The sequence below is a fragment of the Quadrisphaera setariae genome, from assembly GCF_008041935.1.
In the GTDB taxonomy this organism is placed as follows: domain Bacteria; phylum Actinomycetota; class Actinomycetes; order Actinomycetales; family Quadrisphaeraceae; genus Quadrisphaera; species Quadrisphaera setariae.
Genome location: NZ_VKAC01000007.1, coordinates 113,349 through 321,591, shown reverse-complemented (window position 1 = coordinate 321,591; position 208,243 = coordinate 113,349). Strand labels below are relative to the sequence as shown.

The following is a 208,243-nucleotide window of genomic DNA, read 5'->3' as shown; positions in this document are numbered from 1 at the left end:
GCTCCAGGGCGGTGTTGGCGCCGGCGACGTAGGTGGCGTGGTGCTTGTCGTGGTGCAGCTGCATGATCGCGCCGCTGATGTGCGGCTCGAGGGCGCTGTAGTCGTAGGGCAGGTCGGGCAGGGAGTACGAGGCCATGTCACGATCGTGCAACCTCAACCTCGCTCGAGGTCAAGGCGCGACGTCGAGGTGGAGCACAGGAGGTGGCCCGTGGTCGGCCCGGAGGACCTGCTGTCGGTGGGGGAGGTCAGCCGGCGCACCGGCGTGGCCGTCTCCGCGCTGCACTTCTACGAGCGGCGGGGCCTCATCACCTCCCGCCGCGCCCCCAGCGGGCACCGCCGCTACCCGCGGCACATGCTGCGGCGCGTGTCGCTCCTGGTCATCGCCCGCAGGATCGGGGTCCCGCTCGACGACGTGGCGGCCGCTCTGGCGGACCTCCCGCCAGACCGCGCACCCACCCGCGCCGAGTGGGCGCGCGTGTCGGGGGCCTGGCGCGAGGACCTCGCGCGGCGCCGGAGGGCCATCGAGGCGCTGGAGGCCCAGCTCGAGGGGTGCATCGGCTGCGGCTGCCTCTCGATGGACTCCTGCACCCTGTCCAACCCCGACGATGCCCTCGGCAGGGGGGCGCGCGGGCCGGTGAGGGTGCTGCCCGACCCCGGTGGGACGGGTGGTGCGGGCGGCGCCGGGTGACGGACCGGGAACGCAGCAGCGCCCGCCGGGCCGGAGCCGGGCGGGCGCTGCTGGTGCGTCAGGGGGTCAGCGGGTGACCTTGCCCGCCTTCAGGCAGGAGGTGCACACGTTGACGCGCTTGGGGGTCACGCCGTTCTCCAGGGTGCGCACGCGCTGGATGTTCGGGTCGAAGCGGCGCTTCGTGCGGCGGTGCGAGTGGGAGATGGCGTGGCCGAACCCAGGGCCCTTGCCGCAGACGTCGCAGGTGGCAGCCACAGCTCTACTCCAGTGATCTCGAAGGCGTCGTTCCTCGGCCGGGGGGCAGCTGGCGCCGGATGACCGACGGCAGGGCTGCGCTCGCCCAGCGGACGGTCAAGAGTAGCCGAGAGCGGCCCGTGCTCTCGACACCGGACCTCCGCTCTCCTCCGCGGCGCCAGCCCGAGGCACCGCGCGGCACGGTCTGTCGGTGGCCGCTGGCACGCTGGCCCACGTGTCCCGGCTGTCGTCGCCGCTGAAGAAGGACCTGGGCGATCGCACCGCCCAGGCGATCGAGAAGGCCCACGGGCTGACCACCGCGGGTGAGCTCGTGATGCTCCTGCCGCGCCGCTACTACCGGCGCGGCGAGCTCACGTCGCTGGCGCAGCTGGTGGAGGGCGAGGACGCCACCGTCGTCGCCGAGGTGGTCCGCACGAGCACCAGACCGCTGCGCCAGCGCGGCGGGATGATGGTCGAGGTGGTGGTCACCGACGGCCGCGACGAGCTCTCGCTGGCGTTCTTCGGCCGCACCAACCAGGTCGCCTACCACCAGGGCCGCCTCAGGTGGGGCAAGGCGGCGATGTTCTCCGGCAGGGTGAACAGCTACCGCGGCCGCCTGCAGCTGGTGCACCCCGAGTACGAGCTGCTCCCCGGAGACCTCGACACCGTCATGGCCACCGACGCCGACGCGCTGCGCGCGCGCGCCGACGAGGTCATCCCGGTCTACCCGGCCTCCAAGAACCTCCCCAGCTGGAAGGTCGCCCGGGCCGTCGCCACCGTGCTCGACACCCTCACCGCGGAGGACGTGCCCGACGTCCTGCCCTCGGGCGTGCGAGACCTCGAGCAGGTGCCCAGCAAGCTCGACGCCCTCCTCTACCTGCACCGCCCCACCGACCTCGAGCAGCCGCCCCGCGGGCGCCGGCACTTCGAGCTGGAGGAGGCCTACGTCACGCAGGTGGCCCTCGCCAAGCGCCGCGCGGCGCTCGCCGTCCTCCCCGCCACGCCCTACCCGTCCCGCGAGGGCGGGCTGCTGGCCGCCTTCGACGCCTCGCTGCCCTTCGAGCTGACCGCCGGGCAGCAGGAGGTGGGCGGCGCGCTGACCGCCGACCTGTCCCGCACCTCCCCGATGAACCGGCTGCTCCAGGGGGAGGTCGGCTCCGGCAAGACGGTGGTGGCCCTGCGGGCGATGCTCCAGGTGGTCGACGCGGGCGCCCAGTGCGCCCTGCTCGCCCCCACGGAGGTGCTCGCCCAGCAGCACGTGAGATCGCTGACCCGGATGCTCGGGCCGCTGGCCGCGCACGGCCTGCTCGGAGGTCCCGAGAGCGACGGGCCGACGGTGCAGGTGCGGCTCCTCACCGGCTCGCAGTCCACGGCCGACCGGCGCGCCGCCCTGCTCGACGTCGCCAGCGGGGACGCGGGCATCGTCATCGGCACCCACGCGCTCCTGCAGGACGCCGTCGACTTCTACGACCTCGGCCTCGTCGTCGTCGACGAGCAGCACCGCTTCGGGGTGGAGCAGCGCGACGCGCTGCGCGCCAAGTCCGGGGTGCCGCCCCACGTGCTCGTCATGACCGCCACCCCCATCCCGCGCACGGTGGCCATGACGGTCTTCGGCGACCTCGAGGTCTCCACCCTCACCGAGCTGCCCGCCGGGCGGCAGGGCATCACCACCGCGGTGGTCCCGGACTGGCTCGAGAAGTACGTCGACAGGTGCTGGCAGCGCGTGCGCGAGGCCGCCGACGCCGGCCACCAGGTGTACGTGGTCTGCCCCCGCATCGGGGAGGAGGGCGAGGACGACGACGGCGAGGGCGTCCTCTCCGCGCCCGACCCCGGCGAGCGCCTGGAGCGGGTCCAGCCCGGCGGCGAGGAGGGCCAGCTCTTCGGGAGCCCCCCGGACGAGGAGGACGGCGAGGGTCGCCGCCCTCCGCGCGGGCTCTACGAGGTGCTCGCCGAGCTGCGGGGCCGCCCCGAGCTCGCCGGTCTGCGCCTGGGCACCCTGCACGGCCGGATGCGCCCTGACGACAAGGACGCCGCGATGCGCTCCTTCTCCGCCGGGGAGCTCGACGTGCTCGTGGCCACCACGGTGGTGGAGGTGGGCGTCGACGTCCCCGGCGCCACGGTGATGGTCATCGTCGACGCCGAGCGGTTCGGCCTGTCGCAGCTGCACCAGCTGCGCGGCCGCGTCGGGCGCGGTGACCAGCCGGGCCTGTGCCTGCTCATGACCGGCGCCCAGGAGGACGAGGCCGGCCTGGGCCGGCTGAAGAGCTTCGCGGAGACCACCGACGGCTTCGCGGTGGCCGACCTCGACCTCGCCTCCCGCCGCGAGGGCGACGTCCTGGGAGCGGCGCAGTCCGGGCGCAACAACTCCTCGCTGAAGCACCTGAAGGTGCTCGGCAACGAGGACCTCATCACCCGCGCCCGCCGCTACGCCAGTGACCTCGTGGCCTTCGACCCCGAGCTCACGGACGCCCCGCGGGTGCGGGAGGCGCTGGAGCGGCTGGAGGAGCGCGAGGCGTTCGTCGAGCGCGGCTGAACCTGCTGGCCGCTCCGGGCGGTCCCGCCTACGATGCTCCCGACAGATGCTCAGGGATCCGTGCGACCTGTGGTGGGGAGGCGCACACACCGTCCTGGAGCACGTCCTGTGAGCCTCACCGCCTCCTTCGCCCCCTACGCCGAGCTGCGGCGCGCCGCGGGCACCCCCTACCTCGTCACCGCCTTCGCGGCGCGCCTGCCGATCACGCTCGTGCCGGTCTCCGTGCTCGCCGCCGTCACCACCGGCACCGGGTCCGTCGCCGTGGGCGGCCTGGCCGCCGCAGCCACCTCCGTGGGGGAGGCCGTGGGCGGCCCCACCCTCGGAGCCCTCGCCGACCGGCTCGCCCGCCGCGGCGGGCAGCGCCCGGTGCTGCTGGTGGCCGCCGCGGTCAACGTGGCAGCCCTGCTGGTGGTCGCAGTCGGTGCGGCGTCGCTGCCGGTGCCGCTGCTGCTGCTCGCCACCCTCGTGGCCGGCTTCGCCATGCCTCCCATCGGGTCATTCTCCCGGGCCCGCTGGATGCGGCGCACACCCGCGCTGGTGCCCACCGCCATGGCGGGGGAGAGCGCCGCGGACGAGGTGGCCTACGTCCTCGGCCCGGCGCTCGCGGGCCTCGTGGCCATCGCCGGGTCGCCGTCGGCCTCGCTGCTCGTGGCGGGGGTGCTCGTGGCGGTCGCGGTCCCCGCCTTCGCGCTGCACCCCAGCGCCACCGCGCCCGCTGCGGGCACCACCCCGGCCCCCACCGACGACGACGCGGGCGCCAGCGGCGCGCTGCTGCGCCGCCTCGCCGTCGTCATCGTCGCCGCGGTGGGCATGGGCCTGTTCTTCGGCGGCGGCCAGACCACGCTCACCGCCGCCGCCCAGGAGGCCGGCAGCATCGGCGCCGGCGGGCTGCTGGTGGCGGCGATGGGCGTCGGGTCGGCGTTCACCGCGCTGGCGATGGTCGCGGTCCCCGACCGGGTGTCCCTGGCGGCCCGGCTGGCCGCCGCGGCGGGCGTGCTGCTCGTGGGGATCGCGACGATGGCGGTCTCGCTGGCGCTGACGCCGTCGCTCGTGGCCCTGGCGGCCGCCACGGCCCTGGCCGGCCTGGCCGTGGGACCGGCCATGGTCACCATCACCTCCATGGCCGCCGAGCGCAGCGCCGCCGGCAGCGGAGCCACCGCCATGACGCTGGTGGGCAGCGGCATCGTCATCGGCGTGGGCACCGGCGCGGCCGCGGCGGGGTGGCTGGCCGAGCACCACGGCGCGCTCCACGCGACCGGCGTGCTCGCGGTCGCCGCGCTGGTGCTGCTCGCGGCCGCGGCGGCGTCCTGGCGGCGCCCCGCCCGGCCGCTCCCGGAGCAGGCCCCCCGGTCGTCGACCCAGGGGGCGGCGCGGGAGGCTGCGGCGTGACGCGGATCGTCGCGGGTGCCGCCGGCGGACGGCGCCTCGAGGTGCCCAAGGGCGCCACCCGCCCCACCTCCGACCGCGTCCGCGAGGCGCTGTTCTCCCGGCTGGAGCACGAGCGCGACCTGACCGGCGCCGCCGTGCTCGACCTCTTCGCCGGCTCCGGGGCGCTGGGGCTGGAGGCCGCCAGCCGCGGCGCGGCCCGGGTGCTGCTGGTCGACTCCGCCACCGCCGCCGCTGCGGCCTGCCGCCGCAACGCCGCAGCCCTGGGCCTGCCGGGGGTCGAGGTGCGCGCCGCCTCGGCGGCGTCCGTGCTGGCCGGTGGCGCAGCGGCGGCGGGCTTCGGCGACGGCGCCGACGTCGTCCTCGTCGACCCTCCCTACGACCTGCCCGAGGACGCGCTGGCGGTCCTCCTGGTCGCCCTCGTCGAGCACGGCTGGCTCGCGCCCCTGGCCCACCTCGTGGTCGAGCGCTCCACCCGCAGCCCCGAGCCCGCGTGGCCGGCCGGCGTGGTGGGCCTGGGGCAGAAGAAGTACGGCGAGACGGCGCTGTGGTGGGCCGAGCCCGCTGGTGACGACCAGCCGTAGGGTCGCCGCGTGCCCTCCCCGACGCGGTGCGTCTGCCCCGGCTCCTTCGACCCGCCGACCCTCGGCCACGTCGACGTGGTGGCCAGGGCCGCGGCCCTGTTCGACGAGGTGGTGGTGGCCGTGCACGTCAACCCCTCCAAGACCCCGCACTGGAGCGCCCAGCAGCGCGTGGAGGCGCTGAGGGAGTGCCTCGACGAGGCGCTCCCTCAGCGCGACGCCGCCCGGGTGCGCGTCGAGGCGGTCGAGGGCGGGCTCCTGGTCGACCACGTGCGCTCGGTGGGCGCCACCGCCGTCGTCAAGGGGCTGCGCTCGGCCACGGACGTCGAGCACGAGCAGCCGATGGCCGTGGTCAACCGCGACCTGGCCGGGGTGGAGACGGTGCTGCTCGTGGCCGACCCGCGCTGGGGCCACGTCTCCAGCTCCCTGGTGCGTCAGGTCCACCTCCTGGGCGGGTCCGTGGCGCCCTACGTCCCCCCCGCCGTCCTGCGCCGGCTCCAGCAGCCGGACACCGGCTCAGGAGCCCGCCCGACGAGCCGGTTGGGGGCACGGCCCACCACCGGGTAGTCTCGACCCTCGGTCTGTCGGCTGCTCGCGCGCGTCCAGCGCGGTGAGCGGGCCCGGCCGTGGTCGTGGAACAGAGGCAGAAGGACGATGAAGCAGCTCGACGTGCGCTCCCCGTACGTCGTCGACACCCGTGAGCTGGGTCGACGGCCCGGGCTCTCGCACCCCGTCAACCGCACGGTGCCCGCGCCGGCGCACCTGGGCACCGAGGTCATCTCGGTCGCCGAGGGCAGCGACGTCCAGCTCGACCTCCTCCTGGAGTCCGTGGTGGAGGGCGTGCTCGTGTCGGGGACGGTGCACGGCGAGGCGACGGGGGAGTGCGTGCGCTGCCTCGACCCGGTGGAGCGCTCGGTCGACGTGCGCATCCAGGAGCTGTTCGCCTACCCGGGCAAGTCCTCCGCGGACGACGAGGACGTGCTCGAGCTGCAGGGAGACCTGCTCGACCTCGAGCCCGCCCTGCGCGACGCCGTGGTGCCCTCGCTGCCCTTCCAGCCGGTGTGCACCGTCGACTGCCCCGGCCTGTGCTCGCAGTGCGGGGCGCGCCTCGCGGACGACCCGCTGCACGGCCACGACGACACAGACCCCCGTTGGGCGGCGCTGCGCGAGCTCGCCGCGTCCGCGGACGGAACCACCCACCCCACCGACGAGCGGCCCACCGGGCCGGAGAACCCGAGGAGCTGACCGTGGCGGTCCCCAAGCGCAAGATGTCCCGTTCCAACACCCGTCACCGCCGTTCGCAGTGGAAGGCGGCCCCCCTGACGCTGGTCGCCACCACGCGCGGCAGCGACACCGAGTACTCCCTGCCCCACACGGCCCGGGTCGTCACCGACGCCGCTGGCACCCCCCTGTACCTCGAGTACAAGGGCCGCAAGGTCAAGGACCTCTGACGGCCCGTCGCCGTCGGCCCGTCGAGCCGCCGCGCGGCGAGGTCCACGCCCGTCTGCTGGAGCAGCTCGGCCTCGAGGTCGAGGTCGAGCTGCTCGAGCGCGCCCTCGTGCACCGCTCGTGGTCGTACGAGAACGGCGGCGTGCCGACCAACGAGCGGCTGGAGTTCCTCGGTGACGCCGTCCTGGGGCTCGTCGTCACCGACGAGCTGTTCCACCGCCACCCCGACCTCCCCGAGGGCCGCCTGGCCAAGCTCCGCTCGGCCGTGGTGAACATGCGCGCCCTCGCGAGCGTGGCGCGCACCCTCGACCTCGGCTCCGCTGTCCGGCTGGGCCGCGGCGAGGAGACCACCGGTGGCCGTGACAAGGACTCGATCCTCGCCGACACCACCGAGGCCGTGATCGGCGCCGCCTACCTCTCGTGCGGTCCCGACGCCGCCCGGGACCTCGTGCTGCGCCTGGTCAGCCCGCTGCTCGAGGTGTCCGCCGAGCTGGGCGCCGGCCTGGACTGGAAGACCTCCCTGCAGGAGCTCGGCGCCGCCCACGGGCTGGGCCCGGTCGAGTACCTCGTCACCGAGGAGGGGCCCGACCACGCCAAGACCTTCGCGGCCGTGGCCACCTTCCCCGAAGCACCCGCCACGGACCCGCACGGTCCCGCGCCGCGCGGCGAGGGCGCGGGACGCAGCAAGAAGGAGGCCGAGCAGGAGGCCGCCGCCTCCGCCTGGCGGACCCTCCACTCCGCGCGCGGGGCCACCCCGGCCGAGCGGGTCGAGGCCGACGTGCACGAGCACGCGGTCGCGCAGGACGCCTGAGCGACCCGTGCCCGAGCTGCCCGAGGTCGAGGTCGTCCGGCGCGGCCTGGCGCGCTGGACCACCGGCGCCGTCGTCGACGCCGTCGAGGTGCTGCACCCCCGGCCGGTCCGCCGCCACCTGGCGGGCCCGGACGACCTCGCCGCCCGCCTGGCGGGCGCCCGCGTGGACGACGTGGTCCGCCGGGGCAAGTTCCTGTGGTTCGAGCTGGACAGCGGTGAGGCGCTGCTGGCGCACCTGGGCATGAGCGGCCAGCTGCTGCTGGAACCCCCGCACGCCCCTGACGAGAAGCACCTGCGGGTGCGCCTGCGCCTGTCCGACGGTGACGGCGGCGGCGCGCTCGAGGGCCGTGAGCTGCGCTTCGTGGACCAGCGCATGTTCGGCGGCCTCGCCGTCGTCGACCTGCTCCCCACCCCTGACGGCCTGCCGGGTGGCACGGGCGGTCTGGCGCCGGACACCTCCGCGGACGTCACGAGCGGTGGCGTCCCGGCGACCGGTCCGGCTGCCGGACCGCTGCGTCTCGGCTCGCCGTCGAGCCCCCGGCTCCCCGAGGGCGTGGCCCACATCGCGCGCGACCCCTTCGACCCGCACCTCGACGAGGACGCCCTGGTGGACCGGTTGCGCAGTCGCCGGACCGGCGTCAAGCGGGCCCTGCTGGACCAGGACCTGCTCTCCGGGGTCGGCAACATCTACGCCGACGAGGCCCTGTGGCGCTCGCGCCTGCACGGGGAGCGCCCGGCGTCCGGCCTGACCCGTCCTGCCGCCCGTCGGCTGCTGGGGGACGTCCGCGACGTCATGGCCGAGGCCCTCGCGCAGGGCGGGACGAGCTTCGACAGCCTGTACGTGGACGTCAACGGCGCGTCGGGGTACTTCGAGCGGGGGCTGGCCGTCTACGGCAGGGAGGGACGCGGGTGCCCGCGCTGCGGCGCTCCGGTGCGGCGCGAGGCGTTCGCCAACCGGTCCTCCCATTCCTGCCCCGTGTGCCAGCCGCGCCCGCGCGCGGCGGGCTCCGCCGCGGCGACGGGCAGGTCCCGTGGCTGAGGTGCGCGCGGTGGTGAGCGGCGTCGTCCAGGGAGTCGGCTTCCGCTGGTGGACCGCGCGGCGCTGCGAGCAGCTCGGGCTGTCCGGCGGCGGCGAGAACCAGGTCGACGGCACCGTGCTGGTGCGCGCCAGCGGGGACGCCGCCGCGTGCGAGCAGCTCCTGGCAGACCTGCGCGACGGCACCGCCGGGCGGCCCGGGGTCGTCGAGGACGTCGTCAGCCAGCCGCTCGGCTGACCAGGCCCCCCGTCGGTCTCGCGGCTGCGGACCGGCGAGGGTCTGGACCGGACCGGCGGTGCCGGGCCAGGCTGACGCCCGTGAAGGACGAACTCCTCGCCACCGCCGCCCGCTCGCTGGCGGCCGCCGTCGCCTCCGCCGCCCGCGGCGGCCACCTCGACGAGCCGCTCCCCGCGGACTCGATGCCCGGTGGAGCTCCCCCGACCGTCCGCGAGGGCGCGCGCGGTGCGGCCTACGACCTCGCCTTCGTGCCGCACACCCTCAGCGGGCGCCCCCTCGACGACGACCCGCCGGCCGCGAAGGACGCGGACCTGCTCGGCGACGACCCGGGCGGGGCCCTCTCGGCCTTGGCTGAGCGGGCCGTCGCCGCGGTGAGGGCCCACGAGGACCCGGCGAGCACCACCCACCTGTCCTACGGCGACCTCCCCGCGCAGTACTACGTCCGCGACATCACCGGCTACTACGGCGTGCTGGCCCTGGACGTGTGCGCCGTCACCGGCGAGGAGCCACCGGAAGACCTGGTGGAGGGGCTCTGGGAGCACCTGCTGCCCTTCGCCGAGGACTGGCGGGTCATCGGCGTCTTCGGACCGCGCGTCGAGGTCGCCGACGACGCACCCCTGCTGGACAGGCTGCGGGGCCTCACCGGCCGCAGGCCCTGAGGACCGCGCGGCCGGTGGGGCCTCCCGTCAGGCGCTCGCGGGCTGCGGGGCCGCCGCACCGGTCCGGGCGGCGCGCACGCGCGCGGCCAGGCGCTCGGTCACCTCGGGCCCGTGGCGGAGCTCCACGTGCTTGAGCACGTGGCAGGCGCCCCCGGTCCGCAGCACCACGCACCCCGTGGGGCCGTGCCGGGTCCACTCGACCTCGGTGACCTCGTCCAGCGGCAGGTCCGTGCAGTGCGCTGCCCCTGACCCGCGGGGCTCGGCGGCGATGACCGCCCGGTGGTCGGTCACGGCCAGCACGGCGCGCGCGTCGCCGACGGCGCCCATGAGCAGCTCGTGCACCTGCTCGTCGGCGGGCAGGTGCCCGTCGAGGATCCTGTGGAGGGTCCGCCCGGTCACCCACAGGTGCTCCCGGTTGCGCACGTCCAGCAGCTCAGGGTGCTCCTGCTCGGCGCGCCGGTCCAGGCTCCAGCTCATCGTCCCCGCCTCCCGAGGTGGTCTTCCGACCGGTCCGGGAACCTCCCGGGCCACTCGTGATCGTGCTCCTGGGCAACGGTCAGCACCACCCCCGGGGGCGGTCTGCGGCCTGCGAGGTGACTGGGAGTCCGCTCGGAGCGCTCCCAGGTGGGAGCCAGGTCCTGCGGCGGGCCGCGAAGCCGCCTCGGGTGTCCGACCCGCCCGCTAGCGTCGGGGGGTGCACCTCAAGACGCTGAGCCTGAAGGGCTTCAAGTCCTTCGCCTCCGCGACCACGCTGCACCTCGAGCCGGGCATCACGTGCGTCGTCGGCCCCAACGGGTCGGGCAAGTCCAACGTCGTCGACGCGCTCGCCTGGGTCATGGGGGAGCAGGGCGCCAGGTCGCTGCGCGGCGCCTCCATGCAGGACGTCATCTTCGCCGGGACGGCCGCCACCCCCGCCAGCCCGGGCCGGCCGCCCCTGGGGCGCGCCGAGGTCTCCCTCACCATCGACAACGCCGACGGGGCGCTGCCCTTCGCCGCGCCCGAGGTGACGATCACCCGCACGATGTTCCGCGCCGGCGGCAGCGAGTACGCCATCAACGGCACGCCCGCCCGCCTGCTCGACGTCACCGAGCTGCTGTCGGACACCGGCATCGGCCGGGAGATGCACGTCATCGTCGGGCAGGGCCAGCTCGACGCCGTGCTCCACGCCACCCCCGAGGAGCGCCGCGGCTTCATCGAGGAGGCCGCGGGCGTGCTCAAGCACCGCAAGCGCAAGGAGAAGGCGCTCCGCAAGCTCGACGCCATGCAGGCCGGCCTCGTGCGCCTGACCGACCTGGCGGCCGAGGTCCGCCGCCAGCTGGGTCCCCTGGCCCGCCAGGCCGACGCCGCGCGCCGCGCCCAGACCGTGCAGGCGGAGGTGCGCGAGGCGCGCTCGGCGCTGCTCGCCCACGACGTCGCCCGCGCCCAGGCCGCTCTCGAGGCCGACCTCGCCGACGAGGCCGCGGCGTCAGCGCTGCGCGAGGAGCTCGAGCAGCGCCTGGCCGCCGCGCGCGCCGCGCTGGCCGCGGCCGAGGCCGCCGAGCGCGCCGCCGCCGCCCGCCTGGCCCCCGCGGCGGAGGCCTGCCACGCCCTGGTCGCCCAGCGGGAGGGGCTGCGCGGCACGGCCGCGCTCGCCGCCGAGCGCGAGCGCACCCTGGGGGCGGCGGCGCAGGCCGCGGCCACGAGCACCGGCCGTGACCCTGACGAGCTCGAGGCCGCAGCCCAGCGGGCCCGCGAGGCCGAGCAGGCGCTCGCGGCCCAGGTGGTCGCGGCGCGCGAGGGGCTCCAGCGCGCTGCGGGCGCAGCGCGGGCCGCGGAGGCCGAGCAGGGCGCTCACGAGCGCGCCGTGGCCGCGGCGGCCCGGGCCGCCGCCGACCGCCGCGAGCGCCGCGCCCGCCTCGAGGCCCGCTCCGGTGCCGCGCGGGGCGCGCTGGAGGCCGCTGTCGCCGAGGCCGCTCGCGCCGAGCAGCAGCTCCACGAGGCGCGCAGGCGCGAGGCGGACGCCGCCGCTGCGCTCGCGCAGGTCGCCGGTCCCCTCGCCGCTCAGGACGACGACCGGGCCGGCGGCGCCAGCGCCGACGGCGTCGACGGGGCGGCAGCCGCGGCGTCCGCGGCCCTGGCCGACGCGGAGCAGCGGCTGTCCGGTGCGCGCGCCGCCGAGCGCGCCGCTGAGCGCGACCGGGCCGGCGCCGCTGCCCGGCTGGAGGCCCTGGAGATGGGGCTGGCCGACCGCCGCGACGGCGCCGGGGCCCTCGTGGCCGCGGGCGCCCGGCTGCCGGGCGTGCTGGGGGCCGTCGCCGGGCAGCTGCACGTGGAGCCGGGCTCGGAGGACGTCGTCACCGCGGCCCTGGGCGACCTCGCCGAGGCCGTGGTGGTGGAGTCGCTCGACGCCGCCGTGGACGCCCTGCGGCTCCTGCGCCACGAGGCAGCGGGCCGGGCCGACCTCGTGGTGCTGCCCGGTGCGCGTCACGCGGCCGACCGGGCGCCGGCAGCCGGCAGCCGGCGGGCCGCCCGAGCCGCCGCGACCGGTGGCGGCGCCGCCGAGGCGGGAGCCTCCGCGGCCGAGCTCCGCGCCCTGCTGGACGGGCTCGAGGGCGTGGACGGCGCACGTCCCGTCGCCGCGCTCGTCAGCGCTGAGGGCGAGCTGGGCCGGGCCGTCGCCGAGCTGCTCGCGGCGCACGTCGCGGTCCCCGGCCTGGCGCAGGCCCGTGCCCTCGTGGCCGCCCACCCGGGCCTGGTGGCGGTGACCGAGGCCGGTGACGTGCTGCGCGCGGGGTCGGCCCGCGGCGGGGGCGACGCCGGCACGAGCCGCGTGCACGTCCAGGCCGCCGCCGACGCCGCGCGCGAGGCCCTCGAGGACGCCCGGGCCGCCAGCACCGCCGCGGCGGCGGAGCTGCGCGCCGCCACCGAGCTGGCCTCCGCCGCGCGCGACCGGCGCGACACCGCCCTGGCCGAGCTGGCGGCCCGTGACGCCGCCGCTGCCCGCGAGGCCCGCCGCGCGGGCGAGCTCACGGCCGCCGCCCGCGCCGCCGCCGCTGACGCCGGGCGCGCCGCGCAGCAGCACGAGCGCGCCCGCGCCGCCGTCGTCGTCGCGAGGGAGAAGGCGGACGCGCTGACCGCGGAGCTGGCCGCGGACCAGCAGGCAGCGACCCCGACGGCCTCGGGGGAGCAGGGGGACGCGACCGCGCGCAGCACGGAGACCAGCAGCGAGCTGGCCGCTGCCGCGACCGCCGCCCGCGGTGCGGAGGTGGAGGCGCGGCTGGCGCTGCGCACCGCCGAGGAGCGCGAGCGCGCCAGCAGCGGCCGCGCCGAGGGCCTCGCCCGGGCCGCGCGCCAGGAGCGCGCCGCCCGCGAGCGCGCCGCCGAGCAGGCCCGCCGCCACCGCGCGGGGCAGGCCGTGGCCGCCGCGGTGGCCGCCGGGGCCCAGGCGTCGCTGGAGGTGCTCGAGCGGGTGCTCGAGCACGCCGGGCGCACCCGCGAGGAGGCCGCAGGGCAGAGGGAGGCCGCCGCCGCCGCGGTCCGAGAGGGACGCGCCGCCGTGGAGGAGCTCGCAGCTGACCTCGCGGCGCTCACCGACGCCGCCCACCGCGAGGAGGTGGCGCGGGTGGAGCAGCGCGCGGTGCTCGACGCGCTGCGCGCGCGGGCTGCCGACGAGCTGGGGCTCGACGTGGAGGCGCTGCTCGCCGAGCACGCCCCCGGCGACGGCTTCGACCGGGCGGCCGAGGAGGCTCGGCTGGCGAAGGCGGAGAAGGCGCTGGCGCGCCTGGGGCGGGTCAACCCCCTCGCGCTGGAGGAGTACGCGGCGCTGGAGGAGCGCTCGGCGTTCCTCACCTCCCAGCTGGAGGACCTGCGCACCACGCGCGCCGACCTGCTGGAGATCGTGCGGACCGTCGACGAGCGCGTGCAGCAGGCCTTCGCCGAGGCGTTCGCCGACACCGCCGCCGCGTTCGACCGCGTCTTCCCCCGGCTGTTCCCCGGGGGCGAGGGCCGCCTGGTGCTCACCGACCCCTCCGACCTGCTCACCACCGGTGTGGAGGTGGAGGCGCGCCCGGCGGGCAAGCGCGTCAAGCGGCTGAGCCTGCTGTCGGGCGGGGAGCGCTCGCTGACCGCGGTGGCGCTGCTGGTGGCCATCTTCACCGCCCGCCCGAGCCCGTTCTACGTGCTCGACGAGGTCGAGGCGGCCCTGGACGACGCCAACCTGCGGCGGCTGCTGGCGGTGCTGGAGGAGCTGCGGGCCTCGAGCCAGCTCATCGTCATCACCCACCAGGAGCGCACGATGGAGATCGCGGACGCCCTGTACGGGGTGACGATGCGCTCCGACGGCGTCACCGCGGTGGTGTCGCAGCGGCTGCGGGAGCGGGCCAGCACCTCGTCCTGATCGGACGGCGCAGGTCTGGGAGGCTGGGGGCGTGGAGACGCTCGACCTCATCATCGGCGCCGTCGTCCTCGTGGCCCTGCTCGGCGCAGGGCTCGTGGTCGGCCTGGTGCGCCGCGGCCGTGACGCCGCCAGCCGCACCCTCGGGGGCCGACCCGGCCAGGACCGCGGCGCGGACGGGGCCGAGGGGCACCTGCCCGGCGTCGGCGACGACGCGGAGGTCCCGCGCGACAGCGCCACCCGCACCATCGACACCCTCCCCGCGCCCGACCTCCAGCTGCCCGAGGAGCCGGCCGCGCCGGCGCTGGACCGCCCGGAGCCGGCCGCTGGCCGCCTGGTGCGCCTGCGGGAGCGCCTCGCCCGCTCCAACACCGCGCTCGGCCGCGGCCTGCTGGCGCTGCTCAGCCGCGACACCATCGACGAGGCCACGTGGGAGGAGGTCGAGGACACCCTCCTCATGGCCGACCTCGGCGTGGGCCCGGCCACCGAGCTGGTCGACAGGCTGCGCGTGCGCGTGCGCACCCTGGGGGAGCGCGACCCGCAGCGCGTGCGGGCCATGCTGCGCGAGGAGCTCCTCGCGGTGGTCGACCCGAGCATGGACCGGTCGCTGAGCACCTCGCGCCCGGCGGACCCGCCCGGGCACCCCGCCGTCGTCATGGTGGTCGGGGTGAACGGCACCGGGAAGACGACCACGGTCGGCAAGCTCGCCCGCGTGCTCGTCGCGGAGGACAAGGACGTCGTGCTGGGCGCGGCGGACACCTTCCGCGCCGCCGCCGCCGACCAGCTGGCCACCTGGGGCGAGCGCGTGGGCGTGCCGACCGTCCGGTCCGACCGCGACGGCGCCGACCCGGCGTCGGTGGCCTTCGAGGCGGTCAAGACCGGCACCGAGGCCGAGGCCGACGTCGTGCTCATCGACACCGCGGGCCGCCTGCAGAACAAGGCCGGCCTCATGGACGAGCTGGGCAAGGTCAAGCGCGTCATCGAGCGCAGCACGCCCGTCAGCGAGGTGCTCCTGGTGCTCGACGCGACCACGGGCCAGAACGGCCTCAAGCAGGCCGCGGTGTTCTCGCAGGTGGTCGACGTCACCGGCATCGTGCTCACCAAGCTCGACGGCACCGCCAAGGGCGGCATCGTCGTGGCCGTGCAGCGCGAGCTGGGCGTGCCCGTGAAGCTGGTGGGGCTGGGGGAGGGACCGGACGACCTGGCCCCGTTCGACCCCGAGGCGTTCGTCGACGCGATCGTCGGCTGACGCACCGACGTCAGCGGGCCCGCAGCGCCCACCAGGCCGCCTCACAGCCCCGGCAGACCCGCGCGGGGGACCGCGAAACGCAGTGTTCACACGCGCGGGTCCGATGACACGGCTCAGTAACACCGGGGGAACGCGCGGTTGACGCCGTGTCGGCACCTTTCTCTGCAGCGCCCCCGCGACCGGGGGCACGCGGCGGCCGGAGGACGGCGCCGCCCGGAGTCCCCCGGCCCGACACGGGCCGCGCTCTCGCAGGAGGTAAGCCGATGGTCGACACCGGCGCGACCGCCTGGGTCCTGACCAGCGCCGCCCTGGTGCTGCTCATGACCCCCGGTCTCGCGCTCTTCTACGGCGGCATGGTCCGCCCGAAGAGCGTGCTGAACATGATGATGATGAGCTTCGGCGCGCTGGCGCTCATCGGGGTGCTGTGGGTGCTCTACGGCTACTCGATGGCGTTCGGCCAGGACGTCGGCGGCGGCCTGCTGGGCAACCCCACCGAGTACCTGGGCCTCAAGGGCCTCATGGAGGACACCACCACCGAGGCGGGCGGCCTCCCCGCCATGGCCTTCGTCGGCTTCCAGGCCGTCTTCGCGATCCTCACCGTGGCTCTCATCTCCGGCGCCATCGCCGACCGCGTGAAGTTCTCCACGTGGATGGTCTTCGCCGGCATCTGGGCGACGCTGGTCTACTTCCCGGTCGCGCACTGGGTCTTCGACTTCAGCACCGACGCCGGCCACGTGGGCGGCTGGATCGCCAACAACCTCGGCGCGATCGACTTCGCCGGCGGCACCGCCGTCCACATCAACGCCGGCGTCGCCGGCCTGGTGCTCGCGATCATCACGGGCAAGCGCCGCGGCTTCGGCCGCGAGCCGATGCGCCCGCACAACCTGCCCCTGGTGATGCTCGGCGCTGGCCTGCTGTGGTTCGGCTGGTTCGGCTTCAACGCGGGCTCCGCCCTCGGTGCCAACAACACCGCCGCGGTGGTCTGGGTGAACACCCTCGTCGCCACGAGCGCCGCGATGGGCGGGTGGCTCATCACCGAGCGCTTCCGCGACGGCCACGCCACGTCCCTCGGCGCTGCCTCCGGTGCCGTCGCCGGCCTGGTGGCCATCACCCCGGCGTGCTCCGCCCTCAGCCCGATCGGCTCGATCGTCGTCGGCGCCCTCGCCGGCGTGCTCTGCGCCCTCGCCGTGGGTCTCAAGTACAAGCTCGGCTTCGACGACTCCCTCGACGTGGTCGGCGTCCACCTGGTCGGTGGCCTCTTCGGCACCCTCGCCATCGGCCTGTTCGCCACCGCCGCCGCGCCGGCCGGCAAGGACGGGCTGTTCTACGGCGGAGGCTTCGAGCTGCTCGGCATCCAGGCCGTCGGAGCGTTCGCGGTGCTGGTCTACTCCGCGGTGCTCACCGCCATCATCGGGTTCGCCCTCAAGGCCGTGATGGGCTGGCGCGTCCCGGAGGAGGACGAGGTCTCCGGCATCGACCAGGCCCAGCACGCCGAGTCCGGCTACGACCTGGTCGGCAGCTTCGGCGGCCACGCCCCGTCCGCGGGTGCCGTCGCGGCGAAGTCCACCACCCGCACCTCTGAGGGAGCCCCGGCATGAAGCTCGTCACCGCGGTGATCAAGCCGCACAAGCTCGACGACGTCAAGAGCGCGCTGGAGTCGTTCGGCGTGCAGGGCATGACCGTCTCCGAGGCCAGCGGCTACGGCCGCCAGCGCGGCCACACCGAGGTCTACCGCGGCGCCGAGTACACCGTGGACATGGTCCCGAAGGTCCGCCTCGAGGTCCTCGTGGACGACCTCGACGCCACCGGCGTGGTGGAGGCGGTCGTCAAGGCCGCGGCCACCGGCCGCATCGGCGACGGCAAGGTCTGGGTCATCCCGGTCGACGACGTCGTGCGCGTGCGCACCGGTGAGCACGGGGCCGACGCCCTCTGACACCCCTTCGGGCGGTGCTCCTGTCGCTGTCAGCGGCAGGAGCACCGCCCGCAGCACTTCCCCGCTGCTTCCCCGCAGCACTGACGAGAGGGCGTGACGTGACCGCTGGAGCCATCCCCCGCAGGGACCTCCGCAGGGAGCGGCTCGCCCTCGCCGTGCGCGCCGGCCTGGACGACCCCGCGCGCGGCCCGGAGCGGCGCGAGCGCCTCGCCGGCCTGGTGGACACCTGGCTGGAGGACGTCTGGACCGACGCCGTCCTGTCCGACCCCGCCGGTCCCGCCGCGGGCACCCACGCCACCGCCTCGGGCATCGCCCTGGCAGCCGTCGGCAGCCACGCCCGCCGCGACGCCGGCCCCGCCAGCGACCTCGACCTCGTGATCCTCCACGACGGGCGCCAGCTGGGCGCCGAGGACGTCGCCGCCCTGGCCGACCGGGTCTGGTACCCGGTGTGGGACGCCGGCCTGCGCCTGGACCACTCCGTGCGCTCGCCCGCCCAGTGCCGCGAGGTGGCCGCCGCCGACGCCTCCGCCGCCGTCGGCCTGCTCGACCTGCGACCGCTCGCCGGGGACGCCGCCATGGTGCTGCGGACCCGCGAGGCCGTCCGCGAGGACTGGCGCCGCACCGCCCGCAAGCGCCTGCCGGTGCTGCTCGACGAGGTCGCCGCGCGGCACCGCCAGCAGGGCGACCTCGCCTACCTGCTCGAGGGCGACCTCAAGGAGGCCCGCGGCGGGCTGCGCGACGTCGTCGTCCTGCGGGCCCTGGTGGCCAGCTGGGTGGCGGACGCCCCCCACGGTGGAGGCGGCAGCCACGGCGTGCTCGACGAGGCCACCGGCCTGCTGCTGGACGTGCGCGACGGCCTGCAGGCGGTCACCGGGCGCGCGGGTGACCGGCTGCTGCTGCCCGAGCAGGACGCCGTGGCCGCCGCGATGGGGCTGTCCGACGCCGACGAGCTGCTCGCCCGCGTGGCCGGCGCCGCCCGAGCCGTGGCCCACGCCCTGGACCGCACCACGCGCCGCGCCCGCGGCGCCATGACCTCGCGCCGCGGCCTGCGCCGCGCCCGCCCCCGCCTGCGCAGCCTGGGCCCCGACCTCGTCGAGCACGAGGACGAGCTCTGGCTCGGCTCCCAGGCCCGGCCCCAGACGGACCCGGCCCTGGCGCTGCGGGCGGCCGCCACCGCCGCCCGCGCGGGCATCCCGCTGTCGCCGATCACCGCCGAGCACCTCGCCTCGGGCGGTGCTCCGCTGCCCGACCCCTGGCCCGTGCCGGCGCGCGAGGCGCTGGTGGACCTCCTCGGCACCGGCGAGGCGCAGGTGCCCGTGTGGGAGACCCTCGACCAGGCCGGTCTGGTGGTGCAGTGGTTCCCCGAGTGGGCCGCCGTGCGCAACCGGCCCCAGCGCACCGTGGTGCACCGCCACACCGTCGACCGCCACCTCGTGCAGACGGCGGTGGAGGCGGAGCCGCTGCGCTCCTCGGTCTCGCGCCCCGACCTGCTGCTCCTCACCGCCCTCCTGCACGACCTGGGCAAGGTCGGCAACGGTGAGGAGCACTCGGCCAAGGGGGCTCCCATCGCCGCGGGCGTGGCGCGGCGGGTGGGCCTGCCCGAGGCCGACGCCGCCGTCGTGCACCGGCTCGTGCTGCACCACCTGACGCTGGTGGACCTCGCCACCCGGCGCGACCCCGACGACCCGCGCACCGTGGCCGAGCTCGTGGACGCGGTGGACGGCAGGGAGGACGTGCTCGACCTCCTGCGCGCCCTCACCGAGGCCGACGCCCGCGCCGCCGGGCCCGCCGCCTGGACCGCCTGGCGGGCGCGGCTCGTGGACGACCTCACCCTCCGCGCGCGGCGCGTGCTGCAGGGCCACGAGCCCCCCGGCCCGGCGCCTCTGACCGACACCGAGGCCGCTGCCGTGGCCGGCGTCCTGGCCGACGGGCAGCCGCGCATCCGCGTGGACGACGTCGCCGGGATGCACGCCGTGCACGTGGTGGCCCCCGACCGCCCGGGGCTGTTCGCCGACCAGGCCGGTCTGCTCGCCAGCCACCGGCTCTCGGTCCGCTCCGCGCTGGTGCGGACCGTCGAAGGGCCGTGCGGGGGAGACGGCGGTCCCGGCATCGCCGTCGACACCTGGTGGGTGGAGGCGCCCGCGGGCCTGCCCGGTCCCGGCGTGCTGCTCACCGGCCTGCGCCGCCTCGCCTCCGGCGACGACTCCGTGCTCGAGCCCATGCGCCGCCGCGACGCCGGCTGGCGCCCCGGCAGCTCCGCAGCGCAGACCCGCGCCACGGCCCCGCCGCGCGTGCTCGTGCTGCCCGGTGCCTCCGGGGAGGCGACCGTGGTGGAGGTGCGAGCCCTCGACAGGCCGGGCCTGCTGCACGCGCTCGGGTCGGAGCTGGCCGGCATCGGCGTGGAGATCCACAGCGCGCACGTGGCGACCTACGGCGGGCAGGCGGTGGACGTGCTCTACCTCGGCGAGCCCGACGGCAGCCCCCTGGCCCCCGCCCGGGTGGCCGCGGCGGTCTCGGTGCTGGGCGCGGCCGCCGACGTCGACGCCTGAACGACCGGGAGCCGACCGGGAGCCGACCGGGAGCCGACCGGCGGCCGACCCGTGGGCGCCCTGGGCCCGCCGGTCCGCCGGTAGCCTGGACGTCGTGTTCAGCTCCCTGTCCGACCGTCTCACCGCGACCTTCAAGGGCCTGCGGGGCAAGGGCCGGCTCACCGAGGCCGACGTCGACACGACGGTGCGCGAGATCCGCCGCGCGCTGCTCGAGGCCGACGTCGCCCTGCCCGTGGTGCGCGCGTTCACGGGGAGCATCCGCGAGCGCGCCCTGTCCGCGGAGGTCTCGCAGGCGCTGAACCCGGCGCAGCAGATCGTCAAGATCGTCAACGAGGAGCTCATCGGCGTCCTCGGGGGCCAGACGCGCCGCCTGCGCTTCGCCAAGAACCCGCCGACCGTGATCATGCTCGCGGGCCTGCAGGGCGCCGGCAAGACCACGCTGGCCGGCAAGCTCGGCAAGCACCTCAAGGACACCGGGCACACCCCGCTCCTCGTCGCCTGCGACCTCCAGCGCCCCAACGCCGTCACCCAGCTGCAGGTGGTCGGCCAGCGCGCCGGCGTGGAGGTCTTCGCCCCCGAGCCGGGCAACGGCGTCGGGAACCCCGTCGAGGTGGCGCGCCGAGGCGTCGAGCACGCCCGCGACAAGCAGTACGACGTCGTCGTCGTCGACACCGCCGGCCGCCTCGGGGTCGACGCGGAGATGATGCAGCAGGCCTCCGACATCCGGGAGGCCACGCAGCCCGACGAGGTGCTGTTCGTGGTCGACGCGATGATCGGCCAGGACGCGCTCGCGGTGGCGCAGGCGTTCCAGGAGGGCGTCGACCTCACCGGCGTCGTCCTCACCAAGCTCGACGGCGACGCGCGCGGTGGCGCCGCCCTGTCCGTGGCCACCACCACCGGCCGCCCGGTGCTGTTCGCCTCCACCGGCGAGGGCCTGGCCGACTTCGAGGTCTTCCACCCCGACCGGATGGCCTCGCGCATCCTCGACATGGGTGACGTGCTCACCCTCATCGAGCAGGCCGAGCGCGCCTTCGACGCCAAGGAGAGCGCGGCGCTCGCCAGCCGCTTCGAGGCCGGGGAGGACTTCACCCTCGAGGACTTCCTCACCCAGATGCAGGCCCTCAAGAAGATGGGCCCGCTCAACAAGGTGCTGGGGATGCTGCCCGGCATGGGCGCCATGAAGGACCAGCTCGACGAGCTCGCCAGCGACGGCGCGATGAAGCGCATCGAGGCGATCGTGCGGTCCATGACGCCGCTGGAGCGCCACAACTCCAAGGTGCTCAACGGCTCGCGGCGCGCCCGCATCGCCCGCGGCTCCGGCGTGGAGGTCAGCGAGGTCAACCAGCTCATCGACAGGTTCACCGAGGCGCAGAAGGTCATGCGCGCCATGCGGGCCAAGGGCGGCGGCGGCCTGGCCGGCGCGCTCGGCGGCATGGGCGGCGGGCCCGGCGGCGGGATGGCCGGCCTCGCGGGCGGCAAGAAGTCGCGCGGGCGCACGCAAGCGCTCCAGGGCAAGAAGTCGAAGGCTGGCAAGTCGGGGAACCCCGCCAAGCGCGCCGAGCAGGAGCGCGCCGCCTCCGAGAAGGCCCTCGCCAGCCGCGGGTCGGCGTTCGGGCCGGGCGCGGCCTTCGGCGCCGGCGGCGACGAGCCGCAGCTGCCGCCGGGCTTCGAGCTGCCGCCGGGCTTCGAGAAGCACCTGGGCCGCTGACGAGCCGCTGACAGGCTGCTGGTCGTGATCCACCTCCCCGGGCCCGTGCTCGCCCGCCTCGACGAGTCCGGGGAGGTGGAGGTCCGCGACGGCGCCTGGGTGCTCGACGGACGCATCACCTTCGACCGCCCGCACTCCACGGAGGGCGCCGACGTGCTGGACGGCTGGGTGCTGCCCGGCCTCGTCGACGCGCACTGCCACGTCGGCCTCGGACCGCAGGGCCCGGTCGACGCCGAGACCGCCCGCCGCCAGGCCGAGACCGACCGCGACGCCGGCGCGCTGCTGCTGCGCGACGCCGGCTCCCCGGCCGACACCCGCTGGATGGACGACGACGACGCCATGCCCCGCGTGCTGCGCGCCGGCAGGCACGTCGCGCGCTCGCGGCGCTACCTGCGCGGGGTGGGGGAGGAGGTGGAGCCGGAGGACCTCGTGGCCACGGTCTCGGCGCAGGCCCGGGCCGGTGATGGCTGGGTGAAGGTGGTCGGTGACTGGATCGACAGGTCCACGGGCGACCTCTCCCCGTGCTGGCCGGTGGAGGAGCTGACCCGAGCTGTCGAGGCGGCGCACGCCCTCGGCGCACGGGTGGCGGTCCACACCTTCTCCGAGCAGACCCTGCCCGACCTGCTGGCCGCCGGCGTCGACTGCTGGGAGCACGCCACCGGGCTCGACGGCGAGACCGCCGCCGCAGCGGCCGCAGCGGGCGTGGCCATCACCCCCACCCTCGTGAACACCGCTCGGTTCCTCGAGTTCGCCGCCGCAGGTGCACCGAAGTTCCCCACCTACGCCGCCCACATGCGGGCGCTGCACGCCCGGCGCCCCCAGGCCGTGCGCGACGCCGTCGACGCCGGCGTGCGACTGCTCGTCGGCACCGACGCCGGCACGGAGATGCCGCACGGGCTGGTCGCCGACGAGGTCGCCGCCCTGGTGGCCGCCGGGCTCACGCCGCTGCAGGCGCTGGGCGCGGCGAGCTGGGGCTCGCGGGCCTACCTCGGCGCGCCCGCCCTGGAGGAGGGCGCCCCGGCCGACCTCCTCGTGCTGCCGGCCGATCCCCGCGAGGACGTCGAGGTGCTGCGGGCGCCACGCGCGGTGGTGCTGCGGGGACGCGCCGTCGCGACCTGACCTGCGCGAGCACCGGGTCGTCTGCGACTCAACTACTCTTCGGCCCGTGCTGCGCCGACCCGCCCTCCTGCTCGCCGCCCTCGCCGGTGCGTCCGCCCTGCTCGTCGCGGGCTGCGCTCCGCAGGACGAGGCTGCGGGGACCGGTGCCACCAGCGCCGACGGCTCCGCCTCGGCGACGACGACGGCGAGCTGCTCCCCGGCCGACCTCAAGACGCTGACGCCGGGGGTGTTCACGGTCGCCACCGACACCCCCGCGTACGAGCCGTGGTTCTCGGACAACGACCCGAGCAACGGCAAGGGCTACGAGTCCGCCGTCGCGTACGCCGTCGCCGGCCAGCTGGGCTACTCCAAGGACAAGGTCACCTGGAAGGTCGGCAGCTTCAACGCCGCCATCGCTCCGGGCCCGAAGGACTTCGACGTCGACATCAACCAGTTCTCCATCACCGACGAGCGCAAGCAGGCCGTCGACTTCTCGACGCCCTACTACGACGTGGCACAGGCCGTGGTCACCGACGGCGCCTCCAAGGCAGCCTCCGTGACGGACCTCGCGGGTCTCAAGGACCTGCGCCTGGGCGCCCAGGTGGGCACCACCAGCTACACCGCCATCACCGACCAGATCGGGCCGTCGCAGCAGCCGAGCGTCTTCAACACCAACGACGACGCCGTCGCCGCGCTGAAGAACGGCCAGGTGGACGCCATCGTCGTCGACCTGCCCACCGCCTTCTACATGGCGGGCGCCCAGCTCGACGCCGGCAAGGTCGTCGGCCAGCTCGAGACGCCCAGCGGCGGCGCCACCGACACCTTCGGCATGGTGCTCGACAAGGGGTCGCCGCTCACCGCGTGCGTGAGCCGCGCCGTCACCACGCTCCGCGAGGACGGCACCCTCGCCAAGCTGCAGCAGGAGTGGCTCGACGAGGCGGCGCAGGCGCCCGTCCTGAAGTGAGCGCACCGGGCTCTGAGGTCTTCGGCGAGGCTCGGGGTGGGCTCCTGCCCGCCCTGAGCGAGGTCGAGCTGGGGCGCCGGTCCTACCGCCGCTCGCGGCAGCGACGGTCGACGTGGGTCGCCCTGCTGTCCACCCTCGTCTTCTCCGGCCTGCTCGTGGCGGGAGCGGTCAGCGCCCCGGGCTGGCCCCGCACCCAGGAGTCGTTCCTGGACCCTGACGTGGCGCGCCGGGCGCTCCCGCTGGTCCTCGACGGACTGTGGCTGAACCTGCGGGTGCTCGTCGTCGCGGCGCTGTGCGTCTTGGCACTGGGGCTCGGGGTGGCGGTGCTGCGCACCGTGCGAGGACCCGTCTGGGCGCCCGTCCGCTTCCTCATGGCGCTCTACACCGACGTCTTCCGCGGCATCCCGCTCATCGTGCTGCTCTACATCATCGGCTTCGGGCTGCCGGGCCTGCGGCTGCAGGGCGTTCCGACGGACCCCGTGGTCCTGGGGACGATCGCCATCGTCCTCATCTACGCCGCGTACGTCTCCGAGGTCTTCCGCGCAGGCATCGAGTCCGTCCACCCCAGCCAGCGCGCCGCCGCGCGCGCCCTGGGGCTCACCCACCGGCAGACCACCCGGCTCGTCGTCCTCCCGCAGGCCGTCCGCAACGTCACGCCACCCCTGCTCAACGACCTCGTCGCGCTGCAGAAGGACGTCGGGCTGATCTCCGTGCTGGGGGCCATCGACGCGGTGAGGCAGGCGCAGATCCTCTCGGCGACCACGGGGAACTTCACCCCGTACATCGTCGCCGCGCTCCTCTTCGTGGTGATGGCCGTGCCGACCGCGCGCCTCGCGGACTGGGCCACGGCGCGGGCCCGGCGCCGGCAGCAGGCGGGAGGGGTCCTGTGAGCGAGCAGCCCGGGGGAGCCGCGCAGCAGCCGGTGCTCCGGGTGCGGAACCTGGTCAAGACCTACGGTGCCACGCCGGTGCTGCGCGGCATCGACCTCGACGTCGACGAGCACCAGGTGGTCACGCTCATCGGGGCGTCCGGCTCGGGCAAGTCGACCCTGCTGCGCTGCGTGGACCTGCTCGAGCAGGTCGACGACGGCCAGGTGTGGCTGGACGGGCAGGACGTGACCGACCCCCGGGTCGACGCCGACGCCGTGCGCCGCCGCATCGGGGTGGTGTTCCAGGCCTACAACCTCTTCCCGCACCTGTCGGTGCTGGACAACGTCACCCTCGCCCCGCGCCGCGTGCACGGCGTGCCGCGCGAGCAGGCCGAGGCCACCGCCATGGAGCTGCTCGAGCGGATCGGCCTCGCAGCGCGCGCCCGCGCCTACCCCGACCAGCTCTCCGGCGGCCAGGCGCAGCGCACGGCGATCGTGCGCGCCCTCGCGGTGCAGCCGCGGCTGCTCCTGCTCGACGAGGTGACCTCCGCGCTCGACCCCGAGCTCGTGGGGGAGGTGCTCGCGCTGGTCCGCGAGGTCGCCGCCGGGGGCATGACCATCCTCATGGCCACGCACGAGATGGGTTTCGCGAAGTCCGCCGCCGACGTCGTGTGCTTCCTCGAGGGCGGCGTGCTCCTGGAGCAGGGCCCGCCCGAGCAGGTGCTCGTCGACCCGCAGCACGAGCGCACCCGGACCTTCCTGCGCCGGGTCGTGGAGGCGGGCCGCCTCTGAGCCGCTGCGCCGGGGCTCCAGCAGCCGGTGACTGAGGCGGTCAGAACTACCGGTACGATCGAGGGCTGTACTCGGCGGTGTGCGGCCCCTCTCTCCGCGATCCGCTGGTCCTCGGGCCCGACGCAGCGCGACACCCCACGCGCGGCCGCCGGCCCACACCCGCGAACCGAAGCAGGAGCATTACCCCGTGGCTGTCAAGATCCGCCTCAAGCGCCTGGGCAAGATCCGCGCCCCGTACTACCGCATCGTCGTCGCCGACTCGCGCACCAAGCGCGACGGTCGTGCGATCGAGGAGATCGGCAAGTACCACCCGACCGAGGAGCCCTCGCTCATCGAGGTCGACCGCGAGCGCGCGCAGTACTGGCTCGGCGTCGGCGCCCAGCCGACCCCCCAGGTCGAGGCCATCCTCAAGATCACCGGTGACTGGCAGACCTTCAAGGGCCTCCCCGGCACCGAGGGCACCCTGAAGACCAAGGCTCCGAAGGCTCCCGCCGCCGGCTCCGAGGACTTCTCCGCCGACAAGCGCGAGAAGCCGAAGAAGGCCGACAAGGTCGAGCCGGCCGAGGTCGCCAACGCCGAGCAGCCGAACGGCACCGACGAGCCGGCTGAGGCCGGTTCCTCGGGCACCTCGGCCTGAGCACCGGGCAGGAGCAGGCCGTCGTGCTCGCTGACGCGCTCGACCACCTGGTCCGCGGCATCGTCGACAACCCCGACGACGTCCGGGTCACCACCCGTCGCCTGCGCTCGGGCGAGGTCCTCGAGGTGCGCGTGCACCCCGAGGACCTCGGCCGGGTGATCGGGCGCTCGGGTCGCACGGCCAAGGCGCTGCGCACCGTGGTCGGCGCCCTGGCGGGCGACGAGGACGTGCGCGTCGACGTCGTCGACGTCGACCGCCCCCGCCGTCGTCCTTCCTGACGGGAACTGCACATGGAGGTCGTCGTCGCCCGCGTCGGGCGCCCCCACGGGGTGCGCGGCCAGGTGAGCGTCGAGGTCCGCACCGACTCCCCCGACGAGCGCTTCGTCGGGGGAGCGGTGTTCTCCACCGACCCCGCCGCGGTCGGGCCGCTCGTGCTCGAGCAGGCCCGTGACCACAACGGGGTGACCCTTCTGTCCTTCCGCGGTGTCACCGATCGTGCCGCCGCGGAGACCCTGCGCGGGGTGCTCCTCCTGGCCGACGTCCCCGCCGCCAGCGACGAGGAGCCGGACGCCTGGTCCGTGCCCGCACTGGTGGGCCTGCGCGCCGAGCGCACCGACGGTCGCACCGCTGGCGAGGTCGTCGGCGTCGAGCACGGTCCGGCGCAGGACCTCCTCGTGGTGCGGCAGCCGTCGGGCTCGCTGGCGCGGATCCCGTTCGTGGCCGCGCTCGTGCCCGTCGTCGACGTCGACGGCGGCCGCGTGGTCCTCGACCCACCTGGCGGCCTCCTCGAGGGTGACGGCGCCCCGGAGGACGCGCGGTGATCGAGCCGTGAGGATCGACGTCGTCTCGATCTTCCCCGAGTACCTGTCGCCCCTGGAGCTCTCGCTCATCGGCAAGGCCCGCCAGACGGGTCTTCTCGACCTGCACGTACACGACCTGCGCTCCTGGGCCACCGACCGCCACCGCACCGTGGACGACGCCCCGCTCGGCGGGGGTGCCGGCATGGTGATGCGCCCCGAGCCGTGGGCCGCGGCGCTGGCCGCGGTGCGCGAGGCGGGCCGCGGGTCGCTGGAGGAGCCCGAGGCGGTGCCGCACCTGCTGGTGCCGAGCCCTGCCGGGGTGCCGTTCACCCAGGCCATGGCCCACGACCTGGCGGGCGAGGCGTGGCTGGCGTTCGCGTGCGGCCGCTACGAGGGCATCGACGAGAGGGTGCTCGAGGCCGCCGCGGAGCAGGGACCCGTGACCCCGGTGAGCCTCGGCGACTACGTGCTCAACGGTGGCGAGGTCGCCGTCCTCGCCGTCGTCGAGGCCGTCGCGAGGCTCCTGCCCGGGGTGCTCGGCAACCCCGAGAGCGTGGTCGAGGAGTCTCACGCCCCGGCCACCGGCGGTCTGCTCGAGGCGCCGGTGTACACCCGACCCGCCACCTGGGAGGGCCGCTCGGCTCCCGAGGTGCTGCTCTCGGGCCACCACGCCAAGGTCGCGGCCTGGCGCCGCGAGCAGTCGCTGCGACGCACCGCCGACCGCCGTCCCGACCTCCTCGAGCAGCTCGACCCCGCACAGGTGACCCGTGCTGACCGCGCCGTCCTGGCCGACCTGGGCTGGGAGAGCGGCGACAGCGGGGTGCGCCGCCCCGGCTGACCGCCGGAGGGGTGCGCGCGGTGCGAGCCAGGCGAGGGTCGCGGACAGGCCCAGCACGAGGAGCAGGGCGCCCACGCAGATGAGCAGCTGCGCCGACGTGCCGCTGGGCGCGGTGAGCGCCTCGACGGAGTGGGCGCGCCCGTCCACGACGGGGTGCAGGAGCCCGCCGGCGAGGCTCGTGGCGAAGGAGCCGACGAGGGCGGCTCCGGACAGGGCGAGCAGGGTCGAGCGGTGGAGGTCCACGGGAGCCTCCCGGGTCGGTGCGGGGACGTGGTCGGTGCGGGTGCTCCGGCGGGTCACACCGTGGTGGTCCGCGCCTGCAGCTCACGCCTCGCGTGGTTGCGAGCGGTCCTGCACGGTCTTGGGGCGAGGTGGCTGGTCGAGGGGTCCGCCGAGCTGTGGCAGACTTGGACGCCGTGCCGTGACCGGTGCCCGCCCCTGCCACAGGGGGCGCGCGGTCGCCGGAGGGGAACCCGGCACGACGACAGGACCAGACCACCGGCCCGACCGCTGACCGCGGCAGGCCAGACGTCGCGCGTGACCTGTGGCACCGCGGGAACGGACACCAACCGTGCACACCTTCGACGCTCTCGACGCCGCCTCGCTGCGCAGCGACCTCCCGGCCTTCGGCCCCGGCGACACCATCAAGGTCAACGTCAAGGTCGTCGAGGGCAGCCGCTCCCGCATCCAGGTCTTCCAGGGCGCGGTCATCCGCCGCTCCGGCGGCGGCGTCCGCGAGACCTTCACCGCCCGCAAGGTCAGCTTCGGCGTGGGCGTGGAGCGCACCTTCCCGCTGCACTCCCCGGCGATCGACTCCATCGAGGTCGTGACCCGCGGTGACGTGCGCCGCGCGAAGCTGTACTACCTGCGCGACCTGCGCGGCAAGGCCGCCAAGATCAAGGAGAAGCGCGACAGCCGTCCGGCCTGAGCCCCACGCGGCCAGATCACGGCTCAGCACCGGAGGCCCGGTCCGTCCACGGACCGGGCCTCCGGCGCGTCCGGACCTCCCAGCACGCCGACGTAGCCTTCCGAGGTCGACGGGCGCACGCCCCGACCCCCATCCCCGCGGAGGACGAGTGGTTGACCAGCAGGCGCGGCACGAGTCCCCGCCCCCGGACGGACCCGACCGCCGCGCGCGCCGCCGCGGGCCCCTGGCCGGCGTCTTCGCGGCCGTGCGCGAGGCCGCCGTCGTGGTGGTGGCCGCCCTCGTGCTGTCGCTGCTCGTCAAGACCTTCCTCGTCCAGGCGTTCTACATCCCCTCGGAGTCGATGGAGGACACGCTCCTGCGCGGCGACCGGGTGCTCGTCAGCCAGCTGACGCCGGGCCCGTTCGCCCTGCAGCGCGGTGACGTCGTCGTCTTCGAGGACCCGGGCGCCTGGCTGCAGCCCCAGCCCGAGCCCGACCGCGGGCCCGTCGGGAACGCCGTCGTCGACGTGCTCACCTTCGTGGGAGTGCTTCCGTCCAACTCCGGCCAGCACCTCATCAAGCGCGTCATCGGCCTGCCCGGAGACCACGTCGTGTGCTGCGACGCCGAGGGTCTCACCACCATCAACGGCGTCGCGATCCACGAGGACTTCCTCAAGCCCGGGTCCATCTCCAGCGAGAAGCCCTTCGACGTCACCGTCCCGCCGGACAGCCTGTGGGTGGAGGGCGACAACCGCCAGAACTCCGGCGACTCCCGCTACCACCCGGGCTCTCCCGGCGGTGGTGCTGTTCCCGTCGACGACGTCGTGGGACGAGCCGTGGTCATCGTCTGGCCGCTCGACAGGCTGACCTGGCTGGGCCGGCACGCCGAGGCGTTCGAGGGCGTCCCGGCCGCCTCCGGTGGCTGAGCGGGCGACCGCGCGGGCGGTCCAGCGGCGTCCCCGCTCCGCCGCCCCCACCCTGCGCCGCGAGCGCGAGCTGCTGCGCTCCGGCCACGCCCTCGTGGCCGGCGTGGACGAGGTCGGGCGCGGTGCGCTGGCCGGGCCGGTGACCGTCGGCGTCGTCGTCGTCGAGCTGTCTACCCGCAGCGCCCCCGTCGGCCTGCGCGACTCCAAGCTCCTCAGCCCCGCCGCCCGCGAGGCGCTCGTGCCGGCCCTGCGGCGCTGGGCGCCGAGCTGCGCCGTCGGGCACGCCTCGGCCGCCGAGGTGGACGCGCTGGGCATCCTGCGGGCGCTGCGGCTCGCCGGCACCCGCGCCCTCCACCAGCTGCCGGGCCTGCCCGCCGCGGCGCTGCTCGACGGCGACTACGACTGGCTCAACCGGCCCCACCCGCCGCCGCAGGCCAGCTGCGCTCCGCTGGCCGCCCCGGTGGACGTGGTGACCCAGGTCAAGGGCGACCTGCGCTGCGCCGCCGTGGCCGCAGCCTCCGTGCTGGCGAAGGTCGAGCGCGACGCCCTCATGACCGCTCTCGACGCCGAGCACCCCGGCTACGGCTGGGCTGGCAACAAGGGCTACAGCGCCCCCGACCACCTCACGGCGCTGCGCGAGCTCGGCCCCTGCGACCAGCACCGGCGCAGCTGGCGCCTGCCCGGCGTCACCACCGCCGGCCGGGCGGCGCTGGCGGAGCAGCTCGACCTGCTCGGCGCCCTCGAGCCCCCGACCGAGGCCCCGGCCCGTGACCAGCTCCGGGGTTCCGACGAGGCGCTCAGCGCGCGGGGTGCATGATGAGCGGCGATGAGCGCTGAGGACCTCGAGGACTACGAGACCGAGATGGAGCTCGCGCTCTACCGCGAGTACCGCGACGTCGTCGGCCTGTTCTCCTACGTGGTGGAGACCGAGCGCCGGTTCTACCTGGCCAACTCCGTCGACCTGCGACCCCGCACCACCGACGGCGAGGTGTGGTTCGAGCTGGTGCTCTCCGACGCCTGGGTGTGGGACGTCTACCGCTCGGCTCGGTTCGTCAAGACGGTCCGCGTGGTGACGTTCAAGGACGTCAACGTCGAGGAGCTGTCCAAGAGCGACCTCGAGGTGCCCAAGCCCGAGGGCTTCACCGGCTGACACCACCCCCGCGGGTGGCGTGAGCACGTGCTCCGCCCACAGGGGACGTGCCTCGCGGGTCTGTCCACAGGCCGGTCCTCCGGGTGAGCCGGAGCGCGGCGAGAGCGGGCAGCGTGACCACCCGGAGGTGGTCGCAGTGGTGGACGGTCGCGGGACCGCGCAGGTGCCCGGCGCAGTGGGGGCGCTCACGCGCCGGGAGGTCGGTGCGCACGGCGAGCGGGTGGCTGAGGCGCACCTGGTCGCCGCGGGGGCGGAGGTGCTCGACAGGAACTGGCGCTGCCGCTGGGGCGAGCTCGACCTCGTGGTCCGCGACGGCGACGCCCTCGTGGGTGTGGAGGTGCGCACCCGCCGCACCACCGCCGCGGGCACCCCGCTGGAGTCAGTGACACCGCTCAAGGTGGCGCGCCTGCGCCGGCTGCTCGGGCTGTGGTGCGCCGACCACCCCGCCCGCGCCCGCGCCGGGAGGCTGCGCCTCGACGTGGTCGGCGTGCTCCTGGACGCCGGGGGCCGGGCCAGCGTGCAGCACGTGCGCGGCGTGGAGGGCGCGTGAGCGTCGGCCGGTCCCTGTCCGTGACCCTCGTCGGCCTCGCCGGTCACCTCGTGGAGGTCGAGGCCGACGTCACCCACGGCCTCCCCGCGTTCGTGGTCACCGGGCTGCCCGACACGGCCCTCAACGAGTCGCGCGACCGCGTGCGCGCGGCGCTGCGCAACGCCGGGCTCTCGGTGGCCGACCGCCGGGTGGTGGTCAACCTCTCCCCGGCGTCACTGCCCAAGCAGGGCGCCTCCTTCGACGTCGCCGTGGCCGCAGCCGTCCTCGCCTCGCAGCAGGGGCTGCTGCCCGCGTCGGCGGCCAGCGCGCTCCACCTCGGCGAGCTCGGCCTGGACGGCTGGGTCCGCCCGGTCCGCGGCGTGCTGCCCGCCGTGCTCGCCGCCCGGGCCGAGGGCGTGCGTCGCGCCATCGTCCCCGCGGCCAACGCCGCGGAGGCCGCGCTGGTGCCCGGTGTGGAGGTGGTGCCCGTCGAGCACCTGGGGGACGTGGTCCGCGCCCACGGCGGCAGCGCCGTGGCAGCACCGGCGCGCTCCTCCCGGCGCGACGGGACGGGTGCCCCCGGGGTCCCCGGTGGCGCTGGCGGCGCCGCCGGTGGGAAGGGCTCCGCGGGTGACCTCGGCGACGTCGTCGGCCAGGCCGACGCGCTCGACGCCCTGCGCGTGGCCGCCGCCGGCGGCCACCACCTGCTCATGACCGGGCCGCCCGGTGCCGGCAAGTCGATGCTGGCCGCCCGGCTGCCCGGCGTGCTGCCGCCCCTGACCGAGGCTGATGCCGTCGAGGTCACCGCCGTGCACTCCCTCTCCGGCACCTTCGACCCCTCCCGCGGGCTGCTCGACAGGCCACCGTTCGAGGCGCCGCACCACACCGCCTCCGCCGCGGCCGTGCTCGGCGGCGGCTCCACCGGGCCCGCGCCGGGCGCGGTCTCTCGCGCCCACCGGGGCGTGCTCCTCCTGGACGAGACCCCCGAGTTCGACCGCCGCGTGCTCGAGGGGCTGCGCCAGCCCCTGGAGGACGGCGAGGTGGTCATCGCGCGCTCGCGGGGGACCGCCAGGTTCCCGGCGCGCTTCCAGCTGGTGTGCACGGCCAACCCGTGCCCGTGCGGGCGCGCCACCGACAGGGGACTCGCCTGCCGCTGCAGCCCCCAGGAGCAGCGCCGCTACCGCAACCGGCTCTCGGGCCCGCTGCTGGACCGCGTCGACCTGCAGGTGGCGGTGGCGCCGGTCTCCCGCACCGAGCTCGACGCCGCCGAGCGCGGGACCTCGCGCCAGCCGTCATCGGCGCGCGTGGCCGCTGAGGTGGCGACGGCGCGCTCAGCTGCCGCCGAGCGCCTGCGCGGAACGCCGTGGCGGTGCAACGGCGAGGTCCCCGGCCGGCACCTGCGCGGACCCCTGCGCCTGCCGCCCGCCGTGGTGCGCCCAGCGATGGCGCGCCTCGACGAGGGCGAGCTGACCCTGCGCGGCCTCGACCGCGTGCTCCGCGTCGCGTGGACCCTCTCGGACCTCGCCGGCCGCTCCGCGCCGGCCCAGGACGACGTCGAGCGGGCGCTGTCGTGGCGGCTGCCCTGGGCCGTCGCGTGACCGGGCCCGTCGACGCGTCTGGTGGCTGGCAGGACGCGCTGCCCGAGCTCGGCCGTCGCCTGCCGCGCTGGGCCGGCGACGACCGCCTCGCGATGCTCGCCTGGTCCCGGCTGGCGGAGCCGGAGGACCTCGTGGCGAAGGGCTTCGTGGCCGCACGAGGGGGGTGCGCCGCCCTCGAGCGGCTGGCGTCGCCGGCACCGGTGAGCGCCTCGGAGTGCCTGCCGGGGGAGTCGCTGGCCGCTCTGCGCGCCGGCCTGGCGCGCTGGGCCGGCCGCTGGCAGGAGACCGACCCCGAGCGCGACCTCGCCAGGGTCCAGGCGCTCGGCGGCCGGGTGGTGCTCGACGGAGACACCGAGTGGCCCGGACGTCTGGGCCTGCTCAACGGAGGTGAGCCGTTCGCGCTGTGGGTGCGGGGCCCGGTGGACCTCGCAGCGGCCTGCGAGCGCAGCGCCGCCGTGGTCGGCGCCCGCGCGGCCACCGCCTACGGGGAGCGGATCGCCGCGAGCATCGCGGTGGGTCTCGGGGACGCCGGGGCGACCACCGTCTCGGGCGCCGCACTCGGCGTCGACGGGGCCGCCCACCGCGGTGCGCTCGCTGCCGGCGCCCCGACGGTCGCGGTGCTCGCCTGCGGCGTGGACCGCGCCTACCCGGCCTCCCACCAGAGGTTGTTGCGCGCTGTCGCGGAGGAGGGCCTGGTGGTCAGCGAGGTGCCGCCCGGGTCCAGCCCCATGCGGCGGCGCTTCCTCCAGCGCAACCGCCTCATCGCAGCGTTCTCCGGCGCCACCGTGGTGGTGGAGGCGGGGTGGAGGTCGGGCTCGCTGTCCACGGCCGGCCTGGCGCTGGACCTCGGCCTGCCGGTGGGAGCGGTGCCCGGACCTGTGACCTCTCCGTCCTCGGAGGGGTGCCACCGGCTCCTGCGCTCCGGGGCCGTCTGCGTCACCGGCGCCGCAGAGGTCCTCCAGCTCGTCGACGCCCTGGCGCCCGATCCGGTGCGCGAGGCACCGGCCCGGCCCCACGACGGACTGGACCCGGTGCAGGTGGCCGTCCTCGACGCCCTGCCGCTGGCGTCGGCCAGGCCGGTGGAGCGCATCGCCGTGACGGCCGGGCTCGCCGCGGTGGACGTGCCGCCCGTGCTGCGGGAGCTGTCCCGGCGCGGCCTGGCGGCGCGGGTGTCCGACGGGTGGCGGCGCGCCCCGCTTGGCCCTCGCGAGGGCGCTCACCGAGAGTGGGCGGGTGGACCACGAGCGTGAGGACCGGGCGGGCGCACCGGAGGAGTGGCCGGTGCTGTTCTGCCGGCACCTCGAGCTGGAGCGCGGCGCCTCGGCCGCCACCACCCGCGCCTACGCCGCTGACCTCGCCTCGCTGCAGGCCCACCTGGAGACCACCGGGGCGGACCTCGCCTCCCTCCAGCTGGCCGACCTGCGCTCCTGGCTCGGCTCCCTGGCCGCCTCCGGCGCCGCCAGGTCCTCGCTGGCGCGGCGCACCTCGGCGGTGCGCAGCTTCACCGCGTGGGCCGTGCGCACCGGTCGGCTGCCGGTCGACCCAGCCCTCAGGCTCCGGTCGCCCTCGCCGAACAAGACCCTGCCCACCGTGCTGCGCGCCGACCAGGCGGGCCGCCTCATGGACCTCGCGGCCACGCGCGCCGACGACGACGAGCCGACGCACCTGCGCGACCGTGCCGCCGCCGAGCTCCTCTACGCCAGCGGCATCCGCGTCAGCGAGCTCGTCGGCCTCGACGTCGACGACGTCGACAGGTCCCGCCGGACGCTCAGGGTGCTGGGCAAGGGCTCCAAGGAGCGGGTGGTCCCCTACGGCCAGCCCGCCGACCGCGCGGTGGGGGAGTACCTCGAACGGGGGCGTCCGCGACTCGCCACGCCCGGGTCTCCGCCGGCTCTGCTGCTCGGCGCCCGGGGCGGCCGCTGGGACCAGCGCCAGGTGCGGGCCGTGGTCCACGCGCTGCTCAGAGGCCTGGACGAGGGCGTCGACGCCGCTCCGCACGCCCTTCGCCACACCGCGGCCACACACCTGCTCGACGGCGGCGCGGACCTGAGGTCCGTCCAGGAGATGCTCGGCCACGCTAGCCTGGCGACAACGCAGGTCTACACCCACGTCTCCGTCGAGCGCCTGCGACGCAGCTACGAACAGGCCCACCCGCGGGCGTGAGCGCCCGCAGGCGCCCGGTGGGGGCCCCGTCGGGGGAGAGGCAGGGCAGCATGACCGAGACAGCTCCCGTGGCGGCGCCCCCAGCGCCCACGATCACGACCACCGAGGCGCCCGTCGCCCCGACGCGCGCACCGCGCCTCAGCAGCCGCCTGGCCGTCAAGGGCGCCGACGCCGAGACCGTGGCCCGCAACGAGGCCCTCCTGCGCGACCTGTGGGAGCGGTTCAAGACCCACGGGGACCCGGTGGTCCGCGAGCGCCTGATCATCCACTACGCCCCCCTGGTCAAGTACGTCGCGGGCCGTGTGGCCGTGGGCCTGCCGGCCAACGTCGACCAGGCCGACCTCGTCTCCTACGGCGTCTTCGGCCTCATCGACGCCATCGAGAAGTTCGACCTCGAGCGCGCCATCAAGTTCGAGACCTACGCGATCACCCGCATCCGCGGCGCGATCATCGACGAGCTGCGCGCCATGGACTGGATCCCGCGGTCGGTCCGCAGCAAGGCCCGCGACGTGGAGCGCGCCTACGCCGCGCTCGAGTCGGAGCTGCACCGCACGCCCACCGAGCCCGAGGTCGCCTCGCGGATGGGCATCACGCTGAAGGAGCTCCACAACATCTTCAGCCAGGTCTCCTACGTCAACGTGGTGGCCCTGGACGAGCTGCTCGGCGTGACCGGGGAGAAGGGCGAGTCCCTCTCCCTGGGCGACACCCTCCAGGACACGCGCGTCGAGGACCCGGTCACCGCGTTCGAGAACGAGGAGACCAAGTACCTCCTCTCGCGCGCCATCGACCAGCTGCCCGAGCGCGAGAAGATCGTCGTGACGCTCTACTACTACGAGAACCTCACCCTGTCGGAGATCGGCAAGGTCCTCGGGGTGACGGAGTCGCGGGTGTGCCAGATGCACACCAAGGCCGTGGTGGCGATGCGCGCCAAGCTCGCGGAAGCCAGCTGACCGCTCCGACCAGTGGTCTGACAGGTGGTCTGACCGTCGCTGCGGCGCCCCAGCCGGGCACCGGGAGCAGGCGCACCCGGGGGCGCAGCAGCGCCAGCGGGTCGCGGTAGCGCGTCTGGGCGCCCGAGCCGGTCCGCACGCCCCAGTGCAGGCAGGTCGACGTCCCGCAGTGGGCAGCGTCGCCCGCCAGCGCCCCGACGCGCTGACCGCGCACCACCCGGTCGCCGACCGCCACCGCCGCCACCACGGGCTCCAGCGTCGCCCGCCACCCCGAGGCCGCCCGGATGCTCACCACCGGTCGGCCCGCGACGAGACCCGCCGCCACCACGACGCCGTCCACCGGCGCCAGGACGTCCTGCCCGGGGACGGCGGCGAGGTCCACGCCCCGGTGCCCCGGCTGCCAGGGGCGCTGCGGCAGCGAGGCGCGGCGCAGGACGGCGGGCGGCCCGCCGTCGTCGTCCAGGGGCCACCACCACGCCGTGCCCGCGGGTGCAGCGGGGGCGGCGCTCGCCGCGGAGGCCCCCGTGAGGAGGGCTGCGGCCACCGACAGGAGCACGACGACGACGAGGGCGGGCACCGGCCCAGGCTGCTGCGCGCGCGGTGCAGCGCGGTGCCTCCGTCCCCGTCCTGTGGACAGGGCTGTGGACGGAACGCGTCCCCGGCACCCTGTGGGCGGACGACGCCCCGACCGCCGCCGGAGCGCCGCTCGACGGGGCCGTGGTCCGGGCAGACCCGCCCGTCCGCGTAGACTGGGGCACGGCCGGTCTTGCGACCGGTACTTCGCGTGCCCGCACACCGCCTCGTGGCGGGGTGCGCCACCTCGGTCCCGGCGCAGCTGGGTGGTGGCGCTCCGCAGGCACCAGGGCGGCGGCCGGACCCGGACCGCTGCGAGAACCGAGATGAGCCCCGCGTCCGGAGTCGAACCCGGTCGGGGCCGAGAGGAGTGCGGCATGGCCGTCGTCACCACGCGCCAGCTGCTCGAGAGCGGCGTCCACTTCGGGCACCAGACCCGTCGCTGGAACCCCAAGATGAAGCGGTTCATCCTGACGGACCGCAACGGCATCTACATCATCGACCTGCAGCAGTCGCTGACCCACATCGACCGCGCCTACGAGTTCGTCAAGCAGACCGTGGCGCACGGCGGCTCGATCCTCTTCGTGGGCACGAAGAAGCAGGCCCAGGAGCCGCTGGCCGAGCAGGCCGCGCGCGTCGGCATGCCCTACGTGAACCAGCGCTGGCTGGGCGGCATGCTCACCAACTTCCAGACGGTGAGCAAGCGCCTGCAGCGCCTCAAGGAGCTCGAGCAGATCGACTTCGACGACGTGGCCTCCTCGGGCCGCACGAAGAAGGAGCTGCTCATGATGCGCCGCGAGAAGGAGAAGCTCGAGCGCACCCTCGGCGGCATCCGCGACATGGCCCGCACGCCCTCGGCCGTCTGGATCGTGGACACCAACAAGGAGCACCTCGCGGTCACCGAGGCGCACAAGCTGGGCATCCCGGTGGTGGCGATCCTCGACACCAACTGCGACCCCGACGTGGTCGACTACCGGATCCCCGGCAACGACGACGCGATCCGCTCCGTCACGCTGCTGACCCGTGTGATCGCCGACGCCGTGGCCGACGGCCTGCGCACCCGCGCCGGTGGTGGCGACTCCGCTGCCGCCGAGCCGATGGCCGCGTGGGAGGCCGAGCTGCTGGCCGGCGAGACCCAGACCGGTGCTGGCGCCGGCGACAACGCCGCTGGTGCTGCCGCCGCCCAGGGCGAGGCCGAGGCCGCCGCCCAGGTCCCGACCGGCGCCGAGCCGGCCGCCGCGATCGCGCAGGCCGAGGGCGAGGCCAGCGAGCCCGCCGCCGAGGCCGCTCCGGCCGAGGCTGACGCCGCTCCGGCCGAGGCCGCAGCCGACGAGGCGACCCCGACCGCCTGACGCGGCTCTCCGCGCCACCGCCGCGCCGCCCCCACCGGGGCGGCGCGGCACCGCCGCCGAGCCCGACCGGGACGGCGGCCCCCAGACCACGAAGACCGCGCCCCGACACCCCCGGCGCGCGGAGGACACCAGGCGAGAGGACGGACCCCATGGCGACCACCGCCGCTGACATCAAGGCCCTGCGCGAGCAGACCGGCGCGGGCATGCTCGACGTCAAGAAGGCGCTCGACGAGGCCGACGGCGACCGCGCGAAGGCCATCGAGATCCTCCGGGTCAAGGGCCTCAAGGGCGTGACCAAGCGCGAGGGGCGCACCACCAGCAACGGTCTCGTCGCCGCGCGCGTCGAGGGCGGCGTGGGCACCCTCGTCGAGGTCAACTGCGAGACCGACTTCGTCGCCAAGGGCGAGCGCTTCATCGCCCTGGCCGACCGGGTGCTCGAGCTGGCCGTCAGCTCCGGCGCCAAGGACGCCGCGGCGCTGCTGGCCGCCGAGATCGACGGCAAGCCGCTGCAGGCGCTGCTCGACGAGTCCAACGCCACCATCGGCGAGAAGATCGAGGTGCGCCGCGTGGCCCGCCTCGAGGGCGAGCACGTCGCCTCCTACCTGCACCGCACCAGCCCCGACCTGCCCCCGCAGATCGGCGTGCTCGTGGCGCTGGACAGCGAGGAGGTCGACACCGCCCGCGACGTCGCCATGCACGTCGCGGCCCTGTCGCCGCTGCACCTGCACCGCGACGAGGTCTCCGAGGAGACCGTGGCCAACGAGCGCCGCATCGCCGAGGAGACCGCGCGCGAGGAGGGCAAGCCCGAGGCCGCCCTGCCGCGCATCATCGAGGGCCGCGTGAACGGCTTCTTCAAGGACAACGTGCTGCTGGAGCAGTCCTTCGCCAAGGACCCCAAGCGCACCGTCCAGCAGGTGCTGAACGACTCCGGGGTCAAGGTCCTCGGCTTCGCCCGCTTCCGGGTCGGCGCCTGAGACCGTGAGCACCCCGGTGAGCAGCGGACAGGACGGCGCGAGCCTGCGTGGTGACGGCTGGCGCCGCGTCGTCCTGAAGCTGTCGGGTGAGGCGTTCGGCGGCGGCCGCGTCGGGGTCGACCCCGACGTGGTCGCCGCCGTGGCCGGCGCCATCGTCGGGCCCGTCCGCGAGGGCGTGCAGGTGGCGATCGTCGTCGGCGGGGGCAACTACTTCCGCGGTGCCGAGCTCAGCGAGGGCGGCATGGACCGCAGCCGCGCCGACTACATGGGCATGCTCGGCACGGTGATGAACTGCCTGGCCCTCCAGGACTTCCTGGAGCAGGCGGGCGTGGACACCCGCGTCCAGACGGCCATCACCATGGGCCAGGTCGCGGAGCCGTACGTCCCGCGCCGCGCCATCCGCCACATGGAGAAGGGTCGCGTCGTCATCTTCGGCGCGGGCGCCGGGCTGCCGTACTTCTCGACCGACACCGTGGCCGCCCAGCGTGCGCTGGAGATCCGTGCGGACGCCGTGCTCATGGCCAAGAACGGCGTCGACGGCGTCTACACCGCCGACCCCCGCAAGGACCCCGACGCCTCCCGCCTGGACGAGGTGAGCTACGGCGACGCGCTGCGCCAGCAGCTCAAGGTCGTCGACGCGACCGCCTTCAGCCTGTGCATGGACAACGGCCTCCCCATGGTCGTGTTCGGCATGGACGGGGAGGGCACCATCTCCGCCGCGCTGCGCGGTGAGAGGATCGGCACGCTCGTCTCGGCGGGCTGAGTCCCTGCGCCCCCTGCGGGGGCGCGGGGCAGCCCGGACGTGACGCACTGACGAGGAGGACAAGGCCTGTGATCGACGACACGCTCCTCGAGGCCGAGGAGAAGATGGAGAAGGCCGTCGAGGTCGCCAAGAACGACTTCTCGGCGATCCGCACCGGCCGCGCCAACCCGGCGCTGTTCGCGAAGGTCAACGTCGAGTACTACGGCGCGATGACCCCGCTGCAGCAGCTGGCGTCCTTCCAGGTGCCCGAGGCGCGCACGGTGCTCATCAGCCCGTACGACAAGACCTCGATCGCCGCGATCGAGAAGTCGCTGCGGGCCTCCGACCTGGACGTGAACCCGTCCAACGACGGCAACGTCATCCGGATCATCCTCCCGCAGCTCACCGAGGAGCGGCGGCGCGACTACATCAAGCTCGCCAAGTCCAAGGCCGAGGACGCGAAGGTGTCGGTGCGCAGCGTGCGCCGCCGCGCCAAGGACGAGCTGGACCGCGTCGTCAAGGACGGCGAGGCCGGTGAGGACGACGTCGCGCGCGCCGAGAAGGAGCTGGACGCCCTGACGCGCCGCTTCACCGACGAGATCGACGATCTCGTCAAGCACAAGGAGACCGAGCTCCTCGCCGTCTGAGCGACGGGCCGGAGACCTGGTGGGACCCGTGGCCGGCCCTGCGGTGAAGCCCGTCCGCCCTCCGGGGCGGGCGGGTCGCAACCTCCCCGCGGCGATCATCGCCGGTGTGCTGCTCGGCGGGGGCGTGCTGGCCGCGCTGCTGCTGTTCAAGCAGGTCTTCATCGTCATCGCCGCGGTCGCCGTGGGCCTGTCGGTCCGCGAGCTCGCCCGGGCGCTGGCCACACGGCACCGCCGCGTCACCCAGGTGCCCCTGGTGGTCGGCTCCGCGGCCACGCTCGTGGCCGCCTACGTCGGGGGGCTGGACGCGCTCCTCGTGGGCGTGTGCCTCACCGCTGTCGCCGCCGTGCTCTGGCGCGTGCTCGAGGTGCCCGACCTGCCGCCGCACGTGGGAGAGGGCACGTCCGCGCCGGGAGTCGCCCTCGTGCGCGACGTGACCGCCGCCGTCCTCGTGGTGGGCTGGCTGCCGCTGCTGGCGGGCTTCGCGGTGCTCATGCTCGCCGCGGACGACGGGGCGCTGCGGGTGCTGGTGTTCGTGCTGCTCACCGTCTGCAGCGACGTCGGTGGCTACGCCGCCGGGGTCCTGTTCGGCCGGCACCCGATGGCGCCGTCGATCAGCCCCAAGAAGTCGTGGGAAGGACTGGCCGGCTCCGCCGCGGCCTGCCTCGTGGCCGGCTCCCTGTCGGTGTGGCTGCTGCTCGGCGGCACGTGGTGGGCCGGCGCGCTCGTGGGCCTGGGGGCCGTCGTCGCCGCGACCCTGGGCGACCTGTCCGAGTCGATCCTCAAGCGCGACCTCGGCATCAAGGACATGGGCACCCTGGTCCCCGGGCACGGCGGGATGCTCGACCGGCTCGACTCCCTGCTCGCCGTGGCCCCCACCACCTGGCTGCTGCTGGAGCTCCTGCTGCGCTGAGCCGGTGACCGGCTCGCAGGGCGCCGGCTGCTGCTCAGTCGTGGGACCATGGACGACGCCATGTCTGACGCCGCGCCCACCACCCCCGCCGCACCCGCCGCTCCCGCGGGGGGCCGTCCCGCGCTGACCCTCGCCGCCCCGCGGCGGGCCAAGCCGCCGCGGCACCTGGCCGACCTCGCCCCCGGTGACCGCGCGGCCGCCGCCGCCGAGCTGGGCGTCCCGCCGTTCCGCGTCAAGCAGGTGGCCCAGCACTACTTCGGCCGCGGTGAGGTCGACCCCGCGGGCATGACCGACCTGCCGGCCGCGCTGCGCGAGCAGCTGGGTGCTGCACTGCTGCCGCCGCTGCTCACCGAGACCCGCGCGCTGGAGGCCGACGACGGCGACACCGTCAAGACGCTCTGGAAGCTCTTCGACGGGGCCCGCATCGAGAGCGTCCTCATGCGCTACCCGGGCCGGGTGACGCTGTGCGTCTCCAGCCAGGCCGGGTGCGGCATGGCGTGCCCGTTCTGCGCCACCGGCCAGGGCGGTCTGCAGCGCAACCTGTCGGCCGCCGAGGTGGTCGAGCAGGTCCACGCCGCCAACCGGCGCCTGGCGCCGACCGGCGAGCGCGTCCACAACGTGGTCTTCATGGGCATGGGGGAGGCGCTCGCCAACTACAAGGCGTGCGTCGGCGCGGTGCGCCGCATGGTCGACCCCGCCCCCGACGGCCTGGGCATGTCCGCCCGCGGCATCACCGTCTCGACGGTGGGCCTGGTCCCCGCCGTCGACAGGCTCGCGGGAGAGGGGCTCGCCGTGACGCTCGCGCTGAGCCTGCACGCCCCCGACGACGTGCTGCGCGACGAGCTCGTGCCGCTCAACAGCCGCTTCGACGTGGCCGCCGTGCTCGACTCCGCCAAGCGCTACTTCGACGCCACCGGGCGTCGCGTGAGCATCGAGTACGCGCTCATCCGCGACGTCAACGACCACGCCTGGCGCGCGGACCTGCTGGCCGAGCAGCTGCTGGCGCGGGGGAGCGGATGGGTGCACGTCAACCCCATCCCGCTCAACCCGACCCCCGGGTCCCGCTGGACGGCGTCGGACCCGGGCGTGGAGGCCGAGTTCGTGAGGCGCCTGCGCGACGCGGGCATCCCCACCACGGTGCGCGACACCCGCGGCCGTGACATCGACGGGGCCTGCGGCCAGCTCGCCGCCACCGACATCGCCCAGCCCACCGCCTGACCCGTCGGCGGGTGCTGCGGCGGGTGTCGCGGGAACAGACCGCACGCCCTCTGGGTTAGTTGAAACATGAAGAACATCGGGTTCCTCAACTTCGGCAACTGGCGCCCCGCCCGCGGCTCTCACGTGCGCACCGGGGCGGACGCCCTCCTGCAGACCGTCGAGCTGGCCGTGGCCGCCGAGGAGCTCGGGCTGGACGGCGCGTTCATCCGCGTCCACCACTTCGCCCCCCAGCTCTCCTCGCCGTGGCCGCTGCTCGCGGCGATGGCCGCGCGCACGTCGCGCATCGAGCTGGGCACCGGCGTCATCGACATGCGCTACGAGGAGCCGCTGGCGATGGCCGAGCTGGCCGCCTCCACCGACCTCATCAGCGGCGGCAGGCTGCAGCTCGGCGTCAGCCGGGGATCACCGGAGCCCGCGCTGCGCGGCGCTGAGGCCTTCGGCCACGTCCCGCCCGAGGGGCGCAGCGACGCCGACCTGGCCCGCGACCACACGAAGCGGTTCCGCGCCGCCATCGCCGGCGCCGGTGTGGCACCGATGGACCCGCAGATGACGGGACGCCAGGGCCTGCTCTCGGTGCAGCCGCAGGCTCCCGGCCTCGCGGACCGGGTCTGGTGGGGCGCCGGAACGCGCGCCACCGCCCGCTGGGCCGGAGAGCAGGGCATGAACCTCATGAGCTCCACCCTGCTCACCGAGGACACCGGCGTGCCGTTCGACGAGCTGCAGGCCGAGCAGATCGCGGGCTTCCGCGAGGCGTGGGTGCAGGCCGGCTGGTCCGGCACCCCGCGGGTGTCGGTCTCGCGCAGCGTCATGCCCATCACGACCGAGGAGGACCGGCTCTACTTCGGCGGTGACGTCGACAGCACCGACCAGGTCGGCTTCCTCGACGGCGGCCTGGCCCGCTTCGGGCGCCACTACGCCGGAGACCCCGACGCCGTGGCCGAGCAGCTGGCCCGCGACGTGGCCGTGCAGGAGGCGGACACGCTGCTCCTGACGATCCCCAACATGCTGGGCGTGGAGTACAACACCCGGCTGCTGGCGACCATCGCCGAGCACGTGGCCCCGGCGCTGGGCTGGACCCCGGCGCACCTGCGCAGCGAGCTCGGCGCCGGTCAGCAGCCCGCCGCCGTCTGAGGCTCGCCCACGACGACCGGCGGTCCCCTCGGGGAGCGTGACCCACGCTGGGCAGGCTCACGTCCGCTTCCGGGGCCGGAAGCGGACGTGAGCCGACCCAAGACCCCCTGGCGTTGACGCTCATGCACGTCGGCGCCACCTGGCACCCCGCCACCGCGCTGCGCGTCGCGAGGTGGGGAAGCCGAGTGCCGGTGGACAGGCCCAGTGCCGGTTCCGGGCCGAGATCCGGCACTCAGCCTGCTCACCGGGACCCAGCCTGCCCAGTGGGCGGGACCGGCCAGCTGCAGGAGCGCGGCCATCCCGGGAGGCGGCGCGCAGCTGCACGACCGTCGCCGGTGGAAGGCGCGGCGGCCGTGCCGGGAGGGTGGGCGCTCAGCGACGACGGCCCCGGGCGGGCCGCCGGGGAAACCCGCGTGACGCGGCGCGGGGCGTCGGGGAGGATCGACGCCCGTGGCGCACCTCGAGGTCTCCGGGATCTCCTACGACCTCCCGGACGGCCGTCCCCTCCTGCGGGAGGTGGACCTGCGCGTGGGCGACGGTCAGCGCACCGCCCTCGTCGGCCCGAACGGCACCGGCAAGACCACGCTGCTGCGCATCATCACCGGAGAGCTGACGCCCACCGCTGGCGCTGTCATCCGCTCCGGAGACCTGCAGGTGATGCAGCAGTCCGCCGGGGCGGGCGCCGTCGAGCTGCGCGACCTGCTGCTGTCCGTGGCGCCCCCGGCTCTGCGCGCCGCAGCGGCCGAGCTCGACGCCGCCGAGCTGGCCATGATGGAGCACGACGACGAGCCCACCCAGATGCGCTACGCCACCGCCATCTCCACCTGGGGCGACGCGGGCGGTTACGAGGCGGAGGTCGCCTGGGACGTCGTCTGCGACGCCGCGCTCGGCGTGCCGTGGGAGCGAGCCCGCTGGCGCGACGTGGCCACCCTGTCCGGTGGTGAGCGCAAGCGCCTCCTGCTCGAATCGGTGCTCCGGGACAGTGCTCTCACCGACGGCGTGCTCCTGCTGGACGAGCCCGACAACGCCCTCGACGTCCCCGGCAAGCGCTGGCTGGAGGAGGCGCTCGTGGCCAGCGGCCGCACGGTCCTGCTCATCAGCCACGACCGCGAGCTGCTGGCCCGCACCGCCACCCGCGTGGCCACCCTCGAGCCCAGCGCCGCCGGTGCACGGCTGTGGGTGCACGGCGGCGGCTTCGCCGGGTACGCCGACGCCCGCGCCGACCGCGCCGCCCGCCTGGAGGAGCTGCGCCGCCGCTGGGACGAGGACCACGCCGCCCTCAAGCAGCTGGTGGTCACCCTCAAGCAGAAGGCGACCTTCAACGACGGCATGTCCAGCCGCTACCAGGCCGCGCAGACCCGCCTGGCCCGCTTCGAGGACGCCGGCCCTCCGGAGGCGGCGCCCGTGGCCCAGCGCCTCGGCATGCGGCTGCACGGCGGCAGGACCGCGAAGCGCGCCGTCACGTGCACGCAGCTGGGCCTGACCGGTCTCGTCGCCCCGTTCGACCTGGAGCTGCAGCTGGGCGACCGGCTCGCCGTCCTCGGGTCCAACGGCTCGGGCAAGAGCCACCTGCTGCGGCTGCTCGCCGGCGGGGGCACCCACCCCGAGGCTGAGCACGAGCCCGTCGGCGACGGCCCTCCCCCCGCGCCCGTGGAGCACACGGGGACGGCGAAGCTCGGCTCCCGGGTGCGTCCGGGGTGGTTCCGGCAGTCCTCCGCCCTGCACGGACAGGCCGCCACCAGCGCCGACCCGCACGCCGGCAAGACCCTGCTGGAGGTGCTGCACCGCGGCGACGGCCACCGGCAGGGGCTGCCGCGCGAACCCGCGACCCGCGCGCTGGACCGCTACGGGCTCGCCAGGGCCGCCGAGCAGCGCGCGGACACCCTCTCCGGCGGGCAGCGGGCGCGGTTCGGGGTGCTGCTGCTGGAGCTGTCAGGAGCCACCCTGCTGCTCCTCGACGAGCCCACCGACAACCTCGACCTGGAGTCTGCCGAGGCGCTCGAGGCCGCGCTGGAGCGGTTCGAGGGGACGGTGGTCGCCGTGACCCACGACCGGTGGTTCGCCCGCGGGTTCGACAGGTTCCTCGTGCTGGGCGCCGACGGCACAGCCCGCGAGACCTCCGAGCCCGTGTGGGACGAGCCGCGGGTGCAGCGCACCCGCTGACGGGCGTGTTCTCCTGCGCCCCGTGGGACGGCTGGGGCACCATGCTGGAGTGACCCCGGGGCCGACGTTCGAGCGCACCACCGGTTTCCGCCGCGGCTACGCCGTGGAGCAGGTGGAGGAGTTCTTCGCCCGGGCACGCGTCTCCTACGAGACGGGCGGGCCGCGCGGCGGCGTCAGCAGCCGCGACGTGCGCGAGGTCGGCTTCGACCTCGTGCGCCGCGGCTACGACGTGCAGATGGTCGACGCCGCCCTGGACCGCATGGAGGACGCCTTCCTGCGCCGCGAGCAGGAGGTGGTGCGCGGTCGCCTCGGTGCGGACCGCGCCCACGCCGAGCTGGCCGCCCGGGCCGCCACCCTGCGTCCCCGCCTCGACCGCCCCGAGGGCGACAGGTTCGACCGGGCCGAGCACGGCCAGCCCGGCTACGACCCCACCGAGGTCGACGACCTGTGCGACCGCATCGGGGAGTGGCTCTCCGGGGAGCACGGCCTGGGGCACGACGACCTGCGCCGCGCCGTCTTCACCACCCGCCGCGGTGAGCAGGGCTACGCCGAGCACCAGGTCGACGCGTTCATCGACAGGGCCGTCGAGGTCATGGCGGCCTCCGTCACCGTCTGAGCGCTGCTCCGAACGGGTGGAGCGGACCCCGCGGTCCTCAACCCGGGCTCACCCGGACGGCCCCCCACCCCTGCGGTGACGGCGCGCAGGTGCCGACCACCTCTGCGTGGCCCGCCCCTCCCGCTCCCGCCGTCCCCGCCTGCGCGCCGTCGCGACGGCTGCGCTCGCCGGTCTGGTGGCCGCGCTCGTCGCGGTGCCCGTGACCACGGCCGCCGCCGTGGACGGCACGGAGACCAGCGCCCCCGCCATCAAGAACAACTGGACCGTGCCGGGGGAGGTCTGGCAGGGCGACTTCGCCGACCCCTCCGTGGTGCGGGTCGGCGACACGTACTACGCGTACGCCACCAACACCGCCGGCCGCTACGTGCCCGCGCTGACCAGCACCGACCTCGTCACCTGGCGAGCGAGGCCCACGTACAGCCAGTCCGGTCCGCCCGGGAAGCCCGGCTACTCCGTGGCCGCCGACACCGCGATCCCCGCGGAGTTCCGCGCGCAGAGCTGGTCGGACTGGGACAAGCACAACAACAACGACGTGCTCGTGAAGCCCGCCTCGTGGGGCCTGAAGACCTCTGACGGCCCGTGGGTCCGCAGCGAGTACTGGGCGCCGACGGCGTTCCAGATCGGCGACACCTGGTTCCTGTACTCCGCGGTGCGCGTGGGCGCGACGCGCTTCTGCCTCACCGTGGCCACCGGCCCGGGCCCGCTCGGCCCGTTCCGCGACGACTCCACCGGCCCCGTCCAGTGCCAGCCGGTGGCCAGCGACCCCGACGGCTCCATCGACCCGGCCGCGTACCACGACCCCGCCACCGGCAAGGACTACCTGCTGTGGAAGGCGCTGGGGAAGGTCGGCAGCCACCCGAGCGCGCTGATGTCGGTGGAGCTGGGCGCTGACGGGAAGCCGCGGCCCGGGGCTTCCTGGACCACCCTGCTCACCACACACGAGGGCGGCTGGGAGGGCACGACCATCGAGAACCCCTCCATGGTCAGCTACGGCGGCACCACGTACCTGTTCTACTCGGCCAACTTCTGGGGCACCACCGACGCCGCCGGGCGCAGCGCCTACGCCACCGGCTACGCCATCTGCCCGCAGGGCCCGACCGGGCCGTGCGCCCGTCCCGACGAGAAGCCGCTGCTGTCCAGCAGCGGCACCGCCCAGGGCCCCGGCGGCTCGGCGGCCTTCCTCGACGCCGCGGGGAACCTGCGGATCGCCTCCGCCACCTACTTCCTCGGCGAGGACCGCAGGGGCGAGGCGATCCGCCAGCCCCGCCGCCTGAGCATCGGCACCCTGGTCCGCGCCGCCGACGGACGCCTCTCGGTGGTGCCCGGAACGGCGCCCGTGGGCCCGTGGAACCCGGCCACCACGAAGGCCCCGGCCGCCGCCCCGCCCGCCGCCAAGCCCCCGGCGGCGAAGGCGCCCGCCCCCGGGAGCAGCTCGAAGGCTCCGGCGAAGGCGTCCAAGAAGCCCGCGAAGAAGCCCGTCAAGAAGTCGGTGAAGGCCTCGGCCACGAAGCGCTGACGAGCAGGGCCGGGCTGGCGGCCGGGGCGGCGGTGCTCAGGCCAGCACGGCGGGACGCCACCCGCGCAGCGAGCTGAGCACCGCGAGCCGCTCGGCGCGCCGCAGGTCGTCGGGGTGGAGCACCCGCAGCTCCAGCTGCGCCGACTCCAGCAGCCGCTCCCGCAGCACGCCGGGCAGCACGCCGCACTCCACCGGCGGGGTCCACCAGCGCCCGTCGAGGCGCACCGCGAGGTTGGCGGTGCTCGCCTCGCACACCTCACCGCGCTCGTTGGTCCACACCACCTCGTCGGGGCCACCGTCCCCACCCACGCGGTGGTCGGCCCGCAGCGCGTCGATCCACCCCCTGCGGGTGGTCTTGTGCCGGGGCCACCAGTCGCCGCTGCGCACGCGCGGCACCCCGTCCACCACCAGCCGCGCGGGGGACGACGCCGAGGGCGGCAGCGGGACGGCCGTCGCCGACAGCGCACCGTCCGCGGAGAGCTCCAGGCGCACGCGCAGCGACGCGGTCGCAGCGGCGCCGTCCCCGCCCGGCCCGCCGACGCGGGCCCGGGCCCGGGCCACGGCGTCGTCGAGCGCGGCGCGCGCGGCCGCCGCGTCGAGCGGGATCCCGCAGAACGCCGCGGACGAGCGCAGCCGGTGCAGGTGGCGGTCCACGTCCACCAGGCCGAGACCCGGGCGGTGGGCGAGGGTCTCCAGCAGGCCGTGGGGCTGCTCCCGGTGCCCCAGCACCGCGGCCTTCGCGACCACCTCGCGGTGCTCCGCGCCGGCCCGCGAGCCCCACGTGACGCCGCTGCCGCTGCCGTAGGCGACCTCAGCGCCCCCCGGGCCGCTGGTCACCACCGCGGTGCGGATGGCCACCGAGAAGCGCGCGGTCACCGGCTCGCCCGGCGGCGCCAGCCACCCGACGGCCCCGCAGTACACCCCGCGCGGCGAGCGCTCGAGCTCCGCGACGGCCTGCATGGTCGACGCCTTGGGGGCGCCCGTCACCGACCCGCACGGGAACAGCGCCCGGAACAGCTCCAGCGTCGAGGTGCCCTCCCGCAGCCGCCCCTCCACCGTGGAGACCACCTGGTGCACCGTGGGGTAGGTCTGGGCGGCCAGCAGCTCGGTGACCTCCACCGACCCCGGCTCGCAGACGCGGTGCAGGTCGTTGCGGAGCAGGTCCACGATCATGACGTTCTCCGCGCGCTCCTTCGCGCTCGCGGCCAGCCTCCCGAGCGCCAGCGCGTCCTCCGCGGCCGACCTGCCCCGGGGGGCCGTCCCCTTCATCGGCCGGGTGACCACCCGCCGGCGGTCCGCCGCGTCGTGGACGGCGAAGAACGCCTCCGGGCTCGCACTGGCGACCACGACGTCCTCACCCCACGCGCGCAGGTCGAGCAGCGCCCCGTGGTCGCCCCGCTGGGCGTGCACGAGGTCGGCGTACAGCGCCGCCGCGTCGCCGGCGAACGGCGCCCGCAGGCGCAGCGTGAGGTTCACCTGGTAGGTCTCGCCGCGGGCGATGCGCTCGCGGACCCCCGCCACCGCGGCGGCGTGCTCCGCGGAAGAGGTGTCCGGCTCCCAGGGCCCCGCCGACCAGCGCGCCGCCCCGTCGGGAGGGCCGGCGGCGACCACGGGCACCGCGGTGGGCTCGTCCACCAGCGCGAACCAGACCAGCGGCAGCCGGGGGTCGGCGGGGCGGGTGACCAGCGCGGGGTCGAGGGCGGGGGCCGCCTCGTAGGCGACGAAGCCCACGGCCCAGCTCCCCGCCGCCACGGCCGCCTGCACCTCCTTGAGGGCGGGCACCACCTCGTCGAGGTGGTGCGCGACCACCGTCCGCCCCGGCGGCGGTGCCCCGGGGCCGCAAGCGGCGAAGAGCAGCGCCCGTCCGGCCTGCGGGTCGTCGGTGCGGAGCACCCCGGGATTGTGCCGGACCGCTGCCGGACGCCCGGCCCGCGAGCGCTCGACCAGCCTCGGGAGCCGGGCCTCCGACCGACCGGCAGCCGACCGGCAGCCGACCAGCACGGCGGCGGGTAGCGTCGACGGCGTGCCGGCCTGGACCGACGGCGCGCCGTTCTGGGCGCTGTTCGCCTTCTTCTTCGCGGTGGCGGCGGTGCGCACCCAGGCGACCTACTGGCTGGCCCGCCTCGTGGCCACCTGGTCGGTCGGCGAGCCGACCGGCGGGCGGGAGACGCGGAAGGAGCGTCCTCGCTGGGTGGTCCTCGCCGGCGGCTGGCTGCGCCGGGTCTCCTCCGGGAGGGGCACGCGGGCCGTGGAGCGGTGGGGCCTGCTCGCGGTGCCGGCTTCCTTCCTGGCCACCGGCACCAAGACGGCCGTCAACGGAGCCGCCGGGCTGCTGCGGATGCCCTACGGCAGGTACACCGCGGCGATGCTGGTCGGGTGCGCCCTGCACGCGACGATCTACGCGACGGTCGGGTGGGCGGCGTGGACCGCGGCGCTGTCGGCGGCCACGGGGTCGGCGTGGGGCGCAGCGGCGCTCACCGCGCTGGCGCTCGTCGTCGTCGTCCTCGTGGTGCGGGCGGTCGTGAGGGCGCGCCAGCGCTCAGGGACGCGCTGACCGCAGCTGCTCCAGGAGCGCCGCCACGTGCCGAGCCCGCGTCTCGGGGCGCTTGACGGTGTGCATCCGGTACAGCCACGGGTAGCGGTCGCCTCGCGACATCGCCTCCCACACGGCGGCGGCGGCCGGGTCGGCGGCGAGCGCCTGCGCCAGCTCGGGCGGCGGCTCGATGGTGGCCGACCCGGCGTAGGCGCGCTCCCAGCGGCCGTCGGCGCGGGCGGCGGCCACCTCCGCGAGCCCGCACGGGCGCATCCGTCCGGCCGCCTCGAGCGCGGCGACCCGCTGGACGTTCACCGCCGACCAGTTCGAGCGCGGGCGGCGCGGCGTCATGCGGATCGCGTAGCTGGCGTCGTCGCGCTTGCTCACCTGCCCGTCGATCCAGCCGTGGCACAGCGCCTCGAGCACCGCCTGCTCGTACAGGAGCGAGGTGGGCTCGGTGGCGCCGCCCTTGGCCAGCGCGAGCCGCACGCCGGTGGACGTCTCGGCGTTCTCGGCGAGCCACGCGGCCCACGCGGTGGTGTCGGGAACGACGAGGTCGGGCAGCGGGATGGCCACGGCAGCAGTGTGCCGGGAGAGGGCGACACGGGGAAGGGTGTCGGGTTCCCTCGACTTCTTGTCGCATCTACTTGACACAGTGTCGGGTTTACCCGACATTAGAGGTGTGGGTAGGGCATCAGCGAGGGGCCGGAGCAACGGGGTCCGCGCAGCGCGAGCGGTGCTGGGGCTCACCCAGGCCGACCTCGCGGCGGCAGCAGGGGTGACGCGGCAGACGGTCGTCGCCGTCGAGGCGGGCGACTACGCCCCGTCGGTCTACCTGGCGCTGGCCATCTCGGCCCGGCTGGGCCGGAGCGTCGAGGAGCTGTTCGGGCAGCAGCCCGAGGCGGCAGGAGCCGCGAGCGCGGCAGCAGGAGGGGAGCAGCGGTGAGCGAGCGGGTGCGTGACGGGTGGTTCGTCCGGGCGGCCGGGCGGGTGGGTGACCTCGGGAGCCCGTTCTACGACGACGAGCACCAGCGCGACGTCTGGAACGAGGCCAGCGCCGTCGGCTTCCAGCTGCTGCTGTGGCTGCTGCCCGTCGTCGCGGTGGTGTCCGTGTGGGTCGGTGGGGCGCCCGCCGTGCCGTACGCGCTGCTGCTGTTCGTGGCGCCCGGTCTGGCGTCGTGGGTGGTCCTGGGGTACGCGAGGGCCCGAGGCATCCTCGGTGCGGACACCCGCGGCGTGAAGCCGCTGCGCGGACGCGTCGTCGCGTGGCTCGTGCTCGGCGTCGCCTTCTGCGCCGGTGTCGTCAGGGTGCAGGGCTCGACGGACGGGTTCTCCGGGGGCATGGCCAAGGGCCTCGTCATCGGCGCCGTGCTCGGCGTCGTGGTGGTCGCGGTGGCCGTCCTGCGCGGCCGGCGGAGGGCGCAGCGCCTCAGCGCAGGTGGGAGGAGCTCATGACCCGGTCGACGGTGATCTCGACGACCACGCGCAGCGGGTCCTCCCGGGGCGTGCGCTCGTAGCGGACGGCGTAGCGGGCGACCGCGTCAGCGACGACCTCCGGCTCCTCCCGGACCCGCACCGGTCCCTCGAGGGTGATCCACTGCGCCCTCTCGAAGGAGCACAGCACCGCCCGGCCGCCGGTGGTCTCGGCGAGCCGGGCGTTGCGCACCTTGCGGGAGGTGCTCCGGGCGGTGACGCGGGCGACGCCCGCCTCGGCGTCCCACGTGAAGCCCACCGGCACCACGTGCGCTGTGCCGTCGGGGCGGTGGGTGGTGAGGGTCGCGAGGCGGCGCTCGGTGACGAAGGCCAGGGCCGCAGGGGTCAGGTCCACGCCGACCAGGGTGGCCGACGGCCCGTGGTCACGGGCAGCCGGCCACCCAGCCGGAGCAGGTCCTCCGTCAGAGGAGCGCCCAGGCGCGGGTGAGGACGTCGCGAAGCGTCGCCTCGATGAGGTCGAAGTCGGACTGGTCCGCGATGAGCGGCGGGGAGAGCTGGATCACCGGGTCGCCGCGGTCGTCGGCGCGGCAGTACAGCCCCGCCTCGAACAGTGCCCCCGAGAGGAACCCGCGCAGCAGCCGTTCGGCCTCGTCTCCGGAGAACGTCTCCCGCGTGGCCTTGTCCTTGACCAGCTCGATCCCGTAGAAGAAGCCCTCGCCGCGCACGTCGCCGACGATGGGCAGGTCGAGCAGCTTCTCCAGCGTCGCCCGGAACGCCGGTGCGTTCCGGTGCACGTGGTCGTTGAGCCCCTCCCGCTCGAAGATGTCGAGGTTGGCCATCGCCACCGCCGCCGAGACCGGGTGTCCACCGAAGGTGTACCCGTGGGCGAACGACGTCGTGCCGTGCTTGAACGGCTCGTAGACGCGCTCGGAGGCGATGCACGCGCCGATGGGGGAGTAGCCGCTGGTCATGCCCTTGGCGCACGTGATGATGTCGGGGGTGTAGCCGAGGTCGGTGCAGGCGAACATCGACCCGATCCGCCCGAACGCGCAGATCACCTCGTCGGAGACGAGCAGCACGTCGTGGCGGTCGCAGATCTCCCGCACCCGCTGGAAGTAGCCCGGCGGCGGCGGGAAGCACCCGCCGGAGTTCTGCACCGGCTCGAGGAAGACCGCCGCGACGGTCTCGGGGCCCTCGAACTCGATGGCCTCCTCGACGCGGTCGGCGGCCCACCGGCCGAAGGCCTCCGGGTCGTCCCGCAGGTGCTCGGGCGCGCGGTAGGAGTTGGTGTTCGGCACCCGGAACCCGCCCGGCACCAGCGGCTCGAAGACGGCCTTGGCCGCGGGGATGCCCGTGATGGCCAGGGCCCCCTGCGGGGTGCCGTGGTAGGCCACGGACCGGCTGATGACCTTGGTCTTCATCGGCTTGCCGACCAGCTTGAAGTGGTTCTTGGCCAGCTTCCAGGCGGTCTCCACCGCCTCGCCGCCACCGGTGGTGAAGAAGACCCGGTCGAGGTCGCCGGGGGTGTGCGCGGCCAGTCGCTCCGCCAGGTCGATGGCGGGCGGCGTGGCGTAGGACCACAGCGGGAAGAACGCGAGCTCGCCCGCCTGCTTGGCGGCGGCCTCGGCCAGCTCGCGCCGCCCGTGGCCGGCCTGCACGGTGAACAGGCCCGCCAGCCCGTCGAAGTAGCGCTTGCCGGCGTCGTCGTAGATCCAGCAGCCCTCGCCGCGGGTGATCACCGGGACGCTCTTCTCCCAGGCGGACTGCCGGGTGAAGTGGCCCCACAGGTGGTCTCGCGCGGCCTGGGCCCGCGGGGTCCCCGCGGGCGTGGTGCCCGCTGAGGCGGTGGTGGGCGTGCGGTCGAGCGGAGTCGTCGTCATCGGGTTCCCCAGTCGTAGCGCTGCTTGATGAGCTTGAGGTAGACGAGCGTCTCGGTGGAGGTGACGCCCGGGACGGCGCGGATGCGCCGCGAGAGCAGGTCGAGCAGGCGGTCGTCGTCCTCGCAGACCACCTCGAGGAGCACGTCGAAGGTGCCCGCCGTCACCACGACGTAGGTGACCTCCGACAGCTCGGCCAGGGCGGCCGCCACCTCGGTGGTGTCACCGGAGCAGCGGACGCCGACCATCGCCTGGCGCGGGAAGCCGACCTGCAGGGGGTCGGTGACGGCGACGATCTGCATGACGCCCGCCTCGAGGAGGCGAGCCACGCGCTGGCGCACGGCCGCCTCGGAGAGCCCCACGTCGGCGGCGATGGCCGCGTAGGAGCGGCGGCCGTCCGCCTGCAGGTGCTCGACGATGCGCTTGGAGGTCTCGTCGAGGAGGGGGCTGGAGCGGGTGCTCATGCCTCCCGAGGATGCACCTGATCGGTGGCGGAGACAAGAAGGGGCGACGGTTTCCGTGGCGATCCTCAGAGATCGCTGCGGAAACCGTCGCCCCGGGGCTCGAGGTCAGAGGCCGGCGACCGGCGGCGCCCCCGTGTCGGGCACCAGCACCTCGGTGCGCGCGTTGAGGGTCTCCCCTCGGAAGAACGCTCGCAGGCGGATGGCGCACAGGAGCATCAGCGGCACCCCGAGCGCGAGCATGCCGACGCCCAGCACGAAGACGCCGCCGACGCCGCCGATGACCGTCTCGCCGTAGTCGCGCCTGGCCATGTCGACGACGCTGTAGCCGAAGATCACGAGCATGAAGACGCCGCCGAGGAACGGCAGGACTCCGCGCAGCCACAGGTGCGCCGCCGACTGCCGCAGCGTGCCGCGGAAGAACCACACGCACGCGAAGCTCGTGATGCCGTAGTAGAACGCCACCGCCAGGCCGAGGCTCGCGATGGAGTCGGCCAGGGCGTTGGTGCTGATCAGCGAGAGCAGCACGTAGAAGCCGACGGCCGTCGCGCCCATCACCGTCGTCGAGAAGCTGGGCGTCTTGAACCGCGGGTGCACCGTGCCGAACTGGGGCGGCAGCGCCTTGTAGACCGCCATGGCGAGCGTGCCGCGCGCCGTGGGGAGGATGGTCGACTGCGTGGAGGCGGCCGCCGACACCGCGATCGTGATCATCAGCAGGACGGCGAGGACGGGGCCGCCCAGCGGGTCGCCCAGCACCGTGATGGTGTCGTCGGCGTTCTCGGGGTTGTTCAGCCCGATCCCGGTGGTCCCAAAGCCGCTGTAGGCCTGGATGGCCGTGGCGACGGCGGTGAAGGTCACCACGAGGATGATCGTCGCGAGCGTCGCGGCGCGGCCGGGGATGCGGTCGGGGTCCTTGCTCTCCTCGTTGACGGCCAGGCAGGCGTCCCAGCCCCAGTACAGGAAGATGCACAGCACGATCGCGGCCACGGCGTCGCTGAAGCCGATCCCCGTGGGGATGAACCAGCCGACCTCGGGGCGCACGGCCTGGGGCCCCGCGGAGCCGCTGTAGACGGCCACGAGCGCCCAGGCGGCCAGCACCACGAGGAAGAGGAACTGCCAGGCCACCAGCACGTTCTGCATGCGCTCGGAGAGGAGGATGCCGCGGTAGCTGACGTAGGTCATCACCGCGATGAAGGCCACGGCGAACACCATGCGCCCCCACTGGCTGTCGGCGAGGCCGTCCAGCCCGACCACCCGCAGCGTGTAGATCGCCGCGATCTCCGCGACGTTGGCCAGCACGATGATCGCCGAGACGGCCACGCCCCAGCCGCCCATCCAGCCGACGACGGGGCCGAACGCCTTGGTGGCCCAGGTGAAGGTGGTGCCGCAGTCGGGCACGGCCCGGTTGAGCTGCTGGTAGGCGATGGCGGTGAGCACCATGGGGATGAAGGCGACGATGAACATCGCCGGCGCCTTCTCACCCACGCCCAGGTAGCCGAGCGTGGCCGCCAGGCCGTACGCCGGGGCGGTCGAGGCCAGGCCGATGACGGTGTTGCCCCACAGGCCGAGGGTGCCCGTGGCGAGCCCCTTGCCCTGGCTCGTGCTCCCGCTCGCCTGCGCCTCTGCGCTGACCTCCGACGCCACACCGGCCTCCTCGTCGAACCCTGCACGGCGCCTGTCAGCACCCTGGAGGCCGCATCATGGCCCCGATCGGCTGCCAGCGACAGGCGCGGGGCAACCCCGACCGCGCTAGCCTCCGCCGATGAAGATCCTGCTGGTGGGCTCCGGTGGTGTGGGCGACGCGCTGTCACGCATCCTGGCTCGTCGCTTCCGCACCCGGCCCTTCGCCGACGCCGTCGTCGTGGCCGACTACGACCTCGCCCGCGCGCAGCGCACCGTCGAGGCGGTCCGCCACCGCGAGGGCGACGCCGGCGTACGGGCCTTCAGCGCCGCCCGCGTCGACGCCTCCGACGCCGCCTCCGTGGAGGCCCTGGCCCGCGAGGTCGGCGCCACGCACGTCATGAACGCCGTCGACCCCCGCTTCGTCATGCCGATCTTCACCGGGGCGCTGGCCGCGGGGGCGGACTACCTCGACATGGCGATGTCGCTCTCGAAGCCGCACCCCACCGAGCCGTACGCGAAGACCGGCGTGAAGCTGGGCGACGAGCAGTTCGCCCTCGCGCCGCAGTGGGAGGACGCCGGCCGCCTGGCGCTGGTCGGCATCGGCGTGGAGCCCGGGCTGGCCGACGTCTTCGCCCGCTACGCCTGCGAGGAGCTCTTCGAGACCGTCACGGAGCTCGGGGTGCGCGACGGCGCCAACCTCACCGTGGACGGGTACGAGTTCGCGCCGTCCTTCTCGATCTGGACCACCATCGAGGAGTGCCTCAACCCGCCCGTGGTGTGGGACGACGGCGCGTGGAGCACCCTGCCCCCCTTCAGCGAGCCGGAGGTCTTCGACTTCCCCGGCGCCATCGGGCCCGTGGAGTGCGTGCACGTCGAGCACGAGGAGGTCCTCCTCATGCCCCGCTGGCTCCAGGCCGACCGCGTCACCTTCAAGTACGGGCTGGGGGAGGAGTTCATCGGGGTGCTGAAGACCCTGCGCAAGCTGGGCCTGGACCGCACCGAGCCGATCACCGTCAAGGGCGTCGAGGTCAGCCCGCGCGACGTGGTGGCCGCCTCCCTGCCCGACCCCGCCACCCTCGGTCCTCTCATGAGGGGAGCCACCTGCGCCGGGCTGCTCGTCACGGGCACCGGCAAGGGCGAGGGCTTCGCGGGGCGGCCCCGCGAGGTCTACCTGCACCACGTGGTCGACAACGCCTGGTCCATGGAGGAGTTCGGCGCGCAGTGCGTGGTCTGGCAGACCGCGGTGAACCCAGCCGTCGCCCTCGAGCTGCTGGCCGACGGCCGCTGGTCCGGCGCCGGTGTGCTCGGCCCGGAGGCGCTGCCGCACCGGCCGTTCCTGGACCTGCTCGCCGCCGAGGACGGCTACGCCAGCCCCTGGGGGATGCAGGAGCGCACCCCGACGCCGTCGTCGTCCTCCTGACCTCGCCACGGGGGCAGGGGGTGCTGGACAGGTCTCGGTGGGGCCTCCCGGTGGTGCGCGTGGAGCGGAACCCCGACGCCGCGCCGCTGCTGCCCGGGTCGTGGCCGATGACCGTGCCCGCCGTCGCCCAGCTCGTGGGCGACGGGCTCGACCTCGGGCCGGCCACCGTCCTCGTGGGGGAGAACGGCGCGGGCAAGTCGACGGTGCTCGAGGGGATCGCGTGGGCGTACGGCCTGGACAGCCGAGGCGGCTCCGCGAACACCCGCGGCATGCTCACCGACGACGACCCCGATCCCGTGGGCAGGGCGCTGCGCGTCCGCCGGGGGTACGGGGCGGGTCGCTGGGGGTTCTTCCTGCGCGCCGAGACGATGCACCAGGTCTTCGACACGATCGTCGGGAGCCGCGACGACCCTGCCGACTTCCACGAGATGAGCCACGGCGAGGCCTTCAACACCCTGCTCGGGACGCGGCGCTACCTCGGTCCCGGGCTCTACTGCTTCGACGAGCCCGAGAGTGCGCTGTCGTTCACCAGCCAGCTCGCCCTGCTCGCGCAGCTGGCCGACCTGGTCGCCACCGGCACCGCCCAGGTGCTGGTGGCGACCCACTCACCGCTGCTGGCCGCCCTGCCGGGCGCCCGGGTGCTGCTGGTCGACGACGACGGGCTGACCGACGTCCCCTGGGACGCCCTCCCGCTGGTGGCGCACTGGCGGGCGTTCATGGACGACCCCCGCCGCTACCTGCGCCACCTGTGAGGCGCCCCGCCGGGCTGGTGTCAGGGGCGCCCGCCGGCGTTGCTGCCGGTGGTCGGCGTGAGGGGAGTGGTCGACCCCGGCTGGGAGGTGCCCGTCGCACCGGCGCCGGTGGTCGCGGTCCCGCTCGTCGAGGTGGTGGCGCTGGTGCTGCTCGTGCCCGAGCTGCCGGCGCTGCCCGAGCCGGGGAGCTTGTCCTTGACCGCCTGGACGGTGGAGCTGTTCGCCGCGGCGTCCTTGGCGCTGGCCGCGGCGCTCTTCGCGGTGTCGACGGCGGTGGTCTGGGCCTGGTCGACCTTCGACTTCACCTTCGGGTCGTTCCAGAGGCGCGAGACCGCCGAGGCGATCTGGTCGTAGCGCTCGCGGCCCGCCCGGGCGCCCAGCACGTAGCCGATCGCAGCGCCGATGAGGAGCGACTTCTTGCCCACGGGGTTCCTCCGAGAGGTGAGGGTCTGGCGTCCCGGTGTTCTCCAGGTGGACCACGTGTCTACCGTGAGAGGGGCCGCCTGGCACCCTGGCGCCGTGACGCAGCTGGAGGACCGGGGCGCTGAGGGCGGGACGCGCCTGGTGCTGGTGGAAGCCGCCTACGACAGCCCGCTCGTGCAGGAGCTCGTCAACGAGGTGCAGGCCGAGTACGTCCAGCGCTACGGCGGCCCCGACGACACCCCCCTGAGCCCCGCCGAGTTCGCCCCGCCCGGTGGGGCCTTCCTCGTGGCGCTCCTCGACGGCGAGCCCGTGGGCACGGCCGGTCTGCGCGACCACGGCGACGGCGACGTCGAGCTCAAGCGCATGTACGTCCGCGCCGCGCACCGGCGGCGCGGTCACGCACGGCGACTGCTGGCGGCCGTCGAGGACCGGGCCCGCGCCCTGGGGCACCGCCGGGTCGTGCTGGAGACCGGGCAGATGCAGCCCGAGGCCGTGGCGCTGTACCGCAGCGCCGGGTACGAGCCGACCGCGCCGTACGGCCACTACGCCGACTCCCCGCACAGCATCCACCTCGCCAAGCAGCTCGTGGAGCACTGACCAGCACTCCCGAGGAGTCCGGTCCGACCAGGGGATGACCCCCGGGGCGCCCGGGACCCTCCTGGGGGCGGTCGCGTCGGTCCGGCTGGGCGGGGCAGGGTCGTGGTCGTGGTCGACGTGCTCCCCGGAGGCGGCAGCGGACCACGGCCCGAGGGGGTCGTGAGCCCGTTGCGCGTCAGCGTGCTCGAACGGGAACCCGCCCTGCCCGGGTGGGCCCGGGCCGACCCGGCGTGGTCGCCCCTCGTGCTCGGCTGGACGGACACCGCGGGAGCACCCGTGGGTGACGCGCTGGTGCTGCGCCGCCGGGTGCCGGGCAGCCGGCGCTTCCTGGCGCTGCTGCCCCAGCCGCCTCGCCTCGGAGGGCTGGAGCGCGAGGCGTCGCTGTGGCGCCCTCAGGCGGTGGCGCTGCTGAGGGCGCTGGGCGCCTTCGCGGTGCGGGTGGGCCTCGGGGCGCCCTCGGCGTCGCACGCCGTGCCCGAGCTGGTGGGAGCGGGCCGTGCGCCCGACCGCCTCCCAGCGGATCTCCGCTGAAGATCCAGCGTCCTCACAGCCCGCTCACGAGGATGGTCGTGTGAGCCTCACAGGGTCCTTGCTGCAGTTCGGCAGCATCATCGCCGCAGCGGCGGCGTTCGTCGTCGTCGTCCTCCTCTGGGGCCGTCTGGCGCGTCGCGGGGCCGTGGCGGTGGTGGCCCGCGGTGCGGCGCTCCTGGGCGTCAACGCGCTCGTCGTCTTCGCGATGCTGATCTCCGCGAACGACCACTTCGCCTTCTACAGCGGCTGGAACGACCTGGTCGGGGCCAACGCCGACGCGGTCGTGAGCACCAAGGGGGCCAGCCGCGGCACCGAGACGAAGGCGCAGGCCAACGCCCTGCTCGCCGGCACCACCAAGCCCACCGGACCGCGCGGCACCCCTGTCGACGGCTACGGGGACCGGGTCCAGCAGCTGACCGTCACCGGAGCGTCCGGCGTCACGAGCACCGCGCTCGTGGTCCTCCCGCGGGGGTACGACGACCCGTCCCAGGCCTCCACCACCTACCCCGTCGTCGTGGCCCTGCACGGCTACCCGGGCAGCCCCAAGCAGTGGCTCACCGCCCTGGACGTGCGCCCCGCCGTGGAGGTGGCGGTCAAGTCGGGCCAGATGGCCGACCCGATCGTCGTCATCCCCGACCTCGGCATCCCCGCCGGCCGCGACAACGAGTGCCTCAACGGTCCGCAGGGGCAGCCCCAGGTGGAGACCTGGCTCAGCAGCGACCTGCCGAAGGCGGTCGAGGCGAGCTACCGCGCTCGCACCAGCCCGCAGGCGTGGGCGGCCATGGGCTTCTCCATGGGCGGCTGGTGCGCCGCCGAGCTGACGATGCTCCACCCGCAGCAGTACGGCGCGGGCATCGTCATGGGCGGCTACTTCCGCTACGAGCCGGGCAGCGGCTACGTCCCCTTCCCCAAGAACAGCCCCGAGGCGCAGGCGCACGACCTCGTCGCCGTGGCCGCCAAGAACCCGCCCGCGGTGTCGCTCTTCGTGGCCTCCAGCCAGGACGACCCCGAGAGCTGGCCCACGACCAAGGCCTTCCTCGCGGCGGCCAAGGCGCCGATGTCGGTGACCTCGCTCATCGCCAAGACCGGCGGCCACCGCAGCGACGTGTGGGCCGCGCAGATGCCGCAGGCCCTGGCGTGGCTGGGCAAGACGGCGCCGGGCTTCGCGCCGACCGGCACGCCGCAGCCGTAGCCTGGGGCGTCGTGGAGACCGCAGCGCAGAACGCGCTCCCGACCGTCGGCGCCGTCCTCGTCGCCCGCCCCTACCCCGGGCGCGGGCTGCTCCTGGCGCGCACGGCGGACGGCGAGCTGGGGGTCGTGTACTTCCTCACCGGTCGCAGCGAGGGCTCGCGCGCCCGGGCGCTGCGCGTCCTGGACGGCGGTGACGTCGCCGTGGAGGACACCTCGGCCGGTCCCCACGACGCCCTGCGCCACTACGTGGCCGTCGCCCGCCGGGGGAGCCGCCTCGTGGTCGGCAACGGAGACCAGGTCGTCCCGATCGCCGAGGCCCTCGACGCGGGACAGCCGGTGCACGTGGCCTGGGCGGCGCACAGCTACGAGCCCGACCCGCCGATCTGCACCTCCCGCATCTGGGTGGTCTGCGACGACGACGACGACGCCGACGGCGTGCTCGGCGTCGCCAAGCGGAGCGCCCGGGGCGGCGACGGCACCGACAGGCTGCTGTGGTCGGTCGGTGCCCTCGGCGCCGGCACCGCCGTCGTGATGACCACCTACGACGGCGGCGTGCAGGACGTGCGCTCGACCGCCGCCCCGGTGGACGCGGCGGCGCCGGCGGCCTCCCTCGCGGACCTCCTCGACGGGGTGTGGGAGGCGCTCGACCCGGCCCTGCGGGTGGCCGCGCTCGCCGTGCCCCTGAGGCGGGCGGGAGCCGCGCCGCTGCTGCGCGCGTGACCCCGGCCGCGCGCGGCGCCGCTCGCTAGAGCTGGGCCGAGCTCGTGTCGCAGGCCGCGGGGTCGCCCGAGTCGTAGCCGGTCGAGAACCACCGCTGCCGCTGCTCGGCCGTGCCGTGCGTGTACGTCTCGGGGTCGGTGCGGCCGGTGGCGGTCTCCTGGATCCTGTCGTCGCCGACGGACGCCGCCGCCGACAGCGCGTCGGAGACGTCGGTCGGCGTGAGCGGCTGCAGCAGTGGCCGGCCGGTGTCCGGGTCCGGAGTGCTCGTCGCGTGGTGCGCCCACACCCCGGCGAAGCAGTCGGCCTGGAGCTCGCTGCGCACGGCCGCGGACTCCGCACCGGCGCGGTCGCCCTGGACGGCGGCGAGCAGGCCCTGCTGGTCCTGGACGGCGTGCCCGAACTCGTGCGCCACGACGTACTCCTGCGCGAGCGGTCCGCTGCTCGCGCCGAACCTGTCGGTGAGCTCCTGGAAGAACGCGGTGTCGAAGTACGCCGTCCGGTCTCCCGGGCAGTAGAACGGCCCGACCTCGCTCGTGGCGTCCCCGCAGGCCGTGCCCACCGCGCCCGTGAAGAGGACCAGCTCGGGCTCGCGGTACTCACCGGGCAGCAGCTGGCCCCACACGGCGTCGAGCGACTCGGCGGTGGCGATGACGCGGCAGTCGACGTCCTCGTTGGCCGCCTGCCCCGACGTGCACTCGGGGAACGCCTGGCGCCCGTCGACGGCCTGCGCCTGCTGGCTGCCGCCGCCCGAGCTCGCCTGCTGCCCTCCCACCACGCCGGACAGGTCCAGGCCGAAGTAGGCGCCCACGAGGAGGATGAGCAGGCCGCCGAGGCCTCCGCCCACGGCGACACCGCGCCGCCCTCCGCCGCCGCGCGAGGCGCGGCCGGGGTCGATCCTGCCGCCGGGGTCGAACGTCACGCCCGGCAGCCTGGACCCGCGCGGCCCCGGCCGCCAGCGGTCAGCCGGCGAGGGCCGTCAGCACCGCCGTCTCGAGCACGTCCAGGGCGTCGTCCAGGAGCGCCGGCTCGATGGTCAGCGGCGGCAGGAAGCGCAGCACGTTGCCGTACGTGCCGCAGGTGAGCGTGACCACGCCGGCGGCGTGGCAGGCGGCGCTGATCGCGGCGGCGCCCGCGGCGTCGGGCTGGATCGTGGCGGCGCCGCCCTCGGTCTTCACCACCTCGATCGCCAGCATCGCCCCGCGGCCGCGCACGTCGCCGATACCGGGCCGCTGGTCCTGCAGCGCGCGCAGGCGCGCGACCATCCGCTCCTCGATGGCGCGGGCCGCGCCGACCAGGTCGAGGTCGGCCATCGCCTCCAGCGCGCCCAGCGCCGCGGCGCAGGCGACGGGGTTGCCGCCGTAGGTGCCGCCCAGGCCGCCGGAGTGCACCGCGTCCATCGCGTCGGCCCGGCCGACCACCGCGGCCAGCGGCAGCCCCCCGGCGACGCCCTTGGCGATGGTCATGAGGTCGGGACGGACGCCCTCGCGCTCGCAGGCGAAGACGTCACCGGTGCGCGCGAACCCCGTCTGCACCTCGTCGGCGACGAACAGCGCGCCGTTCTGGCGGCACCACGCGGCCAGTGCGGGCAGGAACCCGGGGGCCGGCTCCACGAACCCGCCCTCGCCCTGGACGGGCTCGATGACGACGCAGGCGACCTGGTCTGCGCCGACCTGCGCCTCGATGACGGAGATGGCGCGGGCCGCAGCCTGCTCACCGGTCATGCCCTGGGGGTCGCGGAAGGGGTAGCTCATCGGGGCGCGGTAGACCTCGCCGGCGAAGGGGCCGAAGCCCTTCTTGTAGGGCATGGCCTTGGCGGTCATGGCCATCGTGAGGTTGGTGCGGCCGTGGTAGGCGTGGTCGAAGACGACGACGGCGTCGCGCCCGGTGGCGTGCCGGGCGATCTTGACGGCGTTCTCGACCGCCTCGGAGCCGGTGTTGAACAGCGCGGCCTTGGCGGGACCCTCGATCGGGGCCAGCCGCACCAGCGCCTCGCACACCGCCACGTACTCCTCGTACGGGGTGACCATGAAGCAGGTGTGGGTGAAGTCGGCGACCTGCGCCTGCACGCGCTCCACCACGCGCGGCTGGGCGTGGCCCACGTTGACCACGGCGATGCCCGCGCCCAGGTCGACGAGCTGGTTGCCGTCCGCGTCGAGCAGCACGGCACCCTCGGCGCGCTCCACGAACACCGGCAGGGTCGAGCCGACGCCCTTGCTCACCGCCGCGAGGCGGCGCTCCTGCAGAGCCCTCGAGCGCGGACCGGGGACCTCGGTGACGAGCCGGCGGACCTGCTCGAGCGGCTCGCGGGAGGTGCCGGTGGACGTGCGGGGGTCGGCCGTGGCGGTCATGGCGGCCAGGCTAGGCCTGGCGGCGCCGCCGGTGCAGCCCCCACAGCACCCAGCCGGCGCCTCCGACCAGGCCCAGGCTCACCGCCCGGTAGAGGACGTCGGCGGCAAGGGCCTCGCCAGGCGTCGCCCCCGCCGCGACCAGGCCGACGGTGAGGGCCGCGTCCACCACGCCCAGGCCCGCGGGCACCAGCGGGAACGACGCCGCGGCCATCGCCGCCGTGTAGGCGAGCAGCACGTGCTCGGGACGCAGGCCGTCCAGGCCGGCGGCCGTGCAGCACAGCCACAGCGCCGTCGCGTCGAGCACCCAGTTGGCCACCGCGCCCGCCCCCGCCCACACCCAGGTGGTGGGGCGGACCCGCACGGCCGCGAGGCCGTGCAGGCCCTCGTGCACCCGGTGCAGCGCGGCGCCCGTGCGCGGGCGGCGGCCCGACAGGCGGGCCAGCCCGGCGGTGGTGACGTCGTGGAGCGTCGAGGTCCACGCGCGGTGGGCGCCCAGCACCCGCGCCGCCACCACGACGACGACGAACACCCCGGCCGCCGCCAGCACGTGCCCCAGGTCGCCGCGTGCGCCGGTCCACACGCCGCCGGCCGCGCCGAGCAGGGCCAGCGCCGCCGACGACAGCACCCCGCTGACCGCGATGACCCAGGTGGCGGTCGGCCGGGGAGCGCCCAGGGCGGTCATCCGGGAGAAGTTGTGCGCGGTGGAGAACACCGGACCGCCGGGCAGGGAGATGCTCAGCGAGTGGGCCTCGAAGGCCAGCGAGGTGGTGGGCCAGCCGCGGGCCGACCGCCGGGGCACCCCCGCGCCGAGCAGGAGCCGCCGCTGCATCACCGCGTAGGCGACCATCGACGCCAGGTCGACCACCGCGGCCAGGCCCAGCGCCCACCAGACCGGGTCGCTCACCGCGCGGAGCGCGCGGAGCACGTCGCGGCGACCGGCCACCAGCTCCACCACCACCACGCCCAGGAGCAGCACCACCAGCGCCCACCGGGCGAGGCGCCACCACGAGGCGGCGGGCCGCGCTGCGGCGGCTCCGTCGGAGGCGGTGGCCGTGCTGCTCATCGCCCCCATCATCGGCGCGCGAGGATGGGGACGTGAGCAGCGCGCGCGACGTCGTCCTCCTGGGCTCCACCGGATCGATCGGCACGCAGGCCGAGGACGTCGTCGCCAGCGCTCCCGACAGGTTCCGCGTGGTGGCGGTCGCCGCGGGCGGCTCCGACCCGGGGCGGCTGCGCCAGCTGGCGGAGCAGGCGGTCCGGCTCGACGTGCAGGCGGTCGGCGTGGCCGACGCCTCCGCGGAGGGCGCGCTGCGCGACCACCTGGCCTCCGCGGCGCGGACGGCCGGGCGCGCCGGCTGGGCGCCGGAGGTGCTCGCCGGGCCGGAGGCGGCCGTCGAGCTGGCCCGCCGTCCCGCCGACGTCGTCCTCAACGGCATGACGGGCTCGGTGGGCCTGCGGCCCACGCTCGCGGCCCTGGAGGCGGGCACCACCCTGGCGCTGGCCAACAAGGAGTCGCTGGTGGTGGGCGGGCCGCTGGTCACGGCGCTGGCCGCCCCCGGCCAGGTGGTCCCGGTCGACTCCGAGCACTCCGCCATCGCCCAGTGCCTGCGGGGCGGGTCCGCCGCGGAGGTGCGACGGCTGGTCCTCACCGCCTCCGGCGGGCCGTTCCGCGGGCGCTCGCGCGCCTCCCTGGCCGACGTCACGCCCGAGCAGGCGCTGGCCCACCCGACGTGGGCGATGGGCCCGGTGGTCACCACCAACTCCGCGACCATGGTCAACAAGGCGCTCGAGGTGGTGGAGGCGCACCTGCTCTTCGGGATCCCGCTGGAGCGCGTCGACGTCGTCGTCCACCCGCAGTCGGTGGTGCACTCCATGGTGGAGTTCACCGACGGCTCGACCCTCGCCCAGTGCTCACCCCCGGACATGCGCCTGCCGATATCCCTGGGCATGGGGTGGCCGGACCGGGTGGAGCGCGCCGACTACGGCATCGACTGGAGGCAGGCCACCACGTGGACCTTCGAGCCGCTCGACGAGGAGGCCTTCCCCGCAGTGGCCCTCGCGCGGGCCGCCGCGACCACGGGCGGTACCGCGCCGGCGGTCTTCAACGCCGCGAACGAGGAGTGCGTCGCCGCGTTCCTCGGCGGAGGGCTGCCGTTCCTGGGCGTCGTGGACACCGTCGCCCGCGTGGTGGGGGAGCACAGCGCGCTCCCAGGTGAGGGGCTGACGGTGGACGACGTGCTGGCGGCAGAGGGCTGGGCGCGCACGCGCGCCCGCGAGCTGGTGGGGGTCTGAGCGGTGGGTGAGGTCGTGGCGTGGGTCGTCGGCGTCGGGGTGTTCGTCCTCGGGCTGGGGATCTCCATCGCCCTGCACGAGGTGGGGCACCTGCTGCCCGCCAAGCGCTTCGGAGTGAAGGTGACGCAGTACATGGTCGGCTTCGGGCCGACGCTGTGGTCCCGCCGGCGCGGTGAGACCGAGTACGGCGTCAAGGCGATCCCGCTCGGCGGCTACGTGCGGATGGTCGGCATGTACGCGCCGCTCACCGCCGTGGTGGAGGAGCGCGTCGACGACGAGGCGCGCGCCCTCGAGGGAGACGCCGCTGCCGCTGGACGGGTGCGCCGGCAGCGGCGCCAGGGCCCGTTCGCGCAGATGGCCGCCGACGCCCGCGCCCAGGCCGCCGAGGAGGTCGTGCCCGGGGAGGAGCACCGCTCCTTCCACCGCCTGCCCGTGGGCAAGCGGGTCGTCGTCATGCTCGGCGGCCCCGTGGTCAACCTCGTCATCGCGACGGTGCTGCTCGGCGCCTACATCACGACCACGGGCCTGCCCCAGACCACGCCCGTGGTGAGCTCGGTCTCGCAGTGCGTGCTGCCCGCCGGCAGCGGGCAGACCGAGTGCGCCCCGGGCGACCCCGCCAGCCCGGCCGCCGAGGCGGGCCTGCAGCAGGGCGACCGGATCATCTCCGTCGACAGGATCGCCGCGGACGGTGACTGGACGCGCGTGCAGCAGGCCATCCGGGCCGCGGCCGACAGGACCGTGCCGATCGTCGTGGAGCGCGGCCGGCAGCAGCTCACCCTGCAGGCGCCCATCATCCCCAACCAGGTGGCGCGGGTGTCCTCCTCCGGTGCCGTCGAGACGGCGCCCGACGGCACCGTGCTCACCGACCGCGTGGGCTTCCTCGGCGTGACGCCGAGCGCCGAGGTGGTGCCCCAGCCGGTCACCGCCGTCCCGGGGTTCATGGTCGAGCAGACCTGGAGCGTCGCCAAGATCGTCCTGACGCTGCCGCAGCGCATGGTCGGGGTGGCCCAGGCCGCCTTCGGGGACGGCCCGCGCGACCCCAACGGGCCGATCGGCATCGTGGGCGTCGGTCGCCTCTCGGGGGAGATCGCGAGCAGCGACCTGTTCACGTCCACCGGGCAGCGCGTGGCCGCCATCGTGTCCGTGCTGGGCTCGCTCAACCTGGCGCTGTTCGTCTTCAACCTCGTGCCGCTGCTGCCGCTGGACGGCGGCCACGTGGCCGGGGCGCTGTGGGAGGGGGCCCGCCGCAAGGTGGCCTCCTGGCGCGGTCGCCCCGACCCCGGCCCGTTCGACCTCGCCAAGCTGCTGCCGGTCACCTACGCCGTCACGCTCGTGATCATCGCGATGTCGGGGCTGCTGCTGTACGCCGACGTGGTGAGGCCGATCACGCTGGGCTGATCCGCCCGCTGGTCCGCCACGAGCAGCACGGGAGCGGCGGGGGATACTGGTCGCATGGCATCGGTCCCGGTCAGCCTCGGCATGCCGAGCGTCAAGGAGGCGCCGCCCGTCCTGGCGCCGCGCCGCACCACCCGACAGATCAAGGTCGGCTCGGTGGGCGTCGGCAGCGAGTCGCCGGTGAGCGTGCAGTCCATGACGACGACGCCGACCACGGACATCAACGCCACGCTGCAGCAGATCGCGGAGCTCACCGCGTCGGGCTGCGACATCGTGCGCGTCGCGTGCCCCAGCCAGGACGACGCCGACGTCCTGCACATCATCGCCAAGAAGTCGCAGATCCCCGTGATCGCCGACATCCACTTCCAGCCGAAGTACGTCTTCACGGCCATCGAGGCCGGCTGCGCGGCCGTCCGGGTGAACCCCGGCAACATCCGCAAGTTCGACGACCAGGTCAAGGAGATCGCCCGCGCGGCGAAGGACCACGGCACGTCCATCCGCATCGGCGTCAACGCCGGGTCGCTCGACAAGCGGATCATGGACAAGCACGGCAGGGCCACCCCGGAAGCCCTCGTGGAGTCCGCGGTGTGGGAGGCCTCGCTCTTCGAGGAGCACGACTTCCACGACTTCAAGATCTCCGTGAAGCACAACGACCCGGTGGTCATGGTGCGCGCCTACGAGCTGCTCGCCGAGAAGGGCGACTGGCCCCTGCACCTGGGCGTCACCGAGGCTGGGCCCGCCTTCCAGGGCACCATCAAGTCCGCCACGGCCTTCGGCGCGCTGCTGAGCCAGGGCATCGGCGACACCATCCGCGTCTCGCTCTCCGCACCTCCCGTGGAGGAGGTCAAGGTCGGCCTCCAGATCCTGCAGTCGCTCAACCTGCGCGAGCGCAAGCTGGAGATCGTCTCCTGCCCCTCCTGCGGGCGCGCCCAGGTGGACGTCTACACCCTCGCCGACCAGGTCACGGCCGGTCTGGAGGGCATGAGCGTGCCGCTGCGCGTCGCGGTCATGGGCTGCGTCGTGAACGGCCCGGGCGAGGCCCGCGAGGCCGACCTCGGCGTCGCCTCCGGCAACGGCAAGGGCCAGATCTTCGTCAAGGGGCAGGTCATCAAGACCGTCCCCGAGCACGACATCGTCGCGACGCTGATCGAGGAGGCCAACCGCCTGGCCGCCGAGATGGGCGAGGTCGAGGGCGCCGCGCCGTCCGTCTCCGTCGGCTGACCAGCCGCCTGACCTCCCGCTCGACAGGGCTGCTCATCGGCTGGTGGCGGGCTGGTGGCGGGCTGGGCGGGCCGAACGGGAACCTCCCCGCTCGCGACCGCCCGGCAGACCGGCAGGATGCCGCTGTGTTCCGCAGCCCGCTGCGCGTCCTCGACGACGCCGACCGCGCCGACGTCCTCGCGCTGTGCGCGCAGGACCCGGTGGCGAGCATCTTCGTCACCAGCCGCGTCGCTGCGGTCGGCGCCGCGCCCGCGCGGCTGGGCGGGCAGCTGTGGGGCTGGGGAGGTCCTGGACGCCTGAGCGCCATCTGCTGGGACGGCGCCAACCTCGTCCCCGTGCTGAGCCCCTCGCTGGCGCCTGCCGAGCAGGCGCTCGCGCTGGACGCCTTCGCCGCCCGCGCCCGTCGTGTCGGGCGCCGCTGCTCGTCCCTGGTCGGCTCCGCCCCCGACGTCCTCGGGCTGTGGGAGCGGCTCCAGGGCAGCTGGGGCCCCGCCCGGGACGTGCGCCCCGACCAGCCGCTCATGGCCATCCGCACACCGCCGCTGGTGGCCCCCGACACCGCGGTCCGGCGCGCCACCACCGACGACCTCGACGTGCTGGTGCCCGCGTGCATCGCCATGTTCACCGAGGAGGTCGGCTACTCGCCGACCGCCGGTGACGGCGGTGCCACCTACCGCCGCCGCGTGGAGGAGCTCGTGGCCGCCGGCCGCTCCTACGTGCGCATCGAGGGCACCGGGAGCTCGCGCGAGGTGGTCTTCAAGGCCGAGCTCGGCGCCGTGGCCCCCGGGGTCGCGCAGGTGCAGGGCGTCTGGGTGCACCCCGAGCACCGCGGCCGCGGGATCGCCGAGCCGGGCATGGCCGCCGTCGTCCTGTCCACCCAGGTGGCCGGCTACCCGGTGGTGAGCCTCTACGTCAACGACTACAACACCCGCGCCATGCGCGCCTACGAGGCGGTCGGGTTCGAGAGGGTCGGCACCTTCGCCACCGTGCTGTTCTGAGCTGCACCCGGCCTGCTGGTCAGCGACGCCCTCCCGCAGCCACTACCGTCTGCTGGCCGCGCGGCACGGGCGGCGTCCAGCACGGGTGAGGGTGAGGGTTCGTGGCGAGCACGCGGGGGTTCTGGAAGCTGCACGGAGACGGGAGCGTCCCCGGCCCCGGGGCCGTGGTGGCCCCCGACGAGAGGCTCAGTTGGCCGCGGACGGTGGGCATCGGCGTCCAGCACGTGGTGGCGATGTTCGGGGCGACCTTCCTCGTGCCGCTCATCACCGGGTTCCCGCCGTCCACCACGCTGTTCTTCTCCGCTGTCGGCACGGCGCTGTTCCTGCTGCTCACGCGCGGCCGCCTGCCCAGCTACCTGGGTTCCAGCTTCGCGTTCATCGCGCCCATCAGCGCGGCGCAAGCCACCGGCGGGCCGGGCGCCGCTCTCGGCGGCGTCGTGCTCACCGGTGTGCTGCTGGCGCTGGTCGGCCTCGTGGTGCACCGCGCCGGCGCCGCGTGGATCGAGCGCCTGCTGCCGCCGGCGGTCACCGGGACCATCGTGGCGCTCATCGGGCTCAACCTGGCGCCCGCGGCGTGGACCAACGTCCAGGCCGGCCCCGTCACCGCCGTCGTGACGATCGCGGCGGTCGTGCTCGCGTCGGTGCTGTTCAGGGGGCTGCTCGGGCGGTTGTCGATCCTGCTCGGGGTGCTGGTCGGCTACCTGGTGGCCTGGCTGCGCGGCGAGGTCGACTTCTCGAAGGTGCGGGCCGCCGACTGGGTGGGCCTGCCGACGTTCTCCGCGCCCACCTTCGACGTCACCGTGCTCGCGGTCTTCGTGCCCGTGGTGCTGGTGCTGGTCGCGGAGAACGTCGGGCACGTCCGCTCCGTGGCCGCTCTCACCGGGCGCGACCTCGACCCGCTGACCGGCCGTGCGCTCATGGCCGACGGTCTCGCCACCACCCTCGCCGGGCTCGGCGGCGGCTCGGGCACGACCACGTACGCCGAGAACATCGGCGTCATGGCCGCCAGCCGCGTCTACTCCACGGCGGCCTACGCCGTGGCCGCCGCCACCGCCCTGCTGCTGTCGCTCAGCCCCAAGTTCGGGGAGGTCATCGCCAGCGTCCCCGCCGGGGTGCTCGGGGGCGCCGGCACGGTGCTCTACGGGCTCATCGGCGTGCTGGGCGCGCGGATCTGGGTGCAGGCCCGCGTCGACTTCTCCCGCCCCGCGGTCCTCACCAGCGCCGGCGTCGCGCTGATCATCGGCATCGCGAACTACACGCTGACCGTCGGCGACCTCACGCTCACCGGCATCGCGCTGGGCACGATCGCCGCCGTCGGCCTCTACCACCTCATGGCGGCGCTGGGCCGCTGGCGCGGCACCGACCCCGGCCCGTCTGAGCCTGCCACGCCCGCCTCGGCTCCCCGCCCCGACCTCGCCCGCTGACACCCGCTGACGACGTCCCGTCCAGCACGCCGGTCGCGTGACGCCGGACGTGCAGAAGTCCCTGTGGCCGGCCCCAGAGGGCGCATCGGCCGGGTTCTGCACGTCCGGCGACACCTGTGGACAAGATCCACAACTCCCGGTGCGCTCCGCCACGGTGATCACATGGACGTCGACGAGGTGTGCAGGGAGCTGTGGCGGCGCGGTGGCGTCGCCCTCCGAGCGGAGGTCGGGTGTGACTGGCGGGCGTTGGAGCGGGCGCTCGCCAGCGGCCGCGTGGTGCGTCTGGCACGGGGCACCTACGGGCTGTCCAGCGGGAAGGCGCCGCTGGCGGCCGCGGCAGCCGCCAGCGGTGTCGCCTCCCACGCCAGTGCGGCCCAGCTGTGGCTCATGGACCTGGTCACCGCGCCGCCGCTGCCGCACGTGACCGTGCCGCGCAACCGCAAGGCCACCGGCGGTCAGCTGGTGCGCCACTGGGCTGACCTCCCGCCCGACGACGTCGACGGCTGGGTCACCACGCCCCTGCGCACCGTCGTCGACTGCGCCCGGACCATGCCGTTCCCCGAGGCCCTGGCTGTCGGCGACTCGGCCCTGCGGCGCGGCCTGGTGAGCCGGGCCGACCTCCTCGACCGCGCGCAGGCCACGCACGGGGCGGGTCGCGCCGCCGTGCGGCGCGTCGCCGAGCACGCCTCCGAGCGTCCTGCCAATCCCTTCGAATCGGCGCTACGAGGCATCGCCCTCGACGCCGGCCTCACAGGCCTGCTGCCGCAGGTGTGGCTGGACGGCGAGTCCGGCAGCATCCGTCCCGACCTGATCGACCCGGCCCTGCGGCTCGTGGTCGAGGCGGACAGCTTCGAGTGGCACGGCCGGCGCTCCGCCCTCGCTGCTGACTGCCACCGGTACGACGAGCTGGTCGCCGACGGGTGGACGGTCCTGCGGTACGCGTGGGAGCAGGTGATGTTCGACCAGGCGTGGGTCTCGAGCACCTTGCAGCGGACCGCACGCCGGTGCGCTGTGACGGCCGACGTGCAGAAGTCGCTCAGCACGGCTGCCTGACCGCCCAGACGGGAGTTCTGCACGTCCGGCGTCACGGCGGTGCTGGCCTCCTCGGGACGCGCGGGCGGAGTGAGGGGCGGCACTAAGGTCGGGGGGTGCTGTTGAGGACCTCCACGCTGCTCCTGCGCACCCTGCGCGAGGACCCGGCCGACGCCGAGCTGGCCAGCCACAAGCTGCTCGTGCGCGCCGGCTACATCCGCCGCGCCGCCCCGGGCGGCTTCTCCTGGCTGCCGCTGGGCCTGCGGGTGCTCCGGAAGGTCGAGCGCATCGTCCGCGAGGAGATGGACGCCATCGGCGCCCAGGAGGTGCACTTCCCCGCGCTGCTGCCCAAGGAGCCCTACGAGGCGACCGGCCGGTGGGAGGAGTACGGCCCCAACCTCTTCAGGCTCCAGGACCGCCGCGGCGCCGACTTCCTCCTCGCGCCGACCCACGAGGAGATGTTCACGCTGCTGGTCAAGGACCAGTGCTCGTCCTACAAGGACCTCCCGCTGAGCCTGTACCAGGTCCAGACGAAGTACCGCGACGAGGCGCGGCCCCGCGCGGGCCTGCTGCGCGGCCGCGAGTTCGTCATGAAGGACAGCTACTCCTTCGACGTCGACGACGCCGGCCTGGAGAAGGCCTACCAGCGCCACCGCGAGGCCTACGTCCGCATCTTCGACCGCCTGGGCCTGGAGTACGTCATCGTCTCCGCGGTCTCCGGCGCGATGGGCGGCTCGGCCAGCGAGGAGTTCCTCCACCCCAGCCCGCAGGGCGAGGACACCTACGTCCGCTCCGCCGGCGGGTACGCCGCCAACGTCGAGGCCGTCACCACGGTCGCGCCCGAGCCGGTGAGGTGGGACGACGCACCCCCCGCCGTCGTCCGCGACACCCCGGACACCCCCACCATCGACACGCTGGTGGCGGTCTCCAACCAGCTGCACCCGCGCGAGGACCGTCCGTGGGAGGCCTCGGACACCCTGAAGAACGTCATCGTGCTGCTGCGCCACCCGGACGGCTCCACCGAGCCGCTGGCCGTCGGCGTGCCCGGTGACCGCGAGGTCGACGCGAAGCGCCTCGAGGCCGCGGTCTCGCCGGCCGCCGTCGAGCCGTTCGACGAGGCGCAGTTCGCCCAGCACCCCGAGCTGGTGAAGGGCTACATCGGCCCCGGCGGCCTGGGTCTGCGGCCCACCGGCGAGACCGGCGAGGACGGCCGGCCCGCCACCACCGGGATCCGCTACCTGCTCGACCCGCGCATCGCCCCCGGCACCGCGTGGATCACCGGCGCCGACCAGCCCGGCAAGCACGTCTACGGCCTCGTGGCCGGCCGCGACTTCACCGGCGACGGCACCATCGACGCCGCTGAGGTCCGTGACGGCGACCCCGCGCCGGACGGCTCCGGTCCGCTGGAGACCGCCCGCGGCATGGAGATGGGTCACATCTTCCAGCTGGGTCGCAAGTACGCCGAGGCCCTCGGCCTGCAGGTGCTCGACGAGAACGGCAAGCTCGTCACGGTCACCATGGGCTCCTACGGCGTCGGCGTCTCCCGCGCCGTGGCCGCCATCGCCGAGGCCGGCCACGACGAGCTGGGCCTGGTGTGGCCGCGCTCGGTCTCCCCGGTCGACGTGCACGTGGTCGTCGCGGGCAAGGACGCCGCGGTGGTCGAGGGCGGCGAGCGCCTCGCCGCCGAGCTCGTGGCCGCCGGCCTCGACGTGCTCCTGGACGACCGCCCCCGCGTCAGCCCGGGCGTGAAGTTCAAGGACGCCGAGCTCGTGGGCGTGCCGACCATCGTCACGGTGGGCAAGCGCCTGTCCGAGGGCGTGGTCGAGGTCCGCGACCGCGCCACCGGTGAGCGCACGGACGTGCCCGTCGGGGACGCCGCCCAGCACCTCGTCGCGCTCGTGCGCGGCTGACGCCCTGCTCGGGCTCGAGGGGCTGACCCCCGAGGTCTTCGCGCTGCTCCTGCTCGCCGCGCTCGCGGCCGGCTGGGTCGACGCGGTGGTGGGTGGCGGCGGGCTCGTCCAGCTGCCAGCCCTGCTGCTCGTGCCCGGCATCAGCCCGGTCCAGGCGCTCGCCACCAACAAGCTGGCGGGGTTCGCGGGGACGACGACGAGCGCCGTCACGTACGCCCGCCGCGTGCGGGTGGACCTGCGCACCGCCGTCCCCATGGCGCTGGTCGCGGGCCTGGCCGCGGCCGGGGGAGCGGCCCTGGCGCACTGGGTGCCGGCCGGTGCGCTGCGCCCGGTGGTGCTCGTGGCGCTGGTGGGCGTGGCGGCGTGGACCCTGCTGCGGCCGCCTCCGGCGGAGGCGGCGGCGCTGCGCTTCGACGGGCGCCGCCACACCGCGGCCGCCGCGGCGCTGGGAGGGCTCGTCGGGCTCTACGACGGTGCGCTCGGCCCGGGCACCGGCTCGTTCCTCGTGGCCGGGCTCGTCGGGCTCGGGTACGCCTTCCTGCCGGCCAGCGCCGTGGCGAAGGTCGTCAACGCCGCCACCAACCTCGGGGCGCTGGCGGTGTTCACCCTCGCCGGGTCCGTGGTGTGGGGGCTGGGCCTGTCCATGGCCGCCGCCAACGTGCTCGGCGGGTACCTGGGCGCCCGCACGGCCGTGGCCCGCGGCAGCGGCTTCGTGCGGGTGGTCTTCCTCGTCGTGGTGGGTGCGCTGGTGCTGCGGCTCGGCTGGCAGGTGCTCGAGCCCCTGCTCGGCTGACCCGTCCGGGTGGTCCGCGCGGCCGGTCCGTCCGCCGTGCCCCGCCTGGCCCCGGTGGGCGCGTCAGCGGCCTGACAGGCCGGGCAGCGCCACGAGGCCGGGCGTCCCCGCGGCCGTGCGCCACGAGTGCCAGCGCTGCGCCGCGAGCCGCAGCTGGTCCGCCGCGGCGTCGCGCCGCGCCCGGACCGCGGCGGCCACCACGTCGGCCCAGGCCGCGGCCGACGACCCCTCCAGCTGCTGCGCCAGGGCGAGCGCGCCGGCCGCGTCGGCGACGGGGGAGGGCAGCGCCCAGGCGGGCTGCGGGGCCGGCGGGGCGGCACCCAGGGCGAGCAGGTCGTCCCGCAGCTGCTCGACGAGGTCGGTGTGGACGCCCAGGGCGCTCACGGCCGCATCGCGCTGCGCCCCGGACAGCCGGACCGCGAGCACGCCGTAGCCGTACTGCGCCGCCTCCTCGACGGCGAGGGCGGCCACGAGCGCGCTCTGCTCACCGGACGCTGCGGCCGGCGTCGGGCTGGTGCCTGCCGACGGCGAGATCGGACCCGCTGCCGGTGAGGACGACGACGAAGGCGCCGCCGCGCCCTCCGGATCCGCGCCGGTGGCGGAGAGCACCCAGCTGCCCGCCACGTCGAGCCCGGCCGCCGCGCAGGCGAGCAGCCGCGCGGTCCCTCCGGCCACGTCGGCGAGGTCGGAGGAGGCCGTGGTGGCTGCGGCGGCGAGGAGCTGCGACACCTGCTGGACCCCTCGCCCGGCTCCCGGGGAGGAGGCGCCGGTGCTGGGCGGGGCGCTCCCGGGCGGGCTGCTCGTCGAGGTCGAGGTCGAGGTCGAGGTGGGGGCGCCGGTGGCGGGGGAGGTGGACGGCGCGGGCTCGCCCAGCGCGGTCAGCTGCTCGCCCAGCGCGGAGCGCAGCGGGCCGGCGAGCGCCTCGTCGAGGCCGCCGACCTGCGCCAGGACGGCGCTCACGGCCGCGGCAGCAGCCCGCACCGCCAGCTCGTCGGGGCCGGGGGGCGGGGTCGTGGGCGGCGGGTCGCCTCCGAGGGGCTGCACCCGCAGCCGCCCCCACGGTGTCGAGCAGCCGGCCAGCGCCGCGGCGGCGGAGGCGGACAGGGCAGCCAGCACGGCGCGCCGCGAGGGGGAGGTCGGCACGCCTGGTGATCCTGCCACCGCCGGACGGGGCCCGAGGCGCTCTGGGCACCCCCGCGCGGCGACTAGGGTTCTCGGGTCGCCGTCGTGCCCGGGCCCAGCCCGAGGCTGACCGCGCGATCGCTGCTCAGCCCTCGAGAACCCAGGAGTCCCGGTGCCAGCCCCCCAGGCCGTGCACGACCGCGTCGTCGCCGCCGTCCAGCCCGCCGTCACCAGCAGCGGCCTCGTGCTGGAGGAGGTCGAGCTCGCCCGCGCCGGTGCCCGCACCGTGGTCCGCGTGGTGGTCGACCTCCCCGACGACGCCGTGGGCGCGGTCTCCTCCGACCAGCTCGCCGCGGTCTCGCGCGCCGTCAGCGCCGCGATGGACTCCGTGGACGGCGTCCTCGGAGACCGGCCGTACGTGCTCGAGGTCGGTTCGCCCGGGGTGTCCCGTCCGCTCACCGAGCGGCGCCACTGGTCTCGGGCGCGCACCCGCCTCGTGGCGGTGCCGGTGGCGGGCGTCGCCACCACGGGCCGCGTGCTGGACGTCGACGACGAGGGCGTGCTGCTCGACGTGGACGGCGAGCAGCGCCGCGCGCCCTGGGAGCAGCTGGGCACCGGGCGCGTGCAGGTGGAGTTCGGCCGCTCCGCCCAGAGCGGCTCGGACGACGCCGACGACGCCGACGCCGACCTGGCCGACGACGCAGACGACGAGCTGGACGAGGACGAGGACTGACGTGGACATCGACATGGCGGCGCTGCGCGCCGTGGAGCGCGAGCGCGAGATCCCCCTCGAGGTGCTGGTGACGGCCATCGAGCAGGCGCTGCTCGTGGCCTACCACCGCACCGAGGGCTCCGAGCCCCGCGCGCGGGTGGAGCTCGACCGCAAGACCGGCCACGTGGTGGTGCTCGCCGCCGAGGTCGACGAGTCCGGGAAGGTGCTGCGCGAGTTCGACGACACCCCCAAGGACTTCGGCCGCGTGGCCGCCGGCACCGCGCGCCAGGTGATCTTCCAGCGCCTGCGGGCGGCTGAGGACGAGCAGGTGCTCGGGGCCTTCGCCGGCCGCGAGGGCGACGTCATCAGCGGCGTGGTCCAGCAGGGCCACGACCCCCGGCTGGTGCACCTGGAGGTGGGTGGCGTCGAGGCCTTCATGCCGCCCAGCGAGCAGGTGCCGGGGGAGACCTACGCGCACGGGCAGCGCCTGCGCGCCTTCGTCGTGTCGGTGCGCCGCACGCCCAAGGGCCCCGCGATCACCGTCTCGCGCACCCACCCCGACCTGGTCCGCGCGCTGTTCGCGCTGGAGGTGCCGGAGGTCGCCGACGGCACCGTGGAGATCATGGCGCTGGCCCGCGAGGCCGGGCACCGCACGAAGGTGGCCGTCCGCGCCACTCGTGCGGGCGTCAACCCCAAGGGTGCGTGCATCGGCCCGATGGGCGCCCGCGTGCGCGCCGTCATGACCGAGCTGCACGGCGAGAAGATCGACATCGTGGACTGGGACGACGACCCGGCCCGCTTCGTCGGCAACGCGCTGTCGCCGTCGCGCGTGGTGTCCGTGGAGGTGGTCGACGCCGCCGCCCGCGCCGCGCGCGTCGTCGTCCCCGACTTCCAGCTGTCCCTGGCGATCGGCAAGGAGGGGCAGAACGCCCGCCTCGCCGCTCGGCTGACCGGGTGGCGCATCGACATCCGCTCCGACGCCGAGACCACCCCCGGCGGGAACCGCGCGGAAGCCTCCGGGCGCCGGGAGCGTTAGACTGTGGGTGCCGGCCTCTCCGCCGTGCACCAGACCACCCTGCGCGCAGCTCGTCCTGAGCCGCAGCGGACGTGCGTCGGGTGCCGCCAGCGGGGTGACCGGTCGCGGTTGCTGCGCGTCGTCGCGGACCGGAGCGGAGGCCCATCGGTCCTCCTCCCCGATCCCGGTGCCCGGCTGCCGGGGCGGGGAGCCTGGTTGCACCCCGAGCCGGCCTGCCTGGACCTCGCGGAGCGCCGGCGTGCGTTCCCGCGGGCCCTGCGCCTACCGGGGCCGATCGACGCCGGTGCCGTCCGGGAGCACCTGCAGCAGCAGGCGGAACCACCGCACCACGAGCATTCCCAGTCCGACCGACCGACGAGAACCGAGAGCGGGTCATCACCCTGATGGGCATCCGATGAGCCTCCAGCGATGAGCACCCCCCAGTACTGACCACGGTCCGAGCCTCTCCGGCCCGGACCGGACGAGGAGAGATGTGGCAAAGGTCCGTGTGTACGAGCTCGCCAAGGAGTTCGGAGTAGAGAGCAAGGCGCTCATGTCCAGGCTGCAGGACATGGGTGAGTTCGTGAAGTCCCCCAGCTCGACCATCGAGCCGCCGGTCGTGCGCAAGCTGAAGTCGGAGTACGCCGCCGCCAACGGTGGTGGGTCCTCCGCCGCGGCGCCGTCCGCGCCCGCGCGCCAGGCACCGACGCCGGGAGCCGTGCGCCCCGGCCCGCGCGCTGCCGTCCCTGCGGCACCGTCGGCCCCCGCGCCCTCGGCGCCCTCCCCGGCGGCCAGCGCCCCCTCGGCCCCGGCGCCCAGCGCCCCGGCCGCCCCGCAGCCCGGGCCCGCCCGTCCGGCTGCCGCTCCGTCCCCGGCGTCACCCGCCGCTCCGGCTGCCCCGGTCCGCCCGGCGGCGGCCTCCGCGGCGCCCGCCGCCCCGAGCGCTCCGGCCCCGGGCCGTCCCGCTCCGGGCGGGTCGTCCCCGCGTCCGGGTGCTCCCGGTGCGCCGGCCGCGCCGGGTCGTCCCGGTCCTGGCGGCCAGGCTCCGCGGCCGGGGGCTCCCGGTGCCCCCGGCGGGGCCCGTCCCGGCGCCCCGGCGCGCCCGGGCAACAACCCCTTCGCGCCCAGCCAGGGCATGCGCGGTGGCGCTCCGCGTCCCGGCGCGCCCCGTCCGGGCAACAACCCCTTCGCGCCCAGCCAGGGCATGCGCACGGGCTCCCCGCGGCCGCAGGCCCCGGGTGGTCCGGCCGGTGCCCCCGGTGCCCCCGCCGCGGGTGCCGGCGACCGTCCGGGCGGCCCCCGTCCCGGCGGTCCCCGTCCGGGCGGTCCCCGTCCGAACCCCGGCATGATGCCGGGCCGCTCCAGCGTCGGCCGTCCGGGCGCCCCCGCCCGCGGCGGCGCTCCGGGCCGTCCCGGCGGCCCCGGTCGCCCGGGTGGTCCCGGTGGTGGCGGCGCTCCGGGTCGTCCCGGCGGTGGTCCCGCCGGTGGTGGCTTCGGCAAGGGCGGTCGCGGTCGCGGTGGCACGCAGGGCGCGTTCGGCCGCTCCGGCGGCCGTCCCGTCCGCGGGCGCAAGTCCAAGCGCGCGAAGCGCCAGGAGTTCGAGGCGATGCAGGCCCCGAGCGTCGGCGGTGTGCAGGTCCGCCGCGGTGACGGCACGACCGTCATCCGGCTGCGCCGCGGCGCCTCGCTGACCGACTTCGCCGAGCGCATCGACGCCAACCCCGCGTCGCTGGTGACGGTGCTGTTCCACCTCGGTGAGATGGCCACCGCCACGCAGTCCCTCGACGAGGACACCTTCCGCACCCTGGGTGCGGAGCTCGGCTACGACGTCCAGATCGTGTCGCCGGAGGACGAGGAGCGCGAGCTGCTCGCCGGCTTCGACATCGACCTCGACGCCGAGCTCGAGGCCGAGGACGACGACGACCTGGCGCCCCGTCCGCCGGTGGTCACGGTCATGGGCCACGTCGACCACGGAAAGACCAAGCTGCTCGACGCGATCCGCTCCACCGACGTGGTGGCGGACGAGGCCGGCGGCATCACCCAGGCGATCGGCGCGTACCAGGTGCGCACCGAGCACGAGGGTGAAGAGCGCGCCATCACCTTCATCGACACCCCGGGCCACGAGGCGTTCACCGCCATGCGCGCCCGCGGTGCGCAGGTGACGGACATCGCGATCCTCGTGGTCGCGGCGGACGACGGCGTGATGCCCCAGACGATCGAGGCCCTCAACCACGCGCAGGCCGCCGGCGTGCCGATCGTGGTGGCGGTCAACAAGGTCGACAAGGAGGGGGCGAACCCCGACAAGGTCATGCAGCAGCTGACCGAGTACAACCTGGTGGCCGAGCAGTACGGCGGCGACACCATGTTCGTGCAGATCAGCGCGCTGAAGCGCCAGGGCATCGACGACCTCCTCGAGGCCGTCCTGCTCACCGCCGACGCGGCGCTCGACATGCGGGCCAACCCCGACAAGGACGCCCGCGGCGTGGCCATCGAGGCCCACCTCGACAAGGGCCGCGGTCCCGTGGCCACCGTCCTGGTGCAGTCCGGAACCCTGCGCGTCGGCGACGCGATCGTGGCGGGCAACGGCTTCGGCCGCGTCCGCGCGATGCTCGACGAGCACGGGCAGCCGGTCGACGAGGCGACGCCCTCGCGGCCCGTGCTGGTGCTCGGCCTCACGGCCGTCCCCGGCGCCGGTGACACCTTCCTGGTGGCCCCGGACGACCGCACGGCCCGCCAGATCGCCGAGCGCCGCGAGTCGGCCGCCCGCGCCGCCAGCCTGGCGAAGCGCCGCAAGCGCATCAGCCTGGAGGACCTCAACGAGGCCCTGGCCGCCGGCAAGGTCGAGACCCTCAACCTCATCCTCAAGGGCGACGGGTCCGGCTCGGTCGAGGCACTGGAGGACGCGCTGCTCGGCATCGAGGTCAGCGACGACGTCGAGCTGCGGATCATCCACCGCGGCGTGGGTGCCATCACCCAGAACGACGTCAACCTGGCCACGGTCGACAACGCCGTGATCATCGGGTTCAACGTGCGTCCTGCCGAGCGCGTGGCCGACCTGGCCGAGCGCGAGGGCATCGACATGCGCTACTACTCGGTGATCTACCAGGCCATCGACGACGTCGAGCAGGCCCTGCGCGGCCTCCTCAAGCCGGAGTTCGAGGAGGTGCAGCTCGGCACCGCCGAGGTGCGCGAGGTGTTCCGCTCCTCCAAGTTCGGCAACATCGCGGGCTGCCTCGTGCGCAGCGGCACCATCCGCCGCAACACCAAGGCGCGCCTCACCCGCGACGGCGTGGTGGTCGGCAACGACCTCACCATCGAGTCGCTGCGGCGGTTCAAGGACGACGCGACCGAGGTCCGTGACGGCTTCGAGTGCGGTATCGGCCTGGGCAGCTTCAACGACGTCAAGGAGGGCGACGTCATCGAGACGTTCGAGATGCGGGAGAAGCCCCGCGTCTGACCCGTCATCACCGTGATCATGGGCGGTCGGCCACCTCAGGGTGGTCGGCCGTCCACGGTCACGGTCGGGTCTCCAGCGCGGAGCGGCACACCGTGTACGTAGGTGCTCTCGTGGTCGACCTGCTCCTGGGCGACGTCCACTCCCTCAAGCACAAGCGGGCCGTGGTGCGCCCGCTGCTCGCCCAGCTCAAGCGGCTGGAGGTCAGCGCCGCGGAGACCGGCCACCAGGACCTGCACCGCAGGGCCGAGCTGTCGGTGGGCGTCGTCGCCGGCGACGACGCCCACCGACAGCGGGTGCTGGACGCCGCCGAGCGGGTCGTCCTGGACGACCCGGAGGTGCAGCTCCTCTCCGCCCACACGATGATCCACAGCGACGACGACTGATCCGCTCCACCCGGGGCGGCACGAACCACCTGGAGGTAGCCGTGGCCGACCCGGCACGCGCCCGCAAGCTCGCCGACCGCATCAAGGTCGTCGTCGCCGAGACCCTCGAGCGCCGCATCAAGGACCCGCGCCTCGGCTTCATCACCATCACCGACGCCCGCGTCACCGGTGACCTGCAGCACGCGACGGTCTTCTACACCGTCTACGGCGACGACGAGGCGCGCGCCAGCACCGCTGCGGCCCTCGCCAGCGCCAAGGGCGTGCTGCGCTCGGAGGTGGGGCGGCGCACCGGGGTGCGGCTCACCCCGACCCTGGAGTTCATCCCCGACGCGCTGCCGGAGACCTCCGCGCACTTCGACGACGTGCTCGTGAAGACGGCTGCCCGGGACGCCGAGGTGGCCGCGCTGGCCACCGGTGCCAGCTACGCGGGCGAGGCCGACCCGTACCGCAAGCCCGTCGAGGACTCCGAGGACGGCGACGAGGACGAGGACGACGAGAGCGACGCCTCCGAGCAGGACTCCGACGGCGACGGCGCGCCCGTGGAGCCGTCGGCGCGCTGAGCGCTGGCGAGCAGCTCGGCGGCCCGCGCCGGGCGGCCGTGGAACGGCCCCTGGGCGAGGGGGCAGCCCAGGGCGGTGAGGAGGTCGGCCTGCTCGGCGCTCTCCACGCCCTGGGCCACGGCCACCAGGCCGAGGGACGAGCACACCGCCAGGAGCGACTGGAGCAGGGTCCTGCGGCGCGCTGAGGTGGTGGCGGTCGCCAGCAGGGACGGGTGCATGCGGAGGAAGTCGGCAGGCACCTCGTCGAGGCGGGTCACGGGAGAGCCGACGGCGCCGAAGCCGTCCACCGCCACGCGCACCCCCGCCTCGCGCAGGCGGTGCAGCGCGGCCACGGCTGCTCCCGATCCCACCTCCAGCACGTCCTCCGCGACGGAGACGACCGCGTGGTGCGGCGACCACCCGGCCTCGCCGAGGACCGCGAGCACTCCGTCGGCGTAGCCGGCGGTCACGAGCTCGCGACCCGAGGCGCCCACCACCAGGGCCAGGTCGTCACCCTGCTGCTGCCGCACCGCGGCGGCCTCCGCACACGCCGTGCGGAGCGCGAACGCCCCGAGCTCGGCGACCAGCCCCGTGCTCTCGGCGACGGCGAGGAGGTCGGCCGGGGCGATGCTGCCGCGCGAGGGGTGGTCCCACCGCACGACGGCCTCCACGGCCACCAGGGACCCATCACCGACCGAGACCACGGGGTCGAGCAGCACGTGCAGACCGCTGCCGGCGGGCGCCTCGAGGGCGGTGGCCAGGTCGCGTGACAGGTGCTGGCTGGCTGCGTCGCCGAGCACGACGCGGTTGCGACCGCCCTGCTTCGCCTCGTACAGGGCCGCATCGGCGCGGTGGAGGACGTCGCCCGTGCTCTCGCCGCCGAGGTGCCCGACGAGGCCGATGGACAGCGGGTGGCGAACCCTGGCGTGAGCGGCCCGGACCGCGGCAGCGGCGACGTCGTCGTCGAGGTGGGGGAGCAGCAGCACGAACTCGTCCCCGCCGGGACGACCGACCACGGTGGTGGGCGGGAGGGCGCGGCGCAGGTCCTGGGCGATGGCCCGCAGCAGGGCGTCGCCGCTGGCGTGCCCCTGGGAGTCGTTGACGGCCTTGAACCTGTCGACGTCCACGAGAGCCACCGCCAGCGGGGTGCCGGTGCGCTCGGCCTCGGTGAGCGCCGCGTCGAGGGCGTCGTCGACGCCGCGGCGGTTGAGCAGCCCGGTCAGCGGGTCGCGGCTGGCCTTGGAGGCCCGGTCGGCCAGGTCCCCGACCACCACGGCGATCGCCACGAGCACCACGAGCAGCGCGGCGGTGGTCCCGAGCGGGACGCCCCGGACGATCAGCGCCGTGGCGCCGGCGGTCAGCAGCAGGCCGAGCTGGGCGAGGGCGGGCCCGCCGGCGAAGTAGTAGTACACGTCGACGGCGACGAAGGTGAAGACGGCCGCGACCACGCACGCGGTGAGCGGGTCCGGCGCCGCGACCACGGCCACGGCGACGAGCAGCGAGCCCGCCGCCACGAGGGCGTGCACCCACGACAGCGGCAGCAGCGAGCCCCACCGCAGCACGGCGGCGCCTGTGACCAGTGCGGTGGCCGCGGCCGCGAAGAGCACCAGCGACCCGGCGGGGTCGTCGAGGGCGCCCAGGAAGACGGCCAGGCCACCCGCGGTGTAGAGCGTCCCGGTGGTGGTCGCGAGGACGTGGCGGGTGGCGACGTCGGGTCGCCGAGCGGGGCCTGTCTTCTCCACGTCCCACCGTCGGACGGCGGCGCGGGGCGCTGGAGCCCGGCGGCCGGCGACCACCCGGACGGCGGTCGGTAGCGTGCCGGGGTGCCGGCCCAGCAGAAGTCCGCCCCGACCGCCCAGCCCGCTCGGACCCGGCGCGAGCCTGCTCCCAGCGGCCTGGTGGTGGTGGACAAGCCGGCGGGCATGACCAGCCACGACGTCGTCTCCCGGGTGCGCCGGGCCGCTGGGACCCGCCGCGTCGGGCACGCCGGCACCCTGGACCCCAGCGCCACGGGGGTGCTGGTGGTGGGCGTCGAGCGGGCCACCCGCCTGCTGACCCACCTCGTGGGCGCCGAGAAGGAGTACCTGGCCACCGTCCGGCTCGGGGTGGCCACGCACACCGACGACGCCGAGGGGGACGTGCTCGCTCGGACGGACGCGTCCCACCTGGGCCGCGCCGACGTCGAGCGCGCCGTCGCAGCCCTCACGGGCGCCTTCGACCAGGTGCCGAGCACCGTCAGCGCCAAGAGGGTCGACGGGCAGCGCGCCCACGCCCTCGTCCGCGCCGGCCAGGAGGTGGTGCTGGAGGCGCGTCCCGTCGTCGTGAGCGCCTTCGAGGTGCTCGACGTGCGCCCCGCCCGCGACGAGCGGGCCCCCGAGGTCGCGGCGCTGGACGCCGACGTCCGGGTGGTCGTGAGCTCCGGCACCTACGTGCGGGCGCTCGCCCGCGACGCCGGCACGGCGCTGGGGGTCGGGGGGTCGCTGACGGCGCTGCGCCGCACGCGCGTCGGGGTGTTCGACGTGGACGGCGCAGTGCCCCTCGACCGCCTGCTGGAGGACGGCGCGGCGCCCCACCTGCTGGGCCTCGCCGAGGTCGCGCGGCGCGTCTTCCCGGTCGCCGAGGTCGACGCCGCCCTGGCGCGCCGCCTGGCGATGGGGCAGCGCCTGGCGGTGGCGCAGGTCGACCTGCCCGACGCCGCGGGAGGGCCGGTGGCGGCGCTCGGTCCGTCGGGCGAGCTGGTGGCGCTGGTGGAGGAGCGAGACGGAGCGGTGCGCCCCGTGCTCGTGCTCAGCGACCCGGCTGCGCCGGGAGGTGCGGACCAGCCGGGCTGACGAGGCGGGGCACCAGCGCCCGCACCGCGGTCACGAGGTCGTCCACGGCGTCGGCGTCTCCGCACAGGTGGCGCAGCAGCCCGAGCTGGAACGCGCCGTCGACGCAGGCGTAGACGGCGTCGGGCCCCAGCGCCGGGGACGTGCCGCTCAGCTCCGCGTAGCGGGCGACCACCGCCCAGACCATCGCCGACAGGGTCGCGTCGATCTCGAGCACGTCGGCGCGCAGCGCCGGCTCGACCATCGCCTGCGACCGCACGTCGTACCAGAGGCGGTGCTGGGCGGCCTCGGCGCGAGCCGTGCTCGCGAGCGCGTCCGAGAACCCCTCGAGGAGCTGCTCCGCCGTCGCGGCTCCCGCCAGGACGTGGTCGTAGCGATGCACGCAGACGGCGTTGTAGCGGCGCACCGCGTGCGTGATGAGGTCGAGGCGGTCGTCGAAGTAGTAGTGGAGCACCCCGTGGGAGAAGTCGGTGTTGGCGGCGATCTCCCGCAGGCTGGTCCGGGCGTAGCCCAGGTCGGCCAGGGTGGTCAGCGCCGCGTCGGCCAGCTCGTCGCGCCGGCGGGCGACCTTCGGGGAGCTCCTGTCGGCCGTCGGGGAGCGCGGCGCTGGAGCCGGTGCCACCTCCACGGCGTCCGCAGCGTCCACACCCCCAGTGTGCGGCAGCGGTCTCGTCGGCGACCACTGGACGCCCGTCCGACGATCTCTTGACGAGTGTCCAAGGACGTCTCTAGCGTTCGAGGCGCCCGCACCGCCGCGGGCCCTCCACGACGACGTGAGAGCAGGGAGTCCCCCGTGGGCAGCACCGTCGACCTGACCGGCAAGACCGCCCTCGTCACCGGAGCCGCGCGCGGCTTCGGGGCGACCACCGCCACGGCCCTCGCCGGGGCGGGCGCCTCCGTGCTCCTCACCGACGTCCTGGACGACCTGGGCCGTGAGACGGCCGAGTCGGTCGGCGCGGTGGCGGCCGAGCGGGGGGCGCGGGCGGTGTTCCAGCACCTCGACGTCACCGATGACGCCGGCTGGGAGGCCGCGACCTCCGCGGCCGTGCAGCAGCTCGGCGGTCTCGACGTCGTGGTGAACAACGCCGGCGTGGAGATCACGCGCCTCGTCGTCGACGCCGACCCCGCCGAGCTCGAGACGATGTTCAGGGTCAACGTCATCGGCACCACGCTCGGCACCAAGCACGCCTTCCGCACGATGCGCCCGGGCGGGGCGGCGGGGTCGGGCGGGGCCGTGGTCAACATCTCCTCGGTCGCCGCGACCATCGCCTTCCCCGGCATCGCCGGGTACTCGGCCTCGAAGTCCGCCGTGGACCGGCTCACCCGGGTGGCGGCCGCCGAGTCCGGGCGCCTGGGCTACGGGGTGCGCGTCAACTGCGTCTACCCCGGTCTGGTCCCCACGGAGATGGGCGTGAAGCTGGCGGTGGAGACCTCCGCGCTCGGCCTGTTCGAGAGCCCGGACGCCGCCGTCGCCGCCGTCGTCGGGCTCACCCCGCTGGGACGCCTCGGCGAGCCCGCCGACATCGCCGACGTGGTGCTCTTCCTCGCCAGCGACGCCTCCCGCTTCATGACCGGCGCGGGGGTCCCCGTCGACGGCGGGATGGGGATGTAGGCGGACCGGTCGGCCCTGGCAGCGCCCGCGCCGGGCACCTACCCTGGGGCCACGCCCGCGCGACGACGCCGGGCGGCGCGACCGGGAGGCCCAGTGACGGTGACGGTGGAGGCGCGGCGGCGCCGCGCCGAGATCGCCTCGGCGCGCGGAGCGCACCCCGCTCCCGCCGCCGGTCCGGCAGCGGTGCGCGAGGAGATCCGCGCCAGCTGGGCGAGGTCCGCGGCCACCGTGGCCCCCGACCTGGACGTCGCCCCGATGTCGGACCCCGACGACGTCGAGCGCGTCTGGCGCGGTTCCCCGCTGCAGCACGCCGTGCGCGTCATGGGGCCGCAGCTGGAGCGGGCCGCCGAGGACGGCGACCTCGTGGTCGCCGTGACCGACGCCTCGGCGCGCATCCTGTGGACCTCCGCCGGGCGGGTGATGCGCCGCCGGGCCGAGTCCGTGGGGTTCGCCCCCGGTGGCCGGTGGGACGAGGCCAGCGTGGGCACCAACGCCCTCGACCTCGCGCTGCGCACCGGGCAGCTGTCCACGGTGTGGTCGGCCGAGCACTTCGCCCACGCCGTCGAGGGCTGGGTGTGCTGGGCGGCCCCGGTCTACGACGAGCGCACCGGCCGCGCCCTCGGCGTCGTCGACCTCTCCACCACCTGGGACCGGGCGCAGCCGCTGGGACCGGCGACGGCCGGGGCCCTGGCGCAGCTGGTGCAGCACGCCGCCTCCACCGCCCGGTCCCGCTCCGACGGCCCGGACGGCCCTGCGGGACCGGTCGGTGCCACCGGCGGGCTCGCGGTGCAGGTGCTCGAGCTGCGGCTGCTCGGAGCGGGGGAGGCCCGCCTCGGTGGGCGGCGCCTGCAGCTGACGCGCCGCCAGCTGGAGGTCCTGGCGCTGCTCGCGCTGCACCCGGAGGGGATGTCCCTGCCGGAGCTGCACGCCTCCCTCTACGGCGACGCGCCGGTCACCACGTCGACCCTCAAGGCCGAGGTCAGCCACGTGCGCGCGGCGCTCGGCGGCGCCCTGACCTCGCGGCCCTACCGCCTCGCCCTGCCGGTGCGCACCGACGTCGACGCGGTGCTCGACGCCGTCGCCCAGGGGGAGCCGACCGCCGCCGCGGAGCGCTACGGCGGGGAGCTGCTGGCGGGCACGGAGTCTCCCGAGCTGCGCCAGCACGCCAGCTACGTCACCTGCGCGGTGCGGGAGGCGCTGCTGGCCGCACCCGCCGCCGAAGCGGCGCTGCGGTGGGCGCGCACCTGCCCGTGGGACGCCGAGGTGCTGTCGGCGGCGCTGGCGGCGGTGCCGGCGGGCGAGCCGTCCCGGGCGCTGCTCGCGGCGCGCCTGGCCGCCGCCGACCTCTGAGCGGAGCCCGCCGGGCCGACCAGCCGATCGACCAGACCGACCAGCCACCAACCGACGGCCAACCTCGTCTGAGTCAGCATCGGGGCATCCCCTCCCGGGGAGCACGACACTGAGGTCGAGCAGGAGGTTCGCGATGGCCTACGCCCAGCCCGGCACCGACGGCGCACTCGTCAGCTTCGACGAGCGCTACGACAACTACATCGGCGGCAAGTGGGTCCCGCCGGTGGAGGGCCGGTACTTCGACAACGTCTCGCCCGTCACCGGGCACGTGTTCACGCACGTCGCGCGGTCCACCAAGGCCGACGTCGACCTGGCCCTGGAGGCGGCGCACGGCGTCGCTCAGACCTGGGGCCGCACGAGCCCCGCGCAGCGCGCCAACACCCTCAACAAGATCGCCGACCGCCTCGAGGAGCACCTCGAGGAGCTCGCCGTCGCCGAGACGTGGGACAACGGCAAGGCGGTCCGCGAGACGCTCAACGCCGACCTGCCGCTCGCGGTGGACCACTTCCGCTACTTCGCAGGGTGCATCCGCGCCCAGGAGGGCGGCATCTCGCCCATCGACGACTCCACGGTGGCGTACCACTTCCACGAGCCGCTGGGCGTGGTCGGGCAGATCATCCCCTGGAACTTCCCGATCCTCATGGCCGTCTGGAAGCTCGCGCCGGCGCTCGCCGCGGGCAACTGCGTGGTGCTGAAGCCCGCCGAGCAGACGCCGTGGTCGATCCTCAAGGTGGTCGAGCTCATCGGCGACCTGCTGCCCGACGGCGTGCTCAACGTGGTCAACGGCTTCGGCGCCGAGGCGGGCAAGCCGCTGGCGTCCTCGGACCGGATCGCCAAGATCGCCTTCACGGGTGAGACGACGACGGGGCGGCTGATCATGCAGTACGCCTCGCAGAACCTCATCCCGGTGACGCTGGAGCTGGGCGGCAAGAGCCCCAACGTCTTCATGCCCGACGTCATGGCCGCGGACGACAACTTCCTCGACAAGGCGCTCGAGGGCTTCGCGATGTTCGCCCTCAACCAGGGCGAGGTCTGCACCTGCCCGTCGCGCGCCCTCGTGCACGAGTCCATCTACGACGAGTTCATGGACCGCGCCACGAAGCGCGTGGAGGCCATCGTCTCGGGCGACCCGCTCGACACCGCCACGATGATCGGCGCGCAGGCCAGCAACGACCAGCAGGAGAAGATCCTCAGCTACCTGCAGATCGGCCGCGAGGAGGGCGCCACCGTGCGCACCGGCGGTGGCAGGCGCTCCGTGGACGGCTTCCCCGACGGCTACTACGTGGAGCCGACGATCTTCGAGGGCTCCAACTCCATGCGCATCTTCCAGGAGGAGATCTTCGGCCCGGTGGTCTCGGTGACCAGGTTCTCCGACGAGGACGACGCCCTGCGCATCGCCAACGACACGCTCTACGGCCTGGGCGCCGGCGTGTGGACCCGCGACGCCAACACCGCCTACCGCCTGGGCCGCGGCATCCAGGCCGGCCGGGTGTGGGTGAACAACTACCACGCCTACCCGGCGCACGCCGCGTTCGGCGGGTACAAGCAGTCGGGCATCGGCCGCGAGAACCACAAGATGATGCTCGACCACTACCAGCAGACCAAGAACATGCTGGTCAGCTACTCGCCGGACAAGCTCGGCTTCTTCTGATGGAGCCTGCTCCAGGAGCGGCCGCCGCCTCGCGGGTGGACATCACCCCCGAGGCGGCGGCCCTGGTCGCGCAGCTCGCCGAGCAGCACGGGCCGGTGATGTTCCACCAGTCCGGCGGCTGCTGCGACGGCTCGTCGCCGATGTGCTTCCCCGACGGCGACTTCATCACCTCCGAGGCCGACGTGCTGCTGGGGGAGGTGGCCGGGGCGCCGTTCTGGATGTCGGCGTCGCAGTACGAGTACTGGAAGCACACGCACCTCACCGTCGACGTGGTCAAGGGCCGCGGCGCCGGGTTCAGCCTGGAGGCGCCGGAGGGCGTGCGGTTCCTCATCAGGTCCCGGCTGCTCACCGACGAGGAGGTCGCGCTCGCCGTGCCGTCGCGCGGCGGTGGGGACTAGCGCCGTCGTCGTCGTGGTCGTGCAGGAGACCCGCACCTGAGAGCCCGGGACGCGGGTCTCCTGCATGATCGCCAGCGGGTGCTCGGCGACGACGACGGATACGGTCGACGCACTGACGCCGACCCACGACGGAGCGCCCCCGTGAGCACCCCGCCCCCGCACGACCCGTACGCACCGCGACCGTCGGGCGACGTCCCGGAGGCGCTGCCTCCGCAGCGGTTCGACACCGTCCCCTTCACGCCGGGACCCCAGCAGGGGTTCCAGCAGGGGCCGCCGCAGCCGCCGCCGGTCCGGGCCCCGCGTCCCCGCGGCGGCTTCCGGCGCGGGTTCGGCCTGGGGCTCGGCGCCAGCCTGGGCGCGGGTCTGGTGCTCGGAGGGATCGCGGTGGTCGCCGGAGGCGCGCTCGTCGTCGCCCTCGTCGCAGGAGCGGCCTCGGTCGCCGGGTCCGCGGGTGGCGTCGCGGGCGAGCCGGCCAGCGAGACGGTCTGGGGAGACCCCGCGGCCACCGGCCGCCTGCTCGCCGTGCCCGTGACGGGGACGATCCTCGGCGGCACCGGTGACGGTTCGACGTTCGGGGCTGCGACCTACGGCTACGACGTGGCGCGGACCATCGACCTGCTCGGTCCCGACGACGCCGACGGCCTCCTGCTCGAGATGAACACCCCCGGCGGGACGATCCACGGCTCCCGGGCGATCGCCGACGCCGTGGAGCGCTACCAGAAGCGCACCGGCCACCCCGTGACCGCCTTCGTGCAGGGCCTGTCGGCCTCGGGCGGCATGTACGCCATGGCCGGCGCCGACGAGGTGCTCGTCGACCACGGCAGCCTGGTCGGCAGCATCGGCGTGGTCTCGGGCCCCTTCGAGCGCTACCGCGACGTGACGGGCATCCCCGGCTCGCTGCTGGCGCCCGGGGTGACCACCGAGGGCGGCATCACCCAGGAGTACCTGTCGCAGGGCAAGGGCAAGGACTTCGGCAACCCCTACCGCGACATGACCGCGGAGGAGCGCGCCGTCTGGACCGCCGGCCTGGCGCGCGAGTACGACGCCTTCGTCGCCTGGGTCTCCCAGGGCCGGGGCATCCCCGAGGCCACCGTGAAGGACCAGCTGGGCGCCTACCTCTACGACGCGCAGACCGCCGTGGACGTGGGCCTGGCCGACGCCGTGCTCGGCTACGACGAGGCCTACCGCCGCGCGGCCCAGGGGGCTGGTCAGGACCCCGAGGACACGCGCGTGGACCGGCTGGTCGGGCCGGGCGCGCTGGAGTCGCTGCTCGGTCTGGCCGCGCCGGACGCCGAGCGCCAGGCCCGGTCAGCGCTGGAGCCGGGCCGCAGCGCGGTCTGCGCCGGCGGCCCGGTGGTGCTCGCGTACCACGGCGACCTCGCCGCGGCCTGCGAGCACCGCTGAGACGGCGCTGCGCCCCCGGCGGGCTCGCGCCGGGGGTGCAGCGAGGGCCGGCTGGGGGCCGGGGCGATGGGCGAGCGGGGCTCAGCGGGGGGTGGTGCCCCCCGAGCCGCCGCGGCCGCCGAGGCGCGAGCGGAGCCCCTCGATCTTCGACCGGTTCTTGGGGTCCTTCGCGAACTCCTGCGCCTTGCGGCTGGCGGTGCTGATCGCGCGCTGCCCCTTCGGGCTGCGGGCGAAGCGGGTGAGCTTGTCGAGGATGCCTGCCATCCGTCCATGATCGGCCGAACCGGTCGCACCCGCACCCCGGCGGCGCCCGCGCGGGCACCCGGTGGGGTGCGGGTGCGGCCCCCCTCGGCGCTCTGCCCGGGGCGGCGTCCAGACTGTCGGTCGTGCAGCGGTGGTCAGGCCTCGAGGAGGTCCCGGCGGGCTTCGGCCCCTCCGTGGTGGCGCTCGGCAACTTCGACGGCGTGCACCGCGGTCACGCGAGCGTGCTGCGGGCCGTGGTGGCCCGCGCCCGCGCCCGCGGCGCCCAGGCCGTCGCCGTGACCTTCGAGCCGCACCCGCTGGCGGTGCTGCGCCCCCAGGCGGCCCCGCCCCTGCTGACCACGCTGCGGCGCAAGCTGGAGCTGCTGGAGCGGACGGGCCTCGACGCCGTCCTCGTGCTCCCCTTCACCCCGGAGCTGGCCTCCTGGTCCCCGGAGCGCTTCGTGGCCGACGTCATGGTGGGCGCGCTCGGCGCCGACGTGGTCTGCGCCGGGCGCGACGCGCGCTTCGGGAAGAACGGGGCGGGCTCGCTCGACGTCCTGCGCCAGCTGGGCGCCGAGCACGGCTTCGAGACCGTCGCCCTGGAGGACGTCCACGGCGAGGGCCACGGTGAGGGCCACGGTGAGGGCCACGGTGAGCAGGACGACGACGGCGGGCGCCGCTGGAGCTCGTCCTGGGTGCGCGAGCTGCTCGAGGCCGGCGACGCGGCGGGGGCGGCCGAGCAGCTGGGCAGGCCCCACCGCGTGGAGGGCGTCGTCGTCCACGGCGACCACCGCGGCCGCGAGCTGGGCTACCCCACCGCGAACCTCGGCCAGGTGGGCGTGCTCATCCCGGGTGACGGCGTGTACGCCGGGTGGCTGGTGCGCCTGGACCTGGCCGGCGCCACCGACGCCGAGGCCGCCACCCGCGGCGGCAGGGTCCTGCCGGCGGCGATCTCCATCGGCACCAACCCCACCTTCGACGGGCTGGAGCGCCGCCTCGAGGCGCACGCCCTGGTCGGCAGCGAGGCCTCCGCGAAGCTCGACCTCTACGGCGAGCGCGTGGGCGTGGACGTGGTGGAGCTGCTGCGGCCCACGCTGCGCTTCGACTCCGTGGACGCGCTCGTCGAGCAGATGGACGCCGACGTGGTCCGCTGCCGCCAGGTGCTCGCCGCCCACCCCGCTCAGGACTGAGGCGTCCAGGCCCCCACCAGGGCGTGGTGGGGGTGCAGGACTCGCGGCTGTAACATGGGGGTGCCGTTCGATCGGCCGCGGATCCAAGAGCCCGGGTGGACCAGCCCCGGAGCGCCGCGCAACGAGACTCTGCGAGGAGCACCACCATGCCGCTCGACGCCGCCACCAAGCAGCGCATCATGTCCGAGTACGCCACGGCCGAGGGCGACACGGGCTCCCCGGAGGTCCAGATCGCGATGCTGACGCAGCGCATCAAGGACCTCACCGAGCACTTCAAGGAGCACCCGCACGACCACCACAGCCGTCGTGGCCTGCTCCTGCTCGTCGGCCAGCGCCGCCGTCTGCTCAAGTACCTGACCAAGACGGACATCAACCGCTACCGCTCGATCATCGAGCGCCTCGGCATCCGCCGCTGAGCCTCCGCGACCCCCGGCCGGTGCCGGGGGTCGCTGCACTTCCCGCACCACCAGCAGCACCCAGAGTTCCCAGCCCGTCAGTGACGACCACTGACAGCACCGGGTGGTTCGCGCGAGGCCCGGTCCTCGACAGTGGCCGCCGGAACTCCCGCCCTCCGGGGCGGGAGCGGACCGGCGGCTTCGATCGATGGCCGGTCAGCGCCCGCTCGCGCCCGTGTGACCGACCGCCATCGAGAGAAAGAGAGGGAACCCGTGGAGGGTCCCGAGATCTCAGCCGCCACCGCCGTCCTCGACAACGGCACGTTCGGCTCCCGCACCGTCCGCTTCGAGACCGGCCGCCTCGCCAAGCAGGCCGCCGGCTCCGTCGCCGCCTACCTCGACGGCGAGACGATGCTGCTGAGCGCCACCACGGCCGGCAAGCACCCGCGCGACGGCTTCGACTTCTTCCCGCTCACCGTCGACGTCGAGGAGCGGATGTACGCCGCGGGGAAGATCCCCGGCTCGTTCTTCCGCCGCGAGGGCCGCCCCGGCACCGACGCGATCCTCACCTGCCGCCTCATCGACCGGCCGCTGCGCCCCTCCTTCGTGAGCGGCCTGCGCAACGAGGTCCAGGTCGTCATCTCGGTGCTCGCGCTGCACCCGGACGACCCGTACGACGTGCTGGCCATCAACGCCGCCTCCGCGTCCACCCAGCTGAGCGGCCTGCCCTTCTCGGGCCCGATCGGCGGCGTCCGCGTCGCCCTCATCGACGGCCAGTGGGTCGCCTTCCCGCGCCACTCCGAGATCGAGCGCGCCGTCTTCGACATGGTCGTGGCCGGCCGCGTCGTCGGTGACGACGTCGCGATCATGATGGTCGAGGCCGAGGCCACCGAGACCTCCTGGGACGCCATCAAGGGCGGCGCCCCGGCGCCGACCGAGGAGGTCGTCGCGCAGGGCCTCGAGGCCGCCAAGCCCTTCATCGCCGAGCTGTGCCGCGCCCAGGCCGAGCTGGCCGCCGCCGCCCAGAAGCCGGCCGTGGAGTTCCCGCGCTTCCTTGACTACCAGGACGACGTGCTCGAGGCCGTCAAGGCCGCCGGCACCGCCGACCTGACCGCTGCGCTGGCCATCGCCGACAAGCAGGAGCGCGAGGCCGCCACCGACGCCGCCAAGGCGAAGGTCCAGGAGACCCTCGCCGGACAGTTCGAGGGGCGTGAGAAGGAGGTCTCGGCCGCCTTCCGCTCGCTGAACAAGTCGCTCGTGCGCCAGGCGATCCTCCGTGACGGCACCCGCATCGACGGGCGCGGGCTGCGCGACATCCGCCAGCTCTCGGCCGAGGTCGACGTGCTGCCCCGCGTGCACGGCTCGGCGCTGTTCGAGCGCGGCGAGACCCAGATCCTGGGCGTCACCACGCTGAACATGCTCCGCATGGAGCAGCAGCTCGACACCCTCTCGCCGGTGACGCGCAAGCGCTACATGCACAACTACAACTTCCCGCCGTTCTCCACCGGCGAGACCGGGCGGGTCGGCTCCCCGAAGCGCCGCGAGATCGGCCACGGCGCCCTCGCCGAGCGGGCGCTCATGCCGGTGCTCCCCAGCCGCGAGGACTTCCCGTACGCCATCCGCCAGGTCTCCGAGGCGCTGAGCTCCAACGGCTCCACCTCGATGGGCTCGGTCTGCGCGTCCACGCTGTCGCTGCTCAACGCGGGTGTGCCGCTGCGCGCGCCCGTCGCCGGCATCGCCATGGGCCTCGTCTCCGCCGAGGTGGACGGTGAGACCCGCTACGCGGCGCTCACCGACATCCTGGGCGCCGAGGACGCGTTCGGTGACATGGACTTCAAGGTGGCCGGCACCTCCGAGTTCGTCACCGCCATCCAGCTCGACACCAAGCTCGACGGCATCCCCGCCTCGGTGCTGGCGTCCGCGCTCACCCAGGCCCGCGAGGCCCGCCTGCACATCCTGTCGGTGATGGCCGAGGCCATCGACAGCCCCGACGAGATGGCCGACACCGCCCCGCGCGTCATCTCCGTGAAGGTCCCGGTCGACAAGATCGGTGAGGTCATCGGCCCCAAGGGCAAGATGATCAACCAGATCCAGGACGACACGGGCGCCGACATCTCCATCGAGGACGACGGCACCGTGTACATCGGCGCCGTCGACGGCCCGTCGGCGGAGGCCGCGCGCAGCGCGATCAACGCCATCGCCAACCCGCAGATGCCCGAGGTGGGGGAGCGCTACGTCGGCACCGTCGTCAAGACGACCGCGTTCGGCGCCTTCGTCTCGCTGACGCCGGGCAAGGACGGCCTGCTGCACATCTCCAAGATGCGCGCGCTGGCCGGCGGCAAGCGCGTGGAGTCCGTGGACGACGTGGTCTCCGTGGGCCAGAAGATCCAGGTGGAGATCACCGAGATCGACCCGCGCGGCAAGCTCAGCCTGTCTCCCGTCACCGACGACGCAGCGGGGTCCTCCTCAGCGTCCGAGGCTGACGCGCCGGCTGCGGCGATCTGAGGGACTGACCCGCTGACATGACGGCTGTCCCCCTGCCCCTGGAGCAGGAGGGCACCCTGACCCTCTCCGGCCAGGACGCCGGCGCCACCGTGCGCCGCAGCGTCCTGGCCGGAGGCGTCCGGGTGCTCACCGAGTCGGTCCCCGGCCTGCGCTCGGCGACCCTGGGCGCCTGGGTGGGCGTCGGGTCGCGCGACGAGGCGGACGGCCACCACGGCTCCACGCACTTCCTCGAGCACCTGCTCTTCAAGGGCACCCGGAACCGCTCCGCCCTCGACATCGCCTCGGCGTTCGACGCCGTGGGCGGTGAGTCCAACGCCGCCACCGGCAAGGAGCACACCACCTACTACGCGCGGGTGCTCGACTCCGACCTGCCGATGGCCGTCGACGTCATCACCGACATGGTCACCTCCGCCGCGCTCGACCCCGAGGACCTCGAGGGTGAGCGCCAGGTGATCCTGGAGGAGCTGGCGATGAACGACGACGACCCCGTCGACGTCGTCCACGAGCGCTTCACCGAGCAGGTCTTCGGCGCCGGCACCCCGCTGGGCCGGCCCATCGGCGGCACCGCCCAGACCATCCTCGACGTGCCCCGCGACGCGGTGTGGGAGCACTACCAGCAGCACTACACCGCGCCCGGCCTCGTGGTGACCGCCGCCGGCGGTCTCGACCACAACGCGCTGTGCGCCTCGGTCTCCGCCGCCCTGACGGGGGCGGGGTGGCCCCAGGACGACCGCTCGCCCCTGCCGCGCCGGTCCTCCGGCGGCCGGGAGGCGCGCGGCATCGCGGACGGCCTGCCGGGCAGCACCGTCCTCACCGTCGACCGGCCCACGGAGCAGGCCAACGTGGTGCTCGGCGGCGCCGGGCTGCGCGCGGGCGACCCGCGCCGGCACGTCCTCGCCGTCCTCAACGCCGTCCTGGGCGGCGGCATGAGCAGCCGCCTGTTCCAGGAGGTGCGCGAGCGCCGCGGCCTGGCGTACTCCGTCTACTCCTTCTCCAGCGGCTACGCCGACGCCGGCCTCTTCGGCGTCTACGCCGGGTGCACGCCGTCGCGGGTGCCGCAGGTGGTGGAGCTGCTGGCCCGCGAGTGGGAGCAGCTGGCCACCGGTGGCCTGCGCGAGGGAGAGCTGGAGCGCGCCATCGGGCAGGTCAGCGGCGGGACGGTGCTCGCCCTGGAGGACTCCGGCTCCCGGATGTCGCGCCTGGGCAAGGCCGAGCTGGTGCACGGGGAGTACCTGTCCCTGGAGGACGCCCTCGCCCGCGCCGCCTCGGTCACCGCTGACGACGTGCAGCAGCTGGCTGCCGAGCTGTGGGCGGCGCCGCACCACCTCACCGTGGTCGGTCCCTTCGAGACCGACCCGGTGGAGGTCGCTCCGTGAGCGTGCGCGTCCTGGTGGTGGGGGCCGGCGGGAAGATGGGCCGGATGGCGTGCGACGCCGTCGGGTCCGCCCCCGACCTGGAGCTGGTGGCCCGTGCCGGGCGCGACGACGACCCCGCGGCCCTGGCCCAGGAGTCGGGTGCCCAGGTGGCCGTGGACCTGTCCGTGCCGTCCGCCTCACCGGGCGTCGTCGAGGCCCTCGTGGCCGACGGCGTGCACGTGGTGGTCGGCACCAGCGGCTGGGACGAGGCCGCGCTGGGCCGCCTGCGCGGCCAGCTCGGCGAGGCGCCGCAGGGCACCGGCGTCGTCGTCGTCCCCAACTTCGCGATCGGCGCGGTGCTCATGGTGCGCTTCGCGCAGCAGGCCGCTCGCTGGTTCACCTCCGTGGAGGTGCTCGAAGCGCACCACCCGGCCAAGGTCGACGCCCCCAGCGGCACCGCGGTGCGCACGGCGGAGCTGATCGCCCAGGCGCGCCAGGAGGCGGGGACCGCCCCGGCTCCCGACGCGACGGCCTCGGCGCTCGACGGCGCCCGCGGGGCCAGCGTCGGTGGCGTCCCCGTGCACAGCCTGCGGATGGCCGGGGTCATGGCCGCGCAGGAGGTCTGGCTGGGCAACCACGGCGAGGTCCTCACGCTGCGCCACGAGGCCACCGACCGGACCGCCTACGCGCCGGGCCTGCTGCTCGCCGTGCGAGAGGTGGCGCAGCGCCCGGGGCTCACGGTCGGCCTCGAGCACCTGCTCGGGGTCTGAGGTGAAGACCAAGGTCGTCGTCGGCCTGCTGCTGGCGCTGCTGCTGCTCTACCTGGTGCTGCTGGGGCAGCGCGGCGTGGTGCTCATCACCGACGGCACGCCAGCCGGAGCGGTGCTCGGGGTGGGGGTGCTCATCCTGCCGGTGGTGGTCGTGTGGGCCATCGCCCGCGAGCTGGCCTTCGGGGTGCGCACCGAGAAGATGGCGCACCAGCTGGAGCGGGAGGGGCGCCTCCCCCCCGACGACCTGCCCCGCAACGAGGCCGGCCGCATCGACAGGGACGCCGCCGACGCCGCCTTCGAGCGCTACCGCGCTGAGACGGAGGCCGCCCCCGAGGACTTCGGCTCCTGGTTCCGCCTGGCGTGCGCGTACGACGTCGCCGGAGACCGCAAGCGCGCCCGCGCCGCCATGCGACGGGCGGGCGCGCTGCACAAGGCCTCGACCACCTGAGCGGACGTCGGGCCGGCCCCCTCTTCCGGCCCGACGTCCGCGGTCAGCTGGGCCCTGGCAGGCCCTGGCCCACAGCCCGGCTCAGCGGGCCAGCGGCACCGCGATGTCGGTGACGCCGGCGGGCAGGTCGCCGACCTTCGAGGCGGAGCCGTTGGTGAGGTTGACCTCGTACAGCCCCTGCTTGCCGCCGACGGTCAGCGAGGCCCACGCCTTCGAGCCCACGGACCTGCCGTCGCGCAGCTCCGAGAGGACGTCGAAGCCCGCGTCGCCCTGCGCGTCCACGCCGAGGCCGCCCACCGGCACCAGGGCGCCGGAGTTGGCCGGGGACTGGATGAGCAGCTGGTCGCTGGCGGTGGAGATGTCGTAGAGGACCGTGCCGGTGCCGTCCGCGAGGTCGTTGTTCGTGTACGCCGCAGCCGTGACGCCCTTGGTGCCGTCCACGGGCGGGGTGGCCGTGGGGGAGTTCAGCGTCTTGTCGGCCACCGTCTGGGCGCCCGGGGTCGCGAACGGGTGGCGGAGGTTCTGGCCGGTGTCGCTGATGATGCGCAGCGCGTTGGCCGCCGGGTTGAAGTCCACCCCGAAGGCCGTGCCCTGCAGCCCGACGGTCAGCTGGGCGACCTTGGTGGCGGCGCCGTTGCCGGCGTCGAGGGTGTAGACGCCGCCCTTGTCGCCGACGCCGTAGAGCTTGCCGTCCTGCACGCGGTGGTCGATGCCGACCAGCTTCGCGTCGCCCTGCAGCCCCGTGACCTTGGCGCTCGCGCCGGCCTGGACGCCCTTGCGGACCTTCAGCTGCACCAGCGACGTGCCCTCGGAGGCCAGCCCGACCACGCTCTGGCCGCCCCCGTGCCCCTTGCCCTTGCTCTCGTGGGCCTGGGCGGCGCCCATGCCGACGGCGGACAGGACCAGCGCTCCGGCAGCGGCGGCGGTGGCGGTGCGGGTGAGTCGCATCAGGGTCTCCTCGTGTGAGCGGCCCCTCCGTCTTCCGGAGGGGGTTCACCCGGTCCTACGACGCCCGGATCGCCCGCGTTCACCGTGATCTGTACTTTTTCGCAGACCGGCCTCGGACCGGTCACCGGCCGGTCGCTGGCCGGGGTCGGGCTGGCGGGTCGAGCTGGCGGGTCGAGCGGGCGGGGGAGCGGAGTGGGGCGCAGCGCCTTCGACGTGCGCGCCGCGCACGCCGAGCACGGCGCCACCCTCGTGGCCTTCGCCGCGAGCGCCCTGCGGGACCGGGCCCTGGCGGAGGACTGCGTGCAGGAGGTGTTCCTGCGCGCGTGGCGCTCCGCGGACCGCCACGACCCCGACCGGGGTTCGGTGCGCACGTGGCTGTTCGCCATCGCGCGCAACGTGGTGGTCGACGCCGCCCGCGCCCGGGCGCGGCGGGCGCCCGTGGTCGCGGACGGATCCGTGCCGGAGGTCGCGGACCCCCGTGACGCACCGGCCGCCGTGGTGGAGCGCATGCGGCTGGCGCAGGCGCTCGCGGGGTTGAGCCTCGAGCACCGCCAGGTGGTGGTCGAAGTCCATCTGAACGGACGCGACTACGCGGACGTATCACAGGAGACGGGTGTGGCGGTGGCCACGCTCCGCACGAGGATGTTCTACGCGCTCAAGGCGCTCCGCACCGCGCTGGGGGCCGACCTGACCGACGACCGGGGAGGAGTGGACGACGGTGGACGACGCTGACCGCGCCCTGCTCGCCGCCGCGGCGACCGGTCACCTCCACGACGACGAGCGCGCCCAGCTCGACGCGCTCCTCTCCCGGGACGCGTCCGCGGCGGCCGAGCTGGCGGAGCTGCGGGCGGTGCTGGCAGAGCTGGAGCCGCTGCGGGACCCCGCCGCGGCCTGGGAGGAGCGGCCGGCGCCTCCGCTGGCGGCGGTCCCGGAGCCGGCTCCGGCGCCGCGCGCAGCGCCGGTCGTGGACCAGCTGCCCCACCGGCTGCCCCGCCAGCTGCCCCGCCAGCACCGCCCGGTGCGGCGGACCGCAGCCCTGGCGCTGGCCGCCTGCCTGCTCCTCGCCGTCGGCGGGGTGGGCGGGGCGCTCGTTCGCGGCGCCGTGGACGAGCGCGCTCGGGCCGCGGTGGTCGCCGGTCCCCCCGGCACGCTCGGGGCGGTCGAGCGGGTGAGCGCGCAGACGAGCGCCGGCGTGGGCGCCACGGCGTCGGTGGTGGCGCACACGTGGGGCACGGAGACCCTCCTCGAGCTCACCGGCCTGGAGGCCGGCCGGACCTACCAGGTGGTGGTGGTCGACGACGCCGGGACGGCGGTGGTCGCGGGGACGCTGATCGGCACCGGCGGCGAGGTCGACTGCACGATGAACGCCGCGGTGCTGCGCGCCGACGCCTCCCGCGTGCAGGTGCTCGCCCCAGACGGCGCGGCCGTGGTGAGCGCCGACCTGCCGCCCGTCACCGCCTGACCCCTCCCCTCCATGATCACGGTGGGAAGGTGCCTGGGAAGTCCATGATCACAGGGAGGGGGTCCGCCGCAGGACGGCGGACCGGGCGGCGCGCGTGGCGCGCGCGGCCACCGCCTCCAGCGGCCCGCGCAGGCCCGCCTCGCGCACGGCGAGCCCGACGACCACGGCGGCCGCGGCGTGGAACAGCCACGCGGCCTCACCGCCGAGCACCTCGCCCGTCGGGCGCGAGGTCACCACGTGCAGGGAGTACAGCGTCAGCGTCATGGCGCCGGCTCCCGCCAGCGGCGCGAGCGACCACGGCACGGCCCGGCCCACCAGCAGGGCAGCGCCCAGCATGGCGAGGGCGCTGCCGGTGGTGCCGACGAGGTCGAAAGGCGTCGCGGAGTGCGGGGTGTCGATGAGCAGCCACGCCCACGTCGTCGTCGGCGTGGCCCCGGGCAGGAACGTGTCGAGCGCCAGCGGCAGGTCGGTGACGCCCCACGACGGCGGCGCCTGGCCCTGGAGGACCTGCTCGCCACCGGCGGCGCCCAGCGCTGCCGCCGACGCCAGCGGCGCCACCACGGCCGCCGCGGCGCCCGTGGCCAGCAGCCACCCCGCCACCACCGCCCGCTGCAGCGGCAGGCGCCCCACGGCCATGCCCACCAGCAGGTACCCGGTCCAGGTGAGCACCGGGTAGACGCCCGTGACGAACAGCCCGGTCAGCAGCTCCAGCGGGTGCAGCAGCGAGGCCGGCGAGGGGACGTCGAAGGTGGGCGCCCCGCCCGGGCCGGAGACCAGCGGCCGCACCAGGCGCGCCACCACCGGGCCGACCAGCAGCCACGCGCCGCCCAGCAGCGCCAGGGTGCGGAAGCGCAGCCCCACGAACAGCGCCGCCACGGCGAAGAGCAGCCCGTAGTAGACGAGGATCACGTAGATGTAGCCGGGTGCGAGGCCGACCAGCAGGCCCACGCCGCCCACCACTCCAGCGCGGGCCAGCACCCCGGCGCGGGCGGCTCTCAGCTCCAGCCCCCGCGGTGGGTCGGTGCGGCCCGTCGACAGCGCCAGGCCGACGCCGGCGAGCACCGCGAACAGCGCGGACGCGCGGCCGCTGAACACCTCGTACACCCAGCTGACGCCGCCGTCGGCGGTGGTCCGCGAGACCAGGTGCGTGCCCATCATCCCCAGCAGCGCCAGACCGCGGGCGGCGTCGACGCCGACCAGGCGCTCGCGGCGGGGAGCGGCGAGCGCCGTCGAGCGGGCTGCGCCGCCAGGACCGGGGCCGCCGGCGGGGGTGCTCACCCCCTCTAGTCTGCCCGCCGTGGACACCCAGCCCCTGCCCGCGCCCGAGGGCCTGCCCCTCGGCCTGGACTCCCTGACCGGTCGGACCTTCGACGCCGTGCTCTTCGACATGGACGGCACGCTCATCGACTCCGGCCCGGTGGTGGTGCGGTCCTGGTTCCGCTGGGCCGAGGAGGAGGGCGTCGACCCGGCGCTGCTCGCGGGCAAGCACGGCATCCCGTCGGCGCAGATCGTGGCGGAGCTGGTGCCGCCCGAGCGGTGGGCCTCCGCCACCCAGCGCATCGACGACATCGAGGTGGCCGACACCGACGGCATCGTCGTCCTGCCCGGCGCCCGCGAGGCCCTCTCCGCGCTGCCCGCCGGCCGGGTGGCCATCGCCACCTCCTGCACCCGCCCGCTGGCCGTGGCGCGCATCGGGGCGACGGGCCTGCCGGCGCCCGCCGTGGTCGTCACCGCCAGCGACGTCGAGCGCGGCAAGCCCGACCCCGCCCCCTACCTGCTCGCCGCGCAGCGGCTCGGGGTCGACCCGGCTCGCTGCCTCGTGGTGGAGGACGCCCCCGCGGGCATCGCCGCCGGGCGCGCCGCGGGCTGCGCGACGCTGGCGGTGGCCTCCACGCACCGCGTCGAGGAGCTGGTCGCCGCGCGGGCCGACGCCGTCGTCGTCGACCTGTCCGGTGTGCTGCTCGAGGGGGACGACGACGGCGTGCGCCTGCTGCCGGCGTGAGGCGCCTCACCGCGGCGGGTGATCTCCGGCTGGCGATCACACCCCGGTGCGGCACCATGGGGTGCTCCCGCGGCGCCCAGACCGGACGCCGCCCGAGCACCCCCGGAAGGTCATGACCGCCTCGCGCGATCGCTCCCCGAGGTCTCCCAAGGAGCCTCGAAGTCCCCGCTCTGCACTCCTGGTGACGGGTGGTGAGCGGTGAGCGCGGTCCTGCTCCTGCTCGCCGGGCTCGTCGTGGTGGTGGTGATCACCGCCGGCACCGCGTACTTCGTGGCCCAGGAGTTCGGCTACATGTCGGTCGACAGGTCGCGCCTGCGCGCCCGGGCCGAGAAGGGCGACGCCGCGGCCACGCGCGCCCTCGACATCACCCGCCGCACCTCGTTCATGCTCTCCGGCGCGCAGCTGGGGATCACCGTCACCGGCCTGCTGGTCGGCTACACGGCCGAGCCGCTCATCGGGCAGGCCGTGTCGCAGCTGCTCGGCGTGGCCAGCGTGCCCTCCGGCGTGGGCCTGGCCATCGGCACCGTCGCGGGCCTGCTGCTCGCCACGTTCATCCAGATGCTCCTGGGCGAGCTGTTCCCCAAGAACTACGCCATCGCCCGGCCCGAGCAGACCTCCACGGCCCTGGCCGCGTCCACGAAGCTCTACCTGGCGCTGTTCGGGTGGGTCATCACGGTCTTCGACGCCGCCTCCAACGCCCTGCTGCGGCTGCTGCGCATCGAGCCCGTCCACGACGTCGACTCCACCGCCACGGCGCGAGACCTCGACCACATCGTCAGCGCCTCCCGCGAGAGCGGTGACCTGCCCGCGGAGCTGTCGGTGCTGCTGGACAGGATCCTCGACTTCCCCGACCGCGACGCCGAGCACGCGATGATCCCGCGGCCCCGCACCGACGTCGTGCGTGCGGGCACCACCGTCAGCGAGCTGCGCGAGCTCATGGCCACCGGCCACTCCCGCTACCCGGTGGTGGACGACGACGAGGGCGTGGTGGGCGTCGTGCACCTCACCGACCTGCTCGACGCAGGCCCCTCCGTGCGGAGCGCGGGCGACCTCGCCCGGCCGCCGCACCTGGTGGCCACCAGCACGCCGCTGCCGGTGGCGCTGCGGTCCATGGCCGCCGCCCGTACGCAGCTGGCGTGCGTCATCGACGAGCACGGCGGCCTCGCCGGCGTGCTCTCGGTGGAGGACATCGCCGAGGAGGTCGTCGGTGAGCTGACCGACGAGCACGACGACCCCGCCGACGCGGCCGGCGGCCCGCTGCAGTCCGCCGGCGACGTCTGGGAGGTCTCCGGCCAGGAGCCCCTCGACGAGGTCGAGCGCCTCGTGGGCCACGACTTCCCCGACCACCACGACGCCGAGACGCTCGCCGGTCTGGTCATCCACGCCCACGGCACCCTGCCGGCCGTCGGCGAGGTGGTGGAGGTCGAGCTCCCGCCCGACCCGGCCTCGGTGCTGGAGGACGAGCCCGACGCGCCGTGGGTGCTGCGGATGGAGGTGCTCGCCGTCGAGCGGCACGTCCCGAGCCGGGTGCGGATCGAGCTGGCCGGCGGCCCCGCCGGTGGACGGGACGATCAGCGCTCCGACGAGCAGACCGACCGCGCTGAGGAGGTGCCCGCATGAGCTGGTTCGAGGTCACCGGCTGGACCGCGCTCATCATCGCCCTCTCGGCGTTCTTCGTGGCCGTCGAGTTCGCGATGCTCGCCGCCAAGCCCTACCGCCTGGAGGACGCCGCCTCCCGCTCGCGCTCGGCGCGGGCGGCGCTGAAGTCGTCCAACGAGCTCACCGTGGTGCTGGCCGGCTGCCAGCTGGGCATCACCGCCTGCACCCTGGCGCTGGGCGCCATCACCAAGCCCGCGGTGCACTACGCCATCACGCCGCTGCTGGAGACCGCCGGCCTGCCCTACTGGGTAGCCGACGTCATCGCGTTCGTCCTCGCCCTGGTGGTGGTGACGTTCCTGCACCTCGTGGTGGGCGAGATGGCGCCGAAGTCGTGGGCGATCGCCCACCCGGAGACCTCGGCGACGCTCCTGGCGCTGCCGATGCGGGCGTTCATGCTGGCCACGCGGCCGGCGCTGCTGCTCATGAACGAGATGGCCAACGCCATGCTGCGCCGCATCGGCGTGGAGCCCGTCAACGAGAAGCAGGACAGCTCGAACTCCGACGACCTGCGCCAGCTGGTGGAGCACTCCGCCAGCGTCGGTGCGCTCGACGCGAGCTACCGGGCGCGGATCACGGGTGCGCTCGACCTGGAGCAGCTGACCCTCGCCGAGGTGCTCCCGCAGCGCCCCGTCATCACGTCCGTCCCCGCGGACGCGTCGGCGCAGCGGGTGCGGGAGGTCAGCCGCAGCACCGGGCACCTGCGGGTGCTCGTGGAGGACGGCGACGGCGTGCCCCGCCGCGTGGTCCACGTGCGCGACACGCTGCTGCTGGCCGACGGCGCCCCCGTGGCCGACCGCTCCTCCGAGGTCCTCACGATGGACCCCGGCACGCCGCTGGGGACGGCGCTCGCCGCGATGCGCCGCACCAGCAGCCAGCTGGTGCTGGTGCGCGCCGACGGCGCCGCCGCGCAGGGCGTGGTCACCGTCAGCGACATCATCGGCCGGCTCTTCCCCGAGACGGTCAGCACGCCCGAGCCCGCCCGGGCCGGCGGCGCGCCGTCGCCGTCGCGCCGGGCGCTCGGCACCAGCGCCGCCACCGCCCGCTGAGGTCGGCGCGGCGCGCCCCGGGAGACCGCGGCGCGTCGCGCCGGCCCCTCGGCAGCCCTCCTCGTCGGTACGGGGGCGCCCTGTGCCAGTCCTACTGGCACAGGGCGCCCCCGTGCCGATGAGGGACTGGCGTGGCTCCACCCAGCCTGCGTCCGGTGGTGGTGGTCGCCGCTCAGCAGCCGCTCCAGGACGACGACCGCCCCGCGTCTGTCCGGCTGCGCCTCCGCGGTGCAGTCCGGGGTCACAGCGGGTCCGGTCCTGGCCCTGGACCGCACCGGCGTGGTCTTCCACCCGCACGTGCCGCGGAGAGTGCGACAAGGGCGGCCTCGAGAAGGGCACGTGCTAGGGAAGGTGCGGGAAGGGCGCGCGGGCACGGGAGCCCGGGGCGCGGCGCAGACGGAGCGCGCCGAGAGGCAGAGGGCGGCTCAGTGCAGGGCGCCACCGGGGACGTGCAGGTCGGCCCGGTGCTCCAGCGCCGCCCGCACCACGGCAACCAGGGCCCGGGCCAGCTGCTCCAGCGGCAGGGCCGGTACGTCCGGCGGGTGCGGCAGGTCGCTCGCCCACGGCAGGTGGACGAAGCCGCCGCGGGCGCGGTCGTCGTCCTCCTCCAGGTGGCACATCAGCGCGGCGAAGACGTGGTTGCAGACGAACCCGCCCGCACTGGCCGACAGCGCCACGGGCACCCCGGCCTCCGCGACAGCGCGGACCGCGGCCTTCACCGGCAGCGTGGCGAACCAGGCCGCCGGGCCGCCCGGCACCGAGGGGACGTCCACGGGCTGGGCGCCCGCGGCGTCGGGGATGCGGGCGTCGTCGAGGTTCACCGCCACCCGCTCCACGCGCACCGCGGCGGTGCCGCCCGCCAGACCGGCGCAGACGACGACGGCGGGCCGCACCTCGTCGACGGCGGCGCGCAGCAGGTGCGCGCTGCGTCCGAACTCCACCGGCAGCAGCCGGGTCTGCACCTCGATCCGGCGCGGCCGTTCGTCGGCCAGCAGCTGAGCCGCCCGCTGCACCGCCGGCCAGGAGGGGTTGGCCTCGTCTCCGGCGAAGGGCTCGAAGCCGGTGAGCAGCACGCGGGTCGCTGGTCCGTCCACCCGTCCATGGTGCAGCGCCTCGTCGCCGTCGCCGGGCTGTCACCTGCGCGGTCTAGCCTGCCGCGGTGACCTCGGAGCAGCACGCGCCCGCCGCCCGCCAGGCCGACGGACCCGTCGACCGCCAGTACGAGGACCTCCTCGCCCACGTGATGGCCCACGGCGCCACCAAGAGCGACCGGACGGGCACCGGCACGCGCAGCGTGTTCGGCGCCCAGCTGCGCTACGACCTGTCCGCCGGGTTCCCGCTGGTCACCACCAAGCGCGTGCACCTGCGCTCGATCGTCGCCGAGCTGCTGTGGTTCCTCCGCGGGGACGGCAACGCCCGCTGGCTGCAGGAGCGCGGCGTCACCATCTGGGACGAGTGGGCCGGTCCCGACGGTGACCTCGGCCCGGTCTACGGCGTGCAGTGGCGCTCCTGGCCCACCCCTGACGGCGGCACCGTCGACCAGCTCGCGCAGGTGCTCGACACCCTGCGGCGAGACCCCGACTCCCGCCGCATGCTCGTCTCGGCCTGGAACGTGGCCGAGCTGGACAAGATGGCGCTGGCGCCCTGCCACGCCCTGTTCCAGTTCTACGTGGCCGACGGGCGCCTGTCGTGCCAGCTCTACCAGCGCAGCGCGGACCTGTTCCTGGGCGTGCCGTTCAACATCGCCAGCTACGCGCTGCTCACGCACCTGGTCGCTGCCGAGGTCGGGCTCGCCGTCGGCGACTTCATCTGGACCGGCGGCGACTGCCACGTCTATGACAACCACGTCGAGCAGGTCCGCGAGCAGCTGTCCCGGGAGCCGTACCCCTTCCCGCAGCTGCACCTGCGCCCGGCGCCGCTGTTCGAGCACGCCATCGAGGACGTCGAGGTGGTCGGCTACCGCCACCACCCGACCATCAAGGCGCCGGTGGCGGTGTGAGCACCTCGAGCACGGCGAGCACCCCCGGCGGCAGGGTCGGGGCCGTCTGGGCGCAGGACCGCTCCGGCGTCATCGGCGCCGACGGCGACGTCCCCTGGGACGTGCCCGAGGACCTCAAGCACTTCAGCCGCACCACCCGCGGGCACGGCGTGGTCATGGGCCGCGCCACGTGGGACTCCCTGCCCGAGCGCTGGCGGCCGCTGCCCGGTCGCCGCTGCGTGGTGCTCACCCGCGACCCGTCGTGGTCGGCGCCGGGCGCCGTGACGGCCACGACGCTCGCCGAGGCGCTCGAGGCCGCCGCCCAGCCCGGTGAGGGCGCCGACGGCGAGGTCTGGGTCATCGGCGGCGCGCAGGTGTACGCCCTCGCCCTGGCCGAGGGCGCCCTCGACGTCCTCGCCATCACCGAGGTGGACCTCGACGTCGAGGGGGACCGCGCCGAGCAGGCGCTCGCCCCCGAGGTCGACCCGGCGGCCTGGACCGCCGTCCGCCGCGACCCCGACGGCGGCGGCTGGGCCACCGCGGAGAACGGCACCCGCTACCGCATCACCTGGTACGAGAGGAGCTGACCGGCAGGTGGGTCTGCGCAGCAGGCCGGAGTCGCTCGCCGTGGCCTCGCTGCTCGCGGCGACCGGAGGGTTCGTCGACGCCCACACGTTCCTCGCCCGCGGCGGGGTGCTCGCCGGGGCGCAGACCGGCAACATCATCCTGCTGGCCGCCGCAGCCGGAGGCGGTGACGTCGCCAAGGCGCTCAGCCACGTGCCGAGCATCTTCGCCTTCATGGTCGGGGTGCTGCTGACCGAGGTGATGGCCGGAGACCGCGTGCGGCGGCTCCTGCGCCGTCCGGTGCGCGTGGTGCTGCTCCTGCAGGTGGTGGTGCTGGTGGCGGTCGGCTTCATCCCGCGGGCCCCGGACATCTCGGTGACCAACTCCCTCACGGGGGCCGCTGTCGCGTTCGCGGCGGCGATGCAGTTCAGCGTGTTCCGCTCCGTGAGGGGGCTGTCCTACACGAGCACCTTCGCCTCGGGGAACCTCCGCAGCTTCATCGAGGCGACCTACCGCTGGGTCCGCGGGCGGGGAGGGCCGACAGGGGGGCGCCAGGCGGGCGACCTCGGCGCTGTGCTCCTGTCCTTCGTCGCCGGGGCGGTGATCGGCGGGTTCGCCACGGACGCCTGGGGCGTGCGGGCCATCTGGGTGGCGCCGGTGGTGCTCCTGGCGGTGCTCGCCCTCCTCGTGGTGGAGACCCGGCGCCTCGAGCGCGCCTGACGTCCGGCCCGTCTGACGTCTGGCCCGGCGCGCGTCGACGTGCTTGTCTGAGGGCTTGTCCGACGGCGCACCTGCAGCGGCACCCCCGCCGCGGCGGGGCCGGCTCGTGGCAGGCACGGCCGTCGCGGCGCTGCTCGTGGTGCTCGCCGCGGCCGCTGAGGGCCTGACCACCCCCTCCGGGCGCACGCCGTCCCTGCCGGGGGCGCCGCTGCCCACCCCCACCCCGACCAGGCCGCCCACCACCCTCACGCCGTCGGCGGGCGGCCAGGCACTGGACGTGCCCGGGTGGCTCGTGGCTGCGCTGGTCGCGGTGGTGGTGGCGCTGGTCGCCGTCGTCGTCGTCCTGGTGGTGCGCCGGCTGCTCCAGCGCCGGGCGAGCCGGGAGGAGGTCCTGGACCCCCTCGACGACGCCACCGCGGCCTCCGGCGCGGTGCTCGCCGCACCGGTGGTGCGCCGCGGCATCGCGAGGTCCCTGGAGGTGCTCCAGGCCCCGCGCGACCTCGACGACGCGGTCGTCTGCGCCTGGCTGGGCCTGGAGGAGGCCGCCGCCGACGCCGGCGTGGCCCGCGCCCCGGCGGAGACCCCCACGGAGTTCACCGGTCGGCTGCTGAGCCGCGTCCCCGCAGACCGCGAGGCCGTCGAGGTGCTGCGCGCCCTGTACTCCCGCGCCCGCTTCGGGGCCCGCCCGGGCGCGACGTCCTCCCGGTCGGTCGAGCAGGACGACGACGACGCCGAGCGCGCCCGCGCCGCCCTGCGGGCCCTGGCCCGCTCCTGGGACGCGCAGCGGGACGAGCCGCTGGACGAGCAGGGGGGTGCGCGGTGAGAGGCGCGGCCCGGGGGCCGGTGCTGCGGTCGCTCACCCCGCTCCTGCACGAGCCGCGCCGCACCCGGCTGCAGGTGGCGCTCGCGGTGGTGGTCGTGCTGGCGGCCGCGATGCTCGTGGCCGGCTGGGACGCCGCCCTCGTCGCCACGGTGAGCGCCGCCCTGCTGGGCGCGGGCCTCGTGGCCGTGGCCCTGCCGCGCGCCGAGGAGCACCGCTGGCCGGCCGAGCCGCCCGCGTCGGAGCCCGGCTCGCGCAGCGACCTCCTGGGGCTGGCCGTCGCGTTCACCGCGCGCCAGGGCGGCATGGGCCAGGCGGGCCTGGTCCGCGTGCAGGCGCTGGGCCGCTCGCGGCTGCGCCGGCGCGGCGTCGACCTGGACGACCCCGCCGGCAGGGCCGCCGCGGAGGAGCTGCTGGGCGCCGCCGCGGTGCGCGTGCTGCTCTCGCGCTCGTCCCCCACGCCGGGGGTGAGGGCGGTGGCGCACTGCCTGGCGCGGCTGGAGGCGCTGGGACCCGGACCAGCAGGGCCACCACCAGCAGCGGGACCAGCAGCGGGAACAGCAGCACCAGCACCGGACGCAGGGCCAGGACGAGCAGGAGGAGGCGGCGCGTGAGCGAGCAGCAGCTGGAGGTCGCCGACGTCGCGGCGCTCTCGCGGGAGGTCCTCGAGCGGGTCGGCCGCGTGGTGGTGGGGATGGACGACGCCCTCGAGCTGGCGCTGGCCGCGCTCCTCGCCGGCGGGCACGTGCTCTTCGAGGACGTGCCCGGCCTGGGCAAGACCCTCGCCGCGCGCAGCCTCGCCGCGGCGCTGGGGCTGGACTTCCGCCGGCTGCAGTGCACGCCGGACCTGCTGCCGGCCGACATCACCGGGTCCTCCGTCTACGACCCGGCCGAGCGCAGCTTCGCGTTCCAGCCCGGGCCGGTGTTCACCAGCCTGCTGCTGGCCGACGAGATCAACCGCACCCCGCCCAAGACCCAGTCGGCGCTGCTGGAGGCGATGGCCGAGGGGCAGGTCACGGTGGAGGGCCGCAGCCACCCGCTCCCGCGGCCGTTCCGGGTGGTCGCCACGTCCAACCCCGTCGAGCACGAGGGCACCTACGCGCTGCCCGAGGCGCAGCTGGACAGGTTCATGGTCCGCCTGGCGGTCGGCTACCCCGACCGCGCGCAGGAGCAGCGGATCCTCCTCAACCGCGTCGCCCGCCAGCAGGAGGCCACGCACGTGGACCCCGTGCTCGACGGGGAGCGGGTCCTGGCGGTGCAGGCGGCGGTGGAGGCCGTGCACGTGGACCCCGACGTCGCCGGCTACTGCGTGGACCTCGCCGCTGCCACCCGCGCCCACCCGTCGGTGCAGGTGGGCGCCAGCCCGCGCGGCTCGCAGGCGCTCCTGCTGGTCTCCCGCGCGCTGGCCGTGCTCGCCGGGCGCGCCTACGTGCAGCCCGAGGACGTCAAGCGCGCCGCCGTGCCCGTCCTGGCCCACCGCCTCGTGCTCACCACCGACGCCTGGGCCGCAGGCATCGAGACCACCGAGGTGGTCCGCGCCGTGGTCGCCACGGTCGCCGGACCCGCCACCGCGGGTGCCGCCGCGGCGCAGCCGGCGTGAAGGACCAGGCGTGAGGGAGCAGCCCGCCTGGCGGTGGACGGCGGCCCCGGCCACCGCCGTCGGCCTGGGCGTGGTGCTGGCCGCCGCAGGCCTGGCGCTGGGCCGTCCCGACGTCGCCCTGCTCGGAGCGCCGCTGCTCGTGACGGCGGCCCTCGGCTGGCAGCGCCCGGTGCCGGGCGAGGCCGGGACGGACGTCGAGGTGGACGTCGACCCGCCCTCGAGCGCAGGAGCCGGCACCGGCAGCCGCACCGTCGCCTACCGGGTCGCGCTGCACGTGCCCCCGGGCGCCGGGTCCGCCCTCGTGCGCCTGGCGCTGGTGGGCGGGCGCACGCGGCAGGTCCTCGTGGGTCCTCGCACCGGCGAGCTGCGGGGGAGCGTGGAGCTGCTCGGGGTGTCCGGCCCGCAGGAGGTGGTGCGGGCCTCGGTGGGGCTGCTCGCCCCCGACGCCGGCCTCGTCGCCGGGCCGGTGGGGGAGTCGAGCGCCGAGCGCGTCCTCGCGCCCGCGTACGCGCCCGCCACCGACCTGCCGCTGCCCCCGGGGCTGCGGGGCCTGTCGGGCGTGCACGACTCCTCCCGCCCCGGCCAGGGCGGCGACTTCCGCGACATCGGCCCCTTCGCCCCCGGTGACCGGCTGCGCCGCATCGACTGGAGGGCCACCGCGCGGCGCTCGCGCACCGCCGGGGAGATCACCGACCTCTACGTGCGGCGGAGCCTGGCGACCTCGGACGCGGTCGCCGTCGTCGTCGTCGACAGCCGCGACGACGTGGGGGAGGTGGTCGCGCAGTGGGGCACCAACCGCGTCGACCGGCGCGGGGTGAGCTCCCTGCACCTGGCGCGGCAGGCGGCGAGCGCCATCGCCGCGGGCACCGTGCGCCGCGGAGACCGGGTGGCGTTCTGCGACCTGCTCGCCGGCGGCCGCTCCACCCCCGTCGGCGCCGGCGACCGCCACCTGCGCCGGGTGCTCGCCGCCGTCGCCACCACCCGCGCCACCGGGGTGCTCGCGGGGGTGCGGCGGCTGCCGCCCGTGCCGCCGTCAGCGCTGGTGTACGTGCTGTCGACCTTCCTCGACGACGTCGCGGGCGGTGCGGCGCGCACGTGGCGCAGCCGCGGGCACCGCGTGGTGGCCGTCGACGTGCTGCCGGCGCCCCGGCTGGGCGGCAGCACCGCGGCGCAGCGGCTGGCCCACCAGGTGGTGGCGCTCGAGCGCGAGGACCGCCTGGAGGACCTGCGCGCGGTCGGCGTGGAGGTGGTCACCTGGGCGGGGACGGCGGGCGCCGCGGGCCGACGGTCCCAGCTGCGCGCGCTGTCACGGCGGCGGCTGCGGTGAGGCCGCCGACGCGGCGGCCGGTCGGACGGGCGGCCGACCTGCTGGCGCGGCTGCCGCGGCTGCCGGGAGTGCCGCGACGAGGCCCGGCCACCGCGGCTCCCGTGTGGCCCGACGTCGGACCGGCGGTGCCAGCGGTGGTGCTCCGGGTGGCCGTCGGCGTGGTGGCCGGCGTGCTCGTGCTGGTGGCCTTCCCCGCCGCGTGGTCGCTCGCGGCCGCGGTCGGTGCGGTGGTGGCCCTCTGGCCGGCGCCCGTGGCGGTGGTCGTGCTCGTGCTCGTCGTGGCGGGCGTGCAGGTGCTGCGTCCGCTCGCGCCCGTGCAGGCGGGGTTCTTCGTGGCGCTCGCCGGCGTGCACCTGCTGCACGTGCTCACCGCCGTCGTCCGGGCGGTGCCCTGGCGGGCGCGGGTCCAGCTGGCGGCGCTGGGCCGGCCGCTGGGCCGGTGGGCGGTGGTGCAGGCCGGGGCCCAGGTGGTCGCGGTGGCGCTGCTCGCAGCCGTCCCCGGTCCGCGCGGCGGCCTGGTGGGCGCCCCGCTGCCGGTGCTGGGCGTGGTCGGGGGCGCCGCGCTGCTCGCGGTGGTGCTGGCGCTGCTGCGCCCCCTGCTGCGCCGCCCTCCCCGCTGAGCGCCGCTAACCGGCGTGCGGGGTGATGTCGAGGAGCACCTCCACGTCTCCCGACGACGGCTGCCCGGACCCACCGGCCTCCCCGGGGCCACCCGCCGCGCTGACGCGCCCGGTGAGCCGGTACGCGCCCGGCACGGGGTCCACCAGGGTCACCAGCCAGCTCGCCTGCTCCTGCAGGTCCCCACTGCGGGCCCCCTCGGGCAGCGACGCCTCCCACGTGCGCCAGTCGACGGCCACCACGCCGCCGCGGCCGCCGGCGCCGGCCACCTCCAGCGGCCGGGACGCCTGCTGCAGCGAGCCCGGCACCGACCCGCTCGCCGAGTCGTGCAGGTAGACCGTCACCTGCACCACCCCGCACGGCGGCACCCCCTGGGCGGCGTACCCGGCGAGGTCGCGCACGCTCGCGCCGACCTGCAGCCCGCCGTCGGCGCCGCCCAGGGTCGCCGCGGTCCCACCGCTCGGTCCCAGGGCCCGCGCCGTCACGGCGACGTCCACGCTCGAGGCGTCCGCGGGGCGCTCGCAGCCGGTCACGCCGTAGGGCGCGGGTGCGCCGGGTGGACCGCCGACGCCGATGCCGAGACCGCCGCTGACGCCGGGACGAGGCACCTCGGCCTGCCCCCAGGAGGAGGCGCTGCCCACCAGCGCGGTGACCAGCGTGACGGCACCCAGCACGGTCAGGGCCAGCACACCGCGCCGCGGCAGCCGCGGCTGCCCCTCGCGGGCCTCCTGCGGGTCGCGCTCCGGCCCGGACCCGGGCTCGGACTCGGTCTGCACGCCACCAGTCTCGCCTCCCGGCGCGGCGTCAGCCCTCGCTCGCCGCCCACCCGGTCACGGCGGCGATGCGGCACACGAGCACGCGGTGGAAGGGCTTGTCGGCGTACTGCGGCACGGCCAGCGCCAACCGGTCGGCCAGCTCGTCGACCAGCGCCGCCGGCGGGTCGGGCACGTGGTGGAGCTGGGCGCGCACCCACCACAGCCGCGACCAGTCCTCCACCTCCCAGTGCTCGACCAGCAGCGAGCCGCGCGGGTCGGCCTCGAGGTTGTCCTCCCGGCGCAGCCGGGTCGACCGCTTGGGCTTGACCGAGTCGATCGGCACCCCCACGTGGCGCGCACCGCCACTGCCGGGGCGGGAGCCGCTGTCGTCGTCCTCAGCACCGCTGACCGCGAACACCACGGGCTGTGGGTCGGGCCCGCGCTCGGGGTGGAGAGTCACCAGCACGCCGTGCACCTGCGCCGACAGGCGGCGCAGCGCCTCGCCCTCCTCGATCCTCACCGCCGTGACCGCGACCTGCGCCGCACCCCGAGCCGCACTCCCAGCCGCCGCTCAGACGGCGTTGACGAGCGGCATGATCTCCTCGGTCAGCCGCTTGAGGTCGTCCAGGGTCTTGGCCGTCGGCACGTCGCGGAACGGCGGCCACAGCAGCGGCATCGTCATCCCCGCCTCCTGGTACCGCTTGAGCCTGTCCTCGATCTGCTGCGCGCTGCCGACGAGCAGGTTGCTGGCCTTGCCGGCGGGGGTCTGGTCGACGTCGGCGTCGGTGATGACGAACCAGATCATCGAGCACATGTCGAAGCCCTCGGGGAACCCGCGGCCCAGCTCGGCCAGCTCGTGCTCCATGGCGGCGCGCCAGCGGGCGATGTCCTCGGGGGAGTCCTGGATGCCGATCCAGCCCGACAGCCCGTACTTGGCGATGCGCTTGGCCGAGCGGGCGGCGTCCTTGAGGCCGGAGAAGTAGATCGGTGGGCCGGGCTGCTGCAGCGGCTTGTGGCCGAAGCCGCAGGGCTCGAAGTCGGCGAACTCGCCGTGGTACTCGAAGTGCTCGTTCTTCTCGTCCCAGATCCCCTGGAGGACCTCGATCGTCTCCCGCACGTGCGCGTGCCGGCGGGGGAAGAGGTGGGTCGCGCTGGCGGCGGCGAACTCCTCGGGCATCCACCCCGAGCCGACGCCCACGTTGAGGCGGCCCCCGGAGAGGTGGTCCTGGGTGGCCAGCTCCGCGGCGAGCACGCCGGGCGCGCGGTAGGGCGTGTCGATGATGCTCATGCCGATGCGGACCTTCGTGGTCTTCGCGGCGAGCCAGGGGATGAGCGTCATGCCCTGGAACCACCTGCCGTTCGAGACCACCGGCATGCCGGGGGGGAAGTCGGTCATCATCCCGAACGGGAACTGCATCTCGGCGGTGTCGGAGGTCTTGGGGACGACGACGCGGTCGAGCGTCCACACCGAGTCGAAGTCGAGGTCCTCGGCGAGGGCGGTCAGGTCTGAGAGCTCCTCCAGCGTCACGTGGTCGCGGAAGTTCGGCAGGTAGAGGGCGAGCTTCACGGGCGGGTCTCCTCGTCGCGTCGTCGGTCCGATGAGCCGCCCCCACCCTCGCCGTCGCACCTCAACGCCGTCACGCCGCCAGATCAACGCTCCCTCAACGCGCACGTCCAGACGGTGCGTGGCGACGACGGTGCGCCCTACCGTCGGCGCTGTGGCGACGGAGCCGAGCGACAGTCCTGACGTCCTGTGGAGCCCGCCCCGGGAGCGGGTCGACGGCTCGCGGCTGCGCGAGTACCTCGACTGGCTGGAGCAGCGCCAGGGCCGCCCCTTCCCCGACCACGACGCGCTGTGGGAGTGGTCGGTGGCCGACCTCGACGGCTTCTGGCGCTCCGTCGTCGAGTTCTTCGGCCTGCGCGTCACCGGCGGTGACGGCCGGGTCCGCACCGACGACCCGATGCCGCACGTGCGCTGGTTCCCCGGGGCGCGCACCAGCTGGGCCGAGCACGCCCTGCGCCTCGGCGGCGACGACGTCGCCGCCCTCGTCTGCGTGCGCGAGGGAGGCGGTGGGGCCCGCGAGGTCAGCCGCGCGCAGCTGCGCCACGCGGTCGCTCAGGCCGCCGCGTGGCTGCGCCGCAACGGGGTGCGCCCGGGGGACCGGGTGGTGGCCTACCTGCCCAACACCGAGCACGCCGTCATCGCCTGCCTGGCCGCCGCGGCCGTCGGCGCCGTGTGGGCCTGCTGCTCACCGGACTTCGGCGCCGAGGGGACCACCGGCCGGCTCGCCCAGCTCGAGCCGGTGGCGCTCATCGCCGCGGACGGGCACCACTGGAACGGGAAGACCGTCGACCGGCGGGAGGTGGTCGCCCGGCTGCGGGAGGGGCTGCCGACGCTGCGCCACGTCGTCCACGTCCCGGTGGCCTTCCCCTCCGAGGCGGGACCCGCGGGCAGCACGCCGTGGGACGACGTCGTCAGCGGCGAGGAGCCGCTGGTCTTCGACCAGGTGCCCTTCGACCACCCCCTGTGGGTGCTCTTCACCTCGGGCACCACGGGCCTGCCCAAGGGGCTGGTGCACAGCCACGGCGGCATCCTGCTGGAGGGCACCAAGTGGTCGGGCCTGTACGCGGGGATGCGGGAGGGCGAGCGGCTGTTCAGCTACACCTCCACCGGCTGGGCGCTGTGGAACATCGAGCTGGGCGCGCTGCTGCAGGGCGCGGCGGTGGTGCTCTACGAGGGCAGCCACGCCTTCCCGCCGGGAGCGGTGTGGGAGGTGGCCGCGCGCACCCGCGCCGACCTCGTGCTGCTGGGCGCCGCCGTCGTCACGGCCTCGGCCAGCGCCCCGCGGCCCCCGCGGGAGCTGCACGACCTGAGCCGCCTGCGGCACGTGCTCGTCTCCGGCTCGGCCCTGCCGCCCGCCGGGTACCGCTGGCTGCTGGAGCAGGTCAGCCCGGACCTGCGGGTCGACTCCACCAGCGGCGGCACCGACATCTCCGGCTCCTTCATCGGCGCCAACGAGTACGCCCCCGTGCGGGCCGGGCGCATCAGCGGCCGCCTGGCGGGCGTCGACTGCGCGGCGTGGGACGAGGACGGCCACCCCGTGGTCGACGACGTCGGCGACCTCGTGGTGACCCAGCCGATGCCGTCGATGCCGGTGCGGATGTGGAACGACCCCGGCGGCGTCCGGTACGCCGAGAGCTACTTCGACACCTGGCTGGGGGTGTGGCGCCACGGCGACTGGGTCACCTTCCACTCCGACGGGTCCGTCACCGTGCACGGCCGCTCCGACTCCACCCTCAACCGGCAGGGCGTGCGCCTGGGCTCCAGCGACTTCTACGACGTGCTCGACCCGATGCCCGAGATCGCCGAGACGCTCGTGGTGGGCGTGGAGCTCCCCGACGACGGCTACTGGCTCGGCCTGTTCGTGGTGCCCGCCCCCGGCCACGAGCTCGACGACGCGCTGCGCGCGACGGTGCTCGACGCGCTGCGCACCCGGCTGACCCCGCGGCACCGCCCCGACGAGCTGGTGGCGGCCCCCGCGGTGCCGCACACCCTCACCGGCAAGAAGCTCGAGGTGCCGGTGAAGAAGCTGCTGCGCGGCACGCCGCTGGCGAGGGCGGCCAACCCCGCCACCGTCGACGACCCCGAGGTGCTGCGCTGGTACGAGCGCTTCGCCGCCGAGCGGGGCCCGCTGAGGCCGGCCGCCGCCCAGGGCTCCTGACAGGACGACGAGCGTGCGGCTGGGGGCGAGCCTCGCTCACCTGTCCGACGCCCCGCCCTTCCCCGCGGCGCGGTGGGCGGCGCGGTTGGAGCAGGCCGGGTTCGAGGGGCTGTGGGCGCCGGAGGTCATCGGCCGCGGCGCGCTCGTCCCCGACCCGTTCGTGCTGCTCGCGGCGGCCGCCGCGGTGACCGAGCGGGTGGAGCTGGGCACCGCGACCGTGCAGGTGCCGCTGCACCACCCCGCCGAGCTGGTCCACCGGGTGCGCTCCCTGCTGTCCGTCAGCGGCGACCGGCTCACCCTCGGGGTGAGCCCCGGCTCGACGCAGGCCGACTTCACGCTGCTCGACCGCGACTTCCGCTCCCGCTTCACCACCCTCCACGCCCACGTCGCCCGGCTGCGCTCCCTGCTCCCTCCGCCGCGGGACGGCGGCCCGGAGGTGCTGCTGGGCTCGTGGGGCGCGAACGTCGAGCGCGCCGCCCGCGACTACGACGGCTGGGTGGCCTCGGCCGTCCGCCGCACCCCCGAGCAGCTGCTCGAGGCCCTGGTGGGGTTCCGCGCCGCGGGCGGCGGCCGCGCGGTGGTCATGGGGGTCAGGGTCGAGGACGACGACGACCTCGCCCCCGCCCGCGACGTGCTGCGCCGCTGCGCCGACGCCGGGTTCGACGACGCCGTGGTGCTCATCGGCCCGCACGGCCCGGACCCCGAGCGCGTGCGGGCGCTGCACCCGTGACGTCGGTGCTGTCCGGCGATCGGCCGCTGACGCCACCGGCGCGCTGCGGGGTACCGTCCCTGCACCAGGGTCCGACGGTGGGCAGGGGGGCGGATGACCGCGAGCGCAGCTGCTACGGCGGCGGCGACGTCAGCAGCGGGCACTGCAGCCCCGGTGCCCGTGGAGGGCGCCCGTCCGGTGGTGCTCGTCGTGGACGACGACAGCCGCGTGCGCACCGTGGTGGCCTGGCAGCTGGAGGCCGAGGGCTACCGGGTGGTCGAGGCCGGCGACGGCGGGGCCGCGCTGCGCTCGGTGGTGACCGACCGGCCGGCGCTCGTGGTGCTGGACGTCTCGCTGCCGGGCACCTCGGGGCTGGACCTGCTGCGTCGGCTGCGCGCCGAGGGGGACCTCACCCCGGTGGTGGTGCTCTCGGGCAGGTGCGGGGAGGGCGACCGGATCCTGGGGCTGGACCTCGGCGCCGACGACTACCTCGTCAAGCCGTTCTCCCCGGGGGAGCTGGCGGCCCGGGTCAGGTCGGTGCTGCGGCGCTCGGGGACGCGGGGGCCCTCGCGCCCGCCCGCGACGCCCGACCCGGCGTCCAAGCTGCGCATCGACCCGTGGACCCGGGAGGTGGAGCTGGACGGCGAGCCGGTGCCCCTCACCGCCCGCGAGTTCGACCTGCTGGCCTTCCTGGCCGCCAACCCCCGCCAGGTGTTCACGCGCGCCCAGCTGCTGGAGCAGGTGTGGTCGAGCATGCGCTCCTGGCAGAGCGAGGCCACCGTGACCGAGCACGTGCACCGGCTGCGCCACAAGCTCGGGGCCCGCTACCTCGTCACCGTGCGCGGCGTCGGCTACCGCCTCGAGCCGTGACCGCCCCCGTCGCCGTCGCCGACGACGCCTCTGACGTCGTCGAGCAGAGCGACGCCGTGGCGCTGCTCGCCGAGCAGACGCGGGTGCTGGAGCAGATCGCCACGGGAGCACCGCTGGCCGACGTGCTCGCCGGCGTCGCCAGCGCGCTGGAGCGCCTCCTGCCGGGGAGCAGCTGCTCGGTGCTGCTGCTCGACCGCGCCGCCGGGGTGCTGCGCCACGGCGCCGCGCCGACGCTGCCGGCCTCGTACACGACCCGGGTGGACGGGCTGCCCATCGGAGAGCTGGCCGGCTCCTGCGGCACCGCGGCGTTCACCGAGCTGCCGGTGGTGGCCGTCGACGTGCTCACCGACGCCCGGTGGCAGCGCTACCGCGACCTCGCCGCCGACGCCGGCCTGCGGGCGTGCTGGTCCACCCCGATCCGCGGTCGCGACGGCGTCAGCGGCACCTTCGCCGTCTACCACCGCGAGCCGCACCGCCCGACGCCCCGCGAGGAGCACCTCGTGGAGCGGCTCAGCCACCTGGCCTCGGTGGCCATCGACCACGCCGGGCTGCTGGCGGCCCTGGCCCGCAGCCAGGCGGAGGCGGCCGGGCGCGCCACCAGCGACTTCGTGTCCGCGTTCGCGCACGAGCTGCGCACCCCGCTGCAGGCCATCACCGGCTTCACCGAGCTCATGACCACCCTCGACCTCGACGCCGAGCGCCGCGCCGCGGCCCTCGGCCACATCGCGGCCGCCGCCGGTCACATCCTCAGCATGGCCGACGACGTGCTCGACGTGTCCCGCATCGAGGCCCGCGCGCTGCCGCTGGTGCTGGTGGACCTCCCGCTGGAGCCCGTGGTGGAGGGGGTGCTCGCCATGGTGGGGCCGCTCGCCGACGCCGAGGGGGTGGCCCTGCACGCCCCGCCGCCGTCGTCGTCCTCACCACCGGCGGGGGAGGTGCTGGTCCGGGCCGACGAGCGCCGGCTCACCCAGGTGCTGCTCAACCTCGTCACCAACGGCATCCGCTACACCCGCGCCGGAGGGGCCGTGCACGTGGACTGGACCGTGGACGACCAGCGGGTGCGCCTCCGCGTCCGCGACACCGGCCCCGGCATCGAGGAGCGCCACCTCGCCCGCCTGTTCACCCCCTTCGACAGGCTCGGGCGCGGCTCCGACGGCGGCGTCGGGCTGGGCCTGCCGCTGGCGCGCGGCCTCACCGAGGCCATGGCCGGCCGGCTCGAGGTGAGCAGCCGGGTCGGCGAGGGGACCACCGTCACCACCACCCTGCCCCGTGGGAGGACTCCATGAGGACCGCCGTGATCGTCGACGCCCTGCGCACCCCGTCGGGGCGCGGCAAGCCCGGGGGAGCGCTGTCGTCGCAGCACCCCGTGGAGCTCATGGCCCGCGTGCTGCGCGCGCTGGTCGATCGCAACGACCTCGACCCCGCCCTCGTCGACGACGTGATCCTCGGGTGCCTCGCCCAGGTGGACCAGCAGGCCGTCAACCCCGCCCGCAACGCCGCGCTCGCGGCGGGGTTCCCGGTGACCGTGCCCGGGGTGACCATCGACAGGCAGTGCGGGTCGAGCCTGCAGGCGGTGGCGTTCGCCGCGCAGGGCGTGGTGGCGGGCGCGTACGACGTGGTGGTCGCCGGCGGGGTGGAGCTGATGAGCACCCACCCCATCGGGTCGGCCGCGCGCGGCGCGGACCCGTTCGGGCCGAGCATCCGGGAGCGGTTCGACGGCGGCCTCGTGCACCAGGGCATCTCCGCGGAGCTCATCTGCGCGCGGTGGGGCCTGAGCCGGGAGGAGGTCGACGCCTTCGCCGAGCGGTCCCACCGCCTGGCAGCCGCGGCCACGGAGGCCGGGGCCTTCGAGCGGGAGCTGCTGCCCGTGCCCCTGGCGGACGGCCGCGTGCTCGACAGGGACGAGACGGTCCGTCCCTCCACGACCGCCGCGTCGCTCGCGGCCCTGTCCCCGGCCTTCGTCGACGACGACGTCGCGCGGCGCTTCCCGGAGATCGACTGGAAGATCACCGCCGGCAACTCCTCGCCGCTGACCGACGGGGCCAGCGCGGTGCTCATCATGGCCGAGGAGCGCGCGGAGCAGCTGGGCCTGGTCCCGCGGGCGCGGGTCGTGGCGGGAGCGGTGGTGGGATCCGACCCCATCGAGATGCTCACCGGCGTGGTCCCCGCCACCCGCAAGGTGCTCGACCGGGCGGGGCTGTCCATCGGCGACGTCGACGCCTACGAGGTCAACGAGGCCTTCGCGCCCGTGCCCATGGTGTGGCAGCGCGAGCTGGGCGCCGACCCGGAGCGGCTGAACCCCCGCGGCGGGGCGATCGCGCTCGGGCACGCGCTCGGCTCGACCGGCACCCGGCTGCTGGGGACGCTGCTCGGCCAGCTCGAGGCGACCGGCGGGCGGTACGGACTGGAGGCGGTCTGCGAGGGCCAGGGGATGGCCAACGCCCTCGTGGTCGAGCGCCTCTGACGCTCCTTACGCCTCAGTCGTTGAGCACGGAGCGCATCGTCTCCCAGGTCGCGTCGAGGTGGTCGGTCAGCAGGGCGCCGGACTCGTCCGCGACCCAGCGCTCGAGCGCGGTCTGGAACAGCTCGACGGCCAGCCCGGCCACGACCCGGGCGACGAGCGGCTCCTGGCCACGGCGCTCGAAGCCCTCGCGGATCGCCTCGCGCAGCTCGGCCTGCTTCCGCAGATCGCGCTCACGCAGGACGGGCTCGGCGTCGATGATGCGCCGCGCCTTCCGCACCGCCTCCCGCTGGGGCTCGAACCGGTGGCGGGCGAGTCCGCGCAGACCTGCCAGCACCAGGGCCACCGGGGCGGTGTCCGCGGGCGCGTCGGCGAGGATCCGCGAGGCGGTGGCCGGGATCTCGTCGTCGCCGAAGAAGACCTCGCGCTTGTCGCTGAAGTGGCGGAAGAACGTCCGCCGCGTGAGGCCGGCCCGGTCCGCGATCTGCGGGACGGTCGTGGCGGCGAAGCCCTGCTCCTCGAAGAGGTCGAGCGCCGCCGCGCGGAGCCGCTCCCGGGTGCCGGGTGCCCATCTGGCCATGGCGCCACCGTAGGTGATGACACGTGGTGCCATCAGCCCTACTGTGAGGACACCACGTGTCATCACCCTCCAGGAGCTGCTCCCGTGTCGCAGTCGCACCACCTCGCCGCCGTCCTGCGCGAACCACGGGCGAGGCTCGTCGTCGACGACGTCCCCACCCCGGCTCCCGCGGTTGACGAGGTGGTCGTGCGCGTGCGAGCCGTCGCGGTGAACCCCGTGGACTGGGTGGTCCAGGGCACCAGCGCCCTGACCTACCGATGGCTGCGGACGCCCGCGGTGCTCGGCTCGGACGTCGCCGGGGAGGTGGTGGCGGTCGGGGAGTCCGTGACGCGCTTCCGCGTGGGAGACCGGGTGCTGGGTCTGGCCACCGGCACGGACCGCGGCCGCGACGCGTTGCGCGAGGGCGCGTTCCAAGAGCGGACGGTGCTGCTCGAGCGGCTGACGGCCCCGGTCCCGGCGGGCGTCAGCGACCTGGAGGCCGCCGCGCTCCCGCTGGCGGTGTCCACTGCGGCCTGCGCCCTCTTCCAGCCGAAGCACCTGGGGCTGGCCATGCCCGGTGCCGGTGACCGTCCGTCCGCCACCGGCGAGGTGGTCGTGGTGTGGGGCGGCTCGACCAGCGTGGGGCTGAACGCCGTGCAGCTCGCTCGGGCCGCCGGGTACGACGTCGTCAGCACCGCCTCCGCGCACAACGCCGAGCTGGTCAGGTCCCTCGGCGCGGACGTCGTGGTGGACCACCACGCGCCCAGCGCCGCCGACGAGCTCGTGGCCGGCATCGGCGGCCGCCGCGTGGTCGGCGCCGTCGCCCTCGGTCCCACGTCCGCGGCGGCCTGCCTCCAGGTGCTGCGGCGGACGGGCGGCACGGTGCTGGCGATGGCCAGCACCCCGGTCTCCCTGGACCGGGTCGCGGGACGACGCCACCTCCTCCCCGGGGCGCTCCCGGTGTTCGGCCGCATCGGCCTCACCACCGCGGCCCTCGCCCTGAGAGCCCGGCGCGCCGGTGTCCGCGCCGCGTTCGTGTGGGGCAGCAGCCTGCGCGACGACGAGGTCGGCCCGCGCCTGTGGGGCGAGGTGCTGCCCCGGGGTCTGGCCGACGGCACGCTGCGGCCCGTGCCCGAGCCGCTGCTCGTCGGGCACGGGCTCGACGCGGTCCAGGCGGGCATCGACCGCCAGCGGGCCGGCGTCTCGGCGCGGAAGGTCGTCGTCAGCCTGGAGGACGAGGACGACGCCCATCGGGAGACGCGCAGCTGACCTCCACCAGCGTGCTACAGCTGGGCTGGAACAGCCGGAGGTGCCGGCCGCACCGCTTCGGCCACGAGGCCCGCGATGAGCGCGAGCGAGACGGCGCCCGCGTCGGGGGTACCGACAGCCCGCTCCCCGTGGGTCTTGGCGCGTCCCTTCACCGGCAGCAGCTGCGCAGTCCCGTCGGCCCCGGCCTGCGCAGCTCGAGCCGCCTCCCGCAGCGCCGTCGCCACCGGTGATCCGAGGTCAGCCGCGTGCTGGAGCACCCGCACGTAGGGGGTCAGCGCATCGACCATCGTCTTGTCGCCCACCACCGCACCGCCGCGGCGGTGGACCGCCGCTCCCGCCGCGGCCGCGGCCTCGGCGGCCGTGGTCACGCCGGGAACTCGTTCGTCTCCGACGACGGCGCCGACCTCGCGCAGCACCGCCCCCCACAGCGCCCCGGAGGTGCCACCGGCGCGGTCGGCCCACGCCTCCCCGGCCAGCGCCAGCGCCGAGCCGGCCCCGGCGCCGCGCGCGACGGCCTCGGCCGCCGCCTGCGCCGCCGCGCGGGTGCCCCGCTGCATGCCGATGCCGTGGTCACCGTCGCCGGCCACGGCGTCGATGCGGCCCAGCTCCTCGGCGTGGGCGTCGATGAGGTGGGTGACCCGCTGCAGCACCTCCGCGACCTCCGCGGCGAAGGCCCGGGAGTCGCTGCTGGCCCGCGGCAGCTCTCGGACGCCGCCCAGCGCGCCGTCCCCCTCGTCGTCGTCGACGTCCTGCAGGAGCTCCGCGTCGCCGGAGGCCTGGTCGGGTGCCGGGGCGCCGCGGCGGAAGGCGGGGGAGTCCGCCGGTGCGCGCCAGCACGCCTCCAGCTCCTCGTCCAGCCAGGTCAGGGTCAGGGAGACGCCCTGCATGTCGAAGCTCGTCACCAGGGCGCCGACCTCAGGGTCGACCACCGTGACGCCCAGCCCCTCCAGCCGCTGCGCCACCCGGCGGTAGAGCAGGAACAGCTCCTCGTGGCCGATGCCGCCCAGACCGTTCAGCAGGACGGCGGCGCGCTGGCCGTCCGCTGCGGCGACGCCGGGAGGGAGCTCGGACACCACCGACTCGACGAGGAGGTCCGCCAGGCCGTCGGCCGTGGGCACGTCGCTCTCACCGGTCCCGGGCTCCCCGTGGATGCCCATGCCCAACCCCATGCGGCCCGCGGGGACCACGAAGAGGGGCCGGCTGGATCCCGGCAGGGTGCACCCCGACAGGGCGACTCCGAAGGTGCGGGTGCGCTCGTTGGCGCGGGTCGCGAGGCGGAGCACGGTCGCGAGGTCCAGTCCGGCCTCGGCGGCCGCTCCGGCGATCTTGAAGACGGCCACGTCGCCGGCCACGCCCCGGCGCTCGGACGCCCGCTCGGCCGGGGCGCTGGAGATGTCGTCGGTGACGGCCAGCGACACCACCTGGACGCCGTCGGCGGCGAGGAGCTCGGCGCCCTCGGTGAAGTGCAGGACGTCACCGGCGTAGTTGCCGTAGCCCAGCAGCACCCCGGCGCCGCGGTCGGCGGCGCGCGCCACCGAGCGCACCTGCTGGGCCGAGGGGGAGGCGAAGACGTTGCCCATCACCGCGCCGGCCGCCAGGCCGGTGCCGACGAGGCCGGCGAAGGCGGGGTAGTGCCCCGAGCCGCCGCCGACCACCACCGCCACCTTGCCGCTGGCGAGCGGCCGCCTGCGCACCACGCCGCCGGGCACGCGGCGGACCCTGTCGCCGTGGGCGGCCACGAAGCCCTCGGCCACCTCGTCGGCGAAGAGGGCGGGGTCGTTGGTCAGGCGGGCCATGGGCGTCTCCCGAGGGTGGCGTGCGCCCGCAGGCGCCTGGAGGGGGTCGCAGCGGTGTCGCGCTGCTGAACGGGGCGGGGGTGGCGTGAGGAGCAGGTCATCCGAGGGTGCTCGCCGACCAGGCGCCAGCGCCCAGGCCGGTGATGAGCGAGCCCCACGGTGTCTCCACCACCAGGCGCCGGGGTCTGGTGTCGAGGTTGGCGGCCAGCACGGTGGTGGTCCGTCCTCTGGTGGCGCCGACGGCCCAGACGAGCCCGTCAGGGCTCGGACCGACCAGCCGCTCACCACCGGCGAGGTCGGCCAGGGCGCGCAGGGCCGCGGCCACCGGGAGGTCGTCGCCGTCCGCGGTGCGGATGCCGCGGGGGCCCCACTCCTCGAAGTAGGTCAGGCTCGCCACGCCGGGCACGGCGAGCGCAGCTGCGGAGGCGATGGTCCAGGCGGCCAGCTGCGGCGCGCTCTGGCGCGGGTCGTCGTGCCCCTGCTGCTGGGCGCCGTACCCCTCGGGCAGGCCCTCCGGTGGGGCGGCCGTTCCGTCGTCGGTGGGCGCATCGGGCGGGCTGGGCGGCGTCGTCGCCACGTCGTTGAACCGCGGGCGCAGCGTCACCGGACCGACGTGCACCGGACCGCCACCGGCGATGGCCACCGCCTGCTCGGCCACGGTTCGCTGCACCGCGACGGACTCGACCAGCTGCTCGGTGCCGACGGCGTGGAACAGCGGGGTGGTGCTGAAGGTGGTGCCGAGCAGCCCAGAGGCCAGGTCCTCCTGCTCCCGGTTGAGCTGGGTGAAGTGCGAGCGGGCCCCTCCCACCACGGGTGCTTCCAGGCCCGCGGCCTCCAGCGACGCCCGCAGGACGGCGCCGGTCACCACGTCGGTCACGTGGCGGCCGACGTCGAAGGCGGCGATCCGCACCACGTCGGTGCCGACCAGCGCGACGACGAGGGCGTCGAGGGCGGCCAGGTGCCGGGCGTCACGAGCGTCGAGCACCACGCGGACGTCCAGCGGCAGCCCGGCATCCCGGGCGCGGGCCAGGGCGGCCCGCCACCGGGGGTCTCCCAGCTCCAGCTCCACCAGCACCGCCGACCCGACGGCGGCCGGGGCGGGGGCCGGGTCCGGCGCGGTGGCGGCTCCCACGGCGATCTCGGGGAAGGTCTCCGCGGCGGTCAGGCGGACGGTTTCGCTCTGGTGGCCGCTGCGGTGGCGTCCGGCTCCGCTGCCCGTCGCCCCCGTCGTGGCCCCCGTCGTGGTGGTGCCGGTCGTCCTCACTGAGAGCTGCACCTGCTGGTGCACGACCTCCCCGGCAGCCACCCGGTAGGGGAACGGCAGGGCCAGCGGCCGGCTGTACGTCTTGAACGAGGCGTCGGTCCAGTTGCGCTGGTCCTCCATCTCGAAGACGTCGCCCTCGAGGCCGACGGCGACGTCGAGGCCGCCGTCGGTCCAGGAGAGCCCAGCGATCTCGACCGCCGGCTGGTGGGGGCTGACGGACCGCGGGAACTGCGTGGCCTCCACGTCCCCGCCGGGGTGGGTCACCGCCAGCGCGGTGCCTGCGAGGTGGGTCGGGTGGAGCACCACCAGGCCGGTGCGGTTGGTCCGCACCTCGGCCTGCGCCTCCAGGCGCGCGGTGACCGTCAGCCGGGCGTGGACGGCCTCCACGGTGACGGTGCCGACCAGCAGGGCCGACCCGTCCTCGTCGTCGACGGTGACGTCCACCTGCACGCCGGTGGTGGTCTCGCGCACCGCACTGGCGCGCAGCGCGCGCGTGCCCCAGTCGGCGTCGCGGCTGACGGCCCGCACGCTGCGCAGGAGGTGCCGGCCCCGGTAGCCGATGTCGGCGACCTCGTCGCCCCGGAGCTGCCAGGACCAGTCGCCCCGCCGGTGGTCGGTGCCGGGCTCCAGCCACGCCGCTGCCGCGTCCGTCCTCGTGCTCACTCCCTGCTCCCGTTCGATCTGCCGGCCGGTCAGAGGGTGGTCATGCCGCCGTCGACGGCGAACAGCGCGCCGGTGGCGAACTCGGCGTCGTCGCTGGCGAGGAAGACCATGATCCCCTCGACGTCGCGGGGGGCTCCCGCGCGTCCGAGCGGGATGCGCCCGACGATCGCGCGGCGAGCCTCCGGGTCGTCGCTGATGGTGGTGACCAGCGAGGTCTCGGTGTAGGCGGGCACCACGGTGTTCACGCGGATCCCCGTGCCCGCGTAGGCGGCGGCCACCGTGCGGGTCAGGCCGTGGATGCCGGCCTTGGAGGCGCTGTAGGCGGTGAAGTCGGCGCCCTCGCCGTTCAGCCCGGTGGGACTGCCGGTGAGGATGATCGACCCGCCCGCGGGGGAGCCGGCCAGCATCGAGCGCACCGCGTGCTTCACCGTGAGGAAGGTGCCGGTGAGGTTGACGTCGATCGTGCGGCGCCAGACCTCCAGGTCCAGGTCGCCGGCCTTGGCGTCCTTCCCGAACAGCTGCACGCCCGCGTTGGCGACCACGACGTCCGGTGCCCACCCCGCCTCGGCCAGCTCGGCGAAGGCCGTCTGGACGGACGCCTCGTCGGAGATGTCCATGACCGCGGTGCGGGCTGAGGTGCCGATCTCGGCGGCCGCGCGCTCAGCGGCGGCAGCGTCGCGGTCGGCGATGACGACCCGGGCGCCCTCGACGGAGAACCGCCCGGCCACGGCGCGCCCGATGCCGGTGGCGGCTCCGGTGACCAGCGCCGTCTTGCCGGCCAGGCGCCCGGACGGGATGGGGGTGGTGCTCACCGCTCAGCGCTCGCCGCGGTCGATCGAGTCGAGGTGCAGCATGCGGGCGAGGTTCTTGTCGAGCTCGTCGTCGCGGAAGATCTTCTTCCAGTCGTCCTTGATGATGCTCTCCCGGCCGTAGTCCATGGCGATCAGGCAGGCGTCGGAGAACGGGTTGTCCCCGCGCAGGCCGTTGGCGAGCGCCACCTGCGTGTGTCCGAGCAGCATGCTGCGGGCCGCGGCCGCGGGCACGCCCATCGTGTCCACGGCCTCGTCGAGGGCCTCCTTGAGCAGCGCACCGATCATGCACGCGACGGTCTCGACCAGCGTCGGCTCGAGCTGGGCGAGCTGCTTGATGGTCACGAAGTGCACGTCGACGACGGGCGCGTAGATGGCGCGCACGGTGGCCTCGACGATCGCGGCGACGGCGGGGTCGTCGGACTCCACCGCGGCGATGGCGTCCTGAGGGGCGGCGATGCCGCCGAAGGTGTCGGCGTACTCCTCGGGGGTGGTGCGCTGCAGGAAGACCGAGGGGTGGCAGGGGTGGGCCACGGCCTGCACGACGTCGTCGCGGGTGGTGAGCAGCCCGGCGTAGGCGGCGGCCGGGTCCAGGGTGAGCACGATGCCGCCGGACTTCATCTGGGGCACCAGGTCAGCGGTGACCGCGCCCAGGGCGAGGTCGGGGACGGCGAGGACGACGATGTCGGCCTGGGCGACGGCGGTGGCGGCGTCAGTGAGGTCGCGGCCCGCCTCGCGGGTGCGCTGCTGGCCGGCGGGGCTGTTCTCCACGTAGAAGACGCGGTGGTCGGTCTTGACCAGGTTGTTCGAGACGCGCATCCCCATCTTCCCCCCGGCGCCGACGACGGCGATGGTCGCCGACGTGGAGGCCTGCGGCGTCGTGGGGGCGTTGGCGGTGGTGGTCATCGGAACCTCTCGGGTGTCAGACGGATCAGGCGGATCAGGCGGGTCAGGCGGATGGGGCGGGTCGGGCTGAGGAGGTCAGGCGGCTGGAGCTGCCGCGGGCTCGCGGGCGGCTCGGAGGTGCTCGACGGTGGCCCTGGTCCAGGCGCGCTCGGTGCGCACGGTGGTCTCCGGGTCGCCCTGCCAGGGCAGCCAGTGCTCGACCACCTCGTCGATCCCGCGCTCGCGCGGACGGACGGTGGCCAGCAGGTGCTCGTAGTCGTGCATGCCGGTGCCCATCGGGGCACCGGAGTACGTGAAGCCCACCCAGCCGGGCTGGCGTGCGAAGGCGAAGTCCTTGACGTGCACGTTGACCACGTGGGGGGCCGCGGTGGTGACGCAGTCGCGGGGGTGCTCCAGGCGGGCGACGACGTTGGCGGGGTCCAGGCAGATGCCGAGGTGGTCGCCACCGCGGGCGGTGACCAGCGCCACGAGGTCAGCGGTGGCGACCTGCTCGTAGGTCTCCAGCGCCAGCACCACCCCCGCTGCCTGGTACTCCGGAAGGACCTCGTCGAGCCACGCGCCGGTCTGCTCGGGGGACGGCGACGACGTCGGGCTCGTCACCATGCTGCGCACCAGGCGCGCGTCGAACGCCTCCGCGAGCCGCAGGTAGCGGGCCAGGTGCACGGGCTCCAGGCCCTTGGTCCCGAGCTGCACGTCCAGGTCGAGGTCGCGAGCGGTGGCAGCGGCCTCGGCGAGCTCCCTGTCGCTCATGGCCTCCAGCGGGGCGAAGTCGCAGATCTGGAACAGCCCCACGCCGAGGGCCGAGGTGGCCTCGAAGGCGCCGCGCAGCGAGAGCGGCTCGACCGCGCGGTCGGAGTGCTCCCAGAAGAAGCTGTACGTGCTCAGGCCGATCACGCCGTCACCTCGTCCGCTGCCCACCCGGTCAGGGCGACGGCCTCGTCGACGACGGCGAGGAAGGCGGCCGGGTCGTGGGCGAAGCGGCCCAGGAAGACGCCGTCGACGTCGTCTCCCAGCTCGGTCAGCAGCCCGGGACCGGCGGAGCCGCCGTAGATGACGGTGGAGCCCGCGCGCTCGGGCAGGCCTGCGAGCACCGAGGACAGGTGGCGGGCGACCGCGCGCACGTGCTCCAGGGGTGCCGGCGCGGGTGCGCCGATCGCCCAGACCGGCTCGTAGGCGATGGTCAGGGCGCCGCGGGGGGCGTCGTGCAGCGCTGAGAGCAGCTGGTCCTGGACGGTCGCGGCGGCCTGGGGGGCGGGGGAGCGGTCCGGCTCGCCGAGGCACAGCAGCGGGCGGATGCCGTGGCGCAGTGCTGCGGCTGTCTTGGCCGCCACGGCTGCGTCGTCCTCGCCGAAGAGGCGGCGGCGCTCCGCGTGGCCGACCTCGGCCAGGGTGACACCGACCTCGGCGAGCTCGGCGGCGCTGACCTCCCCGGTGTACGCGCCGGAGTCCTCGGCCGCGACGTCTTGCGCGCCGATGCGCACACCGCTGCCGGCGAAGGTGCGCAGCGCTGCAGGGATCTGCAGGTAGGTGGGGACGACGAAGACGTCGACGGCGCCGGCCGCGACCGCCGGGCGGGAGCGCAGGCCGTCGGCCACCTGGCGGAACCACTGCTGGGCCTGGTGGTGACCGAAGTACATCTTCAGGCTCATCCCCACGGAGACTCGTGGAGGCGCGGGGGCGGCCGCGTCTGTCCGGTGGCTCATCTGCCGGCGACGCGTGCTTCGTAGCGGCTGATTTCGTCGACCTTCGCGGCTGAGGCCGACGTGGTGTCGAAGCGGTGGGTCAGCCACTCCCGCACGAGGCGGCGAGCGAGCTCCAGGCCGATGACGCGCTGGCCCATCGTCAGGACCTGGGCGTCGTTGGACAGCACGCTGCGCTCGACCGAGTAGGAGTCGTGTGCGGTGACCGCGCGGACGCCCGGGACCTTGTTGGCGGCGATCGCCACCCCCAGGCCGGTGCCGCAGAACAGGAGGGCGCGGTCGGCCAGACCGTCGGCGACGCGCTGGGCGGCTTCGACGGCCACAGCGGGGTACGGCGTGTGGCCGTCGGCCTCCACGCCGACGTCGACCAGGGAGGCGACCAGGGGGTTGGCCGACAGGTCGGCCTTGAGGGCCTCCTTGTACCGGTGTCCTGCGTCATCACTGCCGATGACCAGGCGCAGTGCATCAGCCATGGGTCCCTCCTCGGGTCTGCTCGCGGACGCCCGCTCCGCCGCGGGCCCGGCGTCGTCGTCGAACGCGAAGCTCCGGCGAGCACTATGGCAAACCGGTTGACCAATTGCAAGGAGGAACCGGTCAGCCGGAAGGCAGCGCGGAGGGCCTCCTGGGCCCTACGCTCCGCACGTGCCCGCATTCCCCGACGACCAGGCGGCCGTCATCTCCGCATCCCTGGGTGCCGTCCCGAGCGGCACGCCTGCGTCGGAGGTCGCCCGGCGGCTGCTCGACCTCTTCCTGGGAGGCACCGTGCAGCCGGGGACCCGGCTGCCCCCCGAGCGGCAGCTGGCCTCCACGCTGGGCGTGGGGCGCTCCGCGGTGCGCGAGGCGCTGGCCGCCCTGGAGATCCTGGGCATCGTCGACGTGCGGCCCGGGTCGGGCACGTACCTGCGCGGCACGGCGAGCGAGATGCTGCCCCAGACCCTGCGCTGGGGACTGCTCATCGGGCGGCAGTCCACGTCCGAGCTGCTCGAGCTGCGCGCCGGGCTGGAGATCTACATCGCTCGGCTGGCGGCCAGTCGGCGGGGCCTCGCCGGTCTCGCCCGCCAGGAGTCCTCCCTGGGCCGCATGCGGCGCGCCGGCGAGGACCTCCGCGCCTTCGCGAAGGCCGACCAGGACTTCCACGACGCCCTGGCCGCCACCGCGGGCAACGACCTGGTCACCGACCTGCTCTCCGTGGTGCGCTCCCTGCTGCGCGTCTACGCGGACAGGGCCGTGAGCAGCCAGGGTGAGGCGCAGACCGCCTGCGACGAGCACGAGGCGATCCACGAGGCCGTCCGGGACGGCGACGAGAACGCCGCGGCCGCCGCGATGGCGACCCACATGGCGACCGCCACGCGCCGACTGAGCAGCAGCAGCGACTGACCCGCCCGCGGCCTCGTCGGGCGGCGCGGCGCCGCACCCGAGGGGCCGGCGGAGCCGCGCCCTGGCGGCGACGCTGCTGCAGCGGCCGTCTCGCCCGCCGCGGGCACCTGCGCCCCCGACCCCGACCGGACCCCGACCGGCCCGCGCGCCGGTCCCGGTCGGGCTCCGCTGTGCGCCCTCGCCCCTCCTCCCGTCCTTCGAGCGGCTGGGCCGCCGTGACCGAAACGAGTCTGATCGGGTTCGCCGAGTGGCTTGCAACTGGTCAACCGGTTGTGCATAGTTGCCGTCGCGGGTCACCACGACCACGACGCTGACGGCGCTGACGCCGAGGCGGGCAAGCACCCAGGGCGGACCACGGCGGTCAGCGCCCCCACATCTCGACGGAGGCAGAGTTGCGCGTCAAGAAGATGCTCGCCGCGGTGGCCGCGGCAGGCGTGGTCGCCACCCTGGCGGCCTGCGGAGGAAGCTCCGGCGGAGCCGGCGGAGACGACGAGCTCACCGTCTGGATGCTGACGCTCGAGGGCTCGCAGAAGACGGCGATGGACACCCTCGTCAGCGACTTCGAGGCCGCCCACGAGGGCGTCACCGTCAAGGTCGAGACCCGCTCCACCGACGCCCACAAGGACGCCCTGCGCCAGGTCGCCGGCACCGACTCGGGGCCCGACGTCTACTGGTACTGGGAGGGCCCGGGGCTGGGTGGTGAGCTGGTCGAGGCCGGCCTCAGCAAGGACCTGACCGCTGAGTACGAGAAGTACGGATGGGGCGACCGCTTCGGCGAGGCGACCCTCAGCAACATCACGCGCTACGGCGGGTACCACGGCGTGCCCTTCACCCAGCAGGCCGAGGCGATCTACTACAACAAGGAGCTCTTCGCGAAGGCCGGCGTCACCGCCGAGCCGACGACGTACGCCGAGCTCGAAGCGGCCGCGGCCAAGATCAAGGCGGCGGGCATCACGCCGATCGAGTTCGGCGGCACCGTCAACTGGCACGTCATGCGCCTGCTCGACTCCCTGCTGGAGACCAACTGCGGCTCGGAGACCTTCGACCAGCTCGTCACGGCCAAGACCAGCTGGGACACGGACTGCGTGGGTCGCTCCTTCGACCAGCTGAAGACGTGGGGTGGCGAGTACCTCAACGAGGGCTTCCAGGGCGTGTCCAACGACGAGTCGAGCCAGCTCTTCTACACGGGCGAGGCCGCCATGGCGTACGAGGGCACGTGGTTCGACTCCCAGGTCGTCGACAACGGCATGGACCCGGCCAACGTCGGGATCTTCAAGTTCCCCACCGGCACCGACCGCCTCTACGGCTTCGGCGAGGGCTTCTACATCAACGCCGCCACGAAGAAGGCCGACCAGGCCGCTGAGTTCCTCGACTTCATCACCTCCACCGAGGAGCAGAAGAAGGTCGTCGGCGTCTGGTCGCCGATCTCGGTGAACACCGCGGTGACCCCGGCCACCGACAACCCCCTGCACGAGCTCTGGCCGCCGCTGTACGACGCGGCCAAGGGCTTCTACCTGAACAACGACCAGAACCTCACCCTGGCCCAGACCACCGAGTACTGGCGGATCATGAACTCGGTCCTCACCGGTGAGACGGCCCCGGCCGACGCCGGCGCGCAGATGCAGAAGTTCATCGAGAGCGAGTCCTGACAGGTCGGCCGGCCCGGGAGGGAGACCCCCGGGCCGGCCGGCGCCCGCCCTCCCCGCAACCACCCCTCGGCTCGCCCGCCCACCCGACCCGGAGACGTGACATGTCGGTCCTCGAACGCCCGCCAGCGCCCCCAGCGGCACCCCGGCGCCGGGGTGACAGGCGCTTCCTGCGAGCCCTGCCCTACCTGGTCCCGGCCGCAGGCCTCTACGTGGCCTTCCTCGTCTACCCGATGCTCGACGCCGTCCGGCTGTCGTTCTTCTCCTGGAACGGCTTCCGCACCAGCGAGCCGGAGTTCGTGGGCCTTCGCAACTACGTGCGCATGCTCACCAACGACCCGGTCTTCTACACGGCCCTCAGCAACTCGGTGATCTGGGTGGTGCTGTCGCTGCTCGTGCCGATGCTGCTCGGGCTGCTGCTGGCCCTCGCGCTGAACCGGCGCATGATCGGCCGGAACCTCTTCCGCTCGGTCTTCTACATCCCCGCCGTCTTCGCCTCCATCACCGTCGCGGCGATGTGGCGCTGGATCTACAACCCCACGGTCGGTTCGCTGAACCAGTTCCTCGAAGCGGTGGGCCTGGCCTCCTGGCAGCAGCAGTGGCTGGGCGACCCGAAGATCGCCCTCTACTCCGTCTTCGTCGCCAGCGTCTGGCAGGGGGTGGGCTTCAGCCTCGTGCTCTTCCTCGCCGGTCTGCAGCAGGTGCCCGCCGAGCTGGTCGACGCGGCGAGGGTGGACGGCGCCAACCGCTGGCAGGTGTTCAAGGCCGTGACGATCCCGGCCCTGCGCCCGACCACCGCAGTGGTCATCATCCTGACGATCATCAACTCCCTGAAGGTCTTCGACCTCATCGTCGGCATGACCGGCGGCGGCCCCGCGCAGTCGACCCAGGTGCTGGCGCTGTGGTCCTACCAGCAGTCGTTCTCCAACCACGACTTCGGCCAGGGCGGCGCGATCGCCACCGTGCTGCTGGTGCTCTCGCTCTGCCTGGTCGTCCCCTACCTGGTCCGAACCCTGAAGGCCGAGGAGCACTGATGAGCGGCGCCACCATCCTCGCGAACCCCGCTGCCAGCGGCGGCCAGGTCGCCGCTGTGCCGGCGCCGCCGGCCAACCGGCCCCGGCGCGACTACGTCAGCATCGGCCTGTGGATCTCGCTGGCCATCTCAGCGCTGGTCTGGGCCTTGCCGTTCGTCTTCATGTTCCTCACCTCGGTGAAGAGCAGGGCTGACGTCAACACCGCGCCGCCGTGGTACCTGCCCACCGAGTGGCTCTTCAGCAACTACGCCGACGCGGTCGACACCGGGAACCTCTGGGTGACGGGCGCCAACAGCCTGCTGGTGGCGGTCATCAAGGTGCCGCTCGGGCTGCTCCTGGCCGCGGCGGCGGCCTACGCGCTGGCACGCCTGCGCTTCCGCTTCTCCAAGCTCGTCCTCGGGCTCCTGGCCGCGGGGTCGATGGTCCCCATCCAGGTCGGCCTCGGTCCGCTCTTCACCACGATGCTGAGCCTCGACCTGCTCGACACGAAGCTCGGGCTGATCCTCCCGTACCTGGCGTTCGGCATCCCGTACCAGATCTTCATGCTCTACGGCTTCTTCCGGGCCATCCCCGACGAGCTGGAGGAGTCGGCGCGCATCGACGGCGCCTCGACCTTCCGCATCTTCTGGCAGATCTGCCTGCCGCTGGCCAAGCCCGCTCTGGCAGCCCTGTTCATCCTCGACTTCGTCGCGACCTGGAACGAGTACGCCATCGCCGCGACGCTGCTGCAGAGCCAGGACAACTGGACGGTGCCGCTGGCGGTGCTGGGCTTCAGCGGCCAGCACGCCACCGACTACGGGCCGCTGAACGCCTTCATCATCATGTCGGCCGTTCCGGTGCTGATCGTCTACCTGATGTTCCAGCGCTACTTCGTCGCCGGGGCCTTCTCCGGCGCCGTCAAGGGCTGACGCCGCACGACCCCGGACAGGAGCTCCCACCCCATGACGTCCACTCCAGCCACCTGGTCGATCGGCGACCACCGCTGGCTGCCCGGTGAGCCGCCGCTGGCCCCGCCGCGTGTGCGGGTCATCGCCGACAACGACTTCTCCGGTGACCCCGACGACCTCTACCAGCTGGTGCACCACCTCCTGTCGCCGGCGGTGGACGTGCGGCTCGTGGTCGCCTCCCACCTCGCCCCGGGCGACCCCTTCGACCCCGGCCCGGGCAGCGCCGCCAACGCGCTGGCGCGGGTGCACGAGCTGCTCGACGTCATGGGCCTGGATGCTTCCGATGCGGACGTCGAGGGCGGGAGCCGCGTGGTCCTCGGCGCCGACGAGGCTCTGCTCGACACGACCACCCCGCGCGACTCCCAGGCTGCGCGAGCGATCATCGCCGAGGCGATGCGCGACGACGACCGTCCGCTGTACTACTGCGCGGGCGGAGGCCTCACCGACGTCGCCTCGGCCTACCTGCTGGAACCGGCCATCGCCGAGCGCATGGTGCTGGTCTGGATCGGCGGGCCCGAGCACGCAGGTGTCGCCCTGCCGCCTCCCGGGGTCGAGAGCCCCGAGTACAACCTGAAGATCGACGTCAACGCCGCCCGGGTCGTCTTCAACGACTCGACGCTGCCGCTGTGGCAGGTGCCCCGCGACGTCTACCGCCAGTGCCTGGTCTCCGACATCGAGCTGCGTGAGCGCGTGCTGCCGCACGGCCCGGTCGGCAAGCTCCTCTACGACGCGCTCCGCCGGGTCAACCGCTTCGCGCTCGGCCACACGGGCGGCTACCCGGAGACCTACGCGCTGGGCGACTCGCCGCTGGTGCTGTTCACCGCACTGCAGTCGCACTTCCAGCCCGACCCCTCCTCCAGCACCTACGTGCTGCGAGCCGCACCCGTCGTCGACGAGCGGGGCGAGACCCACCTCCGCGAGACCGGTCGCACCATCCGCGTCTACACGCAGGTCGACGTGCGGCTGATGTTCGAGGACATGTTCGGCAAGATCGCCGCCTTCGCGCGCTGGCAGCGCGCCGCGGCCCAGGACTGACCCGAGACCGGATCGAGGCACCGTCGTGACCGCACCCACCCGCCGCCGCATCATCGTCAACACCGACGCCAAGAACGAGGCGGACGACCAGTACGCGATCGTCCACGCGCTCCTCTCACCGACCCTGGACGTGCGCGGCATCGTGCCCGCGCACTTCGGGACCGAGCGCACCGACCGGAGCATGGAGGAGTCCCGCGAGGAGGTCGACCTCCTGCTGCGGCTCATGGGCCTGACCGGCAGCGTGACCGTCGCCGACGGGGCCCCGCGTGCGCTGGTCGACGCGACGACGCCGGCCGACTCGCCGGGTGCCCGGCTGATCGTCGAGGAGAGCAAGCTCGCCTCCGAGGGCGACCCGCTGTTCGTCACCTTCCTCGGTCCGCTCACCGACATGGCCACCGCGATCCTGCTCGACCCGGAGATCGTCCACCGCGACGTCGTCGTCGTGTGGATCGGCGGGATGGGGTACGGCGTCGACTGGAACTACCCCCACCCCGAGTTCAACCTGCGCAACGACATCACCGCCGCGAACGTCGTCTTCGGCTCGGGCATCTCCATCTGGCAGGTGCCCGCGAGCATCTACTCGATGGTCTCCGTGGGGTACGCCGAGCTGCGCGAGCGGATCGGCGGCACCAGCGAGCTGGCCGACTACCTGATCGACCAGATGGTCGAGTGGAACGCCGCCCACCACGGCGAGCCCATCGAGTCGCGCTCCCTCGGTGACTCCCCGGCCATCTCCCTGGTGCTCAACCCGCGCGGAGGGGTGTGGCGGACGGTGCCGGCGCCCAGCTTCGGTGCCGAAGGCGGCTACCTGCCCGGCTCGGGCCACCCCGTCCGAGTCTTCGAGACCGTCGACGTGCGCTACCTGCTCGAGGACATGTTCGCCAAGATCCGCCTGTTCGGCAGGGAAGGCGCGCTCCCTCGCACGTGAGGTGCGGCTGAAGCCACCGGGCTGCGCTGACGGGTCGCTGGGCGACCTCGTTGGCCGCGGCCCGGTGGCCTCATACGTTGCGGAGCAAGACCGTGTGATGGGTCGTTCACCCGCCCAGAGTCGGCTCAGCCGGACTTGCGGCGGAACAAGTTGTGCTCAGTTCTGAGCAGGGCCGATCTGGCAGAAAGTGCCTCTGAACTGCACGTTTGCCGTTGGCAAACGTTGGGTGGTGACGGTCGTTCGCGACCTTCTTGCGGACCAGGCGCGGACCGACCGGTGTTCGGAAAGCCCTCGTTGCAGACCGCGGCGCTCGTGTCGGTGCGAGCTGGGTTGACCAAGATTCGGTTGCTCGATCGGTTGCCTTGCCGCTGGACAACAACAAGCAGACCGCAACGGCGCGGACCGCACCGACGAGCACAGGCCCAGGACCTATTGCGCGCTCTCAACCTCACCGTCGCGCCAGTCCGGCTGAGCATGCAGGCGTGGAAGCAACCAGTCCTGCAGGGCCACGATCTGTGGGCTACCGGGCGCGTCGCGCACCAAGACCGGCGTGTGCCCCCACCGCGCGGGCTGAGTACCGGGGCACTTCATGCCGCCGAAGGTGAGTGGGAAGCCCACCAGGTGGACGAAGATGATCGTGCTGTCACCGAGGGGGCAGAAGACCACCTGACTCTCCAGGGCCACCGGGGCGAAGCGCGGTGCGACCTCGCCCACCGCTTTCGCCGTCAACTCAGCGAGCAGGGCGTCGATGTGCTGCAGGGGTTCTAGCCCGAAGAGGAGGTCGGCTTCTGCTCGCCCCCACGCGACCTCGCGCAGGCTGTCAGCGAGCGGCTGGGCATCGCGGAAGTCGTCGCTGACCCGGCACCCAGCCGCCAGCGCCACTTTTGCGGCCAAGCGGGCCAACTGATCGAGCTCGACGTCGTGGTCCATGACGAACAGGTCATTGCCCAGGCTGCCGCGGGGAGCAGCACGCAGTTGTGCCTCGGCAGCATCGGGGTCGCCACCGTGCTTGGTGGCCCAGCGGCGGACATGGGGTACGACGCCCTCAATCTGATCTGGCGCCGCGCGGATGTGCAGACCCTCCTCGGTCTTCGTGGCGAAGGAGGTGAGCGGGGGAGAGAACTGCACGGTGCCGTCTCGGAAGTTGAAGACTCCCCGCGACCCATCGGCCTTCAGGTACCCCGGGGCGGAGTCCATCCGTCCCGCCGCGACCTTGGCGATGCTGAGGATCTTCCTCGGGCGTAGCAGGCGACCCTCGACGTCAGCGCCGAAGGTGTCGTTGCAGGTCTTGCACACCGGGGTGGTGGCAACGCCGCCCAGAGCCTGGAGGAAGACGTGGTCACGCGAGGGCTGACGCGCCTCGGGGGAGCCGTCGATGGGGTGCAGGCAGAAGGGGCACCGGTCAGCCGCCATCACGTCGCTCCGTGCTCGGGTGCGTGTCCGCCGCGGCCTCCACGGCGTGGTTCTCCGGCCGCGTCGTAGGGGAAGAACTGCTGCCAGTGTCCGGAGCTCCACAACAGGATTCGCTCGGAGTACGGCGGGGCCAGCCAGAAGTGCGTGATGCCCTCGACCAGCGGTGGCTCTTCGTTCGGTACCTCACTGCTGCGCGCCAGTGCGTCGCTCATGGCGAACGGCAGTGCCGAGGAGTGCAGGACCACGAACAGGTGGCGCTCGTCTGCTGGCGCCGCAGCGGTCTTGGCCAGGTGCTTGAGCATGTGCCTGGCGCCTGCGAATAGTTCCTCCAGCATCGCGCGCAACCCGGACATGCTGTGGTCGACCATCCCGCCGCTACCCCCGGGCATCACCATCACGTCCCGCACCCGGTCCCCGTCACGCGCAGGGATGTCGGGATACCCGAACATCGACACTCCGGGGTGCTCGGCCAGCCAGGTTAAGTCGGCGTTGTGTAGACCGGTCTGCCAACGGATGTGCTCAGGACGGATGGCACCCAGGGACTCCGACAGGGTGATCAAGCGGGCGTAGCGCTCCCGAAGCTCGGGGAGGTCATGCACCGACTCCAGCGTGATGTCCCACCACCACTGCCCGACGGCGGGCAAGTGGAACCCGCTCCGGGCGAGCTCCCCCTCGAGGTGCAGGCCCTGTCCGGTGTCGACGCGGGTGATCTCCAAGGCGGCGCAACGCCCGTCAGGAAGGGTCAACATCGCGTCGACGGCGTTCTGTCGCCCCTGGACGTCCCACGCCTGTGCGGTGGCGCCGAGAACCCGCTCGACGACCCGGCATGCCAAACGTTCATGGCGGGACAGCCCGGCCAACGGGTCGCTCACCAGCTCACCCCAGCACAGGGGTCGGACATCACGACGCCGAAGGCCAGCTACACGAGGCCCGCACGCCGGGCTGGACCCGTCACTGCACCCAGCGGCGTTCCCCCAGCGGACCAGTGAGGCTCAAGCCTCCGAGGAGGGAGAACGAAAGGGCTCCGGGCCGGAAGCGGCCTCTGAGGCGGGCGAAGCGTCCTCGGTGACTTCATCGGGGACAACGGCAGAAGCCTCTGCAGGCAGGAGACGCTCGACCAGCTCCTGGTGCGCACGACCCCTCTTCGCGCGGCGGTGCGCCGCTGATCTCGCCTCACGAGCCCGCTTGCGGTCGAAGTCCTCGCCGTCGTAGGTGGCAACGCGCACCACCTCGTTCTTGGACGACCAGGCCTTCATCGTCTTGGCCAGGTCCTCCAGGGCCTTGCCTAAGTGGTGGACGGTCCGTTCGCCGCTAAACAGTCGTGGCACGAAGACGCTCCAGTCCAAGACGAAGACCTCTTGGTGGTGGTCACCGAAGCTGTCGTCGTAGGCGACGGTCACCTCGAAGCGCTGAGGCAAGTTGCTGGCGACCAGCTCGGGGCCGCTGTCCCAGTAGGTCTGCCAGCGCTGGGAAGGGGCGAGGAAAGGTAGGAGGTAAGGGAGGGCCACGGGTTCAGCGCCTCCCGTTGCTGGATCCGTGCGCACCAGTGGCGGGGCGGAGGTCACCACCACGTTGCGCGCTCCGGTGGCGCCGAGGTTCTCCAGCACCACCTCGAGTTGGTGGGGGGAGACCTCATCGCGGGTGCGCGCGTAGGCGACCACGTAGGGCTGTGCTTGCTCCCGGCGCAAGGAGCGTGCCTCCTCCAGCTGCTCACGGGCCCCTTGCACTTGACGTTTGGCGTACACGACCGCCCACACCGCGACCAGGAACGTGAAGAGCGTGAAAACGGCGGCAGCCACGGCGGCCCACGCGGATGTGACGTCGGTCCAGTTCGGTCCCCCGGCGGCCGTCCCGGCCAGCAGGACTGGACTGGCGAGAAGGACGTGGGCTTGGAGGACCCGGCTGGTGCGGTCACTCGTCGTCCGGTAGCAACCTGCCTCGCCGTCGATGTCGTTCAGGCGCCAAGGCCGTCGTCGAGGACTCAAGATGGCACGCGCTTGCGCTCCTGAAGGGCCGACGCCTTCGTGAGCCGGTCGCTCATCCGGGCCAGCTTGGGCTCGTTCTCCGGCGCCAGTCGCAGCCACCGCTTGATCACAGCGATCTCGGCGTCGTGGTCGCCCATCTTGCGGTGCACGATCGCGGCGTGCTCGGTGTACGCCGGCGCCGGAGCTCCACCGCGACGGTCCCTCTCCGCGGCAGCAATGCACTCGTACAGCAGCGCCAGCACCTCTTCGTGGCGGGCCTCCCGCTTGAGCTGCTCGATGGTCTCCACCCACAGGTAGTACGGCTTACCGCGCACGGTGCGGCCGCGGGCGGCGTGAGCGTCGGCGCCCTCGCCCTTGCCCTGCAGCTCCTGCTCGTGTCGGTGCTGCGCGTCCGCGACGTGGGCCTGGCGAGCCGCGTGCCGGTGCTCGCGCCGGTCCTCGACGCTCACCAGCGCAGACGGCTCCACCGCGGTGGATGCGGTTTGCGGTGCCGTGCGTGCCAGCAGCACCGGTAAGTGCGCTGCGGCTGGCGCGACGGCGCTGAGCACCTTGGTGAGGGGCTCCATCGGCGCCCGTTCCACTTGCACCTGTTCCACCATCGAGACGGTCAACGCCTTCGGACGACGCTTGAGCAGCCGGTCCAGCAACCCCATCCCGCGACGGTAGCCACCGCCTCCGCTCTCTGAGGGGAAACGCCAGTGGTGCGCGCTTTCACTTCGGTGCTGATTTACGGGCGGCAGCGGCGCGTGGGAGCGCCGCATCTGTCTCTAGGTATCGCAGCCCGTTGACGTCGGCCGGTGCGGATCTGGGGGGCCAGGTAGACGCGCCGCTGTTCACCAAATTGGCCGTGTGGACGGGCGTGCAGTGACAGCCTGACGCGATGGGGGAGCAGCAAGACCATCGTCAGCCCGTCGTCGCAGTCATCAACGCCGACCGCGACCACATGGCCGTGTGGTGGGTGGCCCTGGACGGCAACGCCGGCGTCAGCCGGATGGCTGGGGCTTGGGTGGTACCTACCGACCCCGCCCACCTCGCGAAGCTCGTGGCCGGTCGCTATCTGCTGGTCTGCCCAGGCGCGCAGGCCCTCGTCGCTGCCGCCGACCTGCCGGAGCTGCCTGGTGTGGACATCGACGCCTGCCAGGCGGAGGTGCTCAGCGAGCGAGACGCGCTGCAGGCCGTGCACGAGGACTACGTCGCGGGCCTGCCCACCGCCCGCGCCAAGACGATCGTTGACCCGCAGTGGCCGACGCCGCCACGGCCCATCAACCACTCCACCGAGTCGGCGCCGAGCCCTACGGCCAGCGAGGCTGCCGCTGCGACGGACGAGGACGGTGCGTCCGTGCTGACCGTAGACACCCTGCGCGTGGCCCGCTGGGTCGAGCGGCTCGGCACCTGCTGGGAAGCGCTGGAAGTGGTGCGCATCTCCCGCAAGCACCTGCGCGCCGCCCGCGACCACGAGGCCCGGCCCTTCCCGATCCGACTGACCGAGCCCGCGGCCGCGTGATGGCCATCCCGCACGCCCGCGCAGCGCACTCCAGCCTCGTCCACACGGCTGCTGCGGCCATGACAGCGTCGACCTCCGCGGCGACCGTCGAGCCGGGTGCCTCCGCGCCAACCGGTGCCGATCACGGCGACGCCGCACCGATGAGCACGGGGCTGGACTTCGTCGCCGTCGACGTGGAGACCGCCAACCACCACCGCGGTTCAATCTGCGCGATCGGCCTGGTCGTCGTACGCGCCGGCCGCATCACCGAACGCCACGCCTGGCTGGTCAAGCCCGCAGCCTCACTGAACTGGTTCGACGCCTATAACACCGCCCTGCACGGCATCGGGCCGGCCGACGTCGCCGACGCCGACTCCTTCGAAGCGAGCCTGCAGCGCCTGATCGCCGTGGTCGGCGACCTGTCGGTGGTGGCGCACAACGCCGCCTTCGACATCGGCGCGCTGCGCGATGCCTGCGACGCTGCCGGCCTCGCTTGGCCGCGGTTGCAGTACGCCTGCTCCCTGGTGATGGCCCGCCGTGCGCTGTCCCTGATCAGCTACCGGCTGCCGATGGTCGCGGACGCCCTGGGCGTTGACCTGATGAGCCACCACGACGCCGCCGCCGACGCCGGGGCTGCCGCCGGCATCGTGCTCGCCCTGGCTGCGCTGCAGCAGGCGCCGTCGCTGAGCTCGCTGGCGACCAAGTTGCTGGTCCTCCTCGGCCAGGTGGACCCGGACACCTGGCAAGGCTGCCACCGCACCTACGCGCCAGGATCCTCCGGCAAGCCGCTACCGCCTGCGGCCAACCCCGACGCTGACCCCCACCACCGCCTCTTTGGCCAGGTGATGGTCTTCACCGGGGCGCTGTCGCTGCGCCGCGAGGACGTCTGGGCGCAGGTCGCGGCTCTGGGGGCAATCCCCGAGAGCAACGTGACGAAGCGGACCAATGTGCTGGTCATCGGTGACGGCTTCAAGGGCGCAGACCCGGCTGACTTCGCGACCGGCAAGGCCGCTCGAGCTGCCGCTCAACGCGCGAAGGGGCAGGACATCGAGGTGCTGTGCGAGAGCGACCTGCTTATGCTCTTGAACGAGACAGGCACGACGGGGCGCCGGGGAACCGCTCACGCCGGCACGGGTCCACAGACAGCGCGCAGCAACCCTGATCAACAGATCAGCCGGCGGACGTCCCTGTGACCCCGCTGTCCGTGATGGCCGGGTAGGCAAGGCCACTCAAGGTGACCGCTGCATCAAGGCAGCCACCGCAGCCACGACGGTCATGGCGTCGGATCGGGAGTACTCGAAGCTCTCGGTCACCTCATCGCCGTGGGCGGCGCCACTGGCCACCGCGTACACCGAATCGCGCAAGACGGCGAAGCGTTGGGGCAGGTCGCGGGTGCGTGCGGCTTCGGCTTTGGAGTAGCTCGCAGGTGGGGATACCTCGCCGTGTAGCTCGAGCGCGATGCGCGCCTCACGGACGGCCTCGTGGTGGCGGCCGTCGCTGATGGCGCGCATCGAGGCCTGTAGGTGCAGACCAGCTCGGGCTCGCGTGCTGTGGGGATCGCCGAGCGGCAGGGGGACGCGAAGGGGCACGGTGACCAACGCGCCGAGCCGTTCGGCGTGGCGCGCCCATTCAGGTCCCGGGATCCGCAGCCAGTCTTGGGTGCTGCTGCTGGGGTAGTCGAGCTCTGGAGCACCGGTCAACGTGGCGTTCAAAGTGATGAGCAGTTCAAGGTCTCGGCCGTCGCGCGCTGCTTCGAGCCCAGCCAACTGTCCATCGCTGATAGTCGTTGTCAGGACCGTTGGTCGCGGGTAGACCGCATTGACGCTTATTGGCATGGCTGCTTCCGGATGCAGAGTGCCCAACCACCCCCCGGCGTGCAGCACTGCCGTGCCGCCGAGCACCAGCACCGCTCCGACAGGCAGGTTGACCGGCTCGGCGCGGTAGTTCAGGGAAAGGCGGTGTGCACCGGGGCCGGGTTCTACCTGCATCATCTCGAAGGCCAGCCGTAGTGACTGGCCAGGACCCAGCCGGATCTCGCTCATGCGTCCATGGTCGACCGTCACCCGCGGCGCAGCGAGCCAAGCTCGGCGCCTCGAAGTCGGCGTTCATCGGTGCCGCCATCACTCGGGTGTCTCGGTGCCTATCTTGCCCGTAGGAGCCACACTGACTCTGTGGGGACCTTCGACATCCACTCTGACCTCTTCGAGCTGGAGCCGTTGCGCGCTCCTGCGGGTCTCGCCGCCACGGGACTGTTCACGCGAATGGGTTCCTGGACCTCCGCCCACGGGCGAACGGGCTATGTCCCCGACGAGGCTCTGGAGGCCGCCGATGAGGATGCCTCTTCTGCTGCGGACGCCATCGACCGGCTGGTCAAAGCAGGCCTGTGGAGGCGGGAAGGAGGGGGATACCGCATGCTGCGCGGGCCTCATGCAGACCCCGATCAGGCGCTTCCCCTGTGGCGCTACTCCGATGGCGACTCGGGCGGTCGGCTCATTGCTGTCGATGATGCGCCCGACAACTGAAAGATAGATCCGGCGTTAGTAGCGATTGTCGTACTGCGATCGTCAGAGTACTCGCGACGGCGATGCTAAGTCAGGGCGACGGACGCCTGCGGCGCCTTCAGCGCGCGGGAACAGTGCCGCCAACGCATGCATAGCTCAGCCTATGGTGATTCGGTTATGCGACTACCGCAGGCCCGCCCCTGGTTACGTCGACGTGCTGTACACCTCGAAAGCGACTCCAGATCTGCGCAAGAGGTGGAGCACCTGGGCCTTCTTGCTCGGCGGGGTTAAAAGCACGAGGCAGCGTTGAGCCCGACTCGCGCCGACATAGAGGACGCGTCGTTGTTCACTGTCGCGACCATCGTCCCAGTCCTGCAACGCGTGATCTCCACCCCTTCGTTGAGCTACCAGGGACAGAATGACAGCCTCGAACTCTTCACCCTTGACTCCATGGATATGGCTAGACCGCACCCTAGATAAGTCGTTCACCTCGCTGCCTGGCATTGACGATACCCACTCGGACCAAGCCGTGGTACGAATCTGAGCTTTAGTCCCGTAGTTGGCAACGAGTCCTAAAGGAAGGGGTGAGGCGAAGGTGCTCATAATAGATTTCAGGCTCCTCGTGCAGGAGTCCTTGTCATCCCAGGTTTTCGATGCGAACACCAGGCGCAAGGCAGCTATACGAAGGTCTTCCGTGGACAACTCAAGCCGGTCCAGCTGCTCTGCGCGCGTGTGTAGCACCTCATCTGCGGGCCAGTCGAGCATGCGGAGCATAAAAGTCTCAACATCGAAGATAGACTTCGCGCGGACATGAGCCGACTCCCTGAGGCGAAGTTGGTTCAAGGCGCTGAGCAGCGCTGCTCCTGCGGTACCGCCACTGGTTGAGTCCGGTGACCGTTGGCTGATTGAGCGCGCTTGCCGACGCGTGGCCGCAAGGATCCATGTGTTCTCCGGCTTGATTCCAAGGTCACGCATAACCTGCATCGCCGTGATGCCAGCTGTTGCGTCGTTGCCTATGACGACGTGGACGACATTGGAACCGCTGGGTGGGTCGTCACCAGAAACTACGCGATCCTGGCTGATGGCCCGCAGACTGCTGACGAGGTCGCAGATGACCGGCGTCGAACGGTGACAGATGGTCAGAGGGGCAATCTCGTGCGCGGCCAGCGAGCCCCGGTAGGCGAGGTATGGATCTACGGACAGGCTGGCTTGAGGTCGCCGAAAGTCATAGATGGCTTGATCCGGGTCGGCCACACCCACAACATGCAGACCCGCGTGGCGCAGGAGTCGAAGGAGGTCATGGTCAACCTGGTTGCAGTCTTGGAGTTCGTCGACGATCACCTCGTCGAATCGTGCCGCTAGGCGGCGCAAGTAGACGTTGTCAGGGACAGATAAGATCTCGAACGCTAATCGACGAGCTCCATCGCAGTCGTACACGTGCGCTTCGCGCAGTCTGCCGAGGCGGCGGTGTGCCTGTGTGGTGACCCATCGTTGGTGGGCCGGGGACAGGCGGGTCCATAGTTGCCGCGCCTTCCAGCTCAGGCGGTCAACGTCAAGTACCTGGCGACCTTCGTCATCGACCAGGAAGTCCGTTAGCTCGAAACCGTCGTCACTCTTACCCGGACGAATGCGCCGAAGGTCATGTGTGAGGTCGCGCCACGACGCGACATATTGAGGCCTCTGCCTGAACCGGCGCAAGATCTCGGGTGTAGTGACGAAACGGTGGAGGAACTGATCAAAGGTTCCAATGAAGTGAGGCGGCTCGAGTAGAGAAGGAGTGTCGCGACACCGCGATCGAGCAACGTCGATGGCTCGGTTGGTGAAGGACAGCAGGGCGACACCGCGCCCGTCGACGGCCCGTTGCCGGAAGCGTGCCGCGACTGTCAGGGTCTTCCCCGCCCCAGGGCCAGCTTCAATCAGACGTACGCCAGGCTCGAGCGCTGCTCGCTGTTCATCGGTGAGCTGTTGCGTCATGGCATCAGCCGCCGTCTCTTGGAGATGCTTGGTCGGCTGTGGCGGCGCGTTCAGAGACCTGGGGATTCGTTGCTGCCTCTAGCGCGGCTAGGAGGTAGGCGGGTATGCGCATTCGCGACTGGGTGTCAGCCTCCAGAGCCTCAGCGATCACGTGGGCAAAGTCGCCCTTGCCGATGTCTAGGTGGATTGGTCTCGGTGAAGCGACTTCTGTCTCTTCCGAAGTCTCGCCGGTCGAACGCTGGGCCCTGCTTCTCGGTTTGATGGCTTGGGCGAAGATGCTGGCTCGTGTCGACTCGTCGCCGTCGCCGACCGCTTTCACTAGCGCATCCCACTGGCTGACGGACTGCGGGTGCAAACTTAGAAAAGCGGTCTTGAGTCGCTCCTCGTTCTCCGGGTGGCGATACATCTCCGCTTCCAAGGTCGTTCCACCGACGCTGACGATGAGTCGTCCGGCGGTGACGTGCTCTGGAAAGCGCTCCTCATAGGCGGTGCGCCGACTCTCACCGGCGCCCAAGGGGTTCCTCGTGCTGGGGTCACCGTCGGTCACGACGACGACCCGATCGACCCTTGTTGGCCCGCCCAGGAGAAGAAGGTTGAGGTAGGGGGCGAAGTCGACTCCTTCGACGTTGATAAACGTTGCGCTGTGGAATTGCCGCATCCGCCGTTTGAACTCGGCATCTGCATCTGCTCGTCCGTGGGTCTCTGCCTTGACGTAATGCCTCGCCAGGGCCGGCAGGAGGAGCATCTCTGCAATGCCCTCGACCAGCACGATGACTCGGGCAAACAACAATGCAGCTCGAGTGACATTAAGGTAGCGGTCGACTTTACGAAAGTCGCTGGCAGCCATAGGTAGATCTTTCAACGCCGTGGTCACGGTCCCCCATGCCTGCCGTTCGCTATCGCGAGCAACGACCACAATATTTCGAACTGAAACCGTGCTAGCAAGGGTGGGTGAGTGGGTCGTCACGATGACCTGCACCTTGCCCGCCGGCTGTCGCCCCCCGGCATCGTCTCCGCTGGTTTCCGCTTGCCCACGTAGGAAGTCCAAGAGGACCAGCTGGAGCTGCGGATGCAGGTGTGCTTCTGGCTCTTCCACGAGCAGCAGGGTCAGATCGCTCTCGCGAGCCTTGACGAGCTGCAGCACGATCATCGAAATGTAGAGCAGGCTGGCGTAGCCGAGACCCGTAGTTGCGATATCGCTTTCGGGGAAGTCTGTCTCAGACAGTTGGATGCGTAGCAAGCCCGCGAGATGACGGAGCCTGCGGTCTCTGTGGTTTAGTGCGATGTGATGTTCGCGACTGGGCGGAACAGCTTGGCTGTAGTAGTCCTGGATCTGCTGTCGAGCATCGGCCGCCAGATCTAGCTTGGCGATGGCGGCGAGATGGATCGCGGCAGCGTCAACAAATGCTGACTCCTTCTCCTCGTCACCGCCTACCAGTATCCGCAAGACTTCGAACAACTGTGTCTGGTCGTGGCCGTCAAGATCTCGTAAAGCGTCACGCAGTGGGGGGAGGTAGACATGAGCAATGCGCCGTCGGGAGGCTGGTTCGGGATCCTCCACGCCCACCTCTCCCACCGACCACGACGTGACGCTCCTGCGAGGGACGGTTGGGTCGGTAGCGAAGGTGGCGGTATACACGAGGTCATCATGTGTATCGACGAGCTTGGGAAGGTACAAGGCCTGCTCAGGTTCGGTGAGACCGCTGTACCGGGTAGAAATCTCGATCGGCGTTCCGGTGTCGCTGCCTCGACTCAGGTCGGAGTCTGGCGATAGGTAGGCCGACTGGCGGCCCGTTACCTGGTATGTCGCGAGTCTCAGGGCGTCAATGATGGCGCTCTTGCCTGATGCGTTCTCACCCACGAGAACCGTCAGATTGGAGCCGAAGCGCACGTGAGTGTCCCGGCAGGCGCGGAAATTTGTAAGTCGAAGACTGGCAAGATGCACTTCTGTCCACCCCGTGGCTAGGTACCCGCACGAGCGAGCAACGCGCGGCCTCGACCCAGGCTATTTCGACCATGTGATCGTTGTGGAACTTCTGGGACACCGAAGGACGCCATTGGCTGTGTGTGGGTCTTCATGTCGTTGGATGTCGAGGGTGACGGGCGTTACAGACTCGAGCTCGTTGCCGCGTTGTCGGTCCACGCGTGGGGTACTCGCACGTACCCGCCCAGAGAGGCCATCGAGCGGTGCCAGGTCTGGTGGGCGAAGGCCCGGTCGCTCGAGCCGCGCAGGTGGGCGTAGGTGACGAACCCCGCCCGCAGGAAGTGCCCGCTGTGCCCGGTGGTGGGGGCGCCAGTGCGGGCTAGGGCGCCCTTGACCAGGGTGGTCACCGATTCCGGGTGCAGGTACCGCGCACTTGCGCGGTCGGCCTTGGTCACGCCGCGGAACACCGGGCCCTCGGTGAGGCCGGCGAGTTCCAGCCAGCGCTGCAGCGCGAGGTCGGGGTAGCGGTCGGGGTTGCCGGTGCGGGGTAGGACGACGAGCTCGGCGTGCTCGCCGGTCTGGTTGGTCTTCAAGCGGGGTAGGGACAGGACCAGGCCGCTGGGGTGCTCGGCGACGTCGTCGGTCTCCAGGGCCGTGAGTTCTCTGCGGCGCAGGGCGCCGACGAAACCGACCGGCAGCAGTGCGCGGTCGCGGGCCCCAATCAGGTCCGGCTTGTCAGCGCGTAGTCCCGACCTGCGGCGTTGTCCCGTCGCGGGGGTGACGGTCGGCCAGGTCCGGGTGGTCGGGCACGCTGCCAGGGCGTCGAACAGCAGTGGCGGCATCAGCGGGCTCGCCTGCTCGGCGGGGCGCCGTGGACGCGGCGGATGCCTTCCCACACCGTGATGACGCGGGGGTGGGTGGCGGGGGCGGGATGCCCGGCGCTGGCGTGGGCGAACTTGATCGAGGACAGGCGCCGGGACAGGGTGCCGACCCTTGCGCCGGCCTGGGCCAGCGCGACCAGATTGCCGGTCAGCGCCGACGGTGTGGCCGGCATCGGGTCGGCGTCGTGGGCGCAGCACCAGGTGGCGAACTCGGCCCAGTCCGAGCGGTACGCGCGCAAGGTGTTCTCCGCCCGGGCGGCGCGGGCGTGGGCGGCCTCGCGCTCGGGCAAGCCGTCGAGTTCCGGCAGCACGCCGGCCGAGGCGAGTTGCAGCCGCCCCTCGACCGCTGCGTCGGTGAGGACGTCCCCGTCGTTGAGGTCGTCGCCGTCGACACCGGCACGGTGGCGCGCACCCGCGTCGAAGGCGGGACCCGCGCTGAACCTGGACTTGAGGTCACAGTCGACCACGCTGTCAGAGCTGACAACTTCGGCGGCGTCGACGTCGATGTCCGTGTCGACAAGGGGACGGGCGGGGAGGGCCACGGCCCGACGGTAGGCGCCGCGTCCGATATTCGGGTGGGGTTACCGTTATAGGGCGGGATTCTCCTCAATATCCCGCCCTATATACGTTCTTGGGGTCGCTTCCCGTCCCGTCCTGAGCGCCGTCTCGAAGCCATCGAAGATCTGCCCTTGGCCCGATCGAAGCCCGAGACCACCGCGATGGGGGCGCGGCCCGGGTCTCGGGGCGGAGCAAGATATACGGAGTGGTGACCCACTCCGGTTGCCTGCGGCGAGCCTTCCCGACCGGCGCGGTCGGGAAGGTGGTGCCTTGCGGGCTCCCTAGCGGCTGCACGAGCGGGTTCGCTGGCACAGTCGCCAATGGGCGCGGGCAACCGGCACCGTTCCTGTTGTGTGTCACTGCGGGCGTCTTTCCACAGGCGTGTGCACAGGGGTGCGTTTTCCACAGCTTCGCGCTGATCCAGCTACCGCGGGCGATGCAGCCCGGACACTCCGCCGATGCGCCACCGGAGCAAGGCCGAGACGCTCGAAATCCCCGACCTCCAGCGAGCTGAGCCGCTCGGGCGAGGCTGACGATGTCCAGCATCGCCAAGCGCTCGGACGGCATGTGGCGGGCCAGGTTCCGCGACGAGGACGGCAAGGAGCGGTCTCGGCACTTCCGCCGCAAGGTCGACGCCCAGCGGTGGCTGGACGAGGTCACCACCGCGGTCGTCACCGGCCAGTACGTCGACCCCGCGGCCGCCCAGACGACCCTGGCTGAGTTCTACGCCGTATGGTCCGAGCGGCAGGTGTGGGCACCTAACACCGCCCGCGCCGTCGATATCGCCGTCAGGACCTGCACCTTCCGCGACCTCCCGCTGGGGCGCCTGCGCCGCAGCCACGTCGAGTCCTGGGTCGCCGGTATGCGCAAGCAGGGCCTGGCGCCGGGCACGATCCGCACCCGCCGCAACAACGTGCGCTCAGTGCTGCGCGCCGCCGTCCTCGACCGGCACCTCGTCTCAGACCCGAGCGCTGGGGTGACGCTTCCGCGGGTGCGTCGAGCCGAGGCCGCGATGCGCCTCCCCGCCCCTGAGGAGGTGGCGGCCGTGCTCGCCGCCGCGGCTGAGCCCGAGACCCGCGTCATGGTCCTGCTCGCCGCAGGCGCCGGCCTGCGACTAGGGGAGCTCTGCGGCCTGCAGGTCGCCGACGTCGACTTCCTGCGCCGCACCGTCCGCGTGCGGCGCCAGCTCACGCGGGCGACGGGGGGAGCCCTCGTCGAGAGCCCGCCGAAGTACGGCAGCGAGCGGGACGTCCCCGTGCCCGACGCCCTGCTCGAAGCCGTCGCCCGCTACGTCCAGGAACATCGTCCGGGCAACCAGCCAACCCGGTGGCTGCTGACCGAGGGCGGGGGAGCACCCCTCACCCAGAACATCGCCAGCGACCGCTGGCGCCGGGCCCGTCGCGGAGCCGGTGTCGCCGGCATGCGCCTTCACGACCTCCGGCACTACTTCGCGTCAGGGCTCATCGCGGCCGGCGTCGACGTCGTCGCCGTGCAGCGGGCGCTCGGCCACCGCAGCGCCAGCGTCACCCTCAACACCTACAGCCACCTCTGGCCCAGCGCGGAGGACCGGACGCGGGCCGCGCTGGCGGGTCTGCTCGACGACCTCGCCAACGCGGCTCCCCGCGCTGAGAATCCTGCGGACCAACTGCGGACTAGCCGCCCATGAACAGGCTCTGACCTGCAGCGGTGCGGGTCAGCCAGACTTGCGGCGGAACTCCTGGCGGGCCGTGGCGCCGCCGCGGCCGTGGAGGTTCTTGCCGCCGGCGACCTCGTCGTGCGGGTGCTTCACGCCCTGCTTGCGCTCCAGAGCCTCCTTGAAGCGGCGCTTCTGCGCCTCGGCCGGTGTCTCCTCGGGTGCTGGGGCGTCCGGGGTCTGCTCGGCGGCGCTGTCAGTGGGCTCAGGCACGTCGTCCTCCTGGTGGGCGTCGGGTGCTGGCGCCCCATCCTCGCGCGCCCGCTCGCACGCGGTCACGGGGGTTTCCCTCGACGGGCCGTGCGTCGTCGTCGTCCTCCGGCACCCCCATGTCAGGACGACGACGGCGGGGGACACCAGCCGCCCTCGCTAGGGTGAACCACCATGCGCATCGGAGTTCTCACCGGGGGCGGAGACTGCCCCGGCCTCAACGCCGTCATCCGTGCAGCCGTGCTGAAGGGCACGGACACGTACGGGTTCGAGTTCGTGGGCTTCCGCGACGGCTGGAAGGGCCCGATCGAGGGGCTGACCACGCCGCTCGACCGCTCCGTCGTGGAGCACATCCTCCCCGTCGGCGGCACGATCCTCGGCTCGTCCCGCACCAACCCGGTCAAGATGGAGGGCGGGGTCGACGCGATCCGCGCCACCATGGCCCGCCTCGAGATCGACGCCCTGCTGGCGATCGGCGGCGAGGACACCCTCGGCGTGGCCACGCACCTGCACAGCCAGGGCATCAAGGTGGTCGGCGCCCCCAAGACCATCGACAACGACCTGTCGGCCACCGACTACACGTTCGGCTTCGACACCGCCGTGCAGATCGCCGTGGACGCCTGCGACCGCCTTGCCACCACCGGCGCCAGCCACCACCGCGCCATGATCGTCGAGGTCATGGGCCGTCACGCGGGCTGGATCGCCCTGCACACCGGCATGGCCGCCTCGGCCCACGTCACGCTGCTGCCCGAGCAGGAGTACGACGCCGACGAGGTCGCCGCCACCATCGCCAAGGTCGCCGAGCGCGGCGAGGCCCCGCTCGTCGTCATCTCCGAGGGCGCCATCGCCGCCGGCGGCGACGTCACCCACACCGGCGCCGAGCTCGACGCGTTCGGCCACGTGCAGCTCAAGGGCGCCGGCGAGGCGCTCGAGCGGATCCTGAACGAGAAGCTGCCCGACCTGGCCACCCGCGTCACCGTGCTCGGCCACCTGCTGCGCGGCGGCACCCCCACCGCGTACGACCGCATCCTGGGCACCCGCTCGGGCCTGTCGGCCGTCACCGCGATCGCGGAGGGCAACTTCGGCACCATGGCCGCGCTGCGCGGCACCGAGGTCGTCCAGGTGCCGCTGGCCGAGGCCACCGGCGAGCTGAAGACCGTCTCGCAGGCCCGCATCGACGAGCTGAAGCACGTCTCCGGCTGATCCACCAGCCCCGCTGACGGGCCGCTCCCACCGCCGACCAGGCGCGGGGGGCGGCCCGTTCGCCGTCCACCCCCGACCACGGCGCCCCCGACGACCGGGTGACGAGGACGGGCTGTGCGGGAAAGCAGGTGCGGACGCCCGTACCCTGGCCTGTTGTGAGCACCACGACGCAGCCCGGCGCCGTCCCGCCCGCCTCCACGGGCCCCACGAAGGGGACCCCGGTCGGCGTGGCGTACCGCTCTGCCCTCGACGCGCTCGACGCGCCCAACGGGGCCGTGGCCGACCTGCCGGGGGAGCTCCCGGCCCTGCAGCAGCCCGAGTGGGACGAGGCCGAGCTGGCCGGCGTCGTCGCCGAGCTGTCAGCGCTGCCCCCGCTGGTCTTCGCCGGCGAGTGCGACGCCCTCACCGAGCGCCTGGCCGCCGCGGCCACCGGCCGCGCCTTCGTGCTGCAGGGCGGTGACTGCGCCGAGACGTTCGCCGACGCCACGGCCGACTCCATCCGCAAGCGGATGCGCACCATCCTGCAGATGGCGGTGGTGCTCACCTACGCGGCGAGCACCCCCGTGGTGAAGATCGGCCGCCTGGCCGGCCAGTTCGCCAAGCCCCGCAGCAGCGGCACCGAGACCCGCGACGGCGTGACGCTGCCCGCCTACCGCGGCGACGCCGTCAACGACTTCGCCTTCACCCCCGAGGCCCGCCGCAACGACGCGACCCGCCTCCTCAAGGCCTACCACCACTCCGCGTCCACGCTGAACCTCGTGCGCGCGTTCACCACCGGCGGTGAGGCCGACCTGCGCCAGGTGCACACCTGGAACAAGGGTTTCGCGCGCAACGCGGCCAACGCCCGCTACGAGGCGACCGCCCGCGACATCGAGCGCGCCATCTCCTTCATGGAGGCCTGCGGCGCCTACAGCGACGAGCTGCTCGGCCGCGTCGAGTTCTACGCCTCCCACGAGGCGCTGCTGCTGCCCTACGAGCGCGCGCTGACCCGCACCGACTCGCGCACCGGCAAGCTCTACGACGTCTCGGCGCACTTCCTGTGGATCGGCGAGCGCACCCGCCAGCTCGACGCCGCCCACGTGGACCTGCTCTCCCGCGTGCGCAACCCCATCGGCGTCAAGCTCGGCCCGACCACCACCAAGGACGAGGTCCTCGGGCTGGTCGACAAGCTCGACCCGCAGCGCCGCCCCGGCCGCCTGACCTTCATCACGCGCATGGGCGCAGGCAAGATCCGCGACGCGATGCCCGCCGTGGTCGAGGCCGTCGCCGACTCCGGCGCCCAGGTGGTGTGGACCTGCGACCCCATGCACGGCAACACCATCACCAGCCCGTCCGGCTACAAGACCCGCCGCTTCGACGACGTCATCGACGAGGTCCGCGGCTTCTTCGAGGTGCACAACTCCCTGGGCACCATCCCTGGCGGCCTGCACGTGGAGCTCACCGGTGGCGACGTCACCGAGGTGCTCGGCGGTCACCAGGAGATCGCCGACGCCGACCTGTCCACGGCGTACGAGTCGCTGTGCGACCCGCGCCTGAACCACCAGCAGTCGCTGGAGATGGCGTTCCTCGTGGCCGAGATGCTGCAGGAGCGCTCCGCCTGATGGCGGCCAGCACGGCCGACGCGGCCGGCGCGAGCGGGTACGGGGCCTCGGCCCCGCGCTCAGGGCCGCCGGTCCGCGTCGACCTGCGCTCCGACACCCTCACCCGGCCCACGCCCGCCATGCGGCGCGCGGTGGCCGAGGCGGACGTCGGCGACGACGTCTACGCCGAGGACCCCACCACCACCGCCCTCGAGGCACGCGTGGCGGAGCTGCTCGGCCACGAGGCGGGCCTGTTCACACCGTCCGGCTCCCTCGCCAACGTGCTCGGCGTGCGCCTGCTGGTCGAGCCGGGCCAGGAGCTGCTGTGCGACGCGCGCGCCCACGTGGTGCGCGCCGAGCTGGGCGCCCACGCGGTCACCTCCGGGGTCACCACGCGCACGTGGGACGCCTCCCGGGGCCTCCTCGACGACGACGCCGTCGGCCGCGTGGCCGCGATGATGACGCCGGACGCCGGCCCGCACCTGGTGTCCACCGCGGCCGTGGCCGTGGAGGACACCCACAACTTCGGCGGCGGGACCGTGCAGCCCCTCGCGGCGCTGCACCGGCTGCACGAGGTCACCTCCTCGGCCGGCGTCGCGCTGCACCTCGACGGCGCCCGGCTGTGGAACGCCGCCGTCGTCCAGGGGGCCGCGCATCCGGACGGGTGGCAGGGCGTGGTCCGCGAGGTCGGCGGCGTGGTCGCCACCGCGTCCGTGTGCCTGTCCAAGGGCCTCGGCGCCCCGGTCGGGTCGGTGCTGGTGAGCTCCGCGGAGAACATCGCCAGGGCCCGCACCTGGCGCAAGCGGATGGGCGCCGGCATGCGCCAGACCGGCCTGCTCGCCGCCGCCGGCCTGCACGCCCTCGACCACCACGTCGAGCGCCTCGCTGACGACCACGCCCGCGCCCGGCGCCTCGCCCTGGCGGTAGCCGAGGCCCGCCCCGGCTGCACCGACCCGGACGCCGTCGAGACGAACATCGTGGTGCTCGACGTCGAGGACGCCCGAGCCCTCGTGCTCGCCGCCGCCGAGCGGGGCGTGGCCCTGTCAGCCCTCGGCCCGCGCACGGCCCGCCTGGTGACCCACCTCGACGTCGACGACGAGGGCGCCGACCTGGCCGCCGCCGTCCTCAGCGAGCTGCTCAGCCGCTGACGGCTCCGCCAGCGGCCGACCGGGCCGCCGCGGCGGGGCTCAGCCGATGAAGAGCGTCACGCTCGACCCGGACGCGGCGGGGGAGCCGGGGCTGGGCTGCTGGTTCTGGACGCTGTTGCCCAGCCAGACGCGCTGCTCGGTGACCTGCAGGCCCTGGCCCTCGAGGATGCCGCGCGCCTCGTCGACGGACCTGCCGCGCACGTCCTGGACCACCACCTGGGCCGGCCCGTCGGAGACGACGAGGTCGACCTTGTCGCCCCGGTGCAGCGGCCCGCCGGACTGCTCGGGCGCCGCGGAGACGACGGAGTCCTTGGGGACGGAGTCGTCGTTCTTGCGGTCGGTCTTGCCGACCTGCAGCCCCACGTCGGTGATCTCCTTGGTGGCGTCCGCCAGCGACTTGCCCTGCAGGTCCGACGGCGCGGTGATCGGCTCGCGGCCCTGCGAGGTGGTGAAGCCGACCGCGCTGCGGGCCTTGAGCGGCGGGGTGACGCCGGGGTCCTGGGGGATGACCTGCCCCTGCGGCACGGTCTCCGAGTACGCCTGGCCGACCTTCCCGACCGTCAGACCGGCGTCGGTGATGGCCTTGCTGGCCTGCGCCTGGTCCATCCCGGTCAGGTCGGGCACCTTGCGCAGCTGCGGGCCGTTGGAGACGAAGATCGTGACAGGCGTGCCCTTGTCGACCCGGGTGTCGGCCGGAGGGTCGGTGGACATCACCTCGCCCACGGGCACCGCGTCGCTGTAGCGGGTGGTGTCGAGGGTGGGCACCAGGCCGCGGGCCTCCACGGCCTGCTGCGCCTGCGCGGCGCTGGAGCGCCCGACCTCCGGCACGGCCAGCTGCGCGAGGGGCCCGGCGGTGTACGCCCACACGGCCGCGCCGCCTCCGGCGAGCAGCACCGCGACCAGCGCGGCTACGAGCACCAGCAGCAGCCGCCGCCGGCTGCGTGGCCGGGCCGCGGCGTGGTGGCGCTCGTCGTCGTCATCGCTGTCGGACAGCCCCAGCGGGCCCGACCCGGGGGGCGAGGGCCGGGGGAGCGCCCGGGTGGCGCTGCGCTCCTGCTCCCGCAGCTCGGCGCGGGTCTCCGCTCGCGTCTCCGCTCGCGTCTCAGGCCGGACGGGCGGCGCGGGGGCAGCGGCGGCGTCGCGCAGCTCGCTGACCGGCAGCGCCACCACGTGGTCGCGCCCCTGGACGCGGGTGCCCTCGACCGCCGCGGCGACCGCGGGGGCCAGTGGCACCAGCGCCGGCGGGGCGTCGAGCACCGCGTCGGGCAGGCCGTCGCGCAGGTCGCGGACCAGCTCGAGCATGACGCCGGCGTCCCGGGGGCGGCGGTCCGGCTCGCGGTCGGTGGCACTGGCCACCAGCTCGTCCACGGCGAGCGGCAGGCCGGGACGGGCCTCGGAGACCAGCGGCATGTCCTGGCTGACGTGCCGGAAGGCCACCTGCGCGGGAGCGCCGCCGGCGAAGGGCGCGCGACCGGTGAGGAGCTCGTACAGCACCACGCCGGCGGCGTAGACGTCGGCGCGCTCGTCGGAGGCGCCGTCGAGCACCAGCTCCGGGGCGAGGTAGCCGACGGTGCCGATGAGGGTGCTCGTGGCGCCACCGGTGGCCGTGGTCGCGGCGCGGGCCAGGCCGAAGTCGGCCACGCGGAGGCGGCCGTCGTCGCCGACCAGCACGTTCTCGGGCTTGACGTCGCGGTGGACCAGCCCGGCGGCGTGCGCTGCGGCCAGGCCGTCGAGCACCTCCTCGATGAGGTCCAGGGCCTCGCCGAGGGGCAGCGGCGCCGCGGCCGCCACGAGGTCGCGCAGGGTGCGCCCCGGGATGTACTCCATGGCCAGGTAGACCGTGCTGTCGCTGGCGCCCTGGTCGTACACGGACACCACGCCCGGGTGGCTCAGACGGGCCGCCGAGCGGGCCTCGCGCGTGAACCTGGCGACGAAGGAGGCGTCGGCCGCGAGGTGGGTGTGCATCACCTTCAGCGCCACCGGGCGCTCCAGCCGCGTGTCCGTGGCCAGGTACACCGTGGCCATGCCACCGCTGGCGATGCGGTCGTGCACGAGGTAGCGGCTGTCGATCAGACGCCCGACGAGGGGGTCCTTCACCGCGGTCGCCACGTCAGCGAGTCTACGGTCGCCCTCCGTCACGGGTGGGCGTCTCTCCACAAGCCGCCCACCCGTCACGCCCGCACCACCCAGCCACCACCCGGCCCACCACCTGGCCCACCACCCGTGCCGCCCCCGAGGCGGCGGTGGCAGGCTCTGCGCGTGGCCGACACGTCCGAAGAGCTGGAGCTCCTGTCCTCGCTGGTGCCCGACGACGGCTGGCTGACCGTCCCCGACATCGTCGAGGAGCTCGACAGCGACGTCCCGAAGGTCCGCCGCATGCTCGACGAGCGGCAGCTGATCGGCGTGCGCCGCGGCAACCCCAAGGTGCTGCAGGTGCCCGCTCTGCTGGTGCGCCCCGAGCCGCTGGTCAGCCTGCCCGGCACGCTGACGGTGCTCTTCGACGCCGGCTTCTCCGACGCCGAGGCGCTGCGCTGGCTGTTCACGCCCGACGAGGTGCTGGGCTGCTCCCCGGCGGAGGCGCTGCGGGCCAACCGCATCGCGCCCGTGCGCCGGCGCGCGCAGGTGCTCGGCTACTGACGTCCCGGACGGGCGGTCGGGAGCCGCGGACGCTCCGTCGGACCGCCGCCGCCCTCGCGCGCCACGATCGACGCGTGGACGACACCGCCTGCCTCACCGCGACGCCCGACAGGACCCTCCGCCCCACCCTCCGCACGGACGCCGCACCACCGCCGGAGGTGAGGATGACGGCGAGGGTGCTGCTCGCGCTCGTCGTCCTCATGCTGACGAGCTTCCTGCTGGTCACCGCGGAGTTCCTCCCCAACGGGATGCTCACCGAGATGGCCGTCGGGCTGGGCGTCAGCCCCGGGGCCGCCGGGCAGACCGTCACGGTGACGGCGTTCGTGGGGCTCGTGGTGGCGCCCTTCGTCGGCGTGCTCTTCCCCCGGCTCGACCGCCGCACCCTCCTCGTGGGGGTCAGCCTGGCGGCGGGACTGTCCAGCGTGCTCGCAGCGCTGGCCCCGAACCTCGCGCTGGTGCTCCTGGCCCGCCTGCTGCTCGGCGCCGCGATCAGCTCCTTCTGGGCGATGTCCATCACGGTGGCGGCGCGCGTCGCCGGCCCCGAGCGGCTCGGACGGGCCGTGATGTTCACCAGCGCCGGCATGTCCCTGGCCACGGTGGCCGGGGTGCCGCTCGGGGTGGTGCTCAGCGAGGCGACCGACTGGCGCGTGACGTTCGCGGTGGTGGGCGCGGCCTCGCTGCTGCTCGCGGTGCCGCTGCGGCTGCTGCTGCCCCGCGTGCCCGCGGCGCCGACGTCGGGAGTGGCCCTGCTGGTCGACACCCTGCGCCGGCCCGGCGTCGCGCTGGCGCTCACCGGTCACGTGCTGGTGGTCCTCGGCCACTTCGCCGCCTACACCTACGTGCGGCTGGCCCTGGAGCGCGTCCCGGGCGCCGGCGCGGACACCGTGGTGCTGCTGCTCGCCCTCTTCGGCGTCGGCGGCCTCGTCGGCAACCTCGTGGTGGGGCTGGTGGTCGACCGCGCCTACCCCCTCGTCTCGCTCGCCGTGCCGCTGGCGGTGGCCGTGTCGGTCGCCGCGGTGGTCGCCCTGCCCGGGGCGCTGCCCGTCGTGAGCGCCGCGGTGGTGCTGTGGGGCTTCGCCTTCGCCTCCTGGCTCATCGTCATCAACGCCTGGGCCGGGCGGCGCACCCCGGACCGCCTCGAGGCCGGAGGCAGCCTGGTGGTGGTGGGCTTCCAGCTGGCGATCGTGCTGGCGGCCGGTCTGGGCGGCCTGCTGGTCGACCACGCGGGCGTCGTCGTCGACTACGCCATGGCGCTGGTCCTCCTGCTCGTCGGGACGGTGCTGTTCGGGCTGTCGAACCGGACGTCGAGCTCGTCGGGCTCGGACCCGGTCAGCGCGGCCTCGACCCGCTGACGCGCCCGCCACTGCGAGGGCGGGGCGCCGGTGAACCGCCGGAACGCCCTGCTGAAGCCGTCCTCGGAGGAGTAGCCCAGCGACCGGGCCGCCTCGAAGACCGGTGCCCCGCCCTCCAGCAGCCGCATCGCGCGGCGCATCCGCACCTCGGTGACGAAGGCGAGCGGCGTGCGGCCGTACGCGGCGCGGAACTTCTCGGCGAAGGCGCTGCGCGACAGCGCGGCCACCGCCGCGAGCTGGTCGACGGTCCAGTCGCGGGCCGGATCGCTGAGCACCGCGGCGGCAGCGCGGGCCAGGTGCGGGTCGCCGGTGGCCTGCCGGGGCCAGCCCTCCGGGGCGCAGCCCACCTGCGCCCAGGCGCGCACCAGCGAGAGCACCACGGTGGTCACCATCATCCGGCAGATGGTGCTGTCGCCCGGCCGGACGCCAGCGCCGCCGTCGTCGTCCTCCGAGGGCCCGAGGTTCGCAGCCAGGGCCGCGGCGGCCGGCTCGACGTCCGAGAAGCCGCTCACCCACGCGAACGCCGGGAGCTCCTGCACGCCCGCGGGCCAGTCCATCGCGATGTCCGCGACCACCAGCTGCGCGCCAGCGGGAGCGGCGAGCACGGCGGGCCCGCGCCCGTGCCCCTGCCCGTGCCCCTGCGCGAGGAACGCGTCACCCGCGTGGAGCTCGGCGAAGGACGTGTCGGGCGTGGCGCTGGCCAGGCCCGTGACGGCGTCGACGGTGCAGGAGGCCACGCCGGTCGCATCAGCGGTGATGCCACCGCTCACGACGTAGCCCACCGACGTGGCGCCCGGAACCAGGGGGAGCAGGCCGTCCGCGGGGAGCGTGGAGCGCCTCACGGCGCGCAGCTGCACCTCGAGGGAGGCGAGGACGTCGTGGAGCACCGTGGCGTCGACCGGCATGATCGCTGCAACTCCGCGGGTGCTGGCCCGTGTTCCTGCGCAGACCGGCAGGGCGACCGGGGCAGCGGTGACCAGTCGGCCGCCGGTCCAGCCGGTCAGCGCGTCGCGCCGGTGACCAGCCAGGCCCCACCGCGCTCGCGCGGCGCGAGCGTGACCAGCCGAGCGGCCGTGTAGGCGCCTGCGAAGACCACCCACAGCCACACCAGCCCGGTGCGTCCTGCCGGCGCCCACGCCAGCACGGCCAGTGCCAGCGGTGCGTAGACCGCCGCCGAGGCGATGCTCGCGCCGGCCAGGTAGCGGCCGTCGCCGGCGCCGATGAGCACCCCGTCGAGCACGAACACCCATCCGGCCAGCGGCAGGCAGCAGGCGAGCACCACGGTGGCCGCGGCCAGTGCCGCCCTGACGTCGGGGTCCGGCGTGAACAGCGCGGCGATCGGCGCAGCGAGGACGGCGAGCACCGCACCCATGACCACGCCTGCGCCCACGCCCCACACCACCAGCCGCCTCACCTGCGCTCTGGCGCCCGCTGCGTCCCCAGCGCCCAGAGCCCGGCCCACCAGCGCCTGCGCGGCGATCGCGAGGGCGTCCAGGGCCAGCGCCGTCGTCGTCCAGAGCACCACGGCCACCTGGTGCGCGGCGACGCCCGCGTCTCCCTGCCGCGCGGCGACGTACGTGGTGAGCAGCAGCGCGGCGCGCAGCGCCAGGGTGCGCACCAGCAGCGGCACGCCGTCTCGGGCGCTCTTCAGCACCCCCAGGCCGCGTGGGGCCAGCGCCGCCCAGGAGCCGGTCTCGCGCCGCACCCCGCGCACGACGACGGCCGCCAGCCACGCGGCCATGCCCAGCTGGGTCAGCGCTGTGCCGGCGGCGGACCCGGCGATGCCGAGCCCCGCGCCGTAGACGAGCAGCAGGTTGAGCACCGTGTTGACCACGGCGCCGGTGACGGCCACGACGAGCGGTGTGGTGGTGTCCTGCAGGCCCCGCAGCACGCCCGTGGCGGCCAGCACCACGAGCATCCCGGGCAGCCCCGGCAGGCTCCAGTGCAGGTACGCGAGGGCGTACGGGCGGGCCGCGGGTGACGCGCCGAGGGCGTCGACGAGGAAGCCGCTGACGGCGAAGGCCCCCACCGCCACCACCGCGCCCAGGCCGAGGGCGAGCCACATCCCGTCGACCCCGGCCTGCAGGGCCGAGCGCAGGTCACCCGCGCCGAGGCGGCGGGCGACCGTCGCGGTGGTGCCGTAGGCGAGGAAGACGAACACCGAGACGGCCGTCGCCAGCAGCGCGCCGGCCACGCCGAGACCGGCCAGCGGCAGCACGCCGAGGCGCCCGACGATGGCGGAGTCGGCCAGGAGGAACAGCGGCTCGGCGAGCAGGGCCCCCAGCGCGGGGACGGCGAGCCGCAGGACCTCGCGGTCCTGCGGCCTCAGCGAGGCCACGACCCTCCAGAGCACTCAACGGTCGTGATCATGGGACCTGTGCTTACCGCGCGGTAGGCACAGGTCCCATGATCACGGTGGGGGGTGTGCACGACGCCCATGGTCACTGCGGGGGGAGTGGTCACAGGTGGGGGAGGGCCTTCCAGCGGGACATCTCCCGGCGGGCGGCGCGGGCGCGGGCCAGCGCCGGCAGCGCCACGGCCAGGCGGCGGGGGAGCGGCACCGAGACGCGCTGGGCGAGCACCCGGTAGCCGGCGTCCTCCACTGCCCCGAGGATCCCGCCGTACAGCTCGAAGGCGCAGCGGATGGAGTCTCGGCTGGTGGGGTGCAGCAGCGCGATGCCCGGCTCCGCCTCGCAGTAGACCTTGCGGTTCTCGGCCACCTCGAAGCGCAGCAGCTCCTCGACTCGCCGGTCGAGCGGGGCGTCCGGGCCAGCGCGGCGCCCGGCCTCCAGCAACTCGCGGGTCACGCCGAAGGCCGCCAGGTGCTCGTCGGGCAGGTAGGTGCGCCCGCGGTCGAGGTCCTCACCGACGTCGCGGATGAAGTTGCTCACCTGGAACGCCTCACCCAGCAGCTCCGCCCGGTGCGCGGCCTCCGCCTCGGCACCCGGCAGCGGCTGCAGCACGGGGAGCATCTGCAGGCCGATGACGTTGGCCGAGCCGTACATGTAGCCCTGCAGGTCGGCGTAGGTCGGGTAGTGCGTGGTGGTGATGTCGGCCCTCATCGACTCCAGGAACGCCGTCACCGTGTCCAGCGGCAGGTCCCAGCGCCGCACGGTCGCGAGCATGGCCCGACCGACCGGCTCGGTGGGCTGCGCGCGGCCGTCGATGCTGGCCAGGAACTCGTCCGACCAGGAGACCAGGGCGTCGGGGTCGGGGTCGGTGAGGGAGTCCACGAACTCGTCGGCGTACCGGGCGAACCCGTACAGCGCCCACACCCACGGCCGCTTGGCCGGGGGCAGCAGCGCCGTGGCCAGGAAGTACGTCTTGCCGTGCTCGGCGTGCAGGCGCCGGCACTCCAGCAGGTCCGCGCGCAGCCGCGGGTCGGTGATGCCCGCCGCGTCGAGGCTGGCGCTGCCGGCGGGCCGGCGGCGCAGCGACGGGACGGGCGCTGCCGCCCCCGTCGTCGTCGTGCCCAGCGGGGTCACCGCCACGCGCGGGAGCGGTAGCGGCGGTCGCGGCCCGTGATGCGCTCCGCGGCCAGACGGCCCGAGACGAGCACCATCGGCACCCCGACGCCGGGCTGCGTGCCCGAGCCGGTGAAGACGACGTTCTCGCCCCAGAGGTTGCCCGGCCGGAACGGTCCGGTCTGCCCGAAGGTGTGCGAGGAGGCGAACGGGGCGCCGTCGGCCATGCCGCGGGCCTCCCAGTCGAGCGGGGTGGTGACGTCCTCCACCTCGATGCCGTCGCCGAAGCCGGGGTAGCCCCGCCGCTCCAGGGTGGCGATCACGTGCTCGCGGTAGCGCGGGGCGACCTCGTTCCAGTCGAGCCCGTGCTTGGCGCCCGCGGACAGGCTCGGCGTGGGGAACAGCACGTAGTAGACGTGCCGGCCGTCGGGGGCCAGGCCCGGGTCGCTGACGGTGGGCGTGGACAGCAGCACGCTCGGGTCGCTCATGAGCCGTCCGCCGGTCAGCTCGGCGAACACCTCCTTCCACGCCCGCCCGAACAGGATCGTGTGGTGCGCGGTGTCGGGGTAGGACGCCTTCGACCCCGCGAGCATGAGGTAGCAGGACGGCGAGTACACCAGCGGCCGCAGCCGGCGGTGCTTGACGCCCAGCAGGTCGCGGTAGGCCACCGGCAGGTCGGGGTTGAGGACGACGGCGTCGGCGGTGATCCGCTCGCCGTCCGCGGTGATGACCGCGGTGGCCCGGCCGCCGGAGTGCTCCACGCTCTCCACGGTCGTCGAGAAGCGGAACTCCACGCCGTGCGCGGCGGCCGCCGCCGCCATCGCCGAGGGCACCGCGCTCATCCCGCCGCGGGCGGCGAAGACGCCGGCCACGGAGTCCATGTAGGCGATGACGGCGTAGATGGCCAGGGCGTCGTAGGGGGACAGGCCCGCGTAGAGGGCCTGGAAGGAGTAGACGCGCTGCAGGCGGTCGTCCTTGAGGTACTGCGCCACCACCGGCGCCAGCTTGGAGAAGCCCTTGCGGCGCAGCAGCGTCAGCAGGTCGGGCCGCACCAGGTCGAGCGGGGTGTCGATGTTCCTGTCGATGAACGTGCGCATCTCCGCCCGGTACAGCTCGGAGACGAACGTCACGAACTCCTCGTACCCCGCGGCCTCCTCGGGCCCGCAGACCCGGCGGATCTCCTCGGTCATCTGCTCGGGGTCGGCGTGGACGTCGAGGGAGGAGCCGTCGGCGTACTTCGCCCGGTACAGCGGGCTGACCGGCTCCAGGGTCAGCCAGTCGGCCATGTCCTCGCCGAGCGCGTCGAAGCAGTCGGCGATGAGGTCCGGCATGGTCAGCACCGTGGGGCCCGTGTCGAAGCGGTAGTCGCCCGCGCCGTCCGGCGCCGGGGCGGTGAGGCGGCCGGCGCGCCCGCCGGGGTGGGCCTCGCGCTCCACCACGGTGACCTTCCGGCCGGCGCCGGCCAGCCGCATGGCGGCGGACAGACCCGCCAGCCCCGCGCCGACGACGACGACGTGGTCGGTCGGCCCGACCACCCCCCGCTGGCGCCCGGGGATGACGGCGTCGGCGGCGCGGCGCAGCGCGACGGAAGGAGAGGTGCTGAGCAGGGGGGACGAGAGCGCGGTCACGGGGTGCCTCCTGGCCTGGGGCTCGACGGGGGGCGGGGTGCTGAGGCGGGTGCTGGGGTGGGTCACGCGGCGCGCGCGGTGGCGGCGACGACGAGCGCCTCCAGCGCCTCGCGCGCCTGCGGCGCGACGGGCGCGCCGGCCAGGGCCTCGCGGGCCCGGCGGACGCCGTCCTCGATCATCTCCTCCACGCGCGCCAGCGCGCCGGTGTCCACCATGACGCGGCGCAGCGCGCCCACGCCGTCGGCGTCGAGGTGGGGGTCGCCGAGGTGGCGGTGGAGCAGGTCGGCCTGGGAGGCGCTGGCGGCGCCGAGCGCGCACGCCACGAGCACCGTGCGCTTGCCCTCCCGCAGGTCGTCGCCGGCCGGCTTGCCGGTCTGCGCGGGGTCTCCGAAGACGCCGAGGACGTCGTCGCGGAGCTGGAACGCCTCGCCCAGGGCCAGGCCGTAGGCGCTGTAGGCCTCGCTCAGCTCCTGCGGCGCGCCGCCCAGGGCCGCCCCCACCAGCAGAGGGTGCTCCACGGAGTACTTGGCGCTCTTGAAGCAGATGACCCGCCGGGCCCGCTCCAGCAGGGCGTCGGCCTCGGCGCGGCGCAGCGCCGCCTCGTCGGACCCGGAGCCGCCGTCGTCGTCGCTGTCGCGGCGGGGCGCGGGGGCGGCGCTGCCGCTGCTCCCGCTGCCGCCTCGCACCGCGGCGGCGGCGATGCGCCGCAGCGGCGCGGCCTGCGCCAGCATGTCGAGGTACTGCCCGCCCATGAGCTGGGTGCGCATCCGGTCGAAGACCAGCTCCGCCTGGCGGCGGCGGTCCGCGGCGATGTCAGCGCTGCGGAAGACCTCGTCCGACCAGGCCAGGCACAGGTCCCCGGACAGGATGGCGCCGGCGTCCCCGAACCTGTCGCCGTCTCCGTCCCAGCGGCGCTCGGCGTGCAGGCCCGCGAAGTAGCGGTGCGTGGCGGGCATGCCGCGCCGGGTGTCAGAGGCGTCCATGACGTCGTCGTGGATGAGCGCGGCCGCCTGGAACAGCTCCAGGGCTGTCGCCACCCGGACCACGGCGTCCCCGGCGGACCGGTCGGAGGGGTCCCCTCCAGCGCCGCGCCACCCCCACCAGCAGAACGCCGGGCGCAGCCGCTTGCCGCCCGCCACCAGGCGGGCGACGGCCGCGATGAGGGCGTCGCAGTCGTCGCTGACGTCGGCCAGGACCGCCGCCTGGCCGGCCAGCACGGCGTCCAGCTCGGTCTGGACGCGGGCCCGCAGGTCATCGGCGTCCAGGACGTGGGCGGGACTCACCCGGTGGAGCCTATGCGCGGATCCGCGCGGCGCTCGTCGAGCGACGCCCCGGAGGGACGCGCGTCACGGACGTAGGGTCACGCCCGTGGCTGGCGGGACGCGCGGGGTGACCCGCGAGGAGCACCTGCGGCGCTGGTCCGCCGCCCACGGCGGCACCGCGGCCTCCCCGCTCGTGCGGGTCTGGCTCGACGGCGTCCGCCGCACCGCGTCACCGCTGGCCGCTGCGGGCGTCCCCCCTGCGGCGGTCACGGCGCTGGGGCTCGCCCTGGCCCTCGCCGCGCTCGCACCGGCCGCGGCGCAGGCCGAGCTGGGGGGCCGGTGGGCGCTGGGGGTGCCGGTGCTGCTGGCGGTGGCCGCGCTCGCCGACGGGCTCGACGGCGCCGTGGCGGTGCTCGGGGGCACGGCCTCGCGCGCCGGGGCGGTGCTCGACGCCGCGTGCGACCGGCTCGCCGACGCCGCGGCCCTCGGCGCGCTGTGGCTCCTGGGCGCCCCGGCGCTGCCCGTGCTCGTGGCGCTGGGCGCGGGGCAGCTCCACGAGTACGTGCGCGCCCGCGCCCAGGGGGAGGGCGTGACCGGACCAGGAGCGGTGACCGTCTCCGAGCGGCCCACCCGCGTGCTGGTGGCGGCGATGTTCGCCCTGGGCTGCGGGGTCTACCCGGGGGCGGCGACCACGTGGGCGGCCGCAGGGGCGTGGGTGGGCGCTGCCGCCGCGCTCGTCGGGCTGGTGCAGCTGCTGGTGGCCGTGCGCAGGGAGCTGTCAGCGAGCCGCTGATGCGGCGGAGGCCGGGGCGCCGGCGGGGCCGCGGCGGAGGCTGCGCTGGGGAGGAGCAGGGGTCCGCGGGTCACCCGGCGCTCGATGATCGCAGTGGGGCACCGAGGGGTCCGGCGGCCGGCTTGAGCCCCATGGATGATCTTCCTCCGGCTGCGCCCGCTCCATTTGCCCGCAGGAAGGTGCCGGATCGAAGTGTCGTCTTGACCGGTGAGACAATGGTATCGACATCTGAGACGGTGTGGCAGGGTCTCCCCGGTGAGCGCGTACACGCACGGACACGCCGAGCCGGTCCTGGCCTCCCACCGCTGGCGCACCGCGGAGAACTCCTGCGGGTACCTGCTGCCCGCGCTGCGCCCGGGACAGGACCTGCTCGACCTCGGCTGCGGTCCCGGAACGATCACCGCGGACCTCGCGGCCCGCGTCGCCCCGGGTCGTGTGGTCGGGCTCGACGCCGCCGCCGGCGTCCTCGAGGAGGCCGCGGCCCTCGCCGAGCGCCGCGGGCTCGCTGTGGAGTGGGTGGTGGGTGACGCCTTGGCGCTGCCCTTCGAGGACGCGTCCTTCGACGTCGTCCACGCCCACCAGGTGCTGCAGCACCTGCCCGACGCCGTGGGCGCGCTGCGCGAGGCCGCCCGCGTGCTGCGGCCCGGGGGGCTGCTGGCCGTGCGGGACGTCGACTACGCCGCCACCACCTGGTACCCGGCCGACCCGGGCCTGGACGCCTGGCTGTCGCTGTACCAGCGGGTCGCTCGCGGCAACGGCGGCGAGCCCGACGCCGGACGCCGCCTCCTCGCGTGGGCGCGCGCCGCCGGCCTGGTGGAGCGGTCTCGCGCCGGGGTCACCGCGAGCGCCTCCGCGTGGTGCTACGCCTCCCCCGCGGAGCGCGCGTGGTGGGGGACGTCGTGGGCGGGCCGGGCGACCGCCTCGGCCTTCGCCGAGCAGGCCGTGGCCGCTGGCGAGGCGACCCCGGCGCAGCTGGAGGACGTCGCCGCCGCGTGGCGCCGCTGGGCCGCCGCGGACGACGGGTGGATCGCCCTGCTCCACGGCGAGCTGCTCGTGCGGATGCCCTGAGCCACCCGAGCCGCGTGCAGCGGGAGGCCCCGCTCCGCGCCGATGAGTGGGCGCCCGGGCGCCGGTCCACCCCTCGACAGGCAGCACCACCGACACCCGGGAGCCCGCCGTGGGGACCATCAGCATCGCGCTCTTCGCCACCCTCGACCTGGTGGGCCAGGCCCCCGGCGGCCCCGAGGAGGACCCCTCCGACGGGTTCTCCTTCGGCGGCTGGCAGGCCCCGATCATCGACGAGGTCACCGGTGCGCAGGTCCACGCCGCCTACGAGGGCGTCGACGCCCTCCTGCTGGGACGGCGGACCTACGACGTCTTCGCCGCGTACTGGCCCCACCGCGGCGACGGCCAGGACGGCGGCTTCGCGGAGCTGTTCAACCGCATCCCCAAGCACGTGGCGTCGCGCGGCACGCCCGAGCTGGCGTGGGCGGGCTCTCGGCTGCTCGGCCCGGACCTGCCGGCTGAGGTGCGCGCGCTCCGCGACCGCCACGAGCACGTCAAGGTGGTGGGGAGCCTCGACCTCGTGCAGACCCTGCTGCGCGAGCGCCTCTTCGACGTCGTCGACCTCTGGCTCCACCCGGTGGTGCTGGGCCAGGGCAAGAAGGTGTTCGCCTCCGGGGCCGTGCCCACCGGCCTGGCGCTGCTGCAGCCGCCCGCTGGGAGCCCGAACGGGGTGGTGCACCTGCGCTACGGGCGGCTCGAGGGCCTCCCGGAAACCGGAGACATGACCGCCTGAGCGGTCGGACGCCTCAGCGGGTCCAGGCGGACGCGCCCTCGGCGTGCTCGAACGCCTCCGACGGCGTCGCGTCGTGGTGGCCGCCCGCGCGCTGCAGGTCGCGGACGGGCACCGGCCGCCCGCCGCGCAGCGCGCGCTCCAGCCAGGACGCGGCCACCACCACGGTGGCGCCCAGGCCGACGATGCCAGCGACGTCGAGCAGAGCGGTGGTGTCCACGACGGCCTCTTCCGGTCGGTGGTGCAGGCGGCGGCCCGGGCGGGTCGCTGCGCCACCGTCATCGGCAGCCGGGTGCCGCTCCTGGAGACCGCGGCCGCGGCGAGCACCCGGACGGCCGTCGCCCGAGCCGTCCCCCCGATCCTGCGCCGGGTGCGTCTCAGGCCGTGCCGACCAGCCCCGCCGTGATCGACGCCGACGCCAGCACCAGCGGGATCCCCCCGCCGGGGTGGCTCGAGCCGCCCACCAGCAGCATCCCCGGCAGCGGCGAGCGGTTGGCGGGTCGCAGGAAGGCCGCCCGCGCCCCGTTGCTCGACGAGCCGTAGATCGACCCGCCCACGCTGCCGGTCGCCGCCTCCAGGTCCGCCGGGGTGCGCACCTGCTGCCACAGCACCCGCTCGCGCACGTCCAGCCCGCGGCGCGCCATGACGGCCAGCACGTGGTCGGCGTAGGCCTCTGCGAACCCCGTAACCCGCCAGTCGACGCCGGCGCGCGGGTCGTGCGGGGCGTGGCGCGGGGCGTTGACCAGCACGAACCACGCCTCGGAGTGCTCGTCAGGGCGCAGCGCCGGGTCGTCCGGGGCGCTCACGTAGACCGCCGGCTCCGGGACGGCGCTCGGCCGCCCGCGTCGTCGTCCTGAGCCGAAGACCGCGTCGAACTCGTCGTCGTAGCCCGCGCCGTCCAGGGGCGGGAACAGCACCGTGTGGTGGGCGAGGTCCGGCGTGCGCCCGCGCAGGGCCAGCAGCAGCACGAACCCGCTCAGCGACGGAGCGGTGGCCGCCAGCCCCGCACGGGCCCCGCGGGCGCTCCGGCGTGCCGCTGGCGGGAGCAGGGCCGGGTGGTCGGGCGGGGTGCGCACGCCGTAGAGGGCCGCCGCGTCGGCGTTGACGACGACGACGTCCGCCGACACCCGCCGCCCGTCGGCCAGGCGCACGCCCGCGGCCCGCCCGCCGTCGACGAGCACCTCCACCACGCGCGTCCCCGTGAGGAGGCGGGCGCCGCGCTCGCGGGCCCGGTCGGCGACGGCGTCCACCACCCGGCGCAGCCCGCCGGGGGTGTACCAGGAGCCACCGGTCAGCTCCAGGTGCAGCACCGAGGCCAGCGCCGCGGGTGCGCGGCGCGGGTCGGAGCCGGTGTAGGTGGCCATCCGGTCCACCAGGGCGACGTGCCGGGGGTCGTCGAGGTGGGCCTGCGCCAGGGCGCGCAGGGAGGTGCCGGGCGCGATGGTCGCGACGTCGCGCAGACCGCCGGGACGCGCCGCGAGCGCCGCGAGGGTGCGGGCGCCGTGCAGCGGCCGGCTGAGGAAGGGACCCTCGGTGGCGTCCCAGACGCGGCGAGCGCGGTCGAGGAGGCGGCGCCAACCTGGGCCGAGGTCGTCGTCGAGGTGGAGGCGGCTGCCGTCGGTGAAGCGGTGGTCGGTGGGCGCCACCGGCTGCAGCGCCAGGGTCTCCTCCAGCGGCGCGCCGGTGGCGGCGAAGAGGCGGCGCAGCTGGTCGGGCCAGGTCAGCAGGCTCGGGCCGGTGTCGAAGGCGAACCCCTCGTGCTCGGCCCAGCCGAGCTTGCCGCCGACGGTGTCCGCCTGCTCGCAGACGGTGACGTCGTGGCCGTGCGCGGCCAGGCGCGCCGCCGCAGCGAGCCCGCCCAGGCCCGCGCCCACCACGACCACCCGAGCCACGCCCGCCACGGTAAGCGCCGCTCCCTCCGTTGGCGCAGGGTGGCCCTGGTCCCGTGAGAGTGGACCAGGGCCACCCTGCGCCAACGGAGGAAGGGACCAGAACCACCCAGTGCGACAGCGTCAGGGCAGCGCGCGGCCCTTCCAGGCCAGGCCGCCGCGGCGGCGCAGCCGCCACGACCGCACCACCAGCGAGCACAGCACCGCCACCGAGGCCGGGTGCGCCAGCGCGTCGGGCCACACCCGCCCGCCCGTGCGCCGTGCCGCGACCACCCGCGAGGCGACGCCGGCGCCGTAGCCGAGCAGCCCGGCCCAGCGCCCGGCGCGGCCGCCGACCCCGGTCAGCGCCGCCACCGCCGGAAGCACGAACACCCCGCCCAGCACCGCCACCAGTCCCGCCGCGCCCACCGGCGAGCCCGTGGCCGACCACAGCGACTTGGCGTACCCGTCGCGCAGAGCCGGCCAGCCGTCGTACATGCGGCAGGTCGCCAGGTCCGTGCCGTCAGCGACCCCTCCGCGCCCGCCTGCGGCCTTGACCGCCCGGACCAGGGCGACGTCGTCCAAGACCTCGGACTCCACCGCCGCGAAGCCGCCCGCTCGCTCCAGCGCCGCGGTGTCCAGCGCCATGAGCTGCCCGTTCGCGGCGGACAGCGACGGCCGCGGCGAGCTCTCCGCCAGCCGCAGCGGCAGTGTGGCCAGCCAGCTCCACTGCAGCAGCGGCTGCACCAGCCGCTCGGCGGCGCTCACGGCCTCCTGCCGCGGGTAGGGGCTGACGAGGTCGAGCCGGTGGCGGCGCAGCAGGTCGACGCTGGCCGCCAGGGCGTGCGGCGCCAGGCGCACGTCGGCGTCCAGGCACACCAGCACCGAGCCCGAGGCGACCGCCGCCAGCTGGGCCAGCGCGTGCGGCTTGCCCAGCCAGCCCGGCGGCAGCGGCGCGCCGGTCAGCACCCGCACCCGGGGGTCGCCGCCGGCGGCGCGGGCCGCGGCGGCGGCCGTCCCGTCGGTGGACCCGTCGTCGAGCACGAGCACCTCGAGGTGGGGCACCCCCGTGCTCGCCAGCACCGCCGCCAGCGCCCGTCCCACCTGGTGGGCCTCGTCGCGCACGGGCAGCAGCACGCTGACCCGCTCACCGACCGCGGGCGGGGTGCTCACCGGGCGCCGCAGCAGCGCGGCGTTGACGGCGGTGTGCACGGCGACGACGACGGCCCCCGCGCTGGCCGCCTCGACGAGCCGGACGGCCCTCACGCCCCGGGGGTGCGTCGCCGCAGGTGCGCCAGCGCCGGCAGCGCCACCAGGCCCATGGCCGCGAACACCCACAGCGCCACCCACGGGCGTCCGAAGAAGGCGGCGTTGCCCAGCGCCGACCCCAGCCACGTCCACCCCAGCAGCAGCGCGGGCGCCCCGGCGCCGATCGCCGCGCTCGCGGGGACCCCGGGCCGCACCCGCCGCGGGACGCCGGCGTGCAGCACCGCGTGCACCACCAGCGAGACCAGCAGCCACCCGGCGTAGTTGGTCAGCGGGATGCCGGGGATCCCGGGCAGCGAGGGGTCTGGGTGCGCCCAGGACCAGTGCCCGGCAGCCACCATCTGCGGGTCGAGCGAGAGGTCCCACGCGGTGAGCACCCACGCGGACAGCGGGACCGCCACCCAGTGCGGCACCGGCCCGAAGCGCTTCCGGAGCAGGTCCACCACCGAGCGCCCGGCGAGCATCGTGGGCCAGGCCATCATCAGCCAGGCCGCGGGCACCACCGCGGGCACGCCGAGCACCTGCGGCCCGAGCGTGCCGGCGTAGGCGTACTCGCCGAACGGGAAGCCCGTGCTCACGCCCACCGCCTCCGCCAGCAGTCCCACGCCGCCCGCGCCGAGCGCGAGCACCACCGCGGCCCGCAGCCCGTGCGTGGCGGCGGCGCTCACGAGCGAGGCCGCCGCGAACACGAGGACGCTCACCACGGTGGCCGTGGTGAGCACGTCGCCCGACAGCAGCGGGTGGGCCACCTGGACGACGACGGCGACGGCCGCGAGCACCAGCGCCGCGCGCTGCGCGCCCGCGGCGGCCAGCGGGGTGCGCCGCAGCCCGGCAGCGGTGTCGGAGGGGGCGGCGCTCACAGGGCCACCCCCCGGTGCGTGCCCTCCAGCGACCTCACGGCGAAGCGGGCGAAGAGCTCCTCGGCGTACCAGCGCTCGCGGGCCGTGCGCTCCACCACGTCGCGGTGGGCGGCGCGGCCGTGGGCGAAGTCGCGCAGGGAGGACGCGTCGTCCCAGAGGCTGAACGTGCCCTGCAGCCCGACGGGCGCCTCGCCGATGCCCACGGCCAGGCGCAGTCCGGGCACGGCGTGCAGGTCCGTGGAGACCGGGGGGACGGCGCCCCAGAACGACCGGCCCTTCCCGAGGCGGATGCGGGCCCGGGTGATGCTCGCGACCCCCGGCCCCGAGGTGTCTGCCGACGCGTCTGCTCGGCGCGGCACCGGGTCTCCGAAGGGCTCGCGGCCCGACCAGCGGCCGCGGCTGGCCACGGGCACCATCTCCACCCGCAGGCGCTCGGCGGCCAGGCGGTCCCAGGCGCGCACGGCGGGGGAGCGCTCGAACGCGGTGGCGCCGGCGTCGTCGTCCCAGGTGGTGAGCACGGCCCAGTGGTGCGGGTCGGCGTCGCGCGGGGTGAAGGTGCGCCCGTCGCCGGTGCCGAGCAGCTTCCAGAAGGCGGCACCGCTGGCGCGCAGGTGGCGCCGGTCCAGCGCCATGCGGGCGACGGCGGCGGGCACGGCCGCGGAGGGGACCCGCCACAGGTGGAGCACCGCGCAGGCCGGGACGACGCGCTGGGGGTCCACGGCAGCACCGTAGCCGCGGGGGTGCGCCGGGGGCCCGCCGAGCCCCTCCGCACCGGTTGGCCACCCACTGCTCCCCGTGGCGTCACCGCAGGTGGGGGCGGGTTGTCAGACCCTGGTGGCAGCGTCTCCGGCATGGACAGCGGGTTGACGGGGAGCGAGATCAGCGCTTCACTGCTGCTGTCGAACGGATGTTCGATGTCGGCGGGCGCGGCCTCCGGGGAGGGGAAGCCCCGGGGCCGCGCCGCCAGTGCCTCAGGAGGAGGAGCTGTGAGCCGGTCGTTCGACGAGGTCGTGCACGTCAAGGTGGGCGAGGGCGGCTCGGGGGAGCCGTCGGCGTTCGTCTGGCGCGGTCGCCTCTTCGTGGTGCGCGAGGTCCTCGCCAGCTGGAGCGCGCGCCTGCCGTGGTGGCAGGGCGTCGCCGCCAGGGCCCTGCGCGGGGAGGCGGTCGAGGTGCGCGGCAGCAGCGCGCTCGCCCGTGACCTGGGCGCTCGGGCGGCGGGACCGGCCGCTGACGAGCAGGTGTGGCGCGTCGTCGCCAGCGCCGGCTTCGGCGTGGAGCCCGGCACCTTCGAGCTCGCCTGCGAGCCCGTTGCTGCCGGTGGCGGCGACGGTGGGCCGCGCTGGCGCCTCGTGAGGGTGGTGGACTGACGTGGCCGCCGTCCGACCCCGGCGCTCCGGCCTGGCGAGCCGCACCACCACGCGCACCGGAGGCTCGGCCGTCCCGGTGGCCCGGCCGCCCGCACCCGCTGGTGCCGTCCGCCTGCTGGAGCGCGCCGCCACCGAGCTGTCGCTGGCGGCCTCCTCGCTCGACCCGGCCGAGCGCTTCGTCACCGCCCACCTCGCCGCCCTGCGCGCCGGTGCCGCGGTGGTCGCGGCCCGGCAGCTGGTCGGCGGGCGCCGTCGCGCTCCCGTCAACGTGTGGGAGTCGCTGCTGGCCCTGGCCCCCGAGCTGGAGGACTGGGCGCGCTTCTTCGGCGCGGCCGCAGAGCGCCGGGCCGCGGTCGACAGCGGCCGCGGCCCCGCCGTGGAGGCCGCCGAGGCCGACGCGCACCTGGCCCGGGCCGAGGCCTTCACGGGGCAGGTCGCGGCCCTGCTCGACGTGAGGATCTGGCTCGGCGGGCTCCCGCTCGCCGCCTCCTGAGGCTCCCGGGCGGGGCACCCGCCCGGAAACCCGATGACTCCGGGGCCCGCGAGCGGTCATGGTGGTGTCGTCGTGTCCGAGCGAGCAGGAGAGACCGTGACCACCGCCGACCCGACCCCGCCGTCGAGCTCCGGGGCGTCCTCGGGCCCCGACGCGCGTCTCGACCTGCGCCACGGCACGCAGCGCGTGTTCGCCCACCTGCTGGTGAGCAACGCCGTCGTGTCGGTCATCAACTACACGGTCTGGTTCGCCATCACCTTCTGGGTGTTCCTGGAGACCCGGTCGGTGTTCGCCACCGGGATGATCGCCGGGATCTTCGTGGTGGCCACCGCGGCCACCGGGATCTGGTTCGGCAGCCTCGTCGACAACCACCGCAAGCAAGCGGTCATGCAGGGCTCGGCGGTCGCCTCGGCGGCGGTCTACGCCGCCTGCCTGGGCCTGTACCTGCTGACCCCGCCCGAGGCCTTCCGCGACGTCGCCTCCTGGCAGCTGTGGGTGTTCATCGTGGCGCTGATGCTCGGCGTGGTCGCCGGAGGCCCGCGGGCCATCGCGCTGCCCACGCTCGTGACGCTGCTCGTCCCGGAGGACCGGCGCGACCGCGCCAACGGCCTCGTGGGCACGGTCAGCGGGACCTCCATCCTCGTCACCTCCGTCATCAGCGGCGTGCTCGTCGCCTCCGGCGGGATGCTCCACGTGCTGCTGCTGGCCCTCGTCGTCCTCGTGGTCTCCGTGGTGCACCTCGCGCGGGTCCAGGTGCCGGAACCCGCGCCGGGAGCTGCGCTCGCGGCCGGCGGAGCCGGTGGAGGTGCTGCGGCCGGAGCGGGCGGTGTGGACCTGCGGGGCACCTGGCGGCTGGTGCGCGGCGTGCCCGGCCTCGTGCCGCTCATCGCCTTCAGCTGCTTCAACAACTTCATCGGCGGCGGCTTCATGGCCCTCATGGACGCCTACGGCCTGTCGCTGGTGTCGGTCCAGGTGTGGGGTCTGCTGTGGGGCGGCCTGAGCGCGTTGATGATCGTCGGCGGCCTGCTGGTGGCCCGCCTCGGCCTGGGAAGCCGGCCCGTGCGGCTGCTGCTCCTCGTCAACGTGGCCGCGTGGACCGCCACCATGCTGTTCCCGCTGACCTCCTCGGTGGTCAGCCTGACCGGCGCGATGGCGGTGTTCATGCTGCTCATGCCGTTCGCCGAGGCGGCGGAGCAGACCGTGCTCCAGCGCGTGGTGCCCTACGAGCGCCAGGGGCGCGTGTTCGGCTTCGCGCAGAGCGTCGAGCAGTCGGCGGCACCGCTGACCGCGTTCCTCATGGGTCCGCTGACCCAGTTCGTGGTGGTGCCGTTCATGAGCGGGGACGGTGCCGGCGCCCGGGCCATCGGCAGCTGGTTCGGCACCGGGCAGGCCCGGGCCATCGCGCTGGTCTTCGTCATCACCGGGTTCGTGGGCCTGGTGGTCACGCTCCTGGCCATGCTCAGCCCCCAGTACCGCAGGCTGTCCGCCTCCTACGCCGCCGCGCAGGCCGCGCCGACCTCCGATGTCGTCGGTGGGGCGCAGGCCGGCCCGGTCGAGGCGTCCGTCGGGCTGGCTGCTGGCCTGCCGGCGGACCTGGCGGTCGAGGTGCCGGCCGGGCCGCCTGCTGAGGTCTCCGCCCCCGAGGACTCCGTCGAGACCTCGGGGCGGGCTGGCCGGTGAGCGTGGCCGACGGCCCGGAGGTGGAGCTCAACGGGGTGGCCGTGAACGTGACCATCCCCGAGGACCTCCGCTGGACCGGCGAGCGGCGTGGTGAGGCCCACATCCTCACCAGCCTGACCGTGCGGCTCCTGCCCGACGGGCACCTCGCGGTGAAGGCGTACGGCCGCCCGGTGGCCGGTGGGCGTGGCGGGTACGTCTCGTTCCCCGTGCCGACCGACCGGCCTGAGCTGGCTGCGCTGGTGGACGCCGCAGCCGACCGCGCGGCCTCGCTGTGGGCGGCCCACCGCGGCCTCGCCTGACGGGGGTCACCAGGCCGATCTCGCAGGGCGGAGGTTCGGTGCTGGTGGCGATCAACAGGGTCAGCACTCGACGACCCGGCCGCTGGGCCTCGTCGGAGGTGACGTGCCGTGCGTGCTCGATGACGGGCTGCTGTGTCGAGCGCGCTGCGCCGCACCGGGGTGGCGCAGCGCAGCGCGCTGGTGGCGCGAGGTGTCGGAACTGACTCGTGGTTCCGGCACTTCGCGCCGTGGTTCCGGCACTTCGCGCCGTGGTCACGACACCTCGTGACGGGGGGCGAGCCAGCGCCTGACCGCGGCAGTCCGGGAGTGACCGCGGTCAGGTGCAGATGCGTCGGTCCTGGAGCCTTCGCCGCAGGTGACCTGGGTCAGTTCCGGAACTGACCCAGGTCACGTGCGGCAGCGGTACGGGGCTCGGGCAGCTGCTCGCCTGGCGGACCGGAGGCCGGCCCCGCCGGGTCAGGCCGGCCCCGACGGGTCAGGCCGGCCCCGACCGGTGCCGGCCTTCCGACCGGTCAGACAGCCTCAGCCGGTGGCGCGGGGGCGGGTGCTCACCGCGGACAGGGGCATCGTGACGTCCTCGAGCGACTTGCCCTCGGCGTCCACCGCGAGGAAGGCCGCCACGACACCACCGATGATCATCACGGCGGCGCCGATGAGGTAGCCGATGAACAGCCGGGTGACCGACGGGTCGTCGAGGCTGCCGATGAGCGCGCTGTAGAGCAGGGGAGCGCCGGCGCCGCACAGCTGGGCGATGGCGAAGAAGATGGCGATCGCCTGGGCGCGCACCTCCATGGGGAACAGCTCGCTGGCCGTGAGGTAGCCCGAGCTGGCGCCCGCCGAGGCGAAGAAGAAGATGACCGCCCAGGCGATGGTCTGGGTGACCGCGTTGAGCACGCCCGCGTTGAACAGCACCGCGGTGATGGCCAGGAGGCCCCCCGAGAGCAGGTAGGTCCCGGCGATCATCTTCTTGCGACCCCAGGTGTCGAAGAGGTGGCCGAGCGCGAGCGGGCCGATGAAGTTCCCCAGGGCGAAGCCGATGAGGTAGAGCGGCGTGTTGCTCGCGGCGACGCCGTAGTACGCCGTGAGCACGGTCGTGTACGTGAAGAAGATCGCGTTGTAGAGGAACGACTGCGTGATCATCAGCGTGGCGGCGAGCGTGGCGCGCTGCGGGTAGGTCTTGAACAGGACCCGCGCCAGGGTGATGTAGCCCTGCGCCGGGGCCGGACGGACCTCGATGGCCTTGGAGTCGTCCACGGGGGCCAGCTGCTGGCCGCTGTCCTCCACCTGCCGCTCGATGGCGGCGATGTTCTCCTCCGCCTCCTTCTCGCGGCCGTGCATGAGCAGCCAGCGGGGGCTCTCGGGGAGGTGGCGGCGGAGGAAGATGATGATGATGCCGAGCACGGGGCCGATGAGGAACGCCACGCGCCAGCCCCAGCTCACCGGCATGGTGTCGAGCAGGAGGTAGGTGCCCAGCGTGGCGATGATCGACCCGGCCCAGTAGGTGCCGTTGACGCCGATGTCCACCCGGCCGCGGTAGGGCGCGGGCATCATCTCGTCGATCGCCGAGTTGATCGCGGCGTACTCCCCGCCGATGCCGGCGCCGGCGATGAACCGCGTCAGGTACAGGAAGACCAGTCCGGAGGTCTCCCCGTTCCACGTCAGCGCCGTGAGGGCGTTGCCGCCCAGGTACACGGCCAGCGTCAGCATGAAGAGCTTCTGGCGCCCGAGGGCGTCGGAGATGCGGCCGAAGACCAGGGCTCCCACCACCTCGCCCACGAGGTAGACGGTGGCGATGAGGCCGGTCTCGGTGACCGACATCCCCAGCGCGGCCTTGTCCTGGAGGATCGGGTTGAGCGACCCGGCGATGGTGATCTCGAGCCCGTCGAGGATCCAGGCGGTCCCCAGCGCCATGATCATCCGGGTGTGGAACGGGGCCCACCGCAGGCGGTCGATGCGTGCGGGGATCAGGCTCCTGATCGAGCCCGCGGTGCCCGCTGCGGCGGGACTGGCGGTGGCCATGGTTCTCCTCCTCCGTGCCGCGTCCTCGACGGCGGCGCGACGCTACGCCTGGTTGTCCCTGGCAACCACTCGAAGCCGTCGCTGCACGTCACCCGGGTGGAGCACGTCCTGCGGCGGTCTGCCTGTGGCCGCCCCCGGGCGCCGTGTACTGTCCGTGGAGTCGAACACGAGTTCGATCAGGCCGACCTTCCCCGGCCTGCTGCCCTGCGGAGCACACCGCGGGCCGGCCCGGGGAGGAGCGAGGTGCCGCCGTCACAGCCGCCCGCACGACCGTTCACGCACCTGCACGTCGCCTCTGGCTGGAGCCTGCAGCACGGCACCGACACCCCGGCCGTGCTCGTCGAGCGCGCCGCTGCCGACGGCCAGCGCGCCCTCGCCCTCACCGACCGCGACGGCCTGCGCGGGGCTGTCAAGCACGTGGTCGCGTGCGCCCAGGAGGGTGTCGTCCCGGTCCTGGGGATGGACCTCGCCGTCGAGCCCGGCGACCTGGGTGTGCGCAACTCCCATGATCACGGTGGGGGGCGGGGCAGGACGCCGGTGCGCGGCGGAGCCGCCGTGGACGCGCGGCTGCCCCGCGTCGTCGTCCTCGCCCACGGCAGCAGCACCTCCCTCACCGCGGCAGCGGGCTGGACCCCCGATCCGGGCGACCCGCCGCTCCCGGCCGGAGCGGGCTGGGCCCGCCTGTGCCGGCTCTCCACCGCCGCTCACGCCCGTGGGGAGGCGCCCGGCTCGCTGAGCGCGGTCGGCGGACGGCGCGGCGCCCCGGTGACCACCCTCGAGGAGATCGCCGAGCACGCCGTCGACCCCGCCTCCGGCGCTCCCGCGCTCACCGTGCTGCTCGGGCCCGACAGCGAGGTCGGCCGCGCGCTGCTGGCCCGCCGCCCCGACCGCGCCCGGGCGCTGCTCGCCCGCTGGTACTCCGCGCTGCCGCTGGGGTGCCTGGCCGTGGAGGTGGTCTGCCACCTCGGCGCAGAGGGCACCGCCGCCAGCCTCGGGCACGCCGCGCGCACCCTGGCCCTGGCCCGGGAGGCCGGGGTGCCCGCCGTCCTCACCAACGCCGTGCGCCACGCCGCCCCCGAGGGCGCCGCCACCGCCGACGTGCTCGACGCCGCCCGCCGCCTCGTGCCGCTGTCCAGCCGCCACCTCGACCGGGCCACCGGGCACGGCTGGCTCAAGCCGGCCCAGGCCATGCGCGACCTCGCCGAGCGGGTCGCCACCGCCGCCGGCGCACCCCGCGCCCGCGAGGCCGGCGGCGCCGCGCAGCTGCTGGCCGACACCGAGCGCCTCGCCGCCCGCTGCCACCTCGACCCCCGCGCCGACCTGGGCATCGGTGAGGTCCACCTGCCCGAGCCGCACCTGGTGGCCGGACCCGCCGTGCGCACCGTCGAGGACGCCGCCGCCGTGCTGCGCGTCCGCTGCGAGGCCGCCGTCCACACCCGCTACCCGGGCGCCTCCCTGGCGCAGCTGCAGCGCGTGCGCCAGCGCATGGACGAGGAGCTGGGCGTCATCGGCGCCCTCGGCTTCCCCACGTACTTCCTCACCGTGGCCGAGGTCTGCGACCTCACGCGCCGGCTCGGGGTGCGCGTGGCCGCCCGCGGGTCCGGCGCCGGCAGCCTCGTCAACCACCTGCTCGGCATCTCCGGGGTCGACCCCATCGCCCACGGCCTGCTCATGGAGCGCTTCCTCACCACCGCCCGCGCGGAGCTGCCCGACATCGACGTCGACGTCGAGTCCGCCCGCCGCACCGAGGTCTACGACGCGGTGCTGGCCCGCTTCGGGGCCGACCGGGTGGCCGCCGTCGCCATGACCGACACCTACCGGGTCCGGCACGCCGTCCGCGACGTCGGCGCGGCCCTCGGCATGCCCCCGGGGGAGGTCGACGCCATCGCCAAGGCCTTCCCGCACCTGCGCGCCCGCGACGTGCGCCACGCCCTGCGCGACCTGCCGGAGCTGCGCGCCTCCGGCCTGGCCGACCCCCGCCTCGACCTGCTCTACGACCTCGTGGAGAGCCTCGACGGGCTGCCCCGCCACACCGCGCTGCACCCGTGCGGGGTGCTCCTCTCGGACGCCTCGCTGCTGGACCGGACGCCGGTGCAGCCGTCCGCCACGAGCTTCCCCATGAGCTCCTTCGACAAGGACGACGTCGAGGTGATGGGCCTGCTCAAGCTCGACGTGCTCGGCATCCGCATGCAGTCGGCGTTCGCGCACGCCACGGCCGAGGTGGAGCGCACCACGGGCGAGCGCATCGACCTCGACGCCCTGCCCCTGGACGACGAGGACGCCTTCCGCCTCGTCCGCTCCACCCGCACCCTGGGCTGCTTCCAGATCGAGTCGCCCGGGCAGCGCGAGCTGGTGGGCAAGTTCGCCCCGCAGGACTTCGCCGACCTCGTCATCGACATCTCCCTGTTCCGCCCCGGACCGGTGAAGTCCGACATGGTCACCCCCTTCCTCATGGCCCGGCAGGGCTGGCGGGCGCCCGACCACCTGCACCCCCGCCTGCGGACGGCGCTGGAGCAGACCTGCGGGGTGGTGGTCTTCCACGAGCAGGTGCTCGAGATCGTCGCCGAGACCGCCGGGGTGAGCCTCACCCAGGCCGACGAGGTCCGCCGGGCGCTGGGCACCCGCGACGGGCAGGCCGAGGTGGAGACCTGGTGGCGTCCCCGCGCGCTCGCGGCGGGGTTCGCCCCGGCCGACGTGCAGCGGATCTGGGAGGTGCTGGCCGCCTTCGCCTCCTTCGGGTTCTGCAAGGCCCACGCGGCGGCGTTCGCGCTGCCCACGTACCAGTCGGCGTGGTTCAAGGCCCACTGGCCGGCGCACTTCCTCGCCGGGGTGCTCACCCACGACCCGGGCATGTACCCCAAGCGCCTCATCCTCGACGACGCCCGCACGATGGGCGTCGCGGTGCTCCCGCTCGACGTCAACGCCTCCACCGGCGAGTACCGCGTGGAGCCGGTGGCGCCCTGGGACCAGCCGCCGCCCGCGGTGCTGCAGCAGTTCCCGGCCGGCCCAGGTCGGGACGACGACGAGAGGCCGCGGCAGGCGCCCGTGCAACCGCCGCGCTGGGGCGAGCGGGAGGCGTCGGAGCGGTACGGCCCGTTCGCCAGCCGCTACCGCCTGGACGCCGCCGTGCCGGACGGGCGCGACTGGGGCATCCGGCTGTCGCTGGCCGAGGTCAAGGGCATCAGCGACGCCGAGGTCGCGCGCATCGTCGCTGGTCAGCCGTACCACTCCCTCGCCGACCTGTGGAACCGCGCGCGCCCGTCGCGCCCGGTGCTGGAGCGGCTCGTGCTCACCGGTGCGCTCGACTCCGTCTACGGGCTGGGGCTCACCGCCCCCGTGCGCCGCCGCGGCGTGGTGACGCGGCGCGACCTGCTGCTGCAGGTCGCCGACCTCGACCGGCACACCCGTGCGCTCGATCGCGGCGCTGCCCGCGCCCGCCCCTCGTCGTCGTCCCGATCTCCCCGCCCCTCTCCCCGCGACGACCAAGGTCCCCCGCAAGCGGGAGGTGCCCCCAGTCCTGCACGTGGTGAGGACGTGCAGCTCGCGCTCGACCTCGGTGACGCCCCCGGCGACGTCGAGCCGTCGGGCCTGCCGGAGATGACCCCGGCCGAGCAGGTGCGCACCGAGCTGGAGGTGCTCGGCCTGGACGCCAGCCACCACGTGGTCTCCGCCTACGGGCCGATGCTGGACGCGCTCGGCGTGGTCCGCTCCAGTGCGCTGCGCGAGCAGCAGTCGAGGTCGGAGCTGCTGGTGGCGGGCGTGAAGGTGGCCACGCAGACCCCGCCCATCCGCTCTGGGCGGCGCGTGGTGTTCCTCACCCTGGACGACTCCACCGGCCCGGTGGACGCCACCTTCTTCGAGGACGCGCAGGGGCCCTACGCCTCCACGGTCTTCGGGTCGTGGCTGCTCGTGGTGCGCGGCGAGCTGCGGCGCACCGGTCCTCGCGGGGTGTCGCTGCGCGCCACGGGCGCGTGGGCCATGCCGGCGCTGTGGCGGGTGTGGTCCGAGCACGGCGTGGACGGGGTGCGCCGCGTCATGGCCGGGCAACCCGCCGCTGGCTACGGCTCGGCCGCGGTGGCCGGGGCGGCGGCGTCCCGGTCGAGCCGGCCGGTCGTGGCGCCCTCGCGGGTCATCGGGCAGGGCCGCGACGACGGCGCGGTGCCCGGCCTCGACGCCGGCCGCTCCGGGCCCGGCCAGCGCGACGAGCGCTACGCGGGAGCCGGTGCGCGGGAGGCCGCGGCCCAGGAGGAGGCCGCGCTGCTGGCGGCGCAGGAGGCCGCGGCGGCGAGCGGGCTGCCCGTGGGGGACCGGCCCGGTGCCGGTCGCACCGCCGACGACGCCGCGCGCCGCGCCGGCGGCATGGTCCCCCGCAAGCGGGAGGTGCCCCCAGGGGCCTCGCCGCGGCGGGTGTTCGTGCACGCCAGCGGCTTCCTGCTCTCGCCCTACGCCGACGTCGCCCCGCCCGGCAGCGACACCCGCAACACGCGGGTCTCCGCGGCCGGTGCGGCCCGTGGCGACGGCGCCGGGGCCCCCGAGCGCTCGGCCGACGACGCCCTCGAGGACCTGCTCGAGACCGAGCGCGGCGCACCGCGCAAGCTGTGGCACTCCAGCTCCGGGAGCGCCGGGTGGTGACCGCCGTCCGTCCCGACGCTGCCGGGCACCCTCGTCGTCGCCCTCCTTCCCCCGCACTTGCCGCGGAAAGTGCGCCAAGGACCCCTCTCCTTCTCGCACTTGCCGCGGAAAGTGCGAGAAGGGGAGCGGGCGGGGGTGGGGGAGCGTGAGCCGCCGCCAGCTCGACAGGGCCGGGCTCGACCCGGCGGTGGCCGCCTCCGTAGCCGGCCTGCGCGAGCACACCCCCGGTGACGCGAGCGACGGCTGCACCGTGCTCCACGTCGACATGGACGCCTTCTACGCCTCCGTCTCCCTGCTCGAGCGCCCGGACCTGCGCGGGAAGCCCGTCATCGTCGGTGGCGGCTCCAGCCGCGGCGTCGTGCTGTCGGCCACCTACGAGGCGCGCCGCTCCGGCGTCCACTCGGCGATGTCCATGAGCCGCGCCCGGCGGATGTGCCCCGACGCCGTGGTGCTCCCGCCCGACCCCGACCGGTACGCCGCCGTCTCGGCCGCCGTCGTCGCCCTGTTCACCTCGGTGACCCCGGTGGTGGAGCAGCTGGGCATGGACGAGGCCTTCCTCGACGTCTCCGGCGCGGTGCGCCGCTCCGGTACCCCGTTGGAGATCGCCACCGAGCTGCGCGACAGGGTCGCCGACGAGCAGGGCATCACCTGCTCGGTGGGCCTGGCGACGACCAAGGCCGTCGCCAAGCTCGCCTCCGGGCGGGCCAAGCCCGACGGCGCGCTCGTGGTCCCGGCCGACCAGGTGGTCCCGTTCCTCCACCCGCTGCCCACCAGCGCCCTGTGGGGCGTGGGGGAGAAGACCGAGCAGGCCCTCGCACGCCTGGGCCTGCACACCGTGGGGCAGGTGGCGCACACGCGCCTCGCCACGCTGCGCCGCGCCCTCGGCGACGCCCTCGGCACCTCCCTGCACGAGCTCGCCTGGGGCCGCGACCCCCGCCCGGTGGTGCCCAGCGCCGCCGTCGCCGAGCGCAGCACGGGCGCGCAGGAGACCTTCGCCGTGGACGTCGACGACCCCGAGGTGGTGCTCCGCGAGGTGCTCCGCATGTCCGAGCGGGTGGCGCGGCACCTGCGCCGCGACGGGCACGTGGGCCGCACGGTGGTGCTCGTGGTGCGCTTCGCCGACTTCACCACCGTCACGCGCTCGCGGACGCTGCGCGAGGCGACCGACTCCGGGCGCGACGTCTACGCCGCCGCGGCGGCCCTGTGGACGGCGATGGGGCTGCAGCGGGCCCGCATCCGGCTGGTGGGGGTGCGGGTGGAGGGTCTGGTGGACGCCGACCGGGTGCCGCGGCAGCTGCGCCTGGACGAGCCGGAGCGGGGCTGGCGCGAGGCCGACCGCGCCGTGGACGCCGCGGTGAGGCGCTTCGGCAGCGGTGTGGTGGCGCCGGCCTCCCTGCTCGTGCCCCGCCCCGGCGCGCAGGGCCGCCACCCGGGAGGCGCAGCTCCGTGACGACCCGCCCACAGTGGTGCCTGTGGTGACAGTGGTGCTGGTGGGACGGTGAATGCGGTGTTGCGCACAGGTTGCGCCCACGGTGGTGGATCGGCTTTCCCCACCCCTGGACGGCGCCTATCCTGGGCACTCCGCCAGTGTTGACCGCAGGAGGTCGCAGTGCCGCTGTCTGAGCACGAGCAGCGTCTGCTGGAGCAGATGGAGCAGCAGCTGCTCTCCGACGACCCCCGGTTCGCCTCGACCATGCGCGGTCCCCGCCGCCAGGGTGGGGGCAAGCGCAGCGTGGTCGTCGGCGTGGGTGTCGCCGTCGCAGGTCTTGCGGCGCTCGTGGCCACCTTGTTCCTCATCCCGCTCTCCCAGCGCGGCTGGGTGTACGGCCTCGGCGGTCTGGCCTTCCTCATCATGCTCGGGGGCATCCTCTACGCCGTCTCCGGAGCCGGTGGCCGCGCGGAGAGCGGTCCGGTCGGCGTGGTCGGCGCTGATGGCCGACCCGCACCGCGCCCGCAGGCCGGGCACCAGCGCTCCCCGAAGGCCCGCCGCCAGGGCACCTTCATGCAGCGCCTCGAGCAGCGGTGGGACCGCCGCCGCGACGACCGCTGGGGCTGAGCCCCACCCGCCCTGCCCCTACGGCAGGGCTCATGACGACGACGAGAGGCCCGTCCCCGCGAAGGGGACGGGCCTCTCGTCGTCACCCGGGCCTGGACCGGCACTCGAGCGGGAGAGTGCCGTGGGGGTGGGCCTGGACCGGCACTCGAGCGGGAGAGTGCCGTGGGGGGTGGGCCTGGACCGGCACTCGAGCGGGCGAGTGCGGATCGGCCGACCACCGCGCCGATGGGTCAGCGGCGGCCCAGCAGCGACCGACCCCAGCGGCGCAGGTGCGCGACCCCTGACGGCGGCAGCAGCCGCCACCGCCAGGTGGCCGAGCTGGGGCGCTGGGCCACCACCGCTCCCACCACCTCGCGGACGTCCTCGGCCAGGGCCGTACCGCCGCGCCGCGCCGCCCCAGCACCGCCACCGCCGCCGGCTCCGTAGCGGGCGCCCTCGACCGCGCCCACCAGGCGCGCCACGGCCGGGGCCTGAGAGCTCGGGCCGTCCTCGTGACGCAGGCCCTCCTCGAGCCGGGCGCCCACCTGCCGTGGTGTCTGGGAGGGCGGCAGCACCACGCCCAGGTCGCCGATCTGCTCGACGAGGTCGGCCCAGGCCGCTTCGGCGCGCGCCGCGTCGGTCTCGGCGCGGCTCCAGCGCCGCCGTCGCACGAGAGACCGGGTGGCCAGAGGCGCCGCGAGCGCGCCGAGCACCACGGCCAGCAGCACGAGCAGTCCCGACCACGGCACCTGCGCCTGCTCCTGCGCGCCGGCAGCGGTCGCGGTCGACGTGCTCGGCGCCGCGGAGGCGGTGGTGGAGGAGCTGGAGGGTGCTGCCGTCGAGCTGGCCCCGTCGGTAGGGGCCGTCGGCGTCAGGGGAGCGACCGGTGCCTGCGTCCACGACGGGGCGGTACCGGTGCGGGCGCTCGGGGTGGGCTCGAAGCGCACCCAGCCGGCCCCTTCGAAGTACAGCTCGGGCCAGGCGTGCGCGTCCTGCAGCGTGACCTGCCAGGAGCCGTCGCCGAGGGAGGAGCCGGGCAGGAAGCCCACGGCGACGCGCGCGGGGATGCCCAGCGTGCGCGCCATCACGGCCATGGCGGAGGCGTAGTGCACGCAGTAGCCGGTCTTGTCGGTGAGGAAGTCGACGAGGGCGTTGGCGGTGCGAGGCTCCGGTGCGTCGAGGGAGTAGGTGAAGCCGCCGGTGCTGCGGAACCACTCCTGCAGCGCGCTGGCCTGGAGGAACTTGTTGGTCTCACCGGCCACCACGTCGCGGGCTGTCTGCGCCAGCTGCGGCGGCAGGTCCTCGGGGAGCCTGGTGTAGCGATCGGTGACGGCGGCGGGCGGGTCTGCCGCGTCGCGCAGCTGCTCTGGCGTGGGGGCCACCGACGCCTGCACCACCCGGTAGCGCTGGTCCTGCTGCGTGACGGTGCGGCCCTGCGCGCGGATGTTGAGGGTGCTCGTGTCCACCACCCAGTCGCCGTCGACCTGCACCCGGGTGGCCGGGTACGGCGTCGGCAGCCACTGCTGGCGCAGGGCCTGCACCGTGAAGTCGTAGGTGACGTCGGTGCGGGGGGTGCTGTCGGCCAGCCCCGGCGGGGCGGGCATCCCGTCGCGCAGCGCGCGGGTCTGCGCGGGGTCGATCTGGGTGGGGCTCCACACCTCACCGGTGAAGTCGTCGACGGTGACGATGCGCAGCGGCGTGGGGGACGTGGCGGACGTGCGGTAGCGCAGCACCTCGGCGGTGCCCTGGCTCTGCAGGTCCGAGCGCAGGTCCAGCAGGGGGTTCACGGAGTTGGCCGCGGCACCGCCGATGCCCTGCCCGTTGCCGCCCACGAGCACCACCGAGGTGGTGCCGGGCACCAGCGGCGGCACCACCACGGCCGCGACGAGGGCCACCGCCACCACGGCGACGGCACCCGCGGCCCCGGTCAGGTTCCTCCCCGACACGCCGCCACCCCCGCCGCGGGCGGCCGCTCCTGCAGCGGCGGGGCGGCGCTGCTGCACGCGGCGCCCCCACGCGGCGGCGCGGGAGCCGGCGTCGGCGGACACGAGCAGCAGCCACCCGGCCACCGCGAGGGCGAACCACCCCCAGGACACCCCTCCGGGGGCGAACACCACGGCCACCGCGTGCACCGCGAGCAGCACCGGCCCGGTGAGGGCGGGGGAGCGCAGCACCACCGCCACCACGTCGACGACGACGGCGACGGCGCCCGCGCCCGCGGTGACCAGCAGCCGCAGGCCCGGCTCGGCGGTGACGGGCGCGGCCTGGGAGTGCACCGTCTCGCGGCCCTCCAGCACCAGCGCCCACAGCGCCCGCAGGGCCTCGGGCCCCGGCAGGAGCCCGAGCACGGCCTGCCCGGGCACGAAGAGCACGCAGAGCACCACGAGCAGCGCCGCGGGCTGGGCCACCGCCCCGACCCACGAGGGCAGGCGCAGCGCGGAGGCCGCGGCCCCGGTGGCGGCGACCACCGCGACGGCGAGCGCCGCCTGCACGTACCAGGCGGCGCCCTGCACCACGAGGTGAAGGCCGGCGGTGGTGGCCAGCACGGCCACGGCCGCGGTCAGGCGCAGGCGACCCGTCGAGCTCATGGCGCTCCTCCTCCGGCGGCTCCCGCCGCGGCGACCCCCGCGGCGACGGGTTCCCGGGCGCGCTGCCACGCGTCGGCCAGCGGCTCGCCCTCGGACAGGTCCAGCACGGCCCAGCCCGCTCGCAGCAGCGCCTCGACGGCGCCCGGCGCGGGGGCCTGGCCCAGCACGGCCAGCGCGGCGGCGCGGCGGCGCACCCCGGCGACCCCCGCCCCCTGGGCCCCGGCCAGCAGCTCGGCGTCGGCGCGGGAGAGCCGCCCGGCCACCACGGCGAGCACGCCCTCGCGGGCGTCGGACTCCCCGCGCCGGCCGAGCGCGGCCGCCAGGGCGGCGGCCAGCGAGGCCTCGTCGCCGAGGTCGACCAGCGCCAGCTGCTCCAGCAGCCCCTCGCGCCCGGCGGCCCGTGAACCGGCCGCCCCCGCCGCGGTGGCCGGGGGGCCCAGCTCGAGGTGCACCGCGGCGCCCGCGTCGTGCAGGGAGGTGGCGAGGGACGCCGCGGCGGAGACCGCGCGCTCGAAGGCGTCGGCGTCGGCGAAGGCCCCGGGGCGCCGGTCGAGCACCACCGCACCGCGGCGCTGCCGGGGCTGCTCGTCCTGGCGGACCATGAGCTCGCCCCGCCGGGCGGTGGAGCGCCAGTGCACGCGGCGCACGTCGTCGCCGGGCCGGTACTCGCGGGTGCTCATGCCGCGCTCGCCGGAGGCGGCGCCGACCCCTCCGCCGGCGTCGTCACCGCCGCGGCCGCTGAGCAGGGACGCGGCGCCGGGCACCTCGACGGTGGCGGGCAGCGCGAGCACGTCGTCCCGCCCGCCGGAGCGCGCGGGAAGCTCGCACAGGCCCAGCGGGTCGGTGACGCGCACCCGCAGCGGGCCGAGGCGGTGGTGGCCGCGGCGCGGCGGGACCGCCGAGTAGGCCACGGCCGCCCGGCCTCCGGGAGGCAGCGGGTCCACGGTGAAGCGGGGGGCGCGCGGCCAGCCGGCGGGAAGGTGGTCCTGCGCGAGCAGCACCGGGGTGGCCACCCGGCCGGGGTTGCGCAGGTCGAGCCTGACCCGGCAGGGCTGGCCGACCACGGCTCGCGAGGGCGTGGTGGAGCGGCGCACGCCCAGGCCGGTGCTGGCCAGCGCGGCGAGGCCGAGGGAGACCAGCGGCAGCAGCAGCACCAGCAGGGCGACGCGCAGCAGCGCCTGCTGGCCCTGCCACACCCCGGCGGCCCCCAGGGCGACCCCGACCACCAGGAGCGCGCGGCCGCGACGGGTCAGGCCGAGGGAGCGGACCCACCGCGCGGCGCGACCGGTCCGGCCGGCCCGGACCGGCCCGTCGACCGCTGGCCCCGCCACGGCGGGTTCAGGCCCTGGCCGCGCTGGGGACGGGGACCCGCTGGAGCAGGTCCACGAGGACGTCCTCGGCGGTGCGCCGCACGGCCGAGGCCTCCGGGGAGAGCACGAGGCGGTGGGCCAGCACGGGCACGGCGAGCGACTGCACGTCGTCGGGGAGCACGTGGTCGCGCCCGTCGAGCACGGCCACCGCCCGGGAGGCCCGCAGGAGGTGCAGGCTCGCTCGGGGGGAGGCGCCGAGGGAGACCGCCGGGTGGGTGCGCGTGGCGGTGACGAGGTCGAGCAGGTACTGCTGCACCGCGGGGGCGGCGTGGACGGAGGCGGTCACGGCGATGGCGCGGCGCAGCTCGCCGGGGTCGCTGACGGGCTCGAGGTCGGTGAGGGGGTCGCGCGCGCCGTGCGACCCGAGCATCGCCAGCTCGCTGGCCATGCTCGGGTACCCCATGGACACGCGCGCCATGAACCTGTCGCGCTGGGCCTCGGGGAGCGGGTAGGTCCCCTCCATCTCGGCGGGGTTCTGCGTGGCCACCACCATGAACGGCCGGGCGAGGGTGTGGGTGGTGCCGTCCACCGTGACCTGCCGCTCGCCCATGCACTCGAGCAGCGCCGACTGCGTCTTGGGGGAGGCGCGGTTGATCTCGTCGCCGACGACGACGTGCGCGAACACGGGTCCGGGCTGGAACTCGAAGCGGCGGCTCTCGGCGTCGTAGACGCTGACGCCGGTCAGGTCGCTGGGGAGCAGGTCCGGGGTGAACTGGACCCGCCGGACCGTCACGCCGGTGGCGCGGGCCAGGGCCTTGGCCAGCATCGTCTTGCCGACGCCGGGCACGTCCTCCACCAGGAGGTGGCCCTCGGCGAGCAGCACGACGAGGGCGGTGCGGACGACGTCGTCCTTGCCCTCGACGACCGTCTCGACCGCTCCACGGATGCGGCCCAGGACGTCTCGGACGTCCGCGATGCCCTCTTCGGCACCGCGAGCGCCCCACGGGAGGGGGATCGACACGGTCGAACGGTACGTCACAGCCCTGACCACCGCAGTCCGTCGCTGATCACGGCCAGCGCGGCCGTCCCGACGACACCGCTGGGCGGTCGGCGGAGGTGCGCCTGAGGCGCTCCGGAGGCGCCGCGCGGTGGACGCGGAGTGGAGCGAGCGGCCGCGTCGGTGGAGCGGAGTGGAGTAACGTGGAGCCATGCGGAGCGGGGGACGGCCACGCTCCCGAGCGGGGGAGGTGCCGGCCCGTGTTCGTCGGCACGCACACCCCCCGGCTGGACGACAAGGGGCGCCTGCTCGTGCCCTCGCGCTACCGCGAGGCGCTCACCGGGGGCTTCTACCTGACCCGTGGTCAGGGGCCGTGCCTGCACGCCTATCCCCGGGCCGACTTCGAGCGGCGCTACGCGGAGCTGAGGGCGGCCACCGCCACCAACCCCGCTGTGCGGGAGTACCTGCGGGTGATGCTGGCCGGCGCCTCCGAGGAGGAGCTGGACAAGCAGGGCCGCTTCACGGTGCCGCCCGTGCTGCGAGCCTTCGCGGGCCTGGACCGCGAGGTGGCCGTGGTGGGCGCCGGCGAGCGGCTGGAGGTCTGGGACGAGGCCTCCTGGCGCGAGCGGTTCGCGCAGGCGGAGGCCGGCTACGACCTCGTCACCCTCGACGACCTGCCGGGGCTGCTGTGAGCGCCCCGTGAGCCGCCGCTGAGCCGCGGGCGGACCTCCGCACGGCCAGGCCTCCAGCCGCTCCTCGCGTCCTGACGCACCTTCCCCGGTGTCAGGCCGCGCGGGCCACTTCCCCGGCCCGTCGGGAGCGGATGGGGACCTGGCCGTGCGGCGTGCCGGGCGGGATGTCCGCGTGACGGCCTCCTGGCGTGCACGATGGGTGGGGCGCTGCCTGACTCGTCACTTGAGTCACAATCGTCCCATCAGTAGCGTCATGCACCAGCTGGTACCGGTCGCCGACGGGAGGAGCGCACGTGGACGACGTCCTGCCCGCTCCCGACCCCGCTGAGCGCCCTCCCGGCGACCGCCACGTGCCCGTCCTGCTCGACCGCTGCGTCGAGCTGCTCGCCCCAGCCCTGCAGCCGCGCGCGGACGGCGCGGCCCCCGTCGTCGTCGACACCACCCTGGGGATGGGCGGCCACAGCGAGGCGCTGCTCGAGCGCCTGCCGGCCGCGCGCCTCGTGGCGATCGACAGGGACCCGCAGGCCCTCGCCATCGCCGGTGCCCGCCTCGAGCGGTTCGGCGAGCGGGCCACCCTGGTGCGCGCCGTCTACGACGAGCTGCCCGACGTACTCGCCGACCTGCGCGTCCGCGAGGTGCACGGGGTGCTCATGGACCTCGGCGTCAGCTCCCTGCAGCTCGACGAGGTCGACCGGGGCTTCTCCTACGCCCGCGACGCCCCGCTCGACATGCGCATGGACCCCACCTCGGGCCTGACCGCCGCCGACGTCCTCAACACCTACGACGCCCGCGACCTGTCCCGCGTGCTGCACGTCTACGGCGAGGAGAAGTTCGCCCGCCGGATCGCCGACAACGTGGTCCGCGACCGCGCCCGCGAGCCCTTCAGCGGCACGCTGCGCCTGGTCGACCTCGTCCGCGACTCGATCCCCGCGGCGGCGCGCCGCACCGGCGGCAACCCCGCCAAGCGCACCTTCCAGGCGCTGCGCATCGAGGTCAACGGAGAGCTCGACGCGCTGCGCGCCGCCGTGCCCGCCGCCCTCGACGCCCTCGCCGTGGGCGGGCGCCTGGTGGTGATGAGCTACCAGTCCCTCGAGGACCGCATCGTCAAGCAGACGCTCGCCGCGGCCACCACCAGCACCGCGCCCCCCGGCCTGCCCTTCGAGCCCCCGGAGCACGCCCCCCGCTTCCAGCTGCTCACCCGCGGCGCCGAGCGCGCCGGCGAGGACGAGCTGGCCTCCAACCCCCGCTCCGCGCCGGTGCGCCTGCGCGCCGCCGAGCGCGTGCGCCCCGGCCGCGTGCCGGCTCCCGGGGGCCGCGCATGAGCCCCTCCACCAGCTCGACGACGACGGGCGCGTCCGGGGCTGCGACGACGGCCGGCCCGGAGCGCGTGCGTCCGCCCCACGCCGCCCGCCCCGCGCGGGGCGTGCGCCGCCCGGTCGCTCGCGGCACCGCCCGCGCGGCGGCCAGGTCGACCACCCGGGCGACCACCCGGGCCGCGGCGCCCGTGGCGCCCGGCCGGGGCCGCGGGCGGGCGCGCACCGTGCTGCTGTGCGGGGCGGTGCTCGTCGCCTCGCTGCTCCTGGCCCTGTGGACCAACATCGCGCTCTCGCGCGGCAGCTACACCGAGCACGACCTGCAGACGGAGCAGACGCTGCTGGCCGAGCAGGAGCAGGCGCTCACCGAGCACCTCCAGCAGGTCAGCTCCCCCGGTGCCGTGGACGAGCGCGCCCAACAGCTGGGCATGGTGCGGGCGCCGCAGCGCGCCTGGCTGGTGCTGCAGGCCCCGCAGCCGCAGGCCGTGGTGGGCAGCCCCAGCGCCGCGCCGACGCCCACGCCCTCCGGCTCGGGGGCCTCGCCGTCCGAGCGGCCGACCTCGACGGCCACCCCGAGCTCGTCCGCGGCTGCCGCGGAGCAGGGCGCCGTCGACACCGACCCCGACGCCGACGCAGCAGCCGGTGGCGACGCCACGGCCGACGCGGCACCGGCATCGGCCTCGTCCTCGTCCTCCCCGCGCTCGTCGGGGTCCGCGTCCCCCCGTCCGTCGTCGTCGCGCGGTACTGGCACCGGCAGCGCCTCGCCGACGCAGGGGAGCACCCCGTGAGCCCCGCCCCGGGGGCGCCGCAGCGCCCGACCTCCCGCACCGAGGGGCGGCAGACCCCCCGCGCCGGCACCGGCACCGGCACGCTGCCGCGCACCGGGGCCCGGCCCGCACCCCGCGCGGCGGCGCGGTCGGGAGCCTCCTCGGCGACCGGCACCGCCTCCCGCGCCGCCACGAGAGCCGGGACGGGCACCGCCGGCCGCCCGTCGGGCGCGACGAGCCGCACGACGAGCCGCACGGCCCGGCCGGCGTCGCCCCAGCGGCCGCCGCGCCCTCCGCGCCCGAAGGCCCGCCGCGGCGTCCGCGCCGGCACGCCGCAGCGACGCACCGCCGTCGTCGTCGCCCTGCTGCTGCTCGTCACGGCCGTCTTCACCGGGCGGCTGCTGCAGGTGCAGGCGCTCGACACCGGCCAGCTGGCCGAGCTCGCCCTGCAGGAGCGGCTGGTCAAGGTCACCGTGCCCGCGGTGAGGGGCACCATCACCGACCGCAACGGCGACGTGCTGGCCGAGAGCGTCGAGCGGTTCAACGTCACCGCCGACCCGAGCCTGTTCACGGGGCCGACCAAGGAGGTCAAGACCCTCTGGACCCCCCAGCAGGCCGCGCCGGCGCTGGCGCCGCTGCTGGGCGTCTCCGAGCAGCAGCTCGTGACGCTCCTGACCCCCCGCACGACCGCCGCCGGCAAGCAGGTCCAGTGGACCTACCTCGCCAAGGGCCTCACCCCCGAGCAGTGGCGCGCGGTGCAGCAGCTCAAGATCCCCGGGATCTTCTCCGAGCCCGACGAGGAGCGCGCCTACCCGGCGGGCACCACCGCTGGAAACCTCGTCGGCTACGTCGGCAAGGACGGCACCGCCCTGGCCGGGCTGGAGCTCGCCGAGGACGGCGAGCTGACCGGCACCGACGGGGAGCTGCTCTACGAGCGCGGCGCCCGCGGCCAGCGGATCCCCCTGGGCGAGTCGAGCAACACCCCCGCCGTCAACGGCGAGGACGTGCGCCTCACCCTCGACGACGACATCCAGTTCTACGCGCAGAACGCCGCCAGGGCGCAGGCCGAGGCCACCGAGGCCGACTGGGTGTCCGTGGTGGTGATGACCAAGGACGGGCAGGTGCTCGCGCTGGCCGAGTCCGGCTCGATCGACCCCGCCTCGCCCGGCGCGACGCCCGAGGCGGAGCGCCACAACCGCTCGCTGGAGGACACCTTCGAGCCCGGCTCCACGGGCAAGCTCATCACCGCCGCCGCGGCCATCCAGCAGGGCCTGGTCACCCCGGAGACCCAGCTGACCGTGCCCGACACCCTCCAGCTGCCCGGTCGGGCCGGGTCCGTGCGCGACTCCCACCCCCACGAGCCGCAGAAGCTGACCTTCGCGGGGGTGCTCGCCGAGTCCTCGAACGTCGGCACCATCGAGGTGGGCCAGAAGCTCTCGGTGCAGCAGCGCTACGACTACCTGAAGGCCTTCGGCATCGGCGACAAGCAGCTCGGCCTGCCCGGCGAGACCCGCGGCATCCTCGCGCCGCCGGAGAAGTGGGACGGGCGCACGCAGTACAACGTCCTGTTCGGGCAGGGCTACGGGGTCAACGCCCTCCAGGCCGCGCAGGTCTACGCGACCATCGCCAACGGCGGGGTGCGCATCCCGCCGCACATCGTGGCCGGCACCACCAGCCCCGACGGCACGTACACCCCCACCGCGCCCACCTCGGGGACGCGCGTGGTGAGCGAGCAGACGGCGCAGCAGGTCACCAACATGCTCGAGGGCGTGGTCACCTCCGACGGCACCGGCCTCAACGCCGCCGTCCCGGGCTTCCGCGTGGCCGGCAAGACCGGCACCGCCCAGGACCTGCCCGCCACCAAGGCCACCGGTGAGCCGCAGTACACGGCGTCCTTCATCGGCATGGCGCCCGCCGACGACCCCCAGCTGGTGGTCGCGGTGATCGTCCAGCACCCCCAGACCAGCCACTACGGCGGCACCGTGGCGGCGCCGGTGTTCTCCGACGTCATGGGCTACGCCCTCGGCAGGGAGGGGATCGTGCCCAGCGGCGCGCCCGCCCAGCTGCCGCCGCTGACCTGGCAGTGAGCGCACCGGCGACGGGCGGGGGCGGCGCCCGGTGATCCACAGCACCTCCTCGCCCGCGCTCGCCGTGAACCCCCCGGCGGCGCCGGGCGCGCCCGGTAGCGTGCACGCCGTGCCCGCTCGCGACTCCCGGCCCCTGCGCGCGCCCGGGCGACCGCTGGCGGACGTCGCGGCGCTGGTGGGCGCTCCCGTCCCCGAGGGGGCGGAGGAGCTGGTCGTCACCGGTGTGGTGCTCGACTCGCGCCGCGCGCGCCCGGGAGACCTCTACGCCGCGCTGCCCGGCGCCCGCACCCACGGCGCCCGCTTCGCAGAGCAGGCCGCCGCGCTGGGCGCCGCAGCCCTCCTGACCGACCCCGAGGGCGCACGGCTGGCCGCCGAGGGCGGTGCCGCGGGCCTGCCCGCCGTCGTCGTCGACGACCCCCGCTCCGTCCTGGGCGCCGCCAGCGCGCTGGTGTGGGGCGAGCCCGCGCAGCACCTGCAGGTGCTCGGCGTCACCGGCACCAACGGCAAGACAACCGTCACCACGCTGCTGGAGTCCGCGCTGGAGCAGCTCGGCACGCCCACCGCGCTCGTGGGCACCGTGTGCACGCGCATCGCCGGCGAGGAGCTGCCCAGCGCGCGCACCACCCCCGAGGCGCCGGACCTGCACGCGCTGCTCGCGCTGGCGGTGGAGCGCGGTGCGCGGGCGGCAGCGCTGGAGGTCTCCAGCCACGCCGTGGTGCTGCACCGGGTGGACGGGCTAGTGCTCGACGTCGCCGTGTTCACCAACCTCTCCCAGGACCACCTCGACTTCCACCCCACGATGCAGGACTACTTCGAGGCCAAGGCCGCGCTGTTCACGCCCGAGCGCACCCGCGCCGCCGTGGTGTGCACCGACGACGCCTGGGGCCGCCGCCTGGCCGAGCGCAGCCGCGCCGCCGGCGTGCCCACCACCACCGTGACGACGACGGCGGGCGGACCGGCTGACGGCTCGGAGGTCGCTGCCGACTGGTCCGTGGACCCCGCCGCCGTGCGCGAGCGCTCCGACGGCAGGCCCGGCTCCGCCTTCGAGCTCACCGGGCCGGGCGGCCTGCGCGTCCGGGCCGCCAGCCCGCTGCCGGGCACCTTCAACGTGGCCAACACCGCCGTCGCCGTGGCCGTGCTGGCCGCCTCGGGCCACGACCCGGCCGCCGCGGCCGCCGCCCTGGCGGCGGCGCGCGGCGTGCCGGGCCGCATGGAGGTGGTGGCGCCGGCGACCGGGCCCTCCCGTGCCGGCGCCGGCGAGGGCTCCGGTGGGGCCTCGGGCCTCCCCGTGGGGGTGGTCGACTACGCCCACACCCCCGACGCCGTGGCCGCCGCGCTCGCCGCCCTGCGCCCCTCGACCTCAGGCCGCCTCGTGGTGGTGCTCGGCGCCGGCGGTGACCGCGACCCCGGCAAGCGCCCCGCGATGGGCGCCGCCGCCGCGGCGGGCGCCGACGCCGTGGTGGTCACCGACGACAACCCCCGCTCGGAGGACCCGGCCGCCATCCGCGCCGCGGTCCTCGCAGGGGCAGCCGGAGCAGCGGCCACAGCAGCAGACGTCGACGCGGCCGAGGTGCTGGAGGTCGCAGACCGCCACGAGGCGATCGCCCGCGGGGTCGCCCTCGCGCTGGCCGGCGGTCCCGGCGGCACCGTGCTCGTGGCCGGCAAGGGCCACGAGCGCGGCCAGGAGGTCGCGGGTGCGGTGCACCCCTTCGACGACCGCCACGAGCTCGCGGCCGCGCTGGCGGCCGCCCAGGAGGTGCGCGCATGATCCCGATCGCGCTGGGAGACGTCGCGGCCGCCACCGGCGGCCGCCTGACCGGAGGGGCCGACCCGGCCGCCGTCGTCAGCGGCGTCGTGGTCGACTCCCGCGCCGCCACGGGCGGTGACCTGTTCGCCGCCGTGCCCGGTGAGCGCGTCGACGGCCACGACTACGCCGCGACCGCCCTCGGCGCCGGCGCGGTGGCCGTCCTCGCCGAGCGCGACCTCGGCGAGGACGTGCCCGCCGTCGTCGTCCCCGGCCGCGTGCTGGACGCGCTGCCGGCCCTGGCCGCGGAGGTCCTGGCCCGCCGTCGCGCTCTCGCAGACGACCCCGCCCTCAGCGCGCCGTTCGACGTCGTGGCCGTCACCGGCAGCTCGGGCAAGACGAGCACCAAGGACCTGCTGGCCGCCGTCCTCGCGCCCCTCGGCCCCGTGGTGGCCCCGCCCGGCTCGTACAACAACGAGCTCGGGGTGCCGCTGACCCTGCTCCGCGTCGAGGAGGGCACCCGCTCGCTCGTGGTGGAGATGGGCGCCCGCGGCCGCGGCCACATCGCCCACCTGTGCGAGCTGGCGCACCCGCGGGTCGGGGCCGTGCTCAACGTGGGTAGCGCCCACGTGGGCGAGTTCGGCAGCCCCGAGGCGATCGCCGTGGCCAAGGGCGAGCTGGTCGAGTCCCTGCCCGCAGCGGCCGACGGCGGGGTCGCCGTCCTCAACGCCGACGACCACCGCGTGGCCGCCATGGCCGAGCGCACCCGCGCCCGCGTGGTGACCTTCGGGTGGGGGAGCGCCGCCGACGTGCGCGCCGAGGACGTCCGCGTCGACGAGATGGGCCGTCCCTCCTTCACGCTGGTGGCCGGGCTCGCCGGAGCTGCCGGCCGCGCTGACGTCGCGATGCGGGTCCACGGCGAGCACCACGTCTCCAACGCCCTCGCCGCCGCCGCCTGCGCGCTGGCCGTCGGTGCGGAGCTCGACGACGTGGCCGCCGCCCTCTCGACCGCCCGCGCCGCCAGCCGGTGGCGCATGGAGGTCACGGAGCGGCCCGACGGCGTCGTCGTCGTCAACGACGCCTACAACGCCAACCCCGAGTCGGTCCGCGCCGCGCTGCGGGCGCTCAAGTCCATGCGCCGCCCCGGCGGACGCACCTGGGCCGTCATCGGGGAGATGCTGGAGCTCGGCGACACCGCGCGCGACGAGCACGACGCGGTCGGCAGGTACGCCGTCCGCCTCGACGTCTCACGGCTGGTGGCCGTGGGGGAGGGGGCGCGGCCGGTGCACACCGGAGCGGTGCTGGAGGGCTCCTACGCCGACGAGTCGGTGTGGGTCGACGGAGTCGACGCCGCGGAGGCGCTGCTGGCCGAGGAGCTGCGACCGGGAGACGTGGTGCTCGTCAAGAGCTCCAACGGCGCCGGGCTGCTGCACCTCGGCGACCGGCTGGCCGCGGTCGGCGCGTCGACCACCGGCACGGGGGAGGCGGGCTCGTGATCGGCGTCCTCGTCGCAGGGTTCTCCTCGCTGGTGGTGGCGCTGTTCGGCACGCCGCTGTTCATCAGGTTCCTCGTGCACCGCGGGTACGGGCAGTTCATCCGCGACGACGGCCCCACCACCCACCACACCAAGCGCGGCACGCCCACCATGGGCGGCGCGGTGATCATCGGCGCGACCGTCATCGGGTACGGGGTGGCGCACCTCGTGTTCATGACGCCGCCGTCGGTCTCCGGCCTGCTGGTGCTCGGCCTCATGGTGGGCCTGGGCGTGGTGGGCTTCCTCGACGACTTCATCAAGATCTCCAAGCAGCGCAGCCTCGGCCTGCGCAGCGTGCCCAAGCTCATCGGGCAGACGGTCGTGGGCCTGGTCTTCGCGGTGCTCGCGCTGCAGTTCCCCGACGAGCACGGCTTCCGGCCCGCCTCCACGCACATCTCCTTCACCCGCGACACCGCCGTGGACTTCGCCGTGCTCGGCACCATCGCCGGCGCGGTCCTCTTCGTGGCGTGGGCGCTGCTCATGGTGGCGGCCACGAGCAACGGCGTGAACCTCACCGACGGCCTCGACGGCCTGGCCAGCGGCGCCACCGCCGCGGTGGCCGGGGCGTTCACGCTCATCGGCATCTGGCAGTCCAACCAGAGCTGCTTCTCCACCCGGCTCGCCACCACGGAGGGGCCCGTGGCCGCGTGCTACGCCACGCGGGACCCGCTCGACCTCGCCGTCGTGGCGATCGCCCTCATGGCGGCGTGCATCGGCTTCCTGTGGTGGAACGCCTCGCCCGCCAAGATCTTCATGGGCGACACCGGCTCCCTGGCCCTCGGCGGAGCGCTCGCGGGCCTGGCCATCACCACCCGCACCGAGCTGCTGCTCGTGGTGCTGGGGGGCCTGTTCGTCATCATCGCGCTGTCGGTGGTGATCCAGGTCGGGTCGTTCAAGCTGACCCGCAAGCGCGTGTTCAGGATGGCGCCGCTGCAGCACCACTTCGAGCTGGTGGGCTGGGCCGAGGTCACCATCGTCACGAGGTTCTGGATCATCGCCGGGCTGTTCGTGGGCCTGGGCCTGGGCCTGTTCTACGGGGAGTGGGTGGTCGGAAGTGCCCTCTGAGCCCATCGACCGGCTCCCCGTCTGGGTGGCCGGGTCCTCACGCGTCCCGAGCCGCGGTCCCGCCGAGTGGGAGGGCCTGCGCGTCGTCGTCGCCGGGTTCGCCGTCTCCGGGGCGGCTGCGGCCTACGCGCTCGCCGAGCGCGGCGCCAGGGTCCTGGCCGTCGACTCCCGCGAGGGCCCGGGCGAGGCCGAGCGCGCCAAGCTCCTCGACGTCCTCGGCGGGAAGGTCGCCCTCGGCCCCGGGGCCTCCGACGCCCTGCACCTGGTCGACGGGTCCCCGCCGGACCTCGTCATCGCCTCGCCGGGCTGGCGCCCGTCGGCGCCGCTGCTCGCGCAGGCCGCCCGCGCCGGCATCCCGATCTGGGGCGAGGTCGAGCTGGCCTGGCGCCTGCGCGGCACGGCCGGTCCCGTCGGCGCCCCCGTGGGCCCGGCCTCCTCGGCCCCGTGGCTGTGCGTGACCGGAACCAACGGCAAGACCACGACGACGACGATGCTCGCGAGCATCCTGCGGGCCCACGGCCTGCGCGCCACCACGGCCGGCAACATCGGCACCCCGCTGGTGGAGGCCGTGCTCGACCCGGCCGGCGCCGACGTGCTGGCCGTGGAGCTGTCCAGCTTCCAGCTGCACGGCGCGCACACGCTGGCGCCGCGGGCCTCCGCCGTCCTCAACCTCGCGGCCGACCACCTCGACTGGCACGGGTCGATGGGCGCCTACGCCGCCGACAAGGGCCGCATCTACACCGACACCGAGCGCGCGTGCGTCTACAACGCCGACGAGAGCCCTGAAGGCCAGGACTGGCCGACCACCGAGCAGCTCGTGGTGGACGCCGACGTGCAGGAGGGCTGCCGCGCCATCGGCTTCACCCTCGGCGTGCCGGGCCTGTCGATGCTCGGCGTGGTGGACGACGTCCTCGCCGACCGCGCCTACGTGGCCGACCGCGCCAACAGCGCCGCCGAGCTCTGCACCCTGGCCGACCTCGCCGACGCCTCCGGCGGCGTGGTCGCCCCGCACGTGGTGGCCAACGCCCTGGCGGCCGCCGCGCTGGCCCGCGCGCACGGCGTCTCCCAGCAGGCCGTGCGCGACGGCCTGCTGTCCACCCGGCCCGGCGCCCACCGCATCGCGGTGGTGGCCCGCTCCGGCGGGGTGGCCTGGGTGGACGACTCCAAGGCCACCAACGCCCACGCCGCGGCCGCCTCGCTGGCCGGCGCGCCGGCCGCGGCGGGCTCGGACGCCCACGACGGCACCCGCGTGGTGTGGGTGGCCGGCGGCCTGGCCAAGGGCGCCCAGTTCGACGACCTCGTCGGGGCGCAGGCCTCCCGCCTGCGGGCCGCGGTGCTCATCGGGACCGACCGCGAGCCGCTGCGCGGCGCCCTGGCGCGGCGCGCCCCGGGCGTGCCGGTGGTCGAGGTCGACGGCCCCGCGGCGTCCGCGGCCGGTGGGGTCATGCCCGCCGCCGTGCGCGCCGCCGCCGCGGCGGCGCTCCCCGGCGACGTCGTGCTCCTGGCGCCGGCCTCGGCGTCGATGGACCAGTTCACCAGCTACGCCGAGCGCGGCGACGCCTTCGCCGCCGCCGTCCGTGCTCTGCTGGACAGCTCGACCGAGGGGGAGGGCTGACCGTGGCGAGGACGGGCACCGGGACGGCGACCGCGACGACGATCGACCTGCGCGACGGTGTCGTGCCGTCGGCGACCACCACCGCGACGGGCACCTCCGCGCCCGACCGGCGCGCGCCCCGGCCCGCTCCCCGCCGGCCCGCGCTGACCCGCCGCCAGCACGCCGCCGCCTGGGGTGACGCGCTGCTCGGCGGCCCGCTGCCCGGCCGGCTGGCCCGCTGGGACACCCCGCTGCTCACCTACGGGGTGCTGCAGGGGGCTGTGCTGATGCTCGTGGCCATCGGCCTGGTCATGGTGCTGTCGAGCTCCAGCGTGGAGGAGATCCAGGCGGGCAGCTCGCCGTTCGCCGCGGTGGTCTCGCAGTCGATGTTCGCGGTGCTCGGGCTCGTGGCGATGCTCGTCGCGGCGCGCCTGCCACCGGTGTTCTGGCGCCGCGTGGCGCCGGTCGTCGTGGTGGTCGCCGCGGGCCTGGAGTCCCTCGTGCTGACGCCGCTGGGCGTCGGCGTGGGCGGCAACACCAACTGGATCAGGCTCGCCCCGGGCGTTCAGGGCCAGCCGTCGGAGTTCGGCAAGATCGCCCTGGTCCTGTGGTGCGCCCTGGTGCTGGCCAGCAAGCACAAGGTGATCCACCAGCCCCTGCGCTGGGGACTGCCGCTGGCCCTGGGCGTGCTGCCGGTCATCGGGTTCGTGCTGGCCGGCGGCGACCTCGGCACCACCATGGTCATGCTGCTCGTCGTCGCCGGGACGATCTTCGCCGCGGGGGTGCCCCTGCGCCACCTCGGGCTGCTCGCCGTCGTGGGTCTGGTGGGCGTCGCGGTGGCGGCCAGCACGGGCAACCGCGTGGAGCGCATCAACGCGTTCCTCACCGGCAACACCGACCGGCAGGGCACCGGCTACCAGGCCACCAGCGGCCTGTACGCGCTCGCCTCCGGCGGGCTCACCGGGCTGGGCCTGGGCGGCAGCCGCCAGAAGTGGAGCTGGCTGCCCGAGGCCCACAACGACTTCATCTTCGCGATCCTCGGCGAGGAGCTCGGACTGGTCGGCACGCTCGTCGTGCTCGCGCTGTTCGTGGTGTTCGGCTGGTGCTGCGCGCGGGTCGTGCGTCGCAGCAAGGACCTCTTCGCCGCCGTGCTCGTCGCCGGTGTCATGGTGTGGGTGCTGGGGCAGGCGGCCGTCAACATCGCCGTCGTCATCGGGCTCGCCCCGGTGCTCGGCGTGCCGCTGCCGCTGATCTCCGCAGGTGGCTCGGCGCTGCTGTGCACCCTCATCGGCGTGGGGCTGGTGCTCTCCTGCGCCCGCCACAGCCCCGGGGCGCAGGCCGCGCTGAGCGCCCGCCCCGGCCTGGTGCGCCGGTCCCTGGCCGTGGTCTCCCGGGGAGGCCGCCGATGAGCGCGGCCGCAGCCCCCGCGAGGCCGCTGGCGGTGCTGCTCGCCGGCGGTGGCACCACCGGGCACGTCTCTCCGCTGCTGGCCCTGGCCGACTGCCTGCGCCGCCGCGACCCCGCCACCGGCGTGCTGGTGCTCGGCACCAACGAGGGGCTCGAGGCCCGGCTCGTGCCCGCCCGGGGCTACGAGCTGGCGGTGGTGCCGCGGGTGCCCCTGCCCCGCAAGCCCTCGACGGCGCTGCTGCGCCTGCCCGGTCGCCTGCTGAGCGCGGTGCGCGCCGCCGAGCGCGCCATCGTGGAGGCGGGCGAGGCGGTGGGCGCCCCGCGCGCCGACGTCGTCGTCGGTGTGGGCGGCTACGTGGCGGTGCCGGCCTACCTCGCGGCGCGCCGGATGGGCGTGCCCGTGGTGGTGCACGAGGCCAACTTCCGCCCCGGGGTGGCCAACCGCCTCGGCGCCAAGCTCACCGCCCACGTCGCCACGACCTTCCCGGGCACCGACCTGCACGGCCGCGGCGGCACCGGTGAGCTGACGGGGCTGCCCATGCGCACCGAGGTGACCCGGCTCGACCGGGGGGCTCGCCGCGCCGAGGCGCGCGCCGCCTTCGACCTGCACCCCGACGCCCCCACCCTGCTCGTCACCGGAGGGTCGCTGGGCGCGCAGCGGCTCAACACGGCCGTGGTCGAGGGCGCGGCGGCGCTGCTGGCCGCGCTGCCCGGCGGGGGACCGGCGCCGCAGGTGCTGCACCTCACCGGCGCGGGCAAGGCCGTGACGCCGTCGGGGCTGCCGGACGGTGCCGTCTACCGGGTGCTGGAGTACACCGACCGCATGGACCTCGCCTACGCCGCCGCAGACCTCGTCCTCTGCCGCGCCGGCGCCGGCACGGTCTGCGAGACCACGGCCGTCGGGCTGCCCGCGGTGTACGTGCCGCTGCCCATCGGCAACGGCGAGCAGCGGCACAACGCCGCCGGTGCGGTCGCCGCGGGGTCCGCCCTGCTCGTGGACGACGCCGACGTCACCGCCGACTGGGTCCGCGGCCCCCTGCGCGACCTGCTCACCGACGCCGACGGCGCCCACCGGCTGGCGGCGATGACTGCGGCGGCGGCGACGTCCTCGGTGGCGGCCGGTGCTCGCGACGGCGACGAGCGCCTCGCCGACCTCGTGGAGCGCGCCGCCGGGCGGCCGACGCCTGCTGGCAGGGGAAGCGGGGAGGCGCGGTGAGCGCCAGGTTCGACCTCGCCGCCGCGGTGCCGCCGCTGTCCGAGCTCGGCGCGGTGCACTTCATCGGCGTGGGCGGGGTGGGGGTCTCCGGGGTCGCGCGGATCATGCTCGAGCGCGGCGTGACCGTCTCCGGCAGCGACGCGAAGGACCTCCCGGTCATGGACGCGCTGCGGGCCCTCGGCGGCCGCGTGGCCGCCGGGTTCGACCCGGAGCGCCTCCACGGGGCCGACACGGTGGTGGCCGGTTCCGCCATCCGCGAGGACAACCCCGAGCTGGCCGCCGCCCGCGCCGCGGGGGTGCGGGTGCTGCACCGCTCGCAGGGGCTCGCCTCGCTCATGGCCGGCCTGCGCGGGGTGGCCGTGGCAGGCACCAACGGCAAGACCACCACCACGGCGATGCTCGTGGCGACGCTGGCCCGCACCGGGGCCGACCCGTCCTTCGCGGTGGGGGGCGAGCTGGTCGGGGTGGGCACCAACGCCCGGCACGGCTCCGGTGACGTGTTCGTGGCGGAGGCCGACGAGTCCGACTCGAGCTTCCTGGTGTACGCCCCCGAGGTGTCCGTGGTCACCAACGTCCAGCCCGACCACCTCGACCACCACGGCGACTACGCCGGCGTGCAGGCCGCCTTCGCCGCCTTCGCCGAGCGCATCCGGCCCGGTGGGGTGCTCGTGGCCTGCGCCGACGACCCCGGCTCCGCCGCGCTCGGCGCTGCCTTCCGGGCGCGCGAGGCCGACGCCGCCGACGCCGGTGCCGGCCGGCGCGTGGTGACCTTCGGCGGTGCGCCCGAGGCCGACGTGCGCGTCAGCGCCGCCGACGCCTCCGGCGGGCGGATCGCCTTCGACCTCACCGCCACCCCCGGAGCCGCCGGCCCGCTCGCGCCCGGAGGCTGGAGCGGGCGCGTGCAGCTGGCCGTGCCCGGCTGGCACAACGCCCTCGACGCCGCGGCCGCGTGGGCCGCGGCCGTGGCGCTCGGCACCGACCCCGCCGCGGCGCGCGACGGCCTGGAGGCGTTCGCCGGCACCCGGCGCCGCTTCGAGCCGCGCGGCGAGGCCGGAGGCGTGCGCGTCTACGACGACTACGCCCACAACCCCGCCAAGGTGACCGCCGCGGTGGCCACCGGCCGCCAGGTGGCCGGCGACGGGCGCCTCGTGGTGGCCTTCCAGCCGCACCTGTACTCGCGCACCCGCGACTTCGCCGCCGAGTTCGCCCAGGCCCTGTCCGGCGCGGACGACGTCCTGGTCATGGACGTCTACGCCGCCCGGGAGGACCCGGTGCCCGGTGTCACCGGGGCCCTCGTGGCCGACCGGGTCGCCCCGCCGGCGCGGGCGGCCTTCGAGCCCGTCTGGTCGGCCGTCGCCCCCGCGCTCGTGGAGCGGGCGCGCCCCGGTGACCTCGTGCTCACCATCGGCGCCGGGGACGTCACCGCGGTCGCGGCGGAGGTGCTGGCCCTCCTGGAGGCCCGTGCGGCCGGCGGGCCTGGGAAGGGCTCCGGTCCCGGCGAGGAGGCCACGGCGTGAGCCCCGCAGGCCGGCGTCCGCCGGTGCCCGTCCGCCGGCCCGCGGCGCCGCGCCCGCAGCGGGCGCCCCGCCCCGGCCCCGACCCGGTCGAGGCCGGCCCGTCGGACCACGCGCTGCGGCTGCCGGAGACCGGCCCCGCCGCCGGCCCTGCCACCCGTCCCGCACCCCGGACCGAGCCGCACGCCGAGCACCAGCGGCCGCACGCGGGCGAGCCCGCTCGGCCCCCTGTGCGCGGCGGCCGCGCCGGCAGACCGTCGGGGGAGGCCCCGACCGCCCCGCGCGACCCCGCTGCCCGCCGCCGGCTCGTCTGGCGCGTGGTGGGCGTGGCCGTGCTCGTCGTCGCCGTCGTGGGTCTGGCGGCGTGGGCGCTGCTCTTCAGCTCGCTGACGGCCCTGCGCGACGTCGAGGTGACCGGAGCTGACCGCACCGGTGCCCCGGCCGTCCAGGAGGCCGCTGCCGACCAGCTGGGGCTGCCCCTGCTGCGGGTCGACACCGGCGCGGTCACCGCGCGCGTCGAGCGGCTGCCGTGGGTGGCCTCGGTGCAGGTGCACCGGGGCTTCGCGCACCGCCTCGAGGTGGCCGTGGTGGAGAAGACGCCCGTCGCGGCCGTGCCGGCCCCCGGCGGTGCACCGGGCGTCGTCCTCCTCGACGGCGACGGGGTCACCATCACCACCGCGGACGCAGCCCCCGACGGCGTCCCGCTGGTCCAGGTCGACCCGTCGCGCGCCGACGCCGTGCGCGCCGCCTCGGCGGTGGCGCTGGCCCTTCCGGTGTCGCTGCGCGAGCAGGTGTCGGCGGTGACGGCGACCGGTCCCGACGACGTGCGGCTGGCGCTGCGCGACGGCAAGGAGGTCGTCTGGGGCGGCCCGGGAGACGACGAGCTCAAGGCCCGCGTGGCGGCGCTCCTGCTGCCGCGCGACGGCGTGCGCCGGGTGGACGTCAGCGCTCCGCTGGCTCCTGCCACCGCCCCCTGACCGCTTCCTGCGTGATCCGCACGTGATTTCCCCGTGATATCGCCGGCGCCTCTCCCGCTGATCTCCACGCATTTTCTGTGAATCTCATGGGGATTTCGCGGGGGGCCCCTCGGGGCTCGTCTCCTCCCCGGGAGGTGCGCCCCCCTGTCAGCAGCACCCGGCGGTCGCCTCTAGGCTCGTGATCGCCCGAACGGGCGGCCCGGTGCCGCGTGAGTCGTGCTCGCCGTAGCGCTCTGTCAGCGGCCGTGAGCACAGCGCTGCGACGGCAGAGCCGCTGTTCAGCAGTGGCGGCGTGGGGAGTTGTGGGTTTCGGCGTCCGGCCCCTAGCCTGCAAACAACACCGTTGTGACATAACGTTCAACCTTCACATGAGGTTGAGACTTCACCGAGGCCTGAGGGGGCCTCGGGAGCAGCAGATCCGGGGTCGGCAGGCCCGAAGCGATCGGGGAGAGCAGGGGACCGTGGCGGCACCGCAGAACTACTTGGCGGTCATCAAGGTGGTGGGCGTGGGCGGGGGCGGCGTGAACGCCGTGAACCGCATGATCGAGGTCGGCCTCAAGGGGGTCGAGTTCATCGCCGTCAACACCGATGCGCAGGCGCTGCTGATGAGCGACGCCGACGTCAAGCTCGACGTCGGCCGCGAGCTCACCCGCGGCCTGGGCGCCGGCGCCGACCCCGAGGTGGGGCGCAAGGCGGCTGAGGACCACGCCGAGGAGATCGAGGAGGTCCTGCGCGGGGCCGACATGGTCTTCGTGACCGCCGGCGAGGGCGGCGGCACCGGCACCGGCGGTGCGCCCGTGGTAGCCCGCATGGCCCGCGCCCTCGGCGCGCTGACCATCGGCGTCGTCACCCGGCCGTTCACGTTCGAGGGGCGCCGGCGCGCCACCAGCGCGGAGTCCGGCATCGCCGAGCTGCGCGAACAGGTCGACACGCTCATCGTCATCCCGAACGACCGCTTGCTGTCCATCAGCGACCGCGGCGTCAGCGTGCTGGACGCCTTCAAGTCGGCGGACCAGGTCCTGCTGTCCGGCGTCCAGGGCATCACCGACCTCATCACCACGCCGGGCCTGATCAACCTCGACTTCGCCGACGTGAAGTCGGTCATGAGCAACGCGGGCTCCGCGCTCATGGGCATCGGCTCCTCCCGCGGCGACAACCGCGCGGTGGAGGCCGCCGAGCTGGCGATCTCCTCGCCGCTGCTCGAGGCCAGCATCGACGGCGCCCACGGCGTGCTGCTGTCCATCCAGGGCGGTTCCGACCTCGGCCTGTTCGAGATCAACGAGGCCGCGCGGATGGTGCAGGAGGCCGCCCACCCGGAGGCCAACATCATCTTCGGCGCCGTCATCGACGACGCCCTGGGCGACGAGGTGCGCGTCACCGTCATCGCCGCCGGCTTCGACGGCGGCGTGCCGCAGGCGCGCCGTGACGAGCGTCGCGCCGAGCCGGCCCCTGCTGCGGTCTCGCTGCCCCGCACGCCGTCGGTCCCCACGGGTGGCGCGCCCGGGCGACCCGCCCACAGCGGCTTCGGCGCCGGTCCCTCGGGCCCCGTCGCCCCGCGCACCGGCCAGCAGCCCGCCGTCGCCGCCCCGGCGCGCGCCGCGGCTCCCCGCACCGGCCAGACGCCGGCCGTGCCGGCCGACCGCCCGAGCTGGCAGCAGCCGGCCCGGGCCGCCGCCCCGGCTCCCTCCGCCTACGGCGAGCAGGCCCCGGCGCGCCAGCAGCCCGCCCCCCAGGCCGACGTGCGCGACGGACGGGTCGACCGCGACGGCTACGGCGAGCAGTACGACGCCGGCTACAGCGACTGGCGCAGCCCCCAGGGCACGCCCAGCGCGCTGGACGACGGGCCGGGCGCCGAGCCCGCCCCCGCCTACGCCACGGGTGCCCTGCCCGGCCAGTACGACGGCGGGCACAACGGCGTCCACACCGGCAGCCACAGCGCGGTGGAGCGCGAGCCCGCCCGCGCCCGCTACGGCCGCTCCGAGCCGGAGGACCTCGACGTCCCCGACTTCCTGAAGTAGGACCACCGGTCCGCCCCGCGCGGCGGACCCCCGCGGAGGTCGGGCAGGCTCGTCCCATGGCGAGCCCGCCCGACCTCTCCGCGTTCCCCGACCCCTCGTCCAGCGGTCCCGCGTCGAGGGCGTCTCGCGCCGCCCGGACGACCTGGCGCCGCGAGCTGTCCGGCGGCCCCGTCCTGGCGCTCTCCGGCGGCGCCGACCTCGCCGACCACACCGGCGGGGACGTCGAGGCGGCGCGAGCGGCCCGGGCGGCGCTGGCCGCCGACGTCGGCGTCCCGCCCGACCGGCTGCTCGTGGCGCGGCAGGTGCACGGCGCGACCGCCGTGCTGGCCCGCGGCCCGTGGGACGGCCAGCCGCCGGAGGCGGACGCGATGGTCACCGATGCGC

The 208,243-nt window shown here is 74.9% G+C and carries 192 protein-coding genes and 2 pseudogenes (1 of these 194 running past the window's edge); 137 read left to right on the top strand and 57 right to left on the bottom strand.

Features of this window, described 5'->3' with window-relative positions; translation table 11 throughout:
* A pseudogene (locus FMM08_RS13845) lies at positions 1 to 136 on the bottom strand (superoxide dismutase); the annotation flags it as partial.
* Between the two features lie 72 nt (positions 137 to 208).
* Between FMM08_RS13845 and soxR the strand changes: the two are divergent.
* Positions 209 to 688, top strand: a complete 480-nt coding sequence (gene soxR, locus FMM08_RS13840; RefSeq protein WP_147926934.1) for a redox-sensitive transcriptional activator SoxR — start codon at positions 209 to 211, stop codon at positions 686 to 688.
* Between the two features lie 66 nt (positions 689 to 754).
* On the opposite strand, the gene rpmB is transcribed toward soxR, so the two are convergent.
* Positions 755 to 943 (bottom strand): 50S ribosomal protein L28, encoded by a 189-nt coding sequence (rpmB, locus tag FMM08_RS13835; protein WP_109772534.1) that lies wholly within the window; start codon positions 941 to 943, stop codon positions 755 to 757.
* 190 nt (positions 944 to 1,133) lie between these two features.
* On the opposite strand from rpmB, the gene FMM08_RS13830 reads away from it, so the two are divergent.
* From FMM08_RS13830 to FMM08_RS13785, 10 genes are all read left to right on the top strand, one after another.
* Entirely contained in the window at positions 1,134 to 3,455 is a 2,322-nt protein-coding gene (locus tag FMM08_RS13830; protein ID WP_222710756.1) for an ATP-dependent DNA helicase RecG, read from the top strand.
* Between the two features lie 108 nt (positions 3,456 to 3,563).
* A complete protein-coding gene (locus FMM08_RS13825) occupies positions 3,564 to 4,844 on the top strand; it encodes an MFS transporter (RefSeq protein WP_147926933.1) in 1,281 nt (426 codons plus the stop codon).
* Positions 4,841 to 5,425 carry a 16S rRNA (guanine(966)-N(2))-methyltransferase RsmD gene (rsmD, locus tag FMM08_RS13820; RefSeq protein ID WP_147926932.1) on the top strand — a complete coding sequence of 195 codons (585 nt, stop codon included), beginning with the start codon at positions 4,841 to 4,843 and terminating at the stop codon, positions 5,423 to 5,425. The genes FMM08_RS13825 and rsmD overlap by 4 nt, the downstream gene beginning before the upstream one ends.
* A 9-nt stretch (positions 5,426 to 5,434) precedes the next feature.
* Positions 5,435 to 5,989, top strand: coding sequence for a pantetheine-phosphate adenylyltransferase (coaD, locus tag FMM08_RS13815; protein WP_147926931.1), 555 nt, complete (start codon positions 5,435 to 5,437; stop codon positions 5,987 to 5,989).
* A gap of 87 nt (positions 5,990 to 6,076) precedes the next feature.
* Positions 6,077 to 6,667 (top strand): YceD family protein, encoded by a 591-nt coding sequence (locus FMM08_RS13810; protein ID WP_147926930.1) that lies wholly within the window; start codon positions 6,077 to 6,079, stop codon positions 6,665 to 6,667.
* Between the two features lie 2 nt (positions 6,668 to 6,669).
* Entirely contained in the window at positions 6,670 to 6,873 is a 204-nt protein-coding gene (gene rpmF / locus FMM08_RS13805; RefSeq protein WP_147926929.1) for a 50S ribosomal protein L32, read from the top strand.
* Positions 6,870 to 7,682 carry a ribonuclease III gene (rnc, locus tag FMM08_RS13800; protein WP_147926979.1) on the top strand — a complete coding sequence of 271 codons (813 nt, stop codon included), beginning with the start codon at positions 6,870 to 6,872 and terminating at the stop codon, positions 7,680 to 7,682. The genes rpmF and rnc overlap by 4 nt, the downstream gene beginning before the upstream one ends.
* 7 nt (positions 7,683 to 7,689) lie before the next feature.
* Positions 7,690 to 8,721: an Fpg/Nei family DNA glycosylase gene (locus FMM08_RS23075; RefSeq protein WP_187279749.1), complete on the top strand. Its 1,032-nt coding sequence runs from the start codon at positions 7,690 to 7,692 to the stop codon at positions 8,719 to 8,721.
* A complete protein-coding gene (locus FMM08_RS13790) occupies positions 8,714 to 8,956 on the top strand; it encodes an acylphosphatase (RefSeq protein ID WP_222710755.1) in 243 nt (80 codons plus the stop codon). Before FMM08_RS23075 ends, FMM08_RS13790 begins: the two co-directional genes overlap by 8 nt.
* Positions 8,957 to 9,036: 80 nt before the next feature.
* Positions 9,037 to 9,615, top strand: a complete 579-nt coding sequence (locus tag FMM08_RS13785) for a DinB family protein (RefSeq protein WP_147926927.1) — start codon at positions 9,037 to 9,039, stop codon at positions 9,613 to 9,615.
* A gap of 27 nt (positions 9,616 to 9,642) precedes the next feature.
* On the opposite strand, the gene FMM08_RS13780 is transcribed toward FMM08_RS13785, so the two are convergent.
* Complete coding sequence (locus tag FMM08_RS13780; RefSeq protein WP_147926926.1) at positions 9,643 to 10,092, bottom strand: hypothetical protein; 450 nt, start codon at positions 10,090 to 10,092, stop codon at positions 9,643 to 9,645.
* Between the two features lie 217 nt (positions 10,093 to 10,309).
* Between FMM08_RS13780 and FMM08_RS13775 the strand changes: the two genes are divergently transcribed.
* The 23 genes from FMM08_RS13775 (at position 10,310) to whiG (ending at position 35,645) form a co-directional block, all read left to right on the top strand.
* Positions 10,310 to 13,990 (top strand): chromosome segregation SMC family protein, encoded by a 3,681-nt coding sequence (locus FMM08_RS13775; protein WP_147926925.1) that lies wholly within the window; start codon positions 10,310 to 10,312, stop codon positions 13,988 to 13,990.
* Between the two features lie 31 nt (positions 13,991 to 14,021).
* Positions 14,022 to 15,236, top strand: a complete 1,215-nt coding sequence (gene ftsY / locus FMM08_RS13770; RefSeq protein ID WP_147926924.1) for a signal recognition particle-docking protein FtsY — start codon at positions 14,022 to 14,024, stop codon at positions 15,234 to 15,236.
* 263 nt (positions 15,237 to 15,499) lie between these two features.
* Entirely contained in the window at positions 15,500 to 16,834 is a 1,335-nt protein-coding gene (locus FMM08_RS13765; RefSeq protein WP_147926923.1) for an ammonium transporter, read from the top strand.
* Positions 16,831 to 17,169, top strand: a complete 339-nt coding sequence (locus FMM08_RS13760) for a P-II family nitrogen regulator (RefSeq protein WP_109772549.1) — start codon at positions 16,831 to 16,833, stop codon at positions 17,167 to 17,169. The genes FMM08_RS13765 and FMM08_RS13760 overlap by 4 nt, the downstream gene beginning before the upstream one ends.
* Positions 17,170 to 17,267: 98 nt before the next feature.
* The gene (locus FMM08_RS13755; protein WP_255472385.1) at positions 17,268 to 19,718 is read left to right on the top strand and encodes a [protein-PII] uridylyltransferase; all 2,451 of its coding nucleotides are present in this window, start codon (positions 17,268 to 17,270) and stop codon (positions 19,716 to 19,718) included.
* 94 nt (positions 19,719 to 19,812) lie between these two features.
* On the top strand, positions 19,813 to 21,426 hold the full coding sequence (ffh, locus tag FMM08_RS13750; RefSeq protein ID WP_147926922.1) for a signal recognition particle protein: 1,614 nt from the start codon (positions 19,813 to 19,815) through the stop codon (positions 21,424 to 21,426).
* 24 nt (positions 21,427 to 21,450) lie between these two features.
* Entirely contained in the window at positions 21,451 to 22,545 is a 1,095-nt protein-coding gene (locus tag FMM08_RS13745; RefSeq protein ID WP_147926921.1) for an amidohydrolase family protein, read from the top strand.
* Positions 22,546 to 22,591: 46 nt separating this feature from the next.
* Positions 22,592 to 23,488 carry an ABC transporter substrate-binding protein gene (locus FMM08_RS13740; RefSeq protein WP_147926920.1) on the top strand — a complete coding sequence of 299 codons (897 nt, stop codon included), beginning with the start codon at positions 22,592 to 22,594 and terminating at the stop codon, positions 23,486 to 23,488.
* Positions 23,485 to 24,378 carry an amino acid ABC transporter permease gene (locus FMM08_RS13735; protein ID WP_147926919.1) on the top strand — a complete coding sequence of 298 codons (894 nt, stop codon included), beginning with the start codon at positions 23,485 to 23,487 and terminating at the stop codon, positions 24,376 to 24,378. The genes FMM08_RS13740 and FMM08_RS13735 overlap by 4 nt, the downstream gene beginning before the upstream one ends.
* Entirely contained in the window at positions 24,375 to 25,148 is a 774-nt protein-coding gene (locus FMM08_RS13730; protein WP_147926918.1) for an amino acid ABC transporter ATP-binding protein, read from the top strand. Before FMM08_RS13735 ends, FMM08_RS13730 begins: the two co-directional genes overlap by 4 nt.
* Positions 25,149 to 25,335: 187 nt before the next feature.
* On the top strand, positions 25,336 to 25,785 hold the full coding sequence (gene rpsP, locus FMM08_RS13725) for a 30S ribosomal protein S16 (RefSeq protein ID WP_147926917.1): 450 nt from the start codon (positions 25,336 to 25,338) through the stop codon (positions 25,783 to 25,785).
* Positions 25,786 to 25,808: 23 nt separating this feature from the next.
* Positions 25,809 to 26,063 carry an RNA-binding protein gene (locus tag FMM08_RS13720; RefSeq protein WP_147926916.1) on the top strand — a complete coding sequence of 85 codons (255 nt, stop codon included), beginning with the start codon at positions 25,809 to 25,811 and terminating at the stop codon, positions 26,061 to 26,063.
* A 12-nt stretch (positions 26,064 to 26,075) separates the two neighbouring features.
* Positions 26,076 to 26,606: a ribosome maturation factor RimM gene (gene rimM / locus FMM08_RS13715; RefSeq protein WP_147926915.1), complete on the top strand. Its 531-nt coding sequence runs from the start codon at positions 26,076 to 26,078 to the stop codon at positions 26,604 to 26,606.
* Positions 26,607 to 26,613: 7 nt separating this feature from the next.
* The gene (trmD, locus tag FMM08_RS13710; RefSeq protein WP_147926914.1) at positions 26,614 to 27,423 is read left to right on the top strand and encodes a tRNA (guanosine(37)-N1)-methyltransferase TrmD; all 810 of its coding nucleotides are present in this window, start codon (positions 26,614 to 26,616) and stop codon (positions 27,421 to 27,423) included.
* A 571-nt stretch (positions 27,424 to 27,994) separates the two neighbouring features.
* On the top strand, positions 27,995 to 28,351 hold the full coding sequence (gene rplS / locus FMM08_RS13705) for a 50S ribosomal protein L19 (RefSeq protein WP_147926913.1): 357 nt from the start codon (positions 27,995 to 27,997) through the stop codon (positions 28,349 to 28,351).
* A gap of 148 nt (positions 28,352 to 28,499) precedes the next feature.
* Positions 28,500 to 29,255, top strand: a complete 756-nt coding sequence (gene lepB, locus FMM08_RS13700; protein ID WP_222710754.1) for a signal peptidase I — start codon at positions 28,500 to 28,502, stop codon at positions 29,253 to 29,255.
* Positions 29,248 to 30,072, top strand: a complete 825-nt coding sequence (rnhB, locus tag FMM08_RS13695; protein WP_147926911.1) for a ribonuclease HII — start codon at positions 29,248 to 29,250, stop codon at positions 30,070 to 30,072. Before lepB ends, rnhB begins: the two co-directional genes overlap by 8 nt.
* Positions 30,073 to 30,081: 9 nt before the next feature.
* The gene (locus FMM08_RS13690; RefSeq protein ID WP_139713415.1) at positions 30,082 to 30,405 is read left to right on the top strand and encodes a DUF2469 domain-containing protein; all 324 of its coding nucleotides are present in this window, start codon (positions 30,082 to 30,084) and stop codon (positions 30,403 to 30,405) included.
* Positions 30,406 to 30,544: 139 nt separating this feature from the next.
* Positions 30,545 to 30,955, top strand: a complete 411-nt coding sequence (locus FMM08_RS13685; RefSeq protein ID WP_255472384.1) for a YraN family protein — start codon at positions 30,545 to 30,547, stop codon at positions 30,953 to 30,955.
* Positions 30,952 to 32,532 (top strand): YifB family Mg chelatase-like AAA ATPase, encoded by a 1,581-nt coding sequence (locus FMM08_RS13680; RefSeq protein WP_147926910.1) that lies wholly within the window; start codon positions 30,952 to 30,954, stop codon positions 32,530 to 32,532. The genes FMM08_RS13685 and FMM08_RS13680 overlap by 4 nt, the downstream gene beginning before the upstream one ends.
* Positions 32,505 to 33,782 (top strand): DNA-processing protein DprA, encoded by a 1,278-nt coding sequence (gene dprA / locus FMM08_RS13675; protein ID WP_222710753.1) that lies wholly within the window; start codon positions 32,505 to 32,507, stop codon positions 33,780 to 33,782. The genes FMM08_RS13680 and dprA overlap by 28 nt, the downstream gene beginning before the upstream one ends.
* Entirely contained in the window at positions 33,766 to 34,695 is a 930-nt protein-coding gene (locus tag FMM08_RS13670) for a tyrosine recombinase XerC (RefSeq protein WP_147926909.1), read from the top strand. The genes dprA and FMM08_RS13670 overlap by 17 nt, the downstream gene beginning before the upstream one ends.
* A gap of 50 nt (positions 34,696 to 34,745) precedes the next feature.
* Positions 34,746 to 35,645 (top strand): RNA polymerase sigma factor WhiG, encoded by a 900-nt coding sequence (gene whiG / locus FMM08_RS13665; protein ID WP_147926908.1) that lies wholly within the window; start codon positions 34,746 to 34,748, stop codon positions 35,643 to 35,645.
* Here whiG and FMM08_RS23420 read toward each other — a convergent pair.
* Positions 35,536 to 36,222 (bottom strand): M23 family metallopeptidase, encoded by a 687-nt coding sequence (locus tag FMM08_RS23420; protein ID WP_222710752.1) that lies wholly within the window; start codon positions 36,220 to 36,222, stop codon positions 35,536 to 35,538. The two genes, whiG and FMM08_RS23420, sit on opposite strands and share 110 nt — an antisense overlap.
* A 373-nt stretch (positions 36,223 to 36,595) precedes the next feature.
* Here FMM08_RS23420 and rpsB point away from each other — a divergent pair, with 373 nt between their 5' ends.
* From rpsB to FMM08_RS13610, 10 genes are all read left to right on the top strand, one after another.
* Entirely contained in the window at positions 36,596 to 37,570 is a 975-nt protein-coding gene (gene rpsB / locus FMM08_RS13655; protein WP_147926907.1) for a 30S ribosomal protein S2, read from the top strand.
* Between the two features lie 149 nt (positions 37,571 to 37,719).
* Complete coding sequence (gene tsf / locus FMM08_RS13650; protein ID WP_147926906.1) at positions 37,720 to 38,544, top strand: translation elongation factor Ts; 825 nt, start codon at positions 37,720 to 37,722, stop codon at positions 38,542 to 38,544.
* A 4-nt stretch (positions 38,545 to 38,548) separates the two neighbouring features.
* Positions 38,549 to 39,307, top strand: a complete 759-nt coding sequence (gene pyrH, locus FMM08_RS13645; protein WP_147926905.1) for a UMP kinase — start codon at positions 38,549 to 38,551, stop codon at positions 39,305 to 39,307.
* Between the two features lie 68 nt (positions 39,308 to 39,375).
* The gene (gene frr, locus FMM08_RS13640) at positions 39,376 to 39,933 is read left to right on the top strand and encodes a ribosome recycling factor (protein ID WP_147926904.1); all 558 of its coding nucleotides are present in this window, start codon (positions 39,376 to 39,378) and stop codon (positions 39,931 to 39,933) included.
* Between the two features lie 28 nt (positions 39,934 to 39,961).
* Positions 39,962 to 40,843, top strand: a complete 882-nt coding sequence (locus FMM08_RS13635) for a phosphatidate cytidylyltransferase (RefSeq protein ID WP_255472381.1) — start codon at positions 39,962 to 39,964, stop codon at positions 40,841 to 40,843.
* A 60-nt stretch (positions 40,844 to 40,903) separates the two neighbouring features.
* A complete protein-coding gene (rlmN, locus tag FMM08_RS13630; RefSeq protein WP_147926903.1) occupies positions 40,904 to 42,061 on the top strand; it encodes a dual-specificity RNA methyltransferase RlmN in 1,158 nt (385 codons plus the stop codon).
* Between the two features lie 66 nt (positions 42,062 to 42,127).
* On the top strand, positions 42,128 to 43,192 hold the full coding sequence (locus FMM08_RS13625; protein ID WP_147926902.1) for an LLM class flavin-dependent oxidoreductase: 1,065 nt from the start codon (positions 42,128 to 42,130) through the stop codon (positions 43,190 to 43,192).
* A gap of 450 nt (positions 43,193 to 43,642) precedes the next feature.
* Positions 43,643 to 45,355: an ATP-binding cassette domain-containing protein gene (locus FMM08_RS13620; RefSeq protein ID WP_147926901.1), complete on the top strand. Its 1,713-nt coding sequence runs from the start codon at positions 43,643 to 43,645 to the stop codon at positions 45,353 to 45,355.
* Between the two features lie 49 nt (positions 45,356 to 45,404).
* Positions 45,405 to 45,971: a DivIVA domain-containing protein gene (locus FMM08_RS13615; protein WP_147926900.1), complete on the top strand. Its 567-nt coding sequence runs from the start codon at positions 45,405 to 45,407 to the stop codon at positions 45,969 to 45,971.
* A gap of 106 nt (positions 45,972 to 46,077) precedes the next feature.
* Positions 46,078 to 47,487, top strand: coding sequence for a family 43 glycosylhydrolase (locus FMM08_RS13610; protein WP_147926899.1), 1,410 nt, complete (start codon positions 46,078 to 46,080; stop codon positions 47,485 to 47,487).
* Positions 47,488 to 47,523: 36 nt separating this feature from the next.
* Here the strand turns inward: FMM08_RS13610 and FMM08_RS13605 are convergent, their stop codons facing one another.
* The gene (locus FMM08_RS13605; RefSeq protein WP_147926898.1) at positions 47,524 to 49,380 is read right to left on the bottom strand and encodes a chorismate-binding protein; all 1,857 of its coding nucleotides are present in this window, start codon (positions 49,378 to 49,380) and stop codon (positions 47,524 to 47,526) included.
* 130 nt (positions 49,381 to 49,510) lie between these two features.
* Between FMM08_RS13605 and FMM08_RS13600 the strand changes: the two genes are divergently transcribed.
* Complete coding sequence (locus FMM08_RS13600) at positions 49,511 to 50,041, top strand: SNARE-associated domain-containing protein (RefSeq protein ID WP_147926897.1); 531 nt, start codon at positions 49,511 to 49,513, stop codon at positions 50,039 to 50,041.
* On the opposite strand, the gene FMM08_RS13595 is transcribed toward FMM08_RS13600, so the two are convergent.
* A complete protein-coding gene (locus FMM08_RS13595; RefSeq protein WP_147926896.1) occupies positions 50,027 to 50,596 on the bottom strand; it encodes a YdeI/OmpD-associated family protein in 570 nt (189 codons plus the stop codon). The genes FMM08_RS13600 and FMM08_RS13595 overlap by 15 nt on opposite strands.
* A gap of 79 nt (positions 50,597 to 50,675) precedes the next feature.
* Between FMM08_RS13595 and FMM08_RS13590 the strand changes: the two genes are divergently transcribed.
* Entirely contained in the window at positions 50,676 to 50,966 is a 291-nt protein-coding gene (locus FMM08_RS13590) for a helix-turn-helix transcriptional regulator (RefSeq protein WP_439653563.1), read from the top strand.
* Complete coding sequence (locus FMM08_RS13585; RefSeq protein ID WP_147926894.1) at positions 50,963 to 51,475, top strand: DUF2029 domain-containing protein; 513 nt, start codon at positions 50,963 to 50,965, stop codon at positions 51,473 to 51,475. Before FMM08_RS13590 ends, FMM08_RS13585 begins: the two co-directional genes overlap by 4 nt.
* Here the strand turns inward: FMM08_RS13585 and FMM08_RS13580 are convergent.
* From FMM08_RS13580 to FMM08_RS13565, 4 genes are all read right to left on the bottom strand, one after another.
* Complete coding sequence (locus tag FMM08_RS13580) at positions 51,450 to 51,857, bottom strand: pyridoxamine 5'-phosphate oxidase family protein (RefSeq protein WP_147926893.1); 408 nt, start codon at positions 51,855 to 51,857, stop codon at positions 51,450 to 51,452. The two genes, FMM08_RS13585 and FMM08_RS13580, sit on opposite strands and share 26 nt — an antisense overlap.
* Positions 51,858 to 51,915: 58 nt before the next feature.
* Positions 51,916 to 53,334 (bottom strand): aspartate aminotransferase family protein, encoded by a 1,419-nt coding sequence (locus FMM08_RS13575; RefSeq protein WP_147926892.1) that lies wholly within the window; start codon positions 53,332 to 53,334, stop codon positions 51,916 to 51,918.
* On the bottom strand, positions 53,331 to 53,795 hold the full coding sequence (locus FMM08_RS13570) for an Lrp/AsnC family transcriptional regulator (RefSeq protein WP_147926891.1): 465 nt from the start codon (positions 53,793 to 53,795) through the stop codon (positions 53,331 to 53,333). Before FMM08_RS13570 ends, FMM08_RS13575 begins: the two co-directional genes overlap by 4 nt.
* A 105-nt stretch (positions 53,796 to 53,900) precedes the next feature.
* Positions 53,901 to 55,436 carry an APC family permease gene (locus FMM08_RS13565; protein WP_147926890.1) on the bottom strand — a complete coding sequence of 512 codons (1,536 nt, stop codon included), beginning with the start codon at positions 55,434 to 55,436 and terminating at the stop codon, positions 53,901 to 53,903.
* Positions 55,437 to 55,554: 118 nt separating this feature from the next.
* On the opposite strand from FMM08_RS13565, the gene FMM08_RS13560 reads away from it, so the two are divergent.
* Entirely contained in the window at positions 55,555 to 56,835 is a 1,281-nt protein-coding gene (locus FMM08_RS13560; RefSeq protein WP_147926889.1) for a saccharopine dehydrogenase family protein, read from the top strand.
* A 20-nt stretch (positions 56,836 to 56,855) separates the two neighbouring features.
* Positions 56,856 to 57,587 carry an AAA family ATPase gene (locus FMM08_RS13555; protein ID WP_255472377.1) on the top strand — a complete coding sequence of 244 codons (732 nt, stop codon included), beginning with the start codon at positions 56,856 to 56,858 and terminating at the stop codon, positions 57,585 to 57,587.
* A 20-nt stretch (positions 57,588 to 57,607) separates the two neighbouring features.
* Here FMM08_RS13555 and FMM08_RS13550 read toward each other — a convergent pair whose 3' ends face one another.
* Entirely contained in the window at positions 57,608 to 58,012 is a 405-nt protein-coding gene (locus tag FMM08_RS13550) for a hypothetical protein (RefSeq protein ID WP_147926888.1), read from the bottom strand.
* Between the two features lie 94 nt (positions 58,013 to 58,106).
* On the opposite strand from FMM08_RS13550, the gene FMM08_RS13545 reads away from it, so the two are divergent.
* The 4 genes from FMM08_RS13545 to FMM08_RS13530 all read left to right on the top strand — a co-directional run bounded on the left by FMM08_RS13545 (position 58,107) and on the right by FMM08_RS13530 (position 61,049).
* Complete coding sequence (locus FMM08_RS13545; RefSeq protein ID WP_255472375.1) at positions 58,107 to 58,607, top strand: GNAT family N-acetyltransferase; 501 nt, start codon at positions 58,107 to 58,109, stop codon at positions 58,605 to 58,607.
* A 159-nt stretch (positions 58,608 to 58,766) separates the two neighbouring features.
* A complete protein-coding gene (locus FMM08_RS13540) occupies positions 58,767 to 59,138 on the top strand; it encodes a hypothetical protein (protein WP_147926886.1) in 372 nt (123 codons plus the stop codon).
* Between the two features lie 40 nt (positions 59,139 to 59,178).
* The gene (locus FMM08_RS13535) at positions 59,179 to 60,330 is read left to right on the top strand and encodes an alpha/beta hydrolase (protein WP_147926885.1); all 1,152 of its coding nucleotides are present in this window, start codon (positions 59,179 to 59,181) and stop codon (positions 60,328 to 60,330) included.
* 11 nt (positions 60,331 to 60,341) lie between these two features.
* Positions 60,342 to 61,049, top strand: coding sequence for an IMP cyclohydrolase (locus FMM08_RS13530; RefSeq protein WP_187279748.1), 708 nt, complete (start codon positions 60,342 to 60,344; stop codon positions 61,047 to 61,049).
* A 25-nt stretch (positions 61,050 to 61,074) separates the two neighbouring features.
* Here FMM08_RS13530 and ypfJ read toward each other — a convergent pair whose 3' ends face one another.
* The 3 genes from ypfJ to FMM08_RS13515 are packed head-to-tail and all read right to left on the bottom strand — an operon-like array spanning position 61,075 to position 64,460.
* Positions 61,075 to 61,968 (bottom strand): KPN_02809 family neutral zinc metallopeptidase, encoded by an 894-nt coding sequence (gene ypfJ / locus FMM08_RS13525; protein ID WP_147926883.1) that lies wholly within the window; start codon positions 61,966 to 61,968, stop codon positions 61,075 to 61,077.
* 40 nt (positions 61,969 to 62,008) lie between these two features.
* Positions 62,009 to 63,397: a 4-aminobutyrate--2-oxoglutarate transaminase gene (gene gabT / locus FMM08_RS13520; protein WP_147926882.1), complete on the bottom strand. Its 1,389-nt coding sequence runs from the start codon at positions 63,395 to 63,397 to the stop codon at positions 62,009 to 62,011.
* Positions 63,398 to 63,407: 10 nt separating this feature from the next.
* Positions 63,408 to 64,460, bottom strand: a complete 1,053-nt coding sequence (locus FMM08_RS13515; RefSeq protein WP_187279747.1) for a lysylphosphatidylglycerol synthase transmembrane domain-containing protein — start codon at positions 64,458 to 64,460, stop codon at positions 63,408 to 63,410.
* A 32-nt stretch (positions 64,461 to 64,492) separates the two neighbouring features.
* Between FMM08_RS13515 and dxr the strand changes: the two genes are divergently transcribed.
* The 8 genes from dxr (at position 64,493) to FMM08_RS13475 (ending at position 74,462) form a co-directional block, all read left to right on the top strand.
* Positions 64,493 to 65,689 (top strand): 1-deoxy-D-xylulose-5-phosphate reductoisomerase, encoded by a 1,197-nt coding sequence (gene dxr, locus FMM08_RS13510; RefSeq protein ID WP_222710751.1) that lies wholly within the window; start codon positions 64,493 to 64,495, stop codon positions 65,687 to 65,689.
* A 15-nt stretch (positions 65,690 to 65,704) separates the two neighbouring features.
* The gene (locus tag FMM08_RS13505; protein ID WP_147926879.1) at positions 65,705 to 67,087 is read left to right on the top strand and encodes a M50 family metallopeptidase; all 1,383 of its coding nucleotides are present in this window, start codon (positions 65,705 to 65,707) and stop codon (positions 67,085 to 67,087) included.
* Between the two features lie 54 nt (positions 67,088 to 67,141).
* Entirely contained in the window at positions 67,142 to 68,305 is a 1,164-nt protein-coding gene (gene ispG, locus FMM08_RS13500) for a flavodoxin-dependent (E)-4-hydroxy-3-methylbut-2-enyl-diphosphate synthase (protein ID WP_147926878.1), read from the top strand.
* Between the two features lie 125 nt (positions 68,306 to 68,430).
* Positions 68,431 to 69,303: a GNAT family N-acetyltransferase gene (locus tag FMM08_RS13495; protein ID WP_147926877.1), complete on the top strand. Its 873-nt coding sequence runs from the start codon at positions 68,431 to 68,433 to the stop codon at positions 69,301 to 69,303.
* A 101-nt stretch (positions 69,304 to 69,404) separates the two neighbouring features.
* Positions 69,405 to 70,727, top strand: a complete 1,323-nt coding sequence (locus tag FMM08_RS13490; RefSeq protein WP_147926876.1) for a uracil-xanthine permease family protein — start codon at positions 69,405 to 69,407, stop codon at positions 70,725 to 70,727.
* A gap of 162 nt (positions 70,728 to 70,889) precedes the next feature.
* Positions 70,890 to 71,780: a type IV toxin-antitoxin system AbiEi family antitoxin domain-containing protein gene (locus tag FMM08_RS13485; protein ID WP_147926875.1), complete on the top strand. Its 891-nt coding sequence runs from the start codon at positions 70,890 to 70,892 to the stop codon at positions 71,778 to 71,780.
* Between the two features lie 95 nt (positions 71,781 to 71,875).
* On the top strand, positions 71,876 to 73,669 hold the full coding sequence (locus tag FMM08_RS13480; protein WP_147926874.1) for a proline--tRNA ligase: 1,794 nt from the start codon (positions 71,876 to 71,878) through the stop codon (positions 73,667 to 73,669).
* Between the two features lie 4 nt (positions 73,670 to 73,673).
* A complete protein-coding gene (locus FMM08_RS13475) occupies positions 73,674 to 74,462 on the top strand; it encodes a TSUP family transporter (protein WP_147926971.1) in 789 nt (262 codons plus the stop codon).
* A 63-nt stretch (positions 74,463 to 74,525) separates the two neighbouring features.
* On the opposite strand, the gene FMM08_RS13470 is transcribed toward FMM08_RS13475, so the two are convergent.
* Positions 74,526 to 75,605 carry a DUF4439 domain-containing protein gene (locus FMM08_RS13470; RefSeq protein ID WP_147926873.1) on the bottom strand — a complete coding sequence of 360 codons (1,080 nt, stop codon included), beginning with the start codon at positions 75,603 to 75,605 and terminating at the stop codon, positions 74,526 to 74,528.
* Positions 75,606 to 75,756: 151 nt separating this feature from the next.
* Here FMM08_RS13470 and rimP point away from each other — a divergent pair, with 151 nt between their 5' ends.
* From rimP to rbfA, 6 genes are all read left to right on the top strand, one after another.
* Entirely contained in the window at positions 75,757 to 76,317 is a 561-nt protein-coding gene (gene rimP, locus FMM08_RS13465; RefSeq protein WP_147926872.1) for a ribosome maturation factor RimP, read from the top strand.
* Between the two features lies 1 nt (position 76,318).
* The gene (gene nusA, locus FMM08_RS13460) at positions 76,319 to 77,332 is read left to right on the top strand and encodes a transcription termination factor NusA (RefSeq protein ID WP_147926871.1); all 1,014 of its coding nucleotides are present in this window, start codon (positions 76,319 to 76,321) and stop codon (positions 77,330 to 77,332) included.
* A gap of 24 nt (positions 77,333 to 77,356) precedes the next feature.
* Positions 77,357 to 77,716 carry a YlxR family protein gene (locus FMM08_RS24140; RefSeq protein ID WP_147926870.1) on the top strand — a complete coding sequence of 120 codons (360 nt, stop codon included), beginning with the start codon at positions 77,357 to 77,359 and terminating at the stop codon, positions 77,714 to 77,716.
* Positions 77,717 to 77,804: 88 nt separating this feature from the next.
* Complete coding sequence (gene infB / locus FMM08_RS13450) at positions 77,805 to 80,768, top strand: translation initiation factor IF-2 (protein WP_147926869.1); 2,964 nt, start codon at positions 77,805 to 77,807, stop codon at positions 80,766 to 80,768.
* 92 nt (positions 80,769 to 80,860) lie between these two features.
* Positions 80,861 to 81,151 (top strand): DUF503 domain-containing protein, encoded by a 291-nt coding sequence (locus FMM08_RS13445; RefSeq protein ID WP_147926868.1) that lies wholly within the window; start codon positions 80,861 to 80,863, stop codon positions 81,149 to 81,151.
* Between the two features lie 41 nt (positions 81,152 to 81,192).
* Positions 81,193 to 81,711, top strand: a complete 519-nt coding sequence (rbfA, locus tag FMM08_RS23695) for a 30S ribosome-binding factor RbfA (protein WP_147926867.1) — start codon at positions 81,193 to 81,195, stop codon at positions 81,709 to 81,711.
* Positions 81,712 to 81,752: 41 nt separating this feature from the next.
* On the opposite strand, the pseudogene FMM08_RS13435 reads toward rbfA, so the two are convergent.
* Positions 81,753 to 82,961 (bottom strand): annotated as a pseudogene (locus FMM08_RS13435) (EAL domain-containing protein); the annotation flags it as partial.
* A gap of 552 nt (positions 82,962 to 83,513) precedes the next feature.
* On the opposite strand from FMM08_RS13435, the gene truB reads away from it, so the two are divergent.
* Complete coding sequence (gene truB / locus FMM08_RS13430) at positions 83,514 to 84,521, top strand: tRNA pseudouridine(55) synthase TruB (RefSeq protein WP_147926865.1); 1,008 nt, start codon at positions 83,514 to 83,516, stop codon at positions 84,519 to 84,521.
* Here truB and FMM08_RS13425 read toward each other — a convergent pair.
* On the bottom strand, positions 84,478 to 85,164 hold the full coding sequence (locus FMM08_RS13425; protein ID WP_222710750.1) for a TetR/AcrR family transcriptional regulator: 687 nt from the start codon (positions 85,162 to 85,164) through the stop codon (positions 84,478 to 84,480). The two genes, truB and FMM08_RS13425, sit on opposite strands and share 44 nt — an antisense overlap.
* Positions 85,165 to 85,311: 147 nt before the next feature.
* On the opposite strand from FMM08_RS13425, the gene FMM08_RS13420 reads away from it, so the two are divergent.
* The 5 genes from FMM08_RS13420 to FMM08_RS13400 all read left to right on the top strand — a co-directional run bounded on the left by FMM08_RS13420 (position 85,312) and on the right by FMM08_RS13400 (position 90,933).
* Positions 85,312 to 86,130 carry an SDR family NAD(P)-dependent oxidoreductase gene (locus FMM08_RS13420; protein WP_147926864.1) on the top strand — a complete coding sequence of 273 codons (819 nt, stop codon included), beginning with the start codon at positions 85,312 to 85,314 and terminating at the stop codon, positions 86,128 to 86,130.
* A 93-nt stretch (positions 86,131 to 86,223) separates the two neighbouring features.
* Positions 86,224 to 87,480, top strand: coding sequence for a helix-turn-helix domain-containing protein (locus FMM08_RS13415; protein ID WP_222710749.1), 1,257 nt, complete (start codon positions 86,224 to 86,226; stop codon positions 87,478 to 87,480).
* 133 nt (positions 87,481 to 87,613) lie between these two features.
* The gene (gene adh, locus FMM08_RS13410) at positions 87,614 to 89,131 is read left to right on the top strand and encodes an aldehyde dehydrogenase (RefSeq protein ID WP_147926863.1); all 1,518 of its coding nucleotides are present in this window, start codon (positions 87,614 to 87,616) and stop codon (positions 89,129 to 89,131) included.
* Positions 89,131 to 89,529 carry a DUF779 domain-containing protein gene (locus FMM08_RS13405; protein WP_147926862.1) on the top strand — a complete coding sequence of 133 codons (399 nt, stop codon included), beginning with the start codon at positions 89,131 to 89,133 and terminating at the stop codon, positions 89,527 to 89,529. Before adh ends, FMM08_RS13405 begins: the two co-directional genes overlap by 1 nt.
* Positions 89,530 to 89,670: 141 nt before the next feature.
* Positions 89,671 to 90,933 carry a S49 family peptidase gene (locus FMM08_RS13400; RefSeq protein ID WP_147926861.1) on the top strand — a complete coding sequence of 421 codons (1,263 nt, stop codon included), beginning with the start codon at positions 89,671 to 89,673 and terminating at the stop codon, positions 90,931 to 90,933.
* Positions 90,934 to 91,014: 81 nt separating this feature from the next.
* Here the strand turns inward: FMM08_RS13400 and FMM08_RS13395 are convergent, their stop codons facing one another.
* Positions 91,015 to 91,197 carry a hypothetical protein gene (locus FMM08_RS13395; protein WP_147926860.1) on the bottom strand — a complete coding sequence of 61 codons (183 nt, stop codon included), beginning with the start codon at positions 91,195 to 91,197 and terminating at the stop codon, positions 91,015 to 91,017.
* 122 nt (positions 91,198 to 91,319) lie between these two features.
* Here FMM08_RS13395 and FMM08_RS13390 point away from each other — a divergent pair, with 122 nt between their 5' ends.
* The 6 genes from FMM08_RS13390 (at position 91,320) to FMM08_RS13365 (ending at position 97,839) form a co-directional block, all read left to right on the top strand.
* Positions 91,320 to 92,366 (top strand): bifunctional riboflavin kinase/FAD synthetase, encoded by a 1,047-nt coding sequence (locus FMM08_RS13390; protein WP_147926859.1) that lies wholly within the window; start codon positions 91,320 to 91,322, stop codon positions 92,364 to 92,366.
* A 146-nt stretch (positions 92,367 to 92,512) separates the two neighbouring features.
* A complete protein-coding gene (rpsO, locus tag FMM08_RS13385) occupies positions 92,513 to 92,782 on the top strand; it encodes a 30S ribosomal protein S15 (RefSeq protein ID WP_147926858.1) in 270 nt (89 codons plus the stop codon).
* 252 nt (positions 92,783 to 93,034) lie between these two features.
* Complete coding sequence (locus tag FMM08_RS13380) at positions 93,035 to 95,266, top strand: polyribonucleotide nucleotidyltransferase (RefSeq protein ID WP_147926857.1); 2,232 nt, start codon at positions 93,035 to 93,037, stop codon at positions 95,264 to 95,266.
* 17 nt (positions 95,267 to 95,283) lie between these two features.
* Positions 95,284 to 96,642 (top strand): M16 family metallopeptidase, encoded by a 1,359-nt coding sequence (locus FMM08_RS13375; RefSeq protein ID WP_147926856.1) that lies wholly within the window; start codon positions 95,284 to 95,286, stop codon positions 96,640 to 96,642.
* A complete protein-coding gene (gene dapB, locus FMM08_RS13370) occupies positions 96,639 to 97,391 on the top strand; it encodes a 4-hydroxy-tetrahydrodipicolinate reductase (RefSeq protein ID WP_222710748.1) in 753 nt (250 codons plus the stop codon). The genes FMM08_RS13375 and dapB overlap by 4 nt, the downstream gene beginning before the upstream one ends.
* Position 97,392: 1 nt before the next feature.
* Entirely contained in the window at positions 97,393 to 97,839 is a 447-nt protein-coding gene (locus FMM08_RS13365; protein ID WP_147926855.1) for a hypothetical protein, read from the top strand.
* A gap of 81 nt (positions 97,840 to 97,920) precedes the next feature.
* Here FMM08_RS13365 and FMM08_RS13360 read toward each other — a convergent pair whose 3' ends face one another.
* Positions 97,921 to 98,787 (bottom strand): DUF4394 domain-containing protein, encoded by an 867-nt coding sequence (locus tag FMM08_RS13360; RefSeq protein WP_147926854.1) that lies wholly within the window; start codon positions 98,785 to 98,787, stop codon positions 97,921 to 97,923.
* 192 nt (positions 98,788 to 98,979) lie between these two features.
* Between FMM08_RS13360 and FMM08_RS13355 the strand changes: the two genes are divergently transcribed.
* Entirely contained in the window at positions 98,980 to 99,519 is a 540-nt protein-coding gene (locus FMM08_RS13355; RefSeq protein ID WP_147926853.1) for a sigma-70 family RNA polymerase sigma factor, read from the top strand.
* Positions 99,506 to 100,249 (top strand): hypothetical protein, encoded by a 744-nt coding sequence (locus tag FMM08_RS13350; RefSeq protein WP_147926852.1) that lies wholly within the window; start codon positions 99,506 to 99,508, stop codon positions 100,247 to 100,249. Before FMM08_RS13355 ends, FMM08_RS13350 begins: the two co-directional genes overlap by 14 nt.
* Positions 100,250 to 100,297: 48 nt before the next feature.
* Here FMM08_RS13350 and FMM08_RS13345 read toward each other — a convergent pair whose 3' ends face one another.
* Positions 100,298 to 101,527: a heparan-alpha-glucosaminide N-acetyltransferase domain-containing protein gene (locus tag FMM08_RS13345; RefSeq protein WP_187279746.1), complete on the bottom strand. Its 1,230-nt coding sequence runs from the start codon at positions 101,525 to 101,527 to the stop codon at positions 100,298 to 100,300.
* A gap of 19 nt (positions 101,528 to 101,546) precedes the next feature.
* Between FMM08_RS13345 and FMM08_RS13340 the strand changes: the two genes are divergently transcribed.
* The 3 genes from FMM08_RS13340 to FMM08_RS13330 all read left to right on the top strand — a co-directional run bounded on the left by FMM08_RS13340 (position 101,547) and on the right by FMM08_RS13330 (position 104,956).
* Entirely contained in the window at positions 101,547 to 102,251 is a 705-nt protein-coding gene (locus FMM08_RS13340; protein WP_255472369.1) for an HAD-IA family hydrolase, read from the top strand.
* Positions 102,252 to 102,449: 198 nt separating this feature from the next.
* Positions 102,450 to 103,871 carry a hemolysin family protein gene (locus FMM08_RS13335; protein ID WP_147926850.1) on the top strand — a complete coding sequence of 474 codons (1,422 nt, stop codon included), beginning with the start codon at positions 102,450 to 102,452 and terminating at the stop codon, positions 103,869 to 103,871.
* Positions 103,868 to 104,956 (top strand): CNNM domain-containing protein, encoded by a 1,089-nt coding sequence (locus tag FMM08_RS13330; RefSeq protein WP_147926849.1) that lies wholly within the window; start codon positions 103,868 to 103,870, stop codon positions 104,954 to 104,956. The genes FMM08_RS13335 and FMM08_RS13330 overlap by 4 nt, the downstream gene beginning before the upstream one ends.
* 425 nt (positions 104,957 to 105,381) lie before the next feature.
* Here the strand turns inward: FMM08_RS13330 and pcp are convergent, their stop codons facing one another.
* Positions 105,382 to 106,050, bottom strand: a complete 669-nt coding sequence (gene pcp / locus FMM08_RS13325; protein WP_187279745.1) for a pyroglutamyl-peptidase I — start codon at positions 106,048 to 106,050, stop codon at positions 105,382 to 105,384.
* A 149-nt stretch (positions 106,051 to 106,199) separates the two neighbouring features.
* Between pcp and FMM08_RS13320 the strand changes: the two genes are divergently transcribed.
* From FMM08_RS13320 to FMM08_RS23070, 8 genes are all read left to right on the top strand, one after another.
* The gene (locus FMM08_RS13320; RefSeq protein WP_147926965.1) at positions 106,200 to 106,955 is read left to right on the top strand and encodes a thymidylate synthase; all 756 of its coding nucleotides are present in this window, start codon (positions 106,200 to 106,202) and stop codon (positions 106,953 to 106,955) included.
* Positions 106,952 to 107,521 (top strand): dihydrofolate reductase, encoded by a 570-nt coding sequence (locus FMM08_RS13315; RefSeq protein WP_147926848.1) that lies wholly within the window; start codon positions 106,952 to 106,954, stop codon positions 107,519 to 107,521. The genes FMM08_RS13320 and FMM08_RS13315 overlap by 4 nt, the downstream gene beginning before the upstream one ends.
* Positions 107,522 to 107,528: 7 nt before the next feature.
* The gene (locus tag FMM08_RS13310) at positions 107,529 to 108,218 is read left to right on the top strand and encodes a YoaK family protein (protein WP_147926847.1); all 690 of its coding nucleotides are present in this window, start codon (positions 107,529 to 107,531) and stop codon (positions 108,216 to 108,218) included.
* 106 nt (positions 108,219 to 108,324) lie between these two features.
* The gene (locus FMM08_RS13305) at positions 108,325 to 109,041 is read left to right on the top strand and encodes a DUF4129 domain-containing protein (protein WP_147926846.1); all 717 of its coding nucleotides are present in this window, start codon (positions 108,325 to 108,327) and stop codon (positions 109,039 to 109,041) included.
* Positions 109,038 to 109,652, top strand: coding sequence for a hypothetical protein (locus tag FMM08_RS13300; protein ID WP_147926845.1), 615 nt, complete (start codon positions 109,038 to 109,040; stop codon positions 109,650 to 109,652). Before FMM08_RS13305 ends, FMM08_RS13300 begins: the two co-directional genes overlap by 4 nt.
* Positions 109,649 to 110,638: an AAA family ATPase gene (locus FMM08_RS13295; RefSeq protein WP_222710747.1), complete on the top strand. Its 990-nt coding sequence runs from the start codon at positions 109,649 to 109,651 to the stop codon at positions 110,636 to 110,638. Before FMM08_RS13300 ends, FMM08_RS13295 begins: the two co-directional genes overlap by 4 nt.
* A gap of 10 nt (positions 110,639 to 110,648) precedes the next feature.
* Entirely contained in the window at positions 110,649 to 111,965 is a 1,317-nt protein-coding gene (locus FMM08_RS13290; RefSeq protein ID WP_187279744.1) for a DUF58 domain-containing protein, read from the top strand.
* Complete coding sequence (locus FMM08_RS23070; RefSeq protein ID WP_187279743.1) at positions 111,962 to 112,585, top strand: hypothetical protein; 624 nt, start codon at positions 111,962 to 111,964, stop codon at positions 112,583 to 112,585. Before FMM08_RS13290 ends, FMM08_RS23070 begins: the two co-directional genes overlap by 4 nt.
* 6 nt (positions 112,586 to 112,591) lie before the next feature.
* Here FMM08_RS23070 and FMM08_RS13280 read toward each other — a convergent pair whose 3' ends face one another.
* The 3 genes from FMM08_RS13280 to FMM08_RS13270 are packed head-to-tail and all read right to left on the bottom strand — an operon-like array spanning position 112,592 to position 114,905.
* The gene (locus FMM08_RS13280; protein ID WP_147926843.1) at positions 112,592 to 113,359 is read right to left on the bottom strand and encodes a hypothetical protein; all 768 of its coding nucleotides are present in this window, start codon (positions 113,357 to 113,359) and stop codon (positions 112,592 to 112,594) included.
* 28 nt (positions 113,360 to 113,387) lie between these two features.
* A complete protein-coding gene (locus FMM08_RS13275; RefSeq protein ID WP_222710746.1) occupies positions 113,388 to 113,858 on the bottom strand; it encodes a PNPOx family protein in 471 nt (156 codons plus the stop codon).
* 51 nt (positions 113,859 to 113,909) lie between these two features.
* The gene (locus tag FMM08_RS13270) at positions 113,910 to 114,905 is read right to left on the bottom strand and encodes an LLM class flavin-dependent oxidoreductase (protein ID WP_147926842.1); all 996 of its coding nucleotides are present in this window, start codon (positions 114,903 to 114,905) and stop codon (positions 113,910 to 113,912) included.
* 151 nt (positions 114,906 to 115,056) lie between these two features.
* Here FMM08_RS13270 and FMM08_RS13265 point away from each other — a divergent pair, with 151 nt between their 5' ends.
* The 5 genes from FMM08_RS13265 (at position 115,057) to FMM08_RS13245 (ending at position 121,103) form a co-directional block, all read left to right on the top strand.
* The gene (locus FMM08_RS13265) at positions 115,057 to 117,060 is read left to right on the top strand and encodes an acetoacetate--CoA ligase (protein WP_222710745.1); all 2,004 of its coding nucleotides are present in this window, start codon (positions 115,057 to 115,059) and stop codon (positions 117,058 to 117,060) included.
* A 13-nt stretch (positions 117,061 to 117,073) separates the two neighbouring features.
* Complete coding sequence (locus tag FMM08_RS13260; RefSeq protein ID WP_147926840.1) at positions 117,074 to 117,790, top strand: LLM class flavin-dependent oxidoreductase; 717 nt, start codon at positions 117,074 to 117,076, stop codon at positions 117,788 to 117,790.
* Positions 117,791 to 117,883: 93 nt separating this feature from the next.
* Positions 117,884 to 118,639 (top strand): response regulator transcription factor, encoded by a 756-nt coding sequence (locus FMM08_RS13255; protein ID WP_147926839.1) that lies wholly within the window; start codon positions 117,884 to 117,886, stop codon positions 118,637 to 118,639.
* Entirely contained in the window at positions 118,636 to 119,925 is a 1,290-nt protein-coding gene (locus tag FMM08_RS13250; protein ID WP_147926838.1) for a GAF domain-containing sensor histidine kinase, read from the top strand. Before FMM08_RS13255 ends, FMM08_RS13250 begins: the two co-directional genes overlap by 4 nt.
* Positions 119,922 to 121,103 (top strand): thiolase family protein, encoded by a 1,182-nt coding sequence (locus FMM08_RS13245; protein WP_147926837.1) that lies wholly within the window; start codon positions 119,922 to 119,924, stop codon positions 121,101 to 121,103. Before FMM08_RS13250 ends, FMM08_RS13245 begins: the two co-directional genes overlap by 4 nt.
* A gap of 13 nt (positions 121,104 to 121,116) precedes the next feature.
* On the opposite strand, the gene FMM08_RS13240 is transcribed toward FMM08_RS13245, so the two are convergent.
* A complete protein-coding gene (locus tag FMM08_RS13240) occupies positions 121,117 to 121,680 on the bottom strand; it encodes a TetR family transcriptional regulator (protein ID WP_147926836.1) in 564 nt (187 codons plus the stop codon).
* A gap of 84 nt (positions 121,681 to 121,764) precedes the next feature.
* Here FMM08_RS13240 and FMM08_RS13235 point away from each other — a divergent pair, with 84 nt between their 5' ends.
* Positions 121,765 to 122,928 carry a zinc-binding alcohol dehydrogenase family protein gene (locus FMM08_RS13235; protein WP_147926835.1) on the top strand — a complete coding sequence of 388 codons (1,164 nt, stop codon included), beginning with the start codon at positions 121,765 to 121,767 and terminating at the stop codon, positions 122,926 to 122,928.
* A 14-nt stretch (positions 122,929 to 122,942) separates the two neighbouring features.
* Here the strand turns inward: FMM08_RS13235 and FMM08_RS13230 are convergent, their stop codons facing one another.
* From FMM08_RS13230 to FMM08_RS13200, 7 genes are all read right to left on the bottom strand, one after another.
* Positions 122,943 to 124,724 carry a dihydroxyacetone kinase family protein gene (locus FMM08_RS13230; RefSeq protein ID WP_147926834.1) on the bottom strand — a complete coding sequence of 594 codons (1,782 nt, stop codon included), beginning with the start codon at positions 124,722 to 124,724 and terminating at the stop codon, positions 122,943 to 122,945.
* A 97-nt stretch (positions 124,725 to 124,821) separates the two neighbouring features.
* On the bottom strand, positions 124,822 to 126,651 hold the full coding sequence (locus FMM08_RS13225; RefSeq protein WP_147926833.1) for a D-apionate lactonase family protein: 1,830 nt from the start codon (positions 126,649 to 126,651) through the stop codon (positions 124,822 to 124,824).
* A gap of 29 nt (positions 126,652 to 126,680) precedes the next feature.
* A complete protein-coding gene (locus tag FMM08_RS13220; protein WP_147926832.1) occupies positions 126,681 to 127,463 on the bottom strand; it encodes an SDR family NAD(P)-dependent oxidoreductase in 783 nt (260 codons plus the stop codon).
* A gap of 3 nt (positions 127,464 to 127,466) precedes the next feature.
* A complete protein-coding gene (locus tag FMM08_RS13215) occupies positions 127,467 to 128,366 on the bottom strand; it encodes a phosphogluconate dehydrogenase C-terminal domain-containing protein (protein WP_147926831.1) in 900 nt (299 codons plus the stop codon).
* Positions 128,367 to 128,441: 75 nt separating this feature from the next.
* Positions 128,442 to 129,260 (bottom strand): sugar phosphate isomerase/epimerase family protein, encoded by an 819-nt coding sequence (locus tag FMM08_RS13210; protein WP_147926830.1) that lies wholly within the window; start codon positions 129,258 to 129,260, stop codon positions 128,442 to 128,444.
* Entirely contained in the window at positions 129,257 to 130,015 is a 759-nt protein-coding gene (locus FMM08_RS13205) for a triose-phosphate isomerase family protein (protein WP_222710744.1), read from the bottom strand. Before FMM08_RS13205 ends, FMM08_RS13210 begins: the two co-directional genes overlap by 4 nt.
* Before the next feature lie 50 nt (positions 130,016 to 130,065).
* Positions 130,066 to 130,539 carry a ribose-5-phosphate isomerase gene (locus FMM08_RS13200; RefSeq protein ID WP_147926828.1) on the bottom strand — a complete coding sequence of 158 codons (474 nt, stop codon included), beginning with the start codon at positions 130,537 to 130,539 and terminating at the stop codon, positions 130,066 to 130,068.
* Between the two features lie 169 nt (positions 130,540 to 130,708).
* Here FMM08_RS13200 and FMM08_RS13195 point away from each other — a divergent pair, with 169 nt between their 5' ends.
* The 6 genes from FMM08_RS13195 to FMM08_RS13170 all read left to right on the top strand — a co-directional run bounded on the left by FMM08_RS13195 (position 130,709) and on the right by FMM08_RS13170 (position 137,033).
* Positions 130,709 to 131,443 (top strand): FadR/GntR family transcriptional regulator, encoded by a 735-nt coding sequence (locus FMM08_RS13195; RefSeq protein WP_147926827.1) that lies wholly within the window; start codon positions 130,709 to 130,711, stop codon positions 131,441 to 131,443.
* A 392-nt stretch (positions 131,444 to 131,835) separates the two neighbouring features.
* Positions 131,836 to 133,092 (top strand): ABC transporter substrate-binding protein, encoded by a 1,257-nt coding sequence (locus FMM08_RS13190; RefSeq protein ID WP_222710743.1) that lies wholly within the window; start codon positions 131,836 to 131,838, stop codon positions 133,090 to 133,092.
* 101 nt (positions 133,093 to 133,193) lie between these two features.
* Positions 133,194 to 134,123, top strand: coding sequence for a carbohydrate ABC transporter permease (locus FMM08_RS13185; protein WP_147926826.1), 930 nt, complete (start codon positions 133,194 to 133,196; stop codon positions 134,121 to 134,123).
* Entirely contained in the window at positions 134,123 to 135,031 is a 909-nt protein-coding gene (locus tag FMM08_RS13180) for a carbohydrate ABC transporter permease (protein WP_147926825.1), read from the top strand. Before FMM08_RS13185 ends, FMM08_RS13180 begins: the two co-directional genes overlap by 1 nt.
* A 33-nt stretch (positions 135,032 to 135,064) precedes the next feature.
* Positions 135,065 to 136,105, top strand: a complete 1,041-nt coding sequence (locus FMM08_RS13175; RefSeq protein WP_222710742.1) for a nucleoside hydrolase — start codon at positions 135,065 to 135,067, stop codon at positions 136,103 to 136,105.
* Positions 136,106 to 136,130: 25 nt separating this feature from the next.
* Entirely contained in the window at positions 136,131 to 137,033 is a 903-nt protein-coding gene (locus FMM08_RS13170; RefSeq protein ID WP_147926824.1) for a nucleoside hydrolase, read from the top strand.
* A gap of 429 nt (positions 137,034 to 137,462) precedes the next feature.
* Here the strand turns inward: FMM08_RS13170 and FMM08_RS13165 are convergent, their stop codons facing one another.
* The 4 genes from FMM08_RS13165 to FMM08_RS13150 form a co-directional block, all read right to left on the bottom strand.
* A complete protein-coding gene (locus FMM08_RS13165) occupies positions 137,463 to 138,449 on the bottom strand; it encodes an HNH endonuclease (protein ID WP_147926823.1) in 987 nt (328 codons plus the stop codon).
* The gene (locus tag FMM08_RS13160) at positions 138,446 to 139,318 is read right to left on the bottom strand and encodes a hypothetical protein (protein WP_147926822.1); all 873 of its coding nucleotides are present in this window, start codon (positions 139,316 to 139,318) and stop codon (positions 138,446 to 138,448) included. Before FMM08_RS13160 ends, FMM08_RS13165 begins: the two co-directional genes overlap by 4 nt.
* A gap of 120 nt (positions 139,319 to 139,438) precedes the next feature.
* A complete protein-coding gene (locus FMM08_RS13155; protein ID WP_147926821.1) occupies positions 139,439 to 140,245 on the bottom strand; it encodes a DUF8453 domain-containing protein in 807 nt (268 codons plus the stop codon).
* A 182-nt stretch (positions 140,246 to 140,427) separates the two neighbouring features.
* A complete protein-coding gene (locus tag FMM08_RS13150; protein ID WP_147926820.1) occupies positions 140,428 to 141,084 on the bottom strand; it encodes a hypothetical protein in 657 nt (218 codons plus the stop codon).
* 227 nt (positions 141,085 to 141,311) lie between these two features.
* Between FMM08_RS13150 and FMM08_RS13145 the strand changes: the two genes are divergently transcribed.
* Together FMM08_RS13145 and FMM08_RS13140 are read left to right on the top strand one after the other, a co-directional pair.
* Entirely contained in the window at positions 141,312 to 141,935 is a 624-nt protein-coding gene (locus tag FMM08_RS13145; protein WP_147926819.1) for a hypothetical protein, read from the top strand.
* A 59-nt stretch (positions 141,936 to 141,994) separates the two neighbouring features.
* Entirely contained in the window at positions 141,995 to 143,107 is a 1,113-nt protein-coding gene (locus FMM08_RS13140) for an exonuclease domain-containing protein (RefSeq protein ID WP_222710741.1), read from the top strand.
* Between the two features lie 36 nt (positions 143,108 to 143,143).
* Here FMM08_RS13140 and FMM08_RS13135 read toward each other — a convergent pair whose 3' ends face one another.
* Positions 143,144 to 143,956 (bottom strand): hypothetical protein, encoded by an 813-nt coding sequence (locus FMM08_RS13135; RefSeq protein WP_147926817.1) that lies wholly within the window; start codon positions 143,954 to 143,956, stop codon positions 143,144 to 143,146.
* A gap of 129 nt (positions 143,957 to 144,085) precedes the next feature.
* Here FMM08_RS13135 and FMM08_RS13130 point away from each other — a divergent pair, with 129 nt between their 5' ends.
* Positions 144,086 to 144,436 carry a hypothetical protein gene (locus FMM08_RS13130; protein WP_147926816.1) on the top strand — a complete coding sequence of 117 codons (351 nt, stop codon included), beginning with the start codon at positions 144,086 to 144,088 and terminating at the stop codon, positions 144,434 to 144,436.
* Positions 144,437 to 144,619: 183 nt separating this feature from the next.
* Here FMM08_RS13130 and FMM08_RS13125 read toward each other — a convergent pair whose 3' ends face one another.
* From FMM08_RS13125 to FMM08_RS13110, 4 genes are all read right to left on the bottom strand, one after another.
* Positions 144,620 to 146,389 carry an ATP-dependent helicase gene (locus FMM08_RS13125; RefSeq protein ID WP_147926815.1) on the bottom strand — a complete coding sequence of 590 codons (1,770 nt, stop codon included), beginning with the start codon at positions 146,387 to 146,389 and terminating at the stop codon, positions 144,620 to 144,622.
* Between the two features lie 4 nt (positions 146,390 to 146,393).
* Positions 146,394 to 148,334, bottom strand: a complete 1,941-nt coding sequence (locus tag FMM08_RS13120) for an ATP-dependent nuclease (RefSeq protein WP_147926814.1) — start codon at positions 148,332 to 148,334, stop codon at positions 146,394 to 146,396.
* 161 nt (positions 148,335 to 148,495) lie between these two features.
* Positions 148,496 to 149,155 carry a site-specific integrase gene (locus FMM08_RS13115; RefSeq protein WP_147926813.1) on the bottom strand — a complete coding sequence of 220 codons (660 nt, stop codon included), beginning with the start codon at positions 149,153 to 149,155 and terminating at the stop codon, positions 148,496 to 148,498.
* On the bottom strand, positions 149,155 to 149,736 hold the full coding sequence (locus FMM08_RS13110; protein ID WP_147926812.1) for a site-specific integrase: 582 nt from the start codon (positions 149,734 to 149,736) through the stop codon (positions 149,155 to 149,157). Before FMM08_RS13110 ends, FMM08_RS13115 begins: the two co-directional genes overlap by 1 nt.
* Positions 149,737 to 150,287: 551 nt before the next feature.
* On the opposite strand from FMM08_RS13110, the gene FMM08_RS13105 reads away from it, so the two are divergent.
* Positions 150,288 to 151,418: a tyrosine-type recombinase/integrase gene (locus tag FMM08_RS13105; RefSeq protein ID WP_147926811.1), complete on the top strand. Its 1,131-nt coding sequence runs from the start codon at positions 150,288 to 150,290 to the stop codon at positions 151,416 to 151,418.
* A 27-nt stretch (positions 151,419 to 151,445) separates the two neighbouring features.
* Here the strand turns inward: FMM08_RS13105 and FMM08_RS13100 are convergent, their stop codons facing one another.
* Complete coding sequence (locus FMM08_RS13100; protein ID WP_147926810.1) at positions 151,446 to 151,658, bottom strand: DUF5302 domain-containing protein; 213 nt, start codon at positions 151,656 to 151,658, stop codon at positions 151,446 to 151,448.
* A gap of 171 nt (positions 151,659 to 151,829) precedes the next feature.
* Here FMM08_RS13100 and FMM08_RS13095 point away from each other — a divergent pair, with 171 nt between their 5' ends.
* The 3 genes from FMM08_RS13095 (at position 151,830) to FMM08_RS13085 (ending at position 155,586) form a co-directional block, all read left to right on the top strand.
* Positions 151,830 to 152,858: an ATP-dependent 6-phosphofructokinase gene (locus FMM08_RS13095; protein WP_147926809.1), complete on the top strand. Its 1,029-nt coding sequence runs from the start codon at positions 151,830 to 151,832 to the stop codon at positions 152,856 to 152,858.
* 275 nt (positions 152,859 to 153,133) lie between these two features.
* Positions 153,134 to 154,459, top strand: coding sequence for a class II 3-deoxy-7-phosphoheptulonate synthase (locus tag FMM08_RS13090; RefSeq protein ID WP_222710767.1), 1,326 nt, complete (start codon positions 153,134 to 153,136; stop codon positions 154,457 to 154,459).
* 119 nt (positions 154,460 to 154,578) lie between these two features.
* A complete protein-coding gene (locus FMM08_RS13085; protein WP_369431723.1) occupies positions 154,579 to 155,586 on the top strand; it encodes a threonine aldolase family protein in 1,008 nt (335 codons plus the stop codon).
* 39 nt (positions 155,587 to 155,625) lie between these two features.
* On the opposite strand, the gene pknB is transcribed toward FMM08_RS13085, so the two are convergent.
* On the bottom strand, positions 155,626 to 157,695 hold the full coding sequence (pknB, locus tag FMM08_RS13080) for a Stk1 family PASTA domain-containing Ser/Thr kinase (RefSeq protein ID WP_187279742.1): 2,070 nt from the start codon (positions 157,693 to 157,695) through the stop codon (positions 155,626 to 155,628).
* Between the two features lie 150 nt (positions 157,696 to 157,845).
* On the opposite strand from pknB, the gene FMM08_RS13075 reads away from it, so the two are divergent.
* Entirely contained in the window at positions 157,846 to 158,223 is a 378-nt protein-coding gene (locus FMM08_RS13075) for an Rv2175c family DNA-binding protein (protein ID WP_222710740.1), read from the top strand.
* Positions 158,224 to 158,297: 74 nt separating this feature from the next.
* Positions 158,298 to 159,575 carry an MFS transporter gene (locus FMM08_RS13070; protein ID WP_222710739.1) on the top strand — a complete coding sequence of 426 codons (1,278 nt, stop codon included), beginning with the start codon at positions 158,298 to 158,300 and terminating at the stop codon, positions 159,573 to 159,575.
* Here the strand turns inward: FMM08_RS13070 and FMM08_RS13065 are convergent.
* From FMM08_RS13065 to FMM08_RS13045, 5 genes are all read right to left on the bottom strand, one after another.
* Complete coding sequence (locus tag FMM08_RS13065) at positions 159,464 to 160,480, bottom strand: helix-turn-helix transcriptional regulator (protein ID WP_147926805.1); 1,017 nt, start codon at positions 160,478 to 160,480, stop codon at positions 159,464 to 159,466. The genes FMM08_RS13070 and FMM08_RS13065 overlap by 112 nt on opposite strands.
* Before the next feature lie 95 nt (positions 160,481 to 160,575).
* Positions 160,576 to 161,928 (bottom strand): MATE family efflux transporter, encoded by a 1,353-nt coding sequence (locus FMM08_RS13060; protein WP_255472363.1) that lies wholly within the window; start codon positions 161,926 to 161,928, stop codon positions 160,576 to 160,578.
* Between the two features lie 106 nt (positions 161,929 to 162,034).
* Positions 162,035 to 163,066 (bottom strand): phytoene/squalene synthase family protein, encoded by a 1,032-nt coding sequence (locus tag FMM08_RS13055; protein ID WP_255472361.1) that lies wholly within the window; start codon positions 163,064 to 163,066, stop codon positions 162,035 to 162,037.
* On the bottom strand, positions 163,057 to 164,574 hold the full coding sequence (gene crtI, locus FMM08_RS13050; RefSeq protein ID WP_147926956.1) for a phytoene desaturase family protein: 1,518 nt from the start codon (positions 164,572 to 164,574) through the stop codon (positions 163,057 to 163,059). The genes FMM08_RS13055 and crtI overlap by 10 nt, the downstream gene beginning before the upstream one ends.
* A 155-nt stretch (positions 164,575 to 164,729) precedes the next feature.
* A complete protein-coding gene (locus tag FMM08_RS13045) occupies positions 164,730 to 165,950 on the bottom strand; it encodes a polyprenyl synthetase family protein (protein ID WP_147926804.1) in 1,221 nt (406 codons plus the stop codon).
* Between the two features lie 85 nt (positions 165,951 to 166,035).
* Here FMM08_RS13045 and FMM08_RS13040 point away from each other — a divergent pair, with 85 nt between their 5' ends.
* From FMM08_RS13040 to FMM08_RS13030, 3 genes are all read left to right on the top strand, one after another.
* The gene (locus FMM08_RS13040; protein WP_222710738.1) at positions 166,036 to 166,722 is read left to right on the top strand and encodes a CDP-alcohol phosphatidyltransferase family protein; all 687 of its coding nucleotides are present in this window, start codon (positions 166,036 to 166,038) and stop codon (positions 166,720 to 166,722) included.
* Between the two features lie 255 nt (positions 166,723 to 166,977).
* Complete coding sequence (locus tag FMM08_RS13035; protein WP_147926803.1) at positions 166,978 to 167,790, top strand: class I SAM-dependent methyltransferase; 813 nt, start codon at positions 166,978 to 166,980, stop codon at positions 167,788 to 167,790.
* 109 nt (positions 167,791 to 167,899) lie between these two features.
* On the top strand, positions 167,900 to 168,520 hold the full coding sequence (locus FMM08_RS13030; RefSeq protein WP_147926802.1) for a dihydrofolate reductase family protein: 621 nt from the start codon (positions 167,900 to 167,902) through the stop codon (positions 168,518 to 168,520).
* Between the two features lie 13 nt (positions 168,521 to 168,533).
* Here FMM08_RS13030 and FMM08_RS13025 read toward each other — a convergent pair whose 3' ends face one another.
* From FMM08_RS13025 to FMM08_RS13005, 5 genes are all read right to left on the bottom strand, one after another.
* Positions 168,534 to 168,737, bottom strand: coding sequence for a hypothetical protein (locus FMM08_RS13025; protein ID WP_147926801.1), 204 nt, complete (start codon positions 168,735 to 168,737; stop codon positions 168,534 to 168,536).
* 157 nt (positions 168,738 to 168,894) lie between these two features.
* Entirely contained in the window at positions 168,895 to 170,409 is a 1,515-nt protein-coding gene (locus tag FMM08_RS13020) for a phytoene desaturase family protein (RefSeq protein ID WP_147926800.1), read from the bottom strand.
* A 120-nt stretch (positions 170,410 to 170,529) separates the two neighbouring features.
* Positions 170,530 to 171,651: a glycosyltransferase family 2 protein gene (locus FMM08_RS13015; RefSeq protein WP_147926799.1), complete on the bottom strand. Its 1,122-nt coding sequence runs from the start codon at positions 171,649 to 171,651 to the stop codon at positions 170,530 to 170,532.
* Positions 171,648 to 172,511, bottom strand: coding sequence for a carotenoid biosynthesis protein (locus FMM08_RS13010; protein WP_222710737.1), 864 nt, complete (start codon positions 172,509 to 172,511; stop codon positions 171,648 to 171,650). Before FMM08_RS13010 ends, FMM08_RS13015 begins: the two co-directional genes overlap by 4 nt.
* Positions 172,508 to 173,143, bottom strand: a complete 636-nt coding sequence (locus FMM08_RS13005; protein ID WP_439653564.1) for a monooxygenase — start codon at positions 173,141 to 173,143, stop codon at positions 172,508 to 172,510. The genes FMM08_RS13010 and FMM08_RS13005 overlap by 4 nt, the downstream gene beginning before the upstream one ends.
* A gap of 354 nt (positions 173,144 to 173,497) precedes the next feature.
* Here FMM08_RS13005 and FMM08_RS13000 point away from each other — a divergent pair, with 354 nt between their 5' ends.
* From FMM08_RS13000 to FMM08_RS12985, 4 genes are all read left to right on the top strand, one after another.
* Positions 173,498 to 173,878, top strand: a complete 381-nt coding sequence (locus FMM08_RS13000; RefSeq protein ID WP_147926798.1) for a DUF6504 family protein — start codon at positions 173,498 to 173,500, stop codon at positions 173,876 to 173,878.
* A gap of 1 nt (position 173,879) precedes the next feature.
* Positions 173,880 to 174,371: an SAV_6107 family HEPN domain-containing protein gene (locus FMM08_RS12995; protein WP_147926797.1), complete on the top strand. Its 492-nt coding sequence runs from the start codon at positions 173,880 to 173,882 to the stop codon at positions 174,369 to 174,371.
* 186 nt (positions 174,372 to 174,557) lie between these two features.
* Positions 174,558 to 176,051, top strand: a complete 1,494-nt coding sequence (locus FMM08_RS12990; protein WP_369431722.1) for an MFS transporter — start codon at positions 174,558 to 174,560, stop codon at positions 176,049 to 176,051.
* Positions 176,048 to 176,350, top strand: coding sequence for a hypothetical protein (locus FMM08_RS12985; RefSeq protein ID WP_222710736.1), 303 nt, complete (start codon positions 176,048 to 176,050; stop codon positions 176,348 to 176,350). Before FMM08_RS12990 ends, FMM08_RS12985 begins: the two co-directional genes overlap by 4 nt.
* A 522-nt stretch (positions 176,351 to 176,872) precedes the next feature.
* On the opposite strand, the gene FMM08_RS12980 is transcribed toward FMM08_RS12985, so the two are convergent.
* Positions 176,873 to 178,369, bottom strand: a complete 1,497-nt coding sequence (locus FMM08_RS12980) for an MFS transporter (RefSeq protein WP_147926795.1) — start codon at positions 178,367 to 178,369, stop codon at positions 176,873 to 176,875.
* A gap of 243 nt (positions 178,370 to 178,612) precedes the next feature.
* Between FMM08_RS12980 and FMM08_RS12975 the strand changes: the two genes are divergently transcribed.
* The 3 genes from FMM08_RS12975 to FMM08_RS12965 all read left to right on the top strand — a co-directional run bounded on the left by FMM08_RS12975 (position 178,613) and on the right by FMM08_RS12965 (position 185,057).
* Complete coding sequence (locus FMM08_RS12975; RefSeq protein WP_147926794.1) at positions 178,613 to 183,001, top strand: DNA polymerase III subunit alpha; 4,389 nt, start codon at positions 178,613 to 178,615, stop codon at positions 182,999 to 183,001.
* A gap of 145 nt (positions 183,002 to 183,146) precedes the next feature.
* The gene (gene dinB / locus FMM08_RS12970) at positions 183,147 to 184,451 is read left to right on the top strand and encodes a DNA polymerase IV (RefSeq protein WP_147926793.1); all 1,305 of its coding nucleotides are present in this window, start codon (positions 183,147 to 183,149) and stop codon (positions 184,449 to 184,451) included.
* Positions 184,452 to 184,610: 159 nt separating this feature from the next.
* A complete protein-coding gene (locus tag FMM08_RS12965) occupies positions 184,611 to 185,057 on the top strand; it encodes an SCO2097 family morphological protein (protein ID WP_147926792.1) in 447 nt (148 codons plus the stop codon).
* Positions 185,058 to 185,287: 230 nt separating this feature from the next.
* Here FMM08_RS12965 and FMM08_RS12960 read toward each other — a convergent pair whose 3' ends face one another.
* From FMM08_RS12960 to FMM08_RS12950, 3 genes are read right to left on the bottom strand one after another with little or no spacing between them, the layout of a single operon-like run.
* Positions 185,288 to 187,624 (bottom strand): transglutaminase TgpA family protein, encoded by a 2,337-nt coding sequence (locus FMM08_RS12960; protein ID WP_147926791.1) that lies wholly within the window; start codon positions 187,622 to 187,624, stop codon positions 185,288 to 185,290.
* The gene (locus FMM08_RS12955) at positions 187,621 to 188,955 is read right to left on the bottom strand and encodes a DUF58 domain-containing protein (protein ID WP_147926790.1); all 1,335 of its coding nucleotides are present in this window, start codon (positions 188,953 to 188,955) and stop codon (positions 187,621 to 187,623) included. Before FMM08_RS12955 ends, FMM08_RS12960 begins: the two co-directional genes overlap by 4 nt.
* 7 nt (positions 188,956 to 188,962) lie before the next feature.
* Complete coding sequence (locus FMM08_RS12950; protein ID WP_255472356.1) at positions 188,963 to 189,955, bottom strand: AAA family ATPase; 993 nt, start codon at positions 189,953 to 189,955, stop codon at positions 188,963 to 188,965.
* A gap of 236 nt (positions 189,956 to 190,191) precedes the next feature.
* Here FMM08_RS12950 and mraZ point away from each other — a divergent pair, with 236 nt between their 5' ends.
* The 14 genes from mraZ to FMM08_RS12880 form a co-directional block, all read left to right on the top strand.
* The gene (gene mraZ / locus FMM08_RS12945) at positions 190,192 to 190,623 is read left to right on the top strand and encodes a division/cell wall cluster transcriptional repressor MraZ (protein WP_147926788.1); all 432 of its coding nucleotides are present in this window, start codon (positions 190,192 to 190,194) and stop codon (positions 190,621 to 190,623) included.
* 293 nt (positions 190,624 to 190,916) lie between these two features.
* Positions 190,917 to 191,945, top strand: a complete 1,029-nt coding sequence (rsmH, locus tag FMM08_RS12940) for a 16S rRNA (cytosine(1402)-N(4))-methyltransferase RsmH (RefSeq protein ID WP_222710735.1) — start codon at positions 190,917 to 190,919, stop codon at positions 191,943 to 191,945.
* Positions 191,942 to 192,724 carry a cell division protein FtsL gene (ftsL, locus tag FMM08_RS12935; RefSeq protein WP_147926787.1) on the top strand — a complete coding sequence of 261 codons (783 nt, stop codon included), beginning with the start codon at positions 191,942 to 191,944 and terminating at the stop codon, positions 192,722 to 192,724. The genes rsmH and ftsL overlap by 4 nt, the downstream gene beginning before the upstream one ends.
* Positions 192,721 to 194,790: a peptidoglycan D,D-transpeptidase FtsI family protein gene (locus tag FMM08_RS12930; RefSeq protein ID WP_147926786.1), complete on the top strand. Its 2,070-nt coding sequence runs from the start codon at positions 192,721 to 192,723 to the stop codon at positions 194,788 to 194,790. Before ftsL ends, FMM08_RS12930 begins: the two co-directional genes overlap by 4 nt.
* 109 nt (positions 194,791 to 194,899) lie before the next feature.
* Positions 194,900 to 196,558, top strand: a complete 1,659-nt coding sequence (locus FMM08_RS12925; protein ID WP_147926785.1) for a UDP-N-acetylmuramoyl-L-alanyl-D-glutamate--2,6-diaminopimelate ligase — start codon at positions 194,900 to 194,902, stop codon at positions 196,556 to 196,558.
* A complete protein-coding gene (locus FMM08_RS12920; RefSeq protein WP_147926784.1) occupies positions 196,555 to 198,030 on the top strand; it encodes a UDP-N-acetylmuramoyl-tripeptide--D-alanyl-D-alanine ligase in 1,476 nt (491 codons plus the stop codon). The genes FMM08_RS12925 and FMM08_RS12920 overlap by 4 nt, the downstream gene beginning before the upstream one ends.
* Positions 198,027 to 199,133, top strand: a complete 1,107-nt coding sequence (gene mraY / locus FMM08_RS12915) for a phospho-N-acetylmuramoyl-pentapeptide-transferase (protein ID WP_147926783.1) — start codon at positions 198,027 to 198,029, stop codon at positions 199,131 to 199,133. The genes FMM08_RS12920 and mraY overlap by 4 nt, the downstream gene beginning before the upstream one ends.
* Positions 199,134 to 199,158: 25 nt before the next feature.
* Entirely contained in the window at positions 199,159 to 200,748 is a 1,590-nt protein-coding gene (murD, locus tag FMM08_RS12910; protein WP_147926950.1) for a UDP-N-acetylmuramoyl-L-alanine--D-glutamate ligase, read from the top strand.
* A 2-nt stretch (positions 200,749 to 200,750) separates the two neighbouring features.
* On the top strand, positions 200,751 to 202,136 hold the full coding sequence (ftsW, locus tag FMM08_RS12905) for a putative lipid II flippase FtsW (protein WP_222710734.1): 1,386 nt from the start codon (positions 200,751 to 200,753) through the stop codon (positions 202,134 to 202,136).
* Positions 202,133 to 203,350: a UDP-N-acetylglucosamine--N-acetylmuramyl-(pentapeptide) pyrophosphoryl-undecaprenol N-acetylglucosamine transferase gene (locus FMM08_RS12900; RefSeq protein ID WP_147926782.1), complete on the top strand. Its 1,218-nt coding sequence runs from the start codon at positions 202,133 to 202,135 to the stop codon at positions 203,348 to 203,350. The genes ftsW and FMM08_RS12900 overlap by 4 nt, the downstream gene beginning before the upstream one ends.
* Entirely contained in the window at positions 203,347 to 204,867 is a 1,521-nt protein-coding gene (gene murC / locus FMM08_RS12895) for a UDP-N-acetylmuramate--L-alanine ligase (protein WP_147926781.1), read from the top strand. The genes FMM08_RS12900 and murC overlap by 4 nt, the downstream gene beginning before the upstream one ends.
* A complete protein-coding gene (locus FMM08_RS12890; RefSeq protein WP_147926780.1) occupies positions 204,864 to 205,841 on the top strand; it encodes a cell division protein FtsQ/DivIB in 978 nt (325 codons plus the stop codon). The genes murC and FMM08_RS12890 overlap by 4 nt, the downstream gene beginning before the upstream one ends.
* Positions 205,842 to 206,302: 461 nt before the next feature.
* Positions 206,303 to 207,859 (top strand): cell division protein FtsZ, encoded by a 1,557-nt coding sequence (gene ftsZ, locus FMM08_RS12885; RefSeq protein WP_147926779.1) that lies wholly within the window; start codon positions 206,303 to 206,305, stop codon positions 207,857 to 207,859.
* Positions 207,860 to 207,915: 56 nt separating this feature from the next.
* Positions 207,916 to 208,243, top strand: the 5' portion of a protein-coding gene (locus FMM08_RS12880; protein ID WP_147926778.1) for a purine nucleoside phosphorylase YfiH/LACC1 family protein. It continues 455 nt past the right edge of the window; 328 of the gene's 783 nt are visible here — the first part of the coding sequence; its start codon is at positions 207,916 to 207,918; its stop codon lies beyond the right edge, outside the window.

Bases quoted from the DNA above. Each gene is read 5' to 3' on its own strand.
- FMM08_RS13810 (WP_147926930.1), top strand. From the start codon at position 6,077: ATGAAGCAGCTCGACGTGCGCTCCCCGTACGTCGTCGACACCCGTGAG.
- FMM08_RS13780 (WP_147926926.1), bottom strand. From the start codon at position 10,092: ATGAGCTGGAGCCTGGACCGGCGCGCCGAGCAGGAGCACCCTGAGCTG.
- FMM08_RS13765 (WP_147926923.1), top strand. From the start codon at position 15,500: ATGGTCGACACCGGCGCGACCGCCTGGGTCCTGACCAGCGCCGCCCTG.
- FMM08_RS13760 (WP_109772549.1), top strand. From the start codon at position 16,831: ATGAAGCTCGTCACCGCGGTGATCAAGCCGCACAAGCTCGACGACGTC.
- rimM (WP_147926915.1), top strand. From the start codon at position 26,076: ATGGAGGTCGTCGTCGCCCGCGTCGGGCGCCCCCACGGGGTGCGCGGC.
- FMM08_RS13690 (WP_139713415.1), top strand. From the start codon at position 30,082: ATGAGCGCTGAGGACCTCGAGGACTACGAGACCGAGATGGAGCTCGCG.
- whiG (WP_147926908.1), top strand. From the start codon at position 34,746: ATGACCGAGACAGCTCCCGTGGCGGCGCCCCCAGCGCCCACGATCACG.
- rpsB (WP_147926907.1), top strand. From the start codon at position 36,596: ATGGCCGTCGTCACCACGCGCCAGCTGCTCGAGAGCGGCGTCCACTTC.
- tsf (WP_147926906.1), top strand. From the start codon at position 37,720: ATGGCGACCACCGCCGCTGACATCAAGGCCCTGCGCGAGCAGACCGGC.
- rlmN (WP_147926903.1), top strand. From the start codon at position 40,904: ATGTCTGACGCCGCGCCCACCACCCCCGCCGCACCCGCCGCTCCCGCG.
- FMM08_RS13625 (WP_147926902.1), top strand. From the start codon at position 42,128: ATGAAGAACATCGGGTTCCTCAACTTCGGCAACTGGCGCCCCGCCCGC.
- FMM08_RS13575 (WP_147926892.1), bottom strand. From the start codon at position 53,334: ATGACGACGACTCCGCTCGACCGCACGCCCACCACCGCCTCAGCGGGC.
- FMM08_RS13570 (WP_147926891.1), bottom strand. From the start codon at position 53,795: ATGAGCACCCGCTCCAGCCCCCTCCTCGACGAGACCTCCAAGCGCATC.
- FMM08_RS13560 (WP_147926889.1), top strand. From the start codon at position 55,555: ATGAAGATCCTGCTGGTGGGCTCCGGTGGTGTGGGCGACGCGCTGTCA.
- gabT (WP_147926882.1), bottom strand. From the start codon at position 63,397: ATGACCGCCACGGCCGACCCCCGCACGTCCACCGGCACCTCCCGCGAG.
- FMM08_RS13515 (WP_187279747.1), bottom strand. From the start codon at position 64,460: ATGAGCAGCACGGCCACCGCCTCCGACGGAGCCGCCGCAGCGCGGCCC.
- ispG (WP_147926878.1), top strand. From the start codon at position 67,142: ATGGCATCGGTCCCGGTCAGCCTCGGCATGCCGAGCGTCAAGGAGGCG.
- FMM08_RS13485 (WP_147926875.1), top strand. From the start codon at position 70,890: ATGGACGTCGACGAGGTGTGCAGGGAGCTGTGGCGGCGCGGTGGCGTC.
- adh (WP_147926863.1), top strand. From the start codon at position 87,614: ATGGCCTACGCCCAGCCCGGCACCGACGGCGCACTCGTCAGCTTCGAC.
- FMM08_RS13405 (WP_147926862.1), top strand. From the start codon at position 89,131: ATGGAGCCTGCTCCAGGAGCGGCCGCCGCCTCGCGGGTGGACATCACC.
- FMM08_RS13395 (WP_147926860.1), bottom strand. From the start codon at position 91,197: ATGGCAGGCATCCTCGACAAGCTCACCCGCTTCGCCCGCAGCCCGAAG.
- rpsO (WP_147926858.1), top strand. From the start codon at position 92,513: ATGCCGCTCGACGCCGCCACCAAGCAGCGCATCATGTCCGAGTACGCC.
- FMM08_RS13375 (WP_147926856.1), top strand. From the start codon at position 95,284: ATGACGGCTGTCCCCCTGCCCCTGGAGCAGGAGGGCACCCTGACCCTC.
- FMM08_RS13360 (WP_147926854.1), bottom strand. From the start codon at position 98,787: ATGCGACTCACCCGCACCGCCACCGCCGCCGCTGCCGGAGCGCTGGTC.
- FMM08_RS13330 (WP_147926849.1), top strand. From the start codon at position 103,868: ATGAGCTGGTTCGAGGTCACCGGCTGGACCGCGCTCATCATCGCCCTC.
- FMM08_RS13320 (WP_147926965.1), top strand. From the start codon at position 106,200: ATGGCCCACGGCGCCACCAAGAGCGACCGGACGGGCACCGGCACGCGC.
- FMM08_RS13255 (WP_147926839.1), top strand. From the start codon at position 117,884: ATGACCGCGAGCGCAGCTGCTACGGCGGCGGCGACGTCAGCAGCGGGC.
- FMM08_RS13245 (WP_147926837.1), top strand. From the start codon at position 119,922: ATGAGGACCGCCGTGATCGTCGACGCCCTGCGCACCCCGTCGGGGCGC.
- FMM08_RS13240 (WP_147926836.1), bottom strand. From the start codon at position 121,680: ATGGCCAGATGGGCACCCGGCACCCGGGAGCGGCTCCGCGCGGCGGCG.
- FMM08_RS13230 (WP_147926834.1), bottom strand. From the start codon at position 124,724: ATGGCCCGCCTGACCAACGACCCCGCCCTCTTCGCCGACGAGGTGGCC.
- FMM08_RS13215 (WP_147926831.1), bottom strand. From the start codon at position 128,366: ATGACCACCACCGCCAACGCCCCCACGACGCCGCAGGCCTCCACGTCG.
- FMM08_RS13205 (WP_222710744.1), bottom strand. From the start codon at position 130,015: ATGAGCCTGAAGATGTACTTCGGTCACCACCAGGCCCAGCAGTGGTTC.
- FMM08_RS13200 (WP_147926828.1), bottom strand. From the start codon at position 130,539: ATGGCTGATGCACTGCGCCTGGTCATCGGCAGTGATGACGCAGGACAC.
- FMM08_RS13185 (WP_147926826.1), top strand. From the start codon at position 133,194: ATGTCGGTCCTCGAACGCCCGCCAGCGCCCCCAGCGGCACCCCGGCGC.
- FMM08_RS13180 (WP_147926825.1), top strand. From the start codon at position 134,123: ATGAGCGGCGCCACCATCCTCGCGAACCCCGCTGCCAGCGGCGGCCAG.
- FMM08_RS13175 (WP_222710742.1), top strand. From the start codon at position 135,065: ATGACGTCCACTCCAGCCACCTGGTCGATCGGCGACCACCGCTGGCTG.
- FMM08_RS13150 (WP_147926820.1), bottom strand. From the start codon at position 141,084: ATGGGGTTGCTGGACCGGCTGCTCAAGCGTCGTCCGAAGGCGTTGACC.
- FMM08_RS13145 (WP_147926819.1), top strand. From the start codon at position 141,312: ATGGGGGAGCAGCAAGACCATCGTCAGCCCGTCGTCGCAGTCATCAAC.
- FMM08_RS13140 (WP_222710741.1), top strand. From the start codon at position 141,995: ATGACAGCGTCGACCTCCGCGGCGACCGTCGAGCCGGGTGCCTCCGCG.
- FMM08_RS13135 (WP_147926817.1), bottom strand. From the start codon at position 143,956: ATGAGCGAGATCCGGCTGGGTCCTGGCCAGTCACTACGGCTGGCCTTC.
- FMM08_RS13125 (WP_147926815.1), bottom strand. From the start codon at position 146,389: ATGACGCAACAGCTCACCGATGAACAGCGAGCAGCGCTCGAGCCTGGC.
- FMM08_RS13115 (WP_147926813.1), bottom strand. From the start codon at position 149,155: ATGCCGCCACTGCTGTTCGACGCCCTGGCAGCGTGCCCGACCACCCGG.
- FMM08_RS13105 (WP_147926811.1), top strand. From the start codon at position 150,288: ATGTCCAGCATCGCCAAGCGCTCGGACGGCATGTGGCGGGCCAGGTTC.
- FMM08_RS13095 (WP_147926809.1), top strand. From the start codon at position 151,830: ATGCGCATCGGAGTTCTCACCGGGGGCGGAGACTGCCCCGGCCTCAAC.
- FMM08_RS13085 (WP_369431723.1), top strand. From the start codon at position 154,579: ATGCGGCGCGCGGTGGCCGAGGCGGACGTCGGCGACGACGTCTACGCC.
- FMM08_RS13065 (WP_147926805.1), bottom strand. From the start codon at position 160,480: ATGCCGGTCGACGCCACGGTGCTCCACGACGTCCTCGCCTCCCTCGAG.
- FMM08_RS13005 (WP_439653564.1), bottom strand. From the start codon at position 173,143: ATGGCGCTGGACCGGCGCCACCTGCGCGCCAGCGGTGCCGCCTTCTGG.
- FMM08_RS12980 (WP_147926795.1), bottom strand. From the start codon at position 178,369: ATGGCCACCGCCAGTCCCGCCGCAGCGGGCACCGCGGGCTCGATCAGG.
- FMM08_RS12960 (WP_147926791.1), bottom strand. From the start codon at position 187,624: ATGAGCTCGACGGGTCGCCTGCGCCTGACCGCGGCCGTGGCCGTGCTG.
- ftsL (WP_147926787.1), top strand. From the start codon at position 191,942: ATGAGCCCCTCCACCAGCTCGACGACGACGGGCGCGTCCGGGGCTGCG.
- FMM08_RS12920 (WP_147926784.1), top strand. From the start codon at position 196,555: ATGATCCCGATCGCGCTGGGAGACGTCGCGGCCGCCACCGGCGGCCGC.
- FMM08_RS12900 (WP_147926782.1), top strand. From the start codon at position 202,133: ATGAGCGCGGCCGCAGCCCCCGCGAGGCCGCTGGCGGTGCTGCTCGCC.